Origin of the sequence: Salinicola peritrichatus (genome assembly GCF_003206715.1) — a bacterium.
GTDB classification, from domain to species: Bacteria; Pseudomonadota; Gammaproteobacteria; order Pseudomonadales; family Halomonadaceae; genus Salinicola; species Salinicola peritrichatus.
Genome location: NZ_PZJU01000006.1, coordinates 1 through 224,236, shown reverse-complemented (window position 1 = coordinate 224,236; position 224,236 = coordinate 1). Strand labels below are relative to the sequence as shown.

The 224,236-nt window shown below is 61.1% G+C and carries 242 protein-coding genes, 2 tRNA genes, 1 pseudogene and 1 riboswitch (1 of these 246 cut by a window edge); of the genes and pseudogenes, 89 read left to right on the top strand and 156 right to left on the bottom strand.

The features are described 5' to 3' along the window. The 3 genes from DOM57_RS03085 to gloB all read right to left on the bottom strand — a co-directional run. Positions 1-1,205, bottom strand: the 5' portion of a protein-coding gene (locus DOM57_RS03085) for an extracellular solute-binding protein (RefSeq protein WP_110647762.1). The gene continues 649 nt to the left of window position 1, outside the view; 1,205 of the gene's 1,854 nt are visible here — the first part of the coding sequence; the start codon lies at positions 1,203-1,205; its stop codon lies beyond the left edge, outside the window. Between the two features lie 78 nt (positions 1,206-1,283). Beyond that, a complete protein-coding gene (locus DOM57_RS03080) occupies positions 1,284-2,444 on the bottom strand; it encodes a transglycosylase SLT domain-containing protein (protein WP_110647761.1) in 1,161 nt (386 codons plus the stop codon). A gap of 62 nt (positions 2,445-2,506) precedes the next feature. Continuing rightward, positions 2,507-3,274, bottom strand: coding sequence for a hydroxyacylglutathione hydrolase (gloB, locus tag DOM57_RS03075; protein WP_110647760.1), 768 nt, complete (start codon positions 3,272-3,274; stop codon positions 2,507-2,509). Positions 3,275-3,428: 154 nt separating this feature from the next. Here gloB and DOM57_RS03070 point away from each other — a divergent pair, with 154 nt between their 5' ends. From DOM57_RS03070 to nudC, 4 genes are all read left to right on the top strand, one after another. Then, the gene (locus tag DOM57_RS03070) at positions 3,429-4,340 is read left to right on the top strand and encodes a class I SAM-dependent methyltransferase (protein WP_239496099.1); all 912 of its coding nucleotides are present in this window, start codon (positions 3,429-3,431) and stop codon (positions 4,338-4,340) included. Positions 4,341-4,361: 21 nt separating this feature from the next. Continuing rightward, positions 4,362-4,850 carry a ribonuclease HI gene (gene rnhA, locus DOM57_RS03065; RefSeq protein ID WP_239496098.1) on the top strand — a complete coding sequence of 163 codons (489 nt, stop codon included), beginning with the start codon at positions 4,362-4,364 and terminating at the stop codon, positions 4,848-4,850. 70 nt (positions 4,851-4,920) lie between these two features. After that, positions 4,921-5,667: a DNA polymerase III subunit epsilon gene (gene dnaQ, locus DOM57_RS03060; RefSeq protein ID WP_110647758.1), complete on the top strand. Its 747-nt coding sequence runs from the start codon at positions 4,921-4,923 to the stop codon at positions 5,665-5,667. Continuing rightward, the gene (gene nudC / locus DOM57_RS03055; RefSeq protein WP_110647757.1) at positions 5,667-6,440 is read left to right on the top strand and encodes an NAD(+) diphosphatase; all 774 of its coding nucleotides are present in this window, start codon (positions 5,667-5,669) and stop codon (positions 6,438-6,440) included. Before dnaQ ends, nudC begins: the two co-directional genes overlap by 1 nt. Positions 6,441-6,450: 10 nt before the next feature. On the opposite strand, the gene DOM57_RS03050 is transcribed toward nudC, so the two are convergent. Continuing rightward, a complete protein-coding gene (locus tag DOM57_RS03050; protein WP_110647756.1) occupies positions 6,451-6,771 on the bottom strand; it encodes an SCP2 sterol-binding domain-containing protein in 321 nt (106 codons plus the stop codon). A 104-nt stretch (positions 6,772-6,875) separates the two neighbouring features. On the opposite strand from DOM57_RS03050, the gene sohB reads away from it, so the two are divergent. Continuing rightward, positions 6,876-7,922, top strand: coding sequence for a protease SohB (gene sohB, locus DOM57_RS03045; RefSeq protein ID WP_110647755.1), 1,047 nt, complete (start codon positions 6,876-6,878; stop codon positions 7,920-7,922). A gap of 129 nt (positions 7,923-8,051) precedes the next feature. On the opposite strand, the gene DOM57_RS03040 is transcribed toward sohB, so the two are convergent. Then, positions 8,052-8,360 carry an ArsR/SmtB family transcription factor gene (locus DOM57_RS03040; protein WP_110647754.1) on the bottom strand — a complete coding sequence of 103 codons (309 nt, stop codon included), beginning with the start codon at positions 8,358-8,360 and terminating at the stop codon, positions 8,052-8,054. 226 nt (positions 8,361-8,586) lie between these two features. Between DOM57_RS03040 and DOM57_RS03035 the strand changes: the two genes are divergently transcribed. Both DOM57_RS03035 and DOM57_RS03030 read left to right on the top strand, forming a co-directional pair. After that, a complete protein-coding gene (locus DOM57_RS03035; protein WP_110647753.1) occupies positions 8,587-9,258 on the top strand; it encodes a 7-cyano-7-deazaguanine/7-aminomethyl-7-deazaguanine transporter in 672 nt (223 codons plus the stop codon). A 165-nt stretch (positions 9,259-9,423) separates the two neighbouring features. Continuing rightward, a complete protein-coding gene (locus tag DOM57_RS03030) occupies positions 9,424-10,209 on the top strand; it encodes an alpha/beta fold hydrolase (protein WP_110647752.1) in 786 nt (261 codons plus the stop codon). A gap of 34 nt (positions 10,210-10,243) precedes the next feature. Here DOM57_RS03030 and DOM57_RS03025 read toward each other — a convergent pair whose 3' ends face one another. The 3 genes from DOM57_RS03025 to DOM57_RS03015 form a co-directional block, all read right to left on the bottom strand. Next, entirely contained in the window at positions 10,244-11,254 is a 1,011-nt protein-coding gene (locus tag DOM57_RS03025; protein ID WP_204352845.1) for an ABC transporter substrate-binding protein, read from the bottom strand. A gap of 70 nt (positions 11,255-11,324) precedes the next feature. Further along, positions 11,325-12,101: an ABC transporter permease gene (locus DOM57_RS03020; RefSeq protein ID WP_110647751.1), complete on the bottom strand. Its 777-nt coding sequence runs from the start codon at positions 12,099-12,101 to the stop codon at positions 11,325-11,327. Further along, positions 12,094-12,837, bottom strand: coding sequence for an ABC transporter ATP-binding protein (locus tag DOM57_RS03015; RefSeq protein WP_110647750.1), 744 nt, complete (start codon positions 12,835-12,837; stop codon positions 12,094-12,096). Before DOM57_RS03015 ends, DOM57_RS03020 begins: the two co-directional genes overlap by 8 nt. A 40-nt stretch (positions 12,838-12,877) precedes the next feature. Further along, positions 12,878-13,008, bottom strand: a riboswitch (TPP riboswitch). Between the two features lie 166 nt (positions 13,009-13,174). On the opposite strand from DOM57_RS03015, the gene DOM57_RS03010 reads away from it, so the two are divergent. Both DOM57_RS03010 and DOM57_RS03005 read left to right on the top strand, forming a co-directional pair. After that, a complete protein-coding gene (locus tag DOM57_RS03010) occupies positions 13,175-13,966 on the top strand; it encodes a phosphotransferase family protein (RefSeq protein WP_162619430.1) in 792 nt (263 codons plus the stop codon). Between the two features lie 81 nt (positions 13,967-14,047). Then, on the top strand, positions 14,048-15,757 hold the full coding sequence (locus DOM57_RS03005) for a potassium/proton antiporter (RefSeq protein ID WP_110647748.1): 1,710 nt from the start codon (positions 14,048-14,050) through the stop codon (positions 15,755-15,757). Between the two features lie 95 nt (positions 15,758-15,852). On the opposite strand, the gene DOM57_RS03000 is transcribed toward DOM57_RS03005, so the two are convergent. The 3 genes from DOM57_RS03000 to DOM57_RS02990 all read right to left on the bottom strand — a co-directional run bounded on the left by DOM57_RS03000 (position 15,853) and on the right by DOM57_RS02990 (position 16,896). Then, positions 15,853-16,068 carry a hypothetical protein gene (locus DOM57_RS03000; protein ID WP_110647747.1) on the bottom strand — a complete coding sequence of 72 codons (216 nt, stop codon included), beginning with the start codon at positions 16,066-16,068 and terminating at the stop codon, positions 15,853-15,855. A gap of 96 nt (positions 16,069-16,164) precedes the next feature. Next, the gene (locus DOM57_RS02995) at positions 16,165-16,467 is read right to left on the bottom strand and encodes a hypothetical protein (protein WP_110647746.1); all 303 of its coding nucleotides are present in this window, start codon (positions 16,465-16,467) and stop codon (positions 16,165-16,167) included. 129 nt (positions 16,468-16,596) lie between these two features. Then, on the bottom strand, positions 16,597-16,896 hold the full coding sequence (locus DOM57_RS02990) for a hypothetical protein (RefSeq protein WP_110647745.1): 300 nt from the start codon (positions 16,894-16,896) through the stop codon (positions 16,597-16,599). A 667-nt stretch (positions 16,897-17,563) separates the two neighbouring features. Here DOM57_RS02990 and DOM57_RS02985 point away from each other — a divergent pair. Beyond that, positions 17,564-18,007 (top strand): hypothetical protein, encoded by a 444-nt coding sequence (locus tag DOM57_RS02985; RefSeq protein ID WP_110647744.1) that lies wholly within the window; start codon positions 17,564-17,566, stop codon positions 18,005-18,007. Positions 18,008-18,304: 297 nt separating this feature from the next. Here the strand turns inward: DOM57_RS02985 and DOM57_RS02980 are convergent. After that, positions 18,305-18,394 (bottom strand) — tRNA-Ser (locus DOM57_RS02980). Positions 18,395-18,559: 165 nt separating this feature from the next. On the opposite strand from DOM57_RS02980, the gene DOM57_RS02975 reads away from it, so the two are divergent. The 6 genes from DOM57_RS02975 to DOM57_RS02950 all read left to right on the top strand — a co-directional run bounded on the left by DOM57_RS02975 (position 18,560) and on the right by DOM57_RS02950 (position 21,356). Then, a complete protein-coding gene (locus DOM57_RS02975; RefSeq protein ID WP_110647743.1) occupies positions 18,560-19,231 on the top strand; it encodes a Bax inhibitor-1/YccA family protein in 672 nt (223 codons plus the stop codon). 114 nt (positions 19,232-19,345) lie between these two features. Beyond that, positions 19,346-19,738 carry a sulfurtransferase complex subunit TusD gene (gene tusD / locus DOM57_RS02970; RefSeq protein WP_110647777.1) on the top strand — a complete coding sequence of 131 codons (393 nt, stop codon included), beginning with the start codon at positions 19,346-19,348 and terminating at the stop codon, positions 19,736-19,738. Beyond that, on the top strand, positions 19,735-20,139 hold the full coding sequence (tusC, locus tag DOM57_RS02965; protein WP_110647742.1) for a sulfurtransferase complex subunit TusC: 405 nt from the start codon (positions 19,735-19,737) through the stop codon (positions 20,137-20,139). The genes tusD and tusC overlap by 4 nt, the downstream gene beginning before the upstream one ends. A 17-nt stretch (positions 20,140-20,156) precedes the next feature. Then, a complete protein-coding gene (tusB, locus tag DOM57_RS02960; RefSeq protein WP_110647741.1) occupies positions 20,157-20,447 on the top strand; it encodes a sulfurtransferase complex subunit TusB in 291 nt (96 codons plus the stop codon). Beyond that, positions 20,447-20,797: a TusE/DsrC/DsvC family sulfur relay protein gene (locus DOM57_RS02955; RefSeq protein WP_110647740.1), complete on the top strand. Its 351-nt coding sequence runs from the start codon at positions 20,447-20,449 to the stop codon at positions 20,795-20,797. The genes tusB and DOM57_RS02955 overlap by 1 nt, the downstream gene beginning before the upstream one ends. Positions 20,798-20,807: 10 nt before the next feature. Continuing rightward, entirely contained in the window at positions 20,808-21,356 is a 549-nt protein-coding gene (locus DOM57_RS02950) for an acyl carrier protein phosphodiesterase (protein ID WP_110647739.1), read from the top strand. An 18-nt stretch (positions 21,357-21,374) separates the two neighbouring features. Here the strand turns inward: DOM57_RS02950 and DOM57_RS02945 are convergent, their stop codons facing one another. The 5 genes from DOM57_RS02945 to DOM57_RS02925 all read right to left on the bottom strand — a co-directional run bounded on the left by DOM57_RS02945 (position 21,375) and on the right by DOM57_RS02925 (position 25,145). After that, a complete protein-coding gene (locus DOM57_RS02945; protein ID WP_110647738.1) occupies positions 21,375-22,562 on the bottom strand; it encodes a molybdopterin molybdotransferase MoeA in 1,188 nt (395 codons plus the stop codon). Then, positions 22,555-23,085, bottom strand: a complete 531-nt coding sequence (moaB, locus tag DOM57_RS02940; protein ID WP_110647737.1) for a molybdenum cofactor biosynthesis protein B — start codon at positions 23,083-23,085, stop codon at positions 22,555-22,557. Before moaB ends, DOM57_RS02945 begins: the two co-directional genes overlap by 8 nt. Next, entirely contained in the window at positions 23,082-23,417 is a 336-nt protein-coding gene (locus DOM57_RS02935; protein WP_110647736.1) for a DUF1244 domain-containing protein, read from the bottom strand. The genes moaB and DOM57_RS02935 overlap by 4 nt, the downstream gene beginning before the upstream one ends. A 56-nt stretch (positions 23,418-23,473) precedes the next feature. Beyond that, positions 23,474-24,106, bottom strand: a complete 633-nt coding sequence (locus DOM57_RS02930; RefSeq protein ID WP_110647735.1) for a helix-turn-helix domain-containing protein — start codon at positions 24,104-24,106, stop codon at positions 23,474-23,476. Positions 24,107-24,209: 103 nt separating this feature from the next. Further along, a complete protein-coding gene (locus tag DOM57_RS02925) occupies positions 24,210-25,145 on the bottom strand; it encodes a histone deacetylase family protein (RefSeq protein WP_110647734.1) in 936 nt (311 codons plus the stop codon). A gap of 152 nt (positions 25,146-25,297) precedes the next feature. On the opposite strand from DOM57_RS02925, the gene DOM57_RS02920 reads away from it, so the two are divergent. From DOM57_RS02920 to DOM57_RS02905, 4 genes are all read left to right on the top strand, one after another. Then, a complete protein-coding gene (locus tag DOM57_RS02920; RefSeq protein WP_110647733.1) occupies positions 25,298-28,036 on the top strand; it encodes a bifunctional acetate--CoA ligase family protein/GNAT family N-acetyltransferase in 2,739 nt (912 codons plus the stop codon). Between the two features lie 180 nt (positions 28,037-28,216). Further along, complete coding sequence (locus DOM57_RS02915; protein ID WP_110647732.1) at positions 28,217-29,419, top strand: quaternary amine ABC transporter ATP-binding protein; 1,203 nt, start codon at positions 28,217-28,219, stop codon at positions 29,417-29,419. Further along, on the top strand, positions 29,419-30,261 hold the full coding sequence (locus DOM57_RS02910; protein WP_110647731.1) for an ABC transporter permease: 843 nt from the start codon (positions 29,419-29,421) through the stop codon (positions 30,259-30,261). Before DOM57_RS02915 ends, DOM57_RS02910 begins: the two co-directional genes overlap by 1 nt. A 65-nt stretch (positions 30,262-30,326) precedes the next feature. Then, positions 30,327-31,211: a glycine betaine ABC transporter substrate-binding protein gene (locus DOM57_RS02905; protein WP_110647730.1), complete on the top strand. Its 885-nt coding sequence runs from the start codon at positions 30,327-30,329 to the stop codon at positions 31,209-31,211. An 88-nt stretch (positions 31,212-31,299) separates the two neighbouring features. Here DOM57_RS02905 and pdxH read toward each other — a convergent pair whose 3' ends face one another. The 6 genes from pdxH to DOM57_RS02875 all read right to left on the bottom strand — a co-directional run bounded on the left by pdxH (position 31,300) and on the right by DOM57_RS02875 (position 35,265). Further along, positions 31,300-31,947 (bottom strand): pyridoxamine 5'-phosphate oxidase, encoded by a 648-nt coding sequence (pdxH, locus tag DOM57_RS02900; RefSeq protein WP_110647729.1) that lies wholly within the window; start codon positions 31,945-31,947, stop codon positions 31,300-31,302. Between the two features lie 111 nt (positions 31,948-32,058). Continuing rightward, positions 32,059-33,318 (bottom strand): hypothetical protein, encoded by a 1,260-nt coding sequence (locus tag DOM57_RS02895; RefSeq protein ID WP_239496097.1) that lies wholly within the window; start codon positions 33,316-33,318, stop codon positions 32,059-32,061. After that, positions 33,315-33,713, bottom strand: a complete 399-nt coding sequence (locus DOM57_RS02890) for a DUF2069 domain-containing protein (protein ID WP_110647728.1) — start codon at positions 33,711-33,713, stop codon at positions 33,315-33,317. The genes DOM57_RS02895 and DOM57_RS02890 overlap by 4 nt, the downstream gene beginning before the upstream one ends. After that, on the bottom strand, positions 33,710-34,354 hold the full coding sequence (wrbA, locus tag DOM57_RS02885; RefSeq protein WP_110647727.1) for an NAD(P)H:quinone oxidoreductase: 645 nt from the start codon (positions 34,352-34,354) through the stop codon (positions 33,710-33,712). The genes DOM57_RS02890 and wrbA overlap by 4 nt, the downstream gene beginning before the upstream one ends. Positions 34,355-34,375: 21 nt before the next feature. Beyond that, a complete protein-coding gene (gene arsC, locus DOM57_RS02880) occupies positions 34,376-34,720 on the bottom strand; it encodes an arsenate reductase (glutaredoxin) (protein WP_110647726.1) in 345 nt (114 codons plus the stop codon). A 122-nt stretch (positions 34,721-34,842) separates the two neighbouring features. Then, complete coding sequence (locus DOM57_RS02875; RefSeq protein ID WP_162619429.1) at positions 34,843-35,265, bottom strand: gamma-glutamylcyclotransferase family protein; 423 nt, start codon at positions 35,263-35,265, stop codon at positions 34,843-34,845. Between the two features lie 167 nt (positions 35,266-35,432). Between DOM57_RS02875 and smrA the strand changes: the two genes are divergently transcribed. Beyond that, the gene (gene smrA / locus DOM57_RS02870) at positions 35,433-36,032 is read left to right on the top strand and encodes a DNA endonuclease SmrA (RefSeq protein WP_110647724.1); all 600 of its coding nucleotides are present in this window, start codon (positions 35,433-35,435) and stop codon (positions 36,030-36,032) included. Between the two features lie 53 nt (positions 36,033-36,085). Here the strand turns inward: smrA and DOM57_RS02865 are convergent, their stop codons facing one another. The 3 genes from DOM57_RS02865 to metH all read right to left on the bottom strand — a co-directional run bounded on the left by DOM57_RS02865 (position 36,086) and on the right by metH (position 42,136). Beyond that, the gene (locus tag DOM57_RS02865) at positions 36,086-36,628 is read right to left on the bottom strand and encodes a DUF934 domain-containing protein (protein ID WP_110647723.1); all 543 of its coding nucleotides are present in this window, start codon (positions 36,626-36,628) and stop codon (positions 36,086-36,088) included. Continuing rightward, positions 36,621-38,273 (bottom strand): nitrite/sulfite reductase, encoded by a 1,653-nt coding sequence (locus tag DOM57_RS02860; RefSeq protein WP_110647722.1) that lies wholly within the window; start codon positions 38,271-38,273, stop codon positions 36,621-36,623. The genes DOM57_RS02865 and DOM57_RS02860 overlap by 8 nt, the downstream gene beginning before the upstream one ends. Before the next feature lie 116 nt (positions 38,274-38,389). Then, complete coding sequence (metH, locus tag DOM57_RS02855; protein WP_110647721.1) at positions 38,390-42,136, bottom strand: methionine synthase; 3,747 nt, start codon at positions 42,134-42,136, stop codon at positions 38,390-38,392. A gap of 233 nt (positions 42,137-42,369) precedes the next feature. Here metH and nfuA point away from each other — a divergent pair, with 233 nt between their 5' ends. Beyond that, positions 42,370-42,957 carry a Fe-S biogenesis protein NfuA gene (gene nfuA / locus DOM57_RS02850; RefSeq protein ID WP_110647720.1) on the top strand — a complete coding sequence of 196 codons (588 nt, stop codon included), beginning with the start codon at positions 42,370-42,372 and terminating at the stop codon, positions 42,955-42,957. Positions 42,958-43,184: 227 nt separating this feature from the next. Beyond that, a complete protein-coding gene (locus DOM57_RS02845; protein WP_204352844.1) occupies positions 43,185-44,171 on the top strand; it encodes a TAXI family TRAP transporter solute-binding subunit in 987 nt (328 codons plus the stop codon). Positions 44,172-44,451: 280 nt separating this feature from the next. Here DOM57_RS02845 and DOM57_RS02840 read toward each other — a convergent pair whose 3' ends face one another. After that, the gene (locus tag DOM57_RS02840) at positions 44,452-45,423 is read right to left on the bottom strand and encodes a DNA-binding protein (protein WP_162619428.1); all 972 of its coding nucleotides are present in this window, start codon (positions 45,421-45,423) and stop codon (positions 44,452-44,454) included. Positions 45,424-45,604: 181 nt separating this feature from the next. Here DOM57_RS02840 and DOM57_RS02835 point away from each other — a divergent pair, with 181 nt between their 5' ends. Next, positions 45,605-46,033 carry a SufE family protein gene (locus DOM57_RS02835; protein ID WP_110647717.1) on the top strand — a complete coding sequence of 143 codons (429 nt, stop codon included), beginning with the start codon at positions 45,605-45,607 and terminating at the stop codon, positions 46,031-46,033. Positions 46,034-46,059: 26 nt separating this feature from the next. On the opposite strand, the gene yidD is transcribed toward DOM57_RS02835, so the two are convergent. From yidD to DOM57_RS02820, 3 genes are read right to left on the bottom strand one after another with little or no spacing between them, the layout of a single operon-like run. Then, complete coding sequence (gene yidD, locus DOM57_RS02830) at positions 46,060-46,335, bottom strand: membrane protein insertion efficiency factor YidD (RefSeq protein ID WP_110647716.1); 276 nt, start codon at positions 46,333-46,335, stop codon at positions 46,060-46,062. Between the two features lie 8 nt (positions 46,336-46,343). Next, positions 46,344-46,787: a phosphoribosyl-AMP cyclohydrolase gene (gene hisI, locus DOM57_RS02825; RefSeq protein ID WP_110647715.1), complete on the bottom strand. Its 444-nt coding sequence runs from the start codon at positions 46,785-46,787 to the stop codon at positions 46,344-46,346. A gap of 35 nt (positions 46,788-46,822) precedes the next feature. After that, entirely contained in the window at positions 46,823-47,266 is a 444-nt protein-coding gene (locus tag DOM57_RS02820; RefSeq protein ID WP_110647714.1) for a transcriptional repressor, read from the bottom strand. 507 nt (positions 47,267-47,773) lie between these two features. On the opposite strand from DOM57_RS02820, the gene cyoA reads away from it, so the two are divergent. From cyoA to DOM57_RS02785, 8 genes and pseudogenes are all read left to right on the top strand, one after another. Next, positions 47,774-48,742 carry a ubiquinol oxidase subunit II gene (gene cyoA, locus DOM57_RS02815; protein ID WP_420820211.1) on the top strand — a complete coding sequence of 323 codons (969 nt, stop codon included), beginning with the start codon at positions 47,774-47,776 and terminating at the stop codon, positions 48,740-48,742. A gap of 4 nt (positions 48,743-48,746) precedes the next feature. Continuing rightward, complete coding sequence (gene cyoB, locus DOM57_RS02810; RefSeq protein WP_110647712.1) at positions 48,747-50,729, top strand: cytochrome o ubiquinol oxidase subunit I; 1,983 nt, start codon at positions 48,747-48,749, stop codon at positions 50,727-50,729. A 2-nt stretch (positions 50,730-50,731) separates the two neighbouring features. Continuing rightward, the gene (cyoC, locus tag DOM57_RS02805; RefSeq protein WP_071231185.1) at positions 50,732-51,349 is read left to right on the top strand and encodes a cytochrome o ubiquinol oxidase subunit III; all 618 of its coding nucleotides are present in this window, start codon (positions 50,732-50,734) and stop codon (positions 51,347-51,349) included. A gap of 1 nt (position 51,350) precedes the next feature. Beyond that, positions 51,351-51,680, top strand: coding sequence for a cytochrome o ubiquinol oxidase subunit IV (gene cyoD, locus DOM57_RS02800; RefSeq protein WP_071231184.1), 330 nt, complete (start codon positions 51,351-51,353; stop codon positions 51,678-51,680). A 7-nt stretch (positions 51,681-51,687) separates the two neighbouring features. After that, positions 51,688-52,581, top strand: a complete 894-nt coding sequence (gene cyoE / locus DOM57_RS02795) for a heme o synthase (RefSeq protein ID WP_110647711.1) — start codon at positions 51,688-51,690, stop codon at positions 52,579-52,581. 81 nt (positions 52,582-52,662) lie between these two features. Continuing rightward, positions 52,663-52,809, top strand: a pseudogene (locus tag DOM57_RS22185) (IS3 family transposase); the annotation flags it as partial. A 76-nt stretch (positions 52,810-52,885) separates the two neighbouring features. Then, positions 52,886-53,047, top strand: coding sequence for a metal-sensing transcriptional repressor (locus DOM57_RS02790; RefSeq protein WP_239496096.1), 162 nt, complete (start codon positions 52,886-52,888; stop codon positions 53,045-53,047). Between the two features lie 313 nt (positions 53,048-53,360). Beyond that, positions 53,361-54,266 (top strand): cation diffusion facilitator family transporter, encoded by a 906-nt coding sequence (locus tag DOM57_RS02785; protein ID WP_071231182.1) that lies wholly within the window; start codon positions 53,361-53,363, stop codon positions 54,264-54,266. A gap of 521 nt (positions 54,267-54,787) precedes the next feature. Here the strand turns inward: DOM57_RS02785 and DOM57_RS02775 are convergent. Beyond that, positions 54,788-57,370 (bottom strand): heavy metal translocating P-type ATPase, encoded by a 2,583-nt coding sequence (locus tag DOM57_RS02775; protein WP_239496095.1) that lies wholly within the window; start codon positions 57,368-57,370, stop codon positions 54,788-54,790. A gap of 277 nt (positions 57,371-57,647) precedes the next feature. On the opposite strand from DOM57_RS02775, the gene lnt reads away from it, so the two are divergent. Then, on the top strand, positions 57,648-59,108 hold the full coding sequence (lnt, locus tag DOM57_RS02770; protein WP_071230019.1) for an apolipoprotein N-acyltransferase: 1,461 nt from the start codon (positions 57,648-57,650) through the stop codon (positions 59,106-59,108). Between the two features lie 237 nt (positions 59,109-59,345). Continuing rightward, on the top strand, positions 59,346-60,953 hold the full coding sequence (locus tag DOM57_RS02765; RefSeq protein ID WP_239496094.1) for a peptidoglycan DD-metalloendopeptidase family protein: 1,608 nt from the start codon (positions 59,346-59,348) through the stop codon (positions 60,951-60,953). A 351-nt stretch (positions 60,954-61,304) separates the two neighbouring features. On the opposite strand, the gene DOM57_RS02760 is transcribed toward DOM57_RS02765, so the two are convergent. The 4 genes from DOM57_RS02760 to gorA form a co-directional block, all read right to left on the bottom strand. Then, on the bottom strand, positions 61,305-61,697 hold the full coding sequence (locus DOM57_RS02760; protein ID WP_087719747.1) for an ectoine synthase: 393 nt from the start codon (positions 61,695-61,697) through the stop codon (positions 61,305-61,307). A gap of 85 nt (positions 61,698-61,782) precedes the next feature. Further along, a complete protein-coding gene (gene ectB / locus DOM57_RS02755; protein WP_110647708.1) occupies positions 61,783-63,048 on the bottom strand; it encodes a diaminobutyrate--2-oxoglutarate transaminase in 1,266 nt (421 codons plus the stop codon). 83 nt (positions 63,049-63,131) lie between these two features. After that, entirely contained in the window at positions 63,132-63,719 is a 588-nt protein-coding gene (ectA, locus tag DOM57_RS02750; protein ID WP_110632740.1) for a diaminobutyrate acetyltransferase, read from the bottom strand. 348 nt (positions 63,720-64,067) lie between these two features. After that, entirely contained in the window at positions 64,068-65,429 is a 1,362-nt protein-coding gene (gene gorA / locus DOM57_RS02740; protein ID WP_110647706.1) for a glutathione-disulfide reductase, read from the bottom strand. A 183-nt stretch (positions 65,430-65,612) separates the two neighbouring features. Between gorA and can the strand changes: the two genes are divergently transcribed. From can to DOM57_RS02720, 4 genes are all read left to right on the top strand, one after another. Next, the gene (gene can / locus DOM57_RS02735; RefSeq protein ID WP_110647704.1) at positions 65,613-66,248 is read left to right on the top strand and encodes a carbonate dehydratase; all 636 of its coding nucleotides are present in this window, start codon (positions 65,613-65,615) and stop codon (positions 66,246-66,248) included. 129 nt (positions 66,249-66,377) lie between these two features. Then, a complete protein-coding gene (locus tag DOM57_RS02730) occupies positions 66,378-67,301 on the top strand; it encodes a LysR family transcriptional regulator (RefSeq protein WP_110647703.1) in 924 nt (307 codons plus the stop codon). Beyond that, positions 67,285-68,622 carry a Xaa-Pro dipeptidase gene (gene pepQ / locus DOM57_RS02725; RefSeq protein ID WP_110647701.1) on the top strand — a complete coding sequence of 446 codons (1,338 nt, stop codon included), beginning with the start codon at positions 67,285-67,287 and terminating at the stop codon, positions 68,620-68,622. The genes DOM57_RS02730 and pepQ overlap by 17 nt, the downstream gene beginning before the upstream one ends. Positions 68,623-68,633: 11 nt before the next feature. Next, a complete protein-coding gene (locus DOM57_RS02720) occupies positions 68,634-69,653 on the top strand; it encodes a hydrolase (RefSeq protein WP_110647699.1) in 1,020 nt (339 codons plus the stop codon). A gap of 77 nt (positions 69,654-69,730) precedes the next feature. On the opposite strand, the gene msrA is transcribed toward DOM57_RS02720, so the two are convergent. The 4 genes from msrA to DOM57_RS02700 all read right to left on the bottom strand — a co-directional run bounded on the left by msrA (position 69,731) and on the right by DOM57_RS02700 (position 77,574). After that, positions 69,731-70,369 (bottom strand): peptide-methionine (S)-S-oxide reductase MsrA, encoded by a 639-nt coding sequence (msrA, locus tag DOM57_RS02715; protein WP_110647697.1) that lies wholly within the window; start codon positions 70,367-70,369, stop codon positions 69,731-69,733. A 78-nt stretch (positions 70,370-70,447) separates the two neighbouring features. Beyond that, positions 70,448-74,626, bottom strand: coding sequence for an autotransporter assembly complex protein TamB (gene tamB / locus DOM57_RS02710; protein WP_239496093.1), 4,179 nt, complete (start codon positions 74,624-74,626; stop codon positions 70,448-70,450). After that, positions 74,590-76,407, bottom strand: a complete 1,818-nt coding sequence (tamA, locus tag DOM57_RS02705) for an autotransporter assembly complex protein TamA (protein ID WP_110647696.1) — start codon at positions 76,405-76,407, stop codon at positions 74,590-74,592. Before tamA ends, tamB begins: the two co-directional genes overlap by 37 nt. 171 nt (positions 76,408-76,578) lie before the next feature. Continuing rightward, a complete protein-coding gene (locus DOM57_RS02700) occupies positions 76,579-77,574 on the bottom strand; it encodes a coiled-coil domain-containing protein (protein ID WP_110647694.1) in 996 nt (331 codons plus the stop codon). 310 nt (positions 77,575-77,884) lie between these two features. On the opposite strand from DOM57_RS02700, the gene DOM57_RS02695 reads away from it, so the two are divergent. Continuing rightward, positions 77,885-78,493, top strand: a complete 609-nt coding sequence (locus tag DOM57_RS02695; RefSeq protein ID WP_162619427.1) for a Fe-Mn family superoxide dismutase — start codon at positions 77,885-77,887, stop codon at positions 78,491-78,493. Positions 78,494-78,536: 43 nt separating this feature from the next. Here the strand turns inward: DOM57_RS02695 and DOM57_RS02690 are convergent, their stop codons facing one another. Further along, positions 78,537-79,817 (bottom strand): nucleotide sugar dehydrogenase, encoded by a 1,281-nt coding sequence (locus tag DOM57_RS02690; protein WP_110647691.1) that lies wholly within the window; start codon positions 79,815-79,817, stop codon positions 78,537-78,539. Positions 79,818-79,821: 4 nt separating this feature from the next. Further along, entirely contained in the window at positions 79,822-80,709 is an 888-nt protein-coding gene (gene galU, locus DOM57_RS02685; RefSeq protein ID WP_110647689.1) for a UTP--glucose-1-phosphate uridylyltransferase GalU, read from the bottom strand. Positions 80,710-80,982: 273 nt separating this feature from the next. Here galU and ubiG point away from each other — a divergent pair, with 273 nt between their 5' ends. Together ubiG and DOM57_RS02675 are read left to right on the top strand one after the other, a co-directional pair. Then, entirely contained in the window at positions 80,983-81,756 is a 774-nt protein-coding gene (gene ubiG, locus DOM57_RS02680) for a bifunctional 2-polyprenyl-6-hydroxyphenol methylase/3-demethylubiquinol 3-O-methyltransferase UbiG (RefSeq protein ID WP_110647687.1), read from the top strand. After that, a complete protein-coding gene (locus tag DOM57_RS02675; protein ID WP_110647686.1) occupies positions 81,753-82,421 on the top strand; it encodes an HAD family hydrolase in 669 nt (222 codons plus the stop codon). Before ubiG ends, DOM57_RS02675 begins: the two co-directional genes overlap by 4 nt. Before the next feature lie 195 nt (positions 82,422-82,616). Here the strand turns inward: DOM57_RS02675 and DOM57_RS02670 are convergent, their stop codons facing one another. From DOM57_RS02670 to DOM57_RS02605, 14 genes are all read right to left on the bottom strand, one after another. Then, on the bottom strand, positions 82,617-83,372 hold the full coding sequence (locus DOM57_RS02670) for a YciK family oxidoreductase (RefSeq protein WP_110647684.1): 756 nt from the start codon (positions 83,370-83,372) through the stop codon (positions 82,617-82,619). Between the two features lie 81 nt (positions 83,373-83,453). Then, positions 83,454-84,299, bottom strand: a complete 846-nt coding sequence (gene ybgF, locus DOM57_RS02665) for a tol-pal system protein YbgF (protein ID WP_110647683.1) — start codon at positions 84,297-84,299, stop codon at positions 83,454-83,456. An 18-nt stretch (positions 84,300-84,317) separates the two neighbouring features. Beyond that, positions 84,318-84,824: a peptidoglycan-associated lipoprotein Pal gene (pal, locus tag DOM57_RS02660; protein ID WP_110647681.1), complete on the bottom strand. Its 507-nt coding sequence runs from the start codon at positions 84,822-84,824 to the stop codon at positions 84,318-84,320. Positions 84,825-84,871: 47 nt separating this feature from the next. Further along, positions 84,872-86,197: a Tol-Pal system beta propeller repeat protein TolB gene (gene tolB / locus DOM57_RS02655; RefSeq protein ID WP_110647680.1), complete on the bottom strand. Its 1,326-nt coding sequence runs from the start codon at positions 86,195-86,197 to the stop codon at positions 84,872-84,874. After that, positions 86,197-87,258 (bottom strand): cell envelope integrity protein TolA, encoded by a 1,062-nt coding sequence (tolA, locus tag DOM57_RS02650; protein WP_110647679.1) that lies wholly within the window; start codon positions 87,256-87,258, stop codon positions 86,197-86,199. The genes tolB and tolA overlap by 1 nt, the downstream gene beginning before the upstream one ends. Before the next feature lie 9 nt (positions 87,259-87,267). Next, a complete protein-coding gene (tolR, locus tag DOM57_RS02645; protein WP_110647677.1) occupies positions 87,268-87,708 on the bottom strand; it encodes a protein TolR in 441 nt (146 codons plus the stop codon). Between the two features lie 13 nt (positions 87,709-87,721). Beyond that, complete coding sequence (gene tolQ, locus DOM57_RS02640) at positions 87,722-88,399, bottom strand: protein TolQ (RefSeq protein WP_204352843.1); 678 nt, start codon at positions 88,397-88,399, stop codon at positions 87,722-87,724. Between the two features lie 25 nt (positions 88,400-88,424). Then, positions 88,425-88,835 carry a tol-pal system-associated acyl-CoA thioesterase gene (gene ybgC, locus DOM57_RS02635; protein WP_110647674.1) on the bottom strand — a complete coding sequence of 137 codons (411 nt, stop codon included), beginning with the start codon at positions 88,833-88,835 and terminating at the stop codon, positions 88,425-88,427. Further along, entirely contained in the window at positions 88,832-89,866 is a 1,035-nt protein-coding gene (gene ruvB, locus DOM57_RS02630) for a Holliday junction branch migration DNA helicase RuvB (RefSeq protein WP_110647673.1), read from the bottom strand. The genes ybgC and ruvB overlap by 4 nt, the downstream gene beginning before the upstream one ends. A 6-nt stretch (positions 89,867-89,872) precedes the next feature. After that, entirely contained in the window at positions 89,873-90,475 is a 603-nt protein-coding gene (gene ruvA, locus DOM57_RS02625) for a Holliday junction branch migration protein RuvA (RefSeq protein ID WP_110647671.1), read from the bottom strand. A gap of 76 nt (positions 90,476-90,551) precedes the next feature. Further along, positions 90,552-91,088, bottom strand: coding sequence for a crossover junction endodeoxyribonuclease RuvC (gene ruvC / locus DOM57_RS02620; protein ID WP_110647669.1), 537 nt, complete (start codon positions 91,086-91,088; stop codon positions 90,552-90,554). A 16-nt stretch (positions 91,089-91,104) separates the two neighbouring features. Beyond that, complete coding sequence (locus DOM57_RS02615) at positions 91,105-91,860, bottom strand: YebC/PmpR family DNA-binding transcriptional regulator (RefSeq protein WP_110647668.1); 756 nt, start codon at positions 91,858-91,860, stop codon at positions 91,105-91,107. A gap of 188 nt (positions 91,861-92,048) precedes the next feature. Further along, positions 92,049-93,830: an aspartate--tRNA ligase gene (aspS, locus tag DOM57_RS02610; RefSeq protein ID WP_110647666.1), complete on the bottom strand. Its 1,782-nt coding sequence runs from the start codon at positions 93,828-93,830 to the stop codon at positions 92,049-92,051. A 29-nt stretch (positions 93,831-93,859) separates the two neighbouring features. Next, a complete protein-coding gene (locus DOM57_RS02605; protein ID WP_110647665.1) occupies positions 93,860-94,132 on the bottom strand; it encodes an FmdB family zinc ribbon protein in 273 nt (90 codons plus the stop codon). Positions 94,133-94,501: 369 nt separating this feature from the next. Here DOM57_RS02605 and DOM57_RS02600 point away from each other — a divergent pair, with 369 nt between their 5' ends. From DOM57_RS02600 to DOM57_RS02590, 3 genes are read left to right on the top strand one after another with little or no spacing between them, the layout of a single operon-like run. Then, positions 94,502-95,434 carry a D-2-hydroxyacid dehydrogenase gene (locus DOM57_RS02600; RefSeq protein ID WP_110647663.1) on the top strand — a complete coding sequence of 311 codons (933 nt, stop codon included), beginning with the start codon at positions 94,502-94,504 and terminating at the stop codon, positions 95,432-95,434. Between the two features lie 2 nt (positions 95,435-95,436). Next, the gene (locus DOM57_RS02595) at positions 95,437-96,381 is read left to right on the top strand and encodes a ribokinase (protein ID WP_239496092.1); all 945 of its coding nucleotides are present in this window, start codon (positions 95,437-95,439) and stop codon (positions 96,379-96,381) included. A 56-nt stretch (positions 96,382-96,437) separates the two neighbouring features. Then, positions 96,438-97,394, top strand: a complete 957-nt coding sequence (locus DOM57_RS02590) for a nucleoside hydrolase (protein WP_110647662.1) — start codon at positions 96,438-96,440, stop codon at positions 97,392-97,394. Positions 97,395-97,404: 10 nt separating this feature from the next. On the opposite strand, the gene DOM57_RS02585 is transcribed toward DOM57_RS02590, so the two are convergent. The 7 genes from DOM57_RS02585 to DOM57_RS02555 all read right to left on the bottom strand — a co-directional run bounded on the left by DOM57_RS02585 (position 97,405) and on the right by DOM57_RS02555 (position 105,397). Next, positions 97,405-97,677, bottom strand: a complete 273-nt coding sequence (locus DOM57_RS02585; protein WP_110647660.1) for an acylphosphatase — start codon at positions 97,675-97,677, stop codon at positions 97,405-97,407. After that, complete coding sequence (locus tag DOM57_RS02580; RefSeq protein WP_110647659.1) at positions 97,616-98,590, bottom strand: YihY/virulence factor BrkB family protein; 975 nt, start codon at positions 98,588-98,590, stop codon at positions 97,616-97,618. The genes DOM57_RS02585 and DOM57_RS02580 overlap by 62 nt, the downstream gene beginning before the upstream one ends. Before the next feature lie 190 nt (positions 98,591-98,780). Beyond that, positions 98,781-99,698 (bottom strand): LysR family transcriptional regulator, encoded by a 918-nt coding sequence (locus DOM57_RS02575; RefSeq protein ID WP_110647658.1) that lies wholly within the window; start codon positions 99,696-99,698, stop codon positions 98,781-98,783. Positions 99,699-99,791: 93 nt separating this feature from the next. Next, entirely contained in the window at positions 99,792-101,213 is a 1,422-nt protein-coding gene (gene cls, locus DOM57_RS02570) for a cardiolipin synthase (RefSeq protein ID WP_110647657.1), read from the bottom strand. Positions 101,214-101,346: 133 nt separating this feature from the next. Continuing rightward, positions 101,347-102,852 (bottom strand): fumarate hydratase, encoded by a 1,506-nt coding sequence (locus DOM57_RS02565; protein WP_110647656.1) that lies wholly within the window; start codon positions 102,850-102,852, stop codon positions 101,347-101,349. Between the two features lie 236 nt (positions 102,853-103,088). Next, positions 103,089-105,119, bottom strand: coding sequence for an excinuclease ABC subunit UvrB (gene uvrB / locus DOM57_RS02560; protein ID WP_110647655.1), 2,031 nt, complete (start codon positions 105,117-105,119; stop codon positions 103,089-103,091). Positions 105,120-105,199: 80 nt separating this feature from the next. After that, entirely contained in the window at positions 105,200-105,397 is a 198-nt protein-coding gene (locus DOM57_RS02555) for a copper-exporting P-type ATPase CopA (RefSeq protein ID WP_110647654.1), read from the bottom strand. A gap of 168 nt (positions 105,398-105,565) precedes the next feature. Here DOM57_RS02555 and ygfZ point away from each other — a divergent pair, with 168 nt between their 5' ends. Continuing rightward, entirely contained in the window at positions 105,566-106,612 is a 1,047-nt protein-coding gene (gene ygfZ, locus DOM57_RS02550) for a CAF17-like 4Fe-4S cluster assembly/insertion protein YgfZ (RefSeq protein WP_110647653.1), read from the top strand. A 3-nt stretch (positions 106,613-106,615) separates the two neighbouring features. On the opposite strand, the gene DOM57_RS02545 is transcribed toward ygfZ, so the two are convergent. The 3 genes from DOM57_RS02545 to DOM57_RS02535 form a co-directional block, all read right to left on the bottom strand. After that, entirely contained in the window at positions 106,616-107,380 is a 765-nt protein-coding gene (locus tag DOM57_RS02545) for a TatD family hydrolase (protein ID WP_110647652.1), read from the bottom strand. Positions 107,381-107,383: 3 nt separating this feature from the next. Beyond that, positions 107,384-107,866: a large conductance mechanosensitive channel protein MscL gene (gene mscL / locus DOM57_RS02540; RefSeq protein ID WP_110647651.1), complete on the bottom strand. Its 483-nt coding sequence runs from the start codon at positions 107,864-107,866 to the stop codon at positions 107,384-107,386. Between the two features lie 150 nt (positions 107,867-108,016). Continuing rightward, a complete protein-coding gene (locus DOM57_RS02535) occupies positions 108,017-109,606 on the bottom strand; it encodes a peptide chain release factor 3 (RefSeq protein WP_110647650.1) in 1,590 nt (529 codons plus the stop codon). A gap of 276 nt (positions 109,607-109,882) precedes the next feature. Between DOM57_RS02535 and DOM57_RS02525 the strand changes: the two genes are divergently transcribed. The 5 genes from DOM57_RS02525 to DOM57_RS02505 all read left to right on the top strand — a co-directional run bounded on the left by DOM57_RS02525 (position 109,883) and on the right by DOM57_RS02505 (position 113,553). Further along, on the top strand, positions 109,883-111,154 hold the full coding sequence (locus DOM57_RS02525; RefSeq protein ID WP_110647648.1) for an ATP-binding protein: 1,272 nt from the start codon (positions 109,883-109,885) through the stop codon (positions 111,152-111,154). A gap of 37 nt (positions 111,155-111,191) precedes the next feature. After that, complete coding sequence (locus DOM57_RS02520) at positions 111,192-111,728, top strand: response regulator transcription factor (RefSeq protein WP_110647647.1); 537 nt, start codon at positions 111,192-111,194, stop codon at positions 111,726-111,728. A gap of 55 nt (positions 111,729-111,783) precedes the next feature. Next, on the top strand, positions 111,784-112,254 hold the full coding sequence (locus DOM57_RS02515) for a YbaK/EbsC family protein (protein WP_110647646.1): 471 nt from the start codon (positions 111,784-111,786) through the stop codon (positions 112,252-112,254). 55 nt (positions 112,255-112,309) lie between these two features. After that, entirely contained in the window at positions 112,310-113,131 is an 822-nt protein-coding gene (locus DOM57_RS02510; protein WP_239496091.1) for an inositol monophosphatase family protein, read from the top strand. Between the two features lie 152 nt (positions 113,132-113,283). Then, positions 113,284-113,553 carry a GrxA family glutaredoxin gene (locus tag DOM57_RS02505; protein ID WP_110647645.1) on the top strand — a complete coding sequence of 90 codons (270 nt, stop codon included), beginning with the start codon at positions 113,284-113,286 and terminating at the stop codon, positions 113,551-113,553. A gap of 60 nt (positions 113,554-113,613) precedes the next feature. Here DOM57_RS02505 and DOM57_RS02500 read toward each other — a convergent pair whose 3' ends face one another. After that, positions 113,614-114,927: an MFS transporter gene (locus DOM57_RS02500; RefSeq protein WP_110647772.1), complete on the bottom strand. Its 1,314-nt coding sequence runs from the start codon at positions 114,925-114,927 to the stop codon at positions 113,614-113,616. A 414-nt stretch (positions 114,928-115,341) separates the two neighbouring features. Between DOM57_RS02500 and DOM57_RS02495 the strand changes: the two genes are divergently transcribed. The 5 genes from DOM57_RS02495 (at position 115,342) to DOM57_RS02475 (ending at position 119,537) form a co-directional block, all read left to right on the top strand. Continuing rightward, positions 115,342-116,217 carry an acyltransferase gene (locus tag DOM57_RS02495; RefSeq protein ID WP_110647644.1) on the top strand — a complete coding sequence of 292 codons (876 nt, stop codon included), beginning with the start codon at positions 115,342-115,344 and terminating at the stop codon, positions 116,215-116,217. Then, positions 116,157-117,047, top strand: a complete 891-nt coding sequence (locus DOM57_RS02490) for a murein hydrolase activator EnvC family protein (protein WP_110647643.1) — start codon at positions 116,157-116,159, stop codon at positions 117,045-117,047. The genes DOM57_RS02495 and DOM57_RS02490 overlap by 61 nt, the downstream gene beginning before the upstream one ends. A gap of 136 nt (positions 117,048-117,183) precedes the next feature. Then, the gene (locus DOM57_RS02485) at positions 117,184-118,341 is read left to right on the top strand and encodes a glycosyltransferase family 4 protein (protein ID WP_110647642.1); all 1,158 of its coding nucleotides are present in this window, start codon (positions 117,184-117,186) and stop codon (positions 118,339-118,341) included. After that, positions 118,310-118,870 carry a phosphatase PAP2 family protein gene (locus DOM57_RS02480; protein ID WP_110647641.1) on the top strand — a complete coding sequence of 187 codons (561 nt, stop codon included), beginning with the start codon at positions 118,310-118,312 and terminating at the stop codon, positions 118,868-118,870. Before DOM57_RS02485 ends, DOM57_RS02480 begins: the two co-directional genes overlap by 32 nt. Before the next feature lie 10 nt (positions 118,871-118,880). Then, positions 118,881-119,537, top strand: coding sequence for an alpha-ketoglutarate-dependent dioxygenase AlkB family protein (locus DOM57_RS02475; protein ID WP_110647640.1), 657 nt, complete (start codon positions 118,881-118,883; stop codon positions 119,535-119,537). Positions 119,538-119,622: 85 nt separating this feature from the next. On the opposite strand, the gene gcvT is transcribed toward DOM57_RS02475, so the two are convergent. Both gcvT and DOM57_RS02465 read right to left on the bottom strand, forming a co-directional pair. Further along, positions 119,623-120,735 (bottom strand): glycine cleavage system aminomethyltransferase GcvT, encoded by a 1,113-nt coding sequence (gene gcvT / locus DOM57_RS02470; RefSeq protein WP_110647639.1) that lies wholly within the window; start codon positions 120,733-120,735, stop codon positions 119,623-119,625. Between the two features lie 41 nt (positions 120,736-120,776). After that, positions 120,777-122,105: an alanine/glycine:cation symporter family protein gene (locus DOM57_RS02465; RefSeq protein ID WP_420820212.1), complete on the bottom strand. Its 1,329-nt coding sequence runs from the start codon at positions 122,103-122,105 to the stop codon at positions 120,777-120,779. Between the two features lie 570 nt (positions 122,106-122,675). Between DOM57_RS02465 and gcvH the strand changes: the two genes are divergently transcribed. After that, positions 122,676-123,080: a glycine cleavage system protein GcvH gene (gcvH, locus tag DOM57_RS02460; RefSeq protein ID WP_110647637.1), complete on the top strand. Its 405-nt coding sequence runs from the start codon at positions 122,676-122,678 to the stop codon at positions 123,078-123,080. Between the two features lie 99 nt (positions 123,081-123,179). Next, the gene (gcvP, locus tag DOM57_RS02455; protein ID WP_110647636.1) at positions 123,180-126,080 is read left to right on the top strand and encodes an aminomethyl-transferring glycine dehydrogenase; all 2,901 of its coding nucleotides are present in this window, start codon (positions 123,180-123,182) and stop codon (positions 126,078-126,080) included. Between the two features lie 82 nt (positions 126,081-126,162). On the opposite strand, the gene DOM57_RS02450 is transcribed toward gcvP, so the two are convergent. Continuing rightward, entirely contained in the window at positions 126,163-127,083 is a 921-nt protein-coding gene (locus tag DOM57_RS02450; protein WP_110647635.1) for a LysR family transcriptional regulator, read from the bottom strand. 292 nt (positions 127,084-127,375) lie between these two features. On the opposite strand from DOM57_RS02450, the gene DOM57_RS02445 reads away from it, so the two are divergent. Together DOM57_RS02445 and ppnN are read left to right on the top strand one after the other, a co-directional pair. Next, on the top strand, positions 127,376-127,663 hold the full coding sequence (locus DOM57_RS02445) for a YfcL family protein (protein ID WP_110647634.1): 288 nt from the start codon (positions 127,376-127,378) through the stop codon (positions 127,661-127,663). Positions 127,664-127,695: 32 nt separating this feature from the next. Beyond that, entirely contained in the window at positions 127,696-129,060 is a 1,365-nt protein-coding gene (gene ppnN, locus DOM57_RS02440) for a nucleotide 5'-monophosphate nucleosidase PpnN (protein WP_110647633.1), read from the top strand. 60 nt (positions 129,061-129,120) lie between these two features. Here the strand turns inward: ppnN and DOM57_RS02435 are convergent, their stop codons facing one another. From DOM57_RS02435 to thrS, 9 genes are all read right to left on the bottom strand, one after another. Beyond that, complete coding sequence (locus DOM57_RS02435; RefSeq protein ID WP_110647632.1) at positions 129,121-129,507, bottom strand: hypothetical protein; 387 nt, start codon at positions 129,505-129,507, stop codon at positions 129,121-129,123. Beyond that, positions 129,504-129,965, bottom strand: a complete 462-nt coding sequence (locus DOM57_RS02430; protein ID WP_110647631.1) for a flavodoxin domain-containing protein — start codon at positions 129,963-129,965, stop codon at positions 129,504-129,506. The genes DOM57_RS02435 and DOM57_RS02430 overlap by 4 nt, the downstream gene beginning before the upstream one ends. Positions 129,966-130,051: 86 nt before the next feature. Further along, positions 130,052-130,360: an integration host factor subunit alpha gene (ihfA, locus tag DOM57_RS02425; RefSeq protein ID WP_110647630.1), complete on the bottom strand. Its 309-nt coding sequence runs from the start codon at positions 130,358-130,360 to the stop codon at positions 130,052-130,054. 43 nt (positions 130,361-130,403) lie between these two features. Continuing rightward, positions 130,404-132,785: a phenylalanine--tRNA ligase subunit beta gene (gene pheT / locus DOM57_RS02420; protein WP_110647629.1), complete on the bottom strand. Its 2,382-nt coding sequence runs from the start codon at positions 132,783-132,785 to the stop codon at positions 130,404-130,406. Between the two features lie 24 nt (positions 132,786-132,809). After that, on the bottom strand, positions 132,810-133,829 hold the full coding sequence (pheS, locus tag DOM57_RS02415; RefSeq protein ID WP_110647628.1) for a phenylalanine--tRNA ligase subunit alpha: 1,020 nt from the start codon (positions 133,827-133,829) through the stop codon (positions 132,810-132,812). Positions 133,830-133,977: 148 nt separating this feature from the next. Next, positions 133,978-134,328, bottom strand: a complete 351-nt coding sequence (rplT, locus tag DOM57_RS02410; protein WP_110647627.1) for a 50S ribosomal protein L20 — start codon at positions 134,326-134,328, stop codon at positions 133,978-133,980. Between the two features lie 33 nt (positions 134,329-134,361). After that, positions 134,362-134,556, bottom strand: coding sequence for a 50S ribosomal protein L35 (gene rpmI / locus DOM57_RS02405; RefSeq protein WP_110647626.1), 195 nt, complete (start codon positions 134,554-134,556; stop codon positions 134,362-134,364). Positions 134,557-134,649: 93 nt separating this feature from the next. Further along, positions 134,650-135,189, bottom strand: coding sequence for a translation initiation factor IF-3 (infC, locus tag DOM57_RS02400; protein WP_110647625.1), 540 nt, complete (start codon positions 135,187-135,189; stop codon positions 134,650-134,652). A gap of 34 nt (positions 135,190-135,223) precedes the next feature. Further along, positions 135,224-137,131, bottom strand: coding sequence for a threonine--tRNA ligase (thrS, locus tag DOM57_RS02395; RefSeq protein ID WP_110647624.1), 1,908 nt, complete (start codon positions 137,129-137,131; stop codon positions 135,224-135,226). Positions 137,132-137,135: 4 nt separating this feature from the next. On the opposite strand from thrS, the gene DOM57_RS21700 reads away from it, so the two are divergent. Continuing rightward, a complete protein-coding gene (locus DOM57_RS21700) occupies positions 137,136-137,303 on the top strand; it encodes a hypothetical protein (protein ID WP_162619426.1) in 168 nt (55 codons plus the stop codon). A gap of 140 nt (positions 137,304-137,443) precedes the next feature. On the opposite strand, the gene DOM57_RS02390 is transcribed toward DOM57_RS21700, so the two are convergent. The 3 genes from DOM57_RS02390 to cysQ all read right to left on the bottom strand — a co-directional run bounded on the left by DOM57_RS02390 (position 137,444) and on the right by cysQ (position 140,070). Further along, positions 137,444-138,325, bottom strand: coding sequence for an OmpA family protein (locus DOM57_RS02390; protein ID WP_110647623.1), 882 nt, complete (start codon positions 138,323-138,325; stop codon positions 137,444-137,446). 399 nt (positions 138,326-138,724) lie between these two features. Continuing rightward, complete coding sequence (locus DOM57_RS02385; RefSeq protein ID WP_239496090.1) at positions 138,725-139,168, bottom strand: DUF2489 domain-containing protein; 444 nt, start codon at positions 139,166-139,168, stop codon at positions 138,725-138,727. A 95-nt stretch (positions 139,169-139,263) separates the two neighbouring features. Next, positions 139,264-140,070 (bottom strand): 3'(2'),5'-bisphosphate nucleotidase CysQ, encoded by an 807-nt coding sequence (cysQ, locus tag DOM57_RS02380; protein ID WP_110647621.1) that lies wholly within the window; start codon positions 140,068-140,070, stop codon positions 139,264-139,266. 167 nt (positions 140,071-140,237) lie between these two features. On the opposite strand from cysQ, the gene DOM57_RS02375 reads away from it, so the two are divergent. The 4 genes from DOM57_RS02375 to DOM57_RS02360 all read left to right on the top strand — a co-directional run bounded on the left by DOM57_RS02375 (position 140,238) and on the right by DOM57_RS02360 (position 143,862). Continuing rightward, positions 140,238-141,692, top strand: coding sequence for an SLC13 family permease (locus DOM57_RS02375; protein ID WP_110647620.1), 1,455 nt, complete (start codon positions 140,238-140,240; stop codon positions 141,690-141,692). Between the two features lie 180 nt (positions 141,693-141,872). Next, positions 141,873-141,949, top strand: a tRNA-Pro gene (locus DOM57_RS02370). A gap of 499 nt (positions 141,950-142,448) precedes the next feature. Further along, complete coding sequence (locus DOM57_RS02365) at positions 142,449-143,351, top strand: hypothetical protein (protein ID WP_110647619.1); 903 nt, start codon at positions 142,449-142,451, stop codon at positions 143,349-143,351. A 277-nt stretch (positions 143,352-143,628) separates the two neighbouring features. After that, positions 143,629-143,862, top strand: coding sequence for a hypothetical protein (locus DOM57_RS02360; protein ID WP_110647618.1), 234 nt, complete (start codon positions 143,629-143,631; stop codon positions 143,860-143,862). On the opposite strand, the gene DOM57_RS02355 is transcribed toward DOM57_RS02360, so the two are convergent. From DOM57_RS02355 to DOM57_RS02140, 45 genes are all read right to left on the bottom strand, one after another. Continuing rightward, complete coding sequence (locus DOM57_RS02355) at positions 143,863-151,557, bottom strand: LPD38 domain-containing protein (RefSeq protein WP_110647617.1); 7,695 nt, start codon at positions 151,555-151,557, stop codon at positions 143,863-143,865. It lies immediately after the preceding gene. Positions 151,558-151,566: 9 nt separating this feature from the next. Further along, a complete protein-coding gene (locus tag DOM57_RS02350) occupies positions 151,567-152,805 on the bottom strand; it encodes a hypothetical protein (protein WP_110647616.1) in 1,239 nt (412 codons plus the stop codon). Positions 152,806-152,815: 10 nt separating this feature from the next. Continuing rightward, the gene (locus DOM57_RS02345; protein WP_110647615.1) at positions 152,816-153,076 is read right to left on the bottom strand and encodes a bacteriocin; all 261 of its coding nucleotides are present in this window, start codon (positions 153,074-153,076) and stop codon (positions 152,816-152,818) included. A 29-nt stretch (positions 153,077-153,105) separates the two neighbouring features. Continuing rightward, positions 153,106-153,582 (bottom strand): hypothetical protein, encoded by a 477-nt coding sequence (locus DOM57_RS02340; protein WP_204352842.1) that lies wholly within the window; start codon positions 153,580-153,582, stop codon positions 153,106-153,108. An 8-nt stretch (positions 153,583-153,590) separates the two neighbouring features. After that, positions 153,591-154,226, bottom strand: coding sequence for a hypothetical protein (locus DOM57_RS02335; protein ID WP_110647613.1), 636 nt, complete (start codon positions 154,224-154,226; stop codon positions 153,591-153,593). Further along, positions 154,223-154,732, bottom strand: a complete 510-nt coding sequence (locus DOM57_RS02330; RefSeq protein WP_162619425.1) for a hypothetical protein — start codon at positions 154,730-154,732, stop codon at positions 154,223-154,225. Before DOM57_RS02330 ends, DOM57_RS02335 begins: the two co-directional genes overlap by 4 nt. A 64-nt stretch (positions 154,733-154,796) precedes the next feature. Beyond that, a complete protein-coding gene (locus DOM57_RS02325) occupies positions 154,797-154,988 on the bottom strand; it encodes a hypothetical protein (RefSeq protein ID WP_110647611.1) in 192 nt (63 codons plus the stop codon). After that, entirely contained in the window at positions 154,985-158,836 is a 3,852-nt protein-coding gene (locus DOM57_RS02320; protein WP_110647610.1) for a phage tail tip fiber protein, read from the bottom strand. The genes DOM57_RS02325 and DOM57_RS02320 overlap by 4 nt, the downstream gene beginning before the upstream one ends. A 29-nt stretch (positions 158,837-158,865) precedes the next feature. Then, positions 158,866-160,491, bottom strand: a complete 1,626-nt coding sequence (locus tag DOM57_RS02315) for a hypothetical protein (protein WP_204352841.1) — start codon at positions 160,489-160,491, stop codon at positions 158,866-158,868. Beyond that, on the bottom strand, positions 160,488-160,655 hold the full coding sequence (locus DOM57_RS21695; protein WP_162619424.1) for a hypothetical protein: 168 nt from the start codon (positions 160,653-160,655) through the stop codon (positions 160,488-160,490). Before DOM57_RS21695 ends, DOM57_RS02315 begins: the two co-directional genes overlap by 4 nt. Positions 160,656-160,666: 11 nt before the next feature. Next, positions 160,667-161,086, bottom strand: a complete 420-nt coding sequence (locus DOM57_RS02310) for a hypothetical protein (protein WP_110647609.1) — start codon at positions 161,084-161,086, stop codon at positions 160,667-160,669. Further along, positions 161,083-162,555, bottom strand: a complete 1,473-nt coding sequence (locus DOM57_RS02305) for a phage head spike fiber domain-containing protein (RefSeq protein WP_110647608.1) — start codon at positions 162,553-162,555, stop codon at positions 161,083-161,085. The genes DOM57_RS02310 and DOM57_RS02305 overlap by 4 nt, the downstream gene beginning before the upstream one ends. Before the next feature lie 2 nt (positions 162,556-162,557). Then, on the bottom strand, positions 162,558-162,755 hold the full coding sequence (locus DOM57_RS02300) for a hypothetical protein (RefSeq protein ID WP_110647607.1): 198 nt from the start codon (positions 162,753-162,755) through the stop codon (positions 162,558-162,560). A 7-nt stretch (positions 162,756-162,762) separates the two neighbouring features. Further along, positions 162,763-163,308, bottom strand: a complete 546-nt coding sequence (locus tag DOM57_RS02295; RefSeq protein ID WP_110647606.1) for a hypothetical protein — start codon at positions 163,306-163,308, stop codon at positions 162,763-162,765. Beyond that, positions 163,305-164,006, bottom strand: coding sequence for a phage adaptor protein (locus tag DOM57_RS02290; RefSeq protein WP_110647605.1), 702 nt, complete (start codon positions 164,004-164,006; stop codon positions 163,305-163,307). The genes DOM57_RS02295 and DOM57_RS02290 overlap by 4 nt, the downstream gene beginning before the upstream one ends. 3 nt (positions 164,007-164,009) lie before the next feature. Further along, complete coding sequence (locus DOM57_RS02285; RefSeq protein WP_110647604.1) at positions 164,010-164,513, bottom strand: hypothetical protein; 504 nt, start codon at positions 164,511-164,513, stop codon at positions 164,010-164,012. Positions 164,514-164,570: 57 nt separating this feature from the next. Then, positions 164,571-165,512 carry a phage major capsid protein gene (locus DOM57_RS02280; RefSeq protein ID WP_110647603.1) on the bottom strand — a complete coding sequence of 314 codons (942 nt, stop codon included), beginning with the start codon at positions 165,510-165,512 and terminating at the stop codon, positions 164,571-164,573. 52 nt (positions 165,513-165,564) lie between these two features. Then, positions 165,565-166,539: a hypothetical protein gene (locus tag DOM57_RS02275; RefSeq protein ID WP_110647602.1), complete on the bottom strand. Its 975-nt coding sequence runs from the start codon at positions 166,537-166,539 to the stop codon at positions 165,565-165,567. Positions 166,540-166,707: 168 nt separating this feature from the next. Next, complete coding sequence (locus tag DOM57_RS02270) at positions 166,708-169,008, bottom strand: portal protein (protein WP_110647601.1); 2,301 nt, start codon at positions 169,006-169,008, stop codon at positions 166,708-166,710. Beyond that, on the bottom strand, positions 169,001-169,408 hold the full coding sequence (locus tag DOM57_RS02265) for a hypothetical protein (RefSeq protein WP_110647600.1): 408 nt from the start codon (positions 169,406-169,408) through the stop codon (positions 169,001-169,003). The genes DOM57_RS02270 and DOM57_RS02265 overlap by 8 nt, the downstream gene beginning before the upstream one ends. Then, positions 169,405-171,006, bottom strand: coding sequence for a terminase large subunit (locus tag DOM57_RS02260; protein WP_110647599.1), 1,602 nt, complete (start codon positions 171,004-171,006; stop codon positions 169,405-169,407). The genes DOM57_RS02265 and DOM57_RS02260 overlap by 4 nt, the downstream gene beginning before the upstream one ends. Continuing rightward, positions 170,999-171,571 carry a hypothetical protein gene (locus DOM57_RS02255; RefSeq protein WP_110647598.1) on the bottom strand — a complete coding sequence of 191 codons (573 nt, stop codon included), beginning with the start codon at positions 171,569-171,571 and terminating at the stop codon, positions 170,999-171,001. Before DOM57_RS02255 ends, DOM57_RS02260 begins: the two co-directional genes overlap by 8 nt. Positions 171,572-171,651: 80 nt before the next feature. Further along, positions 171,652-172,122: a hypothetical protein gene (locus tag DOM57_RS02250; RefSeq protein WP_162619423.1), complete on the bottom strand. Its 471-nt coding sequence runs from the start codon at positions 172,120-172,122 to the stop codon at positions 171,652-171,654. A 117-nt stretch (positions 172,123-172,239) separates the two neighbouring features. Next, positions 172,240-172,833: a 3TM-type holin gene (locus DOM57_RS02245; RefSeq protein ID WP_110647596.1), complete on the bottom strand. Its 594-nt coding sequence runs from the start codon at positions 172,831-172,833 to the stop codon at positions 172,240-172,242. Between the two features lie 9 nt (positions 172,834-172,842). Beyond that, positions 172,843-173,304 carry a hypothetical protein gene (locus DOM57_RS02240; protein ID WP_110647595.1) on the bottom strand — a complete coding sequence of 154 codons (462 nt, stop codon included), beginning with the start codon at positions 173,302-173,304 and terminating at the stop codon, positions 172,843-172,845. Next, complete coding sequence (locus DOM57_RS02235) at positions 173,291-173,653, bottom strand: phage holin family protein (RefSeq protein ID WP_110647594.1); 363 nt, start codon at positions 173,651-173,653, stop codon at positions 173,291-173,293. The genes DOM57_RS02240 and DOM57_RS02235 overlap by 14 nt, the downstream gene beginning before the upstream one ends. Before the next feature lie 47 nt (positions 173,654-173,700). Then, positions 173,701-174,261, bottom strand: coding sequence for a glycoside hydrolase family 108 protein (locus DOM57_RS02230; protein ID WP_110647593.1), 561 nt, complete (start codon positions 174,259-174,261; stop codon positions 173,701-173,703). A gap of 38 nt (positions 174,262-174,299) precedes the next feature. Next, the gene (locus DOM57_RS02225) at positions 174,300-174,584 is read right to left on the bottom strand and encodes a hypothetical protein (protein ID WP_110647592.1); all 285 of its coding nucleotides are present in this window, start codon (positions 174,582-174,584) and stop codon (positions 174,300-174,302) included. Positions 174,585-174,714: 130 nt separating this feature from the next. Then, positions 174,715-175,083 (bottom strand): hypothetical protein, encoded by a 369-nt coding sequence (locus tag DOM57_RS02220; RefSeq protein ID WP_110647591.1) that lies wholly within the window; start codon positions 175,081-175,083, stop codon positions 174,715-174,717. Beyond that, positions 175,080-175,436 (bottom strand): hypothetical protein, encoded by a 357-nt coding sequence (locus tag DOM57_RS02215; RefSeq protein ID WP_110647590.1) that lies wholly within the window; start codon positions 175,434-175,436, stop codon positions 175,080-175,082. The genes DOM57_RS02220 and DOM57_RS02215 overlap by 4 nt, the downstream gene beginning before the upstream one ends. A 254-nt stretch (positions 175,437-175,690) precedes the next feature. Next, complete coding sequence (locus DOM57_RS02210) at positions 175,691-176,077, bottom strand: RusA family crossover junction endodeoxyribonuclease (RefSeq protein ID WP_110647589.1); 387 nt, start codon at positions 176,075-176,077, stop codon at positions 175,691-175,693. 181 nt (positions 176,078-176,258) lie between these two features. Continuing rightward, positions 176,259-176,555, bottom strand: coding sequence for a hypothetical protein (locus tag DOM57_RS02205; protein ID WP_110647770.1), 297 nt, complete (start codon positions 176,553-176,555; stop codon positions 176,259-176,261). Continuing rightward, the gene (locus DOM57_RS02200) at positions 176,555-177,010 is read right to left on the bottom strand and encodes a hypothetical protein (RefSeq protein ID WP_110647588.1); all 456 of its coding nucleotides are present in this window, start codon (positions 177,008-177,010) and stop codon (positions 176,555-176,557) included. The genes DOM57_RS02205 and DOM57_RS02200 overlap by 1 nt, the downstream gene beginning before the upstream one ends. Continuing rightward, entirely contained in the window at positions 177,007-177,510 is a 504-nt protein-coding gene (locus DOM57_RS02195) for a hypothetical protein (RefSeq protein WP_110647587.1), read from the bottom strand. The genes DOM57_RS02200 and DOM57_RS02195 overlap by 4 nt, the downstream gene beginning before the upstream one ends. Continuing rightward, a complete protein-coding gene (locus DOM57_RS02190; protein WP_110647586.1) occupies positions 177,507-177,689 on the bottom strand; it encodes a hypothetical protein in 183 nt (60 codons plus the stop codon). The genes DOM57_RS02195 and DOM57_RS02190 overlap by 4 nt, the downstream gene beginning before the upstream one ends. Then, positions 177,686-178,111, bottom strand: coding sequence for a hypothetical protein (locus DOM57_RS02185; RefSeq protein ID WP_110647585.1), 426 nt, complete (start codon positions 178,109-178,111; stop codon positions 177,686-177,688). The genes DOM57_RS02190 and DOM57_RS02185 overlap by 4 nt, the downstream gene beginning before the upstream one ends. Beyond that, a complete protein-coding gene (locus DOM57_RS02180; RefSeq protein ID WP_110647584.1) occupies positions 178,108-178,359 on the bottom strand; it encodes a hypothetical protein in 252 nt (83 codons plus the stop codon). Before DOM57_RS02180 ends, DOM57_RS02185 begins: the two co-directional genes overlap by 4 nt. Then, positions 178,356-180,719, bottom strand: coding sequence for a DnaB-like helicase C-terminal domain-containing protein (locus DOM57_RS02175; RefSeq protein ID WP_110647583.1), 2,364 nt, complete (start codon positions 180,717-180,719; stop codon positions 178,356-178,358). The genes DOM57_RS02180 and DOM57_RS02175 overlap by 4 nt, the downstream gene beginning before the upstream one ends. Beyond that, positions 180,716-181,486, bottom strand: a complete 771-nt coding sequence (locus DOM57_RS02170) for an ATP-binding protein (RefSeq protein ID WP_110647582.1) — start codon at positions 181,484-181,486, stop codon at positions 180,716-180,718. Before DOM57_RS02170 ends, DOM57_RS02175 begins: the two co-directional genes overlap by 4 nt. Next, on the bottom strand, positions 181,483-182,271 hold the full coding sequence (locus DOM57_RS02165; protein ID WP_110647581.1) for a hypothetical protein: 789 nt from the start codon (positions 182,269-182,271) through the stop codon (positions 181,483-181,485). The genes DOM57_RS02170 and DOM57_RS02165 overlap by 4 nt, the downstream gene beginning before the upstream one ends. Further along, positions 182,268-182,693: an HNH endonuclease gene (locus tag DOM57_RS22180; RefSeq protein WP_239496089.1), complete on the bottom strand. Its 426-nt coding sequence runs from the start codon at positions 182,691-182,693 to the stop codon at positions 182,268-182,270. The genes DOM57_RS02165 and DOM57_RS22180 overlap by 4 nt, the downstream gene beginning before the upstream one ends. Positions 182,694-182,695: 2 nt before the next feature. Beyond that, complete coding sequence (locus DOM57_RS02155; RefSeq protein ID WP_110647580.1) at positions 182,696-182,920, bottom strand: hypothetical protein; 225 nt, start codon at positions 182,918-182,920, stop codon at positions 182,696-182,698. Positions 182,921-183,078: 158 nt separating this feature from the next. Then, positions 183,079-183,291 carry a hypothetical protein gene (locus tag DOM57_RS02150; protein WP_110647579.1) on the bottom strand — a complete coding sequence of 71 codons (213 nt, stop codon included), beginning with the start codon at positions 183,289-183,291 and terminating at the stop codon, positions 183,079-183,081. 20 nt (positions 183,292-183,311) lie between these two features. After that, the gene (locus DOM57_RS02145; RefSeq protein ID WP_110647578.1) at positions 183,312-183,650 is read right to left on the bottom strand and encodes a hypothetical protein; all 339 of its coding nucleotides are present in this window, start codon (positions 183,648-183,650) and stop codon (positions 183,312-183,314) included. Between the two features lie 60 nt (positions 183,651-183,710). Continuing rightward, the gene (locus tag DOM57_RS02140) at positions 183,711-183,968 is read right to left on the bottom strand and encodes a transcriptional regulator (protein WP_110647577.1); all 258 of its coding nucleotides are present in this window, start codon (positions 183,966-183,968) and stop codon (positions 183,711-183,713) included. A gap of 86 nt (positions 183,969-184,054) precedes the next feature. Between DOM57_RS02140 and DOM57_RS02135 the strand changes: the two genes are divergently transcribed. From DOM57_RS02135 to DOM57_RS02040, 22 genes are all read left to right on the top strand, one after another. Next, a complete protein-coding gene (locus DOM57_RS02135) occupies positions 184,055-184,705 on the top strand; it encodes a LexA family protein (protein ID WP_110647576.1) in 651 nt (216 codons plus the stop codon). A 17-nt stretch (positions 184,706-184,722) separates the two neighbouring features. Next, positions 184,723-185,109, top strand: a complete 387-nt coding sequence (locus DOM57_RS02130; protein ID WP_110647575.1) for a hypothetical protein — start codon at positions 184,723-184,725, stop codon at positions 185,107-185,109. A gap of 438 nt (positions 185,110-185,547) precedes the next feature. After that, complete coding sequence (locus DOM57_RS02125; protein ID WP_110647574.1) at positions 185,548-186,078, top strand: hypothetical protein; 531 nt, start codon at positions 185,548-185,550, stop codon at positions 186,076-186,078. A 157-nt stretch (positions 186,079-186,235) separates the two neighbouring features. Next, a complete protein-coding gene (locus DOM57_RS21690) occupies positions 186,236-186,469 on the top strand; it encodes a hypothetical protein (protein ID WP_162619422.1) in 234 nt (77 codons plus the stop codon). Positions 186,470-186,557: 88 nt separating this feature from the next. Further along, positions 186,558-186,722, top strand: a complete 165-nt coding sequence (locus tag DOM57_RS21685; RefSeq protein ID WP_162619421.1) for a hypothetical protein — start codon at positions 186,558-186,560, stop codon at positions 186,720-186,722. A 256-nt stretch (positions 186,723-186,978) separates the two neighbouring features. After that, positions 186,979-187,173, top strand: coding sequence for a hypothetical protein (locus DOM57_RS02115; protein WP_110647572.1), 195 nt, complete (start codon positions 186,979-186,981; stop codon positions 187,171-187,173). A 46-nt stretch (positions 187,174-187,219) separates the two neighbouring features. Further along, entirely contained in the window at positions 187,220-187,546 is a 327-nt protein-coding gene (locus DOM57_RS21680) for a hypothetical protein (RefSeq protein ID WP_162619420.1), read from the top strand. 52 nt (positions 187,547-187,598) lie between these two features. Next, positions 187,599-188,414: a Rad52/Rad22 family DNA repair protein gene (locus DOM57_RS02110; protein ID WP_162619419.1), complete on the top strand. Its 816-nt coding sequence runs from the start codon at positions 187,599-187,601 to the stop codon at positions 188,412-188,414. After that, positions 188,407-189,360 (top strand): hypothetical protein, encoded by a 954-nt coding sequence (locus DOM57_RS02105; protein WP_110647570.1) that lies wholly within the window; start codon positions 188,407-188,409, stop codon positions 189,358-189,360. Before DOM57_RS02110 ends, DOM57_RS02105 begins: the two co-directional genes overlap by 8 nt. Before the next feature lies 1 nt (position 189,361). Beyond that, entirely contained in the window at positions 189,362-189,835 is a 474-nt protein-coding gene (locus DOM57_RS02100) for a single-stranded DNA-binding protein (protein ID WP_162619418.1), read from the top strand. A 224-nt stretch (positions 189,836-190,059) separates the two neighbouring features. Continuing rightward, complete coding sequence (locus DOM57_RS02095; RefSeq protein WP_110647568.1) at positions 190,060-190,485, top strand: hypothetical protein; 426 nt, start codon at positions 190,060-190,062, stop codon at positions 190,483-190,485. Positions 190,486-190,535: 50 nt separating this feature from the next. Beyond that, positions 190,536-190,937 (top strand): nucleoside triphosphate pyrophosphohydrolase family protein, encoded by a 402-nt coding sequence (locus DOM57_RS02090; protein WP_204352840.1) that lies wholly within the window; start codon positions 190,536-190,538, stop codon positions 190,935-190,937. Continuing rightward, complete coding sequence (locus tag DOM57_RS02085; protein ID WP_110647567.1) at positions 190,937-191,128, top strand: hypothetical protein; 192 nt, start codon at positions 190,937-190,939, stop codon at positions 191,126-191,128. Before DOM57_RS02090 ends, DOM57_RS02085 begins: the two co-directional genes overlap by 1 nt. A 186-nt stretch (positions 191,129-191,314) precedes the next feature. Further along, positions 191,315-193,849 carry a DNA methyltransferase gene (locus DOM57_RS02080; protein WP_110647566.1) on the top strand — a complete coding sequence of 845 codons (2,535 nt, stop codon included), beginning with the start codon at positions 191,315-191,317 and terminating at the stop codon, positions 193,847-193,849. A gap of 29 nt (positions 193,850-193,878) precedes the next feature. Then, positions 193,879-194,964, top strand: coding sequence for a DNA cytosine methyltransferase (locus tag DOM57_RS02075; RefSeq protein ID WP_110647565.1), 1,086 nt, complete (start codon positions 193,879-193,881; stop codon positions 194,962-194,964). 10 nt (positions 194,965-194,974) lie between these two features. Continuing rightward, positions 194,975-195,904, top strand: coding sequence for a recombination-associated protein RdgC (locus DOM57_RS02070; RefSeq protein WP_110647564.1), 930 nt, complete (start codon positions 194,975-194,977; stop codon positions 195,902-195,904). Between the two features lie 10 nt (positions 195,905-195,914). Beyond that, positions 195,915-196,508: a hypothetical protein gene (locus DOM57_RS21985; RefSeq protein ID WP_204352839.1), complete on the top strand. Its 594-nt coding sequence runs from the start codon at positions 195,915-195,917 to the stop codon at positions 196,506-196,508. After that, complete coding sequence (locus DOM57_RS02060; RefSeq protein ID WP_110647563.1) at positions 196,505-196,768, top strand: hypothetical protein; 264 nt, start codon at positions 196,505-196,507, stop codon at positions 196,766-196,768. Before DOM57_RS21985 ends, DOM57_RS02060 begins: the two co-directional genes overlap by 4 nt. Further along, complete coding sequence (locus tag DOM57_RS02055; protein WP_110647562.1) at positions 196,765-197,421, top strand: J domain-containing protein; 657 nt, start codon at positions 196,765-196,767, stop codon at positions 197,419-197,421. The genes DOM57_RS02060 and DOM57_RS02055 overlap by 4 nt, the downstream gene beginning before the upstream one ends. Continuing rightward, the gene (locus DOM57_RS02050) at positions 197,418-197,645 is read left to right on the top strand and encodes a hypothetical protein (protein WP_110647561.1); all 228 of its coding nucleotides are present in this window, start codon (positions 197,418-197,420) and stop codon (positions 197,643-197,645) included. Before DOM57_RS02055 ends, DOM57_RS02050 begins: the two co-directional genes overlap by 4 nt. A gap of 91 nt (positions 197,646-197,736) precedes the next feature. Further along, positions 197,737-197,952, top strand: a complete 216-nt coding sequence (locus tag DOM57_RS02045) for a helix-turn-helix domain-containing protein (protein WP_110647560.1) — start codon at positions 197,737-197,739, stop codon at positions 197,950-197,952. After that, positions 197,952-199,094: a phage integrase Arm DNA-binding domain-containing protein gene (locus DOM57_RS02040; RefSeq protein ID WP_110647559.1), complete on the top strand. Its 1,143-nt coding sequence runs from the start codon at positions 197,952-197,954 to the stop codon at positions 199,092-199,094. The genes DOM57_RS02045 and DOM57_RS02040 overlap by 1 nt, the downstream gene beginning before the upstream one ends. Positions 199,095-199,588: 494 nt before the next feature. Here DOM57_RS02040 and DOM57_RS02035 read toward each other — a convergent pair whose 3' ends face one another. The 16 genes from DOM57_RS02035 to DOM57_RS01960 all read right to left on the bottom strand — a co-directional run bounded on the left by DOM57_RS02035 (position 199,589) and on the right by DOM57_RS01960 (position 209,785). Continuing rightward, positions 199,589-199,915 (bottom strand): phage head closure protein, encoded by a 327-nt coding sequence (locus tag DOM57_RS02035; protein WP_110647558.1) that lies wholly within the window; start codon positions 199,913-199,915, stop codon positions 199,589-199,591. Next, positions 199,915-200,196, bottom strand: a complete 282-nt coding sequence (locus tag DOM57_RS02030; protein ID WP_110647557.1) for a head-tail connector protein — start codon at positions 200,194-200,196, stop codon at positions 199,915-199,917. The genes DOM57_RS02035 and DOM57_RS02030 overlap by 1 nt, the downstream gene beginning before the upstream one ends. Then, positions 200,193-201,689 (bottom strand): terminase large subunit, encoded by a 1,497-nt coding sequence (locus DOM57_RS02025; RefSeq protein WP_110647556.1) that lies wholly within the window; start codon positions 201,687-201,689, stop codon positions 200,193-200,195. The genes DOM57_RS02030 and DOM57_RS02025 overlap by 4 nt, the downstream gene beginning before the upstream one ends. Then, positions 201,686-202,147 carry a P27 family phage terminase small subunit gene (locus tag DOM57_RS02020; protein ID WP_110647555.1) on the bottom strand — a complete coding sequence of 154 codons (462 nt, stop codon included), beginning with the start codon at positions 202,145-202,147 and terminating at the stop codon, positions 201,686-201,688. Before DOM57_RS02020 ends, DOM57_RS02025 begins: the two co-directional genes overlap by 4 nt. Positions 202,148-202,192: 45 nt before the next feature. Next, positions 202,193-202,525 carry an HNH endonuclease gene (locus tag DOM57_RS02015; RefSeq protein ID WP_110647554.1) on the bottom strand — a complete coding sequence of 111 codons (333 nt, stop codon included), beginning with the start codon at positions 202,523-202,525 and terminating at the stop codon, positions 202,193-202,195. Further along, entirely contained in the window at positions 202,485-203,654 is a 1,170-nt protein-coding gene (locus tag DOM57_RS02010) for a phage portal protein (protein ID WP_204352838.1), read from the bottom strand. The genes DOM57_RS02015 and DOM57_RS02010 overlap by 41 nt, the downstream gene beginning before the upstream one ends. Further along, positions 203,651-204,172, bottom strand: a complete 522-nt coding sequence (locus DOM57_RS02005) for an HK97 family phage prohead protease (RefSeq protein WP_110647552.1) — start codon at positions 204,170-204,172, stop codon at positions 203,651-203,653. The genes DOM57_RS02010 and DOM57_RS02005 overlap by 4 nt, the downstream gene beginning before the upstream one ends. A 2-nt stretch (positions 204,173-204,174) precedes the next feature. After that, complete coding sequence (locus DOM57_RS02000) at positions 204,175-205,392, bottom strand: phage major capsid protein (protein ID WP_110647551.1); 1,218 nt, start codon at positions 205,390-205,392, stop codon at positions 204,175-204,177. Positions 205,393-205,727: 335 nt separating this feature from the next. Further along, the gene (locus DOM57_RS01995) at positions 205,728-206,129 is read right to left on the bottom strand and encodes a MarR family transcriptional regulator (protein WP_110647550.1); all 402 of its coding nucleotides are present in this window, start codon (positions 206,127-206,129) and stop codon (positions 205,728-205,730) included. 52 nt (positions 206,130-206,181) lie between these two features. Further along, entirely contained in the window at positions 206,182-206,463 is a 282-nt protein-coding gene (locus tag DOM57_RS01990) for a helix-turn-helix domain-containing protein (RefSeq protein ID WP_110647549.1), read from the bottom strand. Further along, on the bottom strand, positions 206,454-206,729 hold the full coding sequence (locus DOM57_RS01985) for a hypothetical protein (protein WP_110647548.1): 276 nt from the start codon (positions 206,727-206,729) through the stop codon (positions 206,454-206,456). Before DOM57_RS01985 ends, DOM57_RS01990 begins: the two co-directional genes overlap by 10 nt. Then, positions 206,726-207,034 carry a hypothetical protein gene (locus DOM57_RS01980; protein ID WP_110647547.1) on the bottom strand — a complete coding sequence of 103 codons (309 nt, stop codon included), beginning with the start codon at positions 207,032-207,034 and terminating at the stop codon, positions 206,726-206,728. The genes DOM57_RS01985 and DOM57_RS01980 overlap by 4 nt, the downstream gene beginning before the upstream one ends. Positions 207,035-207,108: 74 nt before the next feature. Continuing rightward, positions 207,109-207,747 (bottom strand): hypothetical protein, encoded by a 639-nt coding sequence (locus DOM57_RS01975; RefSeq protein ID WP_110647546.1) that lies wholly within the window; start codon positions 207,745-207,747, stop codon positions 207,109-207,111. 64 nt (positions 207,748-207,811) lie between these two features. Beyond that, positions 207,812-208,117 carry a hypothetical protein gene (locus DOM57_RS01970; RefSeq protein ID WP_110647545.1) on the bottom strand — a complete coding sequence of 102 codons (306 nt, stop codon included), beginning with the start codon at positions 208,115-208,117 and terminating at the stop codon, positions 207,812-207,814. Further along, positions 208,114-208,404, bottom strand: a complete 291-nt coding sequence (locus DOM57_RS01965; protein ID WP_110647544.1) for a hypothetical protein — start codon at positions 208,402-208,404, stop codon at positions 208,114-208,116. Before DOM57_RS01965 ends, DOM57_RS01970 begins: the two co-directional genes overlap by 4 nt. A gap of 16 nt (positions 208,405-208,420) precedes the next feature. Further along, a complete protein-coding gene (locus DOM57_RS01960) occupies positions 208,421-209,785 on the bottom strand; it encodes a site-specific integrase (protein ID WP_239496087.1) in 1,365 nt (454 codons plus the stop codon). Between the two features lie 415 nt (positions 209,786-210,200). On the opposite strand from DOM57_RS01960, the gene DOM57_RS01955 reads away from it, so the two are divergent. Then, the gene (locus tag DOM57_RS01955; RefSeq protein ID WP_110647542.1) at positions 210,201-210,569 is read left to right on the top strand and encodes a CidA/LrgA family protein; all 369 of its coding nucleotides are present in this window, start codon (positions 210,201-210,203) and stop codon (positions 210,567-210,569) included. Beyond that, positions 210,566-211,294, top strand: coding sequence for an LrgB family protein (locus DOM57_RS01950; protein ID WP_110647541.1), 729 nt, complete (start codon positions 210,566-210,568; stop codon positions 211,292-211,294). Before DOM57_RS01955 ends, DOM57_RS01950 begins: the two co-directional genes overlap by 4 nt. Positions 211,295-211,363: 69 nt before the next feature. Here the strand turns inward: DOM57_RS01950 and DOM57_RS01945 are convergent, their stop codons facing one another. Together DOM57_RS01945 and DOM57_RS01940 are read right to left on the bottom strand one after the other, a co-directional pair. Further along, a complete protein-coding gene (locus DOM57_RS01945; RefSeq protein WP_162619417.1) occupies positions 211,364-211,948 on the bottom strand; it encodes a hypothetical protein in 585 nt (194 codons plus the stop codon). A 186-nt stretch (positions 211,949-212,134) separates the two neighbouring features. Then, entirely contained in the window at positions 212,135-212,719 is a 585-nt protein-coding gene (locus tag DOM57_RS01940; protein WP_110647539.1) for a hypothetical protein, read from the bottom strand. A 70-nt stretch (positions 212,720-212,789) separates the two neighbouring features. Here DOM57_RS01940 and DOM57_RS01935 point away from each other — a divergent pair, with 70 nt between their 5' ends. After that, a complete protein-coding gene (locus DOM57_RS01935; protein WP_110647538.1) occupies positions 212,790-213,800 on the top strand; it encodes a right-handed parallel beta-helix repeat-containing protein in 1,011 nt (336 codons plus the stop codon). A gap of 87 nt (positions 213,801-213,887) precedes the next feature. Here DOM57_RS01935 and DOM57_RS01930 read toward each other — a convergent pair whose 3' ends face one another. From DOM57_RS01930 to DOM57_RS01875, 12 genes are all read right to left on the bottom strand, one after another. Continuing rightward, the gene (locus DOM57_RS01930; RefSeq protein WP_110647537.1) at positions 213,888-214,070 is read right to left on the bottom strand and encodes a hypothetical protein; all 183 of its coding nucleotides are present in this window, start codon (positions 214,068-214,070) and stop codon (positions 213,888-213,890) included. A gap of 81 nt (positions 214,071-214,151) precedes the next feature. Then, on the bottom strand, positions 214,152-215,513 hold the full coding sequence (locus DOM57_RS01925; protein ID WP_110647536.1) for an undecaprenyl-phosphate glucose phosphotransferase: 1,362 nt from the start codon (positions 215,511-215,513) through the stop codon (positions 214,152-214,154). An 80-nt stretch (positions 215,514-215,593) separates the two neighbouring features. Then, positions 215,594-216,190, bottom strand: coding sequence for an adenylyl-sulfate kinase (gene cysC, locus DOM57_RS01920; protein ID WP_110647535.1), 597 nt, complete (start codon positions 216,188-216,190; stop codon positions 215,594-215,596). Positions 216,191-216,226: 36 nt separating this feature from the next. Further along, entirely contained in the window at positions 216,227-217,159 is a 933-nt protein-coding gene (locus tag DOM57_RS01915; protein ID WP_110647534.1) for a KpsF/GutQ family sugar-phosphate isomerase, read from the bottom strand. Between the two features lie 267 nt (positions 217,160-217,426). Further along, positions 217,427-217,981, bottom strand: coding sequence for a KdsC family phosphatase (locus tag DOM57_RS01910; protein WP_110647533.1), 555 nt, complete (start codon positions 217,979-217,981; stop codon positions 217,427-217,429). Continuing rightward, a complete protein-coding gene (gene kdsA, locus DOM57_RS01905) occupies positions 217,981-218,826 on the bottom strand; it encodes a 3-deoxy-8-phosphooctulonate synthase (protein WP_110647532.1) in 846 nt (281 codons plus the stop codon). Before kdsA ends, DOM57_RS01910 begins: the two co-directional genes overlap by 1 nt. After that, positions 218,826-220,094: a capsular polysaccharide export protein, LipB/KpsS family gene (locus tag DOM57_RS01900; RefSeq protein WP_110647531.1), complete on the bottom strand. Its 1,269-nt coding sequence runs from the start codon at positions 220,092-220,094 to the stop codon at positions 218,826-218,828. Before DOM57_RS01900 ends, kdsA begins: the two co-directional genes overlap by 1 nt. Next, the gene (locus tag DOM57_RS01895) at positions 220,087-221,172 is read right to left on the bottom strand and encodes a glycosyltransferase family 4 protein (protein ID WP_110647530.1); all 1,086 of its coding nucleotides are present in this window, start codon (positions 221,170-221,172) and stop codon (positions 220,087-220,089) included. Before DOM57_RS01895 ends, DOM57_RS01900 begins: the two co-directional genes overlap by 8 nt. A gap of 4 nt (positions 221,173-221,176) precedes the next feature. After that, on the bottom strand, positions 221,177-222,328 hold the full coding sequence (locus DOM57_RS01890) for a hypothetical protein (RefSeq protein WP_162619416.1): 1,152 nt from the start codon (positions 222,326-222,328) through the stop codon (positions 221,177-221,179). 78 nt (positions 222,329-222,406) lie between these two features. Beyond that, the gene (locus DOM57_RS01885) at positions 222,407-223,132 is read right to left on the bottom strand and encodes a sulfotransferase family 2 domain-containing protein (protein ID WP_162619415.1); all 726 of its coding nucleotides are present in this window, start codon (positions 223,130-223,132) and stop codon (positions 222,407-222,409) included. A 106-nt stretch (positions 223,133-223,238) separates the two neighbouring features. Next, on the bottom strand, positions 223,239-223,934 hold the full coding sequence (locus DOM57_RS01880; protein WP_162619414.1) for a sulfotransferase family 2 domain-containing protein: 696 nt from the start codon (positions 223,932-223,934) through the stop codon (positions 223,239-223,241). Between the two features lie 7 nt (positions 223,935-223,941). Continuing rightward, positions 223,942-224,236: elongation factor 1-alpha C-terminal domain-related protein (locus DOM57_RS01875; RefSeq protein ID WP_420820209.1), on the bottom strand; the 295-nt coding region annotated here is incomplete at its 5' end.

The window sequence follows — 224,236 nt, the reverse complement described above, 5'->3', positions numbered from 1 at the left end:
GGCTGTTCGAACACGGCTTTGGGAAGTTGAGCCCGATAGGGCTCGAGCAGCTTCAGTTCGCCCGCGCCGGGCAAGCCTTCAGCGGCCATGTCCGAGTTCTGGAAATAACTGACGGTGCGCTGGTAGGCGCCGTAGAAGATATGTTGATTGAGCCAGTCGAAATCGAATGCCAGGCCGATGGCGCGACGCACACGTGGATCGCCAAGCTGGTCGCGCCGGGTGTTGAAGATATAGCCCTGCATGCCTGCCGGTTGGCCATCGGGGACGACGACACGCTGGATAGCACCGTCCTTCACCGCGGGGGTGTCGTAAGCGGTGGCCCAGTTCTTGGCGCTGCTCTCGAGGCGCATGTCCAGCGCGCCGGCGAGAAAGGCTTCCAGCGCCACCGACTGGTCGCGGAAGTAGTCGTAGACGAGGCGGTCGATATTGTAGCGGCCACGATTGATCGGCAGGTCGCGTCCCCAATAATCCTCGACCCGGCGATAGACGATACGGCGACTGGGATCGACCTCGGCGATCTCGTAGGGGCCGGAACCCATCAGCTTGTCGAGCGTCGGCTTGGTGAAGTCGCGGTCCTGCCAGTAGTGCCGGGGCAATACGGGGAGTTGGCCCAGAATCAACGGCAATTCCCGCGACTGGTTGTCGGTGAATTCGAAACGGACGGTATGCTCGTCCAGCGCCGTCACCGACTCGACGCTGGCGTAATAGGCGCGATAGAAGGGCGATCCCTTGTCGCGCAGCAAGCGGAAGCTGAATGCCACGTCATCCGCGGTGACCGGCGTGCCGTCATGGAAACGGGCCTCGGGACGGATGTCGATCTCCATCCAGTGGCGCTCGGGGTCGAGGCGGATGCCGCCGGCCAACAAGCCATACATGGTGAACGGCTCGTCGGCGCTCGACGTCATCAGGGTGTCGTAGATCTGTTCCAGGCCGGCGGCCGGCGTGCCCTGAATGATGAACGGATTGGTGGAGTCGAAACTGCCGTTGGCCGCCCGGCGCAGCGTGCCGCCCTTGGGGGCGTCGGGGTTGGCGTAGGGCAGGTGGTCGAAATCGGCGGGCAGGGCCGGGTCGTCGTAGAGCGCGATGGCGTGGACGGTGGGGACGTTCGCGCTGGCGGCGCGGCTTGCCTCGGTCTGCGCCATTGCCGGTATCGATGGCTGGAGAGCTATCGCCAAGGCGGCCGCGAGCCATCGAAATCTACCCATCATTGACATCCTTTCCTCAGCGCGAACACGATCTCGACACTAGCGACTGTTACCGGCATCGTTGCCTGTAAAAGCCGGTCATCCACCCTTGTTCTGTGCCAGCGTTGCCGCCGGCACCGATAACCTCTGGCCGATGCGAATGATACTACCTTTGAGTCCGTTTTCCCGGCGGATCTCGCTGACGCTGGCGCCAAAGCGTGCGGCGATGCTGGACAGCGTATCGCCACGTTTGACGACGTAGCGGTTGAGTACCGTGCGTTCGGCAGCGGGAAGCGTCGCCAGGTTGGCCAGAAAACGCTGTTTGGCCGTGATCGGTATCAGAATGCTGGCATCGTCTCGTGGGCGAGTGGCGGCGCGCTTGAAGCCTGGGTTGAGTTCGCGCAGGGTCTGGGAATCGACGCCCGAGAGATCCGCCGCCATCGATAGCGTCAGCGGGCCGTCGGTGGCGACCTCGGCAAACAACGCTCGGTCCGGGATCGAAGGCAATGCAACGTCGTAACGTTCCGGCTTGGCGATGACTTCGGAAAGCGCCAGCAAGCGTGGAATGTACGCCATGGTTTCCGAGGGCAGCCGCAGGTGCCAGTAGTCGATCGGATCGCCGCGATTGGCGGCCGCGTCGCGCGCCGTGTTGACCGTGCCGGCGCCCGCGTTGTAGGCGGCCAGGGCCAGCAGCAGATCGCCATCGTACCAGCGCGCGGCGAGTTGCTGGATGTAGTCCATCGCCGCATCGGTAGCGGCAACGACGTCACGTCGGCCGTCATACCAGTCGGTGCGGGAGAGCCCCATGGCATCGCCGGTGCCGGGCATGAATTGCCACAGGCCGGCCGCACCGCCGGGATTGGTGGCGGTGGGATCGTAGCCGCTCTCGATGAACGGCAGCAGGGCGATTTCGGTCGGCAGCCCGTGGGATTCGAGCCGGGTCGTTACCCAATGCAGCCAGGGGCGGGCCTGAAGGGCCACGCGCTCGACGTGGTGAGGGTGCTCGCGGTACCACTCGAGCCATTCGGCCACGCGAGGATTGTCGGTTTCGTGCGAAAGGCGAAAGCCCCGACGCAGCCGGCTCCAGGCATCGGGCGCCGGGCGCTCATCGAGCTTGAGGGCCGACCAGAAAGTGCTCTGGCGAGGCATGGCCGAAGCGGTGTGAGTCGTGTCGGCGACGGCGATTGTCGGCAGCGCGGATAACAGCAGGCTGCCCGCCAGGCCAATGAAGACCTGGCAGCGTCGCGATCGGGAATTCATGCCATTAAGGTCCTTGATATTACGGTCATCGCCCGCTTATAGGTGGTGCGTTGCGGGTGACATCAAAAGCGGTCTTTCCAGCCGCGGAGCGTGGCGAAGGCGCTGGCGTCATCATCCGCCGGCCCTTGCCCTCGCAGCGTATCGCGCAGACCCGGCTGGTCAATGCGCAAAAACGGGTTGACCTGGCGTTCGCGGCCCAGCGTAGTCGGCAGCGTCGGACGATCGAGCGCCCGGGCCTGTTCGCACTCGCGACGATAGGCGTCGCGGGCGGGATTGTCGGGCTCGGCGGCGGCGGCGAACGCCAGATTGGCCAGCGTGTACTCGTGCGCGGCGAACACCAGCGTGTCTTCGGGCAGGGTGTCGAGCTTGGCCAGCGAATCCCGCATCTGTTCCGGCGTGCCCTCGAACAGCCGCCCGCAGCCGCCGGAAAACAGCGTGTCGCCGGCGAACAATAACCCAGGCGTTCCGGGGGCGTAAAAGGCGATATGGTCGAGCGTATGGCCCGGAACGGCGTAAACTTCGAAGCGGCGCCCGAGTACGCGGCATTCGTCGCCTTCGGTCACGCTGTGCCGGATGCCGGCGATCGCGGCATTGTCGGGGCCGTAGACCTCCGGCGAGTAGCGTTCGATCAACTCTCGCAGCCCGCCGGTATGATCCTGGTGGTGATGGGTGATCAGCACGGTGTCGAGCGTGAGCCCCTCGCGTTCGAGCCACGCGATGACCGGCCTGGCATCACCGGGATCGACCACGGCGACACCGTCGGTGGTGTCCTGGCGCAATAGCCAGATATAGTTGTCCTGGAACGCGGGAATCGGTATCACGGTCAACATGTGTCATCCTTCTCCGATAAAGTGCGGTAACGGGGCGGGAGCGCAGCACTCTCGTATGACCGACGCGTCTCGCGCCGGTTCCCGATCGGCCGCCGCCTGGAGCGGCTCTGAATCAGCGTTGAAAAAGCGACAACCTTGGGGAGTTAATCCGCTCGTGTCAATCACGCCGCCTGAACAGGGCCTGACCGCAGCCGTTCGCGAAGGGCGCCGATTCTGGGATTCCAAGCCCGGGCAGGCGCTGTGGCGGGCCGAGCGTGCTTGTCTCGGTCCGCATTGCGAGCAGCATCGCGGTGCGTTGAGCCTGCAACTCGGCATGGCGCCGCTGATGAGCGACATGTGCCCGGTACGCCACGCGCTGGAGTGGGCGCCTGCGCAGGAACTGGTGATCAATCCGAATACCCTGGTCTGTGCGCCCGAGCGTCTGCCGTTGGCCGACGACAGTCTCGATCTGACATTGATCCACCATTTGCTGGAGGCCGTCGAGCGGCCTCACCACGTGCTGCAGGAAGCCGCCAGGGTAACCCGGGCCGATGGTCGTCTGCTGGTGTTCGGCTGGCATCCGTATGGGCCGGCCAGTGGTCCGGTAAGCCGGCGTCCCGCGCCGTGGCAACGTCAGTGGCGTGCGCCCTGGCGGCTGCGGGACTGGCTCGAGTTTGTGGATTTCGAGATCGAGCGAGTAGACTACTGCGGTTTTCGCTGGCCCTGGAACACCGCCCGCAACCGTCGGTTGGAGACGCTGGGACGCCGTTACAACGTGCCGCTGGCCCAGGCTTACCTGCTTATCGCGCGGCGGCGAACGATTCCGATGCAACCCATTCGGCTCAGCGAGCCGGCCATGGGCAGGGCCAAATCCGGCGCCTGGCTCGGCCTGGCGCGTCAGTCATCGGACGTGCCGCTGCAACAGGATGGCGGCGAGCGCCGGCCGAAAGCGTCGGAGGCTGGCGTCTACGGTAGCGTCGATGGCGAACCGGGGCAGGAACGTCGCGCTAACGGCGCCGCGGCTTCGACCCGTCGGCACCCGGGGGAAAGCGATCGCCGCGAGACCACTTCCCACACCACCGCTTGATAGAGAAGAGAGAGTCACGCCTTGTCACTCCCGAGTTCCGATCCCGCGTCCCTGCCGACGGTCACCATCTATACCGACGGCGGTTGCCGTGGCAATCCCGGGCCCGGCGGCTGGGGCGCGTTGCTGGTTTACGGGCGTCACCGGAAGACGCTGAAAGGTGGCGAGGCGCAGACCACCAACAACCGCATGGAGCTGATGGCGGCGATACAGGCGTTGCGGGCACTGGACCGGCCCTGTCGCGTGGCGCTGTGGACCGACTCCCAGTATCTGCGCAAGGGCATTACCGAATGGATTCACAGCTGGCAGAAGCGGGGCTGGAAGACGGCGGCCAAGCAGCCGGTCAAGAACGCCGAGCTATGGCGGGAGCTGTTGGCCGAAACCAAGCGCCACGTGATCGAGTGGCATTGGGTCAAGGGGCACAGCGGCCACGACGGCAATGAAACCGCCGATCGGCTGGTCAATGAAGCGATCGACGCGGTGATCGAGAACGCCAAACAGGCCGCCACCTGAACCTGGCCCTGTTTCCCCGAGAGGGTCCAGATCGCAGCAGTACATTGCAGACGGCAGTAAGGAGCACGGCATGCGCCAAATCGTCATGGATACGGAAACGACGGGCATCGACCCGCGCGAGGGGCACCGTATCATCGAGATCGGTGGGGTCGAGCTGATCAACCGCCGCTTCACCGGGCGGACCTATCACCAGTACATCAACCCCGAGCGGGAGATCGAGGCGGAGGCCATCGAGATCCACGGCATCACCAACCAGCGGGTCGCCAACGAACCGGTCTTCGCGCAGATCGCCGACGAACTGTGGGAGTTCATTCGCGGGGCACAGCTGGTCATTCATAACGCACCGTTCGATGTCGGCTTCTTCGATCACGAGTTCAGGTTGCTCAATGCCGCTCGTGGCGAACCGTTGCTGGGGCCGATAGCCGAGCACTGTAGCGTGCTGGATACGCTGAAGTTGGCCCGCGAGATGCACCCGGGGCAGCGCAACAGTCTCGATGCCCTGTGCAAGCGCTACGCCATCGACAATGGCCACCGCGTGTTGCACGGTGCGTTGCTCGACTCCGAGATTCTGGCCGACGTCTATCTCGCCATGACCGGCGGCCAGACGGCGCTGTCGCTGGCGGGGAGCGAAGAGGGCAGCCGCGAAACCGGGGGCGCCAGCGGCATCCGGCGTATCGATCGCGCGGCGACGCCGTTGGTGGTGCTCCGGCCAAGCGATGCCGAGTGGGAGGCTCACCGGCAGCGTCTCGACCAGATTCGCCAGTCCGCCGGTCAGTGTCACTGGGATGCATTGGGATCGGCGGAGAACACGCACTGATGCTGCGGCGTGAAATGCCACCGGCCGATACCCGCGGGGGTTGGCTGTTGCGCCTGAGCGAGAAGGGCGTCGCGCCCGCGGCCGACGGCAAAAGCCTGATGGAGCGCCGCGAGACATGGCCCGAGGGTGTGCTGCGTCTGGGCTACTGGAACGACGAGCCGGTGGCCGTCACGGTCGAGGCCGGCGACGACAGCTGGCCGGCACCGCGCGATTGGCTCGCCCAGCTCTCCCCGGCCGAGAGCGAGCTGCTGGCGACGGCGTTGCAGGTGACGCACTGGGAGCGGGATCATCGCTTCTGTGGCCGCTGCGGCCATCCCACGCGCAGGCTGTTGCATGAGTTCGCCATGCAGTGCGACAACTGCGGGCTGCGCGGTTATCCCCGAATCTCGCCTTGCATCATTACCCTGGTGACCCACGGCAAGGACATGCTGTTGGCACGCAGCCCGCGTTTTCCGCCACAGCGCTATTCGACGCTTGCCGGTTTCATCGAACCCGGTGAAGCGGTGGAAGCCGCGGTGCGTCGCGAGGTGATGGAAGAAGTCGGTGTCGAAGTCGGCCGCGTGAGCTTCTTCAAGAGCCAGTCCTGGCCCTTCCCGCACTCGTTGATGATGGGGTTCTTCGCCGAGGCGGCGAGCCGGCGGATCCGCATCGACGGCGAGGAGATCGTCGATGCGGCCTGGTTCACGCCGGAACGGCTGCCGCAGCTACCGCCGGTTTATTCGATCTCGCGCCAACTGATCGAGACGCATCGTGGCGCGGTGGCGACGCGATGACTGCGAGGCGTCAGGCGCGCGACCTGCCGAAGAGCTTGGGCAGACGGCTGGCAAGGCCGATATCGCCGTTGACCTTGACCCGGCCGCTCAGCAACGCCTGCATCGCGTTCAGTTCCTTCTTCACCAGCGACATCAACGTGGCCGTATCGCTGGCGATGGTGACGCTGGGCTGCGGGTGGCGGCCCGGCTGAATCTCGAGCGCGCCATGATCGATGGTCAGGTAGTAGTCGTCGACATCGCTGAGATCGAACTGGTAAACCGCGGCGAGGTCCTTGGCGGCCTCGGCGTTGAAACGATTGTGGAGCTTGGTGATCAGCTGGTCGTCATCCATGGATGTTCTCTGGCAAGTAACAGTTGCGCCAAGCAAATCATTGGCGGGCGGCGTATGCAAGCGCTCGGCTCGACCGAATATTCCGCTGCGACGAGGGGTGTAACGTGATCGAGTGGTTGGCCGACTATGGGCTGTTCCTGGCAAAGACGGCAACGATCGTCGTTGCCGTCGTCATCGTCTTGACGTTGATCGCGCATGGGCGACGCAAGGGGCAGGCAGGCAGTGGCGCCGCGCTCAAGGTGACCGAGCTGGATGAGCGTTTCGATCGGCGTCGGCGCCAGTTGCAGCTGGCGGCCCAGCCCAGGCATCGCCGCCGCCAATTGGCGAAGCAGCTACGCAAGTCACGTAAACGGGCGCGCAAGGGGGCGGATGACAAGGCTGCGTCGAGCGATCGGATCTGGGTGCTGGATTTCGATGGCGATCTGAAGGCATCCGCGACGCCGGCGCTCGCCGAACTGGTGTCACTGCTGATCGAAGAGCTCAAGAGCGGGGACGAAGTGGTTCTGCGCCTGCAATCCGGCGGTGGTCTGGTGCACAGCTATGGCCTGGCCGCCGCGCAACTGGATCGGCTGCGGGATGCCGGCGCACGCTTGACGGTCTGTGTCGACAAGGTTGCCGCCAGCGGCGGTTACATGATGGCGTGTTGTGCCAACCACCTGGTCGCGGCGCCCTTCGCCGTCATCGGCTCGATCGGGGTGGTGGCGCAGATTCCCAACGTGCACCGGCTGCTCAAGAAGCACGAGGTCGATGTCGAGCTGCTGACGGCCGGGCGCTACAAGCGCACGCTGACCGTGCTCGGTGAGAACAGCGAGGAGGGTCGTGCCAAGTTCCTCGAGGACCTTCAGTCCACGCACGATCTGTTCAAGCGCTATGTCGCCCAGCGGCGTCCGAATCTCGACATCGAAGCGGTGGCCACGGGAGAGATCTGGTACGGCAGCGAGGCGCTTGCCGAGGGGCTGATCGATGCTGTCGGCACCAGTGACGCCTACTTGCTGGAAAAGCTTCAGGCCAGGGCGCGTGTGCTGAAAGTGTCGCTGGAATCGCGGCGGGGGATGCTTGGGCGTTTCACCAAGGCTGTGGAAGGCGGCGTCGAGCGTGGCATCGATCGCGTACTCGAGCGGGTGGATGACCTCCGTTGGCAGCGCCGTTAGGGAATCAGTGTCTAAATGTCTGCGCAGGCGAATCGCTGCGCTCCGGGCGCCTTGTGACGGAGTGCCGCCCACTTCATCCTGCTCACTGGTTTATTCAGCGCTTCCTTGGCTCGTCACTGGGTCCTGGCATCAGCGTTGGCCCAGATCCAGTTCGGCCAACGTGGCGATCAAACGTTCGGCGACGTGGCCGTTGAGCGAGTAGTAAATGACCTGGGAGCTTCGGCGCGTATTGACCAGCCGCTCCTGGCGTAGCACCGCCAGGTGCTGCGACAGCGCGGACTGGCTCAGTGCCATGTCCCGGTTGATCTGGGTCACCGAGCGCTCGCCGGCCATCAGCAAGCAGAGAATGCGTAGCCGACTTTCATTGGCCATGGCCTTCAATATGGCCGTTGCCGGAGCAATCTGGGTATCGTCGAGTAGGGTCGCTGTCATCATCATGGTCGAGTCCGCATCCGCATAGGGCGGGTTGCCGGCGCTGAACGGTCCGTTACAGGCTTTGCTTATATTACTTGATCGTAACTTAAAGTTACAATATTTTTGCATATACCGGCTGGCGATGATTCGACCGAGTCCCTATAATGCCGCGCCCGCGATAGCGATACGACACGCGTTTTAGAGGGTTCCCTCACCCCTCGGCCTCCGTAGGCGACGAAAAAGGTTCCTCATGCTCAAACTCGACGATCTTCAGATCCGCCAGGCCCTCCTCTGTCTGGTCACTTTCCACGTGGTGGTCATCACCGCCAGCAATTATCTGGTCCAGTTGCCATTCACCCTGTGGGGCTTGCACACGACCTGGGGCGCATTCAGCTTCCCGTTCATTTTTCTGGCCACCGACCTCACCGTTCGCTTGTTCGGCAAATCCTCGGCACGGCGCATCATCGCCGGCGTCATGGTGCCCGCGTTACTGGTCTCGTACGCCGTCTCCGTGCTTTTTCAGCAAGGGCGGTTCCAGGGACTCGAAGCACTGGGCCACTGGAACCTGTTCGTGGGACGGATCGCGCTGGCCAGCTTCATGGCCTATGTTCTCGGCCAACTGCTCGATATCCACGTCTTCGATCGCCTGCGCCGTCTGCGCGCCTGGTGGGTCGCGCCGACCCTGTCGACGATCGTGGGCAATCTCGCCGATACCTTTGCATTCTTTGCCATCGCCTTCTGGCATGGCCCCGATTCTTTCATGCGAGCGCATTGGGTCGATATCGCGTGGTTCGATTACGGCGTCAAACTCTCCATCAGCCTGCTGTTCTTCCTGCCGCTCTACGGTGTCCTGCTGGCTTGGTTGGGTCGTCAATTGCTGAGCGAGCGCGACGAGGCGCTGCCCGGCGTGCCGCGCGGTTAGCCTTGCCGAGAGGTCACGCGACCTGCGGCGGCTCTGATATTCTGAGGACGCCGCGCTCTGATCGAGCGTCGGCGCGTTAGGCTTGTCTGAAAGATCGGCAAGCGCAGGCATTTTTCGGACAGAGCGTAAGTTCGTTCAGAGCACCAGAGCAAAAGGAGAGTAGGGTTGCGACTTCACTGTATCGATACCGGTCGCGTCGAAGGCGGTGGCGCCATCCGTCCGTTGGTCGTGCTGCATGGCCTTTTCGGCAGTGCCGACAACTGGCGCTCTCACCTCAAGCAGTGGCAGGCAGCGCGCCGTGTCATCGCCGTGGACCTGCGCAACCATGGACGATCGCCGCATGCCGAGGGCATGGCCTACGCCACGATGGCGGACGACGTCATTGCGTTAATGGATGCCCTGGAGATCGAAGCGTTCGATCTGCTGGGGCATTCGATGGGGGGCAAGGTCGCGATGACGTTGGCGCGGCAGTTCCCCGACCGGGTTGCCCGTCTCGTCGTGGCCGACATTGCGCCGGTCGCCTACCGACACGGTCACGACGAGATCTTCGCGGCCATGCGGCGTGTCGAGGCCGAGCGGCCCGAGTCCCGACGCGAGGCCGATGCCTTGATGGCGGAAACCATCGATTCGACCGCGACGCGCCAGTTCCTGGCGACCAACCTGCTGCGTGACGACGCCGGTGTGATGCGCTGGCGGGTCGGCCTCGACGAGATCGCGGCCGGTTACGACGACATCATCGCGCCGCCGGATGGCGACCGGCCTTACGACGGCCCGGCACTGCTGGTGCGCGGTGGCAATTCGCACTATGTGCCGGATCGCTATCGTGGCGCCATTGAAGAGGTAATGCCCAAGGTCCGCATCGAAACCCTCGAGGGGGCCGGCCATTGGTTGCATGCCGAGCAGCCCGCAGCGTTTCGAGATGCTGTCGACCGCTTCCTGGCCGAGTCATAGCGCAGGAAGCGGCCGACGCACAGCGGAACGTGGTTCAGGGGGCGCTGAGATCCACCGCCAGTCGCGAGATCGGGCTTTGCGCCTTGATCTGGCCACGCTCGAGCAGGAAGGCCTCGAAATCCCGGTAGCGCTTGGCATCCAGCGCCGCCGGGCGTAATGCGAAACGGGGCAGGGTGGCTTTCCAGGCCGCGGCGTTGAGCGGTGTGTCCAGCGCCGGGTCATAGGCGATGAAGCTCTGCCAGGCCTCGTCCGGATGATTGATGATCCAGGCGGTGGCCTCGGCGACGGCATCCATGAAACGGCGGTAGGCGTCGCGATGCTGGTCGAGCGTGTCGCGGTTGGCAACGAAGATCAGCTCGTCGTAAGTCGGCACGCCTTCCTCCTCGATGTAGAACGCCTTGCCGTCGACGCCTTCCTGCTTCATCTGTGCCAGCTCGAAATTGCGGAAGGCCCCGGTGACGGCATCGACCTTCTCGCTGATCAATGCCGGCGTCAGCGAGAAGTTGACGTTGACCATTTCGATGTCGTCGAGACTCAAGCCATTGTGCTCGAGCATGGCTGCCAGCAGCACTTCCTCGACTCCACCCACCGAGTAGCCGACTTTCTTGCCGGCGAGTTGGGAAAGGTCGTCGATGCCGCTGTCGGCACGCACGAGCAGGGCATTGAGTGGCGTGGCAATCAGCGTGCCGACCCGTACGACGGGCAGCCCCTGGTCGACCTGCAGATGGAGTTGGGGTTGATAGCTCAGGGCCAGATCGACTCGGCCGGCGGCGACCAGCTTGGGCGGCACGCTGGGGTCCGCCGGTGATTGGATGTCGACGTCGAGACCGCGTTTTTCGAACAGGCCGCGCTGCTTGGCGACGATCAGCGGAGCGTGGTCCGGGTTGGCGTACCAGTCGAGCATGACGCTGAGCGGAATCATCTGCGGCGGTGCCAGGTCGTCGTCCGTCTCCTGCGCCAGAGCCGGTAGCGACAGCACGAGAGCCAGAAGTACCAAGCAAAGTGCCAGGCAACGGCTGCCGAATGATGTGCGTGGGTGAAGCATTTCGCGTTCCTCTTGATGAGTCGTTATTGATCGAGTCGTGGAGCACTGGCCGTTGGTGTCGTCGGAAGGATCATGCCGGCGGCGTGACGCGGTCGCGGTGCCAGGGCATCGCCGCCCGCACCGCCGCATCGACACCGAAGTAGAGGATCACGGCAAACATCACCAGCACCACGAGTGCCGCGAACATCACATCGATCTGCAGGCGGGCGTTGGCGTTGAGCATGAGATAGCCGAGCCCTCGGCTGGCACCGACCCATTCGCCGATCACCGCGCCGATGGGCGCGGCGCTCGCCGCCATGCGCAGCCCGGACGCCAGCGACGGCAGGGCGGCCGGTAACTGCACCTTCAATAGCCGCTGCCGCCGTGTCAGGCCAAACGTATCGGCCAGGTCCAGCCATCCCTGAGGCGTCTGGCGCAGGCCGTCGTAGCCGGTGGAGGCCACCGGAAAATAGATGATGACCATCGCCATCAGAATCTTCGGCAGCAGGCCATAGCCGAGCCACAGCATCAGAATGGGCGCCAGGGCAAACAGCGGAATCGCCTGGCTGACCAGCAGCAATGGCAGCAGCGTGCGCCGCAGCGGGCGGAATCTCGCCAGCGCCAGGGCGGTGGCGAGGCCGAGTACAACGCCGCCGACCAGCCCGGCGACGATCTCGATGGCGGTAATCATCGCATGTTGTTCGAGCAGTGCGCGCTGTTCGAACAGCGCGCGCGCGACGGCCAGCGGCGTGGGCAGGATATAGCGCGGTACTCCGGTGAGGCTGATCGTCAGCTGCCAGATCGATACCAGGACGACGATGGCCAGCAGAGGGCGCACCAGTCGGGAAAGCGGGTTCGCATCAGCCATCGGTGGGCTCCCGGAGTTGGGCGACCAGTGCGGCCTGGCGGCGCTGCAGGTCGTCATCGGCCAGTGCGCGCGGACGTGTGCCGGCGGGCACGGGAATCGACACCAGATTGGCGGGCTCTCCTTGCAGCACCAACAGATGGTCGGCAAGGCGCAACGCTTCCAGCGGATCATGCGTGACCATCAGTACGGTACGCCCGGCGAGCAATGTGCTGGCGACTTCATGCAGCTCGAGTCGGGTAATCGCATCGACCGCCGAGAAGGGCTCGTCCATCAGCACCACGCTGGCATCCTCGAACAGGGTCCTGGCCAGAGCGACGCGCTGGCGCTGGCCGCCGGAGAGCGCCGCGGGCCACTCGTCGGCCTTGGCCGCGAGCCCTACCCGCTCGAGCAGATGCATCGCACGCTGGCGGTCGGCGTTTGTCGAAGTGCCGCGCCATTTTGCACCGAGCATGACGTTGCCGATGACGCGCTGCCACGGCACCAGCAGATCCTGTTGCGCCATCCACGCCAACCGTCGCCTCAGCGGACGACCGTCGCTGGTGGCGAGATCGAGCTGGTGGTTGTCCGGCAGCGCCAGGCCGGCGATCATGCGCAGTAACGAACTCTTGCCGCTACCGCTGCGACCGAGCAGGCAGGTCCAGCTACCCGCTTCGAAACGGGCCTGGAGATCGCGAAACAGCGGGCGTTCGCCGAAGGTGAGCGAAGCGCGATGGATTTCCAGCCCGGGTGGTGGCATGACGACTTCCGCGTAGCAGGGCAATCGGGCGGAGTCATGCGGAAGTGATGCTGGCATTTCCTCCGCCGGTATTAACCGGTTCAGGTTCAAGGGTTGTGCATGGCATTTTCGGCCGTGGCACTCTCAGCCCGTACACTCTCATCTCGTACATGGGCACCCCTATCCAGTGACGCGGATTGTACGCCTTGCCGTCGCTACTGCCCACCGTGGAGATCCGACAGGAGATCGCGAGACCTTGGCGCAATCCAGTTCCACTGCATTCGGTTCAGCCGTTGACATGCCCCGGGCCGACCCGGAGTTGACCCGCCGCTTGGCGACGTTTGTCGGGAAGCCGCTCGTGCCGCTGTCGTTGCGATGGCCGGACAGCGCCAATTGGTTGTGGCGCAGCGAGGAAATTTCTCCGCAGCTCTACAAGCTGGCGCGAACCGCGCCCGACGACGATCGTTTTTGGGCGGGCATGCGGGATCTGTTCGGCTTCGATCGCTGGCAGCATCCCGAGGCAGTGACGCGGGTCGCCGGTGCGTTGCCACCGCGCCTACCGATGGCACCGCTGCCGATGACGTTCCTGAGCCGCTTTCAGGGCGCGCCGCTGTGGAGTCTGCCTTGGCGTCAGGCGGTCCCGCCGGTGCTGTGTCGCGAGTTCGCCGCGCGGCTGGGGCAACAACTGGGATTGCTCCATCGCGAACCCGTGCCGGGATGGGGACATCCAGCGTCCGGTTACCTGACGCTGGATGCCTGGCCGGAACGGGCACGACGCTTCGTCGAAGCGCATCCGATGGCGCCGGATACAGCCACCCTGGCCCTGGATTGGCCGCGACCGTCCCGTGCGGTCTGGTGCTTGCCCGATCTGCGTAGCGACCAATTCCTGCGCGGCGCCACCGATTGGTTCTGGAGCGATTGGGAGGCGCTGGTCTGGGCGCCGGTGGAATTCGATCTCTGCCTGGTCGAACTGCTGTTTGCCGACACGTCCCATTGCCACGCCTTTCTCGATAACTATCGCCGTTATGCGAGGCTGCCGTCATTGGAGCCGTTCCGTCCCGGCATGCGTGTCGTGGCGCTAATGATGGGGCTGCACGGCGAGGGTGCCGAGGCTTGGATTTTGAACCATCCCGAGTGGCTAAAAGGTTAAAATCCCGGCGGTTTTCTGCGCGCAAGCTTTCCCGGTCATGGCATACTGGTTTTTTTCGAACCGTCAACCGATGAATGATTCGTGGATTCGATAAACAGTTTATTTCTTGTTTGTGGGGCGTTGATCGCCCTGAGTATCCTGGCCAGTCGTGTCTCCTCCCGCATTGGCGTTCCGCTGTTGGTGCTGTTTCTGGGGCTTGGCATGCTCGCCGGCGAGGAGGGCGTGCTTGGGCTGCAGTTCGACGATTATTCGCAGGCCTTCCTGATCGGTCACCTGGCGTTGGCGATGATCCTGCTCGACGGCGGCCTGCGAACCCGTTTCCGGACCTTCCGTGTGGGGCTCAAACCGGCGCTGTCGCTGGCCACGATAGGGGTCTTTCTCACCAGCGGCATCGTCGGCCTGCTGGCGATGTGGCTCATGGACCTGACGCTGGTCGAGGGGCTGCTGGTCGGGGCGATCGTCGGCTCGACGGATGCGGCGGCGGTTTTCTCGATGCTCAAGGGGCAGGGGGTCAACCTCAACGAGCGCGTCGGGGCGACGCTGGAGATCGAGTCGGGCACCAACGATCCGATGGCGATCTTCCTGACCATTACGCTGGCGGAGTTGTTGACCGGAGCCGTCGGCGGCCTCGCCGAGACCTTGATGCGTTTCGTGCTGCAGTTCGGCCTCGGCCTGGCGATCGGTATCGGTGGCGGTTGGGTGTCGGCCAAGCTGCTGCGTTGGCTCGATCTCGCTCCCGGGCTTTATTCGCTGCTGGCGCTGGCGCTGGGTTTCTGCATCTTTGGCGCCACCAGTGCCGCCGGTGGTAGCGGCTTCCTGGCGATATACCTGACCGGGCTGCTCATCGGCAATCAACCGGGGCGGCATTTGACGCATATCCTGCCGGTCCACGATGGCTTGGCCTGGCTGAGCCAGATCGGGCTGTTCCTCGTGCTCGGATTATTGGTTACCCCTTCGGAGATGATCGACTACGCCGTGCCCAGCGCCATTCTGGGGTTGGCCTTGATCATCGTGGCGCGGCCGGTCGCGGTCTTCGTTTCTTTGATGCCGTTTTTCAATTTTCGCTGGCGCGAGCTCCTTTTCATCTCCTGGGTCGGACTGCGCGGGGCGGTACCGATCGTGCTGGCCATCTTTCCGGTGATTACCGGGGTCGAGAACGCGACGCTCTATTTCAATATTGCCTTCTTCGTCGTTCTGATCTCTCTAATTCTGCAGGGATCGACGCTGGCGCGGGCCGCTCACTGGATGCGCGTCGCGCTACCGGAAAGCATCACGCCGGATCGTCGGGGGCCGTTGGGCGTGCTGCCGGAAAACGATTATGAGATGTTCGTCTACAAGGTGGAGAACGAGTCGCTGGATGACGTGCCGATCCGGCTGCTGCGGCTGCCTTCGGGCACTCTGATCTCGGCGATATTTCGACAGCATGCCATGTTGCATCCCAAAGGCAGCACGCGCCTGCGGCTGCATGACGTGATTTGCTTGATCGGTCGCACCGGCGATCTGCCGTCTCTCAACCGGCTATTCAATGGTGAGGCCAAGCTCAGGCGCGAGCGGGCATTCTTCGGAACTTTCACGCTGGATGGCGAAGCGCTGATGCAGGACGTTGCCAACGCCTATGGCCTGACCCTCAGTCCTGGAGAGCAGGAGATGACGCTCGGTGAATTCGTATCACTGCGTGTCGGCGGGCACCCAGTCGTGGGCGATGACGTCGACTGGCACGGCTTTCACTGGGTGGTCAGCGAAATGGAGGGAAATCGCGTGACGCGCGTGGGATTGCGCCTCTATCACTGAGGCGATGCGCGGGTCCGCTGCGTCGACGCCGCCAGCCAAAGAAACGGTCCCTCCAATCGGAGGGGCCGCATTCTTGATCTTGACGGTGCTTCGGATCACTCCACTTCGGCCTCGTCCGTGGGCCGTTGGAGCCGATTACCGGTCTCGCGTTCTATCATGCCGTTCATGCTGGCGGCACGTTTTTGCGCTTGGGATTCTTCATCGAAATAGCCCAGGCTGCCGCCGGTATCGCCGTCGAAAACCTCATAACAAATCTGACCACCACTGCCTGGCTTGGAGGTCTTTCTCACTTCGATAAACGGTTCTGCCATGGTGGGAATCCTCATTGGAAGAGATCGATCCTCAGGTTAGTGCAGAGTTCGACGATGTACAGCGATTTACCGCTGTCGTGACGAATTCAAGCGCGTTCAGCGGGGGCAACTCGGCCAATGGGCGGTACCCGGCAAGGCAGGGCGTACCCACCCATCGGTTTGCCGTTGCTGCCGGCTCTCCCCGTTCATCGAGGGTGGCATGCCCGGCTCACCGAAGCGGGCCATCAGACGTCTCACCTCCTGATGGATCATCGACTTGATGTAATGATCGTAGGTGCTGATCGGTATATGACAGAAGTGGCAGTAGAGCACGTCATCCGGGCGCGGAGCTGGGAGCGTGTCCCAACTGGCCAGCTGTCGGCAGGCGGGACAACGCTGCGAGCGGCTGCGATTCAACATAGGGCCTCCTGCGACAGATGATGAATTAGCCATAGCTGATATGGTGTTTCATTGACTCTAGCAGAGCCAGATGACCGTTCCAGGTCAAAAAGTCGCAGTCTCGCCTCGAAGGGAGCGGCTCGACGCGTTTCACTCGGGGTCGATATCCCACTGGAGCCCGAACTGCAGGCCGCTGATCGCCTCGCCGAGAAAGCCCTGGCGGTCCTCCTGGTCGTTGTCGGCCTGTATCCGCGCCGTTTGGGTTTGCGGATCCGGCCATCCCAGGCGCGACATGCATGACTGGTACTCCTGCTCGCCGGCGATCTGGTGGGTCTGGCGTTCGCAGGTGTTGCTGTCACGCAGAAAATTGGTGGCAGTCAGACGTGGCGTCGCCGAGACACAACCGGCAACGAGGACAGCAATGAGCAAAATCGACAGCAGACGAGGCATGGGTCAGGTCACCAGAAACTAGACGTAGGGTAGCATTGATTGGCAGGTCTCGTAGACAAAGCATCGATAAGCCGGGAGAGGCGCCGGAACCCCGCGGGCACGCCGGAAGCCCCTGTCCGATCTCAGTGACTTTGGGCGGGCTGGACATACCGTGAGTTTGGTTTCTCAAGACCGGCGACAAGCTCTGGTGCATGCTTGTCGGTGTTGCTACGAAGGGAAACGAAATCGTTGCCTTATGAGGCGCTGGTTAATTTCTGCCGCGTCTTTGTATGCTTCTTCGATGTGCTTGTATATTTATTGGAGTCATCCAAGCCCTTTGCCTCATATTTAGGCGATTTGTTTTTCCTAAATTAAAGTTTGCTTCTCTAAAAGTTCCTAGTATCAAGAAGTCGTCTTTACGGCATCTCATACTTCCCGGCCTCCATGGCCGGGCTTTTTTTGAGAAGCCACCTCGCGGTAGGCGTGAAGACTCGTGTCCCCGATGGATACTGCGTTCAGAATAGGGTTGCAAAAAATTGCCGACATGGAGCGCTTGGCAAAAGCCGCTCATCTATTTAGCAATTGTTAATTAACTGGCGCGGGCTAAGGAACCGAATGCCGTATGAGACGTCCATGTCACGATGTCTGTGGAGGTTGGTCTCGTCCGGCCAGGGAAGGAGCGGCTCCAATGGGATGGATGTCTCAGCACAGTTCGTCGATAACGGCAGTTACGAATATCGGCACATTGATGGTTTGGTTGTTTTATGCGCAGTTGCTGTACCTGAATTTTAGAAGACAGCGCCAGCCAAAGATCATCATCAACCTTGGTGGCGGCCGAAGTTTGCAGGCCCGGTGTGTCATCAGCAACATGAGTCCCGAGGCAATCTTCATAGAACATGTCATTGCCGTGTTGTACACCAATAAAGGGGAATATTCCAAAAACCTGACCGATATCGAGGATGGAGAAAAAGAAAACATTGCAAAGCGTCAGCTTGTTGAAATAACACGCCAAGGTCCGATGTCGTCGGGAAGCTATACCGATATCGGTGTCTTCGAGGATCTTGTCAGCCATGTTCTCAGGGCATACAAGATTCCTGCGGAAAGTTGCCGAACGACCGACGGAACCGACTGAAAGCCATTGAACTGCGTGTCATCGCGATTTATGGAAGTGAGGATGCACCGGTGGCGTCTTTGCGTAAATTCGAGGTGACCATGGATGAAAAGACAAGCACTTTAACGCCCGCCAGTTGGACTACCAAACGCTATTCGTCTCGGCTGCGTCGATATAAAGTTCAGAAGTGGATCCGAGAAATGGGCGAGTGATCGCAAAGCGAGGTTTTAAGGGCGCAACCGGGTTCAGGTATGGAAATGGTAGATAGCAACGAAAAGAAAAAGGGAACCAGCAACGGCTGATTCCCTTATGAATCGGTGGCGGAGGGACAGGGATTCGAACCCTGGAAGGGCGTTAACCCTTGCCGGTTTTCAAGACCGGTGCATTCAACCGCTCTGCCATCCCTCCGGCTTACGGCGGAGAATACTACCAGCTTCTCCGCCGTCGTCAATAGGTTCTTTAGCTTTCAACAAGTTATTTCGCTTTCGAACGGGGTCCGTAGCTCTTGTCAGAGGAACTTTGCAAGGGCATTCTGGTCAATGGGTGTAATTCGACATAACTGAGGGGACTGCAATGGACTACCGAACTTCGCATGACATCGCCGATCGTCGATCGAGCGTGGTCAGCACCAATAAGGTGTTGCGCAATACCTATCTGCTGCTGGCCCTGACTTTGATGTTCTCCGCCGTGACTGCTGGTATCGCCATGGCGATGGGCATCTCACAGATCAATATCTTCATTTTCTTCATCGGCGCCTATGGCCTGATGTTCCTGGTCCACAAGACCGCCAACTCCGCAACGGGTCTGTTGGCCACGTTTGCCTTCACCGGCTTCATGGGCTTTACGCTGGGGCCGATCATCGATCTCTATCTGTCGATTCCCAACGGGGCGCAGTTGGTGATGACAGCGCTGGGGATGACGGCGGCTACCTTCCTGGGGCTTTCCGCCGTGGCGCTGATCACGCGCAAGGACTTCAGCTTCCTGGGCAACTTCATGGTGGCAGGCGCCATCGTGCTGGTGCTGGCGATGGTGGCGGCGCTGATCTTCAACATTCCGGGACTGGCGCTGGCGGTTTCCGCCGGGTTCGTGCTGTTCTCCTCGGCGGCGATCCTGTTCCAGACCAGCGAGATCGTGCACCGTGCCGGCGAGACCAATTACATTCTTGCCACCATCACGCTGTATGTCTCGATCTACAATCTGTTCATCAGCCTGTTGTCGATCCTGGGCGTCATGTCCGACGACTGACGACGGCGCTGACACAAACGGCAACGAGACCCCACTACGGTGGGGTCTCTGCGTTTGCTACCATGCGGTTGGAGAGCCATCTGTTTTTTCTCTTTTCAGGCGTTCGATGTCGTGCTGAGTTATGCCTTGCTGGTCCATGCCGCGCCCTACAGTCAGCAGGGAGCGCTTTCCGCCTTGCGTTTCGCCAATGCCGTGGTCGAACGCGGTCATCGCCTGTCGACGGTGTTCTTCTACCATGACGGTGTGCATAACGCCTCGGCGCTGATGTCGCCGCCGCAGGACGAGGTGCAGCTGGCCGATGGCTGGAAACGTCTGCATCGGGAAGGCGGCACGCAGCTTCTGGTCTGTATTGCCGCGGGGCTGCGGCGCGGGCTGGTGGATACCGGTGAAGCTGCACGACACGGCTTGAATAGCCATAGCGTCGAGCCGCCGTTCGAACTTACCGGCGTCGGCCAGTTGGTCGACGCCATGCTCGAAAACGATCGTCTGATCACGTTCGCACCATGAATTCGACATCAGGGATTTCTCCCGCAACCACCGCTATCGATGCGCCGCAGGACCTGCTGATCGTGCTGCGGCACGCGCCACACGGCAGTAGCTGGCTGCGTGAGGGGCTCGACGTGGCGCTGGTCGCGGCGGCATTTGGCAAGCGTGTCGGCCTGCTGTTTCAGGGCGATGGTGTCTTCGCACTGTTGCAAGGTCAGTCGTCCGGACCATTGGCTCAGAAGGGCACCCATCCCCAGCTGGCCATGCTCGAGATGTACGATATCGAGCATCTGTGGGTCAGCGAGGCCGCGCTTGCAGCGCGGGGCTTGCCGGTGGATTCATTGATGCTGCCGGTGACCTCATTGGAAGCCTCGCGGATTGCCAGGCTCATGCATTCGCATCCTCACACCTTGATCTTCTGAGTCCGGGACCGCATTCGATGACATTGCATCTGCTCAATCGCTCGCCGCAGTCCGAAGGCGTCTATCGAGACCTGCGCGAGGCCTTCGGCGATGGTGACCACCTGTTGTTGATCGAGGATGGTTGTTACGCGGCGCTGTCGTCGGGGCGCGATGCGGTGGCGGCATTCGCCGGGCGCGTCTCGGTGCTGAAGGAGGATCTGGTTTCCCGGGGGCTGGAAGGCCGGGTGGATGGCGCCATCGAGGTGGTCGACATGCAGGGTTTCGTCGACCTGACGGAAATCCATCAACGTTCGGTGAGTTGGTTCTGATGGCTATCAACACGGCACGTGTGCTGAACGTGGAGGGGCGCAGCGTGGCGCTCGATCCGGAGGGGTATCTGGTCTCCCTGGATGATTGGTCGCCGGCGGTCGCCGAGGCGCTGGCGGCGGACGACGACCGCCAGTTGACCGCCGAGCATTGGGAGGTGATCGAGGTGTTGCGTGACTTCTACCGGCGTTTCGAGGCGGCACCGGCCATGCGTCCGCTGGTCAAGGCAGTGCGTCAGGCGTTGGGGGAGGAAAAGGGCAACTCGCTCTATCTGATGCGATTGTTCCCCGAGAGTCCGGCCAAGGTGGCGGCGCGTCTGGCTGGCCTGCCCAAACCGACCAATTGTCTGTAGCCGCCGGCGCATGAATTTTCTTGCCCATGCGCACCTGTCCCGCCACGGTAGCGACGATTTTCTCTACGGCAACCTGATTGCCGATGGCGTCAAGGGCGATCGCCTGGACGGCTGGTCGCCGGAGACGGCCGAGGGTATCCGCCATCATCGCCGAGTCGATGCCATGATCGACCGGCATGCCGAGGTGCTGGCGCTGCGGCGTATGGCGCCCGCCACGCAGCGGCGCTACATGGGGATCGCGCTGGATCTGGTGTGGGATCACTTCCTGGCCAGCCGGCAGCCGGACCCGGCGCTGATACAGCGCTGCTATGCGGTGCTGGGCGCACGGCATGCGCCCGAGCGGCTGGCGGGAATGGTGCCAGCCATGATTCGGGGCGACTGGCTGACGCACTACGCGGACTTCGATTTCACCTGCCAGGCGATTGCGGGTATCGGCAAGCGTCTGCGCGGACCCAACCATCTGGCGGCGCTGACGCCGTGGTTGAACGACGAATACGAGCGCCTGGAAGCTGCCTTCCTCGCCTTGTGGCCCGACATGCGGCAACGCTTCATTGACTGACACGCGGCGACAAGGTGTTCATGCCTGTAACCAAAGGCACTCGACGCTGTCTCCTTGGCGAATGTCGCTGTGAGGCGGAATGACCGCGAAGGCGTTGGTTTCGGCGCAGGAGGTCAGAACCGCCGAACTCTGTTCCGGATAGGCGTGCGCCACGATCCGGTTGCCCTGAAACGTCAAATTGGCTCGCATATAGTGCCGGCGGCCCTGGGTGCGGGTCTCGAATCCGGCCTCGGCGGTGACCTTCGGTAGCGACATCAATTCATCGCAACCTTGCAGGGCGCCCAGCAGAGGGCGCAGATAGAGCCAGGCGCCGACATAGCTCGACACCGGATTGCCCGGTAGCCCGACCAGCCGCGTGGCACCGATCGTACCGAGTGCCAGCGGCTTGCCCGGGCGCATCGCCAGACGCCAGAGCGACAGCTTGCCCAGCCGTTCGAGCGCCGGCTTGACGTGATCCTCCTCGCCGACGCTGACGCCGCCGGTGGTGACGATGACATCCGCACAGCCGGCGGCCTCGGTCAGCCGGGCCAGGGTGGTGTCGAAATCGTCGGCGACCTTGACCTGACGCACCACATCGCCGCCGAAGCGACGAATCAGCGTCGCCAGCATGGGGCCGTTGCTGTTGTAGATCTGGCCGGGCCCCAGCGCCTGGCCAGGCTCGACGATCTCGTCGCCGGTCAGCAGCAGGGCCACGCGCGGGCGGCGCACCGCCTCGATCCGCGACAAGCCTTGCCCGGCCAGCAGTCCCAGCGCGGCGGCGCCCAGACGCGAGCCGGCGGTGAGAAGCCGGCTGCCGGCGGTGACGTCCAGTCCCCGGCGGCGAACGTTCTGGCCGGGTTCGGTGATCGGGACGATCGCCAGTTCGCCATCGAGTTCGACGTTCTCCTGGATGGCGACACAATCCGCGCCCGGTGGGATCTCGCTGCCGGTGAAGATGCGTGCGCAGGTGCCGGGTTCGAGGGGCTGCGGCGCCTGGCCGGCCGGGATGCGCTGCGAGATCGGCAGACGCTGCCCCGAATCGCGGCTGGCGAGGGCGTAACCGTCCATCGCGCTGTTATCGGCCGGCGGCACGTCGAGCGCCGCCGATACGTCACTCGCCAGCACCCGGCCGTCGGCGTCGGCGCAGTCGATCGTTTCGCCAGCGAGCGGACTGACGCCTTCCAGCAGGGCTTCCAGGGCCCGTTCGACGCTTTGCAGTTCAGCCATGATCGTGGGTTCCTCGCTCGGGAATGACCAGGTTGGCGAAGTTGCACGGGCGATGACGGCTGTCCAGTTGCTCCTGGAGGATGCGGTCCCAGCCGGTACGGCAGGCGCCGGTGGAGCCGGGCAGGCAGAAGATCACGGTGGCATTGGCCAGTCCGCCCAGGCAGCGGCTCTGCACGGTCGAGCTGCCGATCTCCTCGAACGAGACCTGGCGGAACAGCTCGCCGAAGCCTTCGATGGTCTTGTCGAGCAGGGGAGCGACGGCCTCGGGGGTCGAATCCCGCCCGGTAAAACCGGTGCCGCCGGTGGTCAGGATCACCTGCACCCGATCATCGGCGATCCAGCCGGCCACCACGGCGCGAATGCGATAGACATCGTCGGGCACGATGCGTTTCTCGGCCAGGCGGTGGCCGGCGCTCTCGAGGCGTTCGATCAGCAATTGGCCCGAACGGTCGTTGCTCTCGTCACGGGTGTCGGAGACGGTCAGCACGGCAATGGACAGCGGGATCAGCGGTGATTCGTTCATGCGCTGCCCCGGGTGGTTTCGCTGGCTTTCTTGCGTGCCTGACGCGCCTCCAGGGCGGCCAGCTGTTCGTCGCTGGCTGGTGCCTGGTAGCGCTCCTTCCATTCCGCATAGGGCATGCCGTAGACATATTCGCGCGCCGTCTCGTAGTCGAGTGCGGTACCACGCTCCTCGGCGGCGCCGACCAGCCATTTCGACAGGCAGTTGCGGCAGAAGTCGGCGAGGATCATCAAGTCGATGTTCTGGACGTCCTTGTTGGCATCGAGATGCCGCAACAGGCGGCGGAAGGCCGCGGCCTCGAGTTCGGTCCGGGTCTGATCGTCGAGGTGATGCATAGGGGGCTCCTGTGCTGCAGGGAAACGAAACGGGGTCATTGGCGGACGTGTCCGACTCAGTATCCATCGCCGGGCGTGCACACCGACAGCACCACGGCATCGTCCTCGCTGGTGGAAACCAGCGCGTGTCCCATGTCGCTGTCGAAATAGAGCGAGTCGCCCGCGGCCATCGCCAGTGGTTCGTAGACTTCGGAATACATCAGAATCTCGCCTTCGAGCACCATCAGGAACTCTTCGCCATCATGGCGCACCCACTCGTGGAACTCGTCGAAGCGTCGGGCACGGACGATGGTCTTGAACGGGATCATGCGTTTCTGCGCCAACTGCCAAGAGAGTAGCTCATGCTCGTAGGTTGGAGTGGGATGCAGCTTGCCGTCGCCGCGGGTCGTCAGGTCGCGGCGTCCCCGGGATTGCAATTGCGGCTTGGCTGGCGTCAGTAGCTGCGGCAGGTCGATGTCCAACCCGGCAATCAATTTCTGGACCGCGGTGAAGGTCGGCGAGATCTGATCGTTCTCGATCTTGGATAGCGTCGAGCGCGCCAGGCCGGTACGGGCGCTGACGTCACCGAGCGTCCAGTGGTTGGATAGGCGTATCTCCTTGAGCCGCTCGCCCAACCTGAGGGGTTCGACGAAGGCCTTGCGGCCGGAGGCGATGCGCAGCGCGGCATCCTGATCGTTGCTGGCGGCCATGAAGTTCTCTGTCTGAAGCGATTTGGGGCCCAGAATATCACAGCCGGGCAGGCGGGCTCTGCCATGGCGCGACTGTCGTTTGGGTTTCGGCGTCGGGCTCGCGTCAAGATCGATAGGGGTGACCGAGCAGCGCGGTGAGATGGGCCTCGACGCTCAGTGGCAGTGTCTTCAGGTGGTAGCCGCCCTCGAGTATCGAGACCAGTTTGCCGCCGGCGTGACGGCGAGCGACATCCATTGCCAGCGTGGTGATCCAGTAGAAATCGTCGTGATCGAGCGCCAACTGGCCGAGCGGATCGTCACGATGGGCGTCGAAACCGCTGGAAAGCAGAATCAACTGCGGCTTGTGACGCTCGAGAGCGGGTAGCCAGTCGCGCTCCACGGCGTGTCGAAAGGCGCGGCTGCCGTCGCCGGCCGCCAACGGCGTGTTGACGACGTTCGGCCACTCGCCATGCAGATAACGCCATGGATAGAAGGCTTGCTGATAGCTACTGCAAACCAGTACCGCCGGATCGCCACGGAAGATGTCCAGCGTTCCGTTGCCCTGATGAACATCGAAGTCGAGGATGGCAAGGCGTTCGATACCGTGGGCCTCGCGGGCATGGGCGGCCGCCACCGCCACGTTGTTATAGAAGCAGAAGCCCATTGCCAGCTCGCGCTCGGCGTGGTGTCCCGGGGGGCGCACGGCGCAGAACACGTTGTCCGCTCGGTTGCCACAGACCAGGTCGACGCCCTTGATCGCGGCGCCGGCCGCCAGCGCGGCCGCGTTCAGCGAGTGAGGACCGATTCGGGTGTCGGTATCGAGCTCTTGCAGGCCGCTTTGCGGCCGCTGCAGGGCCAATGAGCTGAGGTAATCTGGCGCGTGCACGCGTTCGAGTTCGTGCAGGCTGGCCGGTGTCGCCTCCGATTGCATGGTCTGCTGGAGAAGGCCGCTCAACATCAGCCGGGCGCGAATCGCTTCGAGGCGCATGGGCGACTCGGGGTGATGCGGCCCCATGTCGTGTAGAGCAACGTGGGGATGGGTGAGATAGGAAGTGATCATGAGCGTCGCCGGCCGGCCAGGGTCGCTCCATTCTGCGCGATGAACGAGGCTGCGCCTAATCGATGCCGCTGCGACTTTGGTCGCATGGCTCAACGTCAACGGTATGACCGTGTAGGGTTGAGACATCCATAGCCCAAGTTGTGAGGTCCGCCGTGGCGACGCAATTTCTGCGCCGATTCTTAGCCCCGCGTTCACTGGTCGTGATCGGGGCATCCCCCAAGCCTGAATCGATGGGAGGGGTGGTCTTGCGCAATCTGCTGCAAGCCGGATTCGATAGTCCGCTCTGGGCCGTCAACCCGCGCGGTTATCACGAGGTGCACGGCGTGGCTTGCTGCCGCCGCATCGCCGATCTGCCCGAAGTGCCGGATCTGGCGGTGGTGTGTTCACCGCTGCATAGCGTGCCCGGGGTGATCGAGCGTCTGGGAGCGTTTGGCGCCCGGGCGGCGCTGGTCCTGTCCGGTGGCGCTTCTCTCGATGCACTCCATACGTCTTCCCTGCGCGAGCGTCTACAGAAGGCGACGCTGCATTCCGGCATGCGGGTGCTGGGGCCGGAGTGCCTTGGCATCGCGGTACCCTCGGCCCGTCTCAATGCCACCTATGCCAGCCAGCCGATCGCCGACGGCAGCGTCGCCTATCTCGGGCAATCCGGCATGCTCGGCAATGCCATGATCGACTGGGCGGCGGGACGCGAGATCGGTTTCTCGCATCTCGTCACGCTGGGCGACAGCGTCGACGTACATTTGCCGGACGTGATCGACTATCTCAGTCAGTCGGGCAAGTGCCGCGCGTTGCTGCTGCATCTGGAGAGCATTCGCAATGCGCGTCACTTCATGACCGCGCTGCGGGACGCCTCGCGCAACCGCCTGGTGTTGGCGATCAAGAGCGGACGCACGCCGCAGGCCACGCTGGATACGCTGCCGGAGACCCTCGGTATCGAGCGCCGTGACGTGATCGTCGAAGCGGCGCTGGCGCGGGCCGGCGTGGTACGGGTGGACGAGTCCGATGAACTGTTCGATGCCCTGGAGACCCTGTCGCGTTTCAAGCCGCCTCGCGGAGACCGCCTGGCGATCGTGTCCAACGGGGTGGGGCCGGCGCTGCTCGCCATCGACAAGTTGATAGACGGCGGTGGCCAGTTGGCGGAGCTCAGCGAGCAGACCGCCCAGGCGTTGCTGGAGGCGGAGCTGGATGTCAGCCGGCCGGGGCGCAATCCGGTCGATCTCGGCGGCGGCGCGACGCCGGCTCACTATCTCGAGGCGCTCGAGATCGTGACCCGGGACGCCAACGTCGATGCCGTGCTGGTGCTGCATGCGCCGACGCGGCTGGCGCCGGCGTTGGAGACCGCACAGGCGCTGATCGGGGCGCGTCAGCGGTTTCGCCATCGACTGCTGATCAGCTGGATGGGCTTGAAGGAGGCGCTGGAAGCACGCAGCGCCAGCAATCGGGCCGGCATTCCCAGCTATATCTCACCCGAAAAGGCCGTGCGAGCCTTCCTGCACCTGGTTCGTTACCGACGCGTCCAGAAGCTGCTGCAGGAGACACCGCCTTCGCTGCCTTTCGATTCCAGTCCGCAAATCCGCGCGCGCTGCCATGCCTTGATCGGCGATGCCCTGGAGCGCGGCCGGGATCGCCTCACTCACCAGGAAACCGGCGGGGTGCTGGGCGCTTACGGTATCGATACGGCACCGAGCCTTTACGTGTCCGATTTCGAACAGGCCGAACGGGCGACGATGCAACTGCCCGGGCCCTGGGCGGTGAAGGTGGTGCATCGGGACAATTGCGAGCCCTTCCGCTACTGGCGCGAGTCGCAGCATCAATCGATGTCGTTGATCCAGGATCTGGAACAGCCGGGAAGTGTGGTCGATGCCGTCGTGCGCCTCGAGGAGCGTGTCAGCGAAACGCTCCCCGACAGCCCGATCTACAGCTACTGCCTGCAGACGATGCAGCGCGGCAAATCCTCGCTGCAGCTGTGCGCCGGCATCACCCGGGACGCCGAATTCGGACCGGTGATCGTTTTCGGCATCGGAGGGTACAAGATCGATGTCATGGCCGACCGCCAGGTCGCGCTGCCGCCACTCAACATGCGCCTCGCCCAGGAGCTGATCGATCGAACCCGTGCCGGGCGGCTGATTCGCGAACACGCCGGCGACACGGAACAGGCGGTGTCCCGCGTGGCGCAGCTGTTGGTCAAGCTGTCGCAGATGGCGGCGGATCTGCCGCGCCTCAAGGGGCTCGAAATCAATCCTTTGCTGCTCAATCGCGAGGGGTTGACGGCGGTCGACTTCACCCTCGACCTCGGCGAGCCCGCGACACAGGCGATCATGCCCTATCCGGAAGAGCTGCGAGAGACGGTCGAGCTCGGAGGAATGGCGGTCGAGGTGCGCCCGATCCGTGGAGAGGACGCGCCACTGATCACGCATTTTCATACCTTTCTCTCCGAGCAGAGCATCCGCTACCGCTATTTCCATCACAAGGCGGTGCTGTCGACCCGCGAGCTCGCCCAGCTCAGCCAGATCAACTATGACCGCCAGATGGCGTTCATCGCCGTTCGCCGCACCGCGAGCGGCGACGAGGAGATGCTCGGCGTCGTGCGGGTATGGAACGATCCCGACAACATCCGTACCGAATTCTCGATCATCGTGCGCGACGATTTCCATGGCATCGGGCTGGGGAAATTGCTGATGCAGAAGATGATCCGTTACAGCCGTCAAGTCGGCACGCTGGCCATGGTCGGCACGATCCTGACCGACAACCTGCCGATGCGTAGTCTTCTGGCGGGCTTGGGGTTTGATTTGCGTACCAACGTCGAAGAGGGCGTCATCGAGGCAACGCTGAGGCTCAACTCACCGCAAAGCGACTGGCAGCGCCATCGTCTGGAAGCGGCACGGGAATGAAACGCGGAGGATGCGACCGGGCACCGATCTTGAATGACTGTTCAATTATAAGATATTGTGGTTTGAAGGGTTATCGATAAAAACGTATGATGCGAAACCAAACAACACTAACGGATACCGTTCGAAACGTGGCCTGACACGCCATGGAGAACCTTTCTGCTTAGCCAACCTAGGCCCAAAATGACCGACACACAGCAAACCAAGATTCAAGTGCGCAACTTGAGCAAGGTGTTCGGCGGCGACACCAAGAAAGCGCTCGAATTGCGTGACGAGGGTCTCAAACGTACCCAGATCTTCGAGAAGACCGGGCAGACGCTTGGTCTATCCAACATCAACTTCGATGTCCGGGAAGGCGAGCTCCTGGTGATCATGGGGCTCTCGGGATCCGGCAAGTCGACCCTGATCCGCTGCCTCAATCGACTCATCGAACCGACCGAAGGCGACATCATCATCGAAGGGGAGAACATCCCCCAGCTCAACGACAAGGCGCTGTTGCACTGTCGGCGCCGACATTTTTCGATGGTGTTTCAGAACTTCGCGCTGTTTCCGCACCGTAGCGTACAGATGAACGCCGAGTACGGCCTCGAGATTCGCGGCATACCCAAGGCCGAACGTGCGGCAAAAGCCAAGAATGCGCTCAGACAGGTCGGGCTCGAGGGGTGGGAAAATGCCTATCCCAGCCAGCTTTCCGGCGGCATGCAGCAGCGTGTCGGTCTGGCCCGTGCGCTGGCCAACGATTCCAGCGTGTTGTTGATGGACGAGGCTTTCTCGGCGCTCGACCCGCTGATTCGCCGTGACATGCAGCAGGAGCTGATCGAGCTTCAGCACCGCATGAAGAAGACCACGATCTTCATTACCCACGATCTCGACGAAGCGCTCAATATCGGCGATCGCATCATCCTGCTGCGCGATGGCGAAATCGTCCAGATCGGTACCCCCGAAGAGATTCTGACCCGCCCGGCCGACGACTACGTGGCCCGCTTCACGGAGGGGGTCGACAAGTCCCGCGTGGTAACGTCACGACGTGCCATGCGCCCGGTGCGAGCCACGGCGCGTGACGACGACGGCCCGCGTACCGTGATCCATAAGATGGGCGAGAACAGTCTCGATTCCATCTACGTGGTGGATCGTGAGCGCAAGCTGCTTGGCATCGTCGAAGTCGAGCAGGTCGAAGCCGCGGCCAAGGCGGGTAAGGAGTCGATTCGCGACTTGATCGCTACCGACTTTCCCAGTGTCGGGCCGGACGAGCCGCTATCCAGCCTTTATTCCATGTTCAACGGCAAGAGCTATCCGATTGCCGTGGTCGATGACGACCGTCGTCTGCTGGGCGTAGTCGTCAAAGGAGCGGTACTCGAACAACTGGCCGAAGCGGGAGAGGTGTGATGGATTTCGACATTCCAAGAATACCGCTGGGCGACTGGATCGAAGGCGGCCTCGATTTTCTGACGACTGAGTTTTCCGGCGTGACGCGCGGCATTTCGCGGGCCACGCAAGGCGGTATCAATTTGCTCAACGATGGCCTGATGTGGTTGCCTGAATGGGCGCTCATCGCCATCGTCGTATTGCTCTGCTGGCGCCTCAGCGGTCGCCGTCTGGCGATCGGCGCCTTGCTCGGTCTGGCATTGATCTGGAACCTCGGACTGTGGGACCCGATGATCCAGACCCTGACCCTGGTGGTCATCGCCACGCTGGTCGCCGTCGTCATCGCGATACCGTTGGGGATTCTGGCGGCGATATCGGATCGCTTCTACAGAGTGATCATGCCGATACTGGACTTCATGCAGACGATGCCGGCCTTCGTCTACCTGATCCCGGCGATTCCATTCTTCGGCATCGGCTCGGTGTCCGGCATTTTCGCCACGGTGATCTTCTCGATGCCGCCGGCGATTCGCTTCACCACGCTCGGTATCCGGCAGGTTCCCAAGGATCTGATCGAAGCCGCCGACGCTTTCGGCTCGACGCGCGGCCAGAAGCTGGTGAAGGTCCAGCTACCGTTGTCGCTGCCGACACTGATGGGGGGCATCAACCAGACGATCATGCTGGCGCTTTCCATGGTGGTCATCGCGGCGATGATCGGCGCCAACGGCCTCGGCAGCGAGGTGTGGCGGGCGATTCAGCGGCTGCGTCCGGGCGAAGGTTTCGAGGCCGGTATCGCCGTGGTGATCATGGCCATGCTGCTCGATCGCCTGACGCAATCGTTCAGTGGTCGCAAGAAGACCAGGTGAGCTCGATGCGGTGGCCCTGGTTGCCGCATCCTTTACGGTACTTCAACCATAAGAAGGGGAAATCGATGACACGCAATGCACTGTCACACGCGGTACGCTACGGCGCCTTGATGATGGCGGCCGGCCTCGGCATGAGCGCTGGCGCGGTTCAGGCGCAGGACAGCAAGGGCACCATCGATCTGGCCTACGTCGAGTGGGCATCCGAGGTGGCCTCCACCAACGTGATTCGTGCCGTGCTCGAGCAGCAGGGTTACGAGGTCAACATGAATTCCCTGTCCGCTGCCGTCATGTGGCAGGCGGTAGGCACCGGGGATGCGGACGCGATGGTTGCAGCCTGGCTGCCGACGACTCATGGCGATTACCTCGAACAGGTCAAGGACGAAGTCGAGGACCTTGGTCCGAACCTGGAAGGCACCAAATTGGGTCTGGTCGTTCCTGAGTACACCGACATCTCTTCCATCGATGAACTCAACGACCATGCCGACATGTTCAATGGCCAGATTGTCGGCATCGATCCGGGCGCCGGTCTGATGGCGCAGACTGAAAAGGCCATCGACGAATACGGTATCGATAATCTGACCCTGCAGTCGAGCAGTGGCGCGGCGATGACCTCCTCGCTGGCCAACGCCATCCAGAACCATGAAGACATCGTCGTTACCGGTTGGACGCCGCACTGGATGTTCGCACGCTGGGATCTGAAATATCTCGACGATCCGAAAAAGGCCTACGGCGATGCCGAGAAAATCGACACGGTGGTGCACAAAGGGCTGAAGGAAGAAATGCCGGAAGCCTACAAGATTCTCGATAACTTCCACTGGACACCCGACCAGATGGGCGAAGTGATGCTCATGAATCAGGAAGAGGGTAGCGATCCCTACGAGAATGCCAAGAAGTGGGTCGAGGAACATCCCGAGGTCGTCGCTGAATGGACGCAAGGCACCAGCGAGTAAGCCCTACCGGCAATCCACATTTGGCATCACTTCAACGCCCGGCTTTTGCAGCCGGGCGTTGTCGTTTTTACCGCGCGCCCGCAGATCGTCAGGGGGCCAGCCGAGTACGATGCCACTCGTCCTCGCTACTGTCGTGACGCGCATAGCGCACGCGGTCATGCAGGCGGCTGGGCTGTCCCTGCCAGAATTCGATCATCTGAGGCACCAGTCGATAGCCGCCCCAGTGCGGCGGACGCTCCACCTCCTGGTCGACGTAGACCTGTTCGAAGCGTGCCAGGCGTTCCTTCAGCCAGACCCGATCCGGAATTTCGACGCTCTGTTGCGAGACCCAGGCGGCAAGCTGACTGCTACGGGGACGGCTGGCGAAATAGTCATCCGATTGTTCGTCGTCGGTTTTTTCGACGGAACCTTCGACACGTACCTGGCGCTGCAGCCCCGGCCACCAGAACACCAGCGCAGCTTGCGGCACATGGGCCAGTTCATTGCCTTTCTGGCTCTGATAATTGGTATAAAACAGCATGCCGTCCCGATCGAGGCCTTTGAGCAGCACGATGCGAGCATGGGGATGGCCGCCGCTGTCGACGGTTGCCAGCGTCATTGCATTGGCGTCGAGCCCTTCGTGCTCGACCGCCTGTTCAAGCCAGTGTTCGAACAGCGGGATCGGGCTATCGGGCGTGTGTTCGGGAGCCAGGGCTTCTCCCACGTAGTCGCGGCGCATGCCTGCCAGATCGCTCATCGATCTTTCTCCGTGCGGGTCGATAACGGTTGTCATCATTGCAGTCTTTGGCCGCGCGTCAAGGCGTGCTTAAGTCGCGGCCGGCGTCGGGTAACGGTGACATGTATGCACCTAAGTGGCGGCAGCGTGCAGCGCCAGCACCAGCCCGCAGCAAAACCAGCCGATTATCGCGTAGGGCAGATTCCAGCCCAGCATGTCGCGAACCTTGATCTGATAGCGCACGCAGATCGCCAGGTTGCTGCCGGAAAGAGGGCTGCTGCCGGTACCCAATGCCCAACACATCAGGAACAATATCCCGAGCAGCGTGGGATCCGGGTTCAAGGGGGCGATAAGCGGCGCCAGCGTGGCGACGCCGATCAGCGGGTGAATGCCGCTGAAGGAGACCACGACGATCACACCCAGCGCGAGCCAGGCGTGCCAGTGGCCGAAGTGATCGATCGGCAAATCCAGGCCATCGGGCAGGCTGGCGAGCAGGGCGGCGAGACCGGTGGAGATGACTCCGGCGCCGAGAAACAGGGCGAACTGTGGTGCCAGGCGCTGCAATCCTTGGGTGAACTGATGGCGCATGCGTGAACGACGCTCGCTCCGGGGCATCAGCATGAACGAGAATACCGGCGACACCATGGCGATGATCAGCGGGATCGAGAGATCGGGCCAGGCAAGATGCATGCTGACCACGGCGATCGCCAGCAGGCAGGGCATCAACAGCGCACTTTTCTCGATCGGATAACCGACGAAGGGCTCTTTCAATCGTGCGACATCGACGAAATTCAGCACCAACAACAATGTAGCAGCCAAGAGACCCCATGGCAGCAGGCCCAGATAGTTGAGCCCCGGGGCGTAGGTCAACGCCACTCCCATGGCGACGAAGAACGGCGACCAGGCCGCCGCCGCGGTAAAGCCACGACCAACGATCAGCGCCTGGGAGCGGGTCAATCGCCCGGCATGCTGCATTCGCTCGCCGAAGAGAAAGACCACCGACAGGTTGATGGCCGCGCCAAACAGGTGCGCGCCCAGCATCGTCCCGAACAGACTGCCGGATTGTGCGTCGCGAGAGGTGGCGCGCTTGGCCTGGGGCGTGGCCATGGTGAGGAAGCTGACCCCGGCGAACATCATCAATAGCGACTGGTTGATCGTCAGCGCGTGGAGTAGCGAGTAAGGGGTGCCACGAAACAGGGCGATGACCCATAACGTGACGCCGAGCCCGAACAGCACGCCCGCCTGGCGGCGAGAGGTACGCGGCAATTGCCGGAACAGACGTAGCGTTGCCAGCCAGGCCAGGATGGCGGCCGGCCACATCGGCCAGCCGAACAGGCTACAGACCACGCTGAGCACCAGCATGGCGAGAATCAGCACGCTGGACGGCCTCATGAGGCGTTGCGGTCGAGTCGACCCCGCCAGCGGACGTAACAGAAGGCAGCCACTGCGAGTGCGCCGGCGGCCACGATTTCGGCGAACACCAATACTGAGCCGCCGCCCTTGGAGACGATCATGGCGCCCTGGAGTACATAGAGCAGCCCCAAGGCCGTCAGCCAGATATGACCGCGGCGACGGCGCATCAGCAGGGTCGGCAGGAACAGGACCAACGGCAGGATGCGCACCAGCAATGCGGCTGCCTGCGCATGCTGCTGAAAATAGTGCCAGAGGCCGCTTGCGATCAGGAGAACGAGCAAGGCGCCATAGGCCAACCATACGGCGCGACGTGCTTTGGCAACCGCTTTTGACAGCTCCTGTCGCTCGGCCTGCCTGTCGAGCCAGTCGCTCATGAGCGCCGTTCCCGCATATGTCTCAGCCCAAGGGCCAGCTCGGCGAGCCGGCGCCCCTGAGCGCGGGCGAGCTGGCGTTCGTCGTCGTCGACTTCACGTGAGGCGTCCGGCCCGGCCAAATGGCTCACCCCGTAGGGCGTACCCCCGCTTCGCGTGTGAATGAGACGAGTCTCGCTGTAGGGGAGACCTGCGTAGACCATGCCGTGATGCAGTAGGGGAATCAGCATGGTCAGGAGCGTGCTCTCCTGACCGCCATGAAGGCTGGCGGTAGAAGTGAACGCGGTGGCGGGTCGGTCGATGAGCGCGCCATTCATCCATAGCCCGCTGGTCGTATCCAGAAAATACTTCAGCGGCGCGGCCATGTTGCCGAAACGGGTCGGGCTGCCGAGTGCCAGACCGTCGCAATGTCGCAGGTCGTCTTCGGTGACGTAGATCGCCCCCTCTGCGGGGATTTCCGCCTCGGTAGCCTCGCACACGGGGGAGACGCCGGGGACCGTGCGCAGGCGGGCTTCGATCCCGGAGACGCCTTCGATGCCCTTGGCCAGCTCCTCGGCAAGGGCACACGTTGCTCCATGGCGAGAATAGTAGAGAACCAGGACGTAAGGCGTGGACGCAGCTTGCGCAGCCTTCGATTCGCCCATGAATTTTCCTTGTATGGTCGATTAGATCAATTGCAGCACGGCGTGCGGTGGGCGGCCGATGACCGCATAGTCGCCATCGTCGACAATGGGACGCTGCAGCAGTCGTGGATGTTCGGCGATGGCGTCGATCATTTGGCTCTGGGTCGGGGTGGCGATACCCAGCGCGTGCCACTCTGGCTCGTCGCGACGCAACATCTGGCCCGCGTCGTCGCCCAGTCGCTTGGCCAGCGCCAAGAGCGCTTTGCGGGAAAGTGGGTCTTCCAGATAGCGATGGACGCTCACTTCGATACCGCGGGATTCCAGCAGGGCAAGGGCCTCGCGCGACTTGGAACAGCGAGGGTTATGGTAGAACGTGAGCTTTTCCATCGATTGTTCAAACCTTTGGTTGATGACGAAGCATTGTACGGGTTAAGCCACCGACGCCTCAATCCGATGAATCATCCAGTATCGTTTATACCGTTATCTTTTCTAATTCCAACCCTACCCACTCAAATTCGTCGATAGACCCAGACAATCGAACCGTCAGCCAATTTGACGCTTTCACGCTCATAGCGCACACCCAAACGCTCGTAGCGATCCAGGGCTTGGAGCGCTTCCGGCGTCACCGTTAGGACTTCACCTTCGACCTTGGCGCCCGTCTCCGGTCTGATATCCAGATCATGCCGGCGGTAACCGGTGAGCGTCGCGGAGCGGGTCCCGATAGGCGTGCCCATGATGACCCAGCGGAGCAGATCGTTGCGCAGGGTGCCGTAGACGAAGACGTCTTGCTGCTCGACTCTCTGATCGATGACAGCCGGCTCCGCAGGGTGATAGCCGTAGGGACTCATGAAGGTATACCAGAAACATCCGGCACCGGCGGCCAAAGTCAGGAACATCACCAGCAATAATCCTTTCAAAAGACGTAACACCATGGTTGGTCCCGGTTCCTTGGGCGACTGTCGATACCAAGCTAGCCTAGCCGACTCATGGCATCGCGCGTAACGAAAGGGCGGTGCGATGGATATTGATAACGCAATCGAACCTCGTGCTAGCATCGAAGGTCGAAAGTCTATCCATTTGCCCACGGAGGAACGCCATCATGAGTCACGCGGCCAACGACTATCAGGCATTCCGCCGAGCTTTGGGTGATGACGTGCGACCACTGACCAAAGGGCGCGACAAGGCAGCGGTCGATCGAGGACAGCGACAACCGTCGGAGGCACAGTTGGCACGGCGCGAGAGCGCGCAACGGGTCGATGACGATGAGCGGGACTTCCTCTCCGATGAGTTCGTCGACTTGATTGGCGCGCATGACCCGATCGAGTATCGCCGCGACGGCATTCAGTTGGGTGTCCTCGAGCGCTTGCGTCATGGAGGCTATGCCGCGGAGGCCCGCCTGCACATCATGCGCATGCCGGTCATCGAGTGTCGTCGAGCGGTATGCGCTTTCCTGCGTGAGGCCCATGACCATGACTTGCGCAGCGTGTTGATCGTCCATGGCCGCTCCAGCGATGACGACGGGCGCGCCAATGTCGTTCGCTCCTACCTGTATCACTGGCTCACGCAGTTCGACGAGGTGCAGGCTTTCAGTTCGGCGCCGCCTCAGCAGGGCGGGCTCGGGGCCACCTTCGTGATGCTGCGGAAGTCGGAGCGGGCGAGGGCGCGCAATCGCGAACGCCAGCAGAAACGGCGGGGCTGAAACGCGCGAACCCCGGCCATGGCCGGGGTTCGCACATACAAACCATTCAAGCGTTAATTGACGCGATGCTCACGCAGTCGGCGTGCGAATAGCGGCTCGTGCAGATCGACCGCCGGTTGGTAGCTGACACTGAACGCCTTCAGCGCACGCAGCGCCGTTTCGATTTCCTGATCCTCGCGCAGGGCCAGGGCGTCGAATCCGCAGCGGCTCATGTAGTAGAGCTGATCGACCAACACATCCCCGATCGCCCGAACCTCGCCGGCATAGCCGAAGCGTTCGCGCAGCAGACGGGCCAGCGTATAGCCGCGACCGTCGGTGAAGGCGGGGAAGTCGATCGCCACCAGTGCCGCCTTTTCCAGCTCGCCGGCCAACGCCGGCGTCAGCTCGGTATCGCTCGGCAGCCAGGGAGCCAGGTCGCTCTGATCGGCATGCGATAGCCACAGCGCCAGAGGCACGATGGCGGGACGGCTCTCCGGCAGCATGTCTTCATCGCGTGACAGCACCCACGTATCGGTAACGTGCTGCCCCAGCTTGATCAACGCGGCAGTGGAGGTCACGACCTCCTGCGCGGCGACTTGAGATTCCGATTCAGGCATAGACACGCTCCTTGAACGGCTGATGACCAATGCGGCGATAGGTGTCGAGGAAGCGTTCATCCGCGAGGCGCTTTTCGACGTAGACTTGCAGGACCTTGTCGATCACCCCGGGAACGTCTTCGCGATAGAAGGAAGGGCCCAGGATCTTGCCCAGCGAGACGTCGTCGTCGGCGTTGCCGCCCAGCGAGATCTGGTAATACTCCTCGCCTTTCTTGTCGACGCCGAGAATGCCGATGTTGCCGACGTGGTGATGCCCGCAGGCGTTCATGCAGCCTGAGATGTTGAGATCGATCGGCCCCAGGTCGTAGAGGTAGTCGAGATCATCGAAGCGCTCCTGGATCGCCTGGGCGATAGGGATCGAAACTGCGTTGGCCAGCGAGCAGTAGTCGCCCCCCGGGCAGCAGACGATATCGTTGAGCGTCCCCACTGTCGGATTGGCCATGCCGAGCGCCTCGAGTTGGTGCCAGAGGGCCTCGATCTCGTCCACCGGCACGTCGGACAGCACCAGGTTCTGCTCATGGGTGACACGCAGCTCGCCGAAACCGAAGGTCTCGGCAAGGTTCGCCACCGCTTCCATCTGATCGGCAGTGACATCGCCGGGGGCGTGTTCGCGACGTTTGAGCGACAGGGTGACGGCCTTGTAGCCGGGCACCTTGTGATCCATGACGTTGTTGGTCACGAAGCGCGCGAAGGCACGGTTTTCCTTGCGCAACTGCTCGTAGGCCACGATGGCGGAGTCGGCCACCGGACGGCGCTCGGGTTCGGGAAAATGGGCACGTGCGGCGTCGACCACTTCCTGGGTGAGCGTTTGCGAGCCATCCTTGAGGTGCGCCCACTCGGCTTCGACGCGGCGGGTGAATTCCTCAACGCCCAGTGCCTTGACCAGAATCTTGATGCGCGCCTTGAACTTGTTGTCGCGCCGGCCGAACTGGTTATAGACCCGCACGATCGCTTCGAGGTAGGTCAGCAGATGCTGCCAGGGCAGGTCTTCGCGCACGACCTCGCCGATCATCGGCGTGCGGCCCATGCCGCCGCCGGCCAGCACGCGGAAACGCAGCTCCCCCGAATCATTCAGCCATAGACGCAGGCCGATGTCGTGGACGTGGATCGCGGCGCGATCCTCGGTGGCGCCGGTCACTGCGATCTTGAACTTGCGCGGCAGGTAGGCGAACTCCGGATGCAGCGTCGACCACTGGCGAATCAGTTCGCACCAAGGGCGCGGATCGACCACTTCGTCCTTGGCGATACCGGCGAACTGATCGCTGGTGGTGTTGCGAATGCAGTTGCCGCTGGTCTGGATCGCGTGCATCTGGACCTTGGCCAGATCGGCCAGGATATCGGGTACATCTTCCAGCGCGGGCCAGTTGAGCTGCAGGTTCTGGCGCGTGGTGAAGTGGCCGTAACCGCGATCGTAACGGCGGGTGATCGCGGCCAGTGCGCGCAGTTGGTGGCTGCTCAGCATGCCGTAGGGAATGGCGATACGCAGCATCGGGGCGTGACGCTGGATATAAAGGCCATTCTGGAGGCGAACCGGACGGAACTCCTCCTCGCCGAGCTTGCCGGCGAGGTAGCGATCCATCTGATCGCGGAACTGGTTCACGCGCTCGTCGACGAGCGTCTGGTCATAGGAATCGTAACGATACATCGGGCCTGATCCTGCTAGTCATGGACTGCCAATGAATGCACCTTAACGCGCATGTTTTATTCTACAAAAGAATAAATACTCATAGTTTATTGCCTTATCGTTATTACGCCGGGCCATCAGGAAGCCAGTGCGGCATTCTCACCCTCATCGGCGTCCGGATCGTATGAGAGTACCGGCATCAGCCAGCGCTCCATCTCGCCAAGCGCCATATCCTTGCGTCTTGCCAAGGCCTCGACCTGGTCGCGGCCGATCTTGCCGGTGGAGAAGTACTTCGAATCCGGGTGGGCGAAATACCATCCCGAGACCGCCGCCGCGGGCCACATGGCAAAGCTGTCGGTCAGCACGATGCCGGTGTTGTTGGTGGCGTCCAGCAGCCGGAACAGCGTCGCTTTCTCGGTGTGATCGGGGCAGGCCGGATAACCCGGCGCCGGGCGGATGCCCTGGTATTTCTCGGCGATCAGCGCCTCGTTGTCCAGTGTCTCGTCCGCTGCGTAGCCCCAGAACTCCTTGCGCACGCGTTCGTGAAGACGTTCGGCGAACGCTTCCGCCAAGCGGTCGGCCAGGGCCTGGACCAGAATCGCATTGTAGTCGTCGCCAGCCGCCTCGTAGCGCTTGGCCAGCGCGTCGACGCCATGCCCGGTAGTGACGGCGAAGCCGCCGATCCAGTCGGGCTTACCGCTGGTCTTGGGGGCGATGAAGTCCGCCAGACTGTAGCAGACCCCATCGCGGCCCTTGGCGCTCTGCTGACGGATGTGGTGGAGGTGCTCGATCACGGTCCCACGACTCTCGTCGGCATACACCTCGATGACGTCGTCGTCGACGCTGTTGGCCGGCCACAGGCCGATCACGCCGCGCGCCTGGAGATGGCGCTCATCGATCAGCTTGCGCAGCATTGACTGCGCATCGCGGAACAGGTTGCGCGCCGCTTCGCCGACCACTTCGTCCTCGAGAATCCTGGGATATTTGCCGGACAGTTGCCAGGTCATGAAGAACGGCGTCCAGTCGATGAATCCGGCCAGCTCATCGAGATCGTAATCCTCGAACACGGTGAGCCCCGGCTGAATCGGCTCGACCGGGTCGAAGCGATCCCAGTCGGCCCGGAAGCGGCGTTCCCGGGCCGCGGCGTAGGTCAGATCGGCCGCCTTGGGGCGGCGCTTGGCATTGCGCTCGCGAACTTTCTGGTATTCGCGCTGGATATCGGCGAAGTAATCCGCCTTCTGGGTAGAAGAGAGCAGCCGGCTGGCAACGCCGACCGCGCGCGAGGCGTCGCTGACATAGATCACCGGCTCGTCGTACTGCGGCGCGATCTTGACCGCGGTATGCGCTTTCGAGGTGGTGGCGCCGCCGATCAGCAGCGGCAGCTCGAAGCCCTGGCGCTTCATCTCCTTGGCAACGTGGACCATCTCGTCGAGCGACGGCGTGATCAGGCCGGAGAGGCCGATGATATCGGCGTTTTCCTCTCGCGCGGTCTTGAGAATCTTGTCGGCGGGAACCATCACGCCGAGATCGATCACGTCATAGTTGTTGCACTGCAGCACCACGCCGACGATGTTCTTGCCGATGTCGTGCACGTCGCCCTTGACCGTGGCCATCACGATCTTGCCCTTGGATTGGGTGTCGCCGCTCTTCTCCGCCTCGATATAGGGAATGAGGTAGGCGACCGCCTGCTTCATCACGCGGGCGGACTTGACCACCTGGGGCAGGAACATCTTGCCGGCGCCGAACAGATCGCCGACCACGTTCATGCCGTCCATCAACGGGCCTTCGATCACTTCGATCGGCCGCGCGGCAGCCAATCGGGCTTCTTCCGTATCGGCTTCGATATAGGCGGTGATGCCCTTGACCAGGGCATGCTCGATGCGTTTATCGACTTCCCAACCGCGCCATTCCAGGTCCTCTTTCTTCTCACCGCCGCTACCGTCGCCCTTGTACTTGTCGGCGATATCGAGCAGGCGTTCGGTGCCGTCATCGCGGCGATTCAGCACCACATCCTCGACCGCTTCACGCAGTTCGCTCGGCAAGTCGTCGTAGACCGCCAACTGGCCGGCGTTGACGATGCCCATGGTCATGCCGGCCTTGACCGCGTGATAGAGGAATACCGAGTGGATCGCCTCGCGCACCGGGTTGTTGCCACGGAACGAGAAGGAGACGTTGGAGACGCCGCCCGAGATCATCGCGTGGGGCAGGTTGGCGTGAATCCAGCGGGTCGCTTCGATGAAATCGACGGCGTAGTTGTTGTGTTCCTCGATCCCGGTGGCGATGGCGAAGATGTTGGGATCGAAGATGATGTCCTCGGCCGGGAAGCCGATTTCGTCCACCAGCAGCCGATAGGCGCGTTGGCAGATCTCGGTCTTGCGTTCGAAAGTGTCGGCCTGTCCCTGTTCGTCGAACGCCATCACCACGATCGCGGCACCGTGACGCCGGCATTCGGTGGCTTGAAGACGGAAGGCTTCCTCGCCTTCCTTGAGCGAGATCGAATTGACGATCGCCTTGCCCTGGATGCACTTCAGGCCGGCCTCGATGATCGTCCACTTGGAGGAGTCGACCATGATCGGCACGCGGGCGATGTCGGGTTCGCCGGCGATCAGATTGAGAAAGCGCACCATCGCTTCCTCGGACTCCAGCATGCCTTCGTCCATGTTGATATCGATGACCTGGGCGCCGTTCTCGACCTGCTCCAGGGCGACTTCCAGTGCGGTGGTGTAATCCTCTTCCTGGATCAGCCGCTTGAAACGGGCGGAGCCGGTGACGTTGGTGCGCTCGCCGACGTTGACGAACAGCGAGCCGGCCTCGATGTTGAACGGCTCGAGCCCGGAGAGACGACAGGCGGCGGGGCGCTCGGGCACGCGGCGCGGCGTCACCCCTTCGACCGCTCGACGCACGGCGGCGATGTGCTCCGGGGTGGTGCCGCAGCAGCCGCCGATGATGTTGATCAGGCCGCTTGCGGCGAATTCGCCGACGATCGCGGCCATCTCCGCGGCGCTCTGGTCGTATTCGCCGAACTCGTTGGGCAGCCCCGCATTGGGGTGGGCGGAAACGAAGGTGTCGGCCTTGTTGGCGAGTTCTTCGAGATAGGGGCGCAGTTCGGCGGCGCCGAGGGCACAGTTGAGCCCGATCGACAATGGCCGGGCATGGCGCACCGCGTTCCAGAACGCTTCGGTGGTCTGGCCGGAGAGCGTGCGTCCGGAGGCGTCGGTGATGGTGCCGGAGATCATCACCGGCAGCCGTTCGCCACGGGATTCGAACAGCGCTTCGAGGGCGTAGATCGCGGCCTTGGCGTTGAGGGTGTCGAAGATCGTCTCGATCAGGATCAGGTCGGCACCGCCGTCGATCAGCGCTTGCGCCGCCTCGGTATAGTTGTCGCGCAGTTGATCGAAGGTCACGTTGCGCTTGGCCGGATCGTTGACATCGGGGGAGAGCGATGCCGTGCGCGAGGTCGGCCCGAGCACCCCGGCCACATAGCGCGGAATCCCGGTCTCGGCGGCGACGGCGTCGCAGACATCGCGCGCCAAACGCGCCGCCTCGCGGTTGAGCTCCGCTACCAGCGACTCCATGCCGTAATCGGACTGCGACAGCCGGGTGCTGTTGAAGGTGTTGGTCTCGACGATGTCGGCACCGGCTTCCAGATAGGCGCGGTGAATCGTCTCGACGATATCCGGACGGGCCAGCGTCAACAGGTCGTTGTTGCCCTTGAGTTCGCTCGGCCAATCGGCGAAGCGATCGCCGCGAAAATCCCGCTCGTCGAGCCGATAGTCCTGCAGCATGGTGCCCATACCGCCATCGAGGATGACGATACGTTCATTGAGTGTCCGGGTCAGTGCTTCGAGCGAACGCTCGGCGGCAGGGACGTTGTTGGCAGCCATGGCAGAAAGTCTCCGGCGGCGTTGGGTGACATGACGTTGAATGACAAAGGGCGTGCGATCGCCGTCACGCGGGGCAAGCATGGTATCAGAAAGCGTTGCCTGGCGAGATGCCCCAGCGCTTGGCGGAAAGCACATCGACGGGGTGGGATTATCTTGACCAAATCACTCGGGATTGTTTTGAGGCCAGCTTTTTCCTACCATAACGTGACATCTCAAGCAGAGTTCGCAGTGACATGAGCCAACCGATTCAGATCACCGAAAGCGGGCAGGAATATCTGGCCGAATTGCTGGCCAAGCAGAACGTCGATGGCATCGCCGTTCGCGTCTTCATCACCCAGCCGGGCACGCCCTATGCCGAAACCTGTCTGGCTTATTGCCGTCCTGGCGAGGAGGAACCCAGCGATGAGCGAATCGAGCTGGAGAAATTCAATGTCTTCCTCGACAAGAACAGCGTGCCTTTCCTGGAAGAGGCCGTGGTCGATTTCAATCCCGACCGCATGGGCGGCCAGCTGACGATCAAGGCACCGAATGCCAAGATGCCCAAGGTCAATGCCGATAGTCCCCTGGAAGATCGCGTCAACTACATCCTTTATAGCGAGATCAACCCGGGGCTGGCCTCGCATGGCGGCGAGATTCGCCTGATCCAGCTCACCGACGACCAGGTCGCGGTGCTGCAGTTCGGTGGGGGATGTCAGGGCTGCGCGGCGGTCGATCTGACGCTGAAGGAAGGCGTGGAGCGTACGCTGATGGAGCGCATTCCCGAACTGGCCGGCATCCGTGACGTCACCGACCATACCGATACGACCAACGCCTACTATTGATTGATTCGACTCTCCTTCGGCCTTGCCGGCTATCGTATCCCGAGGAGCGCTCCCACGAGCGCTCCTTTTTATTTGCTGTCATCTCCATAACCGGTAACGGTTGCGCTCACGTGGCGCGAGGCATTGCTTGTATGGGCGAGGCCAGAGGCGTCAGCGCTTCAGCTTGACCGACAACGGCCGATAGTCACGGTAGTACCCGAGTCATGGCCACTACGCAGGGGATACAGGTGAACGCGAAAATTCGGCGCCGTTGTGTCAGTCTGATAGTGATCTTCCTGATGCTACCAGCCATGCCGGGTAGGGCAGAGACGTCGCAGCCGGTCACGCTGGGAACGGGAGGTGTCACCGGAGTCTACCTGCCGGTCGGTCGCGAGATCTGCGAACTGTATCGTCAAGCGACCGGTTTCGAGTGCGAAGCCATACCGACTGGCGGCTCTCTCTACAACGCCAATGGCGTGCGTAATGGAGATCTCGATTTCGGTATCGTCCAGTCCGATATTCAATATGCCGCGCTACACGGTCGCGATGCTTTCTACGACAGCGGCCCCGACCCAGAGCTGCGAGCCGTGTTCTCGCTGCACGCCGAGGCCTTTACCGTGGTCGCGAAATCACCCGGAATTCAGCAATTCGATGACATGATCGGTAAACGGGTGAACGTCGGCAACCCCGGTTCGGGGCATCGCGCCACGCTCGACGCGTTGCTGGACATGCGGGGGGAGACGGAAGACATTTTCGCCCTGGCCGGCGAGCTAAAGCCCGAGGACATGACGCGGGTCATGTGCAACGATCGCCTGGACGCGTTCTTTTATGTCGTGGGTCATCCCTCGCAGGCGATCGAGGATGCAACCCGCCGTTGCGGGGCGCATCTGGTGAATGTTACCGGGCCGGACGTCGACGCTCTGCTAGAGCGGGACCCGTATTACAGCGTCACGGTCATTCCCGGAGGCACGTACGCCAATACCCCGTTCGACACGACGACTTTCGGCGTTCGTGCCACCTTGATGACGCGCGCCGATGTCGATGAGCAGACGGTCTACGATCTGGTCAAGGCCGTGTTCGAACGTTTCGATACGTTTCGCCGCGCTCATCCTTCGCTGTCCACGCTTTCGCCGCAGCATATGATCGAGTCGGGCCTGACGGCGCCCCTGCACGCGGGGGCGCGACGCTACTACGAGGAAGTCGGCCTGTTGCCGCCGTCCGGTCAGGGTCGCTAACTACGGTTGCTGCCTAGGGGCTGTTGACGTTTCGGCGCGAACCGCGTTGCTGCGCCAAATGGTGCCAGGCCAGGCGCGGGATGCAGGGAAGGGTGGTTCCCTTTTCCAATCCCGCAACGCCGCATGGCGCCATTTGCCGCGCAACCCGAAGGGCCGGGCCAGTTTTCGCACGGTGCTGCGTTATTCGTCGTTGATTTGGAACGACCAAATCACGCTCCTCACGCCTTGCCCCGCACAAAAACTGGCGCCGGCGCGGCCGTGCATGGAACGTCAACAGCCCCTAGACGGCGGTCGGGGGCAGGGCGGCGCGTGACAGCCGGTCATGCAGTTCACGATTGGCAGCGCGGAGGTTCTTCAACTCGGCTTCCAGACGCTGTTTTTCCTGCTGGATGGCACGCAAGCGATCGTCGCTGACCCGTTTTTCGCTTTCGAGCTTCTCCATGTGAATCTTGTCGGCACGCTGGGACTCCTGCAGCTGGCCGTATTGGCGGCGTTGCTCGGAGAGATCCAACTGCAACCGCTCGCAGCGTTGGTCCAGGGAGCTCAGACGCTGCTCGTACTGTTTTTCCTGCTTCAGACGTTCCTGACGGGCGTCGTCCAGCAGTTCCATCAGGCGCGATTCGGCCGACTCGTGACGTTTCTCTTCCTGTGCCAGCTTGGCCTGATGAGCCTGCTGCTGCTTGGCCATGGCCTCGCGGTGCTGCTTCTCGGCCTGTTCGAGGCTCTGCTGATGGCGCTGACAGGTCTGTTCGAGTTGAGCGACGCGCTTCTGCTGTTGGGCCTGGCTGGACTTGAATGACTGCAGCTCTGCCTGCAGATGGGCGGCTTCCGTGGTCTTGGCCTCCAGTCTTTCCTGAACGCGCAACATGTGTTCGTTCAAGGCTTCGAGGCGCTGTTCGGCATCCTCGCACTGGCGCTGAGCCCGATGGCGTGACTCGTCGGCCTCGCGGATCTGATCGTCCGCTTGTTGGCGATAGATGGCCAGCTTTTCGTAGGCGGCTTGCTGGGCCTTGTCCCAGATATCGGCGATCCAGCCCTCGAGCGCTTCGGGGCGCTCCAGGTTGCGCGGAATCGCCTGGACGGAGTCGCCATCCTGACGCAGACGCCATTCACGCAGATGATCGCTGATGGTGGTATAGCTGCCGGTACCGAGAAGTTCGCGTACCTTTTGAACGCTGACGGCTTCTCCGCGCTGTCTTAAAGTATCGATAGCGCGGCAGACATCGTCGTAACGAATCCCATTACGTGCCATGTGGAAGTTCCCTTGCGCTGCTGAATATGGCCGCGGTTTCTTTTTCAGGCGGCTCCTGACGATCAGCATAGGCCATTACGTAAGATAATACGTAAATATATGTACGTAATCAGCAAAACCATCGCTATGGGGGTGATTGACGACAGGCTTTATAATGAAGCGACACCAAATAGGAGACAACATGAGCACCGCACAGGCCCAAGCCGAACTACTCGATGAATTTTCTATGTTCGATAACTGGATGGATCGCTACCAGTACATCATCGATATGGGACGCCAGTTGCCGGAATACCCCGATGCCGACAAGGTGGCCGATTACAAGATCGAAGGCTGTCAGTCCAATGTCTGGCTGCGGCCCACGCAAGAGACAGGGCGGCTGCAGTTCCACGCCACTTCGGACGCCGCGATCGTTCGTGGCCTGATCGCGATTCTGCTGCGCATCTACAATGACCGCGAGCCTCAGGAAATTCTCGATAGCGAACCGGCGTTTCTCGCCCAGCTCGGCCTCGACAAGCATCTGTCGCCGACCCGCAGCAATGGCCTGCATGCCATGATCGAGCGCATTTACGCCATCGCTCGCGAGGCTCGGGAACATCAGCCTTTGCACTGACTCATCGATTTCACGCCAACGATGCTTCAATCCTGCCTGCGCCGAGGTTTTCGACAACGGCAGCTTGCGTGCGGCGATTCAGGAACGGGATCGACACCGCCCGGATGCCAGGGGTGACATTTGAGAATCCGGCACGCGGCCAACCAGGCACCACGCCAGGGTCCGTGCAGCCGGATCGCTTCGAGCGCATAGCTGGAGCAGGTTGGCCAAAAACGGCAGCGCGGGCCGAGCAGGGGGCTGATGCCGTATCGGTAAAGCTGGATCAGTCCGGTAAACAGCCAAGTGGCTATCCTGGCAAGCATGGTCGGTCTCAGCGCTTCCCGCCATAGAGCGTATCCGGAGAAATCAGCGGTTCGCTGTCGATTTCTCCCAGCGTCGACGTCAGTCGGAGATAGAAACAGTGGCGACGACCGGTATGGCATGCCGGACCGGACTGATCGACCTTCAGCAAGAGCGTATCGCCATCACAGTCGAAGCGGGCTTCGATCAGATGTTGCTGCTGCCCGGAGGTTTCACCTTTGCGCCAGAAGGTCTGGCGTGAGCGCGACCAATAGCACACGCGGCCGGTGGCGAGTGTTTCCTGCAGTGCCTCTCGGTTCATCCAAGCCATCATCAGCACTTCGCCGCTGTCGTGCTGTTGCGCGATGGCGGGAAGCAGGCCGTCGTCGTTCCACTTGGCGGCGGCCAGAAGATCGTCGAGGGCGACCTTTGAGCCTGCCGGCGAGCGTTCGAGATCGTGAAAAAGATGGGACATGGCATTTTCCGCAAACGGCAATCGAAACAGGAGATTCAGGATTGCTCTAGACAGGCGTCGCAGGCGCCCAAGAGTTCGATGGTCTGGCGCTGTATCGTGAATCCGCGTTCACGTGCTGTGCGCGACAGCAGCTCCTCGACGGCTTCCAGGTGCAGTTCTTCGACGCGACCGCAGTGGCGGCAGATCAGCAACTGGAACCGGTGGACATGCTCGGGACACGGACAGGCAATATAAGCATTGAGCGACTCGATGCGATGAACCAGTCCTTGCTCGATCAGGAAGTCCAGCGCCCGATAGACCGTGGGCGGTCTGGCTGCGGCATGCTCGTCGGAGAGTCTATCGAGCAGATCGTACGCCTTGAGCCCACCAGGCGTGCTGGAAATCATCTCCAACACACGCCGGCGAATGGGTGTGAAGCGAACGCCACGTTCCTGACATTGCTGGTCTGCCTGTTTGAGCAGGGCATCCGAATCGAGCATCGAAATTCCTGAAACCGATGGGGGACCAATTATTCTACGCACTTGCTCGGATCAGGGCCACCAAACAGAACCGGGCTGGCATGACATGGTCAGGAACGATCTTGAAATCGCATATTTAACATAATATATATTATGCGCAACAATGAATCTCTATGCTTGGGAGCGTTTTCGCTCATCCCCGTGGATATCTCGCATGGTATGTCCTGTAGATGACTCTCAAAGGCAGTTTCGCCGTTTGACCGACGTCCCGGTATCGGAACTCGCGTTATGCCGCAGCCAAGCTAGGATGAATAACGCTGGTGCATCGTGACCGCGCGACACGCTGCGACAAATCGCCACATAGATGGTGTCTTTCCCTTCGTTAGCCTGCTTGGAAGCGTTTTTTTCGGTACAATGCCGCCCGCGAAAACCCTACTTCGTTGGCGACGTCCGGCGCCCGTCACGCAATTGGCGTCGTATCAGAGTTGTCAGCCCTGGCGAGCGGCGTATGATGCAGGCCGCTGGCCGATGTTGCAGGGCCGAAAAGCTTTCCTCCACTGGGGTCGTGAGATGAGAAAAAGGAACTCCCTCAAGTATTTGAGTGTGATGACGTGGCTGACCGTGCCATTGTTGTTGAGCGGCTGTGGTTCAGCGCTGATGGATCCGTCCGGCCAGATCGGCCAGGGTCTGAAGTCACTGATCATTACAGCCTTTGGCTTGATGCTGATCGTGGTTATTCCGGTCATCGTGATGACCATCCTGTTCGCCTGGAAATACCGCGAAACCAATCTCGCGGCCAAGTACACGCCGAACTGGGAACACTCGAACATCATCGAAGTCTTCGTATGGGCGATCCCCTGCGTCATCATTCTCTTCCTGGCCATTCTGACCTGGCAGACGTCGCACTCCTACGACCCGCACAAGCCGATCGCCAGCGAAGATGAAACCCTGACCATCGATGCGATCGCGCTTGACTGGAAATGGCTGTTCATCTATCCCGATCAGGGCATCGCGGCAGTCAATGAATTGGCCATGCCAGTCGATACGCCGGTTCATTTCCGCGTCACCTCCGGCACCGTCATGAACTCGTTCATGATCCCCAACCTGGGTAGCCAGATTTATGCCATGGCCGGCATGAACAACGACGTCTACCTCGAGGGTAACGAAATCGGCACCTTCCGTGGTCGTTCGACCCACTACAGCGGCGCAGGTTTCTCCGAGATGCTGTTCGACGCCCATGTCACTTCGGACGCCGACTTCCAGGCCTGGGTCGACAAGGTCAAACAGTCACCCAAGACCATGACGTTCCCGGATGACTACAACGATCTGGCCGAACCTTCGATCGCCAATCCCGTTGAATACTTCTCGCAGGTATCGCCCGATTTCTACGGCGACCTGATTAGAAGCTACAAAGCTGGCCAAGGTTCAGACAGCCATGGCGAGCATAATGAATCACAGGAGCCTTCCATGCCCATGAGTGCGCAGGCAGCGGAGTAACGTCATGTTCGGAAAACTCAGTTTAGATTCGATTCCCTATCATGAGCCGATCATCATGGTTACGGCGGCGGTCATCGGGATCGTCGGTGCCCTGATCGTCGGGCTCATTACCTACTATCGCAAATGGGGCTACCTGTGGAGCGAGTGGATCACGTCGATTGACCACAAGAAAATCGGCGTCATGTACTTCCTGGTGGCATTGGTCATGCTGATTCGCGGCTTCGCCGATGCGATCATGATGCGAACGCAGCAAGCCATTGCTGCCGGTGGCGCCGAGGGCTATCTGCCTCCCGAACACTACGATCAGATCTTCACCGCCCACGGTGTCATCATGATCTTCTTCGTCGCCATGCCCATGGTCATCGGTTTGATGAATCTGGTCGTGCCGCTGCAGATCGGCGCTCGCGACGTGGCCTTCCCGTTCATGAACAACCTGAGTTTCTGGCTGTTCGCGGTGGGCGTGATTCTGGTGAACATGTCTCTGGTTATCGGCGAGTTCGCCAAGACCGGCTGGCTGGCCTACGCGCCGCTATCGGAGTTGAAATACAGTCCAGGCGTTGGGGTCGACTATTGGATCTGGGCATTGCAGATATCGGGGATCGGGACCACGCTGACGGGGATCAACTTCTTCGTCACCATCCTGAAAATGCGCACCAAGGGCATGTCCCTGTTTCGCATGCCGATCTTCACCTGGACGGCGCTCTGCACCAACGTGCTGATCATTTTGTCGTTCCCGATCCTGACCGTGACCATTGCCCTGCTGACTCTGGATCGCTATCTGGGCATGCACTTCTTCACCAATGATATGGGCGGCAGCCAGATGATGTACGTCAACCTCATCTGGGCCTGGGGCCACCCGGAAGTCTACATCTTGATCTTGCCGGCGTTCGGTGTCTTCTCCGAGGTCATCGCGACCTTTACCAAGAAGCGTCTGTTCGGCTACAAGACCATGGTCTGGGCCACCGTCGTGATCGCATTTTTGTCGTTCACCGTCTGGCTGCACCACTTCTTCACCATGGGCGCGGGTGCTGATGTAAATTCCTTCTTTGGCATTGCAACGATGATCATCGCCATACCCACGGGCGTGAAGATCTTCAACTGGCTGTTCACCATGTATCGCGGGCGCATCCAGTTCACGACGCCGGTACTCTGGACGATCGGTTTCATCATCACCTTTACCCTGGGCGGTATGACCGGTGTCATGCTGGCCGTGCCGGGGGCGAACTTTGTGCTACACAACACGCTCTTCGTCATCGCTCACTTCCATAACGTCATCATCGGCGGCGTGGTGTTCGGGATGATGGCCGGCTTCACGTACTGGTTCCCGAAAGCCTTCGGCTTCACGCTGAGTGAAAAATGGGGCAAGCGCTCCTTCTGGTGCTGGCTGATCGGCTTCTACGTCGCGTTCATGCCGCTGTATGCGCTGAGCTTCTTCGGTGCCATGCGCCGGATGCAGTCCTACGAACAGACCGAGTGGCAGCCGCTGATGATCGTGGCCTGGTTTGGCGCCGTGATCATCGCCTGCGGCATTGCCTGCATCGTGATCCAGCTTGTCGTCAGTATTCGCGATCGCGAGAAGAACCGTGATCTGACAGGCGATCCGTGGGATGGGCGTACGCTGGAGTGGTCTACCTCCTCTCCGCCCCCGAACTACAACTTCGCTTACCTGCCAGATGTCGCGTCCATCGATAGCTACTGGGAGATGAAGCAGCAGCCGGGTGGCTTCAAGCGCGAGCTGGCGACCAAGTTCGAGGACATTCACATGCCCAGGAACACGGCGGAAGGCCCGATCCTGTCGCTGTTTGCCTTGTTGTTCGGCTTTGCGTTGATCTGGCACATCTGGTGGCTGGCGGGTCTGGGGGCCATCGGCATGTTCGTGACGTTCATGTTCCGTATCTTCAATAACGATACCGACTACCACGTCAGCGCCGCGGAGGTCGAAAAGACCGAACGTGAATACCACAAACGGTTGGAGATACAGGCTTAATCATGGCAACCGACACAATCAAGCAACATGACGCTCATGCCCACGACGGGCATGAGCACCACGACGCAGGCGCAATGAAGATCTTCGGGTTCTGGATCTACCTGATGAGCGATCTGGTGATCTTCGGGACGCTGTTCGCCACTTTTGGGGTGCTGGCCAACGCCACTGCGGGTGGTCCGACCTCGCAGGAGATCTTCGAGCTACCTTTCGTGCTGGTCGAAACCTTTCTGCTGTTGATCAGTAGTTTCACCTTCGGTCTGGCGGTCTTGGCGCAGAATGCTGGCGACCGCGGCGCCGTCCTCAAGTGGTTGGCGGTAACGTTCCTGCTGGGCTTTGGCTTCGTCGCGATGGAGGTGTACGAATTCCATAACCTCATCGCCGAAGGCTACGGTCCGGACCGTAGCGCCTTCCTGTCAGCCTTCTTCACCCTGGTGGGGACCCATGGTCTGCACGTGACCTTTGGCCTGATCTGGATCGCGATCATGTTCTTCCAGATATCCAAACGCGGGCTGGACAGTGTGACCAAACCCCGAATGCTGTGCCTGAGCCTGTTCTGGCATTTCCTGGACATTGTCTGGATCTGCGTCTTCTCCTTCGTCTACCTGATAGGAGCGATGTGACATGAACGATAGTCACACTTCTCACGATGGCACCAGCCACGGTAGCCATAAATCTTATACTGTTGGATTGATTCTATCGATTGCGCTAACGCTGGCGGCTTTTGGCGTAGTCATGCTGGGGAAATTCAGTATCCTGGCAACTGCCATTACGGTGATTGTCACGGCGGTAGTTCAGGTCCTGGTGCAGTTAATTCTTTTCATGCATCTCGAATTTAGAACTCAGCAGGGTCGTGAATCTGGTGGATTTTTTGTATTTACGGCGGTGATCATAGGACTGATTGTCGGGGGATCACTATGGATCATGCACCACCTCCGTCTGAATTTGATGTGATAGCCAAGTGACATACAAGGCTTACAGTTCGTTGACCAAGCCCGGTATTATCTTCGGCAATCTCGTCACAGTCATCGGCGGCTATTTCCTGGCCGCCGGTGGCCGTTTCGAACCGTGGTTATTTCTGGCAGTGGTACTGGGCACCTCGTTGGTCGTCGCGTCCGGCTGTGTTTTCAATAACATTATCGATCGCGATATCGACGGCCATATGGCACGCACTCAGTCTCGAGCCATGGTGACCGGCGAGATTTCGATTCCGATCGCCCTGCTGTTCGGGTGCTTGCTGGGTATCGTCGGTTTTGGCCTGCTGGCGTGGATGACGACGCCGTTGGCTACCGGATTCGCGGCATTTGGTTTCGCTATCTACGTTGGCGCTTATAGTCTCTATCTCAAGCGTCACTCGGTCTACAGCACGCTGATCGGAAGTTTATCCGGCGCATCGCCACCGGTGATCGGATACTGTGCGGTGACGGGCACGTTCGATCTGGGTGCCCTGCTATTGCTGATCATTTTCAGCATGTGGCAGATGCCGCACTCCTATGCGATTGCCATCTTTCGCTTCGACGACTACGCCTCGGCATCGATACCCGTTCTACCGGTGAAGCACGGCATCGCGGTGGCCAAGCGACATATCGTGATCTACACGGTGCTGTTCGTGATCGCCTCGGTCATGCTATCGGTTGCCGGCTATACCGGATGGGCCTACGCCATCGTTGCCGTTGCCGTGGGCGGTTACTGGCTCAGTATTACGCTCAGAGGCTTCCGAACCACCAATGATCAAGCCTGGGCTCGCAAGGTCTTCGGTATCTCGATCGTGGTGGTAACTGCATTGAGTGTCATGATGTCACTGGATAGCCGAATGCCGATAGCCGAATCGCTGCTGTCGCTTGCATCAGGATGATCGGATCGAGATTGACGGATTGACCTTCCCCCTGGTTTAAGTCCGCCCACAATGTGAGAAGCCGCCGCTCCAAGCGGGGCCAATTTGTCCATGGAGCGGTTATTTCGAAGCTACAAGAGCGAATGGATGTCCGCGACCGGTTACTTATCGGTGCGTTAGGCTTTACGGGATATCGGCTTCTACCTGATGCTGCGCTACAACCAGCAGCGCCCCTACATGCATGCATGACGTTCCTTGTGCCTCTTCGTTATTTCACGATGGCCATTTCGTGTGATGGCTATCGATCACAAAAGCGTGCCGATGAGTGCTGCAACAGATCGCCGCGATTCGCGGGGCGGTGAATGGGTTGATGGCCGCCGTCATGGAGGGGCACCTGACTGATCACGTCGTCAGGGAGCCCGAACTGGCGCAGCGGCAACAAGACTTGGACGCGGTACTACAGGTCATTAAGTCCTACCTCAAGTAAGGCAGATAAAAGCCTGGCACACGGAAGACTCAAAATGAATGAGAGTAAAAAAGCAAGACCACCACCACCCGCTCGAAGAAAAGGCTCAAAGGCACTGGCGCCGGTACGACGATCACCAGCGACTAGGATGACTTCTGCTACGGGACGACAGCCGTGGCGAGCCACGGCTTCCTTTGTGAATATATCCAATCGTAATGTGGCAGGTGCAAACTGCCTTTCATTAGCGCGGAAAAACATATCGACCCAATGGCCTGATAGAGAGTGAGAGCGGCTCGCGGGGAATCTCGATGGCCAATATACGAAGGAGGCATCAATGTCAGACCACAATCATAGCCATAGTGGCGGCAAGACCTTGTTGTTTGCACTGGTCTTCACTACAGGTTTTGCAGCTGTCGAAGTATTCGGCGGCCTGATAGCTGATTCGCTTGCCCTGTTATCGGACGCAGGCCACATGCTTACCGATTCATTGTCGTTAGGGATTGGTGCCTTCGCCGCTTGGCTGGCCAAGAAGCCGGCATCGCGTCAGCATTCCTTTGGACTCAAGCGCGCCGAAATTCTCGGAGCCCTGTTTAACGTGCTGTTTATGTTCGGAGTGATTGTATTTATCGCCTATGAAGCGATCCGCCGCATGGCAGACACCCCCGCTGTTGCCGGTGGCATGGTTTTGGCGATCGGCGGGCTCGGTTTGCTGGTGAATATCGCAGTGGCTTGGGCGCTGATGCGTGGAGAGCAGACTATAAACGTTCGCGGAGCGCTCCTGCACGTAATGGGAGACTTGCTGGGCTCGGTCGCTGCGCTGGTTGCCGGGGCGGTCATTTATCTGGGCGGGCCGCCCATTGCGGACCCGATCCTGTCTCTTTTCGTCAGCCTATTGATTCTGGTATCCGCCGTTCGACTACTGCGTGAGGTGACGCAAGTGTTGATGGAAGGCGTGCCAGAAGGAATCGATGCACATGAAGTCGGCTGCGCCCTTGTCCGGGTCGACGGCGTTTTTGCTATCCATGACATGCATATCTGGAGCCTATCATCAAACAGTCAAGCTCTAGCGGCGCATATTGATGTGGAAGCGATGGGACGATGGGAAGAGATACTGCCGCAGTTGCAAACGATATTGCGGGGGCGCTTCGGTATTGAGCACACCACCTTACAACCCGAGGATGCCGCTATCCGTCACGTTTGTGATGCCGATCCTGATTGCGGGGCTGGTGATGTGAATTAGGAGACCACAGGCAGCAGAGCCCCGTCTAGGCTGCATGTAACAGCGTCAATAAAGAATAGCAAGCCCCCTAGGGGGCTTGCCTGCTTCTGAACCGCTCCTGCCGTCGTGCGGACACCTTTCGGTTGACGAGACCAGCGGCATATCCACGCCAAGATCGGGGGTGTGGAGATGTCATGGGCTCTATGCCTGGCTGGAAGTGTTTATGAATCCATTCTCGCTACGATGACCATGTGACTCTCGGCGTTCTGCCAATAGGACAGCATGAACCGTGCTGCTTTCATTGAGGCGTTTCTCTTGCTGACCAAGTTGCGACAATGCGGACGCTTCCATACCCACGCCGTCGTCCTCAATGTCAATAATCCGTTATTTCTGTGTATGCGACATGCCACGCGTCCGCGAGACCTCCGCAACCAGCCCGCCACCGAAGTTTCCCAACGCGGGAAGCAATGCCAGGCCGAACACCATCCAAATGCTATCCATGATCACCTTCCCTGGTCGATGTCTAGCTCTAGCACTCGCCTTCAAGCACTCGCCGGCGAAGCGGCCTGGCCCGAGCTTTCCGGCGGCACATTGACGGAGGCTCCACCGCCGCGTGTCGGGCCCTGTCGATTCTCGAACCGTAACAGACGCAGCGCATTCAGCGTCACTAGTACGGTGGCGCCGGTATCAGCCATGATAGCCACCCACAACCCGGTCAGACCAAACATGGTCGTCAACAGGAATACCGCCTTCAGGCCCAGCGCGATGGTGATGTTCTGGCGAATATTGTTCATGGTGGCGCGAGCCAGACGAATCATAGTCGCTATGTCGGTCACGCGATTACGCAGCAAGGCGCCATCGGCCGTTTCCAGGGCGACATCGGTGCCCGAGCCCATGGCCACGCCGACGTCGGCGGTGGCGAGTGCAGGCGCGTCGTTGATCCCGTCGCCCACCATGATCACCCGGTCCTTGGCGACCATTCCCTTGATTGCCGTGACCTTGTCGTCAGGCAGCAAGCCTGCCTGGAACTCGATGCCCAGCGGATCGGCAATCGCTTTCGCGGTACGGGGGTTGTCACCGGTCAGCATCACCGAGCGGATGCCCAGTGCCTGGAGATCCTTGATGCCGTCGATGGCGTCCGTGCGCGGCTCGTCACGCATGGCAATCAGTCCGACGATCGCGCCGTCCCTAAACACCACGACGGCCGTCTTGCCCTGCTCCTCCAGCGCAGCGATCCGCGTCTTCAGAGCCTCTGTCAGTACGCCCTGGTCTTCAGCGTAGCGTGGCGAACCGACATAGCTACGATGACCGTCCACGCTTGCCTCGACACCATGGCCGGCGATGACGCGTGCGTCCGACCCTTGAGAAAACGCGATATGACGCGATTCGGCATGATTCAACACCGCCTCGGCGAGCGGGTGGCTGGAGCCGGCCTCGACACTGGCGGCTAAGGCAACGACATCAGCCTCATCGTGGTCATCGGCAGCCGCTTGCACGTCGGTAACGACTGGTTTCCCGGCGGTCAGGGTGCCGGTCTTGTCGAAGGTCACGAGGCTAGCCTTGGCGGTGGACTCGATCACCGCGCCCCCCTTCAACAATAGCCCGCGGCGTGCCCCGGTAGACAGCGACGAGGCGATCGAAGCCGGTACCGAAATTACCAGCGCACACGGGCAGCCAATCAACAGCAGCGCCAGGGCTCGATAAGTCCATTCACCCCAAGCGCCGCCGAAAAGTAGCGGAGGAATGATCGCAACGAGTAGCGCGGTACCGACCACAGCGGGCATATAGACACGGCTGAAGCGATCAATGAAACGCTCGGTGGGCGCACGGGCTTCCTGTGCTTCTTCCACCAAGCGGATGATCCGCGCGATAGCATTGTCTTCGGGCGCCTTGGTGACGCGAATACGCAGCACGGCATCATTATTGATGGACCCGGCGAAGACCGACTCGTCGAGGGTCTTGCTCTTGGGCACCGATTCACCGGTCACCGGCGATTCATCGATAGAAGACGTTCCTTCAACGATCTGCCCATCGGCAGGAATCCGGTCGCCGGGTCGCGCGACGACGATCTGACCAATCTTCAGATTCGCGGCATTGACCTTGCGAGTCGCCCTCTGTGCGTCTTCGACCAGCGCGCTCTTGGGCACTAGATCACCCAGCGCGCGAATACTCGAGCGGGCACGATCCGCGGCCACCCCTTCAAGCACTTCGCCGACGGCGAACAGGAAGACCACCAGCGCCGCCTCCTCGGCGGCACCGATGATCAGCGCGCCACCGGCAGCGATGGTCATCAGCATTTCTATCGTGAATGGCATGCCCGCTCGTGCAGCGGAAAAAGCACGTTTCGCTACGGGAACCAGCCCGACCAGACACGCCAGGATGAAGCCCCAATAAGCCAGAGACTCCGAGGCCACCAGGCGCACCGCCACGGCGGCCAGCAGGACAGCCCCGGTCATGACCACCAGCCGGCCCTTGCCATGCAGAAACCAGCGTTTCGGTGAGGCCGACACTGCCTCGGCGACGCCTTCGTCAGCTGTGGAGCTGGCGCCATTGGAGCCATTACCGGTTATGGCGGTGCGCGGCGTTACACTGTAACCGAGCCGCTTGATCGATTTCTCGACGCTGTCCGGCGAGGTTTGCTGTTCGTCGAGCTTCAGCGTGAGCGTCTCGTTCATGACCGACACTTTGACGTCGGAGACTCCCGGCAGGTTCTCTACACCGCCACGAATTTTCGCCGCGCAACTGGCACAGTCCATGCCGCCGACCTTCCAACTGAGCGTGCCCTCGGTATCGGCCTCTTCGGCTGTCGCCATCGTCACGTCGCGGTCATGGTCATGGTCATAGTCATGTCCGTGACAGTGGTCGTGGTCGTGAGCCTGGCTACCGTCACAGCCGCCGTGTGAATGGCTCTCGTCCGGATCACTATCCTGTCCAGCGGCAGCGGGCTTGAACTGGACGCCATAGCCAAGCCGCTTGACGGTCTTCTCGACTTGCTCCATCGAGGTTTGTCGCGTGTCCAGCCCAAGCCTCAGCGTCTCCTTCATCACCGAAACCTGAACGTCGGAAACGCCTTTCAGGCGTTCCACCGCACCACGGATCTTGCCGGCGCAGCTTGGACAGTCCATGCCTTGAACGGTCCACTGGTATGGGTTATCGGATACTTCGGGATTTGTAGCTGGCATGAAAAGTTACCTCGTTCAATTTCTGTGTTTAAACTCTAAACCTTCTAGTGGCTATAGAGTCAAGCCGCATCGTCTTACTGGTAGTGAAGCATGCGAGGCGGGTAGAAAACGACTTGCGAACGACTGCGACGGCCAATAGAAGCATGACTTTTGAGAATGGCCATAATGTTTTTCCGAGGCGTTTTTGATAAAAGTGGCCCGTCACGTTAAGGAGCAACCCATGCGATTTTCCTGTCGCCCCTGGATGGGATGCGTGTTAGCGGTCTTCGCAGGGGCTCTAACGACGCTAACCTTCTCTCCCTTCGAGCTTTGGTGGCTGGGGCCGGTCGCCGTCGGCCTCATTTACTCAGGCCTGGATGACCTGACACCGGGTCAGGCAGCCCTGCGAGGCTGGTGTTATGGCATCGCGCTGTTCGCCACGGGAACCTCATGGGTCTACGTGTCGATCCATGAGTACGGTTACACGGGGGTGCCGCTATCGGTTTTCCTTACAGCCCTGTTTGCCGCCACCTTGGCGCTTTTCTATGCCATTCCCTTCTGGTTCTATCGGCGCTTTACTGGCTCGCGTCTAGCCTTTCTCTCCTTCGCCGGCGCGTGGGTGTTGATTGAAGTGCTACGGACATACCTTTTCACCGGTTTCCCTTGGCTATTGCTGGGGAGCGCGCACGTCGATTCTCCTTTAGCACCATTGGCCCCGGTTGGCGGGGTGCTGCTGTTGACATTGGTTACCGCCCTGACGGGCACGCTGGGGGTGGAGTTCCTGCGTCGACGCTGGTGGGCAGGGGGCACGATCGCCGCTCTATGGCTGTTCCCCTTGATGCTTCCTACTCAGTGGACCATACCCAGCAAGGAGCCCGTACAAGTGAGCCTGTTACAGGGCAATCTACCCCAGCTAAGCAAATGGACAAACGAGGGGCAGCGTAACGCAGTCAGCACCTATGCCCGATTGACCCGCAACATTGCTGAAGACATAGATCTGGTTATCTGGCCGGAAACGGCGATTCCTATGTATCAGCGTCAAGCCGAGCCGCTGTTGGAGCGGGTTAAGGCTACTTTGCCATCAGGAGCCGAACTACTCACCGGTATCGTGCAGCGCGACGACTCGGGCCGCTATTACAATGCCGTAGTCGGTGCCGGCGAGGTTACGGATGTGTACCGCAAGTCGCATCTGGTACCGTTCGGTGAATACATCCCGATGGAAAAACAGCTACGTGGCATTATCGCTTTCTTTGATCTGCCGATGTCAGACTTCACGGCAGGCAATTCCGAACAAGGCCCGATCCGAGCCGCTGGACTGCGCATCGGCACGGCGATCTGTTACGAAATTATTTTCCCGGACTTAGTGGCACAACGCGCCGATAACGCTGAGGTGTTGCTCACGGTGTCCAACGACACCTGGTTCGGTGACTCCATCGGGCCGCTTCAGCATCTGCAAATGGCCCGGCTACGCGCCCTTGAAAATGGTCGCTATGTTATGCGGGCAACGAACAATGGGGTGACGGCCATCATCGACCCGCAAGGTCGCATTATCGATCGCGCGACTCAATTCAGGATGACCACCCTCAACGGAGAAATCCGGGCCATGCGGGGAGAAACGCCATTCACACGCACCGGAAGCTGGCCAACCTGGCTATTGTCAGCAGCGCTGGTTATATCCGGGGTACGCAGGCGAAATAGCTAAAAGACACCGTTATCGACAGTTAGGCAAGCCACTACAAAATGTCATTATGCGCAGAGGCTTGCCCTGTAGGGTAGGCACATCGTGTTGTTTGGGGTAAAGTGCCGCCATTTCACTTCACTTGGTCTATCATAAGCTCTCATGCTAAGAATCCTTCGCTTCCTGCCTCGCAGCCGAAAATTACTGATTTTACCTATAGCTACGCTAGTCACGTTACTAGGAGCGCAGGAAATCTTCTCTGTGTTAAAAGCTTCTAATGGAGATGATGCGCCCCTTAACGAGGCTAGTTCGCCAAGCATTGAGTTATCTACTCGCTTCCAAGCTCAAGCTGACACCATGACAGCTGTTAAAGTCAGCACCAACTACAAATATACGGGCCCCGCTCAGGCTTCCACCGGACTTACCAAGCCCACGGCAGGCTCGCCGCAAAGCCTCCTATTGGTAACAGACGAAGTTGAAACTACTCGCGTTTCTGAAACAACTGTCCAAGACAGCGTTGTTCGTGCGGCTACACCATTAAACCCCAGCGTTCCTACAACCAAGCCGGAAAGTACTAAAGACGCTAGCGAACTGGATAGCCAGGCGCTGCACATGGCGATTCGACTTACCGGCTCGGCAACTGGAACCAACAATCGCGAAGTTGACGGCACTTCCGATGATGGTTTATCTGTCGACCTAATACATAATGATGAAGAAGTAGATCTGGAAGAAGAACTGGTAGCCAATGAAAGGTACGTTCCATCATGGGAAACTTATACCATTCAAGCCGGCGATACCTTCGCGGACATGGCAGAACGCGCTCTGGGGCTAGGCTATAGTGAAGTTATACAGCTTCTCGAAGAAATCCCGGACGAAAGGACGTTCACTCGCTGGCGTGTCGGTGATAGCTTTGACTTTAAGATTAATGAAACCGGTGAATTATTAGCACTGCGAATCATGGAAGACACACGTTCCGGCCTCCTGATTGAACGCGGCCACGACAGCAAGAGCTTTGAGGTTACTCGTTTTGAAAAAACGGCTCAGAAAACGGAGCGATTGTTTGCAGGAACAGTCAATGGCAGTTTTGCGCAGTCAGCCAGCGCCACTGGCCTATCCTACTCAGAAGTATCGGAACTGAGCAACCTTCTTTCAAAAAAGATAAATTTTCGCCGCGCTGCCCGGCGAGGGGACCAGTTCCAAGTTCTAGTAGAAACCGATGTGATTGAGGGTCAGGCTGCTGATTCGCGTATCCTTGCCGCTCACTACAAAGGCAATAAAATAGACCTAGCTGTCGTTAGAAATCCTACTGATGACAATTTTTACACCCCTGAAGGCTACAGTCTTTCCCCAGCATTTAACCGCAAGCCATTTAAAGGCAACTACAGAATAAGCTCGCCCTTTAACTTGCAGAGGAAGCACCCAATCACTGGCCGAGTTAGCCCGCACCGAGGCACTGACTTTGCAGTAATCACTGGTACTTCAATTCAATCTCCAGCGAATGGACGTGTTGTCAAATCAGCCTATCAAGCAAATGGGGCTGGAAACTACGTTGTGATCCGCCATGACAACGGCTACAAGACTCGCTATATGCACCTATCCAAACGCTTGGTATCTGAGGGCGAGCGCGTTTCCATAGGCCAGAAGATTGCACTATCCGGAAACACAGGCCGTAGCACGGGACCTCATCTTCATTACGAATTAATGGTTAACAATAATCAAGTCGACGCCATGCGCGTCAAATTGCCGGAAGGCAAGCAGCTATCTGGACAAGCATTAGCAGCCTTTCAAAAGGAGGCCAAGCAGTTCTTAGCTCAGATTGATCACGACACAACTTTATCTATGATTGCTAGCCAATCGAAATTACCTTAGAAAAACGCATTTCCAATGAGCCTGAGTATCCACTCAAAATACTTGGACCGGAGTCTGATAACCCAGACGCTGCGGGCAGGTTGTTGAGCCTCTCTACGACCTACCGCAGCTCAGCGTCGATGACTTCTCGAAAGGCCGTACCCTTCAAAATTACTGGCGAATTAGTCCGTTGGTATTCTGTTTTCACGGCACCAAGTCGAGGCTCCATCGCGAGATCTCGTGCTATCAGAATAAACGTAGCGGGAATTTCACATTGCCGGTGGATCCGGTTTCTGGGAGGAGGTCAGGATCAAAAAAAGACCGCATAAGCGGTCTTTTTTTGTGCCTGAATGAACGATGGCGCGTTGAGATTTACTCGGCCGGTGCGTAGGAGCCGTCTTCGCGGTGAATTTCACGGCCAGTTAGCGCAGGGCTGAAGACACAGGCCACGGTCATGCCCTTTTCCTTGCCACGCAGCCAATGCTCATCGTGCTGGTCGAGCAAATACATGTCGCCGGCCTTGATGGTATGGATCTTGCCATCGGCGATGGTTTCCACTTCACCCTCACCTTCGTAGCAGAACACCGCTTCGATGTGGTTCTTGTAGTGAATGTGGGTTTCCGTACCCGGATGAATACGCGTGATGTTGAATGAAAACCCACAGCCGTCTTCAGCCAGCATCAAGCGAGTGCTGTCCCAGTTACCGTTCTCGGCTTCGACAAAACGATCGGTTTTCATACACTCTGCAAGATTACGTACGATCATCGATTACAACTCCTGGTGGGTGACTACGTGAAAAGGCGGTATGAAAGACGGCCATCGAAGGCCGCCTTTCAGCGTCATTTCCGCCTCAGGCAAAGGCTTCCTTGGCACTGCGCTCCAGAATATCCAGACCTTCGAGGAGATCTTCATCGCTGATCACCAGCGGGCACAGGCACTTCACGACTTGACCATCCTGCCCCGCGGTTTCGATGATGAGCCCGTTTTCGAAGGCTTTTGCCGTGATCTTGTCCGCCACGTCACCGTCGCGTACATCGATACCGCGCATCAGACCGCGGCCACGTTCGCTTGCCGGATGGCCCTGCTCGGTCAGCCAGGCGGCGATCTTGGCGAAACGCTCCTCGACGATGCGGCCCTTGCGCTGTACGTCACGCTCGAGTCTGTCATCGCTCCAGAAGTGCTTGAAAGCTGCGGCGGCAGTCACGAACGCCAGGCTGAAACCACGGAAAGTGCCGTTGTACTGGCCCGGCTTCCACTTATCGAGTTCCGGGCGCATCAGCACATGAGCGAACGGTAGGCCATAGGCGGAGAGTGACTTCGAGTTGGTCACGATATCCGGCACGATGCCGGCGTGCTCGAAGCTGAAGAACTTGCCGGTGCGACCGCAACCCGCCTGAATGTCATCGATGATCAACAGGATGTCGTTGTCACGGCAGATCCCTTCCAGACGCTTGAGCCAATCCAGCCCTGCCGGGTTGATACCGCCCTCGCCCTGCACCGTCTCGACGATCACGCCGGCCGGCACGTCGAGCCCGCCAGACTTGTCACTCAGCAGCTTCTCGAAATAGTCGAGTGTGTCGGTGCCTTCCCCGAGATAGCCATCGAACGGCAGGAAGCTGGCACCCTGGGTCGGGATGCCACCGGTCGCTTCGCGGAACTTGCGGTTGCCGGTCGTTGCCAGTGCGCCCATGGTGACGCCATGGAAGCCATTGGTGAAGGTGACGATGTTATGACGCCCCTTTGCCACGCGAGCCAGGCGAATCGCGGCTTCGGTAGCGTTGGTACCCGTCGGGCCCGGCAGATGAACCTTGTAGTCCAGCCCACGCGGTTTGAAGATCACTTCTTCCAGCGTCTCGAGGTAGTCGCGCTTGGCGGCGGTCCACATGTCCAGACCATGGACGATACCGTTGGAAGTGATGTATTCGACCAGCGCTTCCTGAAGCTTCGGATGGTTATGACCGTAATTGAGCGTGCCGGCGCCAGCGAGAAAATCGATGTACTCGCGGCCATCCTCGGCAATCAGGCGCGCGCCCTGGGCCTTGGTGAAAACAATTGGAAAGGAGCGAGAATAAGTCCGGACTTCGGATTCCATGCGTTCGAGAATCTGAGTCTGCATACAACCTCCGTAATGGGAGTGTGGATGTCGTGGGGAGCGTGGATAAGGCGTGCTGGCATAAGACATGCGTGACAACGCAGACCTTACCCGCCCTGGATACGTTGGGGGTCGAACGGGCCGATCCGGACGAGGTTTTCCGGGTCGTGCTCTCCGCCCAGTTGATCGGTCGAAAAGTATTCGCGACTGATGAGGGGCGCCTGCCAGCGATCCGCCAGACGCTTGAACAAGCCCCATGAGGCCTGATTGTCCGGCGTGATCGTGGTTTCGAGATGATTCAGCCCTGCCAATTCCGGCCGAGTCAGCACGGCTTCGACCAGGCGTCTAGCCAGGCCGGTGCCCCGTGCCTTTTCCCCGACCGCGACTTGCCACAGGAAATAGATATCGGGAGCGGCAGCTTTGACGTAGCCGGACACGAATCCGACGATTTCACCATCTTCCGTCGTCGCGACGGCACAGCTGTCGCGGAACTGCGTTGCCAGCAACAGATAGGCATAACCGGAATTGACATCGAGCGGCGGGCAGGCCTTGACCAGTTCATAGATCCCCCACCCATCTTCCGTGGTGGGCTTGCGAATGAACAGTGGCATATCGGGCTTGCCAACGACGGCATCGGCCACGGTAGGCCTTGCCAAGTCTGCCGACGGCGTAAATGCCGGATTGGGGTTGGTCATCGTCATCGTCGCTATGGCGAATTTGAATTCAAGGATAACAGCGAGTGAAGCAAGCTTCAAACCGCAGGTTATTTTACTCAACCAGTTCAATAATGAATATTTATATGCTGGGTGAGCATCCGGAAATTCCGGCAATTCCAGTCTAGACGAAGGCTGGCGATATATTGAAGGAAGATGTATTGGAGGAAATAGGCGAAGTCTTTGAGGCCCGATGCTCGCATCGTTCTGAAGAACTTTCTCTGATGGCGAATTCGGGGCGCGCCGATGAGAGTCACGAAGGCCGGACATCGGGCATGACGACAATGGCCGCCTCGAGGGCGGCCATTGAACGTAGCAGCGGAGCCGTGATCAGCGGCGAGTGAGGCTGCGCATGGTAACGAACTCTTCCGCTGCCGTCGGGTGGATACCCACCGTGGCGTCGAAATCCGTCTTGGTCAGTTGGGCGCGCACGGCGATCGCGATGCCTTGAATGGTTTCCCCCGCTTCGTCACCAACCATATGGGCGCCGACGACGCGGTCGCTGGCATCATCGACCACCAGCTTCATCAGGCAGCGCTCGTCACTGCCGGACAGCGTGTGCTTCATCGGACGGAAATCCGCGCTGTAGATGCGCACTGCGCCGAAGCGCTCGCGCGCTTCTTCTTCGGAAAGACCCACGGTGCCGATATTGGGATGGCAGAACACGGCCGTGGCGATGTTCTGGTAGTCGAGCGGTCCCGGGGTCTTGTCGCCATAGTGGTGCTGGACCAGATGCATCGCTTCGGCCAGGGCCACCGGCGTCAGCTCCGGGCCGCCAATGACGTCACCGAGTGCCAGGATCGACGGCACCGAGGACTCGTAGCGCTCATTGACCCTGATGGTGTTGTCGGTATTGAGCTCGACACCGAGCGTGTCGAGTCCCAGGCCCTCCAGGTGCGGCCGCCGCCCGGTGGCCGCGAGAACGGCATCCACTTCGAGCTGCTCACCGTTGGTCAGCGTGACCTCGAGGCCGCCCTCGACCTTGCGGATGCGTTCGATGTTGGTCTCGAAGTGGAGATTGACGCCTTTCTTGGCCATCTCGTCACGCGTGAATTCCCGCACCTCGTGATCGAACCCGCGCAGGAACAGTGCGCCACGATAGACCAGGTGGGCCTCGGCGCCGAGCCCGTTGAAGATACTGGCGAACTCGACCGCGATATAGCCGCCGCCGAGAACCAGGAAACGCTTGGGAAACTCGTCCAGATCGAAGACCTGGTTGGAGTTGACGGTGTATTCGTTGCCCTCGAATTCCGGCGTCCAGGGCCAGCCGCCGACCGCGACCAGAATCTTCTCCGCGGTGATGCGCTCGCCATTGACCTCGACCGCGTGGGCATCGACGACTTTGGCCCGGCCATTGATCAGCGTGACGCCGGCCCCTTCCAGCAGGCGGTTGTAGATGCCGTTGAGACGCTTGATCTCCTCGATCTTGTTGTCACGCAGCGTGGCCCAATCGAAACTCGGCGCCTGCGGTATCGTCCAGCCGAAACCGCTGCTGTCTTCGAAGGCATCGTGAAAATGTGCCGCGTAGGAGTACAGCTTCTTCGGCACGCAGCCGACGTTGACACAGGTACCGCCCAGATAGCGATCTTCGGCAACGGCCACTTTGACGCCCGTCGCTGCAGCCGTCCGTGCGGCACGCACGCCGCCGGAACCGGCCCCTATCACGAACAGATCATAATCGTAACTCGCCACATCGAAGCTCCTTGAGACATGATGCCGCGATGATACCAGCCACGCCCCGCCCTCGGGAGGGGCGTGGTGCCACGGCCGGGTCGCCTGTCCAAAATCGGCCTTCGGAGTTATGATGATTTCCGGCGCGCCCGGCGCGGAAGCACGGGTGCGACAGCGAACCCGGCAATGGAATGTGCAACCCTCATGAGCGATATCCAGACTCTTCTCGACCAGAATCGGCTATGGGCCGACAGCATCCAGCAGCGCGATCCTGAATTCTTTCCCCGTCTGTCGCAGCAGCAGAATCCCGACTTTCTCTGGATTGGCTGCTCCGATAGTCGCGTCCCCGCCAACCAGATCGTCGATCTGCCGCCCGGTGAGGTTTTCGTTCACCGCAATGTCGCCAACCTGATCTATCACAATGACATGAATGCCCTGTCGGTGGTGCAGTTCGCCGTCGACGTGCTCAAGGTCAAGCACATCATGGTCGTCGGCCATTACGGCTGCGGTGGGGTCAGGGCCGCGATCACCGGCGGCGAGCACGGTATCGTCGACTACTGGCTGCACAGCATCAGCGAGCTCTACCAGCAGTATCGTGCCGAGCTTGAAGCGCTGCCGCTGGATGAGCAGATCGACCGCATGTGCGAGCACAACGTCCGCCTGCAGGTCGCCAACCTGTGCCGCACCAAGATCATCCAGCGCGCCTGGGAACGCGAACAACCGCTCTCGGTTCATGGCTGGGTTTATGGTCTCAAGGACGGCCGGGTCAACAACCTGGGCTGTACCGTGTCACGCCCCGACCAGACCGCTTCCATTCGGATCCTGCCGGCTGAGTCCTGACGTTCGGCCGCCGTGCGCGCGTCCCAATGGTTCCCGAAGTCGTGTCGCTTAGGCTGTGAAGCCGAGGGGGCGTCGTTGCGGTGGCAGTCGCGGAAGCCGGCATCCACGTGATTCATGATAGAGAGCGCCATGGAACTTCGTTGGCTCGAAGACTTTATCGTCTTGGCCGAAACGCGTCATTTTTCTCGTGCTGCGGATCTACAGAACGTCACCCAACCGACCTTCTCGCGGCGCATCAAGCTGCTCGAAGAATCGATGGGAACCACGTTGATCAACCGCCAGACGCTGCCGCTCAGCCTGACGCCTGCCGGCGAGGAATTCCTGATTCTGTGCAAACAGGTCACCGAACGTGTCCGTCTGACACGCGAACGCCTGCAGAACCTGGCCCAGGAGAATACCCAACGCGTACGCCTGGCCGCTCCCCAGAGCCTGATGACCTATTTCGTACCCGGGTGGTTGGCCGCGCATGGATGGCAGCAACAGGTCGAACCCTATCTGCGCGCCACCAGTTGGCTGATCGAGGACTATTTCCAGGGACTCGAGCGTGGCGAGGTCGACCTCGCGCTGTGTTACTGGCCAGAGAGCCGCACGACACTGGAACTCGACATGAGCGGCCTGCGCTATGTCCTGATCGGCGAGGAGCGGCTGATCCCGGTCAGTGCCGTGGATGACGCCGGCAAAGCGCGCTTCGCCCTGCCCGGTCAGAAACGTCAGCCGCTGCCGCATATCGCCTACCATCCCAGTGGACTGATCGCCGCCACGCTGCAGGCCCACTGGGCCAGATCGCGCCAGGAAGTCCATCTCACCACACTCAACGAAAACGTTCAGACTTCCAATATCCGTGAACTGGTCCAGCAGGGCTATGGCCTTGGCTGGCTACCCTGGCGTACGGTACGCCAGGCTCTCGAACGCGGTGAACTCACCCGTGCGGGCGACCAGCGCTGGGATGTGCCGCTGTCGCTGAGGCTCTATTTTCGTCAGGACAGCCGCCATCCGAGTTTGCATGGTCTGCTCGCCCAACTTCAGGAGCGCTCTCATGCCCCCACCCGATGACATGCTGGATACGCTGCAGCGTGCCCACCTCGGCCGCCTGCAAACGGCCTACGCCGAGATCCTCGCCGCACTCGGCTTCGATGCCGTGTTGATCCACAGCGGACACGCCAGAGCCCATTTCGGCGACGATCAGGAAGCGTCTTTTGCAGCCTATGGACACTTCGTCCACTGGACCGGGGCGAGCTACAACCAGCATGACTGGCTATGGATCGAGCCCGGCAAGCCGCCGCACTGGTACTACTACGCGCCGGCGGATTTCTGGTATCTGCCAACCCCGGCGCCGACTGGCACCTTGGCCGAGGTGATGACGCTGACGCCGCTGCGTGAACCGGCGTTACCGCCGGAGGCATCGACGGCGAACGCGCGTTTCGCGGTGCTCGGCGATATCGCCCCGGATGCCCTGCCCGCCGGTGCGGAAGCCAACCCACCGGCGCTGGTGAGCGCCTTGGACGAGCTGCGCATGCGCAAGGACGATTACGAACGTCACTGTCTGTTCGAAGCCAATCAATGGGCACTGGCCGGTCACGCAGCGGCATGTGAAGCGTTCGCGGCCGGCGCCAGCGAACTCGATGCCCAGCTCGCCTATCTGGCGGCCAGTCGGCAGCGCGAGCTCCAGGTGCCGTACCAGAACATCGTTGGCATCAACGCCCATGCCGGTACCCTGCACTATCAGCACTACGACATCACTGCCCCGACGGCGCCACGCTCCTTGCTGGTGGACGCGGGGCATCGCCACGCCGGTTACTGTGCCGACATTACCCGAACCTGGGCCGCCAAGCAGGCCGATCCGCTGTTCGAGCGGCTGATCAAGGGTGTCACCCACTATCAGCAGCGCTTGATCGCACGGCTCGCCCCCGGGCTCGATTTCGTCGAGCTGCACCGGGAGATGCATGTCCATCTGGCGGAGCTGCTGGGTGAAACCGGGTTGATTTCCTGTAGCGCCGAAGCGGCGATCGAGAGTGGGCTGACCCGCGCCTTCTGCCCCCACGGACTGGGCCACAGCCTCGGTATCCAGGTTCATGATGTCGGTGGGCGCCAGGGCGATGCGCAAGGCACGCCATTGCCACCGCCGGCGGCGGATCCCGCGTTGCGCCTCACCCGGCGCCTGGACGTTGGCATGGTGGTGACGATCGAGCCGGGACTCTACATTATTCCTATGCTGCTCGAATCCTTGCGACACGGTGCCATGCGCGATGCCGTCGACTGGTCGGCCGTCGACAGGCTCGAGGATCACGGCGGCATTCGCATCGAGGACAACGTCATCATCACCGCGAACGGCCACGACAACCTCACTCAGGGACGGCCGATCGCCGACGGCTGAGGTCGCATGACATGGCGAGCATGATCGTATCGGCCGATTTTCGCGCCGCACCGGGGTTACGCAATTGCCACGTGCAAACGCTGTTGCCGAGATTACTGCCGCTGCGCCAAGTGGTTCGAGATACCGAGATCATCAATCTGCCGGATGGCGATTTCGTCGAACTGGCGTGGGCGCGTCCGGCGCCGCGGCAGGCGAACGCGCCGATATTCCTGCTTTTCCATGGCTTGGAAGGGTCTTTCGACTCGCCCTACGCGCGCGAACTGCTGTATGTGGCCAGTCGTTTGGGTTGGCGCGCGGTGTTGATGCATTTCCGCGGCTGTGGCCAGGCACCGAATCGCTTGCCTCGCGCCTACCACTCCGGCGATACCGCCGACGCCTACTGGATCGTCGGCCAGGTGGCCCAGCGCTTTCCCCAGTCGCTGATCGTCGCGGCGGGTGTTTCGCTCGGCGCCAACATGCTGGTCAAGCTCGTCGCCGAGCAAGGAGGCGATGGCCTGCCACTGGCCGGTGCGATCGCGATCAATGCGCCACTGGATCTCGCCGCGAGCGCCGACGCGCTCAATCGCGGCCGTGGCCGCTTCTACCAGCGCTACCTGCTGGCCCAACTCAAACGCAAGCTGGCCGAGCGCTTGACAACCTCGTCGTTACCCTTGCGCCTCACCCCGCTGCAACTGCAGAAACTGGATAGCTTCTGGGCCTACGACAACGAAGTCACGGCGCCCCTGCATGGATTTCACTCGGCCAGCGATTACTATCAGCGCGCCTCGGCGGGTCCGTTGCTGGGAGAAATCGAGATTCCGATGCTGATTCTCCACGCCAACGACGACCCGTTCATGCCTGGAGATCTGTTCACTCGGCTACCGGCGCCCTCGCCCTCGGTACGGGTGGAAGTGGCCGCCAATGGCGGACACGTGGGCTACATCGAAGCCTGTCGGGGACGGTTGCGCTCCTGGCTGGCGCGACGGATCGAGGCGCAGTTGATGCAGTGGGCGCCACAGAACCTCAGGCAACTGGCGCCCACCCTGCCCTGACCGCGTCCGGCTCGACGCCGAGCGCTCGATGAGGCGACGGCAAGCACCTTCGAGCGGCAGGGATGGAAAACCGGACGCTAGACCGAAATCGGACAGCTGACGCCGGTGCCTTTCAATCCGCAGTAGCCATTCGGGTTCTTGGCCAGGTACTGCTGGTGGTACTCCTCGGCGTAGTAGAACGTCTCCAGTGGCTTGATCTCGGTAGTGATCGGTCCCAGGCCGCGCTCGCGCAACGCCTGCGCGTATTCATCGCGGCTGCGCTCGGCGATGGCCCGCTGAGTCTCGTCGGTGACATAGATCGCCGAGCGGTACTGCGTACCCTGGTCGTTGCCCTGGCGCATCCCCTGCGTCGGGTCGTGGGCTTCCCAGAACGTCGCCAGCAGTTGCGTCAACGGCAGGCGCTGCGGGTCGAATACCACCAGCACCACCTCGGCGTGCCCCGTCATCCCCGAGCAGGTCTCTTCATAGGTCGGATTCGGCGTGATGCCGCCGGCATAACCCACTGCCGTGACCACCACGCCCTCGAGCTCCCAGAACAGGCGCTCGGCCCCCCAGAAGCAGCCGGCGCCGAGTACGATCTGCTCGGTACCGACCGGAAACGGCGGTTTCATCGCGGCACCGTTGACCAGGTGCTCGCCGCTGATGGCGATCGGCGTCTCACGTCCCGGCAGCGCAGTGCTGGCATCGGGTAGAGAGTCGGGACGTCGCTTGAACATGTGATACCTCCTGATGAGCGGAGCCGGCGGCCGGAAGCGTCCCCCGCCGCCGCGCGCAGCCCTTTTGCCAATGCCCTCTCAAGGGCCGCCGGTGCGACCCAAGCTGAAGGTGTAGATGAGGTCCAGCGCCTGAGCCGCGCCGGAGACCGCCTGCAGATAAAGGTTCTGGATCAGGCGATAGCGCAGCGTGAGCTCGGCGATGGGAGAGAATATGCCGACGCCATAGCTCACCTTCAAGTCATCGAAGACATAACCGCTGACCACGACCTGGCTATCGTCGCCCGAACCGGACGCATCCAGGCTGAGATCCTGTACGCCGAAGGCTTCGCCGACCTTGCCCACGGCACTGCCGGTCTGCGACAGCGACAGTCCGATCAGTGCCGAGGTCAGCGCGTCGTCGCCACTACCGCCATCTTCCGGCGCCCGGCCACGCAGGATATAGGAGAGCGCGCGGCTTTCCGTCATCGCCGGCTCGGAGAAAATCGTCAAGCGTGGCGCCGAGGCCGGGCCGGTAACGCGCAGGCCGGCAACCACGTCGTCTTCGGTGGTGTCCGGATTGCGAATCGCCTCGAACTGCAAGCTCGGCTGGGAAGCCGGACCGCTGAACAACACCTGTCCCTGGCGGATGATCAGGTCCTGACCGAAGGAGGTGTAGGTTCCGTCGATCAGATTGACATCGCCGTACAACTGGACCGGCCCGGTGCCCTGACGGACTTCGAGTTCGCCACGCAATCCGGCCTCCAGACCGTAGGCCTCGAGTTGCATGTCCGGTCCCAGATGCAGGTTGACCCGCATGTCGAGTTGCATGCCGGCGTCGGCGAGCGCTTGCGCGGTTCCGGCACCCTCGTCGTTGGCCTCGGCCGCCTGGGCGGCTTGCATCTGTTTATCTTCCTCTTCGGAGATGATCACGGTGTCGCTGCTGGGCGCTTGCGCCGATGCGGGAATCTGACCGATCTCCAGGCGCGCCCAAGGCACGCTGACATCCCCGCGAACCTGAAGCCGCTGGGGCATGGCATGAATCTGAAGATCCGGCGAGATCCGCAAGCGGCCATAGGCCGGCATGGCTACCAGCAGCGGCGACTCGGTGCCGTCGATATTGACATTGACGCGCCAGTTGGCCGGGTCCTGCCAATCGGCATCTCCGGCAAGGTCCAGCCGGCCATCGTCGCTCTGGACAAACCCCTGGAGCGTCGAGGATTGCCCCTGCAGAGCCAGGTCGAGCCGGGCGTCGGTGACCGCAACGGGGGATACCCCGCCGCGCACCTTGACGTCAGCGATGCTCACGTTACCGTCGAGCGCCGGCATGGCAAGCGTGCCGCCGAGCGTCACGTCGCCGTTGATCGCGCCTTCGAGCTGATCGATGCCCGCCACCAGCGGCCGGTACGGCGCAAAGCGCAGATCCCCGAGTTGCAGACGCCCCTGCAGCGTACCATCGCCGGCCGGATCATCGATCTGGGCCTGCAACTGCACGCGACCGGCATCCTCGAGCCGTAGATCGACCTGCGTCCGCGCGCGCTGTTGGTTGGCATCCAACGACAGCGACAGCGATGCCGCGGGCACCTGCCAGGACGCGCCACGCGCATCGACCCCGCTGACCGCTGCCTGGCTATCGATGTCGGCCTTGGCCGACCAGGCGCGTCCACCCTGCGACCAACTGGCGATGACATTGCCGCCGGTCTGCCCGTCGACCTGCCACTCCTCGGGCATGAAGTCGTTAAGCAGTGCCATGGGCAACTCGTCGATCGACAGCGCAGCGCGCCCCTGGGCCTTGGATGCGTTCATGCGCTCGGTCAGACAGAGCGCGCCGCCCTGCCGACGGTCCAGGCAGAACGGCGACAGCGTGGCGCTGGCGTTGGCCAGGTTGGCGCTGAAATCGAGCGAGTCGCGTAGAGCGATATCGCCGTAATCGGTGGCCACGGAGAGCGTCGACAGCGATCCCTGATAGCGCTGATATTGAGCCCCGAGACCGCCCTGTAGACGCAGCGATGCCTGCGATACCGGCAAGCCTTCACCACCGTCCACGTCGAGCGACAGCCGATGTTGAGAGAGACGCCCCGCAAGGTCCAGGGCCACACTACGGATCCGCTGATTGGCGGCCTCGATACCGCTGGCGCTCAATTCGACGTCGAATTGTGGATCCTGGGTACCGGCGGAGTTCGCCTTCAGCGCTATCTGCTGCAGATGGTTCTCGGCGTAGCCGACGTCGGCTCCTTGCAGATCGAGCGCGATTTGCGGGCGTTCCAGCGTGCCTCGTCCCTGGAACCGACCACGCAGCGTGCCCGACAAATCCGGCAGAATGCTACCCAGCGCCGGCGCATCGATACGACCGTCGATATCGAGACGGTCGTCGACGCGACCGCTGGCGGTCAGCCGATTGTCGCCCTGGCGAAAATCCAACTCATGGATGTTCCACTGCATGTCGCTGTTGCCGTCGAGTTGCGCATCGAGGCGCAGCGCACGCTGCTGCAGGCGACCGTCGACCGAAAGCTCGGGCAGTGCCAGTTGCCATCCGCCATCGTCGCGCATGGCGAAAGCCGCCCGTGCCTGGCCGTCGAGCTGTCCGGTCACCGCCCGGGTGAAAGCATCCAGCGGGAGTTGCTTGAAGTTCAGACTCACGCTGGCGGACAGCGTCGGCATCCAGCGCACCAAGCCCTGGCTTTGGAGCTCGCCGCCCTGGCTGGCCACGCGTATCGGCTGCCACCGGAACCGGCGAAGATCGCCCTCGCCTGCGAGGGCCAACGTCACCGGCGGCAGTCCGGCACCCTGACCGGCCGCGTCGATATTGGCACGGTAGCCTTCGAGGCTGCCGTCGACATCCAGCGCCAGATGCTCGAGTCGATACCGGGCCGGTGTCTGCTCGCTCGCCGGCACGCCTCTCAACGCTCTGGCAGCGAGAATGGCCGATTCATCGATGCCGCCCTGCAGATCGCTGAACGGCGCGAAAGGCCGGTTCGCCAACGGCCAGCGCAGATCATCGGCGTTGACGTGCAGTTCGAACGGTACGCCAGGTTCGAACGCCTGGACATTGGCGCGAATCGTTGCCTCGGCGTTGCCATCGGTCCGCAACCTGACGTTCAGGTTCGCCAGCGAGCCATCGGCCTCCAGGGCCAGGTTCTGACCGTAGACCGGCGCGCGGGTGATGCGGCTGCGCAGCGAGACGGCAACGGGTATATCGCCGCTGAGCTCGGCGCTGGCCTGGAGTTCGGCGCGGCCATCCGGCGCATCCAGCATCAGGCGCTGAATCTCGACATGGCGCTCGACCGCGGAGAACGACAGTTCGAGACGGTTCAACTGCTGCGGAGCCGGCCCTGCGAGGGCGAGATCGCTTATGACCAGACTGGGAACGTCGATCTGCAATGGCAGCTGGAAGTCGGGTAACTGTTGGCGAACGTCGCGCAGGCGCTGCTCGATCTGATCGACCACGGGATCGGTATCGTCTGCTGATTGCTGCATGTCGGCGACATTCGCCGCGGCTGCCAGCGTCAATGGGCTCAGCACCGGAACGACGGGGTTTTCCGGCACGGCCGCGATCTGCGTCGAGTCGGATACTGCTGAAGGGCCCGCGGGCGTTGTCGCATCTGCCGGTCGATTCACCGCAATGGCGGCATCGATGGCCGCCGGGCTGACGATCCCGGCGCCGAGCTCGGCATCGGCGAGCGCCTGGCCCGGGCTTCGAGGTTGCGGTAACTGGATGCGCGTCTGCTCGAGCGTCGTCGGCAACAGGGTCAGGTGATTGCCGCTCATGCGAGCGCCGGTTGCGAAGTGTCGCCAGTGGATATCGGTGTCGTCGGCGAGCTGGATGCCGACATCGTCCAGGCGCAACTGGCGGACCTCGATCGGCAACGGCACGGCGATCGACGGCATGCCGTCGCCCGGCTCTTCGGCCGCTTCCGGCGCCGGCGCAGCATCGCTTTCCCCCATCTGGATGCGGGCGCCGGAAACACTCAGATCGTCGAGGCATACCCGCCCCTTGAGCAGGCAATCGTCCGCCCAGGCCAGATGGAAACGATCCACGGAGAGATCGAGCGTGCCAACGGTGAGTTGCAAGCCTTCGATCGTCAGCTCATCGAGCGGCGCGCCTTCGAATCGCTCGGCCTGCACCCAGCCACGCGACTGCGCCTGCTCGAACAGCCACTGCGTACCCCAGGGGGACAATCCCAGCCCGGCCAGGAACAGTATTAGTCCGATCAGCCAAAGAATCAGCCATAGCAGTAGCCGAATCAGAACTCCGGTCCGATGGAGAAATGGAGACGCCAAGAGTCCTCCTCGTCGTCAAACGGATGGGCGATATCGAAACGGATCGGCCCGACTGGAGAAATCCAGCGCACGCCCACCCCGGCGCCGGTCTTGAGTTCCTCCGGCCACCACTCGTCGAAAGCGTTACCGGTGTCGACGAAGGTCGCGCCCCAGAAATTGCCGGTCAGGTGGCGCTGATATTCGAGGCTGCTGGTCAACATGTGCTGGCCACCCAGCAGTTCGCCATCCTCGTTCTCCGGCGACAGGCTCTCGTAGGAGTAGCCGCGAATGCTCTGGTCGCCCCCGGCGAAGAAGCGCAGCGATGGAGGAATCTTGTCGAAGGTGTCGGTCGCCATGGCGCCACCGCCGAGTCGCCACAGGAACCGGTTCTCGCTGCCCAGCATGCGTATCCACTGGGTGCTGAACGTGGTGCGCACGAAGCGCGCATCCGACCCCCAGGCGGGTTCCGACCACTCCAGCGTCAACTGCTGCTTGTCGCCCCAACTCGGGAAGATCGGGTTGCGCTTGCGCGTGCGTGACCAGCTGATGCCGGGATACAGCAACAGCACGGCATCGTCCTGATCGGCCTGGGTGAAGTCCTCGTAGGTGGTCTGCCAGTAGAGATCCTGGACCCAGCCGTTGGAGAATACCCAATGACGCGCCAGCTGCACCGAGCTTTCGAAGCTCTTGGTGTCTTCGTTGTCGACGCGCTCCAACCCGTAGCGGACCCGATAGCTATCGCGCAGCGGGTTCTCCAGCGGGATGGCGTATTCACCGGAAAAGCGCTGCTCCGGCGCGGAGAGATAGAGCGAGTTGGTCAGACTGTGTCCATAGCGATTGAGCCAGGGCATGGTCCAGGAAAACTGGGTACGCGGTCCGACGTCAGTGGCATAGCCGACGCCAACTTCGAACTGATGGCGATCCGCCGGCGTCAGTTCCACGTTCACCGGTACGCTCGTCGGCTGACTGCCGGTCAACTGCCGTGCGACTTGCAGCCCGGGCCCGCCCAGGATTTTGGTGGTGTCGAGCGTCGTCTCGCGGCCAGTGGCTTCGCGCCACCACGGGCTCGGCGTGGCCGGCGGCGCATCCTCGTTGACCCGAGGCCTGACAGCGACTCCCCGGAACCAGTCGGTCTGCCCGAGATTCTGACTCAGTACGGCCAGGTCTCCGGCGAGATAGGGATCGCCGGGCTCGAACGGAATCATGTTTTGCAGGCGGTGGGGCTCGATCTGGCTACCCTCGAAGCGCACCCGGCCAAAGCGATAGCGTGGTCCGCTGTCGAGATCGAGAAAGATCCGGGCGCTGTTTTCCCAGGGACGCACTTCGATCCGCTGCTGTCGAAAACGAGAACTGAAATATCCCCGCTCCAACGCTAGGGTCGACAACCGGCTCTTGAAGCCTTCGTAGCGCGAATGAACCAGCGGATCGCCGACCTTGAGCGGGATCGCTTGCATCGACTCGTCGAAGGCCTCGTCCTGCTTGGCCTCCCCCTCGACAGCCACGTTGAGCTGGGTAATGTGCGTGCGCTCTCCCGGCTTGACATCGATGACGACCCGCTCGTTGTCTTCATCGGGAAAACTCGTGGCGAGAGCGGCATTGTAATAGCCGTAGGCTTGCAGCGCCTGCTGGGCGCGGTCCCGGACCACGCCGTCGAGCCGTTCACGCGTCGCCTGGCTGGCGGCATCGAGTTCGGAAAGGATATTGACGACGTTCTCGGCCGCCGGCCCCGACAGCCCCCGAACCTCGACATCCAGCGCCCAAGCATGTCCGGCGATGGGGAGGGCCAGACAGACCAGCCCCATCTTTAGGCCATGTACGAAAACTACCTGCGCTCGGCCATACGGCGTTAAAAATCGGCTCAAGATACTCATTTACTGCGTGTAAACTCCGTTCTTTCGCCGATTTTTGCCTTGTCTAACCTTCGCTCGCCGACTTTTCGTACACGCCCTAGGACCTTGACGTCAGGCATTGCCTCAACCTCCGCCGCGCTGCAAGTTGGATACGTCAGTAATGAGAGATGTCACGCGGCGTGTCAGCTGAGCGCGACTGGCCTCGAGTGAACTGATGCGCTCGCCCAACTCTCTGACCTCAGAGGCACTGACGCCGCTGGGCAGACCGTCGAGGCGGGATTGCAGCGATTCGAGTCCTGCATTGAGAGCCGTCTGGCCCTGGCGAAGTTCCGTGACGGCACTCTGCAATTGCTCGATCGTCTCGGAAGAGGGCGTATCCTGCTGCGCCACAGCCTCGACGCGTTGCTGGAGCGCGGTTACCGAGGCATGCAGTTCATCGATCGCCGCCTGTTGATCGTCGGCATCGTCCAAGCGCTGGACAAGCGTCTTTTGACTCTGCTGCAGTGCCTCGATCGAGGCGCTGCGGTCATCGGACTGCTGCGCTAGTGAATCGAGCCGCTCGCCCTGTTGCTGCTGAGCCTCTTCGAGCGTTTCCAGCCGTGCATTCAACACACCGCGCTCATCCTGCCCCGTGCTTTCGAGCGAGGCAAAAGAGGACTGCAGCGCGCCGATCAGTGCCCGCTGATTCTCGTCGGCTTGCTGGAGCGATTCGACCTGCTGCGCCAGATCACCGTCGCGTCGATCATCGACGCGGGTTTCGAGACTGCCTACCGCGGCCCGTGTCGCTTCGAGTTGGTCGCGCAGGCGATCGAATTCGGCGCGCAGGCTTTCTCCCGAGGCGTCCAGAGTCGAGCCGGTGGTATCGAGCCGATGATTGAGTCTGTCGATTTGCGCTTCGAGTGCGTCCCTGTCCTGCCGATACTGCCAGGCACCGACGGCCAGTGCCGCGATCAGGAAGAGACACAACCCCCATAGCGGCCAGACTCTGGGGCGGCGACGTCCCATCATGCCGTGGTCATGGCGGCGGCGCGTAGCGCCGCGCGATACCGTCATGTCATTGCGATCGGGGACGATCGTCGGCGTTGGAGAGGCGCGCTGGTCGTCGAACTGTGGTGGCATTGCCGTTACTTACCTTACTGATGATGCAGGCGTGAATGGTAATGGATGCTGGACCTCAGCGCCTCAGGCCAATGTCACGAGTGGATTCATTGGCTCCATTATCACGTTACGTGAAAGCGCTGGTGAAGCCCAGGCTCGGCAGCACGCGCTTCGCATGCTACGGCCTGCTGAGTCATTCACGTGGTCCACGGTGCGACGCACCCCACAATGCCAATAGTATCAACCGGCCCGGCAAATCGGCATATCTGGATGGCGAAGGTCGGGCACTCACGATAGCATGCCTGGATCTCGCCAACCGCCAAGGGAACCGATGTCGAACCAAGGCTCCAGATTCGAACTGCCGGCACCGCCTTTCGAGCGTCATTCGCTGGAACCAGCCATCTCGCGGGCGCAGATCGACCTGCTCTACAGCCATTATCACCGTCGTCAGCTCGAAGCGCTCAATCGTTGCCTGCCCCATCGCGACCCACGCTCCCTGCCGGCCCTGGCGCAGAGTGATGATGCGGCAATACGTCAGCCTGCGGCCGAAGCGTGGAATCTGGTCTTTTTCTGGCACGGGCTCGTGGTGCGCGCGATGCCGGTCCCCGAGCCACTGCTCGGTCGGGTGAAGCGCGATTTTGGCAGTCTTGGAGCCCTGGAAGCGCGGTGGCGAAAGCAGATCATGGCCGCCGAAGATGCCGGCTGGAGCTGGCTCGTCGCCGGCCGGGACGGGATACTAGAGCTGGTGACGACACCGGCCGGGCAGTCGCCGAGCGCCCATGTTCCATTGCTGTCGATCACGCTTGCCCACGAGGCTTACCGGATCGATTTCGGACAGAACCGCGGCGCCTGGTTCGAGGCGCTATGGCCGCATCTCAACTGGGAGTATGCGGCGCTGCATCTCGAACTCGGCAACGAACGAACGGACCCCAGCCAATGAAACATGTCGGCGATTGAATCGCCGACATGTCACAGGCTGCCCGTTACGCGCGTCGTCCGATGCCGCGATAGACGAAGCCTCGCGAGGCGACGTAAGCGGGATCGTAGATATTGCGCCCGTCGAGAATCAGTGGCGTCTTGAGTGCCTGCAGCAGGCGGCGCCAGTCCGGATTCCAATAGCACTTCCACTCGGTCACCAGCATCAGCGCGTCGGCGCCTTCGCAGGCGGCATAGAAGTCGCCCTCGCACAGTTCCAGTTGGGGATGGTTCGGATAGAGCTCGCCCAGTGCATGCAGCGCGGCGGGATCGTGAACCTTGACCGTGACGCCCTGGGCCCAGAGCGCTTCCAGGATCGTCAATACCGGAGCGTGGTCGATGCGGGCGGTACCCGGCTTGAAGGCCGCTCCCCAGATGGCAATCGTGCGCCCTTCCAGCTCGCCATGGAAGTGGTGCCACAATTTGCGGAACAAGGTTTCCTTCTTGCTCTCGTTGATATCGAGCACATGCTCGAGCAGGTGGGATTCGCGCCCGGTGGAGTGCTGGACATCGGCCAGACGCATCAGGTCGCGGGAGAAGTTGGGACCGCCGAAACCACAACCCGGATAGAGATATTCGAAACCGATACGGGTATCCGCCCCCATCCCCTGGCGTACGTACTCCACATCGACGCCCAGGGAGTCGGCGAGTCCCGCGAGTTCGTTCATGAAGCTGATGCGGGTGGCGAGCATGCCGTTGATCGCCAGCTTGGTCAGCTCGGCGGCACGCCGCGGCATCAGTTGGAAGACTTCATGGCGGCGATTGAAGGCGCGCAGCAATTCGCGGATCTGTTGCGTGGCCCATTCGTCCTCGCTGCCCAGCAGCCAGTGCGCCGGCCGGGTAAAGGTATCCCAGGCCCGCCCTTCTTCGAGACGGTCCGGCAGCGCCACCGCAACCTGACTGGTATGCCCCAGCAGGCCTTCCAGCTTTTCGGTCTGACCGACCGGGAAAGTCGAGTTGTTGACGATCACCAGCGGCGAAGTCTGACGCCCCGGCACGCGCTCGACGTAGCGCTCGGCCGCTTCACGCTGATCCGGAGACAGCGCCAGCCAGTGAACGTCGGCATCGAGGCCCGCGGGGACTTCCTCGACCAGCGATAACTGGCCGGAGGCCTCCCCGGCCTGAATCTGCGCCTTGAGGCCCGGCTCGCTGGACAGCCAGTCCGCGTGCTTCAGGCTCGACCAGGGGAAATCGGCATGGGGCAACCAGGTTACCTGATGCCCCACCCAGCACAACGCGGCAGCGGCGGTGGCCGCTGCCAGTTCGCTACCGTGTACGACCACCCGCATGGCTTCAGTCCTCGGCCGCGTATTGCTGGATCAGTTGACGGAAACCCTCGCCCAGTTTCGGATGCTTGCGTCCCAGGGCCAGAGTCGCCTCGAGATAACCGAGCTGGCTGCCGCAGTCGTAGGTCTGCCCCTTCATTCGGTAGGCGGCGGCCCCACGCTTCTGACGCAGTGTTTCGATCGCATCGGTCAATTGAATTTCGTTGCCCGCACCGGGTTTGGTCTCGGCAAGGATCGGAAATATCTCGCCCGGCAACAGATAGCGGCCGATGACGGCCAGCGTCGACGGAGCTTCTTCGACCTTCGGCTTTTCGACCATGCCGGTCAGCGGTGCACTCTGTCCCGCCGCCGGCTCGTCGCCCTCGAGTGCCACGATGCCGTACTTGTAGGTCAGCTCGTGGGGAACGGTTTCGACCATGATCTGTGCCAGGCCGGACTTTTCGTACGCCTCGATCATGCCGGCCAGGTCGTTGGTTTCGAGGCCGTCGTCATCGATCAAGACATCCGGCAGCAGCACGGCGAACGGATCGTTGCCGACGATCGGCCGCGCGCACAGGATGGCGTGCCCCAGGCCGAGCGCTTCCGGCTGGCGTACGCTGATGATATTGACGTCGTCGGGAATGATGTTGCGCAACTCGTCCAGCAACTCGTCCTTGCCCTTGGCCTCGAGCTGATTTTCGAGTTCGAAGTGCTTGTCGAAGTGGTTTTCGATGGCGCTCTTCGATGAATGAGTGACCAGGATGATCTCCTTGATACCCGCCTTCACCGCCTCGGTCACCACGTATTGGATCACCGGCTTGTCGACGATGGTGATCATCTCCTTGGGGATCGCCTTGGAAGCGGGCAAGCAACGGGTGCCGAAACCGGCAACGGGCAGTACAGCCTTGCGAATCATCTTTTTAGTCCTTCCCTTCCTGGGTGAAAGCCATCTGTGTCGGCGTCGTGTCGAACACCCCCCGGTTAGCTTAACGGGCGAACGGCCGAAAGCACAGTCGCAGGACGCCGACGCCAAGTGTCGCTTTTTCGCCAACGTGGCATCCAGCCAAGCTACCGTCCATAGTAGAATATCGCAAAGCCAAGAGACGTTGCTCATTCCGTGGAATACGAGATATTCCCGGGAGCGATCAGCGCGACATCACCTGTCGATATCCGGGAAGGAAACGCATTCATGACACAACCGCATCGTAACGACGCGCTCCACGACAATGTCGATCACGCCGAAATCGCCAAGTTCGATGCGCTCGCCAGTCGTTGGTGGGATCGTGAAGGCGAATTCAAGCCGCTGCACGACATCAACCCGCTACGCCTGGGCTTCATCGATCGGCATGTATCGCTGGCGGGCAAGAAGGTCATCGACGTCGGTTGCGGTGGCGGCATCCTGAGCGAGGCAATGGCGCAACGTGGTGCCGAGGTCACGGGAATCGACATGGGCGAGGCGCCACTTTCCGTGGCGAAACTGCATCTTCTGGAGAGTGGTATCGAGATCGATTACCGGCGCATCAGCGTCGAGGCGATGGCCGAGGCGCATCCCGGCGAGTTCGATGTCGTCACCTGCCTGGAGTTGCTCGAGCATGTGCCCGATCCCGGCTCGGTGGTTCAGGCCTGCGCCAAGCTGGTCAAGCCCGGCGGCCACCTGTTTTTCTCCACCATCAACCGCAACCCCAAGTCCTACGCCTTCGCGATACTCGGCGCCGAATACGTGCTGGGTCTGCTGCCGCGCGGGACTCATGAATACCGCAAGTTCATCCGCCCTTCCGAGCTCTCTGCCTGGTGTCGTCAATACGGCCTGCGTCTGCGCGACCAGACCGGCCTGACCTACAACCCGGTGACACGACGCTATCGCCTGACCGCGCAGGATGTGTCGGTCAACTACATGGTGCACGCGAGCCCCGAATGGGTCGGAGAAGAGCGGAGCGGCGACGACGGCGACGCCGCATCATGAGCCAGCACGGTCTGCCCAAAGCCCTGCTGTTCGATCTCGACGGCACGTTGATCGATACCGCGCCCGACCTGGCGGAAGCCACCAATCGCTTGCGCGAGCACCATGGCCTGCCGCGATTGCCGTACCCAGTGATCCGCGCCCAGGTCTCCAATGGTGGCAGCGCGCTGGTCACGCTGGCACTCGAGTTGACCGCCGATCACCCCGATCATGGATTGGCCAGGCAGTTTCTTCTGGAACGCTATGCCGAAGTCGTGGCCGACAGGAGCCGAGTCTTTCCGGGCCTGGAATCGTTGATCGAAAGCTGGGAAAGGGCTGGCAGACCCTGGGGGATCGTCACCAACAAGCCCAGGCTCTACGCACAACCGCTGATCGAGTCCCTCGGGCTGACGCCGCAAGTGATGCTCTGCGCCGACGATCTGCCGGTCAAGAAGCCCGATCCGGAGCCCCTGCTGACAGCGGCTCTCCGGATCGGCGTCGCGCCCGAAGCCTGCTGGTACATCGGTGACCATCGGCGGGACATGGAGGCGGCAAGAAGCGCCGGCATGACCGCCATTGCGGTACATTACGGTTACATCCCCGAGACGGAGGAAGTCGACCAGTGGTCAGCGGACCACTGGTTCGAGACGCCACAGGCGCTTGCCGAGTCACTGCTCAAGGGGCTTTGAAGCCATCAGCGAGACTGCTGACAAACGCCACGAGCGAAGGTCAGACAAGGCAAAAATCGGCGAAAGAACGGAGTTTACGTATTGTAAATGAGTATGTTACTCGCTCCGCTCGCCCTTCGGGCCGTCCTTCGGACGTTCTGAACTGAAGTTCAGTGAGCCGATTTTTAACGCCGTATGGCCGAGCGCAGTAGTTTGTCACTTGGGCGGCTGAGCGTCGAATGCCCGACCGCTGGTACCGAGACTTTCCGGCCCCATCAGCCAGAGATAGGTCGGCATGATCTCCTCCGGGGTGCGTAGTACCTGAGGATCCTCGTCCGGGTAGGCAGCCTTGCGCATGGCGGTACGCGTCGCGCCGGGATTGAGCGAATTGAAGCGCAGGTTTGAATCGCGATGCTCATCGGCCAGGATCTGCATCAGCCCTTCGGTGGCGAACTTCGAGGTGGAATAGGCACCCCACCTGGCTCGCCCCTGCCGCCCGACACTGGACGATGTGAAGATCACCGAGGCGTCGCCGGAGACCTGCAGCAGCGGCAGCAAGGCCTGCGTCAGGCCCAGCGTCGCGGTGAAATTGACCTGCATGACCTGGGCCCAGATGGCGGGATCGGCGTCCGCTACCGTAACCCGTTCTCCCAGGATGCTGGCGTTGTGGAGCAGGCCGTCGAGGCGGCCGAACTCTTTCTCCAGCTTTGTGGCGACAGTGGCGTAATCCTGCGAGGTCGCACTTTCCAGGTTGAGCGGAAAGATGGCGGGCTGTGGCGCCCCCATGGCCTCGATGGCATCGTAGACCACCTCCAGCCGGCTTACGCTGCGACCGAGCAGGATGACGGTGGCGCCATGGCGCGCGTAGCTCATCGCCGCCGCGCGGCCGATGCCGGAGCTGGCTCCGGTAACCAGGACGATCTTGCCGTCGAGAAGATCATCAGGCGCTTCATAGTCGATGTGACAGATCATGTTGACCTCGCCTCGTTTCACCTCGCCATGCCGGTGGTACCGGGCCGACGACGCCAGGTGGCACCGATTCAACCGCCCGATTCAGCCCAACTGATTGAGAAAGTCGCCCGCCATTTGCGCGGCGTTGCTGTCCGGATAGTCGCTGCGCACGCGTTCCAGCAGTTCACGGCTGCCGGCAGTATCGCCCTGGCGTGCCTTGAGCAATCCCAGCTTGTAGAGAGCATCGGGCACCTTGTTGCTCTGCGGGTAATCATTGATCACCGTATCGAAGGCGTCGGCCGCCGCGTCGAGCTGGGACTGCGCGGAATAGAGTTCACCCAGCCAATAGTGGGCATTCGGCAACAGGCTGGACTGCGGATAATCCGTGATGAAACGATTGAAAGCGTCGATCGCTGAATCGAATTGGCGTGACTGGACCTGTTGGAAAGCCGCCTGATAGGCTTCGCGCCCTTCGTCTCCTCCCGTGTTCGAGGTGCTTGAGGCGCTGCTTGCAGTGTTGGAGGATGCGCTGTTTCCAGCGCTGGCAGCAGACGAATCCATCGAGCCGCCGGCGACCTCGCTGGCCGTGTTGCTGTCAACATCCATGCTATCCATGCCGCTATTGGCGTTCCTGCCATCACTACCGCTTCCGCCACCGGAAATCCGGTCGTCGAGATCGAGATATTGCTGCTGCGTCTGCTGCTTGAGCTGCTCCAGCTGGTAACGCAACTCCTCGACCTGGCCTCGCAGTTGTTGAATCTGCTGACGGTTGTCCTGCAGCTGATTGAGAAGCGTCAGCGTGCCGCCGCCACTCTGACGGGCTTCCGTCTGATTGTAGAAGCCGTTCGACTGACCGGTGAGATCGTCGACGATCGGTTGTTGAGCCCATACGGACAGCGGGAGCACCAGGGCTCCCGCGCCGCACAGTCTTTTCAGACCGTGTTTCATGCCTATCTCCGACGCCGTTTAGTACGAGAATACGACGCGACGGTTCTTGGCGTAAGCTTCTTCGGTATGGCCTTCTACCGCAGGACGCTCTTCACCGTAGCTGACGATCGAGATCTGCGACGGAGAAACGCCCTGAACGGTCAGATACTGCTCGACCGCCTGCGCGCGACGCTCGCCGAGACCCAGGTTGTATTCGCGGGTGCCACGCTCGTCGGCATAGCCTTCCAGCGTGACGTTGGTGTTCGGATTGGCCATCAGGTACTGAGCGTGGCCGTCCAGGACCGATTCGAACTCGGGGCGAATTTCTTCACTGTCGAATGCGAAATAGATGGTGTTGACGCTAGGCATCTGCTCGCCCATCTCGGCGCCGGAGGTGCCCTGGCCGGTGGTCATACCCTGGCCGGAGGTGGTGCCCGCCGTGCCATCCATGTTCCCTTCCTGGGTACCGCCGCTGCTAGAACAGCCGGCCACGACTGCCAGGGACAGCGCGACTGCTAACGTCTTGGCGTAGGTCTTGAATTGCATTGTCATCTCCTTGCTCGGATATCGAATGACACAGATTTTTCTGTCATTTAGTCCAAAAACGGCGACCACGCGGGTTCGCGTACGTCGCCTTGTGGTGAAGGCAGACGGAAGGACGCGCGTCCATCCGAAGATACTGCCCCCAACACCCCTTGCGACCCTTGCTGGGTAGCGAAGATTACCATGGTGCCATTTGGCGCGACACTAGGCGATTCATCCCATTGCGTATCAGTCAAGACTGTAACACGACCTGTATCCAGATCCTGCTTCGCAACGTGATACCCGCTGTCGTCACGTGTCACCATGAAGACGGCTTTACCGTCGGGAGAAAAACGGCCGTTGGAATTGTAGCTGCCAGTAAACGTGATACGCTCGGCCTGGCCGCCACCCGCCGACATACGATAGATCTGGGGCGCGCCACTGCGGTCCGAAGTAAAGATCAGCGACTGGCCATCCGGCGACCATGCCGGCTCGGTCTCGATAGCGCGATTGTTGGTCAGCCGTGTCAGTTGGCGTGAAGCCAGATCCATTACATAGATTTCCGGCTGACCATCCTTCGATAGCGACATGGCCAGCTTGCGCCCATCCGGCGACCAGGCGGGCGCCCCATTGATACCCGGGAACGAGGTCAGGCGCAGACGTTCGCCGGTGGCCGCATTCTGCACGTAGATGGCGGAGTTACCGGACTCGAATGAAACATAGGCGAGCTTTTGCCCGTCCGGCGACCAGGCCGGTGACAGGATCGGATCGTCCGAGGAGAGAATCTGCTGGCCGTTGTGTCCATCGGCATCGGCCACGTAGAGCGCGTAGCGCGCGTTATCGCCGGTGCCACTCGCGGCCACGTAGGCGATACGGGTCGAGAAAGCGCCGCGTATACCGGTGATCGCCTCGAAGATCTGATCACTGATGTAATGAGCGCTGGCGCGTAGATTGCCATCCGAGGAAGTCAGCGTCTCGCCGAGCATGCGCTTACTGCCGGCAATGTCCATCAGCTCGTACTGGATACGGTACTGGTCGCCCTGCGGCTCGACCTTGCCGACTACCAGATAGCGTGCATCGACACGTTTCCAGTCATCGTAGAACACGTCCTGACTACTGCTCGGCAGCGAGATCAGTGCGCTGCGGCTAAGCGGTGAGAACTGGCCACTGTGCTCCAGATCGTCGCTGACGATCTGGGCCACGTCCTGCGGCAAGCCGCCCTGCCCGCTGAATTCGAACGGCACGACGGCAATCGGAATCGCCTGATCGCTGCCGCGCGTGATCTCGATGGTCAAGTCCTGCGCCTGTGCGGTCGTCGCGATGCATATCCAGGCAATCAGCGATACCAGCCAGCCGGCAGCCAGGGTTTTCCATCCTTGAAATAGCCATCGTTTCATCACTGTATATCCCCGGGTGTGAATCTGAGATTGAAATCGCGAAACCGTCGCTGCAGCCCCGCATCCAGCTGCTGCAGTTCACGAAACGGTGCCGCTGCTTCTACCGCCTGTATCGCTGAACGGTCGAAGCTGGGATTGCCGCTGCTGCGGGTAAGGCTGGCAGCCAGCAGCTCTCCGGACGGCCCCAGTCTGACCCGCACTTGTGCAACCAAACCATTGTCGGCGCTGGCCGGCAAGTGCCACTGATCCTCAACGGCGCGTTTGACCAGATTGATGAAATTGTTCGAAGCCTGGTCCGACTGTTGAGCATTGGCAATTCGCTCCTGCTCGTTGGCGATCGAATCATTGAGCGCCTCCTGCGCTGCCGCCTTGGCTGCGGCCTCGGCCGCTTCCTGTTGGCGTTTTTTCTCCGCCTCGGCCTGGCGCCGCTTCTCGGCCTCTTCTTGCTGGCGTTTCTTCTCCGCCTCGGCCTGACGCTGCTTCTCGGCCTCTTCCTCCTGACGTTTCTTCTCCGCCTCGGCCTGACGCTGTTTTTCGGCCTCCTCTTCCTGGCGCTTTTTCTCCGCCTCGGCCTGGCGTTTGGCCTCTTCGGCCTGTTGACGTTTTATCTCGGCCTGACGCTCGGCTTCGGCCGCCTGTTGCCGGCGTTCGGCTTCGGCACGTTCAGCCGCCGCTTGCTGTGCGGCCTGCTCGCGGCGTTGCGCTTCCGCCTCCGCCTGTTCGGCAGCCGCCTGTCGCGCGGCTTCCTCCTCTGCCTGTTGCTCGGCTGCCTGCTGCCGGGCTTGTTCTTGCGCCTGTTGTTCGGCCGCTTGCTGTGCCTGTTGCTGCGCTTCCTCCTCGGCCTGGCGTTGTGCGGCCCGGGCGCGGGCTTCCTCGGCATACTGCGCCTGATCGGTCGCCGTGACGTCGCTGATCAGCGTGGCCTGAACCACGGAAGAGGAACTCGGTGTCGGCTCACTCTCCGGCAGACGCAACAGCGTCAGCAGCAGCGCCAGAATATGGACGCCGATCGCCAGCACGACGGGCAAGCCGTAGCCGACACGGCGCGTTCGCTTCGCCATGCTGACTCCTTACCCGTTGTCGCTCGAAGGCGGCTCGGAGATCAATCCGACGTTCGCCACGCCCGCCATCTGCAGCGTACTCATCAGCGTCACGATCTGGCCATAGGTAGCGTTCTTGTCACCGCGGACCATCACCGGTGTATTCGGCTTGCGTTCGAGAATCGCCACCACTTGATCGCCGACGGTTTGCAACGTCACCGGTTTGTCCTGCTCGCCCAGGGAGATGTAATACTCGCCCTGGCTGTCGACCGAGACGATGATCGGCTCCTGTTCGTCGGTATCGATCGGCTCCGAGGTGACCTGTGGCAGATCGACCTGCACGCCCTGGGTCAGCATCGGCGCCGTGATCATGAAAATGACCAGCAGCACCAGCATGACGTCGATGAACGGAACCACATTGATCTCGCCCATCGGCTTGCGGCGGTGATGTCGGCTATAGGGTCCACCCATGTCGAATCTCCGCTCAGGCCGCTTGGTTGCCGCCGCGACCCTGCAGGTTGCGATGCAGGATCGAATGGAACTCTTCGGCGAAATCCTCGTATTCGCCGAGCAGACGGCTGGCGATCGAAGACAGCCGGTTGTAGAAGATCACCGCGGGAATCGCCGCGAACAGCCCCATCGCGGTGGCGACGAGAGCCTCCGCGATCCAGGGTGCCACGGTGGAGAGCGTAGCCTGCTGGGCCATGGAAAGACTCTGGAACGAGCCCATGATGCCCCACACCGTACCGAACAGGCCGATATAGGGGCTGGCCGAAGCCACGGTCGCCAGCAACGTCAGGTGCGAGTTGAGACGATCCTCCTCGCGCGACAGCGCCACGCGCTGGGAACGCTGCACGCCGTCCAGCACCGCTTCACTACTACGGGTCTTGGGCACCAGACGATTGAATTCGCGAAAACCGGCACGGAACACATGCTCGGCGCCTTCCGCCTCGTAACCCTCCGGCACATCCTGGTAGAGCTCGTTGAGATCGATGCCCGACCAGAAACGCTCGTCGAAGGCTTTCTGCGCTTTCTTGGCCCGCGCCAGCGCAAAGCTGCGCTGAAAAATCACGACCCAGGAAGCGATCGACGCCGCCAATAGCAAGAGCATGACCAGTTGGACCACCAGGCTGGCGTTCATGATCAGATGGGGGATGGACATGGAGTCGTTCACGTGAATCCTCGAATCACTGGCTTTGAATGTCTGGCGTCAGCGCCGCGCGGAGCGCGCTGGGCCAACGCATCGGTTTCAAGCGTTCGGTGTCGATGCATGCTATATCGACCGCCGCTTCGCATAATGTATCCCCGCGATACCGTACCGCCTGCTCGAAGCGCAGCGAACAGGCGGCGAGTCGACCGACGCCGGCCGTCACTTCCAAGCGGTCGTCGAGTCGCGCCGGGCGTGCGTAGCGGCAGCTGAGGGAGTGAACCACCAGCTGCACGCCCTGCTCGAGCAGCTCACGCTGGCCAAATCCCAGCTCGTTGAGCCACTCGCTACGCGCACGCTCCATGTATTTCAGATAGTTAACGTAATATACGATGCCGCCGGCATCGGTGTCTTCGATATAGACCCTGATCGGCAGGACGAATTCGCTCATCGCCCGCTCCCATTCCCGTCCGGAGCCTGATCGTGGGGCGCGATGCCGAAATGCGCATAGGCCGAGCGGGTCACCACGCGTCCCCGCGCCGTGCGCATCATGAAACCTTGCTGGATCAGATAGGGTTCGATGACGTCCTCGATGGTGTCGCGCTCTTCGCTGATCGCCGCGGCGAGACTGTCGACGCCGACCGGGCCGCCGTCGAATTTCTCGATCATCGCCAGCAGCAGGCGCCGATCCATGTGATCGAGGCCGTAGCTGTCGACGTTGAGCATGTTGAGCGCCTGATCGGCCATCGCGGCGTTCAACGCGCCATCACCGCGCACCTCGGCAAAGTCACGTACCCGTCGCAGCAGGCGGTTGGCGATACGCGGCGTGCCACGGGCTCGGCGGGCGATCTCGCGCGCCCCTTCGGCATCCGCCGGCACGCCCAGCAGGCGCGCGGAACGCGTGACGATCTCGCTCAGTTCATCGATGGCATAGAATTCGAGCCGCTGCACGATGCCGAAACGATCGCGCAGCGGCGAAGTCAGCAGACCGGCGCGGGTGGTGGCGCCCACCAGGGTGAAGCGCGGCAGATCGAGCTTGATCGAGCGCGCCGCGGGCCCGTCGCCGATCATGATGTCGAGCTGGAAGTCCTCCATCGCCGGATAGAGCACCTCCTCGACCGCCGCCGGAAGACGATGGATCTCGTCGATGAACAGCACGTCGCCGGGTTGCAGGTTGGTCAGCATCGCGGCCAGATCTCCGGCCCGCTCGAGCACCGGGCCGGAAGTCGACTTGATGTCGACGTTCATTTCCGCGGCGATGATATTGGCCAGCGTCGTCTTGCCCAGGCCCGGGGGGCCGAAGACCAGCGTATGGTCGAGGCTGTCGCCGCGCTGGCGCGCGGCGGAAATGAAGATGTCCAGCTGTTCGCGGACGCGCGGTTGGCCGATGTAATCGTCGAGACGACGCGGGCGAATGGCATGGTCGACCTGATGTTCGCCCTGCTGCGGCTGGGCCGCGATCAGACGGTCGGGTTCAATCATGGAGCATTACCCGGCCAGCTGGCGTGACAGCGCCGCCTTGATCAGGGCCTCGGTCGGCAGCTCGTCGCCGAGCCCCGAAAGCATCCTCGATGCCTCGGTCGGCTTGTAACCGAGCGCGACCAGCGCCGCCTCGGCGTCGGCCCGTGGATCGCTGCCCGGCACGCCGGTGCTTTCGGTGCCAGGCAGCGTGCCCTGCTCCTGCTGCCAGTGCGGAAAGCGATCACGCATCTCGACGATCAGGCGCTCGGCGGTCTTCTTGCCCACTCCGGGCAACTTGGTCAGCGCCTTGCTGTCGCCTTCCATGACGCAACCGACGAAAGCGTCTCGATCCATGCCGGACAGAATCGCCAATGCCAGCTTGGGGCCGACGCCGTTGACCTTGATCAGGGCTCGGAACAGCTGACGCTCCTCGTCACGCCCGAAACCGTAGAGAAGATGAGCATCCTCCCTGACGCTCAGGTGGGTGTAGAGGCGTACTTGTTCACCCAGGTTGGGCAGCGATACCAGCGTGGTCATCGACGTTTCGAGCTCATAGCCGACGCCATTGACGTCGATGACGATCCAGGGGGGAAGCTTTTCCAACAGGGTGCCGTGCAGGCGTCCAATCATGCCATCCGTGTCCTTACCTTGACGCAGCCCACTATACGCACCACCGAATCGACTGACTAGCTACCTGCCGGCACGATCATTCTGGCCGGAAGTCGCGCCAGCGGCTGCCGCGCCCCGAGCGGCCGCTGCGTCTGCCGACGACGGCCAACAGACCCTGGCGTGCGTAACCATGAGTCAAGGCGATGGCCAACGCGTCGGCGGCATCGGCCGGCGGCAGTGCGTCCAGGGAGAGCAGCGCGGTGACCATATGCTGGACCTGCACCTTTTCGGCGCCACCGTTGCCGGTCACCGCCTGTTTGATCTGCCGGGCGGCATATTCATGCACCGCGATGCCGTGGTTGGCGGCGCAGACGATCGCCGTTCCTCGCGCCTGCCCGAGCTTCAACGCCGAATCGGCGTTCTTGGCCATGAATACACGTTCGATGGCGAATTCGGCGGGCCGGTACAGCCCGATCAGTTCGCTCACGCCGGCGTACACGCGAGCCAGCTTCTGGGCCAGATCGTCGCCGTCGATGCGAATGCAGCCGCTGGCGACGTAACGTGGCTTGTCGGCGATGTCGATCACGCCGTAGCCGGTCACCCGGGAGCCCGGGTCGATGCCCAGCAGTATCATCTGGCCTTCTCCGCCATCACTCCCGCTCCAGTTCAGCCATCACGGCATCGGTAAAGTCCGCGTTGGAATAGACGTTCTGGACGTCGTCGAGATCCTCCAGCGCATCGAACAGCTTGAGCACCTTGCGCGCGGTCTCGACATCGTCGATCGTCGCATGGGTCTCCGGGAAGCGGCCGACCTCGGCACGCTCGGGCGTCAGTCCCGCCGCGATCAGTGCATCCTGAACGTCACCGAACGCCTTGGGCGTGGTCACGACCTCGATACTGCCATCGGCCTGGGTGACGACATCCTCGGCCCCGGCTTCGACCGCCGCTTCGATGATCGTGGCCTCGTCGCTGCCGGCGGGAAAATCGATGCGCCCCTGCGGGTTGAACAAAAACGCCACCGAGCCGGACGTGCCCAGATTCCCGCCGTGCTTGGAAAAAGCGTGCCGCACGTCGGAAACGGTACGGTTGCGGTTATCGGTCATGCACTCGACCAGCACCGCAACGCCCTCGGGGCCGTAACCTTCGTAGACGATCTCCTCGACGTTGTCGTTGTCGCCGCCGCCGGCACCGCGCTCGATCGCCCGGGCGATGGTGTCCTTGGTCATGTTGTTGGCGAGTGCCTTGTCGACGGCGGCGCGCAGACGCGGATTGTCCGCCGGCTCACCGCCGCCCTGGCGCGCGGCCACGGTCAGCTCGCGGATCAACTTGGTGAATATCTTGCCGCGCTTGGCATCCTGCGCGGCCTTGCGATGCTTGATATTGGCCCATTTGCTGTGACCTGCCATAGCAATGACCTCCAATCGGCTCGAGGTGATCCTCGGGAAGAATAACTAGCTTAACGCGGAACGCGATCGGGAAGCCGACGAGCGACTGTGCCCGAGGCATCCCAAACGACACCGGCGCCCATGAAGGGCGCCGGTATCGTTTTGCGAAAAACGGCCTTGCAAAGCAACGTCGCGAAGAGACGCAAGCGTTACTCGCCTGCGTTCTCCGGCTGTGCCTTCTGGCGCAGACGGATATGCAGCTCGCGAAGCTGTTCGTTGCTGACCTCGCCGGGTGCGTCGGTCATCAGATCCGCGGCACTCTGGGTCTTGGGGAAGGCGATGACGTCGCGAATCGTACGCGACCCGGTCATCAGCATCACCAGCCGGTCGAGGCCGAAGGCCAGCCCGCCGTGGGGCGGCGCGCCGAACTTCAGTGCGTCGAGCAGGAAGCCGAACTTCTCTTCCGCTTCGGCCTTGCCGATGCCAAGCACCTCGAATACCGCGCGCTGCATCTGCTGATCGTGGATACGAATCGAGCCGCCACCCAGCTCGGTACCGTTGAGCACCATGTCGTAGGCGCGGGATAACGCCGTGGCCGGCGAATCCTGGAGTTCCTGCGGCGAGCACGACGGTGCGGTGAACGGATGGTGGAGCGCCGCCAGACGGCCGTTGTCGTCGGCCTCGAACATCGGGAAGTCGACCACCCACAGCGGCGCCCACCGGGCGGTATAGAGATCGAGATCCTCGCCCAGCTTGACCCGCAGTGCGCCCAGCGCTTCGTTGACGATGCGTGCCTTGTCGGCACCGAAGAAGATGATGTCGCCGTCCTGGGCATCGACCCGATCCAGCAGCTGCTCGATCACGCCTTCCATGAACTTGACGATCGGCGACTGCAGACCTTCGAGCCCCTTGGCACGCTCGTTGACCTTGATCCAGGCCAGGCCCTTGGCGCCGTAGATACCGACGAACTTGGTATAGTCGTCGATCTCCTTGCGCGACAGCTTGGCACCGCCGCTGACCTTGAGCGCGGCGACGCGGCCATCCTCGGCCTTGGCCGGACCGGAGAAGACCTTGAAATCGACCGTCTGCATCAGATCGTCGACATCGACCAGTTCCAGCGGAATGCGCAGGTCGGGCTTGTCGGAACCATAGCGCTGCATCGCCTCGCTGTAAGGCATGCGCGGGAATTCGGGCAGCGAAACGTCGAGCACCTCCTGAAACAGCTGACGTACCATGCGCTCGGTAATGCCCATGATGTCGCGCTCTTCGATGAACGACGCCTCGATGTCGATCTGCGTGAACTCGGGCTGGCGATCAGCGCGCAGGTCCTCGTCGCGGAAGCACTTGGCGATCTGATAATAGCGATCGAGACCGGAAACCATCAGCAACTGCTTGAACAGCTGCGGCGACTGCGGCAAGGCGAAGAAATGGCCGCCATGCGTCCGGCTCGGCACCAGATAGTCCCGGGCGCCTTCCGGCGTCGCCCGGGTCAGGATTGGCGTCTCGATATCGAGGAAGCCTTCGTTCTCGAGATAGGCGCGCACGCTGTGGGTGATGCGCGAGCGCAGGCGCAGTTTCTCGATCATTTCCGGGCGGCGCAGATCAACGTAGCGATACTTCAGACGCACCTCTTCGCCGACCTTGCCGTGCTCGTCGAGCTGGAACGGCGGCGTGGCCGCGGTGTTGAGGACTTCGACTTCCTTTGCCAGCACTTCGACCATGCCGGTCGGCATGTTGGGGTTCTGGGTACCTTCCGGACGCAGGCGGATACGGCCGACGATGCGCAGCACGTATTCGCCGCGTGCGCGATCGGCATTGGCGAAAGCTTCGGCCGTATCGGGATCCACCACCACCTGAGCGATACCGTCACGATCACGCATGTCGAGGAAAATGACCCCACCGTGATCGCGGCGGCGATGCACCCACCCGCAAAGCGTGACTTCGTGATCGATCAATGACTCGTTCAACTGGCCGCAATAATGACTGCGCATGCTGGATCCTGTGTTGTGAATGCTGTTGCTCAGGCCGAAGCCTTGCTCTCGCCGGTCGACTTGCTGCCGCCGCTATCGGCCGGCTTGTTGCCGCTGTCGCCGACAAGGTTTTTCTTGCTGCCCGACTTGAAGTCGGTCTCGTACCATCCGCCGCCGGCAAGGCGGAAGCCGGCGGCCGACACCAGGCGCGATAGCGCCGGTTGCTCGCAGGCGGGGCAGTCGGACAATGGTGCAGCGCTGACTTTCTGAAGTTTTTCCAGGCGATGGCCGCAGGCCTTGCACTCGTATTCGTAGATGGGCATGGTTTCATCACTCTGTAACGGGATGGTGCCACTACCGCCCATGCCGGACGCGGGCGCCCTCCCAGTGTCGATGCGCGATGATGCGCCTCCGGGCGCTCGCGCCATTCCTCATCGCTGCCGTTGCCGGCCGCGAGCCTGTCTTCGAAAAGACCGCCTTCGAAATAGGGGCGACCCCCGCCTTTTCCAAGCCTCGCTTGATAAGCTGCCTCGGAAACAGCGCTGCTGGAGCCCTTTCCAAGCCACGCTCGAAAGCCGCATAGTATAGCGCGCAGCAGCCGGTCGCGGGCAATATTACCGGCTGACAACGCCGCTGTCGTCGTCTGGTTCGCGTGATGCGCCGGCGACGACGCCAGGGATAAGGAAAAATGCATGAAAGCCGTTCTTCTGGACGCCGCCACGCTGGGTGAGGATATCGACCTCGCGCCGATTCATGAACTCGTCGATGACCTCGACGTGTTCGATCTGACCGCGCCGGAGCAACGCCGGGCCCGGCTCGCCGGCGCGACCGTCGCGCTGACCAACAAGGTGGTGATCGATGCCGAGCTGATCGACGCCCTGCCCGATCTCAAGCTGATCTGCGTGATGGCGACCGGCACCAACAACATCGACGTCGCCGCCGCCGAGCGTCGAGGCATCGCCGTGCGCAACGTCGCCGCCTACGGCACCGCGAGCGTGGCTCAGCATACCCTGATGCTGATGCTGGCCCTGGCCGCGCGCCTGCCGCTGTATCAGAACGATCTTCGCGACGGCGCCTGGCAGCGCAGCGACATCTTCTGCCTGCTCGGGCACCGCACCCTGCAACTGGCGGGCAAGCATCTGGTGATCGTTGGCAGTGGCGTGCTGGGCACCGCCGTGGCCAAGCTGGGCGAGGCCTTCGGTATGCGTGTCACCTTTGCCGCGCGCCCCGGCAACGAAGCCAACGACTCACGCCCCGCGCTCGCTTCGCTGCTGGGCGATCTCGACGTACTCAGCCTGCACTGCCCGCTGACCGAGGAGACCCGCGGCCTGATCGATGCGCAGGCGCTGCGGGCGATGAAGACTGACGCCCTGCTGATCAATTGCGCGCGTGGCGGCATCATCGACGAACAGGCCGCATTGCTGGCACTGCGCGAGCAGCGACTCGGCGGACTGGCCGTCGATACCCTGCCGGACGAGCCGCCGCGTGACGGGCATCCGTTGCTCGACGCGCTGGTCGAGCCGCTCAACCTGATCGTCACGCCGCACAACGCCTGGATCACGCCCGAAGCGCGCCAGCGCGTGGTCACGCTGACGGCCGACAATCTGCGCGACTGGCGGGAGTGACGATGACCACGCCAAACGAGCGACCGATGATCTACAACTACGGCTCGATCAACATCGATCACGTCTACCGCGTGCCGCATCTGGTCAGGCCCGGCGAGACCCTGGCCAGCACCGGCTTTCGCCAGGTACTGGGCGGCAAGGGCGCCAATCAGTCGCTGGCGCTGGCCCGCGCCGGCGGCCAGGTCGCGCACTGGGGGCGTCTCGGCCAGATCGATCGCTGGGCGCTGGAGCCGCTCAACAAGGCCGGCGTCAACACGGCCCACGTCGAATTGACCGCCGAGGCCAGCGGGCACGCGCTGATTCAGGTCGACGATGACGCCGAGAACGCGATCATTCTCCATCCGGGTGCCAATCACGGCTTCAGCGACAAGCATCTCCAGGCGCTGGTCGATTCCGCCGTCGAGGGTAGCTGGCTACTGATGCAGAACGAGTGCAACGCACCCGAGCGGATCATGCGCCTGGCCGCCGAGCGCGGCTTGACGATCGCCTTCAACCCCGCGCCGCTCTCGGCCGATGTCGCCACGCTGCCGCTGGAGCTGTGCAGGACACTGTTTCTCAATCGTGGCGAGGCTGCGGCGCTGGTCGGGTATGACGCATCGAGTGATACGCAGGCGCTGCTCGACGCCCTGGAAGCACGCCTGCCGGGTATCGAGGTGGTGCTGACGCTTGGTGGCGAAGGCGTCTGCTACCAGCATGGCAGCGAGCGCGTGATCGCCTCGGCGCACCAGGTCACGGCCGTCGACACCACCGCCGCCGGTGACACTTTCATCGGTTACTTCCTGGCGGCGCGCCAACGTGGCGACGACATTGAACGGGCGCTGCGCCTGGCCAGCGCCGCCGCGGCGCTGTGCGTGCAGCAGGCCGGAGCCGCGCCGAGCATTCCGTCGGCCGATGCCGTCGATGCGGCGCTCGGCAGCTTGCCTGCGCTCGCGATCGAGCGACGCTGAGTTTGCCAACGCCTGTACCCCCACGAGGCCATTCATTCCATTCGCAAGAGACCGCCATGCCGATCCCTATCATTTTCGACACCGACCCCGGGGTCGACGACGCCCAGGCCATCGCCATCGCCCTGGCCCATCCCGATATCGAGCTGCTCGGGCTGACCACCACCTTCGGCAACGTCACCGTCGATATCGCCACCCACAATGCGTTGCTGCTGGCGGAACTCGCCGGCCAGTCCATTCCCGTCGCGCAAGGCGCCGCCGGACCGCTGGTCAAGCGCAAGAACCCGCCGCCGGGACATATCCATGGCGACAACGGCCTCGGCAATATCGAGCTTCCCGAGTTCACGAGCCAGGCACTGACGCAGAGCGCGCCCGAGTTCATCGTCGAGCAGGTCAACGCCCGCCCCGGCGAGATCGTGCTGGTGGCGGTCGGGCCGCTCGGCAACCTCGCCGCCGCCCTGCAGCTCGATCCGACGCTGGTCGACAAGGTCAAGCGCGTCGTGGTGATGGGCGGATCGATTCGGGAAGGCGGCAACGTGACGCCGGTCGCCGAGGCCAACATCTTCAACGACCCGCACGCCGCGGCCAAGGTCCTTCAGGCCGGCTGGCCACTGACGCTGGTCGGTCTGGACGCCACCCATCGCTGCGTGCTCGATCCCGCAAGCATGGAGCGGATCGTGGCGGCACAGGGAGGGCTGGGAAAAATATTGGGCGAGAGCTACACGTTCTACCGCGCGTTCTATCATCGGGCACTGGGCATCGATGGCTGTTGTCCGCACGACAGCTGTGCGCTGGTATGGCTGCTGCGCCCGGATCTGTTTACCACCGAGCGAGGTTACTTGAGCGTGGTGACCGAGGGCTTGGCCGAGGGCCAGACCGTGATGGCCCCCGAGCGGCGCGAATTCGTCGACTCGCGCTGGTCACAAGGCGTGCCGGCCGATGTCTGCATGAACGCGGACGGTGCCGCCGTGGTCGAATGGATGGTCGAAACGCTGACGGCCAACCCCGTTCTCTGAGTGTCATCGGCTATCCGACGGTGAAATCCGCCGGCGCGGCCAGCGTGGCCTCCTCTACCGTGACATCGGTCACGTCGGAAGCCGGCGAGCCCTCCCACAACCTATCGATCAATTCGGCAATGGCCGTCGCCTCGCCGCAGGCGACGACCTCGACGCGGCCATCATCGAGATTGAGCGCGTGTCCGGTGATTCCCCAACGTTCGGCATGACGGCGCACGTAATCACGGTAATTCACGCCCTGTACGCTTCCGCTCACCCACGCCTTGATCGTGCGGTTGGTCATGTAACGTTTCCTCCTTCTTGATCACTTCGTGACGCACCAGAACGGCCGTATTGCGTGGCACGATTCGTCGCCCTCTGGCCACCACATGGGTTCGCGTGAATGCCGCGCCGAAGAGCAATATCAGTGACGAGTAGTAGACCCACAGCAGCACTAGGACGACCGAACCCGCAGCACCGTAGGTCGACGCCGTGGCGGTGTATGCCAGATAGGTGGCAATCGCGTTGCGACCGAGAACGAAAAGCACCGCCGTCACCAGCGCGCCGAGAATGACGTCGCGGTAGCTTAGCACGACGTCCGGCAGCACCTTGAAGATGGCGGCGAAGAACAGCGCCACGACGACGATGGAGAGCACGAACTCGGCGCCGGACAGCAGCATCCCGCTGCCTGGTACCCAGTCGCCGGCATAACGGAAGGTCGCACGCACGATCACCCCGAGCACCAGCGACACCAGCATCACGAAACCAATCGCCAGCACCACGGCCAGCGACAGCAGGCGCTTCTTGGCGAACAGCCACAGGCTGCTGCGGTCCGGGTTCGGCGCCACCCCCCAGATCGTGTTCAGGGAAAACTGCATCTGGCCGAAGACGGTGGTCGCCCCGATCAGCAGTGTGACGACACCGGCCAGCGTCGGCAGAATGCCGGAGGCCTGGATGCTCGACTGCGCCACTGCATCCTCGATCGCGCTGGCTGCCGCCGGCCCCAGGGTGTCCTGCAGACGGGTCACGATTTCTCCGCGGGCAGCATCCTCGCCCAGCCATAAGCCGACCACCGTGACCGCGATGATGACCGTGGGCGCCAGGGAAAAAAGCGTATAAAACGCCAGTGAACCGGCATAGCTGAAAGCATTGCGGTCGAGCCACAGCTGGATCGAATCGCGGATTACGGCAAACCAGTATTTGACGACACTTACCATCAGCGCGGCATCCTTTTGGTTTTTCTGCCGCCATCATGAGGCAGCTTTCACGAAGATCTCGCCTCGACCTCTCCAAGAGCCGGTCTCTAAAGCGTTACGAGAAGTCTAGACGAGAGACCAGAATCGTCTCGACTCCCAGGGCTGTTGCCGTTTCGGCGCGGCCATGCATGAAACGGCAACAGCCCCCTGGTCAGGCGCGCAGAAAATCGCTCGGCAACTTCATCATGCGGCGCCACAGTTTTTCCACCCCGGGCTTGTGTACCAGCGAGCAACGGTAGAGCCGGATCTCCAGGGGAATATCCCAGTTGTCGCCTGCCGCGCGCACCAGTTTGCCACTGGCCAATTCTTCACGAATACAGAAGTCGGGTATCCAGGCCAGCCCGACGCCCTGCAGTGCCATGCCTTTCAGGCCTTCGGCCATGGCGGTTTCGTAGACCGTCTTCAGGCGCATGCGCGCAGGCTCGTTTTTCAGCAGCATCCTCACGCTGCGACCCAGAAAGGCGCCTTGAGTGTAGGTCAGGAAAGGAATCGGGCCCTCGCCGTCGAACGAGAACTTGGGCTCGCCCCGGGTATTGGGCACGCTGACGGGGATCATCTTGACCTGCCCGATCGAGAACGACGGAAAAATCTCGGCATCGAGCTGCATGGTGGCGTAGGGATCGTGATAGGCCAGCATCAGGTCGCAGTTGCCTTCCCGCAGCACGTGAATGGCATCGCCCACGTTCATCGCCACCAACCGGGTCGGCAGCTCGCCGACGCCTTTCTGCAGCCGCGATATCCACTGAGGATAGAACGCCAGCGCCAGCGAGTGCGCCGCGACGATATCGAGCGCCTCGTTGTCCATCGCCAGCCCGCGCAGGTGCGCCAGGCTGTCGTTGAGCTGCTCGACCATATTGCGTGCGGTGACCAGGAACAGCTGCCCTTCCGGTGTCAGACTGACCGGCGTGGTCGAACGGTCGACCAAGGTGGCACCGATTGCCTGCTCCAGCGACCGGATGCGGCGACTGAAGGCCGGCTGGGTGACGTGGCGCTGGCGTGCCGATGCCGAGAAGCTACGGGTATTGGCCAGCGCCACGAAGTCTTCCAGCCATTTCGTTTCTAGGTTCAATGGAGTTCCTTAGCGATCGTTTCCCTTGCATCGTTCAACGACGCCCTTCAAGCGTCGCCCGCGCGTTCAGCGGGTTATCGATGTGCATTGTCGTTATTGCACCGGCGATAGCAAATAGGTCGCCCGCGAAACCACCTTGCGCCAAAGCGGCCGTTCGGCGAGCTCGCGCTCGGTGACCTGGCGGCTGACCGCGAAGTCGCGCTCGAGCATGGCATGAACCTCTGCCGCGAAGCGCTTGTCCGGTACATAGGCGGTCATTTCGAAGTTGAGCCGGAACGAACGATTGTCCAGATTGACCGTGCCCACCATTGCCGTGTGGTCGTCGATCAACAATGTCTTCTGATGCAGGAAACCGGGCTGGTAGCGATAGATCTTGACGCCGTTGCGAATCATTTCCGGCAGAAAAGCGAACGCCGACAGGAAGACCAGCAAGTGATCCGGACGCTCGGGGATCAGCACACGCACGTCGACGCCGCGCAGCGCGGCCAGGATCAAGGCATCCTGGACGCCGTGATCGGGCACGAAATAGGGACTGGTGACCCATAGCCGATGGCGCGCGCCATGAATCGCGTGCTGGACGAGCAGGCTCGCCGTCTCGCGCCCGTCGGCCGGTCCGGAAGGGACGATCGCCACATGCTGGGACTCTTCGCGGATGTTGCGCGTGGTCCAGGTCAACGCCAGGATATCACCGGTCGCCCAGTACCAGTCTTCCCAGAAGGCTTCCTGCAACGCCAGCACGCTCGGCCCCTGCAGCTTGAGATGAGTGTCGCGCCACGGGCCATAACGCTCGACGCAGCCCAGATATTCGTCGGCGATGTTCAGTCCGCCGGTCCAGCCCTCGCGGCCGTCGATGACCATGACCTTGCGGTGGTTGCGGAAATTGACCTGGAAACGGTGGCGCCAGCCGCGCGAGGAATTGAAGGCGCTGACGCGCACTCCCGCCTCCTCGAGATCGCGCAAATACCCTCCGGGCAAACCGCGACTGCCGATTTCGTCATAAAGGAAGTAGACGTTGACGCCGTGCTCGGCCTGATGGATCAGATGCCGCTTGAATGCCAATCCGATCTCATCGGCACGAACGATGAAGAACTGTACCAGGATGTACTCTTCCGCACGCGCGATGCCGTCGAACAGGCTCTCGAAGGTAGCCTCGCCGTCGATCAGCAGATCGGCGCGGTTGCCACGGGTCATCGGCATCATCGCCAGCTGCTCGACGGCACGAATCCGGCCACTGATGGACTCGGGACGCGAGATGTAGGATTCCATGTGCGGGCGGTAGCGCTGGAGAACCTGGCGCAACACGGTGTCGCGCTCGCCCCTGGCGGAAACGTAGCCGTAAAAGCGTGGACGGCCGAAAGTCCAGAAGATCGGCACGGCAATGTAGGGGAAACTGACCAGCGTGACGATCCAGGCAACGGCGCCCTGGGAGGTACGACTGGACATCAACGCGAACACCGCGGTGATGATGCCGGCCACATGAGAGAAGAACAGCAGCGCGCCGATCAGCCACGTCATTCCCGCCACCTCGCGCTGCCTTGCGCCATCGCCTGTTCCCTGCCTGAATCGCTAAGCTAACCAATATCATACCGAAAAAACGAAAGAGCCCCAGAGGGCTCTTTCGCGCTTCGGACATCCCGGTGCTGGAGCATCAGACACGCTCGGCGATGATCTCCTTCCACTTGGCCGGACCGGTCTGGTGAACGGAAGTGCCGAGATGGTCGACGGCGACCGTCACCGGCATGTCTTCGACCTCGAATTCGTAAATCGCTTCCATGCCCAGATCCTCGAAAGCGATGACCTCGGCTTTCTTGATCGCCTGCGCCACCAGATAGGCCGCGCCGCCGACCGCCATCAGATAGACCGCCTGGTTGTCGCGGATCGCCTCGATCGCCATCGCCCCGCGTTCGGCCTTGCCGACCATCCCCAGCAGGCCGGCCTGTTCGAGCATCGTCCGCGTGAACTTGTCCATCCGGGTGGAGGTAGTCGGGCCGGCCGGACCGACCACCTCGTCGCCCACCGGATCGACCGGACCAACGTAGTAGATGAAACGATGCTTGAGATCCACCGGCAGGCTTTCACCCTTGCCCAGCATGTCGACCATGCGTTTGTGCGCGGCATCGCGACCGGTCAGCAGCTTGCCGGAAAGCAGCACGGTATCGCCCGGCTGCCACTCGCGGACATCTTCAGGGGTGATTTCGTCGAGATTGACGCGACGCACGCCCTCGCCCACTTCCCAGGTGATCTCCGGCCAGTCGTCGACTTTCGGTGCCGGCAGCACGGCCGGGCCGCTGCCATCGAGACTGAAATGCACGTGCCGGGTCGCCGCGCAGTTGGGAATGATTGCCACCGGCTTGTTGGCGGCGTGGGTCGGATAATCCTTGACCTTGATGTCGAGCACCGTGGTCAAGCCGCCCAGGCCCTGCGCGCCGATCCCGCTCTGGTTGACCTTGTCGAACAGCTCCAGGCGCAGTTCCTCGGCGCGACTGCTGGCCCCGCGCGCCTGCAGTTCCTGGATGTCGATCGGATCCAGCAACGACTCCTTGGCCAGTTCCATCGCCTTCTCGGCGGTGCCGCCGATGCCGATTCCCAGCATGCCCGGCGGGCACCAGCCGGCCCCCATCTTCGGCAGCTGCTCAAGCACCCAGTCGACCACGCTGTCGGAGGGGTTGAGCATGGCGAACTTGGACTTGGCCTCGCTGCCGCCGCCCTTGGCAGCGACATGGATCTCCAGCGTATCGCCCGGCACCAGCTTGTGATGGATCACCGCCGGGGTATTGTCGCCGGTGTTCTTGCGCTTGCCATCGGGATCGGCGAGTACCGATGCACGCAACACGTTGTCCGGCAGGGTGTAAGCGCGACGCACGCCCTCGTTGATCATGTCGTCAAGGCTCATGTCGGCCTCCCAGCGCACGTTCATGCCGACGTGGACGAAGACCGTGACGATGCCCGTATCCTGGCAGATGGGACGATGACCGGTAGCGCACATCCTGGAGTTGATCAGGATCTGGGCGATGGCATCACGCGCCGCAGGATTCTCTTCCCGCTGGTAGGCCGCATGCATGGCATCGATGAAATCCTTGGGGTGGTAATAAGAGATGTACTGCAGCGCATCGGCCACGCTCTGGATGAGATCCTGCTGACGGATCACGGTCATCACGGTACTCCTGCTGGTCACGGATAACTGCCCGCCGGATCGATCGCCCGCGGGTCGGTAATGTTGAAGCAAAGTTGTCGAAGCAAATTTCGAGCGTTGCCGATCATACCTCACCTGGGAAAACTTGGTAGGTAGGATCAGGAAGTTGGAGAAATAAGATAACGGTATAAAGTCGAAGTTTATAGACTATCGCACAAGCGCAAAGCTTCTCGCTCCGGCGTGGAGCAAATGTACCGTCAGCCGAGTTCCAGCAACCGCGCCTTGAGGGTCTGCAACTGATCGCGCAACTGGGCAGCCCGTTCGAATTCGAGGTTCTGAGCGGCCTCGAACATGCGGTCTTCCAACTTGCCGATCTCCTTGGTCAACTGCGGCGCGTCCATTCGGCTCAGCGCTTCGCGGGTGTACTCTCCCGGCGCCTCGGCAACCAGTTGCTCGGTACGCCTGCGCCCGCCCTTGCGCCCTGGCGCCTGGGCGCCTTCCATGATATCGGCAACCGACTTGGTCACGGTCCGCGGAGTGATCCCATGACGTTCGTTGTGCTCGATCTGCTTGGCCCGGCGCCGTTCGGTCTCGTCGATCGCCCTGCGCATCGAATCGGTGACCCGATCGCCATACAGGATCGCCTTGCCGTGGGCGTTGCGCGCGGCCCGCCCGATGGTCTGGATCAGCGAGCGCTCGGCACGCAGGAAGCCTTCCTTGTCGGCGTCGAGGATCGCCACCAGCGAGACTTCGGGAATATCCAGGCCCTCGCGCAACAGGTTGATGCCCACCAGCACGTCGAACTTGCCCAGGCGCAGATCGCGAATGATCTCGACCCGCTCGACGGTATCGATGTCGGAGTGCAGGTAGCGCACCCGCACGCCATGCTCGTCGAGATATTCGGTCAGGTCCTCCGCCATGCGCTTGGTCAGCGTGGTGACCAGCACCCGCTCGCCGACTTCCAGGCGCAGGCGAATCTCGGAGAGCAGATCGTCGACCTGGGTAGTCGCCGGACGCACCTCGATCTCGGGGTCGACCAGCCCGGTCGGCCGCACCACCTGTTCGACCACCTGCCCGGCATGCTCCTGCTCGTAGGGGCCCGGCGTGGCGGAAACGAAAACCGTCTGCGGCACGATGCTCTCCCACTCCTCGAAGGTCATCGGACGATTGTCCAACGCCGACGGCAGGCGGAAGCCGTATTCGACCAGGGTTTCCTTGCGCGAGCGGTCGCCGCGATACATGCCGCCGACCTGGGGCACGCTGACGTGAGATTCGTCGATGAACAGCAGCGCGTCGTCCGGCAGATAGTCGAAGAAGGTCGGCGGCGCCTGCCCGGGAGCGCGACCGGAGAGATAACGCGAGTAGTTCTCGATGCCGTTGCAGTAACCCAGCTCCAGCATCATCTCGATGTCGTAAAGCGTACGCTGCTCGAGCCGCTGGGCCTCGACCAGGCGCTCGTGCTTGCGCAGATACTCGAGCCGGTCGGCCAGCTCCTGCTTGATGGCCTCGATCGCGCCGAGAATCGTGTCGCGCGGCGTGACGTAGTGGCTTTTGGGATAGATCGTCATCCGTGGTACCTGGCCACGCACTTCGCCGGTCAATGGATCGAACAGCCGGATCGAGTCGATCTCGTCGTCGAACAACTCGACCCGCACGCCTTCGTCCTCGGCATCCGCCGGGAAGATATCGATGACGTCGCCACGCACGCGGTAGGTCCCGCGGCGGAAATCGGCGTCGTTGCGAGTGTACTGCAACTCGGCCAGGCGGCGCAGGAAGCTGCGCTGGTCGATCAGTTCGCCACGGTTGAAGTGCAGGCGCATCTTCATGTACTGCTCGGGATCGCCCAAGCCGTAGATCGCCGAGACCGAGACCACGATCAGCGCATCGCGGCGCTCCAGCAGCGCCTTGGTTGCCGACAAGCGCATCTGCTCGATGTGGTCGTTGATCGAGGCATCCTTCTCGATGAAGGTATCCGACGACGGCACGTAGGCTTCCGGCTGGTAGTAGTCGTAATAGGAGACGAAATACTCGATGGCGTTGTCGGGGAAGAAGCTCTTGAATTCGCCATAGAGTTGCGCCGCCAGCGTCTTGTTGGGCGCCAGCACGATGGTCGGCCGCTGCAGCGTCTCGACCACGTTGGCCATGGTGAAGGTCTTGCCGGACCCGGTCACGCCGAGCAGCGTCTGGTGCGAAAGCCCGGCCTCGAGGCCGCGCACCAGGCTCTCGATGGCGGTGGGCTGGTCACCCGCCGGCCGATACTTCGACTGAATCTTGAAAGGTTTGCTCATGATCAATAATTAGGGTCCGAATCACCGTCCTTCAAGTGGAACACCGGCGGGAAGAGCAAAGGCCCAGACATTTGACTCATTCATTCGGCCGAGATGCCGCCGCCTAGCGACGCCACGGCGCGGATCAGCGCCTCACGACTGACCTTGCCCTCGACCTCGGCCCACTCGCGCCCGATGTCGACACTGTCGACGCCATCCACCATCATCAACGCGCTGGTAACGCGATTGAGATCCTCGGGGGAGGCGACCCCTTTCAGGGTCAGATTGATCTGCGCCATGCTGGATTCTCTACTTTGGTTCAGACAATTCGGGTTCGAGCAATTCAACAGAATAGCACGTCAGGCCACGCCCCTGACGTTGCAATGTCGAAGCGCCGGCTCCATCTTGGAGCCAGTGAACCGACAGCATCGCCGGATGCTGACTCTGCTTTTCGACCGGAGACCCGGATGAACGATTGGATGGCTCACCTCAAGGCCCAGGGCGGCCACCTGAGCGACGATCACAACTGGCAGTTCCCCGAGGATGACCGTCGTCGACCCGACGCCGATGACTGCCTGATCCCTTTGATGCATCTCAAGGTACTGGAGTGCGAGGGTCCGGACGCCGCGCGTTTCCTCCAGGGACAGACCAGTGCCAGTGTCGATCATGCCAATGGTGACTTCGCCCCGCTGACCGCTTTCTGCACCCCGAAGGGTCGCATGCTGGCCAACGCCGAGCTGCTGCGCGTTGCCCCCGAACGTTTCTGGCTGCTGCTCGACGTCTCCCTGACCGAGCCGCTGGCGCAGCAGCTGGGCAAGTACGCCCCCTTCTACAAGTTGACCCTGCGCCGCCGCGACGACCTCGTCTTGTTCGGCGTGATCGGCGCTCCGGCGACGCTGGACCGCAGCGGCCTGCCCGATGCGCCTTGGCATATGGCGCAGCATGAGACCGCCGTGGTGGTGCGCCACCCCGGCGAGCGTCCACGCTGGCTATTCGCGATGGATGAGTCCCACGCCATCGCCGAGTGGAACCACATTTCCGCGGGTGCCCGGCTGGCCGGCAACCGTCTGTGGCGACGTGCCGATATCGATGCCGGCCTGGCCTGGCTGACTGCCGAGCACAGCGATAGTTTCCTGCCGCAGATGATCAACTGGGAAGCGCTGGGCGGGATCAGTTTCCGCAAGGGGTGTTATACCGGTCAGGAAGTCGTTGCCCGCGCGCACTTCCGTGGTCAGGTCAAACGGCGACTGCAGATTGCCACGCTCGAAGGCGTAAAGGCGCCGGCGATCGGCAACGAGATCCGCAACGCCGAGGGCAAACGCGTTGGAGAGGTCTTCCTGGCGATCGCCGATGAACGCGAGCAACGCTGCCGGGTGCTGGCAGTGCTCAATACCGGACTCGAGAACGGTGCCACCTTGACGATCGACGACCGGGTGCTGACGCCCGAGCCCCTGCCCTATCCACTGGAACGTCTCGACCCCGAATCCATCGTGGCAGGTTCAGACAGCACGTAGCGGCTAGCGAGACAGCCCGAACAAGCGCCGGGTGTTATCCGTTGCCTTGGCCGCCACTTCCTCCGGTGCCTGTCCCCGCAACCTGGCGACGTGAGCCAGCGTTTCGGTCAGATAGGCCGGCTCGTTACGCTGCCCCTGGCGCCCCGTCAACGGCATGTCGGGGCTGTCGCTCTCCAGCACATAAGCATCGTCGGGAATCGCGGCCACGCCACGACGCAGACGTTTGGCCCGTTCGTACGTCACCGCGCCACCCAGACCGAGACAGTAGCCGAGTTCGACGAACCGCTCGGCCTGCTGCGGGCTCCCGCCGAAGGCATGGATCAGTCCGCGCGCCGGCAGATCGAGCTGTCTGAGCCGCTTGGCAACCTGATCGTCGGCGTGCACGCAGTGGACGATGACCGGTAGCCGGTGCTGCTTGGCCAATTGGAGCTGGGCCTCGAACAGCGCCCATTGGCGTTCCAGGGTGGCATCGAAGCGTGCATCGATGCCGCACTCGCCAACCGCCAACAATTGCCGTTCCCGGCCCAGCGCCTCGTCCAGTTCGTCCAGGTCGCTGTCGCGATGCGCTTCCACGAAATAGGGATGAAGCCCCAGCGATACGACCACGTCGTCACGCTGCCCCAGCGCCAGCACGTTCGTCCAGCGTTTTCGGGTGGTGGCGGGCACCATGAAACGTTCGACGCCGGCCGCGTGGGCGCGTTCGAAAACGGCTTCGCGGTCGGCGTCGAAACAGTCGAAATCGAGATGGCAATGCGCGTCGAACAACATCGTTCAGGGTGCCGCGGTTTCCGTGATCGACAAGTCCGCCGTGCAGTGGCCGCACTTGGTCGCCTTGATCGGTATGGTCATGAAGCAGTGGGGACATGCCTTGTCGGTGGGCGCCTGGGGTTCGACCGCCTCTTCCCGCTTCATGCGATTGATGCTGCGAACCAGCAGGAAGACCACGAAGGCGACGATGACGAAGCTGATCACCGCGTTCAGGAACAGCCCGTAATCCAGCGTGACCGCGCCGGCCTCCTGCGCCGCAGCCAACGATGCGTATGGCCCGGGCGTTCCCCCTTCCTTGAGCACGACGAAGAAATTGGCGAAATCCACGCCCCCGATCAGCAGTCCCAGAACCGGGTTCATGATGTTCTTGACCAGGCTCTGGACGATCAGGGTGAAGGCACCGCCGATGATGATACCCACCGCCATATCGACGACATTGCCCTTGACCGCGAACTCGCGAAACTCCTTGAGGAACTTGGAAGCCATCGACATTTCTCCTTTTTGGTCGATGTCGCTAAACAGGAACGGACACGCCGCCCGAAGAGTCGGCATTCGCCGATATCGAATGCCTCTGCAAGCATGATTCAAGCCGTCCCCGGCGGCAAGACAGGAAATCCGCCGCGCCTCTCGATGGCCTCAGTGTTCGCGCGTGGCGCGAAATTCGATATCCGGCCAGCGCTCCTGGGTCATCTGCAGGTTGACCCGCGTCGGCGCCAGGTAGGTCAGGTAATCGCCGCCATCCAGCGCCAGGTTGGCGCTCGCCTTGCGCTTGAACTCGTCGAGCTTCTTGGCGTCGTTGCAGTAGATCCAGCGTGCCGTGTTGACGTTGACCGGCTCGTAAATGCAGTCGACCTTGTACTCTTCCTTGAGGCGGTGGGCGACCACGTCGAACTGCAGCGTGCCGACGGCGCCGACGATCAGGTCGTTATTGTCCAGCGGCAGGAAGACCTGGGTGGCGCCCTCTTCGGACAATTGCTGCAGCCCCTTCTGCAGCGCTTTCATCTTCAACGGATCGCGCAGACGCACCCGCCGGAAGAGCTCGGGAGCGAAGTGCGGGATGCCCAGGAAGCGCATGTCTTCGCCGGCGGTGAAGGTGTCGCCGATCTGGATGGTGCCGTGATTGTGCAGGCCGATGATGTCTCCCGGCCAGGCTTCCTCGACATGCGCCCGGTCGGAGGCCATGAAGGTCAGCGCGTCGGCGATCTTGACCTCCTTGCCGATGCGCACATGGCGCATCTTCATGTTGCGCTCGTACTTGCCGGAACAGATACGCAGAAACGCGACCCGGTCGCGATGCTTGGGATCCATGTTGGCCTGGATCTTGAACACGAAGCCGGAAAAACGTGCGTCGTCGGCAACGACCTCGCGGGCGTCGGTTGCCCTTGGCTGCGGTGTCGGCGCGAACTCGACGAACCCGTTGAGCATCTCGCGCACGCCGAAATTGCCCATCGCGGTGCCGAAGTAGACCGGGGTCAGCTCGCCGCGACGATAGGCTTCGAGATCGAAGGCATGCGAAGCCCCACGCACCAGTTCGACCTCCATGCGCAGCTCCTCGGCGGCGCTTTCGCCGAGCACGCGATCCACTTCCTCGCTGTCGAGGCCCTCGATGCGCTTGTCCTCCGGAATCCGGTTGCCCTGCCCCTGGGTATAGAGATGGATGACGTCATCGTAGAGGTGATAGACCCCCTTGAACTGGCGCCCCATGCCGATCGGCCAGGTCATCGGCGCGCACTGGATGTCGAGCACCGTTTCGATCTCGTCCATGACCTCGATCGGGTCGCGGGTCTCGCGGTCCATCTTGTTGATGAAGGTCAGAATCGGCGTGGTGCGCAGACGGCACACTTCCATCAGCTTGATGGTGCGATCCTCGACGCCCTTGGCGCCGTCGATCACCATCAGCGCCGAGTCGACCGCGGTCAGGGTGCGATAGGTATCCTCGGAGAAATCCTCGTGCCCGGGCGTATCGAGCAAGTTGACGATGCGTCCGTTGTACGGAAACTGCATCACCGACGTGGTCACCGAAATGCCGCGCTCCTGCTCCATCTTCATCCAGTCCGAGGTGGCATGGCGCTCGGCGCGCTTGCTCTTGACCGAGCCAGCCAACTGGATGGCGTTCCCGAACAGCAATATCTTTTCGGTGATGGTGGTCTTGCCGGCGTCGGGGTGACTGATGATAGCGAAGGTGCGCCGCAGCGCCGCTTCCTGAACGATTTGACTGTCTGACATGAAGGTTTCACTGGCCAAAGGCGGTGAGTCCGTCGCTCGAACGCGGCGAGCGCAGACCGTGGAGTATCGAAGCTGGCGGGATTGTACGCGCTGAACCGGCCAAGTTGTAGCGCTCCCCGGCCAGCGGTAACAGGAAGCCCTGCGACAATCGGGCGCCGGTCAATGACGACCGATACGCCACTCGGCGCTCACGCATCTTGCCGACGTGCGTTACCATAACGTCAAAGACGACGTCGCCGCCTCCTTGGCGCCGCTTCAATCGGTCCTGGAGAGATCATGCTGCAGCCGCTTCCACTATCGACCCCGAATCGCAACTTGGTTCGGCTGACGATCGTTCGCGGCATCACCTGGACCGGATTTCTCGCCGCGATCATCTTCGGCATCGAGGTGCTGGAGTTTCAGCTGCACGTGCTGCCGATCATCAGCGTGATAGTTGCCATGGGTCTGTTCAACGTCGCCACCTGGTGGCGGCTGGGCAGACCGCGAGCGGTAACCGATACCGAATACCTGCTGCACTGGCTGGTCGATATCGCCGGTCTCAGCCTGCTTTTCTATTATACGGGCGGGTCGACCAATCCGTTCATCACCTATTTGCTGGTACCCTTGGCGATCGCGGCTTCCACGCTGCCCTGGTCCTACGCCTGGATCATCGCCTTCGCGGCCACCGCCAGCTACACCTTCATGATGCTGTTCTACGAGCCGGTCCCGCAGCTCGTCAACCTCATCGTGGTGCCGGGCATTCAGCTGCACACCTTGGGGATGTGGCTGAACTTCATCCTTTCCGGTGGCCTGCTGACCTACTTCATCTTCAAGATGGCGTACACGCTGCGCCGTCGCGACATGACGCTGTCACGCACTCGCGAGGCGGCGCTGCGCAACGAACAGATCCTGGCGGTGGCGACACAGGCCGCCGGCACGGCTCACGAGCTCGGAACGCCATTGTCGACGATGGCCGTGTTGCTCAACGAAATGCGCCATGAAGCGGCCGGCCAGCCCGCACTGCAGGAAGATATCGATCTGCTGCGCAAGCAGGTCGATACCTGCAAGCAACGGCTGCAGAACCTGGTTGCCAGTGCCGATCGGCGGCGGCTGGAAAAGCCCGAAACCCTGAAGGCGACGCCTTGGCTGGAAGCGCTGATCCAACGCTGGCTGGTGCTGCGTCCCGATGTCCATCACAAGCTGGAGGTTCTCGGCCGGCGGGGGCAGCCCTGGATCGCCGTCGACGCTACGCTGGAACAGGCAATGATCAACCTGCTCAACAACGCCGCCGATGCCAGCCCGCATTCGGTCGTCACCAGTCTCGACTGGGATGCCGAGGAGATCGTGATCGACATTCGCGATCACGGCCCGGGCGTGCCGATGTCGATCGCCGACCAGTTGGGCGACACCTTCGTCTCCACCAAGAGCAAGGGAATGGGTATCGGGCTGTTCCTGACCCACGCCACCGTCAATCGCTTCGGCGGCGGCGTGAGTCTCTACAACCACGAGGAAGGCGGTACGCTGACCGAGGTCAAACTGCCGCGGGTGAAAGCCGGTGAGAGCATGTAACGCGAGCTCCCGCCTTTTTGCATTGAGGAAAGAACCGATGAGTGATCAGGAACGCCTGCTGATCGTCGACGACGACGAGCAATTCTGCTTTGTCATGGAGCGCGCCATGCGCCGCCGAGGCTACGATGTCATGGTCGCTCACACCCAGGACCAGGCGTTGGCAGCCGCCAGGGAAGCCCCGCCCGCGCTGGCGACACTCGACTTGAAGCTGGAATCCGAGTCGGGCCTGAAACTGCTGCCCGCCCTGCTGGAGATCGCTCCCGCCTGCCGTGTCGTCGTGCTCACCGGCTATTCGAGCATCGCCACCGCCGTGGAAGCAATCAAGCTCGGCGCGGTCAACTACCTCTGCAAGCCGGCGGATGCCGACGAAATCCTGCATGCGCTGGAGCGCGAAAGCGGCGATGCCGATGTCGATATCGCCGACAACCCGCCGTCGGTCAATCGGGTGACCTGGGAACACATTCAGAAAGTGCTGCAGGAACACGACGGCAATATTTCGGCCACCGCCCGCGCGCTGGGCATGCACCGGCGCACGCTGCAGCGAAAATTGCAGAAACGTCCGGTCAGGCGCTGACGCTTCCGCCCGCCGGATGACAATAACTCCAAGGAAACAGCCGTAAGGACGATATATGAGCCTGGAAAGTGTCCGCGAATTCTTAGCCACTCATGCCCCGGATCTGCACATCATCGAACTGCAAACCAGCACCGCTACCGTGCAGGAAGCGGCGGCGGCTCACGGCGTGTCACCGGCGACGATTGCCAAGACACTGACGCTCAAGGTCAACGACCAGCCGCTGCTGCTGGTTGCCAGCGGCGATGCCCGCCTCGATAACCGCAAGCTGCGCGAAGCCTTCGGCGCCAAGACAAAGATGCTGCCGGCGGATCAGGTCGAGGCATTGACCGGCCACCCCGTCGGCGGCGTCTGCCCTTTCGGTCTTGCCGCGCCGCTACCGGTCTACTGCGACCAGGGCCTGCAGGCCTTCGACGAGGTCCTGCCTGCGGCAGGCGCGACCAACAGCGCCATCCGCATCGCGCCTCGACGACTGGCGGCGCTGACCGACGCGCAGTGGGTCGACGCTTGCCGCCGCCCTGACGAGTGATGCTCACCCGGCATACACTTACGATTCCGATCCCTTTTATGCACAGGAGCCCAATGTGGACCATCACCAGCGACTCGAGCAGATGATGCGGATCGCGCGTCAGGCCGGCGACAAGATCGTCCAGGCCCGGCGCCAACAGAACTTCTCGCATCAGTACAAGGGCGGAGACGAGCTGGTAACGGAGGTGGATGTCGCCGTCGACCGGCTGATCGCCAACGAGCTCGAGGCCTTGTTCCCCGGAGAGCCCAGGCTGACCGAGGAGCTGTCGCCGGATCGCAGCCAGCTGGAACAATGCGGCGCGCTATGGGTCGTCGATCCCATCGACGGCACGGTCAACTTCGCCTACGGACAGGTGCACGTCGCCGTGTCGATCGCCTGGGCGATGGATGGCGAGGTCCAGTTGGGCGTGGTTCATGCCCCCTTCCTGAACGAAACCTTCACCGCCATTCGCGGCGAAGGCGCCCATGTAAACGGCGGGGCCATCGCCTGCAGCCAGGTGGACACGCTCGAACGCAGCCTGGTCGGCACCGGTTTTCCCTATTCCCGCGACAAGCGGACCCCGCTCGTCCGACGGCTCGATCACGTGGTCCACGTCTGCCGCGACATTCGACGCAACGGCTCCGCCGCTCTCGACCTCTGCCATGTCGGATGCGGACGGCTGGACGCCTATTACGAAAGCGTTTCGCCCTGGGACTTCGCCGCCGGCTTGCTGATTGCCCGAGAAGCCGGCGCCCGCACCGGCCATCTCTATGACTGTCCGGCAGGACTGCCAGCGGAACTCTATGGCGAGAACCTGCTGGTTTCCGCTCCCGCCATTCATGGTGACCTGGCTCGGCTGCTGCGCCATGCCGACGCCGGTGGACAGCCCGGGGAATGATCGAAGATTAATGGCCGCCGCCACGGATTCGACTATAGTAGTCCCCAATGGAGTACGTAGTGAGTCTCTATTGGCAGACCCGGGTTTAATACGAAAGAATAACCCCCACTTTGGATATTGGTTTTTAATATCCTGCGACAGGAGAATCATTGATGCTGACCGTCATTTTCGGCCGCCCTGGCTGTCCCTTCTGCGTCCGCGCCAAGGAGCTGTCCGAGAAGCTCAAGGAAGCCCGCGACGACTTCGAGTTCCGCTACATCGACATCCACGAAGAAGGTATCACCAAGGCCGACATGGAAAAGACGATCGGCAAGCCGGTGGAAACCGTACCTCAGATCTTCGTCGATCAGACGCATATCGGTGGTTTCACCGAGTTCGATCAGTATGTACGCGACCAGGCGCTACTGCCCGAAAGCGCCTGAGTACTGGATTGGCATGCACCTTCGAAAGCCGGCACTCGCCGGCTTTTTCGTATCCGCTCGTCAAGCCGGGCTACGCGCCGGTTCGTCAGCTTCTTCCTGCACGCCTTCCAGATCGAGCTCGTACTGCCAAGGGCCATGGCGTGGATCCAGCTCGCTGATGTAATGCGTCGACTCCACCAGCGGCACCAGCGGGGTATAGGGCTCCTGCTCCTCCGGCGCCTTGACCGGCTCGCGGCGCCATAGCCGATAGGCGATGAACAACGCCAGCGACATCGCCGAGCCACCCAGGAATAGCCATAGACCGTCCGGGCCCAGGCTCTCCATGAGCAACGAGGCACTGAAAGGTCCGACCACCGACCCCACGCCGTAACAGATCAGTATTTTGGCATTGGCCTGGATCGTCTCTTCCGGTTCCAGCCAATCGTGGGTGTGCGCCAGACTCAACGAGTACAGCGTGTGCAACATGGCGGTATGGAAGCTGGCGATGAATACCAGCAGCCAGTAGCTCGAACGCGCGGCAACCGTGATCAAGGCGCCCGAAACGGTCATCACCACCGCCATGCAGAGGATGACCTTGCGTCGATCGAAACGGTCCGAGACGCGGCCGAGCGTCCACTGCGCGATAAGCGCCACCAATGTCGTGATCGACATGAACTGAGCGGTCTGCGCGGTGCTGAGCCCGATTTCCTGACCGTAGTATGGCGTCATGGCGAAGAACGCCTGCACCATCATTCCCGCCACGAAAGCACCGACAAGTCCCACCGGCGCCCGCGAAAACAGCGTACGCAGCGAGATCTTGGCGGAGACATCATGACTCGAGCGCAGCGGCCCCTGAATACGGTGGATCGACAGCGGCACCAGCGACAAGGCGAACAGGATGCCGGCAACCGAAAACAGGACGAAGGTTCCCGGATCGGCCATGTTGAGCATCCACTGGCCACCGGCCAGGGACAGCGTCGAGATCACTAGATACCACCCCAGCACCCGTCCGCGGTTCTCGTTGGTCGACTCTCCCGAAACCCATGACTCCATCACCATCAACAATCCCGCGGTCGCCGCCCCGCCGAACAGCCGCCATACCAGCCAGGCCCAGGGATCGACCCAAAGACCATGCAGCATCGCCGTGGCCGCCAGCAGCGCCGCGCAGGCCGCAAAGACGCGAATATGGCCGACACTGCGGATTCGCTTCTCCAGCCAGTAGCTACCGGCGACGAAACCCAGCGAGAAGCAGGACATCAACAGACCCGCCATCTGTGACGGGAAGGCTTCCAGCGACATGCGCACGCCGAGCAGCGTCATGATCAGTCCGTGACCGAGCAGGAAGCTGATCTCGCAAAGAAACAGAATGGGCAGAGTCGCGGGTAATGAGCGCAACGGCATCTCCAGCGAAAGGCAACGAAGAACGGATGTCGACGATCACGCATCGTCGCGAGCCGAAAAGGCAAACTCCGTATCGAACAGAGTTGAAAGTGCCGAAATTCTAGCAATTCTTGGACGTTTTTGCCGCCCAATGGACCGCCAATGGGGCGATACCAAGCGACACAAATTATTCACATCTTCTGTGGATAACGCTGTGCATTTCCGGTGGCCGGTGGCGACGATTGCAGCGCTTGCCGGAGCTGCTCTTAGATTGGTCAGATTTTCGTCAACGTTTTCCCGCCATCTCGGCTCCGACGCGGCCTGACGAATCTCATGCTAGCCGCTGATGCCAGTGGCCTCATACTCGCCACGCTGTGCACCCTGACGACATTCCAGTAACATTGAGCCAAGTCATTGATGGAGAATGGCATGTCGACCCTGAAAGGGTTCGTCAGCGTACTGCTGCTGATCATTGGTACGCTGTTCTGGGGAGTTCCGCTGATCGCGCTGACCCTGTTGAAGATAGTGACGCCAACGCGTCGCTGGCGCCGGTTCGTGCTAGGTGGCCTGCATCGAATAGCGCTGGCCTGGGTGCGCACCAACAACTGCTGGATACGCTACTGGATCCGTCCCCGGATTCGCAGCGAACTTCCCGACGACCTCTCCCCTCGCCAGTGGTGGCTGGTGATTGCCAATCACCAGAGCTGGACCGACATCATCGTCATGCTATACGTGCTTACCGGGCGCCTGCCGATGCCGAAATTCTTTCTCAAGCGCGAGTTGATTCTCGTGCCGATCGTCGGCCTGGCATGCTGGGCCCTGGAGTTCCCTTTCATGCGGCGATACAGCCGCGAGAAGCTCGCCCGCAATCCACGCCTTGCCGAGCGCGACCGTCTGGCGACCCAGCGCATGTGCGAGCATGCCCGGGAGATGCCCATGGCGATCTACAACTTCGTCGAGGGAACACGCTTTACGCCAGCCAAACAGCACCGCCAAGCCAGTCCCTATCGACACCTGTTGCGGCCCAAGGCGGGAGGCATCGCTCAGGTCATCGGGCTGCTTGGCTCGCGACTCGACGGGATCCTCGACATCACGCTTCATTATCGGCGCCAGCCCCCTAATTTCTGGGATTTTCTCTGTGGTCGTGAGTCAGGCGTCGCCATCGTGGCGAGGTGCCTCGACAGGCCGGCATGGATGCTGGAGGGTAGCTATGACGATGCCGATTACAAGGAACGTTTCTATACATGGTTGAATATATTGTGGCAGGAAAAAGACGCAGCGCTCTCCTCCTACTCCTGGCGCTGATGCTGTTGCTGGGCGGATGCGCCGGTGGCGGTGGCATCAGCGGCTCCAGCGGAGGCGGCTGGGTCGTCGTGCAGCGCGGCGATACGCTCGGCAAGATCGCCAGCCAGGCGGACATTCCGTTGTTGCGGCTGCAGCGTTTCAACCCTGGGGTCGATTCTCGTCGTCTGGCTGTCGGCCAGCGGCTGATGCTGCCGTCGCAGCAGGAACGCGCGCCTGGCGGCGGCCCCTATCGTTACCAGGTTCGGCGCGGCGATACGCTTTACTCGATCGCCCGCTACTTCGGTAGCGACCCGCAACGCGTTCAAGCGGCCAATGCCGGTATCGATCCCTCTCGACTCGAAGTCGGACAGCTGATTCAAGTGCCGCTGGGCGGCGGTGGGTCGAGTCGTGCCGCGAGTACCAGGGCGGCGCCGGCCGCTTCGCGCAGCCTGCCCGATCCCGGGCCGCTGCCCGGGTCGGCGCACGGCTGGGGCTGGCCGTTGGACCAATACCGCATCGAGCGCCATTTCGGACGCGACGCGCATGGTACGCTGCAGCCAATGCTGCTATCGACCTCGGCACCGGCCCAGGCCAAGGCGACCGCCCCCGGCACGGTGCGATTCGCCAGCGGAATGCGCCAGCTCGGCCAGGTCGTGATCCTCCATCATGCCGACAACATGCAGAGCGTCTACGCCTTCTGCGGCCAGCTACGGGTATCCGAAGGCCAATCGGTCAAGCAAGGCACGCCGCTGTGCGATATCGGCCGGGACGAGAGCGCCAATGCCTATCATCTGCTGTTCGATCTTCGTCACGGCGGCAAGCCCGTGGATCCGGCGCGCGTGCTACGCTAGTCAATATGAACGATGTCACGCAATCGTCATCACAATGACGCATTGACGTCATTGGCGGTGCGCAGGATCTAGACAGGATCAACACGGCAGGGAAGCGTCGCGAGGCGGAATTCTGCCGTGCATGGGAGCGGTAACGATGCGTATAGCCCTGGTCAGTGAGACCTGGTCTCCGGAAGTCAACGGTGTCGCGCACACCCTGAGTCACCTCGCCAGCCATCTGGTCGCGAAAGGCGTGACGCTGCAACTGGTCAGGCCCGATCCCGTCGATGGCGGCCGCGACAGCCTTGCCGAACGGGACGTGCATGTCAGAGGCATCGCCCTGCCCATCTATGCCGATGTCCATGTTGGCCTGCCTTGTCGCCGACGCCTGCTGCAGTTATGGCGACAGGAACGTCCGGATGCCATCTACATAGCGACCGAAGGGCCGCTCGGCTGGTCGGCGCTCAATGCCGCCAGGCGCTTGCAAATTCCTGTCGTCAGCGGTTTCCATACCAACTTCGATCAGTACGCCGAGAGTTACCATCTGAGTTGGAGCATCCCTTTCGCGCGTCGTGGCCTGCGCTATTTCCACAATCGCTGCGACGCAACGCTGGTGCCGACCCACGCTCAGCGCGAAGCGCTGGAAGATGCCGGCTACCGTCAGGTCTCGGTGCTCGCGCGAGGCGTCGATGCGCAGCGCTATTCCCCCGCCCGCCGTGATGCCGAATTGCGCCGCCAGTGGGGCGCGGGACCGCACCAGCCGGTAGCGCTCTATGTCGGACGGCTCGCCTCGGAGAAGAACATCGAACTGCTTGCCGATTCGATGGCGGCGATGCAGCGTGCCAATCCGTCTCTCATTCAGGTGCTGGTGGGAGACGGCCCGGCCCGCAAGACGCTCTCCCGGCGCTTGCCGGAGGCCATCTTCACTGGATTTCAGAAAGGCGAGGCATTGGCCGCCCACTATGCCAGCGCGGATATTTTCGTCTTCCCTTCGCTGTCCGAAACCTTCGGCAACGTGGTGCCCGAGGCGATGGCCAGCGGGCTGGCGGTCGTCGCTTTCGAACATGCGGCCGCCAAGGAACTCATCACCGATGACGTCGACGGCCGCCTGGTGCAGCCGAACGACCGTCAGGGCTTCATTCACGCCGCCGGCGAGTTGAGCCGCCAGCCGGCAGTGTATGCCCGCCTCGGACGCCAGGCGCGTCAGCGCGCAGCGACTCTGAGTTGGGCCAACATCGGCGATCGCTTCCTCGCGCATCTGATCCAGGTCCAGAGGCCACTGCATGCTGCCGCGCACACCACGTCTCACGTTTGAACGTCTCGATCGCTTCGAGAGTCGCCTCAGCCATTGGCTGGCGGATCTCTCGCGCCATGCCCCCACGCTGTGGCTGTTTCGCCGGGTCAGCCGCCTGGGCGACTGGCCGGCATGGGTGCTGCTGAGTCTCTGTCAACCACTCTGGCACGGACGAGCGGGCTGGCTGATCGCCGTTGACTGGGGTTTGACGGCTGCCGTGGCGGCACTGGTCTACCGTGCCTTGAAGACACGGCTCTGCCGCGAGCGCCCTTACATCACGTTCACCACCATTCGTTGCAGCATGCCGCCGGTGGATCGCTACAGTTTTCCCAGCGGCCATACGTTGCATGCCGTGATGTTCACCCTGATGACAGCGGCGACGACACCGGCGTTGCTGCCGATCGTGTTCCCGCTGGCATGCCTGATCGCGGCCTCCCGTGTCGTGCTCGGCCTGCACTACCTCAGCGATGTCATCGTCGGCGCGCTGATCGGGGTGGGACTGGCGTGGTGCAGCCAACTCATCGCCCCCTCGAGCCTGGGCTGGACCTGACGGCTTCGGCATGGTCGAGGACGGCGATACACTCTGGCAGATCCTCCATACGGCGCCGCTTCTGGCCCTGCATCCGGCCTTCCTGGGCGCCGATGAAGCCTCCCGCTTGCTGGCGACACTCGAGCGAGACATTGCCTGGGCCTCGCCCTCCATCCAACTCTACGGTCGTCATCACCCGATTCCACGCTCGCAGTGCTGGATGGGCGATGAAGATGCCCGTTATCGCTACTCGGGGCGATCATTGGAACCGCATCCCTGGCATGCCGCCGTCGAAGCGCTGCGCGACCGCGTCGTGAATGCCCTGCATATCGCCGAACTGCCTGCCGCTCAATTCAACAGCGTGCTGCTGAATCGCTATGCAAGCGGCGACCAGCGCATGGGCTGGCACAGCGACGACGAGCCGGAGCTGGGCGTCAGGCCGATCGTTGCCTCCATCTCGCTTGGCAGCGAGCGTCCGCTGCGGTTTCGCGAAAAGCGCCCGCAGCGGTTTCGAGAAAACAGGGGGCAATACCGACGTGCATTCAATGTCTGGTTGCCCCACGGCAGCCTGCTGTTGATGGGGCCTGGCGTTCAGGAAAGCTGGCAGCATGCGCTTGCTCCCCGCGCGATCCCCGGGGTGCGTATCAATCTGACGTTCCGCAGCGTCCGATCGAGCATTCCAATCTAAACCCATCAATCTGAAGACAAAAAAGCCTCGCCACTAAGGCAAGGCTTAAAAAAGATAACGGTATAAATATTCTGCCGAAAAGGCATCAGCCCCGGTAGTAGCTCGCCGGGACGAACGGCATCGGGCTGACGGTCATCGGTAGACGCTTGCCACGTACGTCGGCGTAGAGCGTCGTGCCCCTGTCGGCCGATTCCACATTGGCGTAAGCCATGGCCACCGGCGCTCCGACACTGGGCCCGAAGCTGCCGGAGGTGACCTGACCGACTTCGTTGTCATCGGCGTCGAAGAGTTGCGCCCCTTCCCGCACCGGCGCACGGCCTTCGCCGACCAGGCCGATCCGCTTGCGCCGATGGTCCTTGGCCTGCATCTGATGCAGCACCACGTCGGCCCCGGGGAAGCCCGCCTCGCGCTCGCCGCCGACGCGACGGGACTTGCCGACCGCCCAGGACAGGCTCGCCTCGACCGGCGTGGTGGTTGCGTCGATATCGTGTCCGTAGAGACAGAGTCCCGCTTCCAGCCGCAGCGAATCGCGGGCGCCAAGACCGATCGGCTCGACCTCATGCTGGTCGAGAAACCAGCGCGCGAGCGCCTCGGTGGCGCCGGCCGGAACCGAAATCTCGAAGCCATCCTCACCGGTATAACCGCTGCGGCTGATCCAGACCTCGCTGCCCAGCACCTCGAAGCGCGCGTGCTGCATGAAGACCAGCTCGCAAGCCTGCGGGCAGAGCCGTTGCATCACCGCTTTCGCCTGCGGTCCCTGCAGTGCCAGCAACCCACGATCGAGAATTTCGACTTCGTGTTCGGCGCCCAGGCCGGTACGCATCAGCGCGACGTCCTGCTCCTTACACGCCGCGTTGACCACCACGTAGAGCGAATCGCCATGATTGACGATCATCAAGTCGTCGAGGATCCCACCCTCGTTATTGGTAAACAGCGCGTAGCGCTGCCCACCTTCCGGCAGATCGACGACATCCGCCGTCACCAGCGTCTCCATCGCAGCCGCCGGTGACGGGCCACTGATCCGTACCTGCCCCATGTGCGAGACATCAAACAGACCGCATGCGTTGCGCGTGTGCTCGTGCTCCTTCTTGACGCCGAGCGGGAACTGCACCGGCATGCTGTAGCCGGCGAACGGCACCATCTTGCCACCGAGTTCTTGATGCAAGGCGCTCAGCGGGGTCTGTTTCAGATCGGACATCGGGAACTCCTGGGAGATTGAATACGAGAAAGCTACGCCTCTCACTCACGGTGATCCAGCGATTCGCCGGGTAGCACCGTCTTGCCGGCGAAGTGATCACGAGTGAGCTTGAATACCACCGGCGACAGCAGTGCCAGCGCAATCAGGTTGGGAATGGCCATCATGGCGTTGAAGGTATCCGCCACCAGCCAGATGAAATCGAGCTTGGCCATGGCACCGACCGGCACCGCCAGCACGAAGAGAATGCGGTAGAGCAGGATCGCCCGATCACCGAAGAGATACTGGAAGCACTTCTCTCCATAGAACGACCAGCCCAATATGGTGGTGAAAGCGAAAACCGCCAGCGCGATCGCCACCACGTGCTGGCCGATGCCGGGCAGCGCGCTGTCGAACGACAGCGATGTCAGCGCCGCGCCGCTCTCTCCATCGAGCCATTGGGTCGAGGTCAGAATCACCAGCGCTGTGATAGTACAAACCACGATGGTGTCGATGAACGTGCCTAACATCGCAATCAGCCCCTGGCGCACCGGGTTGCGTGTCTGCGCGGCGGCGTGGGCGATCGGCGCGCTGCCAAGCCCCGCTTCGTTGGAAAAGATGCCACGAGCGACACCGAAGCGAATCGCCGCGGCCACGGCGGCACCGGCAAAGCCCCCGCTGGCGGCGATCGGCTGAAACGCATGCGTGAAGATCGTGCCCAGGGCAGCGCCGATCTGATCGACATTGATCACCAGCACGATGGCGCCCGAGACGAAGTAGGCAACCGCCATCAGCGGAACCAGCTTGCCCGCAACCTGCGAAATACGCTTGATCCCGCCAATGATGACCGCGCCCGCCAGAATCATGATGACCAAACCGGTCAGCCAAGCCGGCACGCCGAACGAGGTCGTCAGGGCATCCGCCACCGAATTGGACTGCACGGTGTTACCGATGCCGAATGCCGCCACCGCCCCGAAGAAGGCGAACAGTCCGCCGAGCCACGCCCAGCGCCGCCCCAGGCCGTTGCGGATGTAGTACATCGGACCGCCGACATGGTCTCCGTGGGAGTCGGTCTGGCGATAGCGCACCGCGAGCACGGCCTCGGCGAATTTGGTCGCCATGCCGATCAACGCCGTCAACCACATCCAGAATACGGCGCCGGGCCCGCCGAGCGCGATCGCGGTAGCCACACCGGCGATGTTGCCGGTGCCGATGGTCGCGGAAAGTGCCGTCATCAACGCATTGAAAGGAGAGATTTCTCCCTCTTCACGCGACTCGGAATCGCTATTGCGACCCTGCCATAGCAGGCTGAAGCCCAGGCCAAGCTTACGAAGCGGCATCAATTTGAGGCCCAACTGCAAATAGATACCGACACCGAACAGCAGAATCAGCATCAGTGGTCCCCAGACCACACCGTTGATGGCATTGAAGACGCTATTGAGTAGGTCCACGTCGAACTCCCTTGTCGTGTTGTTGTTGCCACATGGCGCTTTCGGTTTTATTCCCGGCCACCATAGTGCCATCCCCCTTGAAAAGCGCAGCAACGATAGAAGATTCGACTACGCATTCACAATTAGCCCAAAGCATCCATGCATTCCATGGCATGAACCGGCGCCCGCATAGTCGCCACCTTAGCGGAAAGAAAATTTGTTTCCAATAAGAAACACAGCCATTCGCAACTCCGCTTTCTGGACGTATGCGATGTCGTAGCGGCCCGGACGACCGCAGCCGTCCAGCAATGGCGGACGAGGGTGATCGAAGCCATCCGCCCATGCCACGGGTGCGGGAATCTCCGCTCCTCGACCTGACACCACTGGACGTCACCGTAATCTATGCCCAATCTAGTATCGTCATCCGCCGCATGTCGCGGAAGATGAGCGTGAGACTATGCCAATCGACGAAACATTCGTGCATAATGCTCACCAGAATCTCTCAGCCGAAAAACGTTTCGTATAGGAAACATCATGAGCGAAATCCCTGACAATCTGCTCTATAGCGATAGCCACGAGTGGGTACTCGACAACGGCGACGGCAGCGTCACGGTCGGTATTACCGATCATGCTCAGGAAGCCCTGGGCGACGTGGTTTTCGTCGAGCTCCCCGAAGCTGGGCGTGAATTGGACGCCGGCGACGAATTCGGCGTGATCGAATCGGTCAAGGCCGCGTCCGACCTCTATGCTCCGCTGGCTGGCGAAGTGATCGAGGTCAACGAGGCTTTGGAGGACGCACCCGAGACCGTCAACGACTCCCCCTACGGCGACGGCTGGATTCTCAAGCTGAAGCTGGCCGACCAGGGAGATCTCGAGTCGCTACTGTCGGCCGAGGCATACGCGGACCTGGTGGCCGCCGAGGAAGACCAGGACGACTGATCGCTTAGCGCGACCGGGACCCATTCGTCGATTCGGTCATTCGATGGTTCCGCCATCGAATGGCTGCCTATTGCCATTGCTGATCTCGCTGGATTGATTATGCCTACCGACACCCGCACACTGGCCGAGCTGGCCAATCACGACGACTTTCTCAAGCGTCACAATGGACCGAGCCACGGCGATGTCGTCGAGATGCTCAAGGCACTCGACATGACGTCGCTCGAGACATTGATCGAACGCACCATACCCAGGGGCATTCGGCTCGACGGTGAACTGGCGCTCGACGGTCCGCGCGGTGAATCGGAGGCGCTGGATTATCTGCGCGGGCTGGCGCGTCAGAACAAAGTCTTCAAGAGCTATATCGGTCAGGGCTATTATCCGACTCACCTGCCCGCCGTGATTCAGCGCAACGTGCTGGAAAACCCGGGCTGGTACACCGCTTATACGCCCTATCAGCCGGAGATCGCCCAAGGTCGTCTGGAAGGCCTGCTCAATTTCCAGCAGATGGTGATGGATCTCACCGGCATGGCGATCGCCAACGCCTCGTTGCTCGACGAGGCGACCGCAGCCGCCGAGGCCATGGCTCTGTGCCGACGGGCGAACAAGAAGCACAAGAGTCAGCGCTTCTTCGTCGCCGCCGATGTATTGCCGCAGACATTGGATGTGCTGCGCACCCGAGCGGCCTACCTCGGCTTCGAGCTGGTCGTCGCCCCTGCCGCCCAGCTCGCCCGGGAGGACGTCTTCGGCGCACTGCTGCAATATCCTGGCGTCGACGGTGGCATTGGCGATATCGAGAGCGTGATCGCCGAGGCCCATTCGCGCCAGATCATGACCTGCGTGGCCGCCGATCTGATGAGTCTGGTGCTGCTCAAGGCGCCCGGCGAGATGGGCGCCGACATCGTGCTCGGCAATTCCCAGCGTTTCGGCGTGCCGATGGGCTATGGCGGCCCCCATGCCGCCTTCTTCGCCACCAGCGAGGCTCTCAAGCGCTCACTGCCGGGGCGCGTGATCGGCGTTTCCAAGGACAGCCGCGGCCGCCCGGCGTTGCGCATGGCAATGCAGACCCGCGAGCAGCACATCCGCCGCGAAAAGGCGACGTCCAATATCTGTACCGCCCAGGCGCTGCTGGCCAATATCGCCGGCTTCTATGCCGCCTATCATGGCGCCGAGGGTCTGAAGACCATCGCCGGGCGAATTCACCGTCTCACCACCCTGCTCGCCCTGGGTCTGAAGCAGCATGGCATTGCGCTCAAGCACGACGACTGGTTCGACACTCTGACGTTGACCGGCGTCGACACCCACCGCATTCAGGGCCGTGCACTGACGCGCGAGATCAATCTGCGTTATCCCGTCGACGGCGAAGTCGGTGTCAGCCTCAACGAGACCACCACCGCCGCCGATCTGGCGGAACTGTTCGACGTGCTGATCGGCGAGGAGCACGGCCTCTCCGTCAGCGAACTCGACCGCCAGGCGATCGCTCAAAATACCAGCGGTATTCCGGCGGCTTGTCGTCGCGACAGCGATTTTCTGACCCACCCCAACTTTCAGCGTTTCCGCAGCGAGACCGAGATGCTGCGCTATCTCAAGCGCCTGGAGAATCGCGATCTGTCATTGACTCATGCGATGATTCCGCTCGGCTCCTGCACCATGAAGCTGAACGCGACCAGCGAGATGATCCCGATCACCTGGCCGGAGTTCGCCAACATCCATCCGTTCGCGCCCCAGGAGCAGGTCGCCGGCTATCGCCAGATGATCACCGAACTGAGCGATTTCCTGATCGAGATCACCGGTTACGATGCCATCTCCATGCAGCCCAATTCCGGCGCCCAGGGCGAGTACGCCGGCCTGGTCGCGATTCGTCGCTACCAGGCAGCCGTTGGCGAGGGGCATCGCGACATCTGCCTGATCCCGAGCTCGGCCCACGGCACCAACCCGGCCTCCGCGGCGATGGCGCAGATGCAGGTCGTGGTGGTGGAGTGCGATCGCGACGGCAACATCGATATCGAGGATCTCGAAGCCAAGGCGACGAAACACCGCGACAATCTGTCCGCGATCATGCTGACCTATCCGTCGACCCACGGCGTATTCGAGGAAAACATCCGCGATGCCTGCCGGATCGTTCACGACCACGGTGGCCAGGTCTACATCGATGGCGCCAACATGAACGCCCAGGTCGGTCTCTGCCGTCCGGGCGACTACGGCGGCGACGTCTCGCACCTCAACCTGCACAAGACCTTCTGCATTCCGCATGGCGGTGGCGGTCCCGGCATGGGTCCGATCGGCGTCAAGGCGCACCTGGCGGCCCATCTGCCCAACCACGTCGTGACGCCGCAGGAAGGTATCGACAAGGCTTCCGGCGCGGTGTCGGCGGCGGCCTTCGGCAGCGCCTCGATCCTGCCGATCTCGTGGGCCTACATCAAGATGATGGGCGCCCGCGGACTACGCGAGGCAACCGAGTTGGCGATCCTCAATGCCAACTACATCGCCAAACGGCTGGCGGATCACTACCCGGTTCTCTACCAGGGCGCCAACGGCACGGTGGCTCATGAGTGCATTCTCGATATCCGCCCACTGAAAGCCGCTTCCGGCATCAGCGAGGAGGATATCGCCAAGCGCCTGATGGACTATGGCTTCCACGCGCCGACGATGTCCTTCCCGGTGCCGGGCACACTGATGGTCGAACCGACGGAGTCCGAATCGCGCTACGAACTGGACCGCTTCTGCGACGCAATGATCGCGATCCGCGCGGAGATCGCCCGGGTCGAGACCGGCGAGTGGCCGAAGGATGCCAACCCGCTGGTACTGGCACCGCATACCATGGCCGATGTCACCGCGGAGGACTGGGAACGCCCCTACTCCCGCGATCTCGCCGCCTTCCCGACCCAGGCGGTGCGCGAAGCCAAGTACTGGCCGGCGGTCAATCGTGTCGACAACGTCTTCGGCGATCGCAACCTGATCTGCAGCTGCCCACCGATCGACGCCTATCGGGACGCTTCCTGAGGCACCATCGACTCACGACACCGGCCGCTCGATGAGTGGCCGGTGTCGTTTGGCAATGCGTTTTCTTGTTATCGCCCGTCCTTCAAGCGTGTTCGAGAGACGGCAACTCGCTGTAGCCATACAGTGAGCTGAGCCGCTGCTGGCGGAAGGAGTCGAGCAACTGGCGATAGCGCTTGGGAAGCTCGACGTCGGAACGCGAGACCAGATGCAGCGTCTCGTAGACCGGCTGGGACAGCGACAACTCCTTGACCTGACGCTGCCACGGCGATGTCTCGAGCACTGGCCTGGGTACCACGGTAAAACCGAGCCCGCGCGCGACGGCATCCAGCACCTGGCCCACCTCGTTGGTGAAACCCTGGCGCGGGAAGTGCGTCATGCTGCGAAACTCGCCGGCGAAGTTGCTGCGCAGCAGCAGAGTCGCGTTGGTGTTGCCGTCGGTGTAGTTGACGAAGCCCAACGCCAACAGCTCACTGAAGCTGGTACCGGAGAAATCGGCCGGCACGACCAAGCACAGTGGCTCCTGATGCCAGGCCTCGTAGCTGAGGTCCGGGTATTTGCTGATTTCGGTGACGATTCCCACGTCATAGCGCCCGGCAACGACATCTTCGGCGATCTCGTGGTTGAAGGCGAAACTGTAGTTGACCGTGAGACCGGGGTGCATCTGTTGGTAGCCAAGCAGAAACGGATAGAACATCAGCCCGACACTGCCCGGCGAGGCGATACGGCACTCGCCGCTGTCGGGCGAGTCATCGTCCAGCGAATGTCGAAAATGCTCGTGTTCGGCGAACAGCTTCACCGCATAGTCGTAGGCGCGCCGTCCGGCGTCGGTGAGCGAGAACTTGCGACCGTGCCGATTGAGCAGCGAGCGACCGAGATACTCCTCGAGTTTGCGCACATGCTGACTCACGCCCGGTTGCGTCATGTCGAGCTTGCGCGCGGTCTGGGTAAAACTGCCCGTCTCGACGAGCATCATGTAGGTACGAAAATACTGGGCGTTGAACATGGAGAACGCGGGTCACTCACGCTTTGCGGCAATCAAAACGCATCACAACGGCTCGCCGACCGGCACCAGCGTGTATCGGGGCCAGCGTGGATAACGCTTCATTGTGGCCTTGGGTCGTTCCAATCATACCAATTTATGGCCGATAGCGCATTGGCTGGCGCGGCCAACCTGATAGCAATTGCCGCCGGGTGCGTCACGGGGCGACAACCGCGGTTCACGACTGAAACGTCAACAAGCCCCTTGGCGCCCATGTTAGCATTGGAAGGCTTTTCACCCAGGATACGTTGATCTTATGTCTGACCCTTTCGCGCAGCGCGCCAAAGCCGTGCAGCGAACCCTGCTGACCATGGAAGAGAACGCCGACGAAAGCGAGCTCTTCGCCTTGGGCTACATGATCCCCCAGATCGGCCTGGTCCAGGAAATGGCCGAATACGACCCCGCCGACGTCGTAGCCGAAGATTTCGATGCAACCTATTGGCAGTGGCTCGAGAGCACCTTTGCCCAAGACAACATGAGCGAGGCCGATCGCGAACAGATCGCGGCGCTCTGGCGAACCGCCGTCGCCCGTACCGGCCACTGATTTCCGAATTTCCTTTGCGTGAGGATGTCGTCATGCCTGAGACGCTATCGACCATCGTCTCCCCCGAGGGCAGCCTCGAGGTATTGTCTCAATCCGAAGTCAACCGGCTGCGCGACACGTCGGGCAGCGGTCTCCACGATCTGCTGCGACGCTGTGCGCTGGCAATACTCAACTGCGATACGCCGACCGACGACGGCCTGGCGGTAATGGAAGCCTACAAGGACTTCGAGATCGAAGTCCTGCAGCAGGATCGCGGCATCCGGCTGAAGCTCACCAATGCCCCCGCTTGCGCTTTCGTCGATGGCCGCATGATCCGCGGCGTGCGCGAACAGTTATCGGCTGTCCTGCGCGATATCGTCTACGTCTACAACGAGATCCAGAACAATCCCAAGTTCGATCTCGACACCAACGAAGGTGCTACCAACGCGGTCTTTCACATCCTGCGCAATGCAAGCACTCTGCGCACCGCCCAGGAGCCGAGCATGGTGGTGTGCTGGGGCGGTCATTCCATCACCCGCGAAGAGTACGACTACACCAAGACGGTGGGCTACCACATGGGGCTGCGCGGACTGGATATCTGCACCGGCTGCGGCCCGGGCGCGATGAAGGGGCCGATGAAAGGGGCCAATCTCGCCCATACCAAGCAACGCCGTCGCGACAATCGTTATCTGGGCATTTCCGAGCCCGGCATCATCGCCGCCGAGTCGCCCAATCCGATCGTCAACGAACTGGTCATCATGCCGGACATCGAGAAACGTCTCGAGGCCTTCGTGCGCATCGGACACGGCATCGTGGTGTTTCCGGGCGGCGTGGGCACGGCCGAGGAAATCCTCTACCTGCTGGGCATCCTGATACATCCCAACAATCGCGAGATCCCCTTTCCGGTCATCTTCACCGGCCCGGAGAGCGCACGCGACTACTTCCAGCGCATCGACGAGTTCCTGCGCTATACCCTCGGCGAGGAAGTCCGGCGCCATTATCGTATCGTGATCGACGACCCCGTCACCGTCGCGCGCCGGATGCGCGATGGCATCCGCGAGGTGGCCGAATTCCGGCGCGAGCAGAACGACGCCTTCTACTTCAATTGGCGCCTGACCATCGAACGCGGCTTCCAGCTGCCTTTCGAACCGACCCACGAGGCGATGGCCGCGCTGGCGTTGCATCACGACCAGCCACGGCACGAACTCGCCACCAATCTGCGCCGCGCGTTCTCCGGCATCGTTGCCGGCAATGTCAAGGAACCCGGCGTGCGGGCGATCGCGGCACGCGGACCGTTCCGACTGCATGCCGAACCCGAACTCATGGCCCGCCTGGATGAACTTCTGACCTCGTTCGTCGCCCAGGGCCGCATGAAACTGCCGGGTAGCGAATACGTGCCCTGCTACACCCTGGGCTAGTAAAGGTACGAGTCGGCAAAACCGCGGCGAGCCGGGGCCCGCCGCGGGATTTGTGTGACTTCAGCGACGCCGCCGCCAGATTCGCAACACCACATGAACCAGCAATCCCAGCGCCGCGCCCTGAGAGACGATGATGGCCCAATGGTCGCCGGCGGCATCGAGCCAATGCCACAGGCCAATCAGAACCCAACCCGCCAGCAGACAGCCGCCCAAATGTTTCAAGGCACCGGGACAACGCTCGCGTTGCGGCGTGGCCATCATTCGCCAGAAGCCAAACAGCGCCACGGCGACGGCAACGAGTAGCGCCCCCAGCAACGTCAAACGGGTCACGTCGTACATGAACCAGTAGCGCGGCAACGATACCAGCATCACGATCCACAACCCGAACAAGGTACTCCAGCGGGTCGCGGTCAGGGCACGCGCCGATGGCGACTCGCGCTCGCTCATGCACGCAACCCTTGTGCCTCGATCCACTCCTCGGCCCAGGGCAGCGCCGCGTCGTCGGCCATGAAGGTTTCCATGGCGTCGATCTCCAGGCGCTCGCCGAGTCGCTGAGCGCCGAGATCGGCGAGGATCTCGTCAAGCGCCCTGCCCGAACCGCAGAAGGTATCCCCGTAAGAGCTGTCCCCCAGTGCGATCAAGCCATAACGCAGCGCGGTCAGGCTCGGCGTTCGCGCTTTCAGTTCACGGACGAACGGTACGAAATCGCCCGGAAAATTCCCGCTACCGGTCGTCGACACGCAGAACAGCGCGAGATCGGGCATGTCATCGATCAGGTCGCCAATGGCGGGCTGCTCGATCACCGCGACCTCGAAGCCTGCCTGCTCGAACAGCGGCGCGACCTGCTCCGCCACATCGAGTGCTCCACCGTAGACGGTACCAACGTAGATCTTCAATTTGGGCATAACGGTTCAGTCAATAATGGATGTAATGCAAAAACCGCCTGCCAGTTGGGGCGCTGACAGGCGGTTCGTCGAGCCATGGAAGTGCTTCAGTCCTGCTGCAACTCTCCGTCGAAACTCTCGACCTTGGCCTTCAACTTCTGGCCGGGACGGAATGTCACCACGCGACGGGCGGAAATCGGAATCTCTTCCCCCGTCTTGGGGTTGCGTCCCGGGCGTTCGCGCTTGTCGCGCAGATCGAAGTTGCCGAAACCGGACAGTTTCACCTGCTCGTTTTCACGCAGACAGCCGCGAATTTCCTCGAAGAACGTTTCCACCATGTACTTGGCTTCACGTTTGGAAAAACCCAGTTCCGTGTGGAGATGCTCCGCCAGCTCAGCTTTCGTCAGCGCTCCCATGATCGCTCCTTCGCACAGGACGACAGATCAACGATATGACAAATCAACTTCGCAGCACGGCACCGAAACGAGACTCGGCCTCTTCGACCACGGCTGCAATTAACTGATTGATTTCCTCGTCGTTGAGAGTGCGCGAAGGATGCTGCCAGGTCAAGCCCAAGGCGATGCTCTTGTGACCATCGGCAACGCCCTTGCCCTGGTAGACGTCGAACAGTTGCCACTGGGTCAGCCACTCGCCGGCGCGCCGACGAATCGCATCGAGCAGCGGCGCCACACCGACGCCCGCCTCGACCACGAAGGCCAGGTCGCGGCGCACCTCGGGATAACGCGACAGCGGCTTGAACCGGGGGATCGCGCCATGCGTCACCGACGCCTGGGTGACCTCGAACACGTAGACGTCGGGCTTGATCCCGAGTTGCGAGCGCACTGCCGGGTGCAACGCGCCCATCCAGCCGACCGCTTCGCCGTTGCGATAGAGGCGCGCGGTCCGCCCCGGATGCAGCGCCGGATGCGTCTCGGCCTCGAACTGCCACTCGTCGCGACTACCGCTCAACGCCAACAGGCTCTCCAGATCGCCCTTGAGATCGAAGAAGTCGACGTTCTCGCGCCGCGACGCCCAGCCCTCGACATCCCGGGGGCCGCATACCAGGCCACCGAACATCGGGGTCTGCTTCAGCGCGTCGAGTTCGCCCTGGAACACCAGGCCGGTCTCGAACAGTCTCACGCGCTGCTGCTGGCGGTTGAGATTGTGCATGAGCGCCTTGAGCAGCCCGGGGAACAGGCTATGGCGCATTACCGACATGTCGCTGGAAATCGGATTGGCCAGCGCAGGCGACACACCACCTGGGGTCAGCAGCGCCTGTAGCTCCGGCGAAACGAAACTGTAGGTGATCGCTTCCTGATAGCCACGCGAGACCATGTGCCGACGCAGGCGACGCAATGGTTGCGTCGCTTCGTCATCCGCCGTCAGCCCGAGGCGCGCCAGCGGACGACGCACCGGCAAGCGGTTGTAGCCGTGAATCCGGGCCAGCTCCTCGATCAGGTCCTCTTCGATGGCGATGTCGAAGCGCCAGCTCGGCGTCTTGACCAGCCAACCCTCGGCGGAAGCGGTCACCGTCATGCCGAGCCGATTCAGGATGTCCTCGATCTCGTCGCTCGGCAGCGCCATGCCGAGGCAGGCGTCCAGGCGACTACGCCGCAACGCCACCTCGGCACCGGCGAAGGCGAGATCGGGATCCCCCGCCTCGATCACCGGGCCGGGGGTGCCACCGACGATCGCCATCAACAGTTCGGTGGCACGCTCCATCGCTACTGCCGTCAGTGCCGGGTCGACGCCGCGCTCGAAACGATGAGAGGCATCGGTATGAAGGCCGTAATCCCGCGCCTTGCCAGCCACCGCCAGCGGCGTGAAGAAGGCCGCCTCGAGGAACAGATGGCGTGTCTGGCGACTCACGCCGGAGAGCTCGCCTCCCATGACACCGGCAATCGCCAGCGGCCCGTTACCGTCGGCGATCACCAGCGTCCGGTCGTCGAGATCCACCGTCTGGCCGTCGAGCAGCGTCAACGTCTCGCCGGTGCGCGCCAGACGCACCTCGATGCCGCCCTCCAGACGCTCGAGATCGAAGGCGTGCATCGGCTGGCCCAGCTCGAGCATCACGTAGTTGGTGACGTCGACCGCCGGATCGATGCTACGGATACCGCTGCGGCGCAGCTTCTCGACCATCCACAGCGGCGTGGCAACGCTCAGGTCGACGTCCCTGAGCACCCGTCCCAAATAACGCGGGCACTGCTCGGCAACGGAGACCGTGACCGGAAAGCTCTCCTCGATCCGCGCGGCGACCGGCGACGCAGCCGGAGCGCTGACCGTCTCCCGCGTCAGCACACCGACTTCCCGCGCAACGCCGCGCAGGCTGAGACAGTCGCCACGGTTCGGGGTCAGATCCACCTCGATAGTGCGATCGTCGAGTTGCAGCCAGGTGCGCAAGTCTTCGCCGACCGGCGCATCGGCGGGCAGCACGTAGATGCCTTCCGAACGCCCTTCCTCTAGCCCCAGCTCGGAAGCGGAACAGATCATGCCGCGAGACTCGACGCCGCGCAGCTTGGCTTTCTTGATCTTGAAATTCTCGGGCAGCACCGCGCCGACGCGCGCGAACGGGACCTTCTGACCGACGTCGACGTTGGGGGCACCGCAGACGACCTGTACGGATTCGCCGCTACCGTCCTCGACCTGACAGACGTTGAGCTTGTCGGCATCCGGGTGCGGCGTCCTGGCAATCACCTCGGCCACGACCACGCCCTGGAACTCGGCCCCGACCGGCTCGACCGCATCGACCTCGAGTCCCGCCATGGTGATGGCGTCGGCCAGTGCTTGCGTGCCGAGTTCTGGAGAAACCCACTCGCGCAGCCACGCTTCGGAAAACTTCATCTCGATACTCCTTGGGCGGTGGGCTCAGTTGAACTGGCGCAGGAAACGCAGATCGTTGTCGAAGAACAGGCGCAGATCGTTGACGCCATAACGCAGCATCGCCAGACGCTCCGCGCCCATGCCGAAGGCGAAACCGGTATAGCGCTCGGCATCCACGCCGGAATGACGGAACACCTCGGGATGCACCATGCCGCACCCCATGACTTCGAGCCAGCCGCTGTGGGAACAGACGCGACAGCCTTCGCCCTGGCACATGACGCACTGGATATCGACCTCGGCCGATGGCTCGGTGAACGGGAAATAGGACGGACGGAAGCGCACATCCAGATCGTCGCGCTCGAAGAACGCCTGCAGAAAGTCCGCAATGGTGCCCTTGAGGTCGGCAAAACTGACGCCTTCGTCGACCAGCAGGCCCTCGACCTGATGGAACATCGGGGTATGGGTCAGGTCGGAATCGCTACGGTAGACCCGTCCCGGGCAGACGATCCGGATCGGCGGCTCCTGCGACTGCATGGTGCGCACCTGAACCGGCGAAGTGTGGGTACGCAACAGCCGCGTGGCATCGAAATAGAAGGTGTCCGCCATTCCCCTGGCCGGATGATGCGCGGGGATATTGAGCGCCTCGAAGTTATGAAAATCGTCTTCGATCTCGGGACCGACGGCGACCTCGAAGCCGATGTGCTGGAACAGCGCCTCGATGCGCTCCAGCGTCTTGGTCACCGGATGCAGGCCCCCGTTGACTTCACCACGCCCGGGCAACGTCACGTCGATGCGCTCGGCATCGAGCTGCGCTTGCATCGCGGCCTGCTCGATGACCCGCTTGCGTTCGTCGAGCTCGCTCTGCAGCGCCTGCTTGGCCTGGTTGATCCGCTCACCGGCAGCCGGACGTTCCTCGGGGGCCAGTTGGCCAAGCCCCTTGAGCAGCGCCGTGATCTCGCCTTTCTTGCCCAGAAAGCGCACACGCACCTGATCGAGGGCCTGGGCGTCCTCGGCTGCGGCGATTGCCGCTCGCGCCTCATTGACCAGGGCTGGAAGATGATCCATCCGTCGAACTCCGCTTGTCGTTCGTTACGCAGCGCCATCAGTCACGGACGACGCGGCGGTGCGGGATAAAAAAACAGGGGAAGAGCGGCTGCCCTTCCCCTGGATCGGTCATGCAGTCCACGCCCGCATGGAGCAATGGACGACCGGCTTATGCAGCCTTGGCTTTCTCGACGAGCGCCGTAAAGGCAGCTTTCTCGTGAACGGCCAGGTCGGCCAGCACCTTGCGGTCGATCTCGATGCCGGCCTTCTTCAGACCAGCAACGAAACGGCTGTATGACATGCCGTTGTTGCGTGCGGCAGCATTGATACGCGTGATCCACAGAGCGCGGAACTGGCGCTTACGCTGACGACGGTCGCGATAGGCATACTGACCGGCTTTGATGACGGCCTGTTTGGCTACGCGGAAGACGCGGGAACGCGCTCCGTAGTAACCCTTGGCCTGCTTCATGATTTTCTTGTGACGGCGACGGGCGACGACACCACGCTTGACGCGAGACATAGTACTCTCCTGACGTTAAAGAATGACCAAGGATCAGAGGTTGGGCAGCATGCGGGTGACCAGCTGCTTGTCGGCAGCGTGGATCTGCTTCATGCCACGCAATTGACGCTTACGCTTGGTGGACTTCTTGGTCAGGATGTGACTACGGAAAGACTGCTTGTGCTTGAAGCCATTGCCAGTCTTCTTGAAGCGCTTGGCAGCGCCACTGTTACTCTTGATTTTCGGCATGAGTCAAAAACTCCACTCCGCTTTTTTTAGAAAACCCGAGGCCGGGCGCAACCGGTTCGAAACCCGTCACGCCCCGTTCGACTTGCCCGCGGATCACTTCTTCTTGGGCGCAAGGATCATGATCATCTGACGGCCTTCCATTTTCGGGAAGGACTCGACAGTGGCCAGCTCCTCGAGATCGCCGGCAATCCGCTCCATCAGCCGGCGGCCGATGTCCTGGTGTGCCATTTCGCGACCGCGAAAACGCAGCGTGACCTTACCCTTGTCGCCACCTTCGAGGAAACGTATCAGGTTCTTCAGCTTGACCTGATAGTCGCCCTCGTCCGTGCCAGGTCGGAATTTGACTTCCTTCACCTGGATCTGTTTGGTCTTCTTCTTCTGAGCCGACTTCTGTTTCTTCTGCTCGAAGAGGAACTTACCGTAATCCATGATTTTGCAGACGATAGGATCGGCGTTGGAAATCTGAACCAGATCCATACCGGCTTCCTCGGCGCGTTCCAATGCCTCACGCATGGGGACAACCCCCACCTGCTCACCCTCGGCATCGATGAGGCGAACTTCGTCTGCACGAATACGGTCGTTGATGGGCGCGCGCTTTTCCTGAGGGCGCCCGCGCTGATTATTACGCTTGATCGTTAGATCTCCGTTTGGCGATTAACGTTGCTGCTCAGTTAACCTGTTGATTCACCTGCTGAAGCTGCGTAATGAGCGCATCGACAGAAAGCGACCCAAGATCCTCGCCGGACCGGGTACGCACCGCAACGGCACCCGATTCGACTTCCTTATCACCGACAACCAGCAGATAAGGGATCTTCTGCAGCGTATGCTCGCGGATTTTAAAGCCGATCTTCTCATTCCTCAAGTCCGGTTCCACCCGGAAACCCGCTTCCCGCAAGCGTTTTACGAGGTTTTCGGCATAATCTCGCTGAGCATCCGTGATATTGAGCACGACCGCCTGTACCGGAGACAGCCACAACGGCAAGGCGCCGGCATAGTGCTCGATCAAAATGCCGACGAAGCGCTCCATGGATCCGACGATCGCCCGGTGCAGCATGACCGGCACCTGGCGCGAGCCATCCTCTGCCACGTATTGAGCGCCAAGGCGGCTGGGCATCATGAAATCGACCTGCATGGTACCCACCTGCCACTCGCGACCGAGACAATCCTTCATGTGGTACTCGATCTTGGGACCATAGAAAGCTCCCTCGCCCGGCAACTCTTCCCACTCGACGTCGCAGTTGCCCAGCGCGGCGCGCAGCGCAGCCTCGGCACGATCCCAGGTCTCGTCACTTCCCAGACGTTTCTCTGGACGCAATGCGATCTTGACCGCGATATCGTCGAATCCGAAGTCGCCGTACACTTTCAGCGCCTGGCGATGAAAGGCCGTCACTTCCGGCTCGATCTGCTCTTCGGTACAGAACACATGGCCGTCGTCCTGCGTGAAGGCACGCACACGCATGATGCCATGCAGCGCCCCGGAGGGTTCGTTACGGTGACACCCGCCGAACTCGCCATAGCGAATCGGCAACTCGCGGTAACTGCGCAGCCCCGAATTGAATACCTGGACATGGCCCGGGCAATTCATCGGCTTGAGCGCGTATTCGCGTTTTTCCGACTCGGTGAAGAACATGTTCTCGGCGTAGTTGTCCCAGTGTCCGGACTTCTTCCACAGCGAAACGTCCATCACTTGCGGACACTTGATCTCCTGATATCCGCTGCGCTTGTAGACGCCCCGCATGTACTGTTCGACCACTTGCCACAGCGTCCAGCCGCGAGGATGCCAGAACACCATCCCCGGGGCTTCCTCCTGCATGTGGAAGAAATCGAAGCGACGAGCCAGCTTGCGATGATCCCGCTTTTCCGCCTCTTCCAGCCGCTGCAGATAGGCTTTCAAGGCCTTTTTGTCGGCCCATGCAGTGCCATAGATGCGCGTCAACATCGGCTTGGTCGAATCGCCGCGCCAGTAGGCGCCGGCCAGCTTGGTCAACTTGAAAGCCTTGAGATGACGCGTATTGGGCACATGAGGCCCACGACACATGTCGATGTATTCCTGGTGATGATAGAGACGAATCGTCTCGCCGTCGGGAATACCCTCGACGATTTCCTGCTTGTATGGCTCATTTCGCGCTACGAAAGTCGACAGCGCCCGCTGCTTGTCGACGTATTCGCGAACGACATCGTAATCCTGGTCGATCAATGCCTTCATCCGCGCCTCGATTTTCTCGAGATCCTCGGACGAGATCGACTCACCGAAATCGATGTCGTAGTAGAAACCGTCCTCGATTACCGGACCGATCGCCATCTTCGCCGACGGGTAGAGCTGCTTGACTGCGTGCCCCAAAAGATGGGCACAGGAGTGGCGAATGATCGCGAGCCCCGCGTCATCGCGCGCGGTCAGGATGGCAACCTCGGCGTCATGCTCGATGAGATCGGCAGCATCGACTTCGACCCCGTCGATCTTTCCCGCGATGCAGGCCTTGGCAAGCCCGGGACCGATCGACTCGGCCAGTTGCATCACGCTCAAAGGGCTATCGAAAGTTTTCTGACTGCCATCAGGCAGCGTCACAATAGGCATGAAAATGTCCTTACGTTCAGTGGTGGTCCACACCAAGGATCACTTGAACACATCGATGAAGCTGGGCCATGCCCTGGCGATCAACCTGCATACGGGCAGGCCGGCTCATGCCAAGGGCGTGACATGGTATGACGATCATCGCTGGGCGGCGATCGTGGGCTCGCTAGCGTAGCAGCGGACAAACCGCTTTACCATCGAATGCGATGGGCGGCAGCACGGCCAAACGCAAACGGGCCGCAATATCATGCGGCCCGTCAAAGACGGAGGGCGCCCGCAGGCGCCCTCGATATCACATCGACAGTGAAAGAGAAGTTATTCCCACTCACCCAGTTCGACGCGACGGTTCTGAGCGCGACCTTCAGCGGTATCGTTGCTGGCGACCGGCTGCTCTTCACCGTAACCGATGGTGGTGATGTTTTCCGCCGGGAAGCCCTTGCTGACCAGATAGGCTTTGACGGAGTCCGCACGACGCTGCGACAGTTCCTTGTTGTAGGACGCCGGCCCGATGGAGTCGGTGTGGCCTTCAAGGCGGATACGCAGCGTATCGTTAGCCATCAGCTTTTCGGAAACGTCATCCAGAATGGACTCGGCAGTCGGAGTCAGCTGAGCGGAGTCGAATTCGAAGTTGACGTCGCGCAGGACGAGGTCTTCTTCACAACCCAGGGAGTTGACTTCGGCACCGGCCGGAGTATCCGGGCACTGGTCCTGGTAGTCCGGTACGCCGTCACCGTCGGAGTCCAGCGGACAACCCTGAGCGTTCACCTCAACGCCAGCCGGAGTACCCGGGCACTGATCCATGTAGTCCGGCACGCCATCACCGTCGGTGTCGAGCGGGCAGCCAACGGCGTCAACCGCAACGCCTGCCGGCGTATTCGGACACTGATCGCGATCGTCGGGCACGCCGTCACCGTCGCTATCCATCACGTCAGACGAATAGTCGGCACACAGCAAAGCGCCGGCGGTAGCACCAGCCACGCCGCCAACTGCCGCACCGGTGTCTTCGTCGGAACTGCCGCTGGTTGCATAACCCAGGCCGCCGCCAATCAAACCGCCGGCAATGCCGCAGACGAATGGCGACTGATACCAGGCCTGATCGGAAGAGCTGCCGGTGGATTCCATGCCGGAACTGGCACAACCGGAGAGGCCGACTACCAGAGCGGAACCCAGCAGCAGACCAGTCGTTGATTTTTTCATGTAAGACTCCTTCTTAACACAGCGCTAATCGTAACGGGCGTTACCCAGCGGCTTCGAGTATAGAAGCCGAATTCGTTAGGAGAAAGATTTTCCTTTCTCTCGACGACAAAGAAAAATCTCTCGCGATGATGGCTCCATCGATTCGAGTAGTGGTCAATGTTCCCATTGTCCCCTTTTCTTTGCAGCTCCGTAACAGCATTGTCGATTCCACACCGGGATGCAAACCCGCGTCGGGAAACACTGTTCTTTTTTAGCATCATTTAGGAGATTGGCAAAGCGGATCGAAAAAAAGTTCGTGAATTTCACGGCGTGTCACAGCGTCCTTTAACCGCTGCAAGACGTATGAAGCCAAGCGGAAGTCTCAATCTTTCCTCGATTGGCTCCCGTCCTGACAAACGATCAACTCATACCGGCGCGTATGCCGGAGACATCCCACTCGCGGCAGAACCGTTGCAACTCGGCAGCGGCAGCATCCAGGCGCGCTTCGTACTCGCGCGCGATGGCTTCGCGGGCGAGATCTTCGCGGTGACGCTGGCGCGGCGAAAGTTCACGTCGGGCCTCATGGGTCCGTAAATGCGCCGCCTGCCCCTGGACATCGACAAAGACTCTCCAGCTATCGCGCTCTACGAGGCGGTTATCGATGATGTCGAGCAGCACCTTGCAGCGCAACGCGCCCTCTACCAGATCCACCTGTCGTTCGATCATGGCCTTGGAAATGGCATCCAGGCTCTCGACACAGTTACGGTTGGCCCGGGCTATCTCGTCGACGCGGAAAGCCTCCCGCCGCCTGACCTCACGCCACAGCCGCCACGCGTATAAAGAAAGACCGACAATGATCAGCACGGCAAGGGTCGACAGACCCACAGCAAGAGAAGACGACATGCAGGGAAACCGGGTTGCAGTAAAGAGTGTCGAGGGTAACAGGATCGCCGGTGCTGTCACCCCTCCCAGGCTTGCCGCCAGCTGCCATTCAGGCTCGCACAGGCGACGAAAGGCGGATTGAGCAGTTCCTCCCGCGTGTTGTAGCGCAGCGGCTGCCAATGATGAATATCGACCAGAGCGCCACCGGCTCCCTCGACGATGGCCTGGGCGGCAGCGGTGTCCCACTCGCTAGTAGGTCCGAAGCGGGGATAGAGGTCCGCGCGCCCCTCGGCAATCCGGCAGCACTTGAGTGAGCTTCCGAGTTGCTCCACCTGCGCTCCGGGCAACGCATCGATCAGTCGTTGAGTTCGCGGACCTCGATGAAAGCGACTCACCACCAAACGCAGCGGATCGGACTGACTGACGGCCAGCGCTTGCCACGGCGCACCGGCACTTGCCTGATACCAGGCGCCACGTCCGGGTTGGCCAACCCAAACTTCGCCACTGCGCGGTTTCTCGATCACGCCGAGAACCGGCAGTTGGCGATCGATCAATGCCACGTTGACGGTGTACTGATCGGAACCTCGAATGAACTCCTTGGTCCCGTCGAGCGGATCGACCAGCCAATAGGTGGACCAGGATCGGCGTTGGCTCCAGGGAATAGCGGCGGATTCCTCCGACAAAATCGGCCATTGGGCATCACCGATGTCAGGCAAGCCTTTCATCAAAACGTGATGCGCGGCCAGATCGGCTGCCGTCACTGGGCTATCGTCCGATTTCTGACGGGTATCGAGCCGCCCCGCGCTGACCTCGATGATCGCCTCGCCGGCCTCGCGACATAATGCAACGAGGTCAGTCAGAAGCGTTTCCATCGCAACGGTCATGAAATTTTCTGCTCCTTGTCGAATCGGCGCCAGGCCAGCCGGCGGCTCGGATCATTGCCAAAGCGCGCATCATATTAGACCAAAGACTAAAAAGCATGTGGCCGATGAAACGTACGTCTTAAGTAGAATAGAACCACATTTCGCAGAGACGCTTAGGAAACTGACCGATGACGGAAGCCTCCGAGCAACAACAGGCCTCACCTTCGACCGCAGCCAGAATTGGGTTGATTCTCGGCCTCATCTGGGTCGTTTTGACCCAATTGCTGCCAGCGCCAGCCGGAATGGAGCCGGCGGCCTGGCACTGCGTCGGTCTGGCGCTACTGCTAGCGACCTGGTGGGCCACGGAAGCGATCCCGATTCCAGCAACCTCTCTGCTCCCCATCCCCCTGGCGCCGGCCTTGGGCATCGCGGATCTCAAGGGGACCGCCGCGAGCTACGCCAATCCCACCATCTTTCTCTTCCTCGGCGGGTTCCTGCTCGGTATCGCCATGCAGCGCTGGAACCTTCACCGCCGCATCGCCTTGCGAATCCTCGATGTCGTCGGTCAAAAACCCAAACAGCAGGTCGCCGGCTTCATGCTGGCGACCGGTTTCATCAGCATGTGGGTATCGAACACCGCCACCGCGATCATGATGCTCCCCATCGGCATGTCGGTGGTATCACTTTACGCCAGCGCCGACCAGGCCGAGACCAAGCGCTATGCCACGGCACTGCTGCTGGCGATCGCCTATTCGGCAAGTATCGGCGGCATCGCCACGCTGATCGGTACGCCTCCCAACGCCATCCTCGCCGGGTACCTCTCCAGCGAGCAGAACATCGAGCTCGGCTTTGCCCAATGGATGGTCGTCGGCCTGCCGGTCAGTCTCGCAATGATGGTCGTTGCCTGGTGGTGGCTGACCCGGGGCGATTTCAAACTGAAACTCGATGATGGGGACGGCAACGTCATCCGTGACGAGTTGAGCAAGCTCGGACGCCTGAGCCCGGCAGAAGCTCGCGTCGGCATCGTCTTTCTGCTGGCCGCCCTGGCCTGGGTCACGCGCCCATTGTTGAACGATCTGGGGATCGAATGGCTCTCCGATACCTCGATTGCCCTTTTTGCCGGCGTCGCCCTGTTCCTGATTCCCAGCGGCAACGAGCGATATCGTCCACTGCTGGTATGGGAAGACGCCCAAGAGTTGCCGTGGGGGATCCTGCTGTTGTTCGGGGGCGGCCTGGCGCTGGCGGGCAATATCAGCGGTTCCGGTCTGGCCGACTGGATCGCCAGCCAGCTCAGCGTATTCGGCGCGCTGCCCTTGTTGCTGCTGATCGCCGTTATCGTACTGGTCATCATCTTCCTGACCGAGCTGACCTCCAATACCGCTACTGCGGCCGCGTTCCTGCCATTACTGGGCGCCCTGGCGATGTCGCTCGGCACCGACCCGCTGCTGATCACGGTACCCGCAGCGATTGCCGCGAGCTGCGCCTTCATGATGCCGGTGGCGACACCGCCCAATGCGATCGTGTTCGCAACCGGCCACATGCAGATCCAGTCGATGATTCGTGCCGGCTTCTTCCTCAATATCGTCGGCACGCTGCTCGTGTCCCTGATCTGCATGGGGCTGATCGAACTGTTCTGGCTGTGAGCCCTTCAGGCCACCCTTCGGCTGGTCACCGGTAGTGGTGCCCTGCCCAAGCGTACCGAAGGAGCTCGTAGTACGGCTGCAAGCATTTGATAGAAAAGCCCAAATTAGCGCTTTCCATTTTTGCAACAGCACGGTAGTATACGCAGCGTTTTCACGGGGTGCCCTCGAGGCCCGATGAATCGGAGCGTGGCGCAGCTTGGTAGCGCGCTGCAATGGGGTTGCAGAGGTCGCAGGTTCGAATCCTGTCGCTCCGACCAAAAGTTAAAGAAAAACCGCCGCTTACGGGTCATGCCGAGTGGCGGTTTTTCGTACGCCCAAAATTTTCCCAAAACTCTCCCAAAACTCCCTCCCGCTATCTGCCATTCGCGCGAACAGAAACGGCTTACAGCAAAGTTTAATTACCAAACTAAGTGACAATATGTAACCTTGCGGTTTCGGGGCGCAACAGCTCCGATACAACGTAGGGAGACATGAATGAAGAAAATCGCCATCGCTCTGATCGCTCTCATGCTCATCGGCATCGGATCGGCCAACGCTTGCCCGAAGGGCACTCACCCTCACGGCGGCACCGGGCCTCACCATAAAGGTGGTTGGTGTTCATAAGCAGGGATGAATGACCAAGAATATTTGAACGTCTGCTCTCAACCTCCCGCGTGATCGGCCGATATAGGCACTCGGGATAGCTTTTTTCGGGCTTCAGAGTGCCCGGCCTTGCGGCAATATCGGACGGTGGCGCATCAGATTCTGGAATTCGGAATGACAATTAACGTAGCTTTGGCGACCTCAGAGGCAATTGTCCTCGGATGTGACAGCCTCTCCAGCATGACGGAGCCCGTCTTCAGGGCGAAAGACGTTCAGCTTGTTACGGATGAGCACGGCAGCCCCATTCTCGACCAGCATGGAAATCTGACCTTCCGGGGGCAGGCCTCCCATGCCGTTACCACTGTATTTGGTGGTGTTAGGAAGATGTTCTGTATTAGCGAGGGCTCAATACAAGTGGCAGCAGTCACTGCTGGGCTAGCCATATTGGATGGTATGACCATCGCCGAGCACGCGAACAAATTCCGACGCGAGACCGGAAGCAAGCTCGGAACCGTAGAGGAGGTTGCTTCCGCCTTTCTCGCATATGTTCGAGACAAGTGGGAGCTTACTGTCGGCTACACAGAAACAGCCGACGATGAATCTTATCCCCAGCTGTACGATAACGTCGAATTTCTTGTTGCTGGCTTCGAACCAAAAGGCGAAGGCAGAGTCTATCGTATTGATGTGCTAGCGAAGAGCATGCAGTTGCAGTACGATGGCCGTCCTGGTATAGCCTGGGCTGGGCAGGCGAATTACGTTCAGCGCCTACTGATTGGAGCGGACGAATCGTTACAATTCGACCTAGTGGAGCGGCACGGCTTGCCCACCAAAAGTCTGGAAGCAGTGCTGTCGAACAGTCGAGCAAACATCGATTTCGCAAACCTACCGACTCAATACGCTATCGATTTTGTTGAGATGGTGGTCAATACTCAATCAGGGATGCAGCGCTTCGAACCAGGCATCGCGACAGTTGGTGGTAGGACGCATATAGGGGTACTCAGACGTGGAGAAAAATTCGCGATGCTCAACGAGCCTGAGCTAATCCACAAACACACGGGATTTAATCATGATGACTAACCTTTCCTCGTCAACCAGCTCGGTGTGTTCAAATTCGTCAACCCCGCGTGATCCAAGTTTCTACCGTAGCTCGGGGTATCTTTCCACGTCATCAAGGCGTAACCCTACTGATACTCAGCCTTCTCAGAAGAAGCAGGCGTCGGTGGCTCTCGCTAAAATTCTTCGCGAAAAATCGCGCAAGGGTTAAAACCCACCATCTTCTGCAAAAGGGCCGCACTCGCGGCCCTTTTACTGTTTGGCCCTCGCAGTCTCCCTACTTTCGAACTACTGTAGGCAAATGACGCCCGAACCCGAAATCATCTTCGGTCTGGTCATTGGCCTACCCATCCTAGGCCTGCTGGCCATGATCGGCTTCCCCAAGGAGTGGCAGTCCGTCCAGGGCTGGTTACTCGTCAGCTTCGTCGGCATTCCCGGTTTCCTGTGCCTGGTCGCCCTGCTCGTCAACGTTCCGATGCTGATGTTCGGCGCGCTGTTCCTCGGCGGCATTGCTGCCACCAAGGTCAAACGCTGATCACTCCGCCGCGCGCTGCTCCAGAATCTTCTCACCCAATACCTGCTGGATCCGGTTCCGCACGGCCGTGAGTCGATCGAGGCGCTGGCGTTTCAGGTCTCCGTCCAGGTCCGAGCGGCGAATGGCGTCCATCTGGGCTCGAATCTTGCCCAGGTCGCGCTGAGCCTTCATCAAAGGCTTGCGCAGGCGCAAGACATCGGCCTTGTTCTTGGCCAACTCTCGAGCCTCTTCGATCCGTCCGAGCTCACCCAGCTCCTTGACGTCGGCATAGGCACGTTCGGCCTCGCGCAATCCGTCATAAAAGACCGTGCCATAGCGGGTATATCGCGGCTCGTCGCCCAGGTTTCGATAGAAGCGACGGATCGGCTGGTATTCGTACCAATGCTTGGCCGGCTCGTCCTTGCCGTCGAAAACTCGCCATGCGACATCGGCCGATCCAATCGCCCATGACCCAACCTGGCCGAGATAGCCCTGGATCAGGTAGTCGATCTGTAGCGGCGACAGCGCCATCGGGTTGAGTTCGGGATCGCCGATGGCGCCAACGGAGTGATTCAGCACCCAACTGGCGCCACGCGCCGCCAGAGAGCTGTCATCGCGTTTGCGGAGTTGTGGCGAAAGCCGCTCATCGCCCATGCCCTCGATCGGCCGATTGGTGAACGAATCCCGGTTGGCGTAAACATCCAGCGCGGGCTGCATCATCTGCGGCACTGGCGAGAAGCTGAACGTGTCGGTGAGCATGTGCATCATGCGCTGGCCGAACAACGCCCCCGTCGCCTCATCGTCGACGAACTGCTGGGTGACGCGCTCGGCCATGGTGGCGATGGCACCCACCTCGAACGGTTTGGGAATGAAGAATTCCTGATCGCCGACCTTGAAGAACCAGTATGTGTCCTTCTGCCACTCCTCGAGCTTCTGGTAGTCCTCGTCGTCGCGGTTGTGGAGATAGAGCGCGACCGTGGCCAGTGTGAGCGCGCCGGCGACGGACCAGAATCGGGCAGCCGCCTGACGATCGGAAACACCGGCCTCGCCTTTGCCGAAGGCTGCGGCCAGCACATTGGCGCCCGGCTTCACACCGCTGCGGTAGATCTTGTCCAGCCCCTGGATGCGAGCGTTCAGGAACGGCACGATGTCGGTCAGGATGCGCACCGCCGGCCATGCGCCGCGTGCGCTGAAGTCGATCAGGTCCCGAGCCTCGAATGCCGCCTTGAGCTTGCCCTGGTCCTGATTCTGGTCGTATATCGCCGCTCGGTTCAGGTTCTCGGCAAAGTCGGTGACGTCGCCCCACTTCGCCCAACCTGCACGGATCAGCGCCGCCGGCGCGGCAAAGCCTTTGAGCCGGGATCCGGGAACACCGACGATCTTGGCATCGCGAAGGTTGCGCGTCAGTTGCGCGCGTAGCTCGTCGGGGTTGTTGTTATACAGGTGGCCGAAGTTGAAGCTACCACCGGCAGCCAGCATCCGGGCGCGCTTGCGCTGGTCTCGCAGCGTACCGGTGCCATCGTAGACGTTCTTGAACACATTCATGCTGACTTCGTTGGTCGCCACGGCCTGCAGGCTGTCGCGAATCAGGTTGGCGACCATGAACTGCGGGGTGGTCGTCGTCAGATTGGTGAAGACGCGCTTGAAACCACGCATCACCTTCATGATCGTGTTGTTCATGCCCGGGTGCGCCAGGGCGGAAAGCGCCTGGAACACGAGCGGATCGTCGATTTCGTAGAAGGATTTGGCGCCGTCCTTCATGACGAAGGTCGACTTCGAAGTATCGCGCCCGCTCTCCGGCACGCGGCGCGCCATACCCATCGCTTCGGCATTGTCGATCGCCTGCTGCGCTGCCTGGTTTTTCAGGCTGGCATCGAGCAGATGATGGAAGTTCATCATCGTGTTCTGAAGCAAGTCGTTGATGTTCTGCGTACCGCCCTTCAGGCGCTTGTAGGCCTGCTGTCGAGATAGCCCGCTGGTGCCGAGCTGGACGTTAACGTCCTTGTCGTCCTTGAGCCGGTAGAACGGCACGTAGAATTCGTCGCGCCACATCGCGCGCTGATCGGGTCGGATCACGCCCGCCCGTTCCGCAATGGCCAGCACGTCGTCGCGATACTGCTGGAACTCGTCGAAGACCTCGGCGTAGCGCTCGGCCCGACTGCCGCCATCCGCCATGCGTCCTTGGTCGAGCTGCATGCCGGCACGAATCTCGCCGTCGCTGAAAAGGAACTCGCGGCCCTCATCCTTGAGCTTGCTGGAGCGATTGGCGGCGATCCACATCATGAAGCGCTCGATCTCCGCCGGGCTGCCCAGTCGACCCAGCACGGCGCCGAGCCCTTTGGAGTCGTCGTCCCGAATGTCGATCACCTTCTGATCGGGATCGAGGTAGATGCGACCGTTGTGCAGCATGGCGTGCAGCGCGCCATTGGCGGCATTCGACATGCGCGCCAGCACCCAACTGGAGCTGGTGATGCTTTGCTTGAGTGCACCATCCTTGCCGAAGCGTTTCTCGTCGAGTTCCTTGAGCGCGGCATACTGATCGATCATGCCCTGCCGGATACGCAGGCCGGCGCGGTGGCTGAGATCCTTCCACCACTCCATGACGCGGCGCGTCGGCGTACTGGGGCCGAACTTAGCCATGAAGGCCTGTTGCTCAGGGCTCAGGTCATCGAATTGATCAGCGACGGGCTGACGCTGGGGGCGCAGACTGTAGCGGGAGGGATCGCTTAGAGGTGCTTCAGGTCCGGATCGATCGCCAGCTGCTCCCTCGCCCACGCCATTGAGGCTTGCATCTCGGAGCGCAGGGATTCGATTTCGGAGTTCGTCAGGCGATAGACGTCCGCGCTCGAATGTAAGGAGCGTTCGGGCTTCCGATTGGGTGAGTCCTTCGAAGCCATAGCCGAAGGCTGCACGCCACTGGTTTTCGACAGAACCGAATCGGTCACGGACTTGATCCAGAGTTGATGGGTCGACAGCAATTTTGCGCGAGTACTGCTTGCCGGTCAATGCCGCCACGCCAAGCACCCGCCCGCCCTGGTCTTCGATATGCGTCTTCAACTGCGCCAGCGTGCCGCCCTGGGTCAAGGTGTCATCGAGCAAGAGGAAGTCGCCGCCATCCACGTCGCCGTCGAACGTAGGCTGGCGTTGCAGGCGATCCATCGCATTGGCACCGGTACGCGATACGCGCTCGCGCTGGGTCAGGTTATCGACGGTACCAAGGCCCAGCCGTGCTGCGAGAACTTCGGCAGCCATTGCCGGAATCCGATTCCTGCCCGCGCTTTCCTGCGCCACCACCGGCACGATGCGAGGCTGCGAACCGGTGGGGATCATCTGTCGCACCTGCTCAACGAACTCCGGCGTGACGGCATCGCGCGCCAGCCGTAGCGCTGCCTGGTCGTCGCCGGCCTTGGCCGCCTCGTAGTCCGGATGCTGCGTTGCCCAGCGCAGCGGGTGCGCCAGTGCCGCGTCGGGAAAGTCCGAGCGCCAGCCGCGGCGCGAGTATCGGTTCGGCCCCTGGCCGGGTTCCGAGGTGCTGGCCTGCGAACGCAGATACTCGCGGGATCGCTCTCCCAGCGCCAGTACGTCCGAGTAGGTCCAGGCCACGCTGGGGAAGAATCTCCGCAGCAATTCCCGGATCTTGGCCACGGCGCGCTGCCACGCCTTGGGCCTGTATCCTTTCTCGAGCAGGTGCGCGACCATTTCTTCGGCGATGGTCACCTGGTCGTCTGGGTTATTGCGATCCAGGAACGGATAGTCGGCCAGCACCTCGTCGAGCGCTTCACGGCCGCGCTTGTCGAATGGCAGCGACTTGTAGAGTTGGCGCATCACCGGCTCGATCTCGTCGCCGAGAACGCCACGAATCCCCTTGTGCCCGACGGCCTCGTGAACGGCCGTCGCTACGGCCTGCTGAATGTTGTCATTGTTGGACGCCACGATGTACAGGCGGTCTCCGCTATAGATGCCACGGACATCGGCGGGATCGACGTTATCGCGAGCCATCATTAGCTGATTCAGGAGCGGGAGTTCCGCCGCCGAATCCACGACGGTGAAGTCGCCAAGACGCTCGCCCAGGCTGTCCAAAGCGGCTCGGACCTGTTCGGCGGTCGGTGGCGCCACGTCTCCGGCGTTCGAACGCATGGCGTACCGTGTATCGAGCAGATCATCCTGACCTTGAGCGGCAGCTACATCCGCACTCCGATCGCTGCCTGTGAGCGTGAAGCCCTCGGCGTCACGGTCGGCCTGAGCGCGCTGCGCCTCCGCCTGGCGCTGGAGCTGCTCATCTTGCGCTGACGCTGCATTGGCTCGCTCGCGGTCGGCGATATCCTGCTCGGTGTACGTCGTGAGAAGCGGATCGTCTACTTCTTGGGTTTGTTCAGGTGCTCGGGCACGATCAGTTTCCGACCCTCGGGGCGTCTCGCCTGTGCCTGCGCGATCCCCTCCCGCAAAAGCTCCGTCACTGCTGGATCGTTCTGGATCCGGCGTAGATGAATCTTGTCGCGTTGCTGCATCGAGAATGTCCTGGTTGCTGACTTGATCGCCGAATAGCGAGCCGTTTCGACTGCTTTCAGCACGGTTACGGGTCGCTGCGGCAATCAGCGACAGCGCTTCATTCAATCCAGATCGGCTACGGGCATTGTTGGCAATGAAGGATGCCAACATGGCCGTGTCATGTGGCACGGGCTGGCTGAACGCATCATTTTGGCTCACCAGCTCACGCACAGAGATACCGGAAGAGCGCGCCTGACGCACAATGCGTACCGCATCGACAACGGTATCAGCCATGGCCTGGGCTTGCTCGCCGCCATATTCTCGTGCAATGGCAAAATCAGGCGCGGCTGATTGCAGTGCCACTGTCAGATTGCGCATCCGCCCCTGGGGCTCGGCGACCATTTCAACCATATCGGTCGACGGACGCCCTTGGTCGTCTGCATAGCCTTTGGCGAATACGGCACGCATCATGCGCTCGCCGAGTTCCGGCGTCGGCTGGCCATCCCGGCCACGATAGCGGCTGGCCTCGTTGTTCCCCATGCGCTGGGCGAAGCGGCGCGCAAAGGCACGGTTCGACGCTGCAAGCGGATCGCCACTCTCATCCGGTGCCCACTGCGCCAAGTCGTCAACGCTGAGCCGATCAGCATCGGAGATTGCCAATTCATGCGGTGTCATGCCAGCGACATCGGCTTCGTTGGCACGGCGGGCGAATTCGGCACGGTCGATACTACCTGTGCGCTCACGAACGAGAACGGGATTTCGCATCCCGGCAACGACGCCTGGGTCGATACCAAAGTCCTGAGCGCGCTGACGCACGAAGTCACGATAGCGCCTGGCCTGCGGACTATCGCTGCGATATGCCTGTGCGATGGCCATCGTTCGGCCGTTGCCGGATTCAACTACACCATCAGGACCCACGATCGGCGATCCGCTGCCTGCATCTGTGGATTCGCCAAGACGCTCGGGGTTGAGGCGTGCCGCGATATTGCGCACTTGAACCTGGCTGTTCTTCCCGGTTCGGTCCCGGGGTTGAAGCTCTGTTGGGAACAGTGGGTTCACTGCACCATCAGGATCATTTGAGGGCGTCAGCTCGTCCAGATCCATGACGCGGTAACGTACCGGTACCGGCGTGTTATCAGCTAGATATGCGGTGGCACGTCGACCACTCGTCTCCATGCGTCGGCGGTGGCGCGGCGTATCTACAGGCTTAGTTGGATCGTAATCACTGCGCTGCTCGGCGCTGGTGTCGGTCGTGCGCGCACCTTCGAACGGCTGATCCAGGCCGGTATTGGCATTGCCGCGACGGACGGTTGGCCCTTGGCCGTAGATCAGAGGGTCGCCGGTGGCCTGGTCCCCCTGGCGTAGTTGCGGTGCCGGGGTGGCAAGCGCCGGATCGGGCTCGCCGGAATAGGTTTCTCCTCGATCCTGACGAGCGGCCTGAACCGGAAGCTGCCCGCCTGCCTCGACATCACCGACATATTCGTACGGCACCGGGAATGACGCCGGCCGTTCCGGCATCGGTGATTCAGGGTCGCCGTAGATGTCGCGATAGATGTTCAGCCCGCGCTCGCGTAGGCGCGATCCTGCATCGTTGTTGCCGGCGGCGTCCTGCTCCATAGCGCGGAGGAACAGTGACTTGGCATTACGCAGACGGATGGCGTCCTCGTCGGCGCCGATCCGCTCGGCGACGCGAATGTCGTTGTCGATGCCGAGTTGGGGCTGGCGCGGATTGTCCGGGTTGGGCTCTGCCGCTGATTCTTCGACCGGGTCTGATTCCGTGGCACGAAGCTCATCCAAGGGCACAAAGCCTTCCTGGCCATCGACTTCGACGCGGGCATACTGCCGGCCTTCCTCGTCCGGCTCCGGCTCGATGCCGCGAACCCTGACTGGCAGGTCGTTGTCGGCGTTCTGCCAAACCGCTGCGCCGTCTTCGCCGAATTGCTCCCGGGCCGCCTGCTGGGACTGCTCGTCGGCGCGGCGCCGCTCGAACCACTGGCGTGCTTCGTCGTCGCGATCCCGCTGGTATTGCTGTTCAGCCTCGGCAATGTCCTCCGGTGTGCGTTCCCGCACCAGATCGTCGGGTGTCGGCATCCGGTTGCGTTGCGGCAACGTCTCGCCCATCGCCGCGCCGAGAGAAGCATGACCACCACCAGCGATAGCACCGAGGGCAGCATCGCCGAAGGTGCCTTGCGTGGTATCCCGGTTGCCCTGAGTGGCTTCATTCTGAGCCGTGCGCCCTGCCACGGTTTCGGCGACTTCCTGAGCGCCTTCCGCCGGCGCATCCACTGCCAGACCGTAACCCAGACGACGCCCGACGCCGCCACCGATGGCCCGCTGGAACGGGCCCAGAATGTAATGGGTCAGCGCCCCACCGGCACCGCCCACTGGTGCAGCCCCGGCGAATGCGGCACCGCGCGCGGCAACTGCGGTTTGGCGCTTTGCCTCTGCCGGCTCAACACCCTGGTCGATGAGATCCCGATACATGCCGGAATTCTTCGCCAGATCCTCGTCACTCTGCTGCATGACGTACTGCTCGGCATCCTGGCCGGCGGCTCCTCCCGCCTGCAGCCCACCAACACTGGCCATGCCGACAGCGCGCGCCTGCCCGCCGGGCGCCAGCAGTGCAGCGGCCTGCGGTGCGAACTGGCCGATCAGGTTGGAGACCTGGAGCCCATAACCGGCGAGGCTCGGGTCCTCGCCCATGCTCCACGTCGAAGGCTTGGTGATATCGCCGGTCGGCGTGCTGTCCTCACGTGCCTGTGTCGCGGCCTCGGATTGACGGGCGCGAAGAGTATCGCCGCCCTCGTCGAACCACTCGCCGGCGCCGCGCACGGCGTCGGATGGGCTGCGACCGCCCAGCGCCCGGTCACCAACATCGACCGCATCGCCGAGCCCGATAGCGCGCAGCCCACGATCGACCCATTTGCCACCCTGCTCGAGAAGATCGCCGGCGCCCTGCAGGACGGCACCGGTACCCTCTTCTAGCCCGGCGCCAAGCTCCTTGACGTAATCCATGGCGCCGACGCCACCACCTTCCTCATCACTCTTGCCGAAGACATCCGGCTCGGTGCGGGTAAAGAAAGCGCTTTGCACGGCCTCGAGCTTATCGCCCGGCGTCTGGGGTCGGATCTGGCGATCAAAAAACGCACCTCGCACGGCCTGGCGCTGCTCGGGGTCGAGTGCCTGCCAGCGCTCGCTCTGCACGACTTGTTGCCACTTGCCAGCCACGGGCGTCTCCTAAATTCCGAGGTCGTTGAGGAATGCATCAGGGTCGAAGTCGTCGCCCGTCTGCTGGCGCTGCGGTGATTGCGCTTGAGGTTGTTCGACATGCCTGCCGGTGGGCGTTGCTTCGCCTCCCCAGATGCGCCCGGCGATCGCCTCGCGCTGCTGCATCAATCGCTGGCGTTGCGCCAGTAGATCCTGTGGGGGTTCCTGGTAGTTGTCCTGATAGGCTTTTACCTGGCTATCGATGTCGCTGATCTGATCGCCCAGATAGTCGAGCTGCTTGAGTTCCAATTGCTGGCCGCCATCCAAACCTGCCCGGGCACGGGCCATCTTGTAGGCTTCACTGATATTGGGTGCAATGCCGTTGGCGACCAGCCATTGCGCTTCTTTCATCGAAGATGTGGGGGCATAGCCATAGCCGCCACCGCTGCGTGGCTCGCGCCCAACAATGGACTTCATCTCGCCCGTGCGAGTATTGCGTTGCAGCAAGCTGCCCCCCGGTCCCTGTACTGTCTCCCAGGTGTCGGCCGCCTGCGGCACAAACCCGAGTTGGCGACCATAGGCCAATGCCTTCTCGCGTGCTTCCGGCGATGACAGTACTTGGCGTAGCGCCTTATAACCGGCCACCTGGTTGACGATATCGCCGACATCAGTCTGCATGACCTCATCGTCGTCGCCGGCCTTACCGCGATTGCGCGTCATCGGCGCCGTATAGCGGCTACCGTCTTCTCCCTCGACGTCGAGATCGAATGCCAACGTGCCGGGTTTCCGTCCGGGGACGGCGGCACGGATGCGCTTGTTCGTTCCGTGGCCACGATTAATGCGTGGCCCGAACATGGCGTTCAGTGCTTCTAGTGACTCAGGGTCGTTGAGATCGGCCGGATCTTTGGGATCGATGACCCGCTGCGCCTGATCGATTGCCTGTCCAACGCCATCACTAGCCACATGCCAAGGTGCCATCCATGGATTGCGCTTGAATGCTTCGAGCTGTTCATCGTCCAGATCCTGACCGGCAGCGAGTCGCGCGTAGCCGCTCTGTGCCAAGAGCTTATCCTGCTCGAGCTGGCGTGCCTTTTGCTGCTGCTCACGCTGGTCGTTGTACTGTTGCTCTCGCATGTCCAGGCCACGCTCGTACTGCTGCATGCGGGCGTTCTGATACTGCGCCTGTCGCTCCTGGTTCTGCAGTTTCATGCCGAGCCCGAGACCTTGCGCCAGCCCACTTGCCAAGCCGCGGGTATCCAATCCTGCCATGACGGTCTCCTCAGAACAGTTCGCTGGCTAGGAAGCCCACACCGGCACCAATGGCCGCCCCCATCGGGCCGCCCACGCTGCCGGCCTGCATACCAGCCATCATGCCCAGCCCGGCACCGGTGCCGACGGCCTGCATCTTCTGCTGGCGATCGGCCTGATCCATCTGGTCTTCGAGCGCTTTGTTCTGGCGCTGCTGACCGGCAAGATCGCCGAGGCCTTGCAGCGCTTCGCCTTCCATCTGATTGCGGAGGCCGAGTAGTCCGTATGCCATGAGTCACCTCCCGGTGAGTCGGAGAAGAGTTACTGGTTCATCACTTGGTCAGGGATGTTGGAGAGGCCGAGCCCGCCGCCAAGGATGGCTTGCTGGCGATCGACAGCCGAGATGCGCGCCTGATTGCCGGCCGAGACCGAGCTCGCCGCTTTGTTCAATGCCTGGCGCCGCGTATCCGCTGCCTGCTGGGCTGCAGTCTGTTGAACGCCCATGCCCTGCCGTTGCATGGCCAGGCCTTGCTGGCTGTTGTCGAAGGCGGTTGTCATCGAGTTCGATGCCATCGCCGCGGCATCGGCGGCCGCCGTTGGATTCTGTGCCGCATCGGCAAGCGTCTGGATGTACGGAGAGTATCGGGTTTTCCAGTCTTCCCACTGGGCTCGCGAGAGCTGACCTAGCAGTGTTGAGGCGCCCTGATCGCCCCGGAATGCTTGCTCGGGATCGACGGTCTGTAGCGCGGATGACGTCACGGTCGGCAGCGTCAAGCCCAGCGTGTTGCTATACGCCATGATTCACCTCAGTAGAGTTGCAACCCTTGTCCCGGGACGTAATCAGGATTGGCGGTACCACCCAATGCCAGACCTGATCCCTGACCCATCGCGTAGCTCGCGCCAAGACCGCCGGCGGTGCCGAGCAACTGCAGGTTCGCCGAGTTGCGGTTATAGCTGTCCATCGCACTGGAACGCGCATCCGCCGCCGCCTGGCTGGCGACACCAGAAAGACCGGCCTGGGATTGGGTGGATTCGCCCTGCCCCATGGCAATGATGTTTTGCAGGCCGGTGATCTGCTCGTTTTCCTGGGAGAATTGCCCCCTGGCCATGGTGTCGCCACCAGACTGCGCGGCGCCCAGCGCCAGCCCGGACATGGCCGCGCCATACCGACCACTACTCGGGTCGATGCCGGCCTGGGTGAGCTGGGATGACCCCTGGCCGAGCAGATCCGAGGTGGCTTGCATCTGGCCCTGGCTGGCCTGCCCCCGGATGTACGACATGCGATCGTCGCCCGTCATCTGGTTGACGTCCTGCATGTACGCATCCTCGAGGGGTGCCAGTTCCTGCTGGGCGTAGTTCCACTTCTCGGCCGCGACCTGGGCGAGATAGCGCTGTTCCGGTGTGTCCTTGACCGTGTTGTCTCCACCACCGCCACCACTCATGATGCTGACTCCCCTTCCGGTACTGGCTCGACTTCGCCATCCTCGGGTTGGAGCGATGCCAGATAATCATCCAGCCGTTCGTCGTGGAAGTACTGCCGAATCGTGGGGCCGATCTGGCGCATCCAGTCGTAACCGGCAACCAGGCCGGCGCACTGCACGACGAAGCCGCTAAGCTGGTCGCGCAGCACGAAGGCCAACGTCAGCGCGTGCCGGTCCTGGGATCGTTCCAGCGCCACGCTATCCGTCCAGTCCTGTAGGGCTTGGGCCAGCAGCGGACGCAGGTAGGGCTCGTGCTGGCGATAGAAGGGATTGCCGGGAAGCTCGATCATGGCTTCCCAGTAGCTTTTGATGACTGCGGCAGCGGTTACCTCGCGGTCGCCGTCGACGATGTCGTCGAGGGTCTGCGATACGCTGAACAGGATCTCGCAGCACCGCATCGCGGGCTCATTGCCAGCGAGTACCTGGTGAAGGAATTGTCGCTCCGGTGAGCGGGATGTGGCTTGCATGGGCGTACCTCACGGTAGGCGGATGTGTAGATAGTATCAGGAGTCGTCGGAGTCGGTGATCGGGTCAACGGCGTTTCTTTGGCTCATCCAAGATGGAAGGCTGCATATTTTCTAAATCTATATAGTGTGTTGCATCAGATACATCGGGGCCCACCTCAATATGATTTAGCCCCTGAAACTTAACAAGTTCATCAGAACCAATAAAAATAGATTTAATATCGCCCGCATCATCAAATATCGCGTATCTTTTATTCATCGTTTGGTTTCCATTGTTGATATAAATCTGTCGTATACTTCTACCGATCCACGATCGTAGAGGCGTCGCACGTCTATGTAGTATGTATTGTTACCTGCTTCAGGATTATCTAGCACTGCAGGCGTTGCCACTCCTCGCGCATAAATCGTAAACCAGAAACTACCAAGATCAACATAGCTTACTTGGTCAAAATCGCCGGATCTGATAACCGTGCTCCCACGGCGAATTCTATATGACAAAAAATTTTCACCTTTACCACCATCGGCATAATATCCAAATGATGCAAGCACCTGTGTCGGCGCACCTGTTGACGACACAGTGAGAGACACGACTGTAGTCCAGTCATCTCCCGTTATATCCACTGAAGCAGCCACATAATTAGAGGCAGGTATGGTAACCGCTTGATTTGCAAGTTTAAGAGTGTCTACAGCTGCAGTGCCGATCTTGGCCGACGTAATCGCGCCATTCTCGATATCGGCAGTCTTGATAGACGCATTCTGAATATTGGCCCATTGCACTTTGAGGTCATCGACGGCGATCGCCTCGGCGCGAATCAGTCCCGCTGCTGTCGTCACTGGCGTACCGTCGGGCAGGAACAGCTTGCCGCTCTGAACCGCGCCCAACTGGCCGGACTGAATCGAGCCGTCCTTGATCAGCGCCGTGTCGATCACGACCGCGCCGACACCGCTGTCGTAGACGAGCGGAAACACCTTCGCATTGCCCTTTCCCTTGGGCGGCGCGAACGCGATCAGGTCTGAGCGGAAGACCAGCATGCTGGAGTCGCCATCGTTATAGGCGCCGATGCCGGAGATGTAGCCATCGACATCGAGCTTAAGCATGTACTCGGCCGACAGCCCGTCGATGGCGTTGCCGTGGGTCTCCATCGTTTGCTGGACGGATGTCAGTCGACCACCCAAATCGTTCTGCACGGTGGTGATCTGTGAGGCCAACGCTTCGCCTTCTGCAATACGCGTCTCGCGCTCCTCTTGAATACCCGATTCGGTATCCCCTACGCGAGTTTGCAAACCGGAGATGTCACGGGCCATTGCAGAGTCAGCACCGGTTCGAGCAGATCGCTCTTGAGCAATCGCCGCTTCGTTGTCCGCAGTTTTAGCCTCCAATGCCGAGGCACGACTCGCCATCGCAGAATCAGCATCCGAACGCGCTTTCGCCTCATCGGTAATGGATGCTTCGTTTTCAGCCGTCTTCGCCTCCAACGTCGAAGCCCGACTTGCTAGCGCGGTGTCCGCATCCGTTCGAGCCCGAGTCTCATCAACGATGGCGGCGGCGTTGTCTGCGGTGGCGGCTTGAACTGCGCGGATATCGGTGGCAAGCGACTCATCCTCGGCGACTCGAACCTGGCGCTCGACTGAGATAGCGGCACGAGAGCCCCCCTTCGAAACCTCGATGGCTTCGAACTGCACCGCCTCCAACTCATTGGCGGCGACAGTCGCACGCTCCTCGGCTATAAGACGCGCTTGAGCATCATCTAGCTCGGCACGCAACGACTCCTGACGTTCAGCGGCTGCTTCGTCAGCAGAGGCGCGGGTCTGCTGTTCTTCGATGACACTGGCTTCGACGTCGCCAATCCGGCTATTGGCAGCGGATAATTCATCGGTCAACGCCTGATCGGCGGTTGCACGGGTCTGTTGCTCGCTCGCCAGTGACGCTTCGGCATCATCGATACGGCTACCGGCAGCATCGATCTGCTTTGTCAGCGCTTCGTCGGCATTGGCTCGGGCAGACTGTTCATCGGTGATGTTTGACTCGGCGTCACTAACACGGGATTCCAGGGAGCTGGCTCGTCGGGTAAGCGATTCGACCTGACTTGAGCGTGTTTCTTCCTCGGTGGTCAGGCGCGCATCAGTGTCATCCTGGTGTGACTCCATGTTGGTTGTGCGCTGCGCGAGAGCCTCGTCCGCTGTCGCACGGGCCTGTGACTCCTCGGTCAGTGCTGCCTCGGCAGTACCCAGGCGCGAGCGCATCGTGTCGAGGTCGGTGGCCAGAGCCTCGTCCGCATTAGCACGGGCCGTCTGTTCAGCTTGGATTGCAGCACTGATTTCAGCAATGTTGGCGTCAGCGCGGCGGGCAGAAACGCCGTCGACGATCACCCCACCACCATTGCCGGACGTATCGGCCCAGACCGCAATGCGGTGATCGCTGGGATCGTCGTCGCTCGGTACCTGATAGCGGAATTCGAACGTTTGCCATTCGACACCAAGAGTGAAACGCAGCCAGCCGGAGCTACCGTTGTTGGCGCGGTAGGCAATGGCCGCCTCCGACGAGGCATCGGTGTCGGGTTGCTTAGCTGCGATCTTGAGTACGATCTCGTAGCCAGCGAACGCATTCATCACACCGGACGGCACCGGCGCGTAGATTGCGCTACCGACATTCGCACCGGAGACCGATGATGTCGCTAGGGCAGATTGCAGGCCAGAAAAGGGATCGGAGTCATCGGCCTCGAGGGTGTTGCCGTCGGCCACCACCCACTGGCTGAAATCCGCACCAGCCTCGAAGCCACTACCGAATGTTGGCGCGGCATCCAGCTTGGCGGACAGCTCACCGACGCGTGATGCCAGCGACGATACAGCATCGCTGCGGGCCGTCTGCTCCTCGACGATCGCGGCGCGGTTGTCATCAACAGATGCCTCGATGGCATCGGCGCGGCTGGCCAGCGCTTCCTCGGCAGTGATCCGAACCGTCTCTTGCGTACGAATAGAGGCTTGGCGATTGGCGGTCTCGGCATGAAGCGCATCGAAGTGAACGGCCTCCAGAGCATCACGCTCGGCCGATACACGCTGGAGCTGGCCGATGTAGAGGGCATGGTCATCGGTGACATTCACCAGCCCACTGATGCGCTCGGCAAGGAAGTTGTCACCGTCCTGGCTGGCCGTCGCTGCATCGACGATCGCCTGCTTGGCTTCGAGCAGGCGGGACAGCAGGTCATCGTCGGCAGACTCCAAAGCCGTTTTCACACCTTGCAGGCGCTGGTCTAGCTCATCAGCCCTGCCATCCAGCCGTTCGGCCTCGGATGCCAGGTCGCCACGAACCGTGTCGATATCCTTGTCGAGCGCTTCCTTCTGCTCGGTGAGATGGTTGTCGATCTCATTGATACGACCATCCAGCCGATTGGCCTCGGAAAGCAGGTTGTCACGGACGGTTGCTAACTGATCGCGGACCTCGTCAATCTCGACGATTTTATCGATCTTGGCGAGAAGGTCCTGGTTGAGCTGCGACTCGGATAGCTGCCCGTTCAGGATCTCCAGCAAGTAGTCGATATCGATCAGCGGTGCCGCATAGGTGCCAGACGGATCGTTGGGCGGTCCCTCGACGCCCGATGTCGAAACCCACGTGATCCAGTAGTAATAGCCTTTCAGTTTGGTCGGATCATCGGGGTCAAGTGCATCGTCGCGAACGAAGTCGGAATAGAATGCACCGGACTCCTGACCGATTACCTCGGCATTGGCGAAGTTATCTTCTTCGCTGCGATAGACGCGGGTGAACGCATGATTCCCGTAGAGCGTTTCCGGTACCGTCCACGACAGATTGACCATGCCGTAGAAACCTCCGATGGCGGCAAATCCCTCGGGTTTAGGCGGCACGGACATATTGGGAATTGGATTGCGGATGCCATCTCCCGGGCGAATTCCAGACCCGATTCTGGTTCCAATGAGCGAAGCGATCCCGCTGTCCAGCAGATCGCCGAACGTCACTTTTCGATTGCGAGGGTCTCCCCGGACACCCTCGCCCGTCTCGACGATCTCCTTGAGGGCATCGAGTAGCTGGCGAGTGTTCGGATCGGCTTTGGCCGATACCGTGGGTAGCGCGCGTCGACGCTTGGTAGGCATGGGCACCTCACGGTGAGCCAAATAGGTTTTTACGTTAGTTCCGAGGGGCTCGTCGCGATTTGTACGCTGTTGACCTCCGCGGTGCCGGCGATCTCGATTTCCCAGTCGCGGCTCAACGCATAGCCTGACGGCAGACGAAACATCCCCGGGCCGTCGACATCAGTTTCCAACATCGTCGCGCCATCGGCGAACAGACGAATCGTGATCGGATACTCGCGAGCGATCACTTTGGCGCAAGTGAAGCCCGCACCGCCGGGCGGTACCTCGAACACTTTTGATCGCCACCGATATGGCAACGCCGAGCCCTGCCGCCATGCGACGATATCGTCGTCCTGGATCAGATAGAGAGTATCGTCGGTAATGTCGTAGTACCCGCCACTAGCTTGGATGTCGTGAAACTCGACACCCTCGCCGGGGGTGAATACAAAACATCCGCCGTCATAGAAAGCCAGGTACTTCCCATCGTAGCGGTACGCATGGATAGTTTCGGGCTTCAATACCTGCCATTGATCCTTCGTCATCACATTGGCGGTCACGACCTGGGCGTCCTGACCGGTGGCAGCAACCAGCCCATCAGGCGAGGCATAGAGTGCATATGCCCCCATGTCCACGACCGAACGTGCCGCCACGCAGGGCTGGTTTACATCCAACTCTCCTTGCGCCATGGCCTCGGGGCTTGACCCAGTCACCAGCACCGGTTTTCCCTCTGTCAGGACGACGAGACCAACGGATGTTGAGGCGATCGCTACGATGTCGTGCTGCATGGCGAGTTGATAGCCAACCGGCCAGGCATGGGGCCGGTATGCTTCACTGAAGCACAGCGTGTTGCCGAAGTAACCAGCCAGGATGCCATTCGGCAATGCCGTGAGCCCTATCATCCGGTCGTCTGGCCCCTGCCATTCTGTCGACGGCAGATCAATGCCCAACTGCTCGCTGAAAATATCGTCCCGGTATGTGGCTGTTGAAGCATCAACGTCGGCGACATACTGAAACACCCCGCCCGATTCCACACGATAGAGACGCTTGGTCACGATATTCTGCGCGCCGCTCGGGATGCCGGGCAGAGTCACCACCACGCCACCCCCCGCGGGAGCATCGTCAACCATGTCCCAGCGCAGGATCGTTGTGCCCGATACCGTCGGCGGGCCTTCTTCCCCGAATCCGCTGACCAGCGTCACCGCATAGGTGGTCTCGAGCGCGGTGTCGGGGATCTCTTCACTGGCATCGCGATCGTCGGGCTGGGACAGGGTCGGCGCCCCATTAGGCTCGGGGATGCCCAGCCTGTAATAGTTCCCGGGGTACGGCGGAGAGCCTGCTGTCGCCTGGCCGATCCCCGCCATCTTGGGAAATCCGTCACCCGTCCAGTAGACACGCTCCCACTCGTCGTTAGCCAGCGGGGACCGAACGATGTGGACGTGCTTATCCATTCCCCATACGAACCAGAATCCCTCTCCATCGTTGCCATTCGGATAGCGATAGAGCGTGGTCGGGTTTGCCACATCGGGCACCGTATCCGTCGTCGAAACATTCGGCAGCGACTTGACCGTGCCACGGTCAAGATCGACGTTCCGTGCTGCCTGGGCGTTGCTATCCGGCAGTAGGCGAGGATCAACTTTCGGAATTTCACCCTTGAAGGCGGTAATGGCTATCTTCACTGCCGCTCCTGCATCTGGCTTTCCATCTCATCGATCCGGCTCTCTGCCGCAGAGAGCTCAACTTGAGTCATGCTCAATACGGCTTCTGTATCGGAAAGCTGGGCCTTAATATCCGATATCTCATCAGCAAGGGCCTGGAGTTTAGATTCCACTTCAATCGACATGTCGGCCTCCTTTACGCGCCCGCCATAATGCCGAACTTCTTCGGCGGTGTGATCGTAATAGTGCCTATTTCTTGATCCTCAATTTCGTACGGATCGTGAGGATAGACCCGAGAGTAGATCGCGTATTTATCCGCATTATCGAAGACCGATTGATAAAGCGTGTCCGCTGCCCCCTTGCCGACGAACTCCGCTTCGGCGAGGATTGTCACGCCCTCCATGCCTCGCCAAATGTCTGCATCACTTTCCGATAGCCTGGCATAGATCATCAGCTCGTTTCCGTTGACAACCGCTGGTGTGCGGGCGAACCCGGTGACAACGGGTGGCTGGGTGGTGTCGCCGTTCTCGTCGCGGGCGAGAAGGTCGGGGTAGTGCTCATCGAGATACGCAACGAGCGCCGGGAAATCAGCTACATAGATGATTGCGTCGATCATGCTGTGATCTCCTCAAGTTCAGCGGCGGAGAGAGCGTGCGTTAATAACGTCGCATACAGATAACGTTTAAAGGGTCGCTCGGCGCCGGAGTGATCGAGCCAGAACCGGGTCAGTTCGGACATCGTAAACGGGTCAGTCGTTGTCTCGGCGACTTGCCCGTTGATCGCGAATCGAACAACTCCGCTTGCCGCGTCTACAGCAATCGCTGCTGTGTTGATGCCATCGACGACGCTCATTTGGTCTGCATTACGCGATACGACGGTCGCCCCGCCATCCGAGTACACCTCGGCGCTGAGATTGCGTCCGCCGGTCACCCGTAGCCCAGACTTTGCTGCATAGTTGCCAAATGACGAATCTGCGGTCGAGATAGTAAACACGCCGCCCCCGGGCATAGCCTCGCCCGGTGCCATATAAAAGCGGACAAGCTGAGTGAACCCTGATTTATTTAACTCATTTCCGAGATCGCGATAGTTAGTGTCCGCCGCACGGGTTACCGGGGCGTCTTGCGTGGGGATGTATGAGCTGGGCGATGATCCTTCTTCGAGTTGGGCACCCCAAATATACGTACCGGACACACCATCCCCATCACTTAGCCATGTATTGAATGCTACCGAATTGGTGCCCCCTGCGTAGATACGCACTTCATCGCCCAAGCCAACCTCGACATTCACAGTGAGCTTGATCCATCCGTCAGATAAGCGAGTCAGCGCAGTATTCGTGAATCCGCTAGGTGATATATAGCTAATTTCCAAAGTGTCTAGGTTGAAGTATAACTGTAGTGCATTGAAATCTACATCTTGAATTCGTATCCAACCAAAATCGTGATCTTTCTTCTTAAAGAAGAGGGTGAAAGTATATATCCCTGTGGCAATATTAAATTTGGTTTGCCTAAGCTGTGCCACATTCGCGCCGTCGATGACTGCTTGGGCCGCACCACCGGCAGGGGAACTGGCATCGCCGGTTTCGATAGATGAATTGCGTTTACTCCAATCCGCCTGCGTAAAATCCTCACTCCACAACAGCAGATTCGTCCGCGCCTCTTCAATCAGCGCCCCCAGCGGCTCGCCGGTGACGGGATCGTACTCGTACGCCAGTTTATTCGGCTCCACTTCGACGAGTCTCCCCGACGGACCAAAGACCCATTTCGGCGACGAACGGCTGACAGTCAATAGGTCGTATGCGTCGTATCCATGCTCGAGCCTGCGTGTTCCCTGCATGTATACCCGGTTCGCGAAGTCCAGCAACAGAGACGGCACTGGTTGATCGGTTTGGGTCTGAATCAATCCAAGCAGAGCAGATTCCCTTGCGTCGATAGTTGCATCAGCGTGGGCTTTTGCCGCCAGGACGTCATTGGTAGCCGACGCGACACTACCATTCCGATAATTGCGCACGGCATCGACCAGTTTTGTATGGCGTGCCTGGAGATTGTCGATGTTATCCTGTAGTGCAGGATCAAGTGTCGTGGCCATGCTCACACCCCAAAGTAATCTTTCGCGTAGCGTACGTGTTTCTCCATCGACGCCAGGCGCCCTGAAACATCGCCCAGCGCCGAGTCGAGCGCCCGCAGGGCATCGTCCAAATCGTCGTAACCCTGCTCCACGGCAGCGATTTCGGCATCGGTCTCGTCGATGGCGTCTTCCAGCAATGCAATGGCGTCAGCGTCGGTCATGGCAGCCTCAGTGATAACGGCGGAGCTTCACTCTGGCACCGCCCTTCCCATACCCAAGCGCAGTGGTTTTCAGCGCATCGGCGGTCAAAGACATGAAACGGCGGCGGTGGTATTCGGAGAGTTCCATCTCGCGCCAGGGCTGCGGCATGCGCAGCAATCGATGACACGCACCGGCGATCAGCGCTTCGCGCCAATGCCCGATGAGCGGTGCCGGCATGTCGTGACCACGCGAGGGACGTAGAACGAGAACCGCCACGGGGTTCGTGACAGCAATGCCGAACACCAGCGACTGCGGATCATCCTGATGGTATTGGGTACCTGGAATGAGCACGCGGTCGCCGTCGCTGACAGAGAGGACTCGCACCGGCTCGGCATCGGCAATTCCCTCATACGAACCCACGCCGTCAACGACCGTTACTGGCGAGTCGATATGCCAAACGTTGGTGCCGTCGCAGAACTCTCGCTGAGCCCAACGCGCCGCGTCACGAATTGCCATGATCGGCGCTTCCGGCACGTCGACGACAATCTCGTCGACCAGTTCTTCGATCGTCATTGCCGCGTCCGTTGCGGATGTGACGAGTTATCGTAGGCGTTGGGCGAGATTGCCCGATCCACCTCGATTTTCTGGCCAAGCGACGTTGCCACAGACTGCAAGTGCATCTGTGCCCGGTTCAGGTTTGCCGCATGTTCGGCGTCCTTGCTGTATGCGCGATACAGGATGTAATCGGTCAGACACGGCCCGTAGCTGTCGTTGAGTTTGATCGGATCGTCCTTGAGACCATTCAGTCCCTTGCTGACGTCATGAGGCGCTGGCACGGACGAATAGATGATCTCGACCTCCGCCCCTTCAGTCGCCGGCGGATAGACATAGAACCGCGTGGGGTCCTGATCATCGAAAACGTACTGCTCAACATCGATGCTAGGCGTATCCGAGTGCCAACTGCGTCGCGTGGTATCCAGAGCCCGACGAGTGGTCACCAAAATGCCCATCTTTTCGCTCGTGTCAGCGGTGTTGCGCACGACATCGATCAGGCGCAGACCATCGGAAGGGATCTCCTGACGAGTACCTGGCACAAGCTCATGTGTCGCATTGACACTGGCAGCATCGGGCTTGATCTGGGTGATCGCCTGATAGCCTTCATTGAGCCAACCAATCAGCTCTTCGTTGGTCCAGCGCGTACCGGCCTGAGTGACTTCTTGCAGCACAAGCTTGGCGTTGTTGATGATGACGCCAACAGTCGTAACGGCCATCACTTACTCCTCGCGCATGTGCGCCAGCTTGGCCAGCGCAGCAGTCCAGACGAAGCGGCGGCCGTTTTTGGTATTGGTCAGCATGCGATTGGCCGGCTTGCCCTCGACCTTTACGGCAGCGCCCTTTTCCGTGCCGTTAGTAGCCGGATCGATCTTGGGTTTGCGGGGTAACTGCTCAGTCTTGGGAGTATGAGCCTTAGACGGTCCACCAGTAGCAGCCGGCTTCGATTCGCTAACTTCCGGTGCTTCGGGTTCTTCCGCATTACCCACGCTGTCGGCATCCGCCTGGCTGTCGTCGGCTTCACTGTCGGGGTCGGTGTTAGGCGCAGGCTCTTCCGTCCCATCATCCATATCCTCGACAGCCTCTAGCAGTTTGCCGCGCACGGTTTCGAGCCCACCCTGCTTATTGATCTTGAGGCCGTTTTCGCCAGCAATGGCGATGAGCTCTTCCTTGGTCTCGGCGGACTCGATGGCCTCCACCAACTGCTCGCGGTTCAGTTCGCTCATGGTGCTTGCTCCTGTGTTGAGGCAAGAAAGGGGCGCCAGGCGACGCCCCTCGCTCACTTAGCCGCGCGCGGCGTAGAGGTGGCCAACGGCATCCGGGTCGATGACCTTGGAGCCGAAGACGTTCAAGCCACGAACCAGCTTGCCGAAGTCCGTCGGGTTCGGCAGCGTCTCCATGTTCGTCATCTGCGACGCGAAGGTCAGGCCCTTCTTGTGGCCGAAGAAGACGTTGGTCGCCGGCTTGCCTGCGGTTTCGTCGTTGACGATCGACAGGTTGTTGGAGATGAAGACCGCAAATCGATCGAGCATCCCGACCTTGCCGTTGCGGAAAACCGACGTGCTGTCGCCCATGACGCTCGCATCGCGAAGGTCGGACTTCTTCAGCATGCCGTTCATCCACGCCGGCAGAATCACGTAGCGGCTTTCTTCCGGCACGTTCTGTTCGTCGAGCACGGAACCGCAGTCGACGAGAACGTCCAGAATATTGTCGCGAGTGATCCCCACCGGCGCGCCGGCTTCGCCCAGGTCGTAGGAACCAGACTTGGCGCCCGCCCCAGATCCTGAATTCTCCGCCGCTGCATCGGCGTAGTGCTTGCCGAGCAGGTTGGTGTCGATGTGGATTTTCATCTGCTGGCCGGCGTCGTCGGACCAATCGTCCATCAGCTTGATGTCCGCCTGATAGGCATCGACGTCGTTGACCTCGAAGGCGAAATACTTCGCCTGGTCGATTTGCAGCTCGACCTTGTCGCTGGTCGGCTTCTCGTAAGTGAGGCCGCCGCCAACTTCGTAGTCGCGGATGGTGATGGAAGGCGTGGTGCGGATCTGGACGGTATCGCCCTTCTGCTTGATCTCGCCTTCGTAGTCGGTGTTGGCGATCTCGCCGTAGCACGTGCGTGCATACAGCTTCTCGATCATCTTCCCGGACCAGATTTCCGGGATGAATCCAGCGCTGGAGCTGGAGCTATAGTCGGGGTGCCCTTCGGCACGAGTCGGACCAGCCATTTTTTCGATTCCTTCAGTGACGCCGTCACGGCGTGACTACCGCTCCAGTCCCTTACTGAACGCGGCCTTGCTGCTGTGCGGCAAAGATGTCGGCTTCGACACGCTCGCCCTCTTCCCGCGAATACCTTCCTTCCCGCCGATCCTTATAGAACTTCTGGATTTCGTCACGCGTCCAGACTTTGGCACCGGCAGGCGTTTGGGTGCTTCGAGACTGACGGGGCTGGATCTGTTCTTCGGGAATCTCCCGCTTTCCAGACCCGGCCCCGCCACTTTGGTCAGGGGGTTGCGCGCCACTTGAGTACGCGTCAAAAATGCCTGCTACTCGCTCGGCATCGAGCTTGGTCCGCGCATCTTCCAGCAACTGCTGGCGCGGCACGCCAGCGAAACGGTCGATACCGGCAAGCCAGTCCAGGAACCCCTGGTCGGCGTTGATCTCTTGCAGGTTGGGCACAAGCTGATGCAGGCGCTGCCAGAAACGAGCTTCGAGGTCGTCTTGCTGATCCTGCCGGTTCTGCTGCAGTTGCTGCTCGAGTCGCTCGACACGCTCGTCGTTGGCATTGCCCTTCGGCAACTTGTGCTCCACCAATTGCGTTATCGCGTCGACCAGGTCGGAGCCGTATTCCTCCCGGAGCTTCTCCAGTTTGGTCACTTCTCCGGGCGTTAGATTTCCCGATTGCTGACCACCGGATCGCTCGAGCTCTGCGATGCGGCCTTCGTGCTGCTTGATCGTCTCTTTCAGTGTCCGATTCTCATCGGTCACGCTACGGAGCCGGCCCTCGCTGACGTTGAAGCGATGCTGCCAGTAGGCGGCACCCTGTTCCGTCTCGGGCTGGTGTTCCGCGCGGCGATCTTCGCCATCACGTTGCGCGTCATCGCCGGAGTCCTGGCCGTTGTCGTCATTATTCACATCACCGGGAGCCGGAACGTCGCCGCCGGCCTGCGCGGTGTCGTTGTCGGTGTTCCCGAGTTGTTCGTAATGGCGGGCAGCGGCATCGGCTTGTTCCCGGACTCGTTGCGGTAGCGTCATTTCTGGTTCCTTCAAAGTGAGCCGGCATTGCCGGAGTTCACGGTTATGGGTCAGAGTTCGGCCGTGTTGGCCTTCACGTCCGAGCTGCCCCACGCCGAAGCCGCCTCGGCGAAGCGGCTTGAGCCTGGTCAGCGCTCCCGGGCAACGCCCGGCGCACGATCAAGAATATCAACCAAATCCCGGACCAGAGACGCCCGACCCTGCTGGAGGCTGAAATGCGGCGGCTGGGCCGTTTCCAACGCCTCCCGCGCCTCCTCTCGGTAGCGCTGGACGAGTGCCACCAAAACCTCCCCGTCCTGGCTCTGCCGGATACGCGCCAACGCCTTCCATTCCTGCGTGCTGATCTCCACGGGAATCTCCTAGTAGCTTCAGAATCTCGGCCAGCATCTTTTTCTGCTCTAGCGGGAGCATGGCCTGATCGTGCTGGGTCTCGATCTGGGTCTGCTGGGCATCGGCCTGAGCTTCCTGGGCGCGCGCCGCTTTCTCCTGAGCCTCGGCCTGCTTGATCTGCTGTTCGAGCTGGTTGAGCATCTGCTGGGCTTTCTGCTGCTGGGCCGTCTGGCTCTCTACGGCTCGGTCATCCGGCACCAGGTCCGGCATGTCGAGCTGCTCGGCAATGGCGCGCAGCAGCTTGGCGCGGCCGGCGGTACCGATAATGCCCATGTCGACGGGATTGCCGGTCATCTGCAGGAACTGCTGGCGCAGCATCTGCACTTGCTCGCGCTGCAACATCGCCGACGATCCACGCGGTACGGCCTTGCAGTCGCCCTTGATGCTCTGGTCGTTGCTGTACTGCATGTTGAACAGCCACAGCGCCTCTATGACGCGGCGAATGACGCCGCGATCGATGTGCCTAACGGAATCCTTGATGCCTTTGTTCGCGCTCTCCATCAGCATCGACAGCCCCGACGCCGTATTGCCGGCGCCGCCGACTTTCTCGTTGCCGTAGGTGTAGCGCGGGATGTTGGTAGCGTCGTCGGCCTTGGTCTCGAACTTCTCGTAAACGCCCATCAATTCAGCGGCGTTCGAGTTCGGCTGGAAGAATCGAACGGCCGGATCGTTGTTGACCAGCGATGACTTGGTCTTCCAGATTTTCCACGGATAGAACTGCGAGATATCCTCGCCGGCTTGTATTCGGTCGATATTGACGTCGACCTGCGGCCCGGAGGAAATCGACAGGTTGTTGATCAGGCTCCGGGCCGTGGCGTTGCACGTGTCCTGAATATCGGCCATGAGCTCGGCGATGGCCTGTCCCCAGAACGATCCCGGCACCGGCTGATAACTGGCCTTGTGATAGGGCCGACTGCCCAACGGATCGCGATTGATGACGCACCGAATAACGTGCTGGCCGATCAGGATCGCCTCGACCTCGTACTCGGCGAGCGGGTCGATGGCGTCAGGGTCCATGCCCCACTGCAACAATGAAAGGCCCTGTGCACTGCCCCAATACTGCAGGCCGTCGATGGTCTCACTGTTACTCAGCCACTCGTGGCCACGGCCTTCGAGCTGTTGACGTTCACCGTCGGTCCACAGCCAGTCGCGCAGCCCGCCCTGGCCGTAGTCGCGCAACACCTTCTCCAGAGCGTCGTCGCTGTAACCGCGCACACCGCGCAACTGGTTGAGATGCGCACGCGTGTAGCGGATGCGCTCGATCAGATAGGCACCGTCGTCGCAGTTCACGCTATCCGGCGACGGGTAGAGATCGAATGGCGAGACGCGTTCGAACTCGGGGCGCACCTCCGTAGTCTGGATCGGCTGCCAGCCCTCACCCCAGGCCAAGGTCGGCACGCGACGCATCATCGGCCCTTTGAGAATGGCGCCCGGGTAGGTGGTGAAGTCGTCGACGAATCCTTCCAACGCTTCCAGCCAGCCGCCCTCGGTCAACTGGTCGTCGATCAAGTCTTCATGGCGATCGGCCGCTTTCCTGGCAATTTTCTGGACGTGTGATCGCAACTGATCCTTGGCGTCCTCGAGCATGGCCAGTTGCTGCTGGGGGTCGACCTGCTGGCCGTTCGCCACCATCTGCTGGATCTGCTGCATGACCTGCATTTGCAGGCGCTGCATGTACGGCGCCGGAATGTCGGCGACAGGCGTGGGCTCCAGACCCCACGGCCGCTCATGCGCCGGCATGAGAATGTCGCGAATCCACGCGCTGGCTGCCCGGCACTTGGTGGCGGTCAGCATCATGTAGATCTCGGAACCGCCCTCATTCCGAATCTGGGCCAGCTTCGTCTTGTCGTATTCGCCCTTCCTGCGGCGCAGGCAGTCGAGCATGCGCTGCTCGACTTCATTCTTCGCCATCTTGGCGTTTTCCCACGACTTGCGGATGTGGCCGGAAAGCGATTGCTCGACGATGTCGCGGCGACGACGCTCCTCCTCTTGGCGCTGCCGTTCGGCGTCCTGCTCGTCGGCGAGCATGTCGGCACTGCTGCGGTACTGAAGAAGCCCTAGCGACTGGCGTTCAGCCATGTTTCGCTCCCATTGCCCGATAGATGGCATCCGTGGCGGCTTGCTTCTTCACGCGCAGGCGCTGCACGTTTCGGAACATCGGCCCGAGATGGTCGAGTAAATCGCGGGTATAGCCCGCGGGGTCGGCGCGGAAATCGGCGAGCTTGATGTTCATGTCGGCGCCGAGATTGTGCGGGAGCCGGAACGTCAACCGGCAGATCGGGTCGTGTTTCGTCGCGCCCCAGTGCGCATAGCCGAAATCGACTTGCACGTTGCCGATGTCCTTGCGGATGTCGGGATGTGCGACGGCAATGTCTTGCAGGTAAGGCGCGACATAGGCGGCCACCCGGGCAGCTTCTCGTTTGTCACGGTCGATGGTGCCGGTATCGATCCGGCCAACGATCTCGATGTCTTCCTTCACGTGAATGCTCCCCAGCTTCTACGATTTTGGTCACTTCTCGGGGCGTTAAACCCACCCCCGATGCCCGAACGGTCGAGAATGTCGGAGCGCGCCAGTGTCTCGAACGCCTTGGCACCGTGAGATGCCCAGTCGTGCCGTGGCTTGTCCTTGTAGACGCCAAGCTTGTCGTCCCACTCCCTGCGGTAATTGTCGAGGCAATCCACCCCTTGCGAGCACGCATCCTCGGCAATCCAGCAGTTGGGAAGGAATGCGCGCACGGCCTGACGGCCCTCGCTCATCGTCGAGATGCGCGGAATGATGGTGAAATTGATGCCGTAGCCCTTGGCCACATCGACCCGACTCTTGCCGGTACCGATCTCCTTCACGGCCAGATCATGCGGACCGAAGTGGCCGCCGTAGTTGTAGGGTTTCTTGTTGAGCAAGCCGGCGTAGTACTCGATGCCCTCGCCGGAATCCTCGAGGTAGTCGATCAGATGGATTTCCCTGCCGACGACCTGTGCGAACCAGATTGCCATCTGATCGTCCATGCCAAGGTCCCAGCCGGTGAACACCGGCAGCGCCGGATTGTGCTGCACCTTCGTGGTGATACGGCCGTGCTTGCGCAGGAACATCATCTGCTGCAGGTAGTAAGCGCCCTCGGCGGACTGTTCGAATGCCTCGGCCGGCAGTGACGGGTATTCGCGCTTCATGTCGTCCTGGAGCTTCTCGGCCTTCTTCGCATACCAGGCCTGCTGACCAGCGTCGGTGCGGATACCGTGCTTCAACTCCAACTGCTCGAAGTATTCGCGGAGATACTGCGGGACGACGACGCCATCCGGATTCAGCCTGTAGGCCGGATCACGCCACCACGGGAAGAAATGGAACTGGAAATCCAGCTCGGTTGGCGTCTTGCCCATCTGCTGGAGCTGCTGTGCAGACTGCGCGTAATCGTAGAAATAGCCCTCTCGCCCCTCCGCCGTGCTCTCGATCGTGATCTTGTTGCCGACGCCAACGGCTTCGAACGCGCCGGTCACGATCTCCTTGGCCTTGTCCGGATACTTCCGGCAGATCTTGCCGAACTCACTGACATGAAGGCGCTGCAGTGTGCCGCCGCGATACGACGTCGAGACCTTGATGCTCGACCCGTTATCGAATCGGATCCCTTCACCCTTGTCGTTGACCGGGCGCGGCAGCTTCAGGCCGATCAGCTTGAAGATGGCCAGCCACTCGGGATCGAGGTTCTCGTACGCGAACTTGATCTTGTTGTGGAAGATGTCCTTGGCATCGTCGAGCTTGTGCGCGATGCAGCCTGCCGAGTAGTTGTCGATGAACAGGCAGTCGTCGAGGGCATCGATCATCTCGAATGTAGTCATGCCGAGCTGGCGCGCCTTCAAAATTAGGTCCCAGAAATGGGCATTGATGAACCGCTCACGCTGCGCCATGTTCGGCCGGAACCGGCGCACCTTCCCGTTCTTGTCCTTGATCTTGTACAGCGCATTGAGCCGAAACCACTTGAGCGACAGCGCATAGATCAAGTCGGCGCGATCCGTTAGCTTTCCTTCGCGGTACAGGCGCAGGAACCGGTCCGCGCGTTTCACTTCGCGGGCACGGTCAGCCATCGGCGTTCTCGCGTTCCTTGAGCTCACCCATCAACTCCTGGAGCGTCTTGCCCTCTTCCTCGCCGTTGTCAGCGTCCAGGCCGTATGAAGTACGCTCCATTCTGATGACGCGCTCGACGGCACCAGTGCCGTGATTGATGCACTTGCCGATGTACTCGAGATCGAGATCAAGCTCGACGAGATTGCCGTTCAGAATCGCCGTCCGGTAGCCCTGATCGAGCTGCTCGGTCAGGCGCTTCGCGAAGCGCTCGCTGATGCCACGCCAGTGCGCCAGCGTCGCTCGATGACCGTAAACGACGGCTGCGTTCTCGGTTGCCGCGCGCTCGACGATCTCGCATTCGGGTGTGTCGGGTAGATCGGATTCGCGACGCGTCAGCTTCTCACGTGTGCGCTGCTGGACCGACCGGGTGAGATCCTTCTCCCAGCCCTCTTCCCGGGCCCGTCTCGCAACCTGCGTCTTGCTCGGCCCGTGCTTGTCGGCGAGCTGCTGGAGCGAAAAGCGTCCGGTGCGATAGTCCGCCTCGATCGCTTCCCAGTCGTAGCGTTTGCCCTTCGGCTTTGCCATGTGCTGTCAGGACGCCTCACGGCGTGCTGCTCCGTGTAAAACAGGGCGGGCGTCTCACGACGTGCCGCCCAAACTCGCGATTACTGCCCGTCGCTGTCGAGACTCCACCGCTCGCTACTCAGCGCTTCGTTGACCGAATCGTCATCGACGATGATCCGGCTGGGGTCGACACACCCACGACGTCGGTTCAGTTCCAGCAGCGAATCGCCGTCCAGGGTAATGTCGGCAGTGTGGTCGCGGCCGACTCCGACACAGACGTCGTAATGCGGTGTGTGGTACTCCCGCCGCTTTGGCGCGTGCCCGACGCCGCGACGCCGAATCAGTTCTGCCAGCAGGTCAATATCGGTCAGATCAGCCATGCGGTCGTCGGACGAGACGACTTGAACCTGCTTGCCATCGGCCTTGGCCAGTGCTTCGAGCCCGAACGCAACATGCTCGGCCTGGTCATGGGAGATAAATTCCCCGCATTCCTCGTTCGACCCGGTCGTACCGTTGTCGGTGTGCCGGGTCACGATGAACCGCGTCACGGGACGAATCTTGATATCGATCACTGCTTGCTCCTCGACGGCCTCGACCGCCATTGGTGTGGGGCCTCACGGCCCGAATAACGCCTCACGGCGTGTTCTATGTCATCGTCCCACAGCGGACGAGGGCCGATGATCGATCGGCTACTTCGCCACCCGTGTCTTGATCGCATCCATCAGCGACAGCGGCTTCGTGCCGGTAGTCTGCAAGTGCTTTTCGGTCGTGCGCGCATTGATGTTCACGCCCAGCACGGTACCCATGGCGACGATCAGCGTGATGATGCCGTCCATGATCGATGGTAGCTGACTGGGATCGACGATCAGCGCATACGCCATGGCACCGGACATGACGGCGAATGCCAGCGCCATGACCCAGCCGATGGCCGGGCGCCAGCCGGACTTGAACCAGCCTTCAGTGCCAAGCTCCGCGCGGATGGTGGCGTTGACCTCGGTCATCTGCTTGGTCTTCTCTGCGGCGGCGGCCTGCTCGGCCTGGAGTCGCAACGACAGCAGTTCCCGCTCGTGGTCGTTGTTGATCTGCTGCAGCTTGGCCAGCAACTCGGGATTCTTCGTGGCAGCAACGAACGACGCGGGATCGTCGTCGATACCCAGCATGCTGGAGACAACCTTTGCCGCCCCGGCCGTTACGCCGCCGACACCGGGACCGCCGAGAGCCGTTGCCACGGCTGGTGCGTACTTCGCGACTTCGCCGATTGCCGATTTCCAGTCCACTGACATGACACGCCCTCATTGATCGATGCTGAGCTCGGATGTCCAGTTTTCACGCATCCGCTGTTTGTCTTCCTGCAAGTCACGATTGCGACGCCAGATCCGCTTGTTGTCGGCGGCGAGATCGCCCGCTTTCTTGCGCTCGTAGATCAGTGACCCAACGGCCACCGCGTTGGCCGCCCATAGCCGGGTGATGCGTGCGCTGTAGTCGTCATTGATCCGCTTCTCGCGCGCCAGTTGACGCTTGTAGTCCGCCGCCTGATCGTCGAGGCGACGCTTGTAGTCAGCCTGTTGAGAGGCGATCTCTCGCGTCAGTTCACCGACGCGGTTATCGGCCTTGAACCACAGGTACCCGACAACGATGGCGCCGATCACAGCAACGACCATGAGTCCGTACGACCAGTTGCCACGGCGACGCTCCCGGTCGCCGCGTTCCCGTTCGCGCCTGACCTGCTCCGTCAGGAACTCAGTGCCCGGCATCGTCATCTCCCTTGAAAAGCACCTTGGCTGCCGCCCGTCCTGCCGCCCTGAGACGCTCTACGGCAGCACTCCGCACAACCTCAGGGCCAGCAAGACCGACAGCAATTCCAACAACCATCGCCCAGGTCTCGTTGAAGCCCACAACGGCGGCCACTGGAGCAGATACACTGACCACGGCACCGCACATAAACGCCTCTGAAGCCGCCGTGCGAACGGGGCGATGATCGACACCCCACTGATACACAAAGCGGAAAGCAGCAGAGGCGCATCCGGCATAGATCCAAGGGGCATTGGCGATGAACCACGAGACCAGCCAAAGTCCGTCCGGTGTCGAGGTCTGCTGGTCCATATGTTACGACTCCGCATAACGATCACCTCGGTGATTCCTGGTCATGGTCATGCCCACAGCAGGTGGATCACCCGCCGCAGCCAGCCGAACGTGAATGCCTCTTGGGATTCGTCGCGTTCCGATAGCTCGACGAGAAACGACAGGCGCATGCCGTTGACGATGTCGGCAAGCATCTCGACGCCCTCGTCTCCGCGCTTGGCAGCGAATGCAGACACGGAAGCCATCGTCTTCGGGCCGATGGCGCCGTCGGCAACGATGTCGGGATAGTCGGCTCCGCGGCGGTTCAGCACGTTCAGTGCGCGCTGCAGGTCCTTCGCAGCTCGGCCGGTGCCAGAATTGACGCCGAAGTCGAACAGCACGACCGTCAGGTCTTCGCTGAGCGTGGAGAATTCGTCGAGGTTGAGAGGCTGCCAGTAGAGGTCGGCGTAGATCTGATCGATGAGAGTGGACGGGATGTCGCGCATGTCACCCTGGTAGCCGTAGCGGCGCGCTGTCGCCTGGGTGACGCCGTCCATTGTTGGCCCGCCCTTGTCGGCGGGATGATCGCTGTAGCCCTTCTCGCGCTCACGCACGCCGGCGATCAGCTTGGCCTTGAGATTGGAATCCATTGATCCTCTGTCTCCCGACAGTGGTTAGGAATGAACGGTTATTCGGCTGCGATGGCCACGTATTTCGACCGGTCGTTAATTTCTGCCGTTGCGACAAAGAGATCGGGATGCGCGGCGTTGGCCGCTTCGAAATAGACCGTCTTTTCGATCTGAGGCCGGGTCTGCTCCAACAGAGATTGATTGATCGCTTGGCGCGCTGCGAGGTATTCGGGTCGCGGAAGATTTGGGTCGGGCGACAACTCCGGAGTACTACACAGAAAGCTGGTAGCCATATGCCAGGTGAGTTCGTGGAGCTGCTCTTCGCTCGGCTTGGGGTCACTCATGTCGGCACCTGATAGCAATTGAAATGTGATGACGCCTCACGGCGTGGTCAGGATCATGGTACCGGGGTTTCGGGAGGGTGCTGAACGGATGGCGCAATCTGGGTGATGCTGGTGGAATCTTGCTTACCGGTCACTGCTCGCGATGCGCAGCGACCGCGACCCGGATGCCCTCGGAGAGATTGCCGTTGCCGATCTGGCGCAGGTAGTCGGCATCCGCATCGCTCATGTAGACGTTGCGGCGGCGACCACCCTGCATTTGCTCGGGACGGCCAGGGCCGATGCCCAGCGCCGAGCGCACTTTACGCTGATCGAGTGAGCGGGTTGCTCCGCCGATATACATGACGTATGTCCCGGATCGCTTGTTGCGAAGCAGGCGCCCAGTGTCATCACCCACAGACACCAGACCGAGATCATCGTAGCTGGGTACTTTGGCTGTTGGGTACATCAGGCTGGACTCGCCAGCCTGGATGATGATGCGCTTGCGGTTTTGGTTGCTCATCGGTCTTTGGGGTCCATGTGGCTATCCATTATGCGATAGAGGTCTTCACGCGCATCGATCGTCGCAACTTCCCGCTCTATGCGAGCCCGCTCAGCGGCTTCTTCGCGTGCAGCAACCAGGGGATTCAGGGAAGCCCAGAATGCCCGCACGTCATTTGCCACGCCATCCGGCAGTGGGTCGCTACCAAAGCCCTCGCCGGCACGCTTCAAGTAAGCCATCTGGTAAATACTGCGGCCATCCAGGGTGTCGCGAATGTAGCCGTCCTGACCGCTAAACCATTGATAGCGACCGTCGTGGCTCTGAGCCTGGATGATGACGCCGTTGGGGAGCTGCTTGGTGATAACGATATTCATGGTGTTCTCTCTACCCCTCATCCCGGGAGGCGCCGGTTGGCTGTGTCTCAACCTATGACTCAATTATATACACACATAACTACCATGCAATAGTTTTGTGTGTATAAAAATATGTTCCAAAAAGACCCGATCCACCATTTAATCCGGATACCCCATATCTCAACCATGCATGACGGCACGAAAACGGCACGTCGTACCGTGTAGCGTGCCGTCGTACCGTTTTCCTACTGAGAGGTGCCTATCAATTCCCTCGATCATGCCGCCTGCTCCTGAGCTGCTCGAATCTCGATCCATGTCCCCGTCTCGGCCTTGCGATCTACCATTGGCGGCTCGAGGATGACGCGGCGCACGTACTCGCCCCGATCATCTGGCAGCACGCCGGCAGCGACCAGCCCGTCCTCGAGGTTCTTGAGCGAGATCGAATAATTCGACGTGTCCCGGCGGCGAACGCCCTTTCCAAGCCTAGGCCTGAACGTCAGGTCCACCGGCACGGTGATGCGACCGATACCGGCACGGCGTACCGCATTGCGCACGAGCATGTGGCACGTGTCGACCTCACGCTTCCGGGCCGTCCAGTGCTGCCGGGTGCCAACGTTGGTGCTGCTGGCGATATACGGCACGAACAGAACGATCGGCGTCATCTGCCGTCCCTCCGATCGCGCATGGCCGCGCTCCACCCGCGCTGCCACATCAACCTGTCTTGTGCCGATTCATATCGAGGGCATCGGTCCCATCCTTCGCCGCGGTTGAATGCTTCAATGCCAGCGTCAAATGGAGTGGGTTGATATACCTGGAACGGGATCGGGAATTTAAAGCGCCCCATCACTTCACCCCGATAAGCCCGCGCCGGGCCAGTTGCTGGATCGTGAGCACCACGGCCTCGTCGAGACGCGCGCGGCGCTGTTCCCGGGTCATGCCCGTGCCGTTGTCGATCTCGTGATGACAGGCCGGGCAGATGGCGGCCGTCAGACAGTCGTCGGCTTTGCGCCCCATTCCTTTGCCCTGGTTGCGATGAGCCGCCTGCACGCCCCAGGCGCCGCACAGCACGCACTGGTCGATCTCGTGCACGGCGGCGAGCCATTTGCGGTCGCGGTGGACTACCTGTCGTTGTGTGAGCATCATTTCCTCTCCCTATGCTTTTTCCGCAGACGACGCACCCAATCAGGATTCGACCCTGCGAGCCCGTTAACCACGTCTTCTGGCAAAAGGGCTTCATTGCAATGCGGGCAGAGAGGCGCCAGCGAGCGGCCACGCCAGAACCCATCCATGACCTTTGCCGCTCGGCTGCGCAGCGCGAATTGCTCGGCCTCCTTTAGGCTTGCCTCACGTCGTTTCAAGCGCTTGGTGGCTGTATCGATGTTCTCGCACACGACCTTGAAGGCGTCGTAAGGCTCGACCTCGGTCTCACAGTCAGAGCACCAGATTCGGCGCTCCTTATCGTCATACGTCATGTTGAGATGGCGACAAGTGACCGCCGGCCGCCGAGACCAGCCGCGCGCTACGCGCAGGTCGCCGATATCAACGACCTTCAGGCCTCCCGTGAAATCTTGAGGATCGATAGGAACGTCGCTCACGCTGCCTCCCTCACCATCGCATCGGCCATTGCCTCGACTTCTTCTGCTGTACAGGTTGGCCAATAGGTGCGGGCGATGTAGCCACACAGCGCGGACACGAACTGATAGAAACGGGTCTGGTCCATACTGTCGAACGCCATCGACCGCGGTTGCCGGTGCTCGAGTGCGCCACCACCAGGGATTTCGATGTAGCTGATATCGCACTCGACGCCGGATTCGCGCTGAAGCTTCTTCAGTGCTTCGTGCTGTCCCAGGCCCTCGAATGCCTCGATGTGCTCGATGCAGAGACCACCGATTGCGTGGGCCAGCCGGTGAAACTGCGGGTTACGTGGTTCAGTCAAATCGGCACGTAGCACCTTGCCCAGCGTGATGCCCCGTTCCCGGATCTGGTTCTGGTCTGTGGCGCTGGCCGGAATCATTGCCGACACCTCGGCGCCCGTCTGAGGATCGATGAGCCGAACCGTGCGCAGGTAGATGGGCTGGCGTTTGGATTTGGTCATGCGGCCTCCCAAGTCGGATGGACCGTCTCGAGGATCTCTTTGCGTTGGAACCAGGCATCGGCGTAGCTCATAACAGCCACCCCGCCTTCGCAGCGGACAATGACGTGCGCCTGATCGGTCATGCCGGCCAACCAGACCGCCTCGTCGATGGCGGCCGCCGTATCGGTGAATACCGTCATGCTGCTCTCCTTGTCGTCTCCCAGCCCCGCTTTTGCCCGCGCACCTGGCGCTCGTGATAGCGCTGCAACCAGCATCGATACGTGCACGGATTCAGCCGTTCCCGCATCAATTGGCCTACCAGGTCCTCGCTCACGGGTATGCGATACTGGCTGGCGAGCTCCGCCGCCATCCGCTCGACCGTGTAATCGAGCACGCACATGTCGTAGATGTCCTCGACCATGCGGCCGCGGATCTCTTCGACGGCGTCGCGGCGGAGCCGGGACAACTGGAGATAGGCGGCCTTGCGTTTGATCGCCTCCACGGTCCGGCGCTGGCCTGGCAGAGCCAGCTGTATCGCCTGCACCGTCCAGCCCGGCAGTGGGTACTTCGCGATCAGGAAATCGAGCTCTGCCTGGTGCCAGCGGTTCTCGATGGAGTTCATGCGGCATCACCTCCTGTCGGCTCCTCGACCCAATACTCGACCGCAATACCGTCGTCGTGAGATTCGATTCGGTAGCCACGCTCGCGCAGTCCGTCGATTGCCTGTTCGATCTCTTCCCGGCTCAAGGCCCGGCCGAAATGATGGGACGCGGCATGCGCGATATCGGTCAGCGTCATCGGTTGATGGCAACTCACGATGTTGAGAACGATTCGGCGCGCGTTTGCGTCGTTGAAGCTGTGGATGGTCATGAGGCCTCCTCTGCGTAATACGACGGCGCCAGGTCTTCGAACCGGGCATGGCTGAGACGGGAAACGACGTGAACGGTGTCGGTAATGCCCTCGCGCTGCTTTGCGATGATGATCTCGGCCAGCCCCTTGTTGTTGGGGTTGTCCTTGTTGTAGACCTCATCGCGGTACAGAAAGAGGATCGTGTCGGCCTCCTGCTCGATGGCCGACGAATCCTTGAGATCGCCCATATTCGGGCGCTTATTCGGGCGCTCTTCCAGCTTCCGGTTGAGCTGGGAAAGCAACATCACGGGGCAGTTGAACTCCTTGGCGATCGCCTTGGCGCCGGTCACTACCTCCTCAATGGCACGGTCATGACGTAGCCCGTAGTCGCCCTCGACCTTGACCTTGCCCAGGTAGTCGATCATCACGAGACCAATCGAGCCGTGCCGGTCGTGGATCTCTTTCACCTGGGCGCGGATCTGGCTGATGGTGCGCGGCGTCTCGTCGTTGATGTACAGATCACTGTTCTTGATCGTCAGCATCGGGGCGGAAAGGTAGGTCCAGTACTCATCCATCCCATTATTTTGAGGATCTTGCAGAGCGGCGATTGGAAACCCACCCATGCCGGCCACGAGACGGTTGAACAGCGCTGGTCGCTTCATCTCCAGGCTCTCGACCAGTATCGGCTTGTCACCTCGAAGCGCAGCGCGAAGCGTGTTCATCATGAACGCGGTGTTGTGAGTGACGATAAAGTCGTCAGTCACATACAGGTGGCGATCATGAGATACAGAAATGCACTGCGCTTGCTCGCGTGATACCAAGCGAATACTGGCGACATTGATGCGCTTCTGGCGGTTGGATTTCTTCGCCCCAATCCGCTCCAGCTTCCGCGGCAGCGTGACCACGCCATCGAAGCAGGGCAGGCATATCGTGCAGGTGTAATGCGTCCTGCCGATCAGTCGCTCGCCTTCCTTGCCGCGGTACGCAGGTTCTTTGGTTGCGATGTTGCAGACCCCGCCCAAGGAGCGAACGAGGTACTGGACGTCTTCCGCCAGGCCGCGGCTTGAGGTGGAGTACAGGACGGCACCGAACTTCTCTACCCAGCCATCGTTGTCAATCAGGCCGGCGAGCAGGTCAATGCGGTCAGACTTCGGTGCCTCCAAATACGCCGCGGGGACTCGCTTCTCGTAGGACAAGCAACCCCACATACCGATCTGCTTGAGCCCGTCAGCCAGAGCGTTCTTCTGCTTGACGCCTTTCAGGCGATATGAGCAATCACCGTCCGGTGTTGGCGAGACGGCGCCGCCCATCAACTCAATCAGCTTGTCGAGATTCTCGGGGTCACCAGTGCTGATCCGCGGCGTGCCGTCAGTCACGTTGCCGTTTGCGATCATGGCGCCTACAACCCACGGATGCAGCGGCAGCGTTTCGTCATGCCCATGGTCGCCGCGGTAAACATCGATCCAAAGGCGGTTCTGGTAGCGCTTCTTGCCCAGCATGTCGATCAGCTTGGCGGTGGACACTACCCGCGGCCCGTCCCAATCGCGATAGGTGACGCTCCATAGGTGTTCAGCGCAAGCGCGGGTTGAGCGACCATCCGAGAACGCCACTTCGTAAATATCTTTCACACCCTGCGGGAATACTCCCGTCACGAACGATAGTTTCCCGTCCACTGAAGCCAGTTCGTCACCGATCTGGATCTCCCCCATCAGCTTCCAGCCGCGTCGCGTAAGCACCTTGGCGTCGAGCGGCTGCGCCTTGCCCATCGATGGTCGACCGCCGACCACGACAAGCTCATTCGGCTTCATGCCCATTGTGTTTTTGTCGAGGTCGCGAAGCCCGTAGGAGACACCCATGGACTCCTCCTGGCCGTTGAATTTCCGGTCCAACGGATCGGCGAATTCTGTCGGCAGGTACTCTGCGGCGCGAAGAAGCCGCTGCCGAGTCTTGCGCCTCGTAGACTCAAGACGGCCTTGCAGCGCGGTGACGATCTCGTCGACCGGCTTGTCGCGCTCGGCTATCGCCTGTTCACAGTCCGGCAGCATGGCGATCAGGGCACGTCGCTGTGCCAGGTCGGCAACAATGCCGGCGTATGACCCGGCGTTATCCGTCGAAGGCGTGCTGCGAGCCATCTCGCTGATAGCTGCCAGTCCGCCGACATCATCCAGCGTGCCTGAGGATGCCAGGTACTCGGACACAGTGATCGCGTCGATCTCCTCGCCGCGGCGGGCCATGTTGATCACTGCGCTCCAGATAATACGGTATTCGATGTATCCGAAGTCCTCGGGTCGCACGGCCTCGGAAAGATCGGCGATCAGATCAGGCTTGAGCAGCGCAGCGCCCACGACTGACGCTTCTGCGTCTTGGCTGTACAGGTTCATGAGCGCCCCCTGTGCGATTCCCAATCGAACAGGACGACAGGGTTCGTCTCGCGCATGCGATCGACGACGCGTTCGCCCAACCACGCCTTGAATTCCTCGCTCATCAGGTTGGTGATGACGATGGTCGGTCGGCGTTCGTCGTAACGCTGGCCAAGCAGGCTATAGGTCACGTTCAACTCGTTGTCGGAACCTTTGCCGACGCCGATCTCATCCAACACCAGCAAAGGGGCGGCGATCAGCTCGGCGAGAATCTTGGCCTCGGTTTCGGTGTGAGAGTTGTATGAGGCTCGGATGCGGGAGAATAGCGCCGGCGCGGTGGTGTACTTGGCGGCGACCGCGAGGTTGCGAGTACAGTGCCGGATCAGCCCGACAGCGAGATGCGTCTTGCCAGTCCCCATATTGCCCATCAGGATCAACCCATTGCCGTCGCCAAGACGTTCGGGTAGGTGGCGAGCGTACTCGCATACCTGCTTGTGGGCGCGCTGCTGAGAGTCGCCCGCGCTGACGTAGTTTTTGAGTGTGGCCTCACGCAGGCGCGCAGGAATGCCGGACTGTTCGAACATGGCCTGACCGCGCTGGCTGCGAAGATCGACGACCTGGTTTTGTTCGCGCTCAGCTTCGGCTCGGTCGATCGCCGCCTGCGAGCATTGCGGGCACCCTGTCCAACGCTTGCCGCCGACGTTCAGCAGCAAAGACTCATAGTCCCCGTGCTGATCGCAATGCGCGGCTCGCGTTTCCAGGACGCCCATGATCGATGTCTCGGTCATAGCGAATACGTCCCGTCAGCACGCGGCGTGAGGCCGTGCGAGGTGGCTTGATCCAGGTTGCTGTGCTGCGGGCGCGGCCTCCCCGGGAACGGGTGGACGTTGCCGGGCACCTTGGTGCCGCGTGCCCGGCGAAGCCAGGTGTTCAGGGCAAGATTCCAATCCTTGAACTTGGATCCCTTGGCGCCGTGGTAGTCCTTGAAGTTCGCCAGCTCATCTTCCAGGTTCACACCACGCTCGGCAGCAATGCGACGGTTCGTGTCGTTGGGCTGAAAGTCGTCAGGAAGCTGCGTGTTTTTCTTCGCTCGCTTTGCGTCGCCAGACGCCAAAGAGGTTTCATTCCTTGCTGGGGTTTCATTACTTACTACCCCTTCAATACTTACTTGTGTCGGATTCGCCGTATCCGGTTTGACCGTATCCGGATTCGCCGTGTGCGGTTTGACCGTATCCGGATTCGCCGTGTGCGGCTTTTCCGTAAGCGGTGACTCGTGGACGACGTAATCAACTCCACCAAACTCTCCGCCATCGGCGCGGGCTTTCTCGCGAGTCAGATAGCCTGCCCGCTCAAGCTCCTTCAGTGTGCCGTACACCGCATCACGACCTGACTTCTTGCTAGACCCGGCGGTTTCATTGATCAGGTTGGCGACAGACACAATCCAGTGATCAGGCTTGCCCAGCAGGAAGATGAGCATCCCGCGAGCAGCCCAGGAAAGGCGCTCGTCTTCGCTGATGCGCTTATCGAGCAGGTAGAAATTGCTCTCGGGGCGAGGGGCTCTGCGGATGCTCATACCCGATCTCCTTTCTTGAGATTGCAGGTGCGGCACAAAGTCTGAAGGTTTGAAAGCTCCAGGCTGCCGCCCTTGGATTCGGGGTAGATGTGATCGACGCATAGGTTTTTGTGATCACCACACCACTTGCAGCGGTACTCATCTCTCTCGAAGACTTTGGTTCTCAAGGACTGTGAGATTTTCTGCTTCCTGTAACCGCGAGGCTCGTTCTCAAAGGGGTTAATGCCGAACTCTTCGCAAAGAAGCTCTCTCATGTAGCCGCACTTCCCGTCACCCCACCTGGAGATTGGAGAAAGGATGTCTCGATTTTCACGGATGAAGTTTTTGAAAGTGCTGACAGCAATTTCTTCTGCTTCCGCGTCTTTGCGGAGCTGCTCAGCTACTTCTTCTGGAAAGGTCATGAAGAAATCGTCGAAATCCATGCTCAAATCTCCAGCTCGCGGCACACGCGGGCGATAAACTGTTCGTAGGTCTCGGTGAACTCGAAGCCGGTATCTTCCATGTCCTGGCGCACACGCTTGGCGTGTCCGTACATGACCCAGCGGTCGCGCTCCGGCAGATTTCGAAAATGGACGTATGAAGGCCAAGGGCCAGCGACCACACTCGACTGGAACCGTCCGGGCTTTACGTCATGGGCAAGATCAGGCATATTGAATTCCTTGCTTGTGCTTGATGCTCTGTTAGTGAGATAGCCCCGCCCTGGTCGCCACAACCTGCGGGGCTTTTTCATGTTCGCCTGTCCGGATTTGGCCTGACAGGGCCTTGTATCTACGAAGCAAAGCGCCCTTCTCAAGGCGCTCTACTCCCCTACTTCACCGCCCGCAGATGCGAGCGCGTCATGGCCTGCCGCAGCGAATACAACTGCTCCTGCAGCCCGCCGGCATTCTCGAAAATCACGTCGACGAAAAACTGCTCGGCAGTGATCCCGCGCTCACCGGCTGCACGATGCAGCTCTGCCCTTCCGGCTGCGCTCATCCGGTCCAAAGAACCTCGAATATCGGAACGATTGATCGGTTCCATGGGGCGACTCCTCGGCCCTGTCAGGCCGTTTGCTGTTGCACTACCCTCGCGGCAAGCCGCTCGGTCATGCGCTGGTCTACGATCTGAGCCATCAGCGCCTGCATGATGTCGCGCTGTAGCTCATCCCAGTTCTGGCCGCTGTCGAGCACGTCGACGAGCGCGGCCTGGCGCTGCTCCGCCATGTCCATGCCGAGCAGCACGAACTCGCGAATGGTGTGCGAGAGCACGCCGGCGTGGCGTTTCTCGGCATGCCGCTCCAGGCGTTCGAACTCCTCGTCGGTGAGTCGTGTCTTCACCGGGTTATCGAGATGTTCGCCGTCAGCCTTGCAGCGCCGGTCTTCGATAAAGCGAGAGTGCATATGACGTTGATCCTTCAGTCAGTTGCGATTGCACGCGGGCCTCACGGACGGCGCAGAGTTTTAGGCGGCCTCTTCAGGCGCCTCGAAAAAATCGGGGCGGAATTCATGCTCGGGGCATCGACCATCGGTAGCGCGGTGGATACGTCTAGCCATCTCGACAGAGATGCGGGATTTACCGTTGAGCAGCTTCCAGATCATCGTCTGAGAGCACCCTACGGAGTCGGCCAGCGCTGACTGGCTATCGTTGTGAAGCTTCATCGCTTCACGAACCAATCGGCGCTGAATAGCCATGTCGGGTTTCGCAGCCAAAGCGGGCATAACCGCACTCCTCAAACAACATAGGTTGTATTTAAAGACCACTTAGGTTGTTTGTCAATTCACAACCTTGGTTGTAGCTTGACGAAATGAAAACATTACGTGATCGATTGATCGCCGCCAGACTGCAAGCTGGCCTTACTCAGGATCAGGTGGCTGAGAAATCAGGCATGTCTCAGGCGGCCTATCAAAAACTTGAAAGCGGAAGATCTTCTCGATCGCGCTTCATGTCTTCTATCGCCCGCACACTGGGGGTCACGGCTGATTGGCTTGAAGCCGGTGAGGAGGATGGACGTAACCGGAAAGTTCAAGAATCGAACGTCGAATATGTAGGGTCGCTATCCAACGCTCGATCAGTGCCAGAGCTATCGTGGGTTCAGGCAGGTGCCTGGACATCTGTCGACGTTTCTCAGATCGACGTGTCGGAAGCCAGGCACTGGCCCTGCCCGGTTCCGTGCAGTCCCTACACATTCGCACTGCGGGTCAAAGGCGACTCCATGGCGCCCTACTTCCCGCAAGGCCACATCATCTTTGTCGATCCCGAAGTAGTGGCGATCAGCGGAAAGAAAGTAGTCGCCATGCTGAGCGACTCCAACGAAGCCACGTTCAAGCAATACATCGAAGACGGCGGACAGAAGATGCTCAAAGCCATGAACCCTAATTGGCCTGAGCCCTATATCGCCATCAACGGGAACTGCCGGATCGTGGGGACAGTGATCTTTGCAGGGGCAGAAACGTAAATAAGTAGAGGCATAACATGGCAGGGAATGAACTATTTCAACAAAGGCTGGCGCTGACAAGAAAACATACCTATACAGCGCTTCAAGGGCTGGTCGTCGCTATGGCGAAGGTGATCAAAAGCCATGGGAAACGCACCTGGTTTGGCAAAGACAAAGGTCGTGCTGCGTATGAAGAGTTTTTAAGAAGGCTTTCCCAGACAGTTACGGCGCTGGTCATGGACAGGCAAATTACAGCCGGGACAGATACGAGGGAGGTGGTGGCTGTGATCAAAGATCATCTACGAATGTTCGAAATGGCCCATCCGAACTGGCAAGACGCTTACGGCTTCGCCGAAGTATTCTTCGATATTAACGACCCGTCCTTTGACACCGTAGCGACTATTGAGCGCTTACGCCTAACATAGCATTTCTATTCCCTCGCCCAACCCGCCGCCCGGCGGGTTTTTTGTGCCTGCATCAAACTCCTCATCTGCTTCCCGCGAAAAATTTACAACCTAGGTGTTGACGACAAAACAACCTAGGTATAACTTACATAACAACTTAGGTTGTTTTCTAGGGATCGCCGGCCCTACCAGGCCGCCGGATGCTGACCGGGCAACAGCAAGTTCTTTATCAACTCGGCGAAGTACACGCACAGCTATCCCGCATGCGGAGGCGGCCAACCACAGTATGGCGACCGTCGCGGGTCATCCGGCAATTGAGGGTCGGTATGGAGGCGGAACCGGGGCGGCACCCCGTGGAAGCCGATGGCGACATCATCTGTGCGAGAGATAGCGCCCTCGGCGAGGGCGCATCCAAAGGCGTCTTTTGGGGCGCCTCTGGATGCGAAGACGGAGAAAACCATGCTTCACGTTCACATCATTTCAAGAAAGCAGGCAAAGGCACTTGGCATGAAGCGCTACTTCACTGGAGAGCCGTGCCCTAAGGGGCACGTCTGCGAAAGAAGCATGTGGCGCGAGTGCCTTCAGTGTAAGTACGAGAAAGACCGGAAATGGAAGCGAGATAACGCCGATCGAAACAAGGCTTATCAGCAGGCTTACCAGGAGCGTAACCGTCAATACTTCGTCGACTACAACCGATTCAGCCCAAGGGCTGACGCGGCCAGAAAGCGTCGAGTCAAGCTCACTAAGGCCGGAACGCTGAATATCGATGATCCCCTGTTCATGGCACGCAACAAGGCTCGGATGAAGCATCTGCGACAGCTTGCCAAGCAGTACGAGGAATGGACCGGGATCAAGTTCGAGGTCGATCACATCGTGCCGATCATCGACCCGAACGTCTGCGGACTCCACTGGTACGGCAACTGGCAACTGATACCGATGAAGTTGAATCGGCTAAAGCGCGGAGTGATCACGCACGAGCTTGCAGCTTGATCGCCGGGCGATTGAGGGCCAAGGCGTTGGGGCTGGCACCCCACGGCAGAGAGCGATGCCGGGTCGTGTTACGGATCAGGATTCAGGGCTTCGCCACGGCGAGGCCCGCTTCCAAAGCCTGTTGATGGGCAGCAGGTTTTGGTTTTGGAGAGACTATATGGAACGTGGAGATTACGTCAAAACCGCTGGCTTGTCAGAAGACGAATATGACGAGGTCGTGCAAGCAATTAAGAACGCTGGCGCAAGTGGTGCCGATTTTAGCCAGCCGCGACGGATTGGAGAGCGTTACTTTCTCGTATGGGACGACGAGGACGACATCGATGCAGGCCCAAGCTTACATCGAGCATCAGGGCGTGAGGTTTCAATCGACGATCTCATCAAGCGCCATTAGAAAAGGCATGGCCATTGCTACGGCAGTGGCCGATCCCAGATGCCATTCGACGAGTGGTATGCGGGATCGACAACCAGAGGAGAGGGTGATGGATTACGAGACTTGGCTTGAGCATTTGAAAGACGAAGCCGACGATCATGGGCTTGACCTGTCGCTAGACACATATCGCTACCACACGTATTTCATGCGTGGATGGTCTCCAGAATGCGTAATCGACGACATCCGCGAAACCGTAGCTGGAAGTGATGTATGAGCACCACCCGATCCGCTGGGTAACGCGGCATAGCGCTACGGCAGAGGATGAGAATATCTGTCCTTCGGAGTGGGCTCTGAATACGCAGGCTGATGTGGCGATGATGTTGTCGCAGCACCCCTCGCGTCACGGGCCAATGTAGCCGACATGCTGCGAGATGTTCGGCAGAGCCCACCCCGAAGTTCCCCTGCATGCCGCGTCCCAGCGGCCTTTAGCCCGGCATTCGTCGGGCGCTTTTTATTCCAAGGAGGCGGCCATGACCGCAAACGATCGACGCGCTCGGATGATCGAGTACCGGGCGCAGTGCCGGGTTGCCGGCAAGCCAGTAATCGACACCGGCCGGCCTTTGATCGGATGTCGGCCGCCTACTGACCCGGTCAATATTCAGCGCCGTGTCGAGTTCGAAATGAAGCTCCGCAACCTGCCTGCGCGGCAGCAACTGGGGGTGTGATATGGACAGGAATGCACTGCTAGATGGGGAATTGGAACGCGCCTTCATGACCCTGGCCGATCGCCAGGATTACGCCGGCGTCAATCTGGTCTATGACTGCCAGGACGTACTCGATCACTGCTACGAGCATCCGGCGTATGCCGAGATGATGAGCCGATGGCTATCCGGCGAGCGCAGTGACAGCCTCGATAACGTGCTGCGTGAGATATGGAACTGGGCGGCGGCGTGGATTGCCTGCCTCGCGCTTGGCTGTGAGCCTGAAGATGATCGGCTCGTTCGAGAACACACTGAAGCCGTCGATAGCGCTCTTGCGGCCATCGGCTGGGAAGTTAAGGACGGCAAGTTGGAGAGCCTACTCAAGTCCGCCGCTTAGCCCACCGCATTACCCCGTCCGGCGCCCGCCGGCATCTCTCCCGGAGAACTTCATGAATCAGCAAGTCACCCACGCGGGCGGCTCGCAGGCTTCGGCGTGCGCAGCCGACCACATGGCGTTGTGGAAGCAGGTCGAGAAGACGCCCACAACCGCAACCAAGCAGGCGAACGTCAACGGCCAGTCGATCACCGCGATCGACACCATGCACATGATCCGGCTAGCTACTCAGGTATTCGGTCCGATGGGGCTGGGCTGGGGCTACGGGATCGACGAAGAGCGATTCGACCAGGGCGCGCCGGTCATCGATCCCCAGACCGGCAGCCTGATCGCCCACGAGCAGACCCATACCATCCGGTTGACGCTCTGGTACAAATGGCACGGCGAACGCGGCGAGGTCACTCAGTACGGCCATACCCGCGCCGTTTACCGCACCAACAAAGGCACGTGGATGACTGACGGCGAAGCGCCGAAGAAATCGGTCTCCGACGCTATGAAGAAGTGCCTCAGTTGCCTCGGCTTCGCCGCCGACATCTTTTCCGGCCTGTTCGATGACCAGGGCTATCGAGCGGTTCGAGAAGCAGAGACCCGCCTGGCCGCCGCCGATGACTTCGATTCCGAGCTGCAGAAGTATCGCGACGAGTATGCCGACTGGCTCAAGCGCGAATGCACCACTCTGCGGGAGAAGATCCCGCACCCCCGCAGCATCCAGATGGCCGGAGAAGCGATTCTGAACCGGATTCGCGATCGCGCCAGCGTCGCCCGAGTCGATCCCGATAAGGGCATCCAGATGATCCGTCAGGCCATGGCTGATGGCATTGAAAATGCCAAGCGCAATCTGGCCGATAAGAAGGAGACCACCAATGGCTAACACAGCAGAGAAACTGAACGACCAGGAGCCCTACGGCACCGAGCTCGTCGAGTTGAACCGCGTCGAGCAGGCGCTGGCCGAACTCCGCGCCCGCCACGGCAACGTGCCGGACTACTCGACTCCAGAGGGCTACAAGGCCGGTAAGGCATCGATCAAGGAACTAACCGGCTACCGTACCGGGACAGACAAAGCCCGACTGGCGATCACTAAGCCACACCGCGACTTCATCGAGCGAGTGAACAACTATGGCAAATCACTGATCTCGGAAATCGAGAAACTTGAGAAGCCGCACCGCGATGCGAAGCAGGCCGCGGACGAGGCAGAACAGCGCAAAAAGGAAGAACGCATCGCCCGGCTGCGCGAGCGCCTCGATCGGGAGATCAACAGCTATCTCGATACCGCCCAGGGCCTCGACTCCACTGCCCTGGCCGATCTATACGACTCGGCTCTCGATATCAGCACTGGCGACTATTTCGACATCACTGCCGAAGCCGAAGACGCGAAGGCTAACGTCATCAATACGCTCCGCGACATGCATGCTGCCGCGCTGGAACGTGAACGACTCGCCGCCGAGCAAGCGGAAGTTGAGGCAGAGCGCCGCCGGCTGCGAGAAGAAGCAGAGCGCCAGGAAGCGGAGCGCGCCGAGCTAGAAGAACTGCGTCGATTTAAGGAGCAGCAGGAAGCTGCCGCCACCGCGGTGACTGCCCCGGCGGATGATCCGGCACAGCAGGTAACGTACGCTGCGCCATCGGATACCCCTGAGTGGATCGGTTTTGATCCTGGTTTCGATGAGCCGCAGGCCGCTCATGTCAAAGAGCAATCTCGCTGGAATGAGGCCCTGGCCGATCTGATCGATGCCGGTCTGGACACACAATCCGCTCACGCTGCTCTCACTGCTATCGCCGCCGGCGATGTCCGCCACACTGCATTTAACCAAGGGGTATGAAATGGGTGTTTACACAGCAGTCGGACGCGTAGGTCGTCAGGCAGAAGTTCGCCAGACCCAAGGCGGCCATGCCGTGGCGGGATTTCCCGTCGCGGTGGATGTCGGCTTTGGGCAGAACAAGTCCACTCTCTGGTTGGATTGTTCGATCTGGGGAAAGCGCGCCGAGGGTGGCTTGATTCAATACCTCGTCAAGGGGCAGGAGGTGTTCGTATCTGGTGAGATTGGTACGCGTGAGTTTCAAAAGAAAGATGGCAGCCCAGGGTTTGCGGTAACGCTGAAGGTTTCTGAGATCAATCTGGTTGGCGGCCAAGGTGGGCAGCAGCAATCGTCACAACAGCCGAACTACGGCGGCTATCAGCAGGCTAAATCCAACTACGCACAGCAGCAGAACCAACCGCCGCAAGGCGGTCAGCAGAATTACGGAGCGCCGGCGCCCGGCAGCTTCGACGATTTCAACGACGAAATCCCCTTCTGATTAGGACACCCCGCCGCACCGCGCTGCTCGCTCGGACGGGCCGGCGGGTGGTTTGCGTATCCAATATCCACGTCAGCAGCTGAGATGGGCCGCACTCCCGGGACTACCCGTGGGCGCTCGGCATGGGGTCGAGCGTTTACGGATGACCGGAACCGCAAATGCGGTAGGCCCAGGCAAAGCCGGATGCCCCACGAGACGGGGCCATCGAATTCAAGGAGATCATCATGCAGCTCGAAGAAACGGTAGAGCCGATTGGCGATGAAGACTTCATGCGACTGGTGCAGACCGACCAGGGACCGACTGAGGTAGAAGCGTTTTGCGACCTTCGTCTCGAAGTGCTTGATGGCAACCACCAGGGCGAAACCATCGAAGCATTTGCTTTCCTCGTTGTTCGGGGAGAAGGCCATGCAATCAACGTCACAGAAAAACGTACTGGCAAGAGACTTGTAGAGATTCCAGTGATCGATACGGATGGTCAGCCAGTGTTCGTGACGGACGAATCGTATACCGGCTTGCTGCCGGCAATGTGCGAGATGGCGAAGATCGCGAGTTTCGAGCGCTTCCGCGAAGCCGACGAGCATCTGATGCAGCGCTATCTCGAAAAAATCAAGCAGCATCCAGCGGTGAAACCTGACCCCGTCATGCACTGACCGGGCCGTGTGCCACCGCGTCAAGATGGCCCCAATTCAAGGAGATGATGATGAGCAAAAGCACGATGATTGGAGAGTTCGACCAGCGTGGCGCCGAACAACTGGCAAGGCTGTGCTATCAGAGATCATGCGCCGCCGGATGGTGGTCTGATGCCAAAACTGGGCAGGCTTACGAACTCACCCCGGAGCGATTCGCGCAAAAGCTGTGCCTGATTCATTCGGAAATCAGCGAGGCAATGGAGGGGCATCGCAAAGGATTGATGGACGACAAACTGCCACACCGCGAGATGGTCGAGGTTGAGTTGGCCGATGCTGTCATACGGATCTATGACCTGGCAGGCCGCGCTGGCTACGACATCATCGGGGCCATGGTGGAGAAACTTGAATACAACGCGCGGCGCGCCGATCACAAGCCGGAAAATCGCATCAAGGCCGGAGGAAAGGCTTACTGATGACCATCCTCTCCGCCGTTGCCCGCATGCTCAGCGCCACCGCTCAGGACTGGAACCTGCCCCGATGCACGCAGGCCACGCCCTACATCCAGCCGATGCCGCGCGCCCAGGCCGGCAGCGTCAAATCCCACCAGCGCCAGGCAGCCAAGCGGAAAGCTCGGCGCCGGGCCAAGCGGCTCAACCACTTCTAGCCGGAGGCAGCCATGGCTTGGATAGCATTCACCGCCGTCGGCGTTGCAGTGACGCCATGGCTGGTTCGTCGCGTCTATCGAGTCATCGACTCGTGGAATCAGGCGTGGGCCGAAGACAACCGGGACTGAGTCCCACCCTATTTGATTGGCCACCCACGCGGTGGCCGACTTAGTTCTGGAGCATCCATGGAATACCACGACTTCCTCAAGGCGAAGGTCGCGGTCGCGCCTGTCTATGGCGTACCGATCGCCCCCGCCGACATCAACCCAATCCTGAAGGATCACCAGCGCGCCATGGTGCAGTGGATGGTCGACGGCGGCCGTCGGGCTTGTTTCGCCGCCTTTGGCCTGGGCAAGTCTGTTATTCAGCTCGAGGCGGTGCGGATCTGTCGTGAGCGTGCCGGCGGCATGGCGCTGATCGTCATCCCGCTGGGCGTTCGCCAAGAGTTCCGGCGTGACGCCGAGATGCTCGGCATCAAGGTGAAGTTCATCCGCCGGATCGAGGAGGCTACCGACCCGGAGGCGATCTACCTCACAAACTACGAGTCGGTGCGCGACGGTAAGCTCGATCCCAGGCTGTTCAGCGTGACATCGCTCGACGAGGCATCCTGCCTGCGCGGCTTCGGCGGCAGCAAGACTTTCCGCGAGTTCATGGCGCTGTTCGCCGGCGATGACCGGAAGAACGGGATCCGCACCGAAGGGATCCGGTACCGGTTCGTGGCCACGGCAACGCCGAGCCCGAACGAGTACATCGAGCTGCTCGCCTATGCGGCTTTCCTGGGCATCATGGACGTCGGCCAGGCCAAGACGCGCTTCTTCAAGCGCAACGCCGAGAAGGCCGACAAGCTCACACTGCACCCGCACAAGGAGAAGGAGTTCTGGCTGTGGGTAGCGAGCTGGGGGCTGTTCGTCCAGCGCCCCTCCGATCTCGGATTCAGCGACGAGGGCTACGAACTCCCCTCAATGGATGTGCGCTGGCACGAGATTCCCAGCGACCACACCAAGGCCGGCGCCGAGAAAGATGGCCAGGGCCGGTTGTTCGCCAATGCCGCGATCGGCATCCAGGACGCGGCGCGCGAGAAACGCGACAGCCTGCCGGCGCGTATCGACAAGCTCATGGCCATCCGCGCCGAGGATCCGGCGGCGCACCGTCTGATCTGGCACGACCTCGAGGCCGAGCGTCACGCCATCGAGTCAGCGATTCCCGATATCGTGAGCGTCTACGGCAGCCAGGACCTGGACAAGCGCGAACAGGCCATCGTCGATTTCAGTGACGGTCGCTTCCAGGAACTCGCCGCCAAGCCCTCCATCGCCGGCAGCGGCTGCAACTTCCAGCGGCATTGCGCCTGGGCCGTATTCCTCGGCATCGGGTTCAAGTTCAACGACTTCATTCAAGCCATTCACCGCATCCAGCGCTTCCTCCAAACCAGGCCGGTCCGGATCGATTTGATCTACACCGAAGCCGAAGTCGAGGTGAAGCGTCAGCTCGAGCGGAAATGGCGCCAGCACGACACGATGGTGAAGAAGATGACCGAGTTCATACGAGAGTACGGCCTCACCCATGCCGCCATGGCGGCAACGCTAGCTCGCTCGCTGGGCGTGAAGCGCGTCGAGGCGAGTGGCCAAGACTACACGGTGGTCAACAACGACTGCGTGGAAGAGACGCGCAGCATGGACGAGAACAGCGTCGACCTGATCGTGACCAGCATTCCGTTCGCGACGCAGTACGAGTACAGCCCGAGCTATAACGACTTCGGCCACACCGACGATAACGCGCATTTCTGGCAGCAGATGGACTACCTGGTACCGGAGTTGCTGCGCGTGCTGAAACCGGGGCGCGTCGCGGCGATCCACGTGAAGGACCGAATCACGCCGGGCGGCATCAACGGGTTCGGCTTCCAGACCGTCCACCCGTTCAGCGACGAGACCGTTGCCAACTTCACGAAGCACGGCTTCGCGTTCCTGGCCAGGAAGACGATCGTCACCGATGTCGTACGCGAGAACAATCAGACCTACCGGCTGGGATGGTCCGAGCAGTGCAAGGACGGCTCGCGCATGGGCAACGGCATGCCGGAGTACCTGCTGGTGTTCCGAAAGCCGACGAGCGATCCCAGCAACGGCTATGCCGACACGCCGGTCGTGAAGAACAAGGCCGAATATTCTCGCGCGCGCTGGCAGATGGACGCCCATGGATTCATGCGGTCCAGCGGCGACCGCCTGCTCGATCCGAAAGAGCTCGAATCACTGGATCAGGCCGCCATCTTCCAACTGTACAAGCGCTACAGCCTGGAGACCGTCTACGACTACCGGCACAACGTGAAGATTGCCGAAGCCGTCGACGAATCGGGATGGCTGCCAACGACATTCATGCTGCTACAGCCGCAGAGCTGGCACCCGGACGTATGGGCAGACGTGGTCAGGATGCGGACGCTCAACACCAGCCAGGCCTCGAAGGGCAAGGATCAGCATCTGTGCCCACTGCCGATCGACATCGTCGAGCGCTGCATCGAGCAGTACAGCATGCCCGGCGAAGAGATCTTCGACCCGTTCGGCGGGCTAATGACCGTGCCGTACTGTGCGGTGAAGCTCAAGCGTCGCGGCCGCGGCGTCGAGCTCAATCCCGCCTATTACCTGGATGGCGCCGCCTACTGCGCGGCCGCTGAACGAGAGATGTCGATGCCATCGCTATTCGATGTGCTTGAAGACGACGAGGCCGCCTGATTGGCGGCTTCCTTGGTTCTGGAGGACGCATGCCACGCGCCTACTACAACGAGTTCGACCCATACGCCGCGCAGTGGTTGCGAAACCTCATCGAGGCCGGCCACATCGCGCCCGGCGACGTAGACGAGAGAGATATTCGCGATGTCTATCCCAGCGACCTGCATGGATACACGCAGTGCCACTTCTTCGCCGGAATCGGTGTCTGGTCCTACGCGCTTCGGCGTGCCGGCTGGCCAGATAGTCGACCTGTTTGGAGTGGTTCCTGCCCCTGCCAACCTTTCAGCGCGGCAGGCCGCCGATCTGGAATGCTTGACGAGCGGCACCTATGGCCAGCGTTCCACCATCTCATCGAACAGTGCCGCCCTCCAGTCGTCTTTGGCGAGCAGGTTGCGAGCAAGGACGGCCTCGGTTGGCTCGACCTTGTGCAAGCTGACCTGGAAGGAACGGGCTACGCCGTCGGGACGGCGGATCTGTGCGCTGCGGGCGTCGGCGCGCCGCACTGGCGACAACGGCTGTGGTTTGTTGCTGACGGGCTGGCCGACAACCCAAACCAGCGACAGCACAGGCGGTGGCCAAGCGAAGCGCGCGATGGGCGAAACTCGTCACGGATCGAACCTGAACGACTTCGCGATGCTGGCAGGCTGGGGAACGCCCACAACAACGGAAGCCGGTGGGTCGCCGGAAGCATTTCTCGATCGGAAACGGAAACTCGACGGAAAGTGCGGAGTCAGCCTGACGGCGCTGAACCTCCAGGCAGAGATGGCCGGATGGCAGACGCCCACGACGATCGACAGCCGCCGAGGCGACTACCAGTACGACCAGGGGGACAAGACAAAGCCGCGACCATCGAATCAGGGGATCGCCAAGATGTGCGGCCCGGCCCGACTAACGGCTTCTGGCGAGATGCTGACTGGATCTTCTGCCGGGATGGAAAGTGGCGGCCAGTTGAACCCGGCACACTCCCGCTGGCTCATGGGGCTCCCTCCCGAGTGGGACGACTGCGCGCCTACGGAAACGCGATCGTCGCGGAAGCGGCGGTGACGTTCATCGAGGCATATCGAGACACAAAGCTAATCATCAACGAAGCCGCCTCTGGGGCGGCTTCTTCGTTCTAGGAGATCCGTAATGTTCCCCAAAGCCATGTTTTTCTACCGCATCCACGGCGACGAACAGGCGATCGCGCTCGAAGACCTCGAAGCCGCACTGGCCGAGTTCGCCTTCCGCCCCGTGTCGCCGCGAGAGATGCGCCGCGTCGGTTGGACTACGCCGGCCGGCAAGCAGAGCGAGGCGCTCTCCCACGAGATCCAGCGCCACATCCTGATCACGATGCTCAAGCAGGAGCGCCTGCTGCCTGCGGCGGTGGTCAATGACGAAGTGGCCGAACGGGCAGAGGCCCGCGAAGCCGCTGAGGGCCAGCCCCTGTCCCGTCGTGAGCGCCAGTTACTCAAGGAGCAGGTACTGGAAGAGTTGCTACCGCAGGCATTCACGCGCACGAAGCGGATCGATGTCTGGTGGGACACCGCGAACCGCATCATCGGCATCAACGCCGGCAGCCGAAAAGCCGCCGAGGAAGCGCTGGATCTGCTGCGGCAGTCGCTGGGCTCGCTCAAGGTCACGCCGCTGGCGACACGCACACCACCGGCACGCGGCATGACGCAGTGGCTGAGCGATCCAGGCAGCCGGCCGGCGATTTTGCTGCTGGGCGACCAGGTCGAACTGCGTGCCGCAGAGGATGAGGGAATCTACCGCGCGCGCCAGGTCGATCTGGACAGCGAGGAAATGCAGCACTTGCTGGAAGGGGGACGTCAGGCCACGCGTCTCGCCATTGGCATCGAAGGTCTCGCGCGGTTCCAGCTTTACGATGACTTGAGCATCAAGGGGCTGAAGTTCGACGACGCGCTGCTCGATGAAGCCAGCCAGGCCGATGACGGCGACGACCCTGCCGTGCGACTCGAAACGGACTTCGCGCTGTGGAGCGACGCGATGTCGAAGGTTATCGCCAGCCTGCTGGAATGGCTGGGTGGCGAGGCCGAGCCGAGCGTCCCAACACCGTGAGGAGACTCTCATGCAACTGAAGGCATATCATGTTCAGGAAGACCACGAAGCTCATTGCTGCATCGTGTTCGCCACCAACAGCGCGGCCGCTCGCCGGCAAGGTGCCGGTGAGCTTGGCACCGAATGGGAGTTCGTCGAGTTTTGCCGGCGTGCGCCATGGGCTGATCAATATGCCGGCCGTCGCGGTGGTGTTCCAGATCACGCGCTAATAGATCAAGGATGGCGGGTTCCGTGCAATTGCGGGTGCGACCAGGTGATCTATGAAGACCTGATCCACGACGAAGAGGAAGACTGTGACCCTGTCTTCGTCGGCAACTGGACCTACTACAACTCCGAGCACCACGATACCGAAGTAGCCGAGATTAAGGCGCGGCAGGAGCTGGAACGGGCCGTTGCCGATGAGGCTCGGGCGAAGTTCCCCGGCGCAGAGATCACCTACATCTTTCATGGCACCTCGCGAAGCAATCAGCCTGGAGTAGACATGCGCGTCCCCGGCCTTCAGGGGAGAGTCACGTGGCAGCGAGGTGATGACACGGTATCAGTCCAGAAGCGCGACGTAGATGCATGGCACGCTTACGCGCAAAGGATCAAGGGGGCCGCATGACCACCACAACCACCTACACCAATCAATTCGCGCCGGCCATCGCCGGCGTTTGTGTTCTGGAAGACAGCTCGGCGGCACTGTTTCGTAAAACGAAAGGTGAACTGTTCGATGGCTGCATGCGCCACGCCGGGCTGTATAAGCAGGCTAATCGGTCGATAGAAGGAGGAATGCACAGGGCGATTGCGGCTGACTACGCAGCAGCACAGATAGCTGTGGGAGAAGTCGATCAGATTCTGAATAACTTGGGAGGTGAGTCGTGACGATAACGGCCTCGCCACTATGCTGGCCGCCGGGCAAGCCGCGAACGCTAGCCAATGACCGCAAATCCGGCCGCTTTGGCAAGCGCAACGCGCAGGGCTGGGGTCTGAAGGAGCTGACCCTGGCCGAGGGTCGCGACCGCGTGCTTTCTGCTCTCGATCGATACACCCGCGCAGGCCATCCCTATCGGGTGCCGCCGGACACTATCATCATCAGCTCCGACCTGGCACTCCGAAGCGACGGCCTGCCTCGATCTGGTCAGCGTGAGCCGAAAGACCCTGGCGCCGCGGTCTACTTCGAGCTGGACGGACAGCAGCAGTGCATACCGTGCGACGTCTACACCCGTATCGCTGACAACCTGGCCGCGATCGCCGACGTGATCGAATCGTTGCGCACCATCGAGCGCCACGATGCCGGGTTGATGCGGGCCGCATTCACCGGCTTTGCCCAACTGGCCAGTCCGGAGGCCATGGGTCGGCCGCACTGGCGAACGATACTCGGCACGGAAAGCAGTGATCGTCAGGAGGTGCAAGCCGCATACCGGCGGAAGCTTCGCGAGACACATCCGGATCGTGGCGGGAGTGCAGAGGCGTTTCATGCAGTGCAGGAAGCGTGGCGCCAGGCAGAGGCTGAGCTAGGAGGCAGCAGCCGATGAAAATCACGACACACGACAAGCCACTGACCAAGGCCAGGAAAAAGCCTGAACGCGCCGCGCGCAGCCTGTCGAGCATCGCCGAAGAAGCCGGTATGCCACTCGGCACGTTGAAAACGAGGCTGAGGATGCTGGAAGCGAAGGGTCTGAGCCGGGAAGCCGCTCTCAAGAAAGCCGTGGAAAAGCCCGTCACGGCGCGCGGGCGACCGAGGAAGAGCTCGGGATAGGCGCCTACTACAGACGGAAAATGACACGCCGGCACCTGCCGGCTTTTTTGTGCCTGCTCGGCCCTGTCAGGCCAACGGCAAGGAGGACATGATGTCGACTGGTAAGCTCATGAGCCTTGATGATTGGCGAAAAGCACGCTTCCTGGGCAAGCCGCCCGGGCGCTCTACGGTTCGGCGCTGGTGTAATGACGGGACGATCCCGGCAAAGCGTATCGGTGGGAATTGGTATATCGATGTCGACGCAGAGCGTAATCAGACCGGCAACGATCTGGCCGATGACGTGCTGAAGAATATGGAGAGTGCCTAGTGGCAGCAAGACCGCGCTCTCGCAGCAAGCGAGGGCTGGAACCCAATCTATATGAAAGTCGCGGGTATTACTCGTACAAGAATCCGGTTACCCAAAAATGGCACGGTATGGGCTCCGATAAGGCCAAGGCACAAGCGGCGGCTCGCGTGCTCAATGCCCGCCTGATGAAGAGCTCTGACCTGGTCGCCCGCGTGATGGGTTTGGAGGGGGTCACGCTCAAACATGCGGCAAAGCTCTTCTTGAAAGAACGTGTAGACGATCACCGAAAACTCAGTGACAGCACAAAGCAGAACAAGCATTACCGGACGGGTCGCATCATCAAAGATCGTGGTGACGCGCGCCTGGACCAGATAGACACTCGTTGGTGCGCCGAGTACCTAGACGAAAACTTCAAAGGCGACCCGTACATCCAGTACCGGTCGGTGCTGTCGCAGATCTTCGACTACGCGCAGACGAAGGGCTGGATGAATGGAAACCCGATAGCTCCGACACGGAAGAGCGATGAATCCTACGAGAAGCAGCGCAGGCGGCTCACCATCGAGCAATACAAGGCGATTTACGCCATGGCGCCCGAGTGGTTTCAGATCGCCATGGAGATGGCTCTTGTCTGCCTGTTTGGCCGGGCCGAAGCCGCGGCAGCCCGGTACGACCATATCTACGACAACGCCCTACACTACGTCCGGCAGAAAACGCGGGAGCGCTCAAAGACCGCCTACGTCGCGATCGGGATGACTCCAGCAATAGAAAGCCTCATTCAGCGAAGTCGGCAATTACCGCCAGTCTCCCCTTTCATCGTCCACAGAACGCCGAGGCGGATAACGAAAGCAGCGAAGAGACGCGAGCATTGGAGTAGTGTCACGCCAGACAAGATTTCTCGGCAGTTCGCAGAGTTGCGGGTGAAAGTTCAAAGCATCGCGCGCCTGCCGGAAAAAGAACAGCCGACCTTCCATGAGATCCGCTCGCTAGGATCTCGGCTACTCGAGCTCAAAGGCGTGCCCATTGGCGACATTCAAATTTTAATGGGGCACGCCGACGAAGAAATGACCCAGCATTACCTCGACGGGCATGGCATACGCTGGCAGGCTGCCAAAGGCAATGTGTACGACATGAACGCCTTGCTATCCCTTCCAAAACCCTCATAGAACCCATTGATTCATATGGAGCGAATCGAGCGTTTTAGCCCCTATCCCATTCTCGCGTTTCTCTTTTATTATCAACGGCATATCTACCTATCGGCGCCAAAATGGGGTTGCAGAGGTCGCAGGTTCGAATCCTGTCGCTCCGACCAGAATGGCTAGTAAAAACCGCCACTTACGGATCATGCCGGGTGGCGGTTTTTCGTTGCTTAGCGACTAGGTAGCAAATAGGTAGCAGTGGCGGGCAACAGGTAGCAACGAAAGGCGCTTTCGAGGGTAGTGCCGAAAATCCCACCGTTTGATGGGTTTTACGAGACCTTCGTAAAACCCCGACCTGTGCAGGAATTATTGCTTTTCAATGGTTTGCAGAAAATAAGAGATGCCGGCCACGGCGCGAGGAACTGCGCCTGCCGGCTGTCGGGGTTTTGCTCGATCGGGGCACTGTCCGACTGATCCCCGGCCAGTCTATTCCCTCTTGGGACCGCACTGGCTGCGGGTTCCTACCTCGTATGGCAGATGATCTCCATCCACTCGTGTTTCAGCTCCACGTCCAGCACAGCCTCGATCTCGAACATCATGCCCTGTACTGTGAGGCGCTTGCTTGTAGCGTTACCGGTCGCCAGCTCCGGGTGATAGCGGCATCGGACGCGATAGGTCGTCTCCGCGTTCACCTGCGCTGCGGCGAAGTATTCACGCCCACGCAGCGGCTCGACACTGGCGCGGATACGTGGGCCGTCGATCCACTCGGTTATCACCTCGCCATATTGGTTCTGGGTCTGGCTGAAGTTCTGGATCGTCACCAGGTGTCGCAGCTTGCCCGCTCGCATCACAGCACCTCGTGCGATCGGTAGGGGTTCAGCAGCAGATGAAACGTGGCGTTCTCGTACAGCGCCCGATCGTTCTGCCGCTCGCGATGCTCGTACAGGTCGCCGACCAGCAGAAGGACGGCGGCGCGCACAGGCGCCGGCATCGGCTCGGGCAGGTCATCGCCAAGGTAGCCGGCTACGTGGCCCTCAGCGGCTGCCAGCAGCCCGGTAATGTAAGCGTCCTCGTCATCCTCGAGGATTCGTAAATGGTCCTTTGCTTCCTGCAGCGTGACGGTCGTCATATGAAATACACCTCGGTTTCGATATCGGCGGGCTCCTCGGCCCCCTGGGCGGCGCCCATTGCCATCGCCAGCGCCTGAATGCCGTCGATGCGGCCGGTTCGCCGCGACTTGTCCAGCTTACGGGCGCCGGCCGGATCGGTGACGGCGACGGCGTTGGCCGCGCACATCGTCAGCACCGGGTGATTGCCGTGGGCGATGCGGCCGTTCAGTAGCTCCGCCTCCAGGGCATCGAGTGCCGGCGCCATGTCTCGGAAGCCTTGGCCGTGAGGGACCAGTGGTAGCTCGATGCCCAGCCGGTCCAGCTCCTTACGGAAGATGTCGATGCGCCAGCGGTCGAAGGCCAGCGCGTGCAGATCCACGTCCTGCAGGATGTCCGCCAGCTCGGCGGCCACTGCCTCATAGTCCACGGTGGCGCCGGGCGTGGTGCGAAGCAGTCCGGAGCGCGCCCACACGTCATAGGGGGCGCGGTCAGCCTTGGAGCGGTCGAATAACCCCTGCTCTGGCGTCCAGAAGTAAGGCCGCACTTGCCACACGCCGCCGACCTTGCCCACCAGCACCAGCGCGGTGAGGTCGGTTCGAGCCGACAGGTCTAGCCCGCCATAGACCGGGCCATCGAATGGCTCGGGCGTCTCGGCGCAGCCGGCCCACACGTCCGGGCTGATGAACGGGCTATCCAGGCTCACGCGCTGATTCAGCAGCAGGTTGCGCGCGGTGTTCGACATGCTCGGCATCCGTTCGGCCTGCGCCATCTGCTCGCGCATATCGTCCTGACTGCGGAAGATGCCAAGCGCTGGATTGGCAGCCTTCCACGCCTCCTCGTCCATCAGGTCGCAGCCTTCGGGCGCGGCGTAGAGTCGGCAGACGGTGCGCGGGTCTTTCGAGCGCAACGCGTCGTCGATCCACTGGCTCAGCAGGTCGGCATCGTTCGCCGCCTGCGTGCTGATCGTGATCAATAACGGGCTTTCGTGGGCGCCCTGGCTGGTAGTGATCGCGTCCACGAAGTCGGACTGTGGCCCGCGCACCTGGCCCACCTCGTCGAGGATGGCCAGCACCGGCGACAGGCCGTGCGCCGTCTTGCCATCGGCCGCCAGCGCCTTGAACTCCGTATTCATCGTCAGCCCTATGAGGCGCTTGCCACTGGGCACAATCCTCACGATGCGCGAAAGCTCCGCCGACTGCTGCACCATCTTGGACGCTAGGTTGAATACCAGCGCCGCCTGATCGCGGCTCAGGGCGCCGGAGACGAGCTGGCTATTCTGCTTCGCCTCGGGGCCCACCAGGTGGGCCAGTAGCAGGGCGGCGATCAGCCCGGTCTTGCCGTTCTTGCGGCCCACCGACAGGATCGCGCGCCGTGTGCCGGCCGGGTTGTCGTAGATGTCGCGGATGAACTGCTGTTGGAAGTCCGCCAGCACCATCGGCTTGCCCACGCCTGCACCTTCAGGCGTGACGCAGTAGCGCTCGATGAAGCGAATCACGCGATCGGCGCGGGTCATTGCAGCGCCCTCGGAATCAGGTCGTCGTCATCGTCGATACCCTGGCGGGCGCCACGCTCGAGTGCCGCACCCTTGTGGATATCCTGCGACTTGCCCACCACGCTGATCGTGTCGACCTTGAGTTGGCGGGCCATCGCCAATGCTCGCCGGCTCACCTTGTCCAGCAGCGTGCAGGCCGGGTTGATTTGATCGCCTAGAATCATGCCGTTCTCGTCGATGTAGGCCTCCAGCTCCGCGATGTCGCCATAGGCGCGGGCCAGTTGCGCCGCCAGCATCAGGTCGGCTTCTGTCCACGTGTCACGCGCTCGAGCGGTCACGATGGCGTCCCACGCCGGGCGGTCACGGTCTCGCACGCGCACGAATGCCGGCGGCTCGAGCGGCCCCATAGAGGCGGCCTGGGCAGCCGTCACAGCGGCCTTAGCGCTGTCGGATCGGTGTCGGCGTGGCGTGGATTTCATGGCAGTTACCGATAAAAGCGACCTTTGGCGGCGGTGTGGGCCGGGTCAGTTGCTGGTGATTTTTCGCCACGGGTGGTCCGGGTCGAGCGGCATTCCACTCGTGTCGCATCCGATGACGGTCGCGCCGCGGCCTTGGGTCTCTGCCATCGTCTTGCGTGAGTGGCACTCGTGGCACAGTGGCTGCAGGTTCTCGCGGCTGTTGTCGTCCGTGTAGTCGCCCTCGGCGTTGTCGATGTGGTCGACATCAGTAGCCGGGGTGACGATGCCCAGCGCCACGCACTGTCGACACAGCGGCTCCTCTGCGAGCACTTGGGCACGCAGCTTGCGCCATGCCGCGCTACTCAGCGGTACGCGGCGCTGCTTCTTGACGGGGCGCATCGTCGATACCCTCCACGGTAGGCAGGTTCTCCAGGCGACGAACCTCTGAACGCATCATCCAGCCGTCCTCGATCGAGCGCTGGTAGAACTGGGCGCGCTTGAGGCTATCGCCGCGCAGCAGCCCTTCCACGTTGTGCTCGGCGTAGAAGGTGGCCGGGTCGTTGATCAACGATCGGCCCGCCGCCTGCTCCCACATCACCAGGTGCCGGCGCAGCGTGTGCGTCACGAAGTACCGGCCCAGCTCCACGGCGTTGGAGTAGTTGGCCTCTCGCAGATCCCCGATCAGGACAGGCGGCACGCGGAACAGGCGCGCCACCTCCTCGACACTCATCCGGCGGGCCTCGATCCACTCGGCATCCTCCAGCGTCATGCTGACGGTCTTGAACTCGGCGCCAGCAGGAAGGACGGCGGTCTTGCCATGGCTACCCACGCCGCCATAGCCAGCCGCCCAGCTCTCCCGAATGTCGCCGGCCTGCTGCTTGGTGGTGCCAGCTTGCGTCTGGATCACTCCGGATAGCTTGGTGCCCTGGGCGAACATCCGTTCCCCGTGCGTGCGCTCGGCCAGTGCTAGCCCCACGGTGTCGCGCGCGACCTGAATGGGGCTTCTTCCCATGATCCCGTCATCGGTGTGGTAGCGAAGGTGCAGCACCTCCTCGGCCAGCAGCCGGCGGATGTTGCCGCGTCGATCGCTCACCTCGTAGATCAGTGAATCATCGTCGGTCAGCAGCACGCTCACGCGATCAGGGTGCAGCGGTAGCAGCGCCTCGACGCGCCCGGCACGATTCCACTGGATCTCGGCATAGGCATTGCCCCTCAGCAGCACGTGGCGCTGCATCATCTCGCGGAACTCGAGCGCGGTTTGCTTCGAGTTGGGCTCGGTGTGCAGCACCTTGTACAGCGGATGGGAGCGGGCTTTCTCCCGGCCATCCTCCGTGCGCCGGTAGATGTCGAGAGGCAGGCTCGCCACGCTCTCGGAAATGGCTGCCACGGCGGCATAGACGGCGGAAATACCCTCGGCGCTGGATGGCGTCACGTTCACGCCGGCTACGTCCTGAACGGCCGCCACCTTGTCCCAGTAACGGTCGTAGGCGTCGGCCCGCTTCTCGGTGCGGCGTCGGAAAAGCTTCACTGGCAGGCCTCCAGGTAGAGCCGGGCCAAGCGAATGGCACGGTGTTGGGTATGGCGAACCTGAACGCTCGAGGCGTCATAGGCGGGTGCCGCCGTTACCGTCACCTCGAACAGGTCAACGTCCAGCAGCTCACGCACCGGGCGCCCGTTCTCCTCGATCCAGCGATCCCGCACCGGCAGGAAGCCGAACGAACAGCCGGCCACGTCGCCGCGCGTGACCAGTGCCGCTAGGTCCCGGCCCAGCGTGGTATCGGGTAGGTCGATCTCGAAGGCGAGCCCAGCGGCATCTTCCGCCAGCCTCAGACTGCCGGCACCTACTCTCCCCAGCAGGGCGCGGCCGTCATGCTCGTAGATGGCGCGGATGTTGCGGGCTCTCGGGTCGCCCAGCGTGCGAGTGAACGCGCCAGGCCGAACGACCTCGACGAACTCGCCCAGATCGGCAGGCTCGTTGAAGCGGGACACATAGCCGGTCAGCTTGCGCCCCTGGGGCTTCATCTCGTTGCTGGCGCGCACTTCCATGATCAGGCTTCCGGCTTGGCGACAACGAAGCCTTGCGGGTGGCGAATCGCCACATCGGCGGTCGCCATCGCGCGCACCTGAACACCGCCACGGCTGTAGGCCGGCTCGGCATACGGGTTGACCAGAATGTCGAGCTCCGACCAGATCCCCAGCATCACCTGGCTGAAGTCGCCCAGCAGCAGGGTATCGGTCGGCATCTGGTTGGTGACGTTGAACGGCTTGTCGTCCATCCGGCCACCTTGCAGCAGGAAGCCGGAGCCGCTGCCCGGCACCTTCTCGGTGCTGGCGTAAGTGGTCTTGATCCCCGGCGCCGCCAGCCAGTTGATCGCCTCGAGGTTGGCCAGTTCCAGCAACTCGGACAGACCCAGTACGCCTGCCCAGTCGCTCGGCAGGTTGGCGGTCTGGATGCCAGCGGCATTGAGGATGCCGGTCGGCTCGCCATCGGTCCCGGTACCGGCGAGGATGGCGCGGTCGATTTGCTCGGCGATCAGTGCGGTCAAGTCACTGCGCACCAGCTCCTCGATGTCCGGGCTCGACTGCTGGATGAGCTGACGGGACATCTCCGTCTTGCCGCCCACGTGCTTGGGCGTCAGCTTCACGTCACCAAACGACATTTGGCCTTCGGGCACCGCTTGGCCTTCCGTCACCCAGCCGGTAGCCAGCCCGGTGCCGTACTTGGGAATAGCGACATCACCGGAAAGGCCGGACAGCACGCGAACGCCCAGACTGCGAGCCAGCAGGCGATTACGCAGCGCGCCGATGTAGTCCTGGGGGCGATGCTGCACCGGCACAATCTGGCTGGCGGTGCTGGTCTCGTTGGCACGGGTCTCGAGCGCCTGCATTGGAATGAACGCGCCTTGAGCTTTGCGACCCGATCGGCGTTCGGCTTCCTGGCTGTACTCGCGTTCGGCGCCGTCAAGTGATCGTCCTTCCATCTGGGCGCGCATCACCTTCACCACGCTGACCTGACGCGCCAGCTTGTCCAGATCGCCGCCAGCTTCGTTGTTCACGGGCGTGGCGACACTGCGGCGCTCGGCATCGGCCACATACTCGGCTCGCTCGATTTGGCCGACCAGGTTGCGCTCCTCGGCCTTGAGGGCGTCGAAGTTCTGGGTTTCGTCAGCGGTCAGGTCGCGCCCTTCGTTGGAGGCGGTTTCGACCAGGTTTTTCATGGCGGCGACCTTGGCGGAACGCTGCTCACGTAGGGCACTCAATTTCATGATGATTCACCTTGTGGCGGTGTCGGGTTGGGCTGGTGGCACTGTACGAATATCCACCATAGACGCAATGATATATCGTTGCATAGGTGTTTTAAAAGTGACTCGTAATCACCTTCAAACCCCCACAGGGTGGTAACTCTAGAAGGGTGTCCAATTATTGAACGCGGTAAAAATCGAAAATCCCGGATAAGGGTTCATTTTTTGAACCCTTATTTAAAGGTGGCAGCATCCTCAACTGGATAAGGGTTCATTTTTTGCCACCGTGGGTGGCAAATTTTGAACGCGGTGAAAATCGACCCGCCTCAAGGGCGGGTCGAAAGAGGTGAACAATCTGTTCAGGCCTGGGACAACCTTCGCTGTGGGATGATGCTCGGCACCACGTCCAGATCCTTACCCGGACAATCGTCGATGGTGTGCCACGTGAGCGCGAACAGCGCACAGCGGGCACCTTCTCGGCCACGCCGATTCTCTCGAGTCTTGCTGATCAGGTTGCGGTCTTGCAGCTCCCTCAGCGACTTGGCCAGCGTTGCCTTGGCCATGCCGCCCCACACATCCATCATCGAATGAGTGGCGGCCAGATTGCCGTTGTTGCGGCCGTTGTACTGGCTTCCCAGCACTATCAGCACTTTCAGGGCAGACGGTGACAACTCGCGGAAGTCCCGCTGCTCCATCAGTAGCTTGGGCAGTGCGAGGAAGCCGCCGGGCGCAGCTACCCGATCGCGCTTCTTCTTCGCCATGCCATCCTCCTAGGAGGCGAGGGCGTCGTGTTTCACGACACCCTCGCGCCAGCTACTCGGTCTCGACCAGACGATAGCGCTTGATCTTGGCCTTGGGCTTTGCAGGTTGCGGGTGCCATTCCGTAACGATGGTGAAGCCCCGATTGCGCAGGTCTCTGATCGCTGCTGGCGCGTGGGCGATTCGTAAATCCCACTGCAATTCAGCGGCGCTCATCGGATGGCGCCTCAGCGCCTCTAGCACTCGTCCCGTCTGGGTGGTAGGATCAAGTTCAGCAACAGTATTCGAATGAGCCCGGCCTGGGGAGAGGCCGGGTTTTTTCGTTTCTACTCGCATGATTCTGCCTCCTCTTCCGCTTCAAGCTGCGAGATTGTGGCCTCCAGCGCGCCAGCCTCGTCTTCGAAGTATTCCGATCGACGCTCCGCCATCTGGCGCCCGGCCTTTGCGATCCGCTTGGCTGCTGGATCGAACGGGTCTTTCTCGATCATGGCCTCGACAGCTCTAAACAGCGCGGCGGCCTGTAGCAGGTCTTCGGATGCCAATGAAAGCTTTTCGAGCTCGTCGGTGTAATCGTTGATCATGATTTTTCTTTCGAGGCTCATGACGCCATCTCCTGAGACATTGCGGCTTCGGCAGTGCTGGTGTAGGCGTCACCTTCAGCCAGCCAGTCGAATACATCCTTGAGGCGGTAGCGTACGGTTCGGCCGTGCTTGACGAAGCGAGGGGCAGGCTTACCCAGCAAGCGGCCAGTAGTGCGGGCCTTGCGAGCCGTAGCCGGCTGCACCGGGATGAGGTGGGGGAAAACAGCGGATTCGGGCAGCTCAATCAGAGTCGGGTCGAATCCGTCGCGGTAACGAGCGAGAGCGCTCGCCAATACTTGCGGTTGGTAACCAATATCTACGTACATCGAAGGCGTCCTTATGTCTGCTTGATGACGCCTTCAATGTTGGCTGCCGCCCCAAATTATCTCGCGGGGGGATTTTACTCATTATCGTGGGCGTATTTCCCCAAGCCGAACGCTTGCCGGATTTTATCGCGATGCCCATCCACAGCAGCCGTGGGAATTGCTGCTGCAACTATTTCCGGGAAATGCCCGCGGTCAGACTGCCCCACCGTGATGCCGTGATCTTCACATACGTTGGCAATGGCTCTGATCTTCTTCAGGTCGTATCGAGGGCGCTTTCGAGGCTCTGGTGCGTGATTCTCCAGGTAGTCATTGGCTAGGCTGGATAACATTCGAAGCAGTGCATCATGGCCCGTCAAGGCCGTTTGAAGCGGAATGATACTCCCAACCTCTCCCAACGGGTCGATGTAGAATGCGGCGTTTTGAGCCATTATTTGTGCGGCTGGTGGTGGGAGTTCTCTCAGTGCCTCTCGCGCGCGATCGAGACAGTCCCGATAGTGTGCCACTGCCGCCCGGTATTCGCCGGCGGTCAGATCGGTGCCGAACTCCTGTTCCTCAAACTCGATCCAGGCGCAGGTATGGTCAATATCTTCTGCCAACTTCTCGGGATCATCTGGCTTATTGCGCTCCCATTTGCTGAATAGCCGTACCAGTCTATCCTGCCGCTCAGAATTTAGTGGCAGTACGCCTGATCCTCGAGGCATATGATGGTTCATCAGCGCTCCCCAATGAATGAAAGTGCCGACGCGCCTTCAAGCACGCGCCGGCCGATGAACGGCGTCAGTCCCGATCGTCATAACGTGCGCAGCCAAGCTGCTCGGCATGTTCGTCGAGACATTCCATCAAGCGCCAACCTCGACACGCCACACTATCAGCGAGAATATCAAGTGCAGCCAAAAGCCCTTCTTTATGAAAACCGTTGAGGTCGATGTTCGTATCCTGAAGCAATTTGATAATGGCCCTCTGCCCCAGCATCGCCTTGTCTATTTCATCCGCTGCTCCACTCATTGCAGCCCGGTAGCCCATCAGAATATCTGTGGTGCTAGCCTTGTCCGGCATTTCGACACTTTCTTTGATCACATTCATGCCCGCACCTCCTGCAGGGAAATCGCCATGTCCAGATGGTGAACCACGTTATCCAGCCCCCAGCGCACGACTTCTGATAGCTCGCCATCCCGCGTGCGAACTTCGAGGATTTGCGGATCTTCCGGATCAAAGCTGATACGGCAGGAGCGTTCGCCGGTGTGCTCGACGACGCAGGCATCAGGCTGCCCGACGACGCGCAAGGCATCCCGCCAGGTCTCGGCGGTGACTTCTTGCTGTGTCCCTGTTCGGGCCAGCGTGACGGTGTGAGTGGTAGACTTGCTGTGCATTTCGGCATCTCCTTTGTCAGTTGCCGTTATGTGCGGCCCTGGGGTGCTTCATCACCTCGGGGCCATCTTCTCCCGCCAGTTCGGCGGTTTCTTCTCTGCCTTCCGCCAGCCGCGCGAACACTTCGACCGCTTCGCGTTTGTGTTCCGGCGCCAAGTGAGCATAGAACTGTATTGTTGTCTCGATGCTGCTGTGGGCCATCAGCTTCGAGACGGTCAGAATATCGGTGCCAGCCATGACCAATTGGCTCGCGAAGTTGTGCCGCAAGGTGTAGAGCTGCAGATCCTCGGGAAGCTCCGCCAGCTTACGCACTGCCGCCCACGGCTTTTGCATCGCCGTCCGGTCCAGGCGCTTGCCGGTGCGTGGGCTCGGGAAGACGAGACCCACCGACGGCTGCCCCTGTTGCCTGTGCCATGTCTTGAGCACTTCCACAGCCGAACCTGATAGCGGGAAAGTCTGTGGCTCGGGGCGCTTGTGGGCAGTCTTCTCGATCGTTTTCCTAATCGTGGCGAAGGTCAGATTGATGTGCTCCCAGCGCAGCCCAAACAGGTCGCCCGGGCGGAAGCCGGTGTAGAACATCGTCAGGATCCACGGCACGACGTGATCGACGTATGGCACGTGATCAAGGTCGGGCAGGTAGGCTTTCCCGTGCTGGCGGCTGCGCCGGCGCTGCTGGCGCTTCTCATCCTGATAGGCCTCGATCCCGACAAACAGGGCTTCGACTTCGTGGGGTTCAAGGTAGCGACGTTCGCTGCCAAGCTCCGCCAGTTCCTCCTCGGTGAAGGCTGGCTTCTGTAGCTTCACCCCTTTCAGCGGGTGTACGGGAATCACCTTGCGCTCTGCCGCGTGGGCCAGCAGGGCCGCCAGCGCGTCGTAGCTCCGTTTCAGCGTGGAGAAGGCGCGAGGCTTCTCCTTCACTTCCTGATCGGCCTGCCAGCGCTCGACATCGGCGCGGGTCAGGTTCCCCATCGGGCGGTCAAGCCAATCGGAGAAGTCCCGGCTGATCCGGCTCAAGGTACCTTGGCCATCCTTACGGCGATTCTGGAAGGCGGTATAAGGGCCTTCGAGGTAAGCGCGAAGCGTCTGTTGCTGCTGGCGGGCGCTTTCGATCTTGGCTTCCTCAAGGATTCCTCGCGGGTCGCCGCCTTGGGCGACGATCGCCAATGCTTCCTTGGCGTCCTCTCGTGCCTGCGCGGCCGTCAGCGTGCCATATCGCCCAAGTGTGAGAATTCTCTGTTTCCCAACCTTGGTCCGGTAGTAGAGCCGAAAGGTCAATCCGCGTTTACCGGCGCGGACGTGGAAGCCGGGCAACTCGCTATCAAACACGTCTTCATCCGGTTGCGACTTCGCCAACTGATCCATCGCCTTTGCTGTCAGCTTCAACGTCCGCGCCATATTCACGCCGCTCTAGGTAGCAAATAGGTAGCAGAATGAGGATATAACAAGGGCAGGAAAGCAACAACGAGAAACCACAAATTTGTTTTATATTACTGATTTGAATCAGATAATATCGTTACTCTTGTTTCTCCCCGTTTCTCCTGAAATACGTATAAAACGCAATGGGGTTGCAGAGGTCGCAGGTTCGAATCCTGTCGCTCCGACCAAGATCGACGAAGAAGCCGCTTAGTCATCATGACCGAGCGGCTTTTTCTTTGCTGCTTCTTTACGCCTTTTCCCCTGCCTTGGAAACGTTCGGGCAATGGCGCTGGACTTCTCCGCTGCCCTGCCACGACACTCGCGCCTGTCCGTTAGGGCGCGTACAATCCATTCCTTAGACTAAAGTCTCAAGAGGCCCGTCATGTCGCTGATTGTGGGCATGAGCATTCTGCTTGGCTGCCAGTTTCTGGGAGAGGTCATCAGCCGCGCCCTGGCACTACCGATCCCCGGCCCGGTGCTGGGCATGCTGATCCTGTTGATAGGACTGATGGTCCGAGGTGGAGTCCCGGGCAGTTTGCGTATGATGGGCGAAGGCTTGCTCAAATACCTGACCCTGCTGTTCGTTCCCGCCGGGGTTGGGCTGATTCAGCATTTTGGCTTGATCAGCCGCGAATTCTGGATATTGGCGGTCACGCTGGTGGTTTCCACGGCGGTCACGATTCTGGTTACCAGTCAGGCGCTGCAGCGTACGGCGCGCCGGACCGGCAAGCACCAGGAGAGCGATCCATGAACGGCTTCGGTTTCCAGCAAATCTGGGTCTATCTTGCCGCCAGCCCGCTGCTGCATCTGTTCGCCACGCTGATCGCCTTTCTGGTTGCCACGCGGGTCAATCGCTGGGCCGGGGGAACTCAGCTGCTGCACCCGGTGATCGTCGCCATCGCGCTGTTGATTGGCTTCCTGCTGCTGACGGGCACTGATTACACCACCTATTTCGAGGGCGCGCAGTTTCTGCATTTTCTGCTGGGACCAGCGACCGTGGCGCTGGCGATTCCGCTCTACGACCATCGCGAACGCGTTCGCCGCATGTTGCTGCCGATCGCCATCGGCAGCCTCGTCGGCATCGCCACGGCGGTGGTCACCGCGGTGGGCATTGCACTATTGCTTGGCGCCGATCCGCAAACGGTGCTGTCTCTGGCGCCCAAATCAGTCACTTCCCCCATCGCTATGGGAATTGCCGAGAAGCTGGGTGGCATTCCCTCGCTCACCGCGGGGCTGGTACTGCTCACCGGCGTCGTCGGCTGCATCGTCGGCCCGTGGATCTTCCGATGGACACGGATCACCGATCCCTCGATCCAGGGCTATACCATGGGCCTCGCCGCGCATGGCTTCGGCACCGCTTATTGCTTCGCCTCGATAGGTGCCGTGGCCGGCGCCTTTTCCGGGCTGTCGATGGGTCTTTCCGGCTTGCTGACGGCCTTCCTGCTCCCACCGATCGTGCATCTCTTCGGACTCTGAAGGGCCTGGCGCAAGGGATATCCGGTGATTACATATCGCCCACAATCCTGACAAAACCCCAACAACACGCTAAGCACCCTGTCCTTCTTCCCGGGCATCATCGACGAAGGTCGAAACGCACGGAGTCAGCAGGACATGGAAGTCAAAACCTTCTTCGCCCAGAGCGCCGACGGCAAGGTCATTCCCCATGCGGAGGTGAGTGTCTATCGCCAGGGAGAGGATAGCCCCGCACGGAATCTCCAGGATGCCCAGGGGAAGCCGCTCGCCAATCCCTTTCAGGCGGGCCCGGAGGGCCAGATCCAGTTCGCCGCGCCCAACGGCCACTACGCCATCGACGTCGCCAACGGCGAATCCCGGCAGCGCCTGGGCACCCAGTTTTTCGATCAAACCGCCGTGGACTCCGCCAGTGGCACACAGTCGTTGAGCCATGCACTGAATCAGCGACTGATCGTGCTCGACTCCGTCGACACCCTGAAATCCTGGCCTGGCGATCAGGTGCCGGATGGCTGTCGCCTGATCTGTCGTAGTTTCTATCGCGACCTTCCCTATGAATTGAATATCGAGCTGCAGCGCAGCGCCAGTCTCGACGACGAATCCCGTGCCGGCGGGATGGCCTGGGTGAAAGCGGCGCATCCGACTCGCGACGATTTCCATGTCTTCGTGGTCTGGAGCGAGGATGGCGCGGCCTATACCCAGCACAGTTACGACATCAACCTGCTCAAGGTCGGCTTTCGTGCCGATTACTCCAGCGAAGGGGAAGAGCGTCGCGGCACGGACGAGTCGAAATGGCTTCAGGAAACCATCGACAAAACCCCCTATCGCACCAAGTATCTACCCAACCTACCCTTCGGCAGCGGGCTCTATGTCGGCGATCAACGGATAGCGCTGCGTTCCGGCACTCGCATCGTCGGCGATGGCGCCCAGGCCAATAGCCGTATCGTCAGCGACTACGTCGCCGAGGCGTTCAACGACGGCCTGCTGCTGCTGCGCGAGGAGCGTGTCGTCAATGTCTGGGCCGATGGCCGTCCCGACGGCAACCTCGACGACGCTTTCAGTCATGATATCCACCTGAGCGGCCTGACCTTCGAGGCAACCGACTTTGCGCGTGGCGCCGTCTCGCTGGTCTGTGTTCGCAACGTCACCTACAGCGACAACCATCATGTTCGTTGCGGCGGGATCAAGATCTTCCACGAGTTGGAGCTCAACGGGCGCTATTCGATCAAGGATGCCGACGAGGACCCAGGCACCGACAACGCCGTATTGGCCGGATTCAACCCCGACGCGCCGGACGACCTGAGCGAGAAGATCCGGATCAGCGCTCTCTCCGGCGGCGCCGGCCGCTACACCTATCGTCCTGGAGACAGCCAGCGCGCCAATGCCGTACGCCTGAATTTCGTGCGCGACTTCAGCATCTCCCATGTCCATATGGACTACTGCAACGTCTCCGGCTGGGGGGGGCTCGGCGCGTCCGGGCAAGGGCGGAGAATTGAAATGGATGCGACGTCTGCGCGACGGCTTCATTCAGGACGTGCACTGCCGCTGGACCAACGGTGCGATCTATTTCAACAACGCCCACAACGTCAAGGTCTTCGGCTGCAGCGCCAAGGAGGTCAGCGATACCGCGTTCGATCTCGAAGGCTGCACCTATTGTCTGTTCGACGGCATCTACGCCGAGAACGCGGCCAACTTCGGCATTTCGATCTTCTATGCGACCCGTGGCAACGTGATCAAGAACTTCGTCGCCCGGCAGACCGCCAGCTCGGCCTCGATTCACGCCAGATTCGCCGAGCCCAAATTCGGCCCTGGGCTCGGCAAGACGCTGTTCCGGCGCCTTGCGGGTTTCGAGGACCCGGATTTCGAGCAGGACGTGACCCTCGACACCGGCGCCTTCCTCTACGAAGGCGAAGGCTTCGGTGGCGTGATCGTCGACTCCTGGGCCAATGTGACCTATCGCAACGTCAACCACAGCGACGTCGTCGTCGACATGCGCGATCACAGCAACGCCCAGGCCCAGTACTTCCATGGCTGTCGCTTCACCTACACCAAGCCGGCGAAGGACAACGACGTCCTCATCGCCCTCGGCACCAATAGCGCCAAGTACGCCTGCTGGAAGGAAGGCGCGATCGAGTCGCTGGTCGAGCAGCCAGCCGGCGTCATTCCATTGCTGGTTCAACTGCGCGCTTATGCCGGCGTGGCGATCTTCGATATCAATGACCTGCGTATCGAGGCACCGGGAGTGAAGACTGCCATCGCCATCAGCGACGCACGCAAGTCAGGACGCAAGCCCGGGCATGCATTTCGGCTGATACGCAATCTGATTCCGCTGCACAGCCACATCGTCAATCTCAATATCAACGAAATCTCGGGCGGGGAGCCGGCACAACTGGAGGCGTCGAGCAACCGCGACCTGCATTTCGCACCGGTCGACGTCGTCGCTCGCGGAGAGGAGAGCAATACCGACTATGCGGCACTACGTTTCGGACTCAAGGTCGCTCGCGACCAGTAGTCGGCGTGGCGAGCCGTCCGCCAGTGCGACGTACGGCTTTTCAAGAAGGAAGTCGGGAAGGCAGGAATGTTGGGATTGAAGCGGGAATCAGCGCAGCACGATCACGTTCGCCTCGCTGGTGAGTCTGACACCGGCCGCCGGTGTTGCATCAGCCTTGCCGGCGCCCTGGGGTTGGGCTCTTGCCGCTGCCGGCAGGCTCCAGGCCGGTAACGCCAGCAGCAGCGTGCAACTTCCCAAACCCAGCAAGAAATCGCGTCGCGAGATCGACATCGAAGGGCTCCTGATAATAGTTTCAACGGAAAACGCCCCGAGATGACGGGGCAAGATCGACGATACGGCAACGGCGGCCGGTCAATAGGCGTTATTGCCGGTAAAGCCCTTGAATACCGTCAGGAAGATGATCTTCAGGTCCAGCATCAGCGACCAGTTGTTGATGTACCAGAGATCATGCTCCACGCGGCGCTGCATTTTTTCCAGGGTATCGGTTTCGCCACGGAAGCCGCAGACCTGGGCCCAGCCGGTGATGCCCGGCTTGACCATGTGGCGCTGCATGTAGGACTCCACCAGATCCTTGTAGTACTCGTTGTGGGCCAGTGCATGGGGGCGCGGGCCGACGATCGACATCTGCCCCTGCAGCACGTTGATGAACTGCGGCAGCTCATCCAGCGAGGTCCGGCGCAGGAAAGCCCCCACCCGTGTGATGCGCGGGTCGCGGCGCGTCGCCTGGGAAACCTTGCCGTCCTCCTCCTGATGCACCTTCATCGAACGGAACTTGTAGACCTGCACGTCGTGACCATTGACGCCGGTACGCAACTGCTTGAACAACACCGGCCCCGGCGAGGACAGCTTCACCGCAATGGCGCAGGCCACACAGACCGGCGAAATCAGCAACAGGATCAAACCGCCGATGATGATGTCCTCCAGCCGCTTGATCCACAGCGCACTGCCGGAAATCGGACTCACGCTCAGGTCGATGGCATGGTTGCCGGCGATATGACTGACCCGGTGATTGAGCAGCGGAATGTCCGCGAAATGCGGAATGAAGCGGATTTCCAGCGGCAGGTGGCGCAGGTTGTACATGATCGCCTTCACATGCGCACCCTCGGAGACCGGCAGGCAGATCCAGACCTCGTCGGCGCCGGAGTTCTCTACCCGTTTGGCCAGATTGCGCGGTGCCTTTTCCGCCCGCACGACCCGTGCACGGCAGACACCCGCGATGGCATACCCCTGCTCCTGGTGCTGGCGCAGGGAGCGTGCCACGTCCAGCAGGTTCTCTTCCGGGCCGACCAGGAAGACCTTGCGCCGATTCTTGATGCTCGAGTTGTGGTAGAGCGCCAGCATCATCAGCATCGCCCGAGAAGCACAGACCAGGCAGAACGACAGCACGAAGGTGAACACCAGCCACTGCCGTGACACGCTCTCGGAAATCTTGAACAGATACAACAGCGAGGCGATGACGGCGAATACTGCCGTCCACACCCATATCAGTCGATAGATACGGCTACGCAGGCGTGTCGAACGCCACTTGCTGTAGCCGCCACCGAAAAGATTGATCAGCACCACAGCGAGAGCCATCACGATCAGCACCAGCGCATTGGCATTGTCGAGCGTCGAAGTCTGGAAGCGGATCTCGTTGGCCAGGATGCCAGCCAACAAAATCGCCATCACATCGATCACGGGCGCCAAGCGTCTTACCGGATTCAGACTTTTCATATTCGTTCTCCCGTCACCATCCTGGTAATCCTTTCCTGCATTGACGAATCAAGGAACCGGCGAAACCTAGGGCAACAGACCTAAATGAACTTGCGCTCCCGCAGATACTCCACCACCGCCCCGGCTACCTCGGCAGGCGTTGCGCTGCCATCGTTGACGAGATGGAGTTCGGCGGATTCGGGAACTTCGTAGGGCGAGTCGATACCGGTGAAGTTCTTGATCTCACCGTTGCGCGCGCGCTGGTAAAGCCCCTTGGGATCGCGGGTCTCGCAGGTATCCAGTGGCGCATCGATGAACACCTCGATGAAATCGCCCTCTTTCATCAATTCGCGCACCGCCGCCCGCTCGGAGCGGAACGGCGAAATGAACGCCGAGAGCGTGATCAGACCGGCGTCGACGAACAACTTCGACATCTCCCCGATCCGACGAATGTTCTCGATACGATCCGCGTCGGAGAAACCGAGATCGCCGTTCATCCCCTTGCGCACGTTGTCGCCGTCGAGCAGATAGGTCAGCTTGCCCAGCGCATGCAGCCGCTCTTCGACCAGTCCGGCAATCGTCGACTTGCCGGAACCACTCAGACCGGTGAACCACAACAGGCAGGACCGCTGTCCGTTGAGGTTTTCGCGATGATGGCGGCAGATTCTGTGGGCATGCCAAACGGTGTTGTCACTCATGCGTCATCTCTCGTTCGTCAAATTCCGGCTTGCGGATCATTTCTTGAATACGCCGACCAGCTGGTCCTTCTCGAATACCAGCAACGCATTGATCTGCTTCGAATCCATCAGCGTCAGCGCGTCCTCCACCCGAGCCGTCGGCGCGATACGAGTCGCTTGCGGCGTCATGAAGTCGTAGGCCTTCTTGGAGAACACGTACTCGCCGTACTTTTCGACCGCTCGACGCAGGTCACCGTCGGTGATGATCCCCCAACTATCGTTGTGCTGGACCACCGCCATCCCCAACTGGCCCCGGGACATCGCCTGGATCACATCCAGCACCTCGGCGTCGGCACTCACCACCGGCAGATTGTCGCTGCGCATCTCATGCTCGACGCGGCTGAGCAGACGGCGCCCGAGCGAGCCGCCGGGATGGAAACGCGCAAAGTTCTCCGGCTGGAAGTCCCGCGCCTTCATCAGTGTCACCGCCAGCGCATCGCCCATCGCCAGCGTCGCCGTGGTCGACGAGGTCGGCGCCAGTTGCAACGGGCAGGCCTCTTCGATCACGCCGATGTCGAGGTGGCTATGGGAGGCTCGCGCCAGGGTGGAATCGGCATTACCGGTCATGCCCACCAGGTAGTTGCCGTTATCCTTCAAAAACGGGATCAGCTTGACCACTTCCTCGGTCTCGCCGGAATTGGAGATCGCCAGGAAGACGTCATGCTCGGTCACCATGCCCAGGTCGCCGTGGTAGGCCTCGCCCGGGTGCATGAAGAAACTGGGCGTGCCGGTGCTGGCCATGGTGGCGGCGATCTTGCGCCCGACGATGCCGGACTTGCCCATGCCGCAGATGATCACGCGGCCCGGGGTGCTGAGAATCGCATCCACGGCGGTGACCAGATCGTTGTCGAGCTTCTTGGAGACGTCCAGCAGCGACTCGGCTTCCTTGACGAAGACCTGCCGGGCGGTTTCGAGATATTTCAGATTCATGATTCCCTCCATTGGTCTGCGGACCTGCCGACACGCGAGGCGCGATCTCTGCGCCGGCGTTAGCAGCCTTGGCCGGTATCGGTGTGCAACGCTGACGAGCGGACACCGCCAGGGCCGGAAACGGTCGGGACCGAATCCGGTGGCAGGTGTTCAGGGCAGTTACAGCCCCGGGATGAGGAACCGCAGGGAACGAACGCCTTCGGCCGAAGAGGTTCGTCGAGGCCGGCAGCCAGCGGGCCGGCGACTTGGGGTTACAGCAACTTCAGATCACTGGACGAGACGACGCATGGCGTCCTCGTCCTCCAGCATATGGGCATACATCTCGGCCTGGCCGAGGCCTTTCGCCGCCAGCAGATCCTCGGCGACCTCGCGGGCCACGCCGCGGCCGCCGGGAGCCCGGGTGATGCGGTCGGCGGTCTCGAGCACCAGCGGGTGGGCGTCGGCCGGCGCGTAGGAAACGCCTACCCGCCGCATTACCGGGATGTCGATGATGTCGTCGCCGACGAAGCCAATGCGCTCGGCGGCGATGCCCCACTCCTCGGCAATCTGCTCGATCGCCTCGAGCTTGCGGTTGAAACCGATCTTGATCACATCCATGCCAAGCTGGCTCGCCCGGGTGATCAGCGGCTGGCTCGACTTGGCCGACAGCACGCCGCTCTTGATGCCATGTTGGCGCAGCAGGCCGACGGCGACGCCGTCACGTACGTTGAACGGCTTGAGCGCCTCGCCCTCGGGGCCGATCAACAGCGTGCCATCGGTCAGCACGCCGTCGACATCGAACAGCACCAGTTCGACTTGCGCGCGCAGGTCAGGACGCGCCATCAGCGGATCTCGACCTTGGGGAAGCTCTTGACCAGGTCGTCGATCGCCTTGACCTGGGTCAGGAAGGGCTCGAGCTTGTCCAGCGGCAGTGCACTCGGGCCATCGCAACGGGCGCGATCGGGATCGGCATGGGCCTCGAGGAAGAGTCCGGCCAGACCGACCGCCATGCCGGCACGCGCCAGCTCGAGTACCTGGCGGCGACGACCGCCGGAGGCTTCGCTGGTGGGATCGCGGCGCTGCAGACTGTGGGTAACGTCGAAGATCACCGGCGCGTTGCCGCTGACATCCATCATCTCGCGGAAGCCGAGCATATCGACGACCAGGTTGTCGTAACCGAAGCAACTGCCACGTTCGCACAACACGATCTGCTCGTTGCCCGCCTCGGCACACTTGTCGACGATGTTCTTGATCTGTCCCGGGCTCAGGAACTGCGGCTTCTTGACGTTGATCGGCTTGCCGGTGCGTGCCATCGCCACCACCAGGTCGGTCTGGCGCGCCAGGAACGCCGGCAGCTGGATGATGTCGGCGACTTCGGCAACCGGCGCGGCCTGCTCCACCTCGTGCACGTCGGTGATCACCGGCACGCCGAACTCGCGCTTCACCGCCTCGAAGATCTTCATCCCTTCGTCGAGACCGACACCGCGGAAAGAGTGGATCGAGGAGCGGTTGGCCTTGTCGAAGCTTGCCTTGAACACATAGGGAATCCCGAGCTTGCGCGTCACCTCGACATAGGCTTCGCAAGCCTTCAGCGTACTGTCCCTGTCCTCCAGCACGTTGACGCCGCCGAACAGCATGAAAGGTGCGTCGTTCGCCACCGTCAGACCGGCAATCGGTACGGATTTCATCAAGCTACCTCGCTCTCGCTTCGCTCTAAAGTAGACAATCTGGCTCTTTCCATCAGCTTGGCGAAGTTCGCCTCGCTGAACGGAGTATCCCGAAAATAGTCTTCATCCACCAGGTAATGCTCGATGTAGGCAGCCAGCCGACGCTCGTCGAAATGGGCATAGAAGGTGTTGCCGAGAAAGGTCACCGACTTGTCCAGCAGCTTGGCTTCCAGCCCTACGGTGGAGTTGATGGTCACCACTTCCTCGGCCCTATCCAGCAGACGGAAGGTGTTCTCGTTGACGATCAGGAAGCCATGCTCGCGGCGCAGCTGGGAAAGAATCGCCGGAATGGCCTGGTTGATCTCCGCCGGATGCGGCTTGATCACCAGTCTGAGTCCCTTCTTCCTGGCGATGGCGATGGCATCCTTGAGACCGTCGATCACACTTCCCTTGGAATAATTGAGAATGATCTGGGCATCGGTGCTCACCTGCAACGGGAAGAACAGGTAAGGCGTTTCCCAGTCCATTTCGTCGAGGGCGACGTCGTCGGCCTTCTTCAGCTTCTTCAACTCATCGAAGCCGTAAGCGTTCTCGCCGGCAAGGCCCAGCACCGCCTCGATCCGGCATCCCAGGACCTGGACGAATTTCTGGAACACGGTCTTGAAGTCGAGCTTGCGCGCCTGACCGATCACGTGCTTTTGCATCCGCGCCTGGGTGTAGTCGTGCTTCCAGCGCCGGAAGGCTTCGATGTCGACCGGGTAGTCATCGAGAATCTCGACATGTTGGTAGAGATAGGACTGCATGTCCGTCCCCTGGGGATCGGCAAAGGTCTTGTTGCCGATATTGCCGTAGCCGGTATAGAGCAGATCGATACCGTTGGCTCGCGTCCCGCCACCACGAGCCCCGTTACCGCGGGCATAGTCGGCCAACGCCGACTGCGAGGCCAGACGCCCGCTGGGCAGGATGTAAAGGTCCCAACGATGTTTCGGCTGATGGCGCTCGATGAAATCGAAAAAGCCGGAGTAGACCCTGTCGGCCTGCGTCTGGGTCAAGCGGCCGGTCCTGATACTGAAGTTGTCCTCGCGGCAGGTTCTCCCCCGCTTGCGCCTCGGCATGAACACCGTCTCGCCCTTGAGCTTGAGATAGACATACATGATGAGGTTGTTGGCCACGAAGTCGATCTTGCAAGCGCTGGCACCCGGCGCCGCGAAGACTCGCTTGAAGAAGCGGTAATCCTCGGGATTGGAGATGTTGATGAGAACCCGACTGTACGTCGCACCATTAGACATAGCACCGCCCGTTAGGCTGATAGAGTTTCAGGAGTTCGGTGTTCATGCTCGCCGGCGAGAACTCCCGCTCGTAGCACGTCCGGCAGCGACTGCCCATGGCTGCCTGGTCGCACTGCTCGAAACGCTCGATCGCCTGTCCGAGCGAGGCCGCGAAGTCGTCGAAATCGAACACGAAGCCGGTATCGCCCTCGCGTACCAGCTCGGGCAACGCCCCCCGATTGGAGCAGATCACCGGTGTGGCATTGCGATAGGCCTCGAGCACCACCAATCCGAATCCCTCCCAGCGGCTGGGCACGATCAGCGCCTTGGCGCGGGCGATCAGGCCGTCGAGGGTGGTATTGTCCAGCCAGCCGAGAAATTCCATGTTGTCCCGCGGCGCGAAGCTCGCGTCGGCATCGACCACGTTGCCACCAACGATCTTGAGCTTCTCCCGCGACTCGTCCCAGAAGTCGTAGAGACGGTCGAACCCCTTCTGGCGATCGAAACGGCCAATGAACAGGTAGAAGTCTTCCTTGCGCTCACTACCGATCGTCTCGCGGGTATCGCGCACGCAGTTCTTGATCAACAGCGTCTTGTCCCCCATCCCGGCCCGTTCCAGCAGCGCCTGCTCGTACTCGGAGATCGCGACGATGCCATCGGTACGCTGATAGAGCATCCGCTCGACCCATTGAATGCCGCGTTTCTTGATTCCCGAGATACGGTGCGGGTCGAAGGCCACCCCGTGGGGCTGATAGATCAGCTTGGCGCCACGATACGAGACCGGCAGCGCGCGACAGAGAAACCCCGCGAAGGTGCTGTGGACGTGTATGACGTCCGGCGATGCCTCATCGATGGCACCGGACAGGCGCATGGCTAGATGACGCAGGCGCTGGATTCGGCTCTCGCCGGGAAATTCGAGCATATGAATCTTGTCGTCGAGTCCGTCGGTATCGCCGAAGTTGATCTCGTCGACTTGCGCCCCCGGCAGCACCACCGAGACATCGCTCACTTCGGGACGCCGCGCCTGTTCGGCGACGATGTTGTTGAGGTAAGTGGCGATACCACCCGTCACCGTTTCGCAGACATGCATGATTTTCATGAGATCATTCGCTGAAAGAGAGCATTACCAGCAGAGAGAAGATGATGAAGGTCGGGACGAGGATTAGCGCGGCGTCCGAGAATGTCGCCACCCAGTACATCACGCAGCCGATGCTGGCACTGCGGCTGAGCGGCCGGGAGACGTCGAAGAGACTGCGCGCCAGAATGATGTTGGAGAAGAACATCAGAAACGGAACCAGGCCGATCAAGCCGACGAATTCCGCAATCGAGACATAGGGAATCTCGTAGGACCAGTAGAGCGGCGTGAACGAAATCAGCCCAGCATCGTAGAAGTACTCCAGATAGGCCGCTCTGCCACCGAGATTGCTGTCGAACAGGAAACTGACATCGCGCCCCATGATCCCCAGCAGCCCGATGATGCCCGGCACGACGACACAGAGTGCCGAACAGATGACGATCAGTTTCTTGACCGAGACTGCCTTGTTGAACAGCAGGTACTCGAATACACAATATGCCATCAATAGTGCCCATGCCGTGCGTGACAGCGTCAACATGATCGTCAGCATGAGCAACAGAACCCATTTCCGGTTCTGCTCGATAACGTTATACACCGGTAATAACATGATCATGCAGACGGCGTAGATATTGCCATTGTTATAGGTCGAGAAGAATTTAAAGATCCCTCCTCTGTCATTCATCCTGGCTTCCAGCGTTTTGTCGGCACCCAGAGTCGTCGTCAACATCGGAACCGAAACATATTGCCCCGTCGCAATTTTGTACATAAACAGGAACAATCCGAAAGCAATGGCAAAACGGATACATTTCACCAGCACCTGAAGCAGATATTGCAGCTGCTCCGGCCCTAGGGTCTTTGACCATAGATAAAAGAAAATCGGCACCACGATCAGCGACATCACATAGCCCACGTATGCCGGAGGCTTGGCAACACCGTTCATCAACGTTATGGCAAGGAAAAGCATCCAGAATGGCAACAGGAGAAGCATATAAACATCATACCCTCCACCGACTGTCTTGCCGCCCACCACGAACTTGACCAAGAAAAGCGGAAACGATAAACACAACAGGAGATATATGCCATTGAGTGGCACGCCGCCAACCGCAACTCCCGACTTGGGTATCGCCACCGCCAGGATGACTAGCGCCGCTATATAAAATCGCCTAATATTAACAACCAAGCTTTATTTATCCCAGTTATCGAATCAATGGACGACAAAGGTACGAGGATGTTTTCCGTCCACCCATGGTGAGTTTTATCATTCAGGATGGAAGGTATAGCCCAGCAATTCCGCATCATCCGCGTAGAGCCGACCTACGATATCGACACTTCGTGCATCGTATTCGTATCGATAGTCACGACTATCACTGGCATTGACTCGGCTAACATCTCGTTGGGGCAATCCTAACCGCTCTCTGATGTATGAGATGCTCGCAGACATGTCTTCGACACTACCCAGGAAGTCGAGCTCGTTGCGTCCATCGATGAGGATAAATCGCGACTGGGGAATGAAATGCGTCCAACTCATGATCTTGGAAGCTAGAACGTCATCTTCCATGGCATGGACAAAGTCGGTGAAAGAAGCGTAACGCTCCAGGTACTTTCGGGAAAACTCCTGGTCGTAAACGCCGAACCCGCCCTTTTTCAAATAAGCGTAAGCCGAGTAAAAACGACTCCAGATATTTCTCGAGAACGCAAACCTGAAATAATCAACGTATTTCTGCGGGTCGGCACTACGATATTGCGACAAATAGTTGTGCCCTTTAGGCGTCATATCGAATAGCGACTTGGCCACTCCATTCCCGGCATTCTTGGGAATATGAACAAAAATTACCTGATTGGCATTCTCCAGTTCACTGTAAGGGTTGACACACTCTCTCGCCAACCGGTCTCTCATCAACAGCGGAACGACACTACGATATACGGGTTGGATATAATTCTTCAATCCACTTTTGGCAACGACAGTTCTGCCGTATTGGAACATTGCGCTCTCCATGAGTCGTACAAGCATCGCAGCTCATTGATTTCGAAAACATCGGCCCATGTTTTATGACCGAAGCGCGATGACCCATTCAGCACCAGGCCTAAGTTCAGAATTCGTATTCGAATGTATCGATATCTTCTGAGTAAGCATGCTGAACAATAGCTTTCAGCTTTTCGTCGTAGTAGCTTTCGTAGGATTCTCGCTTACTGGCGTTGATTCTAGAAAGATCCGATGCACCGGGATTAACGAGCGCCTTCATCGTCTCGAAGTCGGAAGAAAGCGACTCGAAGCGTGCAATAAAATCGACACCGAGTTGACCATCACGACGAATCAGGAAGCGTTTTTGCGGCGTGAAATGTTCCCACTCGAGAATTTTTTCTCGATAGGAAGGATCCTCCAGTCGTCGGATGAATGACTGAAATTCGATGTCATGCCCTATGTGGCGCTTGAAAAACGCCCCGCCGTTGGTCCGTGCATCCAGGCTCCGCAAATAGAAAAATGCGGAGACCAACCGATCCCAAGGGTTCCTGATGACCGACACTTTCCGATAGACGCTATACTTCTCTCGATTCCTCTCGTAGTTCCTCAACTTGTTGTGCCCCGTTCCATTGGGCGCGTCGAGTAGCGATCGGGAGATCGCCTTGCCGGCCGCTTTCGGTACATGAACGAAGATGCACTGATGTCGATCCTCCCAGCGAGAATAGGGATTCTTGATGTGATTGATCAGGTTCTCGCTCTTGGCCGGGCCGATGATCGGAACGAGTATCGAACTCACCATTCGATATTTCGGAATCTTTGCCATGCCAGCCTCACCCGATCTTTCGGCATTCCCACTCCGGGTAGAATTCCCGGATATAGGCATTGAGTGCTTTTTCCGCTTCCGTATAAGGACGTTCAATTCCGGCGGTTGCCATTGCCGCCCCTCGGATCAGACCGGCACCGACGGTGATGTTGGTCAACCGATCGATGACCACGAAGCTGCCGGTGCCCGGGCTGGTTCGGTAGTCGTCCAGCGGTACGCTGGCGGTCAACTCCACCCGGCAACGACCGATGGCGTTGAGCGGCAAGCTGTCGGCGGCGTGATGCTCGAGGCTGTTGACGTCG

Bases quoted from the DNA above. Each gene is read 5' to 3' on its own strand.
- ppnN (WP_110647633.1), top strand. From the start codon at position 127,696: ATGCCTGAGACGCTATCGACCATCGTCTCCCCCGAGGGCAGCCTCGAG.
- thrS (WP_110647624.1), bottom strand. From the start codon at position 137,131: ATGCCTATTGTGACGCTGCCTGATGGCAGTCAGAAAACTTTCGATAGC.
- dnaQ (WP_110647758.1), top strand. From the start codon at position 4,921: ATGCGCCAAATCGTCATGGATACGGAAACGACGGGCATCGACCCGCGC.
- pheT (WP_110647629.1), bottom strand. From the start codon at position 132,785: ATGAAGTTTTCCGAAGCGTGGCTGCGCGAGTGGGTTTCTCCAGAACTC.
- uvrB (WP_110647655.1), bottom strand. From the start codon at position 105,119: ATGAGCAAACCTTTCAAGATTCAGTCGAAGTATCGGCCGGCGGGTGAC.
- DOM57_RS02985 (WP_110647744.1), top strand. From the start codon at position 17,564: ATGGGATGGATGTCTCAGCACAGTTCGTCGATAACGGCAGTTACGAAT.
- DOM57_RS02260 (WP_110647599.1), bottom strand. From the start codon at position 171,006: ATGGCTGACCGTGCCCGCGAAGTGAAACGCGCGGACCGGTTCCTGCGC.
- DOM57_RS02020 (WP_110647555.1), bottom strand. From the start codon at position 202,147: ATGAAATCCACGCCACGCCGACACCGATCCGACAGCGCTAAGGCCGCT.
- DOM57_RS02090 (WP_204352840.1), top strand. From the start codon at position 190,536: ATGAGCAAAAGCACGATGATTGGAGAGTTCGACCAGCGTGGCGCCGAA.
- DOM57_RS03025 (WP_204352845.1), bottom strand. From the start codon at position 11,254: ATGCTTCACCCACGCACATCATTCGGCAGCCGTTGCCTGGCACTTTGC.
- DOM57_RS02475 (WP_110647640.1), top strand. From the start codon at position 118,881: ATGGTCGAGGACGGCGATACACTCTGGCAGATCCTCCATACGGCGCCG.
- DOM57_RS21685 (WP_162619421.1), top strand. From the start codon at position 186,558: ATGGATTACGAGACTTGGCTTGAGCATTTGAAAGACGAAGCCGACGAT.
- DOM57_RS02100 (WP_162619418.1), top strand. From the start codon at position 189,362: ATGGGTGTTTACACAGCAGTCGGACGCGTAGGTCGTCAGGCAGAAGTT.
- DOM57_RS02375 (WP_110647620.1), top strand. From the start codon at position 140,238: ATGACGGAAGCCTCCGAGCAACAACAGGCCTCACCTTCGACCGCAGCC.
- DOM57_RS02185 (WP_110647585.1), bottom strand. From the start codon at position 178,111: ATGAACTCCATCGAGAACCGCTGGCACCAGGCAGAGCTCGATTTCCTG.
- DOM57_RS02890 (WP_110647728.1), bottom strand. From the start codon at position 33,713: ATGAGCGACTGGCTCGACAGGCAGGCCGAGCGACAGGAGCTGTCAAAA.
- DOM57_RS02255 (WP_110647598.1), bottom strand. From the start codon at position 171,571: ATGGCAAAGCCGAAGGGCAAACGCTACGACTGGGAAGCGATCGAGGCG.
- DOM57_RS01975 (WP_110647546.1), bottom strand. From the start codon at position 207,747: ATGAACCATCATATGCCTCGAGGATCAGGCGTACTGCCACTAAATTCT.
- DOM57_RS02585 (WP_110647660.1), bottom strand. From the start codon at position 97,677: ATGACCAACCGCACGATCAAGGCGTGGGTGAGCGGAAGCGTACAGGGC.
- ruvC (WP_110647669.1), bottom strand. From the start codon at position 91,088: ATGATACTGCTGGGCATCGACCCGGGCTCCCGGGTGACCGGCTACGGC.
- DOM57_RS02215 (WP_110647590.1), bottom strand. From the start codon at position 175,436: ATGAATATCGTTATCACCAAGCAGCTCCCCAACGGCGTCATCATCCAG.
- ruvB (WP_110647673.1), bottom strand. From the start codon at position 89,866: ATGATTGAACCCGACCGTCTGATCGCGGCCCAGCCGCAGCAGGGCGAA.
- DOM57_RS01925 (WP_110647536.1), bottom strand. From the start codon at position 215,513: ATGAAAAGTCTGAATCCGGTAAGACGCTTGGCGCCCGTGATCGATGTG.
- DOM57_RS02605 (WP_110647665.1), bottom strand. From the start codon at position 94,132: ATGCCCATCTACGAATACGAGTGCAAGGCCTGCGGCCATCGCCTGGAA.
- ruvA (WP_110647671.1), bottom strand. From the start codon at position 90,475: ATGATTGGACGCCTGCACGGCACCCTGTTGGAAAAGCTTCCCCCCTGG.
- DOM57_RS02210 (WP_110647589.1), bottom strand. From the start codon at position 176,077: ATGACGCCGATCGTTCTGTTCGTGCCGTATATCGCCAGCAGCACCAAC.
- tolR (WP_110647677.1), bottom strand. From the start codon at position 87,708: ATGGGTGGACCCTATAGCCGACATCACCGCCGCAAGCCGATGGGCGAG.
- pepQ (WP_110647701.1), top strand. From the start codon at position 67,285: ATGCCCCCACCCGATGACATGCTGGATACGCTGCAGCGTGCCCACCTC.
- gloB (WP_110647760.1), bottom strand. From the start codon at position 3,274: ATGTTGACCGTGATACCGATTCCCGCGTTCCAGGACAACTATATCTGG.
- DOM57_RS02060 (WP_110647563.1), top strand. From the start codon at position 196,505: ATGACCACCACAACCACCTACACCAATCAATTCGCGCCGGCCATCGCC.
- DOM57_RS02480 (WP_110647641.1), top strand. From the start codon at position 118,310: ATGCTGCCGCGCACACCACGTCTCACGTTTGAACGTCTCGATCGCTTC.
- tamA (WP_110647696.1), bottom strand. From the start codon at position 76,407: ATGGGGCTGGTCTGTCTGGCCCTCCCCATCGCCGGACATGCTTGGGCG.
- gcvP (WP_110647636.1), top strand. From the start codon at position 123,180: ATGCCTACCGACACCCGCACACTGGCCGAGCTGGCCAATCACGACGAC.
- nfuA (WP_110647720.1), top strand. From the start codon at position 42,370: ATGAGCCAACCGATTCAGATCACCGAAAGCGGGCAGGAATATCTGGCC.
- DOM57_RS02005 (WP_110647552.1), bottom strand. From the start codon at position 204,172: ATGGAAGTGCGCGCCAGCAACGAGATGAAGCCCCAGGGGCGCAAGCTG.
- DOM57_RS03080 (WP_110647761.1), bottom strand. From the start codon at position 2,444: ATGAATTCCCGATCGCGACGCTGCCAGGTCTTCATTGGCCTGGCGGGC.
- DOM57_RS02130 (WP_110647575.1), top strand. From the start codon at position 184,723: ATGGCAGGGAATGAACTATTTCAACAAAGGCTGGCGCTGACAAGAAAA.
- DOM57_RS02170 (WP_110647582.1), bottom strand. From the start codon at position 181,486: ATGACCGAGACATCGATCATGGGCGTCCTGGAAACGCGAGCCGCGCAT.
- DOM57_RS02175 (WP_110647583.1), bottom strand. From the start codon at position 180,719: ATGAACCTGTACAGCCAAGACGCAGAAGCGTCAGTCGTGGGCGCTGCG.
- DOM57_RS02600 (WP_110647663.1), top strand. From the start codon at position 94,502: ATGAAAGCCGTTCTTCTGGACGCCGCCACGCTGGGTGAGGATATCGAC.
- rpmI (WP_110647626.1), bottom strand. From the start codon at position 134,556: ATGCCGAAAATCAAGAGTAACAGTGGCGCTGCCAAGCGCTTCAAGAAG.
- DOM57_RS02285 (WP_110647604.1), bottom strand. From the start codon at position 164,513: ATGAGCGAACTGAACCGCGAGCAGTTGGTGGAGGCCATCGAGTCCGCC.
- DOM57_RS02935 (WP_110647736.1), bottom strand. From the start codon at position 23,417: ATGCATCACCTCGACGATCAGACCCGGACCGAACTCGAGGCCGCGGCC.
- DOM57_RS02245 (WP_110647596.1), bottom strand. From the start codon at position 172,833: ATGTCAGTGGACTGGAAATCGGCAATCGGCGAAGTCGCGAAGTACGCA.
- DOM57_RS01895 (WP_110647530.1), bottom strand. From the start codon at position 221,172: ATGAAAATCATGCATGTCTGCGAAACGGTGACGGGTGGTATCGCCACT.
- smrA (WP_110647724.1), top strand. From the start codon at position 35,433: ATGAGTCACGCGGCCAACGACTATCAGGCATTCCGCCGAGCTTTGGGT.
- DOM57_RS02915 (WP_110647732.1), top strand. From the start codon at position 28,217: ATGACCGACACACAGCAAACCAAGATTCAAGTGCGCAACTTGAGCAAG.
- gcvH (WP_110647637.1), top strand. From the start codon at position 122,676: ATGAGCGAAATCCCTGACAATCTGCTCTATAGCGATAGCCACGAGTGG.
- lnt (WP_071230019.1), top strand. From the start codon at position 57,648: ATGCGATTTTCCTGTCGCCCCTGGATGGGATGCGTGTTAGCGGTCTTC.
- DOM57_RS03040 (WP_110647754.1), bottom strand. From the start codon at position 8,360: ATGATGATGACAGCGACCCTACTCGACGATACCCAGATTGCTCCGGCA.
- yidD (WP_110647716.1), bottom strand. From the start codon at position 46,335: ATGCTTGCCAGGATAGCCACTTGGCTGTTTACCGGACTGATCCAGCTT.
- DOM57_RS02340 (WP_204352842.1), bottom strand. From the start codon at position 153,582: ATGGCGTATAGCAACACGCTGGGCTTGACGCTGCCGACCGTGACGTCA.
- DOM57_RS02145 (WP_110647578.1), bottom strand. From the start codon at position 183,650: ATGCACTCTCGCTTTATCGAAGACCGGCGCTGCAAGGCTGACGGCGAA.
- cyoA (WP_420820211.1), top strand. From the start codon at position 47,774: ATGTTGCAGGGCCGAAAAGCTTTCCTCCACTGGGGTCGTGAGATGAGA.
- ihfA (WP_110647630.1), bottom strand. From the start codon at position 130,360: ATGGGAGCGCTGACGAAAGCTGAGCTGGCGGAGCATCTCCACACGGAA.
- DOM57_RS02030 (WP_110647557.1), bottom strand. From the start codon at position 200,196: ATGACGACCGTCACGCTGCAGGAAGCAAAGGACCATTTACGAATCCTC.
- DOM57_RS02220 (WP_110647591.1), bottom strand. From the start codon at position 175,083: ATGAGCAACCAAAACCGCAAGCGCATCATCATCCAGGCTGGCGAGTCC.
- cysC (WP_110647535.1), bottom strand. From the start codon at position 216,190: ATGAGTGACAACACCGTTTGGCATGCCCACAGAATCTGCCGCCATCAT.
- DOM57_RS02495 (WP_110647644.1), top strand. From the start codon at position 115,342: ATGTCGACCCTGAAAGGGTTCGTCAGCGTACTGCTGCTGATCATTGGT.
- DOM57_RS01940 (WP_110647539.1), bottom strand. From the start codon at position 212,719: ATGGACATGGGAGATGCTGAAGTCGCGCACGAAATTCAGGCGTACGGC.
- DOM57_RS02615 (WP_110647668.1), bottom strand. From the start codon at position 91,860: ATGGCAGGTCACAGCAAATGGGCCAATATCAAGCATCGCAAGGCCGCG.
- DOM57_RS02275 (WP_110647602.1), bottom strand. From the start codon at position 166,539: ATGACGCTACCGCAACGAGTCCGGGAACAAGCCGATGCCGCTGCCCGC.
- DOM57_RS02975 (WP_110647743.1), top strand. From the start codon at position 18,560: ATGGACTACCGAACTTCGCATGACATCGCCGATCGTCGATCGAGCGTG.
- DOM57_RS02955 (WP_110647740.1), top strand. From the start codon at position 20,447: ATGGCTATCAACACGGCACGTGTGCTGAACGTGGAGGGGCGCAGCGTG.
- cyoD (WP_071231184.1), top strand. From the start codon at position 51,351: ATGAACGATAGTCACACTTCTCACGATGGCACCAGCCACGGTAGCCAT.
- ybgC (WP_110647674.1), bottom strand. From the start codon at position 88,835: ATGAGCGAATTCGTCCTGCCGATCAGGGTCTATATCGAAGACACCGAT.
- DOM57_RS02485 (WP_110647642.1), top strand. From the start codon at position 117,184: ATGCGTATAGCCCTGGTCAGTGAGACCTGGTCTCCGGAAGTCAACGGT.
- DOM57_RS01965 (WP_110647544.1), bottom strand. From the start codon at position 208,404: ATGCACAGCAAGTCTACCACTCACACCGTCACGCTGGCCCGAACAGGG.
- DOM57_RS02365 (WP_110647619.1), top strand. From the start codon at position 142,449: ATGACAATTAACGTAGCTTTGGCGACCTCAGAGGCAATTGTCCTCGGA.
- DOM57_RS02050 (WP_110647561.1), top strand. From the start codon at position 197,418: ATGAAAATCACGACACACGACAAGCCACTGACCAAGGCCAGGAAAAAG.
- DOM57_RS02325 (WP_110647611.1), bottom strand. From the start codon at position 154,988: ATGAATAAAAGATACGCGATATTTGATGATGCGGGCGATATTAAATCT.
- DOM57_RS02095 (WP_110647568.1), top strand. From the start codon at position 190,060: ATGCAGCTCGAAGAAACGGTAGAGCCGATTGGCGATGAAGACTTCATG.
- cls (WP_110647657.1), bottom strand. From the start codon at position 101,213: ATGACGTGGCTGATCGGCGCGCTGCTGTTCTTCTCTCATGTGGCCGGC.
- DOM57_RS02025 (WP_110647556.1), bottom strand. From the start codon at position 201,689: ATGACCCGCGCCGATCGCGTGATTCGCTTCATCGAGCGCTACTGCGTC.
- cysQ (WP_110647621.1), bottom strand. From the start codon at position 140,070: ATGACCGTTGCGATGGAAACGCTTCTGACTGACCTCGTTGCATTATGT.
- DOM57_RS01900 (WP_110647531.1), bottom strand. From the start codon at position 220,094: ATGTCTAATGGTGCGACGTACAGTCGGGTTCTCATCAACATCTCCAAT.
- DOM57_RS01910 (WP_110647533.1), bottom strand. From the start codon at position 217,981: ATGGCGCGTCCTGACCTGCGCGCGCAAGTCGAACTGGTGCTGTTCGAT.
- DOM57_RS02350 (WP_110647616.1), bottom strand. From the start codon at position 152,805: ATGGCAGGATTGGATACCCGCGGCTTGGCAAGTGGGCTGGCGCAAGGT.
- DOM57_RS02775 (WP_239496095.1), bottom strand. From the start codon at position 57,370: ATGGACTGTCCAAGCTGCGCCGGCAAGATCCGTGGTGCGGTGGAACGC.
- DOM57_RS02270 (WP_110647601.1), bottom strand. From the start codon at position 169,008: ATGGCTGAACGCCAGTCGCTAGGGCTTCTTCAGTACCGCAGCAGTGCC.
- DOM57_RS03020 (WP_110647751.1), bottom strand. From the start codon at position 12,101: ATGGCTGATGCGAACCCGCTTTCCCGACTGGTGCGCCCTCTGCTGGCC.
- DOM57_RS02045 (WP_110647560.1), top strand. From the start codon at position 197,737: ATGTCGACTGGTAAGCTCATGAGCCTTGATGATTGGCGAAAAGCACGC.
- DOM57_RS02490 (WP_110647643.1), top strand. From the start codon at position 116,157: ATGGTTGAATATATTGTGGCAGGAAAAAGACGCAGCGCTCTCCTCCTA.
- mscL (WP_110647651.1), bottom strand. From the start codon at position 107,866: ATGGCTTCCAAGTTCCTCAAGGAGTTTCGCGAGTTCGCGGTCAAGGGC.
- DOM57_RS02135 (WP_110647576.1), top strand. From the start codon at position 184,055: ATGAAAACATTACGTGATCGATTGATCGCCGCCAGACTGCAAGCTGGC.
- DOM57_RS02785 (WP_071231182.1), top strand. From the start codon at position 53,361: ATGTCAGACCACAATCATAGCCATAGTGGCGGCAAGACCTTGTTGTTT.
- metH (WP_110647721.1), bottom strand. From the start codon at position 42,136: ATGGCTGCCAACAACGTCCCTGCCGCCGAGCGTTCGCTCGAAGCACTG.
- arsC (WP_110647726.1), bottom strand. From the start codon at position 34,720: ATGGAAAAGCTCACGTTCTACCATAACCCTCGCTGTTCCAAGTCGCGC.
- DOM57_RS02140 (WP_110647577.1), bottom strand. From the start codon at position 183,968: ATGCCCGCTTTGGCTGCGAAACCCGACATGGCTATTCAGCGCCGATTG.
- DOM57_RS01915 (WP_110647534.1), bottom strand. From the start codon at position 217,159: ATGAATCTGAAATATCTCGAAACCGCCCGGCAGGTCTTCGTCAAGGAA.
- DOM57_RS02720 (WP_110647699.1), top strand. From the start codon at position 68,634: ATGGCGAGCATGATCGTATCGGCCGATTTTCGCGCCGCACCGGGGTTA.
- DOM57_RS02950 (WP_110647739.1), top strand. From the start codon at position 20,808: ATGAATTTTCTTGCCCATGCGCACCTGTCCCGCCACGGTAGCGACGAT.
- ygfZ (WP_110647653.1), top strand. From the start codon at position 105,566: ATGAACGATTGGATGGCTCACCTCAAGGCCCAGGGCGGCCACCTGAGC.
- DOM57_RS02125 (WP_110647574.1), top strand. From the start codon at position 185,548: ATGCTTCACGTTCACATCATTTCAAGAAAGCAGGCAAAGGCACTTGGC.
- DOM57_RS02555 (WP_110647654.1), bottom strand. From the start codon at position 105,397: ATGGCGCAGATCAATCTGACCCTGAAAGGGGTCGCCTCCCCCGAGGAT.
- kdsA (WP_110647532.1), bottom strand. From the start codon at position 218,826: ATGAAATCCGTACCGATTGCCGGTCTGACGGTGGCGAACGACGCACCT.
- DOM57_RS02295 (WP_110647606.1), bottom strand. From the start codon at position 163,308: ATGACGATCGAAGAACTGGTCGACGAGATTGTCGTCGACGTGCCGGAA.
- DOM57_RS02330 (WP_162619425.1), bottom strand. From the start codon at position 154,732: ATGCAAGCCACATCCCGCTCACCGGAGCGACAATTCCTTCACCAGGTA.
- DOM57_RS02235 (WP_110647594.1), bottom strand. From the start codon at position 173,653: ATGGACCAGCAGACCTCGACACCGGACGGACTTTGGCTGGTCTCGTGG.
- DOM57_RS02580 (WP_110647659.1), bottom strand. From the start codon at position 98,590: ATGGTAAGTGTCGTCAAATACTGGTTTGCCGTAATCCGCGATTCGATC.
- DOM57_RS02995 (WP_110647746.1), bottom strand. From the start codon at position 16,467: ATGTTGAATCGCAGCCGCTCGCAGCGTTGTCCCGCCTGCCGACAGCTG.
- DOM57_RS02590 (WP_110647662.1), top strand. From the start codon at position 96,438: ATGCCGATCCCTATCATTTTCGACACCGACCCCGGGGTCGACGACGCC.
- DOM57_RS02690 (WP_110647691.1), bottom strand. From the start codon at position 79,817: ATGCGGGTGGTCGTACACGGTAGCGAACTGGCAGCGGCCACCGCCGCT.
- DOM57_RS02525 (WP_110647648.1), top strand. From the start codon at position 109,883: ATGCTGCAGCCGCTTCCACTATCGACCCCGAATCGCAACTTGGTTCGG.
- DOM57_RS03035 (WP_110647753.1), top strand. From the start codon at position 8,587: ATGCTCAAACTCGACGATCTTCAGATCCGCCAGGCCCTCCTCTGTCTG.
- DOM57_RS02840 (WP_162619428.1), bottom strand. From the start codon at position 45,423: ATGGCACGTAATGGGATTCGTTACGACGATGTCTGCCGCGCTATCGAT.
- DOM57_RS02155 (WP_110647580.1), bottom strand. From the start codon at position 182,920: ATGCCTGATCTTGCCCATGACGTAAAGCCCGGACGGTTCCAGTCGAGT.
- ubiG (WP_110647687.1), top strand. From the start codon at position 80,983: ATGACACAACCGCATCGTAACGACGCGCTCCACGACAATGTCGATCAC.
- can (WP_110647704.1), top strand. From the start codon at position 65,613: ATGAGCGATATCCAGACTCTTCTCGACCAGAATCGGCTATGGGCCGAC.
- DOM57_RS21695 (WP_162619424.1), bottom strand. From the start codon at position 160,655: ATGTCGATTGAAGTGGAATCTAAACTCCAGGCCCTTGCTGATGAGATA.
- aspS (WP_110647666.1), bottom strand. From the start codon at position 93,830: ATGCGCAGTCATTATTGCGGCCAGTTGAACGAGTCATTGATCGATCAC.
- DOM57_RS02760 (WP_087719747.1), bottom strand. From the start codon at position 61,697: ATGATCGTACGTAATCTTGCAGAGTGTATGAAAACCGATCGTTTTGTC.
- DOM57_RS02835 (WP_110647717.1), top strand. From the start codon at position 45,605: ATGAGCACCGCACAGGCCCAAGCCGAACTACTCGATGAATTTTCTATG.
- DOM57_RS02875 (WP_162619429.1), bottom strand. From the start codon at position 35,265: ATGGTGTTACGTCTTTTGAAAGGATTATTGCTGGTGATGTTCCTGACT.
- DOM57_RS21680 (WP_162619420.1), top strand. From the start codon at position 187,220: ATGACCCTGGCCGATCGCCAGGATTACGCCGGCGTCAATCTGGTCTAT.
- pdxH (WP_110647729.1), bottom strand. From the start codon at position 31,947: ATGAGCGATCTGGCAGGCATGCGCCGCGACTACGTGGGAGAAGCCCTG.
- DOM57_RS02300 (WP_110647607.1), bottom strand. From the start codon at position 162,755: ATGACCGACGCTGACGCCATTGCATTGCTGGAAGACGCCATCGACGAG.
- ectA (WP_110632740.1), bottom strand. From the start codon at position 63,719: ATGACCAACCCCAATCCGGCATTTACGCCGTCGGCAGACTTGGCAAGG.
- DOM57_RS02905 (WP_110647730.1), top strand. From the start codon at position 30,327: ATGACACGCAATGCACTGTCACACGCGGTACGCTACGGCGCCTTGATG.
- DOM57_RS01880 (WP_162619414.1), bottom strand. From the start codon at position 223,934: ATGGCAAAGATTCCGAAATATCGAATGGTGAGTTCGATACTCGTTCCG.
- galU (WP_110647689.1), bottom strand. From the start codon at position 80,709: ATGATTCGCAAGGCTGTACTGCCCGTTGCCGGTTTCGGCACCCGTTGC.
- DOM57_RS01885 (WP_162619415.1), bottom strand. From the start codon at position 223,132: ATGTTCCAATACGGCAGAACTGTCGTTGCCAAAAGTGGATTGAAGAAT.
- DOM57_RS02110 (WP_162619419.1), top strand. From the start codon at position 187,599: ATGAATCAGCAAGTCACCCACGCGGGCGGCTCGCAGGCTTCGGCGTGC.
- DOM57_RS02310 (WP_110647609.1), bottom strand. From the start codon at position 161,086: ATGATCGACGCAATCATCTATGTAGCTGATTTCCCGGCGCTCGTTGCG.
- DOM57_RS02515 (WP_110647646.1), top strand. From the start codon at position 111,784: ATGAGCCTGGAAAGTGTCCGCGAATTCTTAGCCACTCATGCCCCGGAT.
- tolB (WP_110647680.1), bottom strand. From the start codon at position 86,197: ATGAAACGATGGCTATTTCAAGGATGGAAAACCCTGGCTGCCGGCTGG.
- DOM57_RS02505 (WP_110647645.1), top strand. From the start codon at position 113,284: ATGCTGACCGTCATTTTCGGCCGCCCTGGCTGTCCCTTCTGCGTCCGC.
- DOM57_RS02675 (WP_110647686.1), top strand. From the start codon at position 81,753: ATGAGCCAGCACGGTCTGCCCAAAGCCCTGCTGTTCGATCTCGACGGC.
- DOM57_RS01985 (WP_110647548.1), bottom strand. From the start codon at position 206,729: ATGAGCCTCGAAAGAAAAATCATGATCAACGATTACACCGACGAGCTC.
- DOM57_RS01945 (WP_162619417.1), bottom strand. From the start codon at position 211,948: ATGGAAATCGTCGCGAGTCGGATGCGCCGCTTTCACCCAGGCCATCCC.
- DOM57_RS02730 (WP_110647703.1), top strand. From the start codon at position 66,378: ATGGAACTTCGTTGGCTCGAAGACTTTATCGTCTTGGCCGAAACGCGT.
- nudC (WP_110647757.1), top strand. From the start codon at position 5,667: ATGCTGCGGCGTGAAATGCCACCGGCCGATACCCGCGGGGGTTGGCTG.
- DOM57_RS02190 (WP_110647586.1), bottom strand. From the start codon at position 177,689: ATGACGGTATTCACCGATACGGCGGCCGCCATCGACGAGGCGGTCTGG.
- DOM57_RS02320 (WP_110647610.1), bottom strand. From the start codon at position 158,836: ATGCCTACCAAGCGTCGACGCGCGCTACCCACGGTATCGGCCAAAGCC.
- DOM57_RS03000 (WP_110647747.1), bottom strand. From the start codon at position 16,068: ATGGCAGAACCGTTTATCGAAGTGAGAAAGACCTCCAAGCCAGGCAGT.
- tolQ (WP_204352843.1), bottom strand. From the start codon at position 88,399: ATGTCCATCCCCCATCTGATCATGAACGCCAGCCTGGTGGTCCAACTG.
- DOM57_RS02670 (WP_110647684.1), bottom strand. From the start codon at position 83,372: ATGATCTGTCACATCGACTATGAAGCGCCTGATGATCTTCTCGACGGC.
- DOM57_RS01990 (WP_110647549.1), bottom strand. From the start codon at position 206,463: ATGCGAGTAGAAACGAAAAAACCCGGCCTCTCCCCAGGCCGGGCTCAT.
- DOM57_RS02015 (WP_110647554.1), bottom strand. From the start codon at position 202,525: ATGCGCCCCGTCAAGAAGCAGCGCCGCGTACCGCTGAGTAGCGCGGCA.
- DOM57_RS02205 (WP_110647770.1), bottom strand. From the start codon at position 176,555: ATGCTCACACAACGACAGGTAGTCCACCGCGACCGCAAATGGCTCGCC.
- hisI (WP_110647715.1), bottom strand. From the start codon at position 46,787: ATGTCCCATCTTTTTCACGATCTCGAACGCTCGCCGGCAGGCTCAAAG.
- msrA (WP_110647697.1), bottom strand. From the start codon at position 70,369: ATGTTCAAGCGACGTCCCGACTCTCTACCCGATGCCAGCACTGCGCTG.
- DOM57_RS02565 (WP_110647656.1), bottom strand. From the start codon at position 102,852: ATGACCGTGATCCGTCAGCAGGATCTCATCCAGAGCGTGGCCGATGCG.
- DOM57_RS02070 (WP_110647564.1), top strand. From the start codon at position 194,975: ATGTTCCCCAAAGCCATGTTTTTCTACCGCATCCACGGCGACGAACAG.
- DOM57_RS02085 (WP_110647567.1), top strand. From the start codon at position 190,937: ATGACCATCCTCTCCGCCGTTGCCCGCATGCTCAGCGCCACCGCTCAG.
- DOM57_RS21985 (WP_204352839.1), top strand. From the start codon at position 195,915: ATGCAACTGAAGGCATATCATGTTCAGGAAGACCACGAAGCTCATTGC.
- DOM57_RS02150 (WP_110647579.1), bottom strand. From the start codon at position 183,291: ATGGAACCGATCAATCGTTCCGATATTCGAGGTTCTTTGGACCGGATG.
- DOM57_RS02445 (WP_110647634.1), top strand. From the start codon at position 127,376: ATGTCTGACCCTTTCGCGCAGCGCGCCAAAGCCGTGCAGCGAACCCTG.
- ybgF (WP_110647683.1), bottom strand. From the start codon at position 84,299: ATGAAACACGGTCTGAAAAGACTGTGCGGCGCGGGAGCCCTGGTGCTC.
- DOM57_RS02465 (WP_420820212.1), bottom strand. From the start codon at position 122,105: ATGCTGATTCTGCTGTTCGGTGTCGGTATCTATTTGCAGTTGGGCCTC.
- DOM57_RS02520 (WP_110647647.1), top strand. From the start codon at position 111,192: ATGAGTGATCAGGAACGCCTGCTGATCGTCGACGACGACGAGCAATTC.
- DOM57_RS02345 (WP_110647615.1), bottom strand. From the start codon at position 153,076: ATGGCATACGGACTACTCGGCCTCCGCAATCAGATGGAAGGCGAAGCG.
- DOM57_RS01955 (WP_110647542.1), top strand. From the start codon at position 210,201: ATGTCGCTGATTGTGGGCATGAGCATTCTGCTTGGCTGCCAGTTTCTG.
- DOM57_RS02230 (WP_110647593.1), bottom strand. From the start codon at position 174,261: ATGGATTCCAATCTCAAGGCCAAGCTGATCGCCGGCGTGCGTGAGCGC.
- DOM57_RS02545 (WP_110647652.1), bottom strand. From the start codon at position 107,380: ATGTTGTTCGACGCGCATTGCCATCTCGATTTCGACTGTTTCGACGCC.
- DOM57_RS01950 (WP_110647541.1), top strand. From the start codon at position 210,566: ATGAACGGCTTCGGTTTCCAGCAAATCTGGGTCTATCTTGCCGCCAGC.
- DOM57_RS02165 (WP_110647581.1), bottom strand. From the start codon at position 182,271: ATGAGCATCCGCAGAGCCCCTCGCCCCGAGAGCAATTTCTACCTGCTC.
- gcvT (WP_110647639.1), bottom strand. From the start codon at position 120,735: ATGTCCGATCTGAAACAGACCCCGCTGAGCGCCTTGCATCAAGAACTC.
- ectB (WP_110647708.1), bottom strand. From the start codon at position 63,048: ATGCAGACTCAGATTCTCGAACGCATGGAATCCGAAGTCCGGACTTAT.
- DOM57_RS02860 (WP_110647722.1), bottom strand. From the start codon at position 38,273: ATGTATCGTTACGATTCCTATGACCAGACGCTCGTCGACGAGCGCGTG.
- DOM57_RS02910 (WP_110647731.1), top strand. From the start codon at position 29,419: ATGGATTTCGACATTCCAAGAATACCGCTGGGCGACTGGATCGAAGGC.
- DOM57_RS02595 (WP_239496092.1), top strand. From the start codon at position 95,437: ATGACCACGCCAAACGAGCGACCGATGATCTACAACTACGGCTCGATC.
- DOM57_RS02075 (WP_110647565.1), top strand. From the start codon at position 193,879: ATGCCACGCGCCTACTACAACGAGTTCGACCCATACGCCGCGCAGTGG.
- DOM57_RS02435 (WP_110647632.1), bottom strand. From the start codon at position 129,507: ATGAGCGAGCGCGAGTCGCCATCGGCGCGTGCCCTGACCGCGACCCGC.
- DOM57_RS01980 (WP_110647547.1), bottom strand. From the start codon at position 207,034: ATGTACGTAGATATTGGTTACCAACCGCAAGTATTGGCGAGCGCTCTC.
- DOM57_RS01930 (WP_110647537.1), bottom strand. From the start codon at position 214,070: ATGTCGATCTCGCGACGCGATTTCTTGCTGGGTTTGGGAAGTTGCACG.
- DOM57_RS02105 (WP_110647570.1), top strand. From the start codon at position 188,407: ATGGCTAACACAGCAGAGAAACTGAACGACCAGGAGCCCTACGGCACC.
- DOM57_RS02290 (WP_110647605.1), bottom strand. From the start codon at position 164,006: ATGGCCGTTACGACTGTTGGCGTCATCATCAACAACGCCAAGCTTGTG.
- moaB (WP_110647737.1), bottom strand. From the start codon at position 23,085: ATGAACGAATCACCGCTGATCCCGCTGTCCATTGCCGTGCTGACCGTC.
- rplT (WP_110647627.1), bottom strand. From the start codon at position 134,328: ATGTCTCGCGTCAAGCGTGGTGTCGTCGCCCGTCGCCGTCACAAGAAA.
- DOM57_RS02925 (WP_110647734.1), bottom strand. From the start codon at position 25,145: ATGATCACTTCCTATCTCACCCATCCCCACGTTGCTCTACACGACATG.
- DOM57_RS02000 (WP_110647551.1), bottom strand. From the start codon at position 205,392: ATGAAATTGAGTGCCCTACGTGAGCAGCGTTCCGCCAAGGTCGCCGCC.
- tusC (WP_110647742.1), top strand. From the start codon at position 19,735: ATGAATTCGACATCAGGGATTTCTCCCGCAACCACCGCTATCGATGCG.
- DOM57_RS02930 (WP_110647735.1), bottom strand. From the start codon at position 24,106: ATGGCCGCCAGCAACGATCAGGATGCCGCGCTGCGCATCGCCTCCGGC.
- DOM57_RS02335 (WP_110647613.1), bottom strand. From the start codon at position 154,226: ATGAGTGGTGGCGGTGGTGGAGACAACACGGTCAAGGACACACCGGAA.
- DOM57_RS02180 (WP_110647584.1), bottom strand. From the start codon at position 178,359: ATGACCATCCACAGCTTCAACGACGCAAACGCGCGCCGAATCGTTCTC.
- DOM57_RS03050 (WP_110647756.1), bottom strand. From the start codon at position 6,771: ATGGATGACGACCAGCTGATCACCAAGCTCCACAATCGTTTCAACGCC.
- DOM57_RS02115 (WP_110647572.1), top strand. From the start codon at position 186,979: ATGACCGCAAACGATCGACGCGCTCGGATGATCGAGTACCGGGCGCAG.
- DOM57_RS02360 (WP_110647618.1), top strand. From the start codon at position 143,629: ATGACGCCCGAACCCGAAATCATCTTCGGTCTGGTCATTGGCCTACCC.
- DOM57_RS02535 (WP_110647650.1), bottom strand. From the start codon at position 109,606: ATGTCAGACAGTCAAATCGTTCAGGAAGCGGCGCTGCGGCGCACCTTC.
- DOM57_RS02305 (WP_110647608.1), bottom strand. From the start codon at position 162,555: ATGGCCACGACACTTGATCCTGCACTACAGGATAACATCGACAATCTC.
- DOM57_RS01970 (WP_110647545.1), bottom strand. From the start codon at position 208,117: ATGAATGTGATCAAAGAAAGTGTCGAAATGCCGGACAAGGCTAGCACC.
- DOM57_RS02080 (WP_110647566.1), top strand. From the start codon at position 191,315: ATGGAATACCACGACTTCCTCAAGGCGAAGGTCGCGGTCGCGCCTGTC.
- tolA (WP_110647679.1), bottom strand. From the start codon at position 87,258: ATGGCGAAGCGAACGCGCCGTGTCGGCTACGGCTTGCCCGTCGTGCTG.
- DOM57_RS02450 (WP_110647635.1), bottom strand. From the start codon at position 127,083: ATGTTCAACGCCCAGTATTTTCGTACCTACATGATGCTCGTCGAGACG.
- DOM57_RS02240 (WP_110647595.1), bottom strand. From the start codon at position 173,304: ATGCCGGGCACTGAGTTCCTGACGGAGCAGGTCAGGCGCGAACGGGAA.
- DOM57_RS22180 (WP_239496089.1), bottom strand. From the start codon at position 182,693: ATGGATTTCGACGATTTCTTCATGACCTTTCCAGAAGAAGTAGCTGAG.
- cyoB (WP_110647712.1), top strand. From the start codon at position 48,747: ATGTTCGGAAAACTCAGTTTAGATTCGATTCCCTATCATGAGCCGATC.
- DOM57_RS02990 (WP_110647745.1), bottom strand. From the start codon at position 16,896: ATGCCTCGTCTGCTGTCGATTTTGCTCATTGCTGTCCTCGTTGCCGGT.
- DOM57_RS02820 (WP_110647714.1), bottom strand. From the start codon at position 47,266: ATGCTCGATTCGGATGCCCTGCTCAAACAGGCAGACCAGCAATGTCAG.
- DOM57_RS02035 (WP_110647558.1), bottom strand. From the start codon at position 199,915: ATGCGAGCGGGCAAGCTGCGACACCTGGTGACGATCCAGAACTTCAGC.
- DOM57_RS02225 (WP_110647592.1), bottom strand. From the start codon at position 174,584: ATGAGTGACCCCAAGCCGAGCGAAGAGCAGCTCCACGAACTCACCTGG.
- pheS (WP_110647628.1), bottom strand. From the start codon at position 133,829: ATGGATCATCTTCCAGCCCTGGTCAATGAGGCGCGAGCGGCAATCGCC.
- DOM57_RS01935 (WP_110647538.1), top strand. From the start codon at position 212,790: ATGCGACGTCTGCGCGACGGCTTCATTCAGGACGTGCACTGCCGCTGG.
- DOM57_RS02865 (WP_110647723.1), bottom strand. From the start codon at position 36,628: ATGCCTGAATCGGAATCTCAAGTCGCCGCGCAGGAGGTCGTGACCTCC.
- DOM57_RS02895 (WP_239496097.1), bottom strand. From the start codon at position 33,318: ATGAGGCCGTCCAGCGTGCTGATTCTCGCCATGCTGGTGCTCAGCGTG.
- DOM57_RS02390 (WP_110647623.1), bottom strand. From the start codon at position 138,325: ATGAAAAAATCAACGACTGGTCTGCTGCTGGGTTCCGCTCTGGTAGTC.
- wrbA (WP_110647727.1), bottom strand. From the start codon at position 34,354: ATGGGCGAATCGAAGGCTGCGCAAGCTGCGTCCACGCCTTACGTCCTG.
- DOM57_RS21700 (WP_162619426.1), top strand. From the start codon at position 137,136: ATGTCCTTACGTTCAGTGGTGGTCCACACCAAGGATCACTTGAACACA.
- DOM57_RS01995 (WP_110647550.1), bottom strand. From the start codon at position 206,129: ATGGCGAAGAAGAAGCGCGATCGGGTAGCTGCGCCCGGCGGCTTCCTC.
- DOM57_RS21690 (WP_162619422.1), top strand. From the start codon at position 186,236: ATGGAACGTGGAGATTACGTCAAAACCGCTGGCTTGTCAGAAGACGAA.
- pal (WP_110647681.1), bottom strand. From the start codon at position 84,824: ATGCAATTCAAGACCTACGCCAAGACGTTAGCAGTCGCGCTGTCCCTG.
- cyoC (WP_071231185.1), top strand. From the start codon at position 50,732: ATGGCAACCGACACAATCAAGCAACATGACGCTCATGCCCACGACGGG.
- DOM57_RS02945 (WP_110647738.1), bottom strand. From the start codon at position 22,562: ATGGCTGAACTGCAAAGCGTCGAACGGGCCCTGGAAGCCCTGCTGGAA.
- DOM57_RS02700 (WP_110647694.1), bottom strand. From the start codon at position 77,574: ATGCCACCACAGTTCGACGACCAGCGCGCCTCTCCAACGCCGACGATC.
- DOM57_RS02430 (WP_110647631.1), bottom strand. From the start codon at position 129,965: ATGCCCAAATTGAAGATCTACGTTGGTACCGTCTACGGTGGAGCACTC.
- DOM57_RS02280 (WP_110647603.1), bottom strand. From the start codon at position 165,512: ATGGCTGGTCCGACTCGTGCCGAAGGGCACCCCGACTATAGCTCCAGC.
- tusB (WP_110647741.1), top strand. From the start codon at position 20,157: ATGACATTGCATCTGCTCAATCGCTCGCCGCAGTCCGAAGGCGTCTAT.
- DOM57_RS02695 (WP_162619427.1), top strand. From the start codon at position 77,885: ATGTCGAACCAAGGCTCCAGATTCGAACTGCCGGCACCGCCTTTCGAG.
- DOM57_RS03015 (WP_110647750.1), bottom strand. From the start codon at position 12,837: ATGCCACCACCCGGGCTGGAAATCCATCGCGCTTCGCTCACCTTCGGC.
- DOM57_RS02195 (WP_110647587.1), bottom strand. From the start codon at position 177,510: ATGACCAAATCCAAACGCCAGCCCATCTACCTGCGCACGGTTCGGCTC.